General features: G+C 68.5%; 205 protein-coding genes, 6 tRNA genes, 3 rRNA genes, 6 pseudogenes and 2 riboswitches (2 of these 222 cut by a window edge). Of the genes and pseudogenes, 166 read left to right on the top strand and 54 right to left on the bottom strand.

What is annotated here, in order from left to right; genetic code table 11:
- A protein-coding gene (locus QM774_RS06065; protein ID WP_414975022.1) for a leucyl aminopeptidase crosses the window boundary here: on the bottom strand, window positions 1–1,303 show its 5' portion. It extends 227 nt beyond the left edge of the window; the window shows 1,303 of its 1,530 coding nt (coding positions 1–1,303); the start codon lies at window positions 1,301–1,303; its stop codon lies beyond the left edge, outside the window.
- Window positions 1,304–1,374: 71 nt separating this feature from the next.
- On the opposite strand from QM774_RS06065, the gene gcvT reads away from it, so the two are divergent.
- Both gcvT and QM774_RS06055 read left to right on the top strand, forming a co-directional pair.
- Window positions 1,375–2,484, top strand: coding sequence for a glycine cleavage system aminomethyltransferase GcvT (gcvT, locus tag QM774_RS06060; protein ID WP_414975021.1), 1,110 nt, complete (start codon window positions 1,375–1,377; stop codon window positions 2,482–2,484).
- A gap of 66 nt (window positions 2,485–2,550) precedes the next feature.
- A complete protein-coding gene (locus tag QM774_RS06055; RefSeq protein ID WP_414975020.1) occupies window positions 2,551–3,651 on the top strand; it encodes a branched-chain amino acid aminotransferase in 1,101 nt (366 codons plus the stop codon).
- Window positions 3,652–3,656: 5 nt separating this feature from the next.
- On the opposite strand, the gene QM774_RS06050 is transcribed toward QM774_RS06055, so the two are convergent.
- Window positions 3,657–4,211 (bottom strand): TetR/AcrR family transcriptional regulator, encoded by a 555-nt coding sequence (locus QM774_RS06050; protein ID WP_414975019.1) that lies wholly within the window; start codon window positions 4,209–4,211, stop codon window positions 3,657–3,659.
- A 46-nt stretch (window positions 4,212–4,257) separates the two neighbouring features.
- On the opposite strand from QM774_RS06050, the pseudogene QM774_RS06045 reads away from it, so the two are divergent.
- Window positions 4,258–4,506 (top strand): annotated as a pseudogene (locus QM774_RS06045) (DUF1348 family protein); the annotation flags it as partial.
- Window positions 4,507–4,536: 30 nt separating this feature from the next.
- Here the strand turns inward: QM774_RS06045 and cobT are convergent.
- Together cobT and QM774_RS06035 are read right to left on the bottom strand one after the other, a co-directional pair.
- Window positions 4,537–6,135, bottom strand: coding sequence for a nicotinate-nucleotide--dimethylbenzimidazole phosphoribosyltransferase (gene cobT, locus QM774_RS06040; protein WP_414975018.1), 1,599 nt, complete (start codon window positions 6,133–6,135; stop codon window positions 4,537–4,539).
- A 4-nt stretch (window positions 6,136–6,139) separates the two neighbouring features.
- Window positions 6,140–6,796, bottom strand: coding sequence for a DUF3043 domain-containing protein (locus QM774_RS06035; protein ID WP_414975017.1), 657 nt, complete (start codon window positions 6,794–6,796; stop codon window positions 6,140–6,142).
- Between the two features lie 42 nt (window positions 6,797–6,838).
- Here QM774_RS06035 and QM774_RS06030 point away from each other — a divergent pair, with 42 nt between their 5' ends.
- The 3 genes from QM774_RS06030 (at window position 6,839) to QM774_RS06020 (ending at window position 9,430) form a co-directional block, all read left to right on the top strand.
- On the top strand, window positions 6,839–7,948 hold the full coding sequence (locus QM774_RS06030; protein ID WP_414975016.1) for a glycerate kinase: 1,110 nt from the start codon (window positions 6,839–6,841) through the stop codon (window positions 7,946–7,948).
- Window positions 7,949–8,014: 66 nt separating this feature from the next.
- Window positions 8,015–8,365 (top strand): HesB/IscA family protein, encoded by a 351-nt coding sequence (locus QM774_RS06025; RefSeq protein WP_414975015.1) that lies wholly within the window; start codon window positions 8,015–8,017, stop codon window positions 8,363–8,365.
- A 90-nt stretch (window positions 8,366–8,455) separates the two neighbouring features.
- The gene (locus tag QM774_RS06020) at window positions 8,456–9,430 is read left to right on the top strand and encodes a carbohydrate kinase family protein (RefSeq protein ID WP_414975014.1); all 975 of its coding nucleotides are present in this window, start codon (window positions 8,456–8,458) and stop codon (window positions 9,428–9,430) included.
- 142 nt (window positions 9,431–9,572) lie between these two features.
- Here QM774_RS06020 and asnB read toward each other — a convergent pair whose 3' ends face one another.
- Together asnB and QM774_RS06010 are read right to left on the bottom strand one after the other, a co-directional pair.
- Window positions 9,573–11,498 carry an asparagine synthase (glutamine-hydrolyzing) gene (gene asnB / locus QM774_RS06015; RefSeq protein WP_414975013.1) on the bottom strand — a complete coding sequence of 642 codons (1,926 nt, stop codon included), beginning with the start codon at window positions 11,496–11,498 and terminating at the stop codon, window positions 9,573–9,575.
- A gap of 132 nt (window positions 11,499–11,630) precedes the next feature.
- Window positions 11,631–11,954 carry a DUF2853 family protein gene (locus QM774_RS06010; RefSeq protein WP_414975012.1) on the bottom strand — a complete coding sequence of 108 codons (324 nt, stop codon included), beginning with the start codon at window positions 11,952–11,954 and terminating at the stop codon, window positions 11,631–11,633.
- Window positions 11,955–12,305: 351 nt separating this feature from the next.
- Between QM774_RS06010 and QM774_RS06005 the strand changes: the two genes are divergently transcribed.
- From QM774_RS06005 to QM774_RS05990, 4 genes are all read left to right on the top strand, one after another.
- Window positions 12,306–13,436 (top strand): cytochrome c oxidase subunit II, encoded by a 1,131-nt coding sequence (locus QM774_RS06005; protein WP_414975011.1) that lies wholly within the window; start codon window positions 12,306–12,308, stop codon window positions 13,434–13,436.
- Between the two features lie 7 nt (window positions 13,437–13,443).
- Window positions 13,444–13,860 (top strand): cytochrome c oxidase subunit 4, encoded by a 417-nt coding sequence (locus QM774_RS06000; protein WP_414975010.1) that lies wholly within the window; start codon window positions 13,444–13,446, stop codon window positions 13,858–13,860.
- Between the two features lie 38 nt (window positions 13,861–13,898).
- Window positions 13,899–14,429, top strand: coding sequence for a GNAT family N-acetyltransferase (locus QM774_RS05995; protein ID WP_414975009.1), 531 nt, complete (start codon window positions 13,899–13,901; stop codon window positions 14,427–14,429).
- A gap of 510 nt (window positions 14,430–14,939) precedes the next feature.
- Window positions 14,940–15,080 carry a hypothetical protein gene (locus QM774_RS05990; RefSeq protein ID WP_414975008.1) on the top strand — a complete coding sequence of 47 codons (141 nt, stop codon included), beginning with the start codon at window positions 14,940–14,942 and terminating at the stop codon, window positions 15,078–15,080.
- Between the two features lie 251 nt (window positions 15,081–15,331).
- On the opposite strand, the gene QM774_RS05985 is transcribed toward QM774_RS05990, so the two are convergent.
- The 4 genes from QM774_RS05985 to QM774_RS05970 are packed head-to-tail and all read right to left on the bottom strand — an operon-like array spanning window position 15,332 to window position 19,633.
- Window positions 15,332–16,966: a cytochrome b gene (locus tag QM774_RS05985; protein WP_414975007.1), complete on the bottom strand. Its 1,635-nt coding sequence runs from the start codon at window positions 16,964–16,966 to the stop codon at window positions 15,332–15,334.
- Window positions 16,963–18,114 carry a ubiquinol-cytochrome c reductase iron-sulfur subunit gene (locus tag QM774_RS05980; protein ID WP_414975006.1) on the bottom strand — a complete coding sequence of 384 codons (1,152 nt, stop codon included), beginning with the start codon at window positions 18,112–18,114 and terminating at the stop codon, window positions 16,963–16,965. Before QM774_RS05980 ends, QM774_RS05985 begins: the two co-directional genes overlap by 4 nt.
- Complete coding sequence (locus tag QM774_RS05975) at window positions 18,111–18,971, bottom strand: c-type cytochrome (protein WP_414975005.1); 861 nt, start codon at window positions 18,969–18,971, stop codon at window positions 18,111–18,113. The genes QM774_RS05980 and QM774_RS05975 overlap by 4 nt, the downstream gene beginning before the upstream one ends.
- Window positions 18,972–19,021: 50 nt before the next feature.
- Complete coding sequence (locus tag QM774_RS05970; protein WP_414975004.1) at window positions 19,022–19,633, bottom strand: cytochrome c oxidase subunit 3; 612 nt, start codon at window positions 19,631–19,633, stop codon at window positions 19,022–19,024.
- 107 nt (window positions 19,634–19,740) lie between these two features.
- Between QM774_RS05970 and QM774_RS05965 the strand changes: the two genes are divergently transcribed.
- Both QM774_RS05965 and trpD read left to right on the top strand, forming a co-directional pair.
- On the top strand, window positions 19,741–20,223 hold the full coding sequence (locus QM774_RS05965; RefSeq protein WP_414975003.1) for a hypothetical protein: 483 nt from the start codon (window positions 19,741–19,743) through the stop codon (window positions 20,221–20,223).
- A gap of 9 nt (window positions 20,224–20,232) precedes the next feature.
- Window positions 20,233–21,294, top strand: a complete 1,062-nt coding sequence (trpD, locus tag QM774_RS05960; protein ID WP_414975002.1) for an anthranilate phosphoribosyltransferase — start codon at window positions 20,233–20,235, stop codon at window positions 21,292–21,294.
- A gap of 17 nt (window positions 21,295–21,311) precedes the next feature.
- Here trpD and QM774_RS05955 read toward each other — a convergent pair whose 3' ends face one another.
- Entirely contained in the window at window positions 21,312–21,590 is a 279-nt protein-coding gene (locus tag QM774_RS05955; protein ID WP_414975001.1) for an Lrp/AsnC family transcriptional regulator, read from the bottom strand.
- A complete protein-coding gene (locus QM774_RS05950; RefSeq protein ID WP_414975000.1) occupies window positions 21,587–23,362 on the bottom strand; it encodes a DEDD exonuclease domain-containing protein in 1,776 nt (591 codons plus the stop codon). Before QM774_RS05950 ends, QM774_RS05955 begins: the two co-directional genes overlap by 4 nt.
- Before the next feature lie 160 nt (window positions 23,363–23,522).
- Here QM774_RS05950 and QM774_RS05945 point away from each other — a divergent pair, with 160 nt between their 5' ends.
- The 5 genes from QM774_RS05945 (at window position 23,523) to QM774_RS05925 (ending at window position 28,407) form a co-directional block, all read left to right on the top strand.
- Window positions 23,523–23,786: a hypothetical protein gene (locus QM774_RS05945; RefSeq protein WP_414974999.1), complete on the top strand. Its 264-nt coding sequence runs from the start codon at window positions 23,523–23,525 to the stop codon at window positions 23,784–23,786.
- A 106-nt stretch (window positions 23,787–23,892) separates the two neighbouring features.
- Window positions 23,893–24,068, top strand: a riboswitch (cyclic di-AMP (ydaO/yuaA leader).
- 15 nt (window positions 24,069–24,083) lie between these two features.
- Window positions 24,084–24,701: a C40 family peptidase gene (locus tag QM774_RS05940; RefSeq protein WP_414974998.1), complete on the top strand. Its 618-nt coding sequence runs from the start codon at window positions 24,084–24,086 to the stop codon at window positions 24,699–24,701.
- An 85-nt stretch (window positions 24,702–24,786) separates the two neighbouring features.
- Window positions 24,787–25,848 carry an NlpC/P60 family protein gene (locus QM774_RS05935; RefSeq protein WP_414974997.1) on the top strand — a complete coding sequence of 354 codons (1,062 nt, stop codon included), beginning with the start codon at window positions 24,787–24,789 and terminating at the stop codon, window positions 25,846–25,848.
- Between the two features lies 1 nt (window position 25,849).
- Complete coding sequence (locus QM774_RS05930) at window positions 25,850–27,289, top strand: peptidase MA family metallohydrolase (RefSeq protein ID WP_414974996.1); 1,440 nt, start codon at window positions 25,850–25,852, stop codon at window positions 27,287–27,289.
- Window positions 27,289–28,407, top strand: a complete 1,119-nt coding sequence (locus QM774_RS05925) for a glycosyltransferase family 4 protein (protein WP_414974995.1) — start codon at window positions 27,289–27,291, stop codon at window positions 28,405–28,407. Before QM774_RS05930 ends, QM774_RS05925 begins: the two co-directional genes overlap by 1 nt.
- On the opposite strand, the gene QM774_RS05920 is transcribed toward QM774_RS05925, so the two are convergent.
- Window positions 28,408–30,216, bottom strand: a complete 1,809-nt coding sequence (locus QM774_RS05920; protein WP_414974994.1) for an AMP-dependent synthetase/ligase — start codon at window positions 30,214–30,216, stop codon at window positions 28,408–28,410. It lies immediately after the preceding gene.
- 117 nt (window positions 30,217–30,333) lie between these two features.
- Between QM774_RS05920 and QM774_RS05915 the strand changes: the two genes are divergently transcribed.
- The 3 genes from QM774_RS05915 to QM774_RS05905 are packed head-to-tail and all read left to right on the top strand — an operon-like array spanning window position 30,334 to window position 32,450.
- Window positions 30,334–30,759, top strand: coding sequence for a hypothetical protein (locus QM774_RS05915; RefSeq protein ID WP_414974993.1), 426 nt, complete (start codon window positions 30,334–30,336; stop codon window positions 30,757–30,759).
- A gap of 24 nt (window positions 30,760–30,783) precedes the next feature.
- Window positions 30,784–31,221, top strand: coding sequence for an SRPBCC family protein (locus tag QM774_RS05910; RefSeq protein ID WP_414974992.1), 438 nt, complete (start codon window positions 30,784–30,786; stop codon window positions 31,219–31,221).
- A 20-nt stretch (window positions 31,222–31,241) separates the two neighbouring features.
- Entirely contained in the window at window positions 31,242–32,450 is a 1,209-nt protein-coding gene (locus tag QM774_RS05905; protein WP_414976603.1) for an ArsA-related P-loop ATPase, read from the top strand.
- Here the strand turns inward: QM774_RS05905 and QM774_RS05900 are convergent.
- Window positions 32,398–33,183, bottom strand: coding sequence for a potassium channel family protein (locus QM774_RS05900; protein ID WP_414974991.1), 786 nt, complete (start codon window positions 33,181–33,183; stop codon window positions 32,398–32,400). The two genes, QM774_RS05905 and QM774_RS05900, sit on opposite strands and share 53 nt — an antisense overlap.
- A 77-nt stretch (window positions 33,184–33,260) precedes the next feature.
- Between QM774_RS05900 and QM774_RS05895 the strand changes: the two genes are divergently transcribed.
- The 3 genes and pseudogenes from QM774_RS05895 to QM774_RS05885 all read left to right on the top strand — a co-directional run bounded on the left by QM774_RS05895 (window position 33,261) and on the right by QM774_RS05885 (window position 35,420).
- The gene (locus QM774_RS05895) at window positions 33,261–33,614 is read left to right on the top strand and encodes a hypothetical protein (RefSeq protein ID WP_414974990.1); all 354 of its coding nucleotides are present in this window, start codon (window positions 33,261–33,263) and stop codon (window positions 33,612–33,614) included.
- Between the two features lie 37 nt (window positions 33,615–33,651).
- The gene (locus tag QM774_RS05890; protein ID WP_414974989.1) at window positions 33,652–34,602 is read left to right on the top strand and encodes an ROK family protein; all 951 of its coding nucleotides are present in this window, start codon (window positions 33,652–33,654) and stop codon (window positions 34,600–34,602) included.
- A gap of 97 nt (window positions 34,603–34,699) precedes the next feature.
- Window positions 34,700–35,420, top strand: a pseudogene (locus QM774_RS05885) (lysophospholipid acyltransferase family protein).
- Here the strand turns inward: QM774_RS05885 and QM774_RS05880 are convergent.
- Window positions 35,366–36,706 carry a glycosyltransferase 87 family protein gene (locus QM774_RS05880; protein ID WP_414974988.1) on the bottom strand — a complete coding sequence of 447 codons (1,341 nt, stop codon included), beginning with the start codon at window positions 36,704–36,706 and terminating at the stop codon, window positions 35,366–35,368. The pseudogene QM774_RS05885 and the gene QM774_RS05880 overlap by 55 nt on opposite strands.
- A gap of 59 nt (window positions 36,707–36,765) precedes the next feature.
- Here QM774_RS05880 and QM774_RS05875 point away from each other — a divergent pair, with 59 nt between their 5' ends.
- Window positions 36,766–37,254: a polyadenylate-specific 3'-exoribonuclease AS gene (locus tag QM774_RS05875; RefSeq protein WP_414974987.1), complete on the top strand. Its 489-nt coding sequence runs from the start codon at window positions 36,766–36,768 to the stop codon at window positions 37,252–37,254.
- A 63-nt stretch (window positions 37,255–37,317) separates the two neighbouring features.
- Window positions 37,318–38,712, top strand: coding sequence for a class II 3-deoxy-7-phosphoheptulonate synthase (locus QM774_RS05870; RefSeq protein WP_414974986.1), 1,395 nt, complete (start codon window positions 37,318–37,320; stop codon window positions 38,710–38,712).
- Window positions 38,713–38,714: 2 nt separating this feature from the next.
- On the opposite strand, the gene QM774_RS05865 is transcribed toward QM774_RS05870, so the two are convergent.
- The gene (locus QM774_RS05865) at window positions 38,715–39,965 is read right to left on the bottom strand and encodes a protein kinase domain-containing protein (protein WP_414974985.1); all 1,251 of its coding nucleotides are present in this window, start codon (window positions 39,963–39,965) and stop codon (window positions 38,715–38,717) included.
- 125 nt (window positions 39,966–40,090) lie between these two features.
- Between QM774_RS05865 and QM774_RS05860 the strand changes: the two genes are divergently transcribed.
- Window positions 40,091–41,038, top strand: a complete 948-nt coding sequence (locus QM774_RS05860) for an acyl-ACP desaturase (protein WP_414974984.1) — start codon at window positions 40,091–40,093, stop codon at window positions 41,036–41,038.
- 4 nt (window positions 41,039–41,042) lie between these two features.
- Here the strand turns inward: QM774_RS05860 and QM774_RS05855 are convergent, their stop codons facing one another.
- From QM774_RS05855 to QM774_RS05830, 6 genes and pseudogenes are all read right to left on the bottom strand, one after another.
- Window positions 41,043–41,426 (bottom strand): Rv2175c family DNA-binding protein, encoded by a 384-nt coding sequence (locus tag QM774_RS05855; protein WP_414974983.1) that lies wholly within the window; start codon window positions 41,424–41,426, stop codon window positions 41,043–41,045.
- A gap of 11 nt (window positions 41,427–41,437) precedes the next feature.
- Window positions 41,438–42,376 carry a phytoene/squalene synthase family protein gene (locus tag QM774_RS05850; protein WP_414976602.1) on the bottom strand — a complete coding sequence of 313 codons (939 nt, stop codon included), beginning with the start codon at window positions 42,374–42,376 and terminating at the stop codon, window positions 41,438–41,440.
- Window positions 42,343–43,161, bottom strand: a complete 819-nt coding sequence (gene mptB / locus QM774_RS05845) for a polyprenol phosphomannose-dependent alpha 1,6 mannosyltransferase MptB (RefSeq protein WP_414974982.1) — start codon at window positions 43,159–43,161, stop codon at window positions 42,343–42,345. The genes QM774_RS05850 and mptB (QM774_RS05845) overlap by 34 nt, the downstream gene beginning before the upstream one ends.
- 64 nt (window positions 43,162–43,225) lie before the next feature.
- Window positions 43,226–43,765: pseudogene (mptB, locus tag QM774_RS05840) on the bottom strand (polyprenol phosphomannose-dependent alpha 1,6 mannosyltransferase MptB); the annotation flags it as partial.
- A gap of 98 nt (window positions 43,766–43,863) precedes the next feature.
- On the bottom strand, window positions 43,864–45,381 hold the full coding sequence (gene crtI / locus QM774_RS05835; protein WP_414974981.1) for a phytoene desaturase family protein: 1,518 nt from the start codon (window positions 45,379–45,381) through the stop codon (window positions 43,864–43,866).
- 1 nt (window position 45,382) lies between these two features.
- A complete protein-coding gene (locus tag QM774_RS05830; protein WP_414974980.1) occupies window positions 45,383–46,486 on the bottom strand; it encodes a polyprenyl synthetase family protein in 1,104 nt (367 codons plus the stop codon).
- Window positions 46,487–46,606: 120 nt separating this feature from the next.
- On the opposite strand from QM774_RS05830, the gene QM774_RS05825 reads away from it, so the two are divergent.
- Window positions 46,607–47,563 (top strand): methylenetetrahydrofolate reductase, encoded by a 957-nt coding sequence (locus QM774_RS05825; protein ID WP_414974979.1) that lies wholly within the window; start codon window positions 46,607–46,609, stop codon window positions 47,561–47,563.
- 6 nt (window positions 47,564–47,569) lie between these two features.
- Here the strand turns inward: QM774_RS05825 and QM774_RS05820 are convergent, their stop codons facing one another.
- Together QM774_RS05820 and QM774_RS05815 are read right to left on the bottom strand one after the other, a co-directional pair.
- Window positions 47,570–48,391 carry an LppM family (lipo)protein gene (locus QM774_RS05820; protein WP_414974978.1) on the bottom strand — a complete coding sequence of 274 codons (822 nt, stop codon included), beginning with the start codon at window positions 48,389–48,391 and terminating at the stop codon, window positions 47,570–47,572.
- Window positions 48,392–48,436: 45 nt separating this feature from the next.
- Entirely contained in the window at window positions 48,437–49,105 is a 669-nt protein-coding gene (locus tag QM774_RS05815; RefSeq protein WP_414974977.1) for a GNAT family N-acetyltransferase, read from the bottom strand.
- Between the two features lie 276 nt (window positions 49,106–49,381).
- On the opposite strand from QM774_RS05815, the gene QM774_RS05810 reads away from it, so the two are divergent.
- From QM774_RS05810 to ileS, 22 genes are all read left to right on the top strand, one after another.
- Window positions 49,382–49,846: an SAV_6107 family HEPN domain-containing protein gene (locus tag QM774_RS05810; RefSeq protein WP_414974976.1), complete on the top strand. Its 465-nt coding sequence runs from the start codon at window positions 49,382–49,384 to the stop codon at window positions 49,844–49,846.
- Between the two features lie 55 nt (window positions 49,847–49,901).
- Window positions 49,902–50,306, top strand: a complete 405-nt coding sequence (locus QM774_RS05805; RefSeq protein WP_414974975.1) for a DUF3040 domain-containing protein — start codon at window positions 49,902–49,904, stop codon at window positions 50,304–50,306.
- Between the two features lie 397 nt (window positions 50,307–50,703).
- A complete protein-coding gene (gene mraZ, locus QM774_RS05800; RefSeq protein WP_414974974.1) occupies window positions 50,704–51,141 on the top strand; it encodes a division/cell wall cluster transcriptional repressor MraZ in 438 nt (145 codons plus the stop codon).
- A gap of 209 nt (window positions 51,142–51,350) precedes the next feature.
- Window positions 51,351–52,331: a 16S rRNA (cytosine(1402)-N(4))-methyltransferase RsmH gene (gene rsmH / locus QM774_RS05795; protein ID WP_414976601.1), complete on the top strand. Its 981-nt coding sequence runs from the start codon at window positions 51,351–51,353 to the stop codon at window positions 52,329–52,331.
- On the top strand, window positions 52,328–52,996 hold the full coding sequence (locus QM774_RS05790) for a hypothetical protein (protein ID WP_414974973.1): 669 nt from the start codon (window positions 52,328–52,330) through the stop codon (window positions 52,994–52,996). The genes rsmH and QM774_RS05790 overlap by 4 nt, the downstream gene beginning before the upstream one ends.
- A gap of 21 nt (window positions 52,997–53,017) precedes the next feature.
- The gene (locus tag QM774_RS05785) at window positions 53,018–54,925 is read left to right on the top strand and encodes a peptidoglycan D,D-transpeptidase FtsI family protein (RefSeq protein ID WP_414974972.1); all 1,908 of its coding nucleotides are present in this window, start codon (window positions 53,018–53,020) and stop codon (window positions 54,923–54,925) included.
- Between the two features lie 42 nt (window positions 54,926–54,967).
- Window positions 54,968–56,527 (top strand): UDP-N-acetylmuramoyl-L-alanyl-D-glutamate--2,6-diaminopimelate ligase, encoded by a 1,560-nt coding sequence (locus tag QM774_RS05780; protein WP_414974971.1) that lies wholly within the window; start codon window positions 54,968–54,970, stop codon window positions 56,525–56,527.
- A complete protein-coding gene (locus QM774_RS05775; RefSeq protein WP_414974970.1) occupies window positions 56,521–57,015 on the top strand; it encodes a UDP-N-acetylmuramoyl-tripeptide--D-alanyl-D-alanine ligase in 495 nt (164 codons plus the stop codon). The genes QM774_RS05780 and QM774_RS05775 overlap by 7 nt, the downstream gene beginning before the upstream one ends.
- Before the next feature lie 97 nt (window positions 57,016–57,112).
- A complete protein-coding gene (mraY, locus tag QM774_RS05770) occupies window positions 57,113–58,189 on the top strand; it encodes a phospho-N-acetylmuramoyl-pentapeptide-transferase (protein ID WP_414974969.1) in 1,077 nt (358 codons plus the stop codon).
- Window positions 58,189–59,712: a UDP-N-acetylmuramoyl-L-alanine--D-glutamate ligase gene (gene murD / locus QM774_RS05765; RefSeq protein WP_414974968.1), complete on the top strand. Its 1,524-nt coding sequence runs from the start codon at window positions 58,189–58,191 to the stop codon at window positions 59,710–59,712. The genes mraY and murD overlap by 1 nt, the downstream gene beginning before the upstream one ends.
- Window positions 59,713–59,714: 2 nt before the next feature.
- Window positions 59,715–61,499 carry a putative lipid II flippase FtsW gene (ftsW, locus tag QM774_RS05760; RefSeq protein ID WP_414974967.1) on the top strand — a complete coding sequence of 595 codons (1,785 nt, stop codon included), beginning with the start codon at window positions 59,715–59,717 and terminating at the stop codon, window positions 61,497–61,499.
- Window positions 61,496–62,623 carry an undecaprenyldiphospho-muramoylpentapeptide beta-N-acetylglucosaminyltransferase gene (gene murG / locus QM774_RS05755; protein ID WP_414974966.1) on the top strand — a complete coding sequence of 376 codons (1,128 nt, stop codon included), beginning with the start codon at window positions 61,496–61,498 and terminating at the stop codon, window positions 62,621–62,623. Before ftsW ends, murG begins: the two co-directional genes overlap by 4 nt.
- Window positions 62,620–64,098 carry a UDP-N-acetylmuramate--L-alanine ligase gene (gene murC, locus QM774_RS05750; protein ID WP_414974965.1) on the top strand — a complete coding sequence of 493 codons (1,479 nt, stop codon included), beginning with the start codon at window positions 62,620–62,622 and terminating at the stop codon, window positions 64,096–64,098. Before murG ends, murC begins: the two co-directional genes overlap by 4 nt.
- On the top strand, window positions 64,095–64,898 hold the full coding sequence (locus tag QM774_RS05745) for a cell division protein FtsQ/DivIB (protein ID WP_414974964.1): 804 nt from the start codon (window positions 64,095–64,097) through the stop codon (window positions 64,896–64,898). Before murC ends, QM774_RS05745 begins: the two co-directional genes overlap by 4 nt.
- 134 nt (window positions 64,899–65,032) lie before the next feature.
- Entirely contained in the window at window positions 65,033–66,196 is a 1,164-nt protein-coding gene (gene ftsZ / locus QM774_RS05740; RefSeq protein WP_414974963.1) for a cell division protein FtsZ, read from the top strand.
- Complete coding sequence (pgeF, locus tag QM774_RS05735) at window positions 66,196–66,933, top strand: peptidoglycan editing factor PgeF (protein ID WP_414974962.1); 738 nt, start codon at window positions 66,196–66,198, stop codon at window positions 66,931–66,933. Before ftsZ ends, pgeF begins: the two co-directional genes overlap by 1 nt.
- On the top strand, window positions 66,930–67,667 hold the full coding sequence (locus QM774_RS05730; protein WP_414974961.1) for a YggS family pyridoxal phosphate-dependent enzyme: 738 nt from the start codon (window positions 66,930–66,932) through the stop codon (window positions 67,665–67,667). Before pgeF ends, QM774_RS05730 begins: the two co-directional genes overlap by 4 nt.
- Window positions 67,668–67,716: 49 nt before the next feature.
- Entirely contained in the window at window positions 67,717–68,373 is a 657-nt protein-coding gene (locus QM774_RS05725) for a cell division protein SepF (RefSeq protein ID WP_414974960.1), read from the top strand.
- A gap of 46 nt (window positions 68,374–68,419) precedes the next feature.
- On the top strand, window positions 68,420–68,725 hold the full coding sequence (locus QM774_RS05720; protein WP_414974959.1) for a YggT family protein: 306 nt from the start codon (window positions 68,420–68,422) through the stop codon (window positions 68,723–68,725).
- 253 nt (window positions 68,726–68,978) lie between these two features.
- The gene (locus tag QM774_RS05715) at window positions 68,979–69,791 is read left to right on the top strand and encodes a DivIVA domain-containing protein (RefSeq protein WP_414974958.1); all 813 of its coding nucleotides are present in this window, start codon (window positions 68,979–68,981) and stop codon (window positions 69,789–69,791) included.
- A 10-nt stretch (window positions 69,792–69,801) separates the two neighbouring features.
- The gene (locus tag QM774_RS05710) at window positions 69,802–71,013 is read left to right on the top strand and encodes a hypothetical protein (RefSeq protein ID WP_414974957.1); all 1,212 of its coding nucleotides are present in this window, start codon (window positions 69,802–69,804) and stop codon (window positions 71,011–71,013) included.
- Between the two features lie 245 nt (window positions 71,014–71,258).
- On the top strand, window positions 71,259–74,435 hold the full coding sequence (ileS, locus tag QM774_RS05705) for an isoleucine--tRNA ligase (RefSeq protein WP_414974956.1): 3,177 nt from the start codon (window positions 71,259–71,261) through the stop codon (window positions 74,433–74,435).
- Window position 74,436: 1 nt separating this feature from the next.
- Here ileS and QM774_RS05700 read toward each other — a convergent pair whose 3' ends face one another.
- A complete protein-coding gene (locus QM774_RS05700; protein ID WP_414974955.1) occupies window positions 74,437–75,027 on the bottom strand; it encodes an isochorismatase family protein in 591 nt (196 codons plus the stop codon).
- Between QM774_RS05700 and QM774_RS05695 the strand changes: the two genes are divergently transcribed.
- Window positions 75,002–76,120: a GlxA family transcriptional regulator gene (locus QM774_RS05695; RefSeq protein ID WP_414976600.1), complete on the top strand. Its 1,119-nt coding sequence runs from the start codon at window positions 75,002–75,004 to the stop codon at window positions 76,118–76,120. The two genes, QM774_RS05700 and QM774_RS05695, sit on opposite strands and share 26 nt — an antisense overlap.
- Here QM774_RS05695 and QM774_RS05690 read toward each other — a convergent pair.
- On the bottom strand, window positions 76,109–76,894 hold the full coding sequence (locus QM774_RS05690) for an SGNH/GDSL hydrolase family protein (RefSeq protein WP_414974954.1): 786 nt from the start codon (window positions 76,892–76,894) through the stop codon (window positions 76,109–76,111). The genes QM774_RS05695 and QM774_RS05690 overlap by 12 nt on opposite strands.
- 44 nt (window positions 76,895–76,938) lie before the next feature.
- On the opposite strand from QM774_RS05690, the gene QM774_RS05685 reads away from it, so the two are divergent.
- A complete protein-coding gene (locus QM774_RS05685; protein ID WP_414974953.1) occupies window positions 76,939–77,121 on the top strand; it encodes a hypothetical protein in 183 nt (60 codons plus the stop codon).
- Window positions 77,122–77,134: 13 nt separating this feature from the next.
- On the opposite strand, the gene QM774_RS05680 is transcribed toward QM774_RS05685, so the two are convergent.
- Window positions 77,135–78,826: a DUF222 domain-containing protein gene (locus QM774_RS05680; RefSeq protein WP_414974952.1), complete on the bottom strand. Its 1,692-nt coding sequence runs from the start codon at window positions 78,824–78,826 to the stop codon at window positions 77,135–77,137.
- A gap of 137 nt (window positions 78,827–78,963) precedes the next feature.
- A complete protein-coding gene (locus QM774_RS05675) occupies window positions 78,964–79,635 on the bottom strand; it encodes a TetR/AcrR family transcriptional regulator (RefSeq protein ID WP_414974951.1) in 672 nt (223 codons plus the stop codon).
- 97 nt (window positions 79,636–79,732) lie between these two features.
- On the opposite strand from QM774_RS05675, the gene QM774_RS05670 reads away from it, so the two are divergent.
- Window positions 79,733–80,179, top strand: coding sequence for a nitroreductase/quinone reductase family protein (locus QM774_RS05670; protein ID WP_414974950.1), 447 nt, complete (start codon window positions 79,733–79,735; stop codon window positions 80,177–80,179).
- A gap of 70 nt (window positions 80,180–80,249) precedes the next feature.
- On the top strand, window positions 80,250–81,608 hold the full coding sequence (locus QM774_RS05665; protein ID WP_414976599.1) for a DNA polymerase IV: 1,359 nt from the start codon (window positions 80,250–80,252) through the stop codon (window positions 81,606–81,608).
- Here the strand turns inward: QM774_RS05665 and QM774_RS05660 are convergent.
- On the bottom strand, window positions 81,561–82,502 hold the full coding sequence (locus QM774_RS05660) for an asparaginase (RefSeq protein WP_414974949.1): 942 nt from the start codon (window positions 82,500–82,502) through the stop codon (window positions 81,561–81,563). The genes QM774_RS05665 and QM774_RS05660 overlap by 48 nt on opposite strands.
- A gap of 177 nt (window positions 82,503–82,679) precedes the next feature.
- Here QM774_RS05660 and QM774_RS05655 point away from each other — a divergent pair, with 177 nt between their 5' ends.
- Window positions 82,680–83,264, top strand: a complete 585-nt coding sequence (locus QM774_RS05655; RefSeq protein ID WP_414974948.1) for a hypothetical protein — start codon at window positions 82,680–82,682, stop codon at window positions 83,262–83,264.
- 54 nt (window positions 83,265–83,318) lie between these two features.
- Here QM774_RS05655 and QM774_RS05650 read toward each other — a convergent pair whose 3' ends face one another.
- Window positions 83,319–84,266, bottom strand: coding sequence for a hypothetical protein (locus QM774_RS05650; RefSeq protein ID WP_414974947.1), 948 nt, complete (start codon window positions 84,264–84,266; stop codon window positions 83,319–83,321).
- 63 nt (window positions 84,267–84,329) lie between these two features.
- On the opposite strand from QM774_RS05650, the gene lspA reads away from it, so the two are divergent.
- From lspA to QM774_RS05575, 15 genes are all read left to right on the top strand, one after another.
- Window positions 84,330–84,893 carry a signal peptidase II gene (gene lspA, locus QM774_RS05645; protein WP_414974946.1) on the top strand — a complete coding sequence of 188 codons (564 nt, stop codon included), beginning with the start codon at window positions 84,330–84,332 and terminating at the stop codon, window positions 84,891–84,893.
- Entirely contained in the window at window positions 84,886–85,812 is a 927-nt protein-coding gene (locus tag QM774_RS05640; RefSeq protein WP_414974945.1) for an RluA family pseudouridine synthase, read from the top strand. Before lspA ends, QM774_RS05640 begins: the two co-directional genes overlap by 8 nt.
- The gene (locus QM774_RS05635) at window positions 85,805–86,314 is read left to right on the top strand and encodes a hypothetical protein (RefSeq protein ID WP_414974944.1); all 510 of its coding nucleotides are present in this window, start codon (window positions 85,805–85,807) and stop codon (window positions 86,312–86,314) included. The genes QM774_RS05640 and QM774_RS05635 overlap by 8 nt, the downstream gene beginning before the upstream one ends.
- 145 nt (window positions 86,315–86,459) lie before the next feature.
- Window positions 86,460–90,002 carry a DNA polymerase III subunit alpha gene (gene dnaE / locus QM774_RS05630; protein WP_414974943.1) on the top strand — a complete coding sequence of 1,181 codons (3,543 nt, stop codon included), beginning with the start codon at window positions 86,460–86,462 and terminating at the stop codon, window positions 90,000–90,002.
- A 70-nt stretch (window positions 90,003–90,072) separates the two neighbouring features.
- Window positions 90,073–90,336: a hypothetical protein gene (locus QM774_RS05625; RefSeq protein ID WP_414974942.1), complete on the top strand. Its 264-nt coding sequence runs from the start codon at window positions 90,073–90,075 to the stop codon at window positions 90,334–90,336.
- Window positions 90,305–91,693: a threonine ammonia-lyase IlvA gene (gene ilvA, locus QM774_RS05620; protein WP_414974941.1), complete on the top strand. Its 1,389-nt coding sequence runs from the start codon at window positions 90,305–90,307 to the stop codon at window positions 91,691–91,693. Before QM774_RS05625 ends, ilvA begins: the two co-directional genes overlap by 32 nt.
- 256 nt (window positions 91,694–91,949) lie before the next feature.
- Window positions 91,950–92,744 (top strand): MlaE family ABC transporter permease, encoded by a 795-nt coding sequence (locus QM774_RS05615; protein WP_414974940.1) that lies wholly within the window; start codon window positions 91,950–91,952, stop codon window positions 92,742–92,744.
- 1 nt (window position 92,745) lies between these two features.
- Window positions 92,746–93,612 (top strand): ABC transporter permease, encoded by an 867-nt coding sequence (locus tag QM774_RS05610; protein WP_414974939.1) that lies wholly within the window; start codon window positions 92,746–92,748, stop codon window positions 93,610–93,612.
- Window positions 93,613–93,615: 3 nt separating this feature from the next.
- Window positions 93,616–94,974 carry an MlaD family protein gene (locus tag QM774_RS05605; protein WP_414974938.1) on the top strand — a complete coding sequence of 453 codons (1,359 nt, stop codon included), beginning with the start codon at window positions 93,616–93,618 and terminating at the stop codon, window positions 94,972–94,974.
- On the top strand, window positions 94,971–96,005 hold the full coding sequence (locus tag QM774_RS05600) for an MlaD family protein (RefSeq protein ID WP_414974937.1): 1,035 nt from the start codon (window positions 94,971–94,973) through the stop codon (window positions 96,003–96,005). The genes QM774_RS05605 and QM774_RS05600 overlap by 4 nt, the downstream gene beginning before the upstream one ends.
- A complete protein-coding gene (locus QM774_RS05595) occupies window positions 96,002–96,994 on the top strand; it encodes an MCE family protein (RefSeq protein ID WP_414974936.1) in 993 nt (330 codons plus the stop codon). Before QM774_RS05600 ends, QM774_RS05595 begins: the two co-directional genes overlap by 4 nt.
- Window positions 96,988–98,112: an MCE family protein gene (locus QM774_RS05590; RefSeq protein WP_414974935.1), complete on the top strand. Its 1,125-nt coding sequence runs from the start codon at window positions 96,988–96,990 to the stop codon at window positions 98,110–98,112. Before QM774_RS05595 ends, QM774_RS05590 begins: the two co-directional genes overlap by 7 nt.
- A complete protein-coding gene (locus QM774_RS05585; protein WP_414974934.1) occupies window positions 98,109–99,230 on the top strand; it encodes an MCE family protein in 1,122 nt (373 codons plus the stop codon). Before QM774_RS05590 ends, QM774_RS05585 begins: the two co-directional genes overlap by 4 nt.
- A complete protein-coding gene (locus tag QM774_RS05580; RefSeq protein WP_414974933.1) occupies window positions 99,231–100,388 on the top strand; it encodes an MlaD family protein in 1,158 nt (385 codons plus the stop codon). It begins immediately after the preceding gene.
- A gap of 79 nt (window positions 100,389–100,467) precedes the next feature.
- Window positions 100,468–101,415, top strand: a complete 948-nt coding sequence (locus tag QM774_RS05575) for a hypothetical protein (RefSeq protein WP_414974932.1) — start codon at window positions 100,468–100,470, stop codon at window positions 101,413–101,415.
- 7 nt (window positions 101,416–101,422) lie between these two features.
- On the opposite strand, the gene treY is transcribed toward QM774_RS05575, so the two are convergent.
- Window positions 101,423–103,780: a malto-oligosyltrehalose synthase gene (gene treY, locus QM774_RS05570; protein ID WP_414974931.1), complete on the bottom strand. Its 2,358-nt coding sequence runs from the start codon at window positions 103,778–103,780 to the stop codon at window positions 101,423–101,425.
- 20 nt (window positions 103,781–103,800) lie between these two features.
- Window positions 103,801–104,358 carry a TetR/AcrR family transcriptional regulator gene (locus QM774_RS05565; protein ID WP_414974930.1) on the bottom strand — a complete coding sequence of 186 codons (558 nt, stop codon included), beginning with the start codon at window positions 104,356–104,358 and terminating at the stop codon, window positions 103,801–103,803.
- 86 nt (window positions 104,359–104,444) lie between these two features.
- Here QM774_RS05565 and QM774_RS05560 point away from each other — a divergent pair, with 86 nt between their 5' ends.
- The 6 genes from QM774_RS05560 to QM774_RS05535 are packed head-to-tail and all read left to right on the top strand — an operon-like array spanning window position 104,445 to window position 109,541.
- Window positions 104,445–105,764: an adenosylmethionine--8-amino-7-oxononanoate transaminase gene (locus tag QM774_RS05560; RefSeq protein ID WP_414974929.1), complete on the top strand. Its 1,320-nt coding sequence runs from the start codon at window positions 104,445–104,447 to the stop codon at window positions 105,762–105,764.
- Entirely contained in the window at window positions 105,761–106,912 is a 1,152-nt protein-coding gene (locus QM774_RS05555) for an 8-amino-7-oxononanoate synthase (protein ID WP_414974928.1), read from the top strand. Before QM774_RS05560 ends, QM774_RS05555 begins: the two co-directional genes overlap by 4 nt.
- A complete protein-coding gene (gene bioD, locus QM774_RS05550) occupies window positions 106,909–107,658 on the top strand; it encodes a dethiobiotin synthase (RefSeq protein WP_414974927.1) in 750 nt (249 codons plus the stop codon). Before QM774_RS05555 ends, bioD begins: the two co-directional genes overlap by 4 nt.
- Entirely contained in the window at window positions 107,655–108,695 is a 1,041-nt protein-coding gene (gene bioB / locus QM774_RS05545; RefSeq protein ID WP_414974926.1) for a biotin synthase BioB, read from the top strand. The genes bioD and bioB overlap by 4 nt, the downstream gene beginning before the upstream one ends.
- A 22-nt stretch (window positions 108,696–108,717) precedes the next feature.
- Complete coding sequence (locus tag QM774_RS05540) at window positions 108,718–108,966, top strand: hypothetical protein (protein WP_414974925.1); 249 nt, start codon at window positions 108,718–108,720, stop codon at window positions 108,964–108,966.
- A 5-nt stretch (window positions 108,967–108,971) separates the two neighbouring features.
- A complete protein-coding gene (locus QM774_RS05535; protein ID WP_414974924.1) occupies window positions 108,972–109,541 on the top strand; it encodes a hypothetical protein in 570 nt (189 codons plus the stop codon).
- Here QM774_RS05535 and QM774_RS05530 read toward each other — a convergent pair.
- Entirely contained in the window at window positions 109,519–110,232 is a 714-nt protein-coding gene (locus tag QM774_RS05530) for an NUDIX hydrolase (RefSeq protein WP_414974923.1), read from the bottom strand. The two genes, QM774_RS05535 and QM774_RS05530, sit on opposite strands and share 23 nt — an antisense overlap.
- Window positions 110,233–110,414: 182 nt before the next feature.
- Between QM774_RS05530 and nadA the strand changes: the two genes are divergently transcribed.
- The 22 genes from nadA (at window position 110,415) to QM774_RS05420 (ending at window position 131,334) form a co-directional block, all read left to right on the top strand.
- Window positions 110,415–111,425 (top strand): quinolinate synthase NadA, encoded by a 1,011-nt coding sequence (gene nadA / locus QM774_RS05525; RefSeq protein ID WP_414976598.1) that lies wholly within the window; start codon window positions 110,415–110,417, stop codon window positions 111,423–111,425.
- Window positions 111,426–111,429: 4 nt separating this feature from the next.
- A complete protein-coding gene (gene nadC / locus QM774_RS05520; protein WP_414974922.1) occupies window positions 111,430–112,338 on the top strand; it encodes a carboxylating nicotinate-nucleotide diphosphorylase in 909 nt (302 codons plus the stop codon).
- A gap of 47 nt (window positions 112,339–112,385) precedes the next feature.
- Window positions 112,386–113,279, top strand: a complete 894-nt coding sequence (locus tag QM774_RS05515; protein WP_414974921.1) for a type IV toxin-antitoxin system AbiEi family antitoxin domain-containing protein — start codon at window positions 112,386–112,388, stop codon at window positions 113,277–113,279.
- Window positions 113,280–113,782: 503 nt separating this feature from the next.
- Window positions 113,783–115,105, top strand: a complete 1,323-nt coding sequence (hisD, locus tag QM774_RS05510) for a histidinol dehydrogenase (protein ID WP_414974920.1) — start codon at window positions 113,783–113,785, stop codon at window positions 115,103–115,105.
- The gene (locus QM774_RS05505; protein ID WP_414974919.1) at window positions 115,102–116,316 is read left to right on the top strand and encodes a histidinol-phosphate transaminase; all 1,215 of its coding nucleotides are present in this window, start codon (window positions 115,102–115,104) and stop codon (window positions 116,314–116,316) included. The genes hisD and QM774_RS05505 overlap by 4 nt, the downstream gene beginning before the upstream one ends.
- A complete protein-coding gene (hisB, locus tag QM774_RS05500; protein ID WP_414974918.1) occupies window positions 116,313–116,945 on the top strand; it encodes an imidazoleglycerol-phosphate dehydratase HisB in 633 nt (210 codons plus the stop codon). Before QM774_RS05505 ends, hisB begins: the two co-directional genes overlap by 4 nt.
- Window positions 116,942–117,583 carry an imidazole glycerol phosphate synthase subunit HisH gene (hisH, locus tag QM774_RS05495; protein WP_414974917.1) on the top strand — a complete coding sequence of 214 codons (642 nt, stop codon included), beginning with the start codon at window positions 116,942–116,944 and terminating at the stop codon, window positions 117,581–117,583. Before hisB ends, hisH begins: the two co-directional genes overlap by 4 nt.
- Window positions 117,580–117,909 carry a hypothetical protein gene (locus QM774_RS05490; protein ID WP_414974916.1) on the top strand — a complete coding sequence of 110 codons (330 nt, stop codon included), beginning with the start codon at window positions 117,580–117,582 and terminating at the stop codon, window positions 117,907–117,909. Before hisH ends, QM774_RS05490 begins: the two co-directional genes overlap by 4 nt.
- 33 nt (window positions 117,910–117,942) lie before the next feature.
- Window positions 117,943–118,695 (top strand): bifunctional 1-(5-phosphoribosyl)-5-((5-phosphoribosylamino)methylideneamino)imidazole-4-carboxamide isomerase/phosphoribosylanthranilate isomerase PriA, encoded by a 753-nt coding sequence (priA, locus tag QM774_RS05485; RefSeq protein WP_414974915.1) that lies wholly within the window; start codon window positions 117,943–117,945, stop codon window positions 118,693–118,695.
- Between the two features lie 7 nt (window positions 118,696–118,702).
- A complete protein-coding gene (locus QM774_RS05480) occupies window positions 118,703–119,551 on the top strand; it encodes an inositol monophosphatase family protein (RefSeq protein ID WP_414974914.1) in 849 nt (282 codons plus the stop codon).
- Window positions 119,548–120,333, top strand: coding sequence for an imidazole glycerol phosphate synthase subunit HisF (gene hisF / locus QM774_RS05475; protein ID WP_414974913.1), 786 nt, complete (start codon window positions 119,548–119,550; stop codon window positions 120,331–120,333). The genes QM774_RS05480 and hisF overlap by 4 nt, the downstream gene beginning before the upstream one ends.
- Window positions 120,333–120,719: a phosphoribosyl-AMP cyclohydrolase gene (gene hisI, locus QM774_RS05470; RefSeq protein WP_414974912.1), complete on the top strand. Its 387-nt coding sequence runs from the start codon at window positions 120,333–120,335 to the stop codon at window positions 120,717–120,719. Before hisF ends, hisI begins: the two co-directional genes overlap by 1 nt.
- Window positions 120,720–120,731: 12 nt before the next feature.
- The gene (locus QM774_RS05465; protein ID WP_005935191.1) at window positions 120,732–120,911 is read left to right on the top strand and encodes a tautomerase family protein; all 180 of its coding nucleotides are present in this window, start codon (window positions 120,732–120,734) and stop codon (window positions 120,909–120,911) included.
- A complete protein-coding gene (locus QM774_RS05460) occupies window positions 120,908–122,467 on the top strand; it encodes an anthranilate synthase component I (protein WP_414974911.1) in 1,560 nt (519 codons plus the stop codon). The genes QM774_RS05465 and QM774_RS05460 overlap by 4 nt, the downstream gene beginning before the upstream one ends.
- Entirely contained in the window at window positions 122,460–123,182 is a 723-nt protein-coding gene (locus QM774_RS05455) for a TIGR02234 family membrane protein (RefSeq protein ID WP_414974910.1), read from the top strand. Before QM774_RS05460 ends, QM774_RS05455 begins: the two co-directional genes overlap by 8 nt.
- A gap of 98 nt (window positions 123,183–123,280) precedes the next feature.
- Entirely contained in the window at window positions 123,281–124,096 is an 816-nt protein-coding gene (gene trpC, locus QM774_RS05450; protein ID WP_414974909.1) for an indole-3-glycerol phosphate synthase TrpC, read from the top strand.
- 51 nt (window positions 124,097–124,147) lie between these two features.
- Window positions 124,148–125,485, top strand: coding sequence for a tryptophan synthase subunit beta (gene trpB, locus QM774_RS05445; RefSeq protein WP_414974908.1), 1,338 nt, complete (start codon window positions 124,148–124,150; stop codon window positions 125,483–125,485).
- Window positions 125,482–126,288: a tryptophan synthase subunit alpha gene (gene trpA / locus QM774_RS05440; protein WP_414974907.1), complete on the top strand. Its 807-nt coding sequence runs from the start codon at window positions 125,482–125,484 to the stop codon at window positions 126,286–126,288. The genes trpB and trpA overlap by 4 nt, the downstream gene beginning before the upstream one ends.
- 21 nt (window positions 126,289–126,309) lie before the next feature.
- A complete protein-coding gene (gene lgt, locus QM774_RS05435) occupies window positions 126,310–128,430 on the top strand; it encodes a prolipoprotein diacylglyceryl transferase (protein ID WP_414974906.1) in 2,121 nt (706 codons plus the stop codon).
- Window positions 128,431–128,440: 10 nt separating this feature from the next.
- Window positions 128,441–129,874 carry a pyruvate kinase gene (gene pyk, locus QM774_RS05430; protein WP_414974905.1) on the top strand — a complete coding sequence of 478 codons (1,434 nt, stop codon included), beginning with the start codon at window positions 128,441–128,443 and terminating at the stop codon, window positions 129,872–129,874.
- 15 nt (window positions 129,875–129,889) lie between these two features.
- On the top strand, window positions 129,890–130,813 hold the full coding sequence (locus QM774_RS05425; RefSeq protein WP_414974904.1) for an acyl-CoA thioesterase: 924 nt from the start codon (window positions 129,890–129,892) through the stop codon (window positions 130,811–130,813).
- A 14-nt stretch (window positions 130,814–130,827) separates the two neighbouring features.
- A complete protein-coding gene (locus tag QM774_RS05420; RefSeq protein ID WP_414974903.1) occupies window positions 130,828–131,334 on the top strand; it encodes a hypothetical protein in 507 nt (168 codons plus the stop codon).
- A gap of 74 nt (window positions 131,335–131,408) precedes the next feature.
- Here the strand turns inward: QM774_RS05420 and QM774_RS05415 are convergent, their stop codons facing one another.
- On the bottom strand, window positions 131,409–133,466 hold the full coding sequence (locus tag QM774_RS05415; protein ID WP_414974902.1) for a CocE/NonD family hydrolase: 2,058 nt from the start codon (window positions 133,464–133,466) through the stop codon (window positions 131,409–131,411).
- 171 nt (window positions 133,467–133,637) lie between these two features.
- Here QM774_RS05415 and QM774_RS05410 point away from each other — a divergent pair.
- From QM774_RS05410 to QM774_RS05355, 12 genes and pseudogenes are all read left to right on the top strand, one after another.
- A tRNA-Leu gene (locus QM774_RS05410) sits at window positions 133,638–133,719 on the top strand.
- Window positions 133,720–133,781: 62 nt separating this feature from the next.
- Window positions 133,782–134,402, top strand: a complete 621-nt coding sequence (locus QM774_RS05405; RefSeq protein WP_414974901.1) for an ANTAR domain-containing response regulator — start codon at window positions 133,782–133,784, stop codon at window positions 134,400–134,402.
- 187 nt (window positions 134,403–134,589) lie between these two features.
- Window positions 134,590–135,795 carry a branched-chain amino acid ABC transporter substrate-binding protein gene (locus QM774_RS05400; RefSeq protein WP_414974900.1) on the top strand — a complete coding sequence of 402 codons (1,206 nt, stop codon included), beginning with the start codon at window positions 134,590–134,592 and terminating at the stop codon, window positions 135,793–135,795.
- A 98-nt stretch (window positions 135,796–135,893) separates the two neighbouring features.
- On the top strand, window positions 135,894–136,934 hold the full coding sequence (locus QM774_RS05395; protein WP_414974899.1) for a branched-chain amino acid ABC transporter permease: 1,041 nt from the start codon (window positions 135,894–135,896) through the stop codon (window positions 136,932–136,934).
- The gene (locus QM774_RS05390; protein WP_414974898.1) at window positions 136,931–138,145 is read left to right on the top strand and encodes a branched-chain amino acid ABC transporter permease; all 1,215 of its coding nucleotides are present in this window, start codon (window positions 136,931–136,933) and stop codon (window positions 138,143–138,145) included. The genes QM774_RS05395 and QM774_RS05390 overlap by 4 nt, the downstream gene beginning before the upstream one ends.
- Entirely contained in the window at window positions 138,142–139,128 is a 987-nt protein-coding gene (locus tag QM774_RS05385) for an ABC transporter ATP-binding protein (protein WP_414974897.1), read from the top strand. The genes QM774_RS05390 and QM774_RS05385 overlap by 4 nt, the downstream gene beginning before the upstream one ends.
- 697 nt (window positions 139,129–139,825) lie before the next feature.
- Window positions 139,826–140,630 (top strand): annotated as a pseudogene (locus QM774_RS05380) (ABC transporter ATP-binding protein).
- Between the two features lie 35 nt (window positions 140,631–140,665).
- A complete protein-coding gene (gene polA / locus QM774_RS05375) occupies window positions 140,666–143,398 on the top strand; it encodes a DNA polymerase I (RefSeq protein WP_414974896.1) in 2,733 nt (910 codons plus the stop codon).
- A gap of 2 nt (window positions 143,399–143,400) precedes the next feature.
- The gene (locus tag QM774_RS05370; RefSeq protein ID WP_414974895.1) at window positions 143,401–144,459 is read left to right on the top strand and encodes an isocitrate/isopropylmalate dehydrogenase family protein; all 1,059 of its coding nucleotides are present in this window, start codon (window positions 143,401–143,403) and stop codon (window positions 144,457–144,459) included.
- Between the two features lie 110 nt (window positions 144,460–144,569).
- Window positions 144,570–145,448 carry an ABC transporter substrate-binding protein gene (locus tag QM774_RS05365; protein ID WP_414974894.1) on the top strand — a complete coding sequence of 293 codons (879 nt, stop codon included), beginning with the start codon at window positions 144,570–144,572 and terminating at the stop codon, window positions 145,446–145,448.
- Complete coding sequence (locus tag QM774_RS05360; protein WP_414974893.1) at window positions 145,449–146,390, top strand: amino acid ABC transporter permease; 942 nt, start codon at window positions 145,449–145,451, stop codon at window positions 146,388–146,390.
- A gap of 38 nt (window positions 146,391–146,428) precedes the next feature.
- Entirely contained in the window at window positions 146,429–147,181 is a 753-nt protein-coding gene (locus QM774_RS05355; protein WP_414976597.1) for an amino acid ABC transporter ATP-binding protein, read from the top strand.
- Window positions 147,182–147,187: 6 nt separating this feature from the next.
- Here the strand turns inward: QM774_RS05355 and QM774_RS05350 are convergent.
- Window positions 147,188–148,013 (bottom strand): annotated as a pseudogene (locus QM774_RS05350) (class I SAM-dependent methyltransferase).
- Entirely contained in the window at window positions 148,007–148,537 is a 531-nt protein-coding gene (locus QM774_RS05345; protein ID WP_414974892.1) for a 2'-5' RNA ligase family protein, read from the bottom strand. The pseudogene QM774_RS05350 and the gene QM774_RS05345 overlap by 7 nt, the downstream one beginning before the upstream one ends.
- A 232-nt stretch (window positions 148,538–148,769) precedes the next feature.
- Here QM774_RS05345 and rpsA point away from each other — a divergent pair, with 232 nt between their 5' ends.
- From rpsA to coaE, 3 genes are all read left to right on the top strand, one after another.
- Window positions 148,770–150,248: a 30S ribosomal protein S1 gene (rpsA, locus tag QM774_RS05340; RefSeq protein ID WP_414974891.1), complete on the top strand. Its 1,479-nt coding sequence runs from the start codon at window positions 148,770–148,772 to the stop codon at window positions 150,246–150,248.
- 125 nt (window positions 150,249–150,373) lie between these two features.
- Complete coding sequence (locus QM774_RS05335) at window positions 150,374–151,597, top strand: hypothetical protein (protein ID WP_414974890.1); 1,224 nt, start codon at window positions 150,374–150,376, stop codon at window positions 151,595–151,597.
- A 31-nt stretch (window positions 151,598–151,628) separates the two neighbouring features.
- Window positions 151,629–152,522, top strand: coding sequence for a dephospho-CoA kinase (gene coaE / locus QM774_RS05330; RefSeq protein WP_414974889.1), 894 nt, complete (start codon window positions 151,629–151,631; stop codon window positions 152,520–152,522).
- A gap of 61 nt (window positions 152,523–152,583) precedes the next feature.
- On the opposite strand, the gene QM774_RS05325 is transcribed toward coaE, so the two are convergent.
- Window positions 152,584–153,054: a DUF402 domain-containing protein gene (locus QM774_RS05325; protein ID WP_414974888.1), complete on the bottom strand. Its 471-nt coding sequence runs from the start codon at window positions 153,052–153,054 to the stop codon at window positions 152,584–152,586.
- Window positions 153,055–153,112: 58 nt separating this feature from the next.
- The gene (locus QM774_RS05320) at window positions 153,113–153,415 is read right to left on the bottom strand and encodes a VOC family protein (RefSeq protein ID WP_414974887.1); all 303 of its coding nucleotides are present in this window, start codon (window positions 153,413–153,415) and stop codon (window positions 153,113–153,115) included.
- Between the two features lie 104 nt (window positions 153,416–153,519).
- Between QM774_RS05320 and QM774_RS05315 the strand changes: the two genes are divergently transcribed.
- The 4 genes from QM774_RS05315 to QM774_RS05300 all read left to right on the top strand — a co-directional run bounded on the left by QM774_RS05315 (window position 153,520) and on the right by QM774_RS05300 (window position 156,880).
- Window positions 153,520–153,753, top strand: a complete 234-nt coding sequence (locus QM774_RS05315; RefSeq protein ID WP_414974886.1) for a type II toxin-antitoxin system Phd/YefM family antitoxin — start codon at window positions 153,520–153,522, stop codon at window positions 153,751–153,753.
- Window positions 153,750–154,157, top strand: a complete 408-nt coding sequence (locus tag QM774_RS05310) for a type II toxin-antitoxin system VapC family toxin (protein WP_414974885.1) — start codon at window positions 153,750–153,752, stop codon at window positions 154,155–154,157. Before QM774_RS05315 ends, QM774_RS05310 begins: the two co-directional genes overlap by 4 nt.
- 55 nt (window positions 154,158–154,212) lie before the next feature.
- Window positions 154,213–156,366: an excinuclease ABC subunit UvrB gene (gene uvrB / locus QM774_RS05305; RefSeq protein WP_414974884.1), complete on the top strand. Its 2,154-nt coding sequence runs from the start codon at window positions 154,213–154,215 to the stop codon at window positions 156,364–156,366.
- Window positions 156,367–156,436: 70 nt separating this feature from the next.
- The gene (locus QM774_RS05300; protein ID WP_414974883.1) at window positions 156,437–156,880 is read left to right on the top strand and encodes a universal stress protein; all 444 of its coding nucleotides are present in this window, start codon (window positions 156,437–156,439) and stop codon (window positions 156,878–156,880) included.
- A gap of 37 nt (window positions 156,881–156,917) precedes the next feature.
- Here the strand turns inward: QM774_RS05300 and QM774_RS05295 are convergent, their stop codons facing one another.
- Window positions 156,918–159,191 (bottom strand): HelD family protein, encoded by a 2,274-nt coding sequence (locus tag QM774_RS05295; RefSeq protein WP_414974882.1) that lies wholly within the window; start codon window positions 159,189–159,191, stop codon window positions 156,918–156,920.
- A 53-nt stretch (window positions 159,192–159,244) separates the two neighbouring features.
- Window positions 159,245–159,943 (bottom strand): MBL fold metallo-hydrolase, encoded by a 699-nt coding sequence (locus QM774_RS05290; protein ID WP_414974881.1) that lies wholly within the window; start codon window positions 159,941–159,943, stop codon window positions 159,245–159,247.
- 150 nt (window positions 159,944–160,093) lie between these two features.
- On the opposite strand from QM774_RS05290, the gene uvrA reads away from it, so the two are divergent.
- Entirely contained in the window at window positions 160,094–162,967 is a 2,874-nt protein-coding gene (uvrA, locus tag QM774_RS05285; protein WP_414974880.1) for an excinuclease ABC subunit UvrA, read from the top strand.
- Here uvrA and QM774_RS05280 read toward each other — a convergent pair whose 3' ends face one another.
- Window positions 162,968–163,345 (bottom strand): DUF1844 domain-containing protein, encoded by a 378-nt coding sequence (locus QM774_RS05280; RefSeq protein ID WP_414974879.1) that lies wholly within the window; start codon window positions 163,343–163,345, stop codon window positions 162,968–162,970.
- Between the two features lie 214 nt (window positions 163,346–163,559).
- On the opposite strand from QM774_RS05280, the gene infC reads away from it, so the two are divergent.
- The 29 genes from infC (at window position 163,560) to xerD (ending at window position 198,506) form a co-directional block, all read left to right on the top strand.
- On the top strand, window positions 163,560–164,213 hold the full coding sequence (gene infC / locus QM774_RS05275; RefSeq protein ID WP_414974878.1) for a translation initiation factor IF-3: 654 nt from the start codon (window positions 163,560–163,562) through the stop codon (window positions 164,211–164,213).
- 49 nt (window positions 164,214–164,262) lie between these two features.
- Window positions 164,263–164,457: a 50S ribosomal protein L35 gene (gene rpmI / locus QM774_RS05270; protein WP_414974877.1), complete on the top strand. Its 195-nt coding sequence runs from the start codon at window positions 164,263–164,265 to the stop codon at window positions 164,455–164,457.
- 33 nt (window positions 164,458–164,490) lie between these two features.
- Window positions 164,491–164,871, top strand: a complete 381-nt coding sequence (rplT, locus tag QM774_RS05265; protein WP_414974876.1) for a 50S ribosomal protein L20 — start codon at window positions 164,491–164,493, stop codon at window positions 164,869–164,871.
- 38 nt (window positions 164,872–164,909) lie between these two features.
- Window positions 164,910–165,707 carry a TrmH family RNA methyltransferase gene (locus tag QM774_RS05260; protein WP_414974875.1) on the top strand — a complete coding sequence of 266 codons (798 nt, stop codon included), beginning with the start codon at window positions 164,910–164,912 and terminating at the stop codon, window positions 165,705–165,707.
- Between the two features lie 83 nt (window positions 165,708–165,790).
- On the top strand, window positions 165,791–166,843 hold the full coding sequence (pheS, locus tag QM774_RS05255; RefSeq protein ID WP_414974874.1) for a phenylalanine--tRNA ligase subunit alpha: 1,053 nt from the start codon (window positions 165,791–165,793) through the stop codon (window positions 166,841–166,843).
- A 52-nt stretch (window positions 166,844–166,895) separates the two neighbouring features.
- Window positions 166,896–169,370: a phenylalanine--tRNA ligase subunit beta gene (pheT, locus tag QM774_RS05250; RefSeq protein ID WP_414974873.1), complete on the top strand. Its 2,475-nt coding sequence runs from the start codon at window positions 166,896–166,898 to the stop codon at window positions 169,368–169,370.
- An 86-nt stretch (window positions 169,371–169,456) separates the two neighbouring features.
- Window positions 169,457–170,557 carry an N-acetyl-gamma-glutamyl-phosphate reductase gene (argC, locus tag QM774_RS05245; RefSeq protein ID WP_414974872.1) on the top strand — a complete coding sequence of 367 codons (1,101 nt, stop codon included), beginning with the start codon at window positions 169,457–169,459 and terminating at the stop codon, window positions 170,555–170,557.
- Window positions 170,554–171,801: a bifunctional glutamate N-acetyltransferase/amino-acid acetyltransferase ArgJ gene (argJ, locus tag QM774_RS05240; RefSeq protein ID WP_414974871.1), complete on the top strand. Its 1,248-nt coding sequence runs from the start codon at window positions 170,554–170,556 to the stop codon at window positions 171,799–171,801. Before argC ends, argJ begins: the two co-directional genes overlap by 4 nt.
- Window positions 171,798–172,670: an acetylglutamate kinase gene (gene argB, locus QM774_RS05235; RefSeq protein ID WP_414974870.1), complete on the top strand. Its 873-nt coding sequence runs from the start codon at window positions 171,798–171,800 to the stop codon at window positions 172,668–172,670. The genes argJ and argB overlap by 4 nt, the downstream gene beginning before the upstream one ends.
- Window positions 172,667–173,851: an acetylornithine transaminase gene (locus tag QM774_RS05230; protein WP_414974869.1), complete on the top strand. Its 1,185-nt coding sequence runs from the start codon at window positions 172,667–172,669 to the stop codon at window positions 173,849–173,851. The genes argB and QM774_RS05230 overlap by 4 nt, the downstream gene beginning before the upstream one ends.
- A complete protein-coding gene (gene argF, locus QM774_RS05225) occupies window positions 173,848–174,792 on the top strand; it encodes an ornithine carbamoyltransferase (RefSeq protein WP_414974868.1) in 945 nt (314 codons plus the stop codon). The genes QM774_RS05230 and argF overlap by 4 nt, the downstream gene beginning before the upstream one ends.
- Window positions 174,789–175,304 carry an arginine repressor gene (locus tag QM774_RS05220; RefSeq protein ID WP_414974867.1) on the top strand — a complete coding sequence of 172 codons (516 nt, stop codon included), beginning with the start codon at window positions 174,789–174,791 and terminating at the stop codon, window positions 175,302–175,304. The genes argF and QM774_RS05220 overlap by 4 nt, the downstream gene beginning before the upstream one ends.
- Window positions 175,305–175,346: 42 nt before the next feature.
- Window positions 175,347–176,792, top strand: a complete 1,446-nt coding sequence (gene argH / locus QM774_RS05215) for an argininosuccinate lyase (protein WP_414974866.1) — start codon at window positions 175,347–175,349, stop codon at window positions 176,790–176,792.
- 68 nt (window positions 176,793–176,860) lie between these two features.
- The gene (locus QM774_RS05210; protein ID WP_414974865.1) at window positions 176,861–179,887 is read left to right on the top strand and encodes an AMP-binding protein; all 3,027 of its coding nucleotides are present in this window, start codon (window positions 176,861–176,863) and stop codon (window positions 179,885–179,887) included.
- Between the two features lie 9 nt (window positions 179,888–179,896).
- Complete coding sequence (locus QM774_RS05205; protein ID WP_414974864.1) at window positions 179,897–180,124, top strand: Trm112 family protein; 228 nt, start codon at window positions 179,897–179,899, stop codon at window positions 180,122–180,124.
- A gap of 2 nt (window positions 180,125–180,126) precedes the next feature.
- The gene (gene tyrS / locus QM774_RS05200) at window positions 180,127–181,401 is read left to right on the top strand and encodes a tyrosine--tRNA ligase (protein WP_414974863.1); all 1,275 of its coding nucleotides are present in this window, start codon (window positions 180,127–180,129) and stop codon (window positions 181,399–181,401) included.
- A 384-nt stretch (window positions 181,402–181,785) separates the two neighbouring features.
- Window positions 181,786–183,306, top strand: a 16S ribosomal RNA gene (locus QM774_RS05195).
- A gap of 463 nt (window positions 183,307–183,769) precedes the next feature.
- A 23S ribosomal RNA gene (locus QM774_RS05190) occupies window positions 183,770–186,907 on the top strand.
- A gap of 93 nt (window positions 186,908–187,000) precedes the next feature.
- Window positions 187,001–187,117: ribosomal RNA gene (gene rrf / locus QM774_RS05185) — 5S ribosomal RNA — on the top strand.
- Together the 16S, 23S and 5S rRNA genes form the textbook arrangement of a ribosomal RNA operon.
- 81 nt (window positions 187,118–187,198) lie before the next feature.
- The gene (locus tag QM774_RS05180; protein ID WP_414974862.1) at window positions 187,199–188,965 is read left to right on the top strand and encodes an HAD-IIA family hydrolase; all 1,767 of its coding nucleotides are present in this window, start codon (window positions 187,199–187,201) and stop codon (window positions 188,963–188,965) included.
- Between the two features lie 28 nt (window positions 188,966–188,993).
- On the top strand, window positions 188,994–189,254 hold the full coding sequence (locus tag QM774_RS05175) for a hypothetical protein (protein WP_414974861.1): 261 nt from the start codon (window positions 188,994–188,996) through the stop codon (window positions 189,252–189,254).
- A gap of 17 nt (window positions 189,255–189,271) precedes the next feature.
- On the top strand, window positions 189,272–190,111 hold the full coding sequence (locus tag QM774_RS05170; RefSeq protein ID WP_414974860.1) for a TlyA family RNA methyltransferase: 840 nt from the start codon (window positions 189,272–189,274) through the stop codon (window positions 190,109–190,111).
- 63 nt (window positions 190,112–190,174) lie between these two features.
- Window positions 190,175–191,116: an NAD kinase gene (locus tag QM774_RS05165; RefSeq protein ID WP_414974859.1), complete on the top strand. Its 942-nt coding sequence runs from the start codon at window positions 190,175–190,177 to the stop codon at window positions 191,114–191,116.
- Window positions 191,117–191,123: 7 nt separating this feature from the next.
- Window positions 191,124–192,875, top strand: a complete 1,752-nt coding sequence (recN, locus tag QM774_RS05160; RefSeq protein ID WP_414974858.1) for a DNA repair protein RecN — start codon at window positions 191,124–191,126, stop codon at window positions 192,873–192,875.
- An 86-nt stretch (window positions 192,876–192,961) separates the two neighbouring features.
- Window positions 192,962–194,149, top strand: a complete 1,188-nt coding sequence (gene steA / locus QM774_RS05155; RefSeq protein WP_414976596.1) for a putative cytokinetic ring protein SteA — start codon at window positions 192,962–192,964, stop codon at window positions 194,147–194,149.
- Window positions 194,146–195,069: a copper transporter gene (locus tag QM774_RS05150; RefSeq protein WP_414974857.1), complete on the top strand. Its 924-nt coding sequence runs from the start codon at window positions 194,146–194,148 to the stop codon at window positions 195,067–195,069. Before steA ends, QM774_RS05150 begins: the two co-directional genes overlap by 4 nt.
- Window positions 195,070–195,175: 106 nt before the next feature.
- Window positions 195,176–196,954 carry a CTP synthase gene (locus QM774_RS05145; protein WP_414974856.1) on the top strand — a complete coding sequence of 593 codons (1,779 nt, stop codon included), beginning with the start codon at window positions 195,176–195,178 and terminating at the stop codon, window positions 196,952–196,954.
- The gene (locus tag QM774_RS05140; protein ID WP_414974855.1) at window positions 196,954–197,589 is read left to right on the top strand and encodes an NUDIX domain-containing protein; all 636 of its coding nucleotides are present in this window, start codon (window positions 196,954–196,956) and stop codon (window positions 197,587–197,589) included. The genes QM774_RS05145 and QM774_RS05140 overlap by 1 nt, the downstream gene beginning before the upstream one ends.
- The gene (xerD, locus tag QM774_RS05135; protein WP_414974854.1) at window positions 197,586–198,506 is read left to right on the top strand and encodes a site-specific tyrosine recombinase XerD; all 921 of its coding nucleotides are present in this window, start codon (window positions 197,586–197,588) and stop codon (window positions 198,504–198,506) included. Before QM774_RS05140 ends, xerD begins: the two co-directional genes overlap by 4 nt.
- A 33-nt stretch (window positions 198,507–198,539) precedes the next feature.
- Here the strand turns inward: xerD and QM774_RS05130 are convergent, their stop codons facing one another.
- Window positions 198,540–199,172: a DUF1345 domain-containing protein gene (locus tag QM774_RS05130; RefSeq protein ID WP_414974853.1), complete on the bottom strand. Its 633-nt coding sequence runs from the start codon at window positions 199,170–199,172 to the stop codon at window positions 198,540–198,542.
- 165 nt (window positions 199,173–199,337) lie between these two features.
- Here QM774_RS05130 and QM774_RS05125 point away from each other — a divergent pair, with 165 nt between their 5' ends.
- The 8 genes from QM774_RS05125 to zapE all read left to right on the top strand — a co-directional run bounded on the left by QM774_RS05125 (window position 199,338) and on the right by zapE (window position 206,125).
- Window positions 199,338–200,210, top strand: coding sequence for a ParA family protein (locus tag QM774_RS05125; RefSeq protein WP_414974852.1), 873 nt, complete (start codon window positions 199,338–199,340; stop codon window positions 200,208–200,210).
- An 8-nt stretch (window positions 200,211–200,218) separates the two neighbouring features.
- A complete protein-coding gene (locus tag QM774_RS05120) occupies window positions 200,219–201,028 on the top strand; it encodes a segregation and condensation protein A (RefSeq protein ID WP_414974851.1) in 810 nt (269 codons plus the stop codon).
- The gene (gene scpB / locus QM774_RS05115) at window positions 201,025–201,717 is read left to right on the top strand and encodes an SMC-Scp complex subunit ScpB (RefSeq protein ID WP_414974850.1); all 693 of its coding nucleotides are present in this window, start codon (window positions 201,025–201,027) and stop codon (window positions 201,715–201,717) included. Before QM774_RS05120 ends, scpB begins: the two co-directional genes overlap by 4 nt.
- Window positions 201,718–201,774: 57 nt before the next feature.
- A complete protein-coding gene (locus QM774_RS05110; RefSeq protein ID WP_414974849.1) occupies window positions 201,775–202,785 on the top strand; it encodes a pseudouridine synthase in 1,011 nt (336 codons plus the stop codon).
- A complete protein-coding gene (gene cmk, locus QM774_RS05105; RefSeq protein ID WP_414974848.1) occupies window positions 202,782–203,483 on the top strand; it encodes a (d)CMP kinase in 702 nt (233 codons plus the stop codon). Before QM774_RS05110 ends, cmk begins: the two co-directional genes overlap by 4 nt.
- Before the next feature lies 1 nt (window position 203,484).
- Entirely contained in the window at window positions 203,485–204,939 is a 1,455-nt protein-coding gene (gene der / locus QM774_RS05100) for a ribosome biogenesis GTPase Der (RefSeq protein ID WP_414974847.1), read from the top strand.
- A gap of 77 nt (window positions 204,940–205,016) precedes the next feature.
- Window positions 205,017–205,090 (top strand) — tRNA-Pro (locus QM774_RS05095).
- A gap of 114 nt (window positions 205,091–205,204) precedes the next feature.
- Complete coding sequence (gene zapE, locus QM774_RS05090; RefSeq protein WP_414974846.1) at window positions 205,205–206,125, top strand: cell division protein ZapE; 921 nt, start codon at window positions 205,205–205,207, stop codon at window positions 206,123–206,125.
- Window positions 206,126–206,130: 5 nt separating this feature from the next.
- Here the strand turns inward: zapE and QM774_RS05085 are convergent, their stop codons facing one another.
- A complete protein-coding gene (locus QM774_RS05085) occupies window positions 206,131–206,889 on the bottom strand; it encodes a class I SAM-dependent DNA methyltransferase (RefSeq protein WP_414974845.1) in 759 nt (252 codons plus the stop codon).
- 114 nt (window positions 206,890–207,003) lie between these two features.
- Between QM774_RS05085 and QM774_RS05080 the strand changes: the two genes are divergently transcribed.
- Complete coding sequence (locus QM774_RS05080; protein WP_414974844.1) at window positions 207,004–207,903, top strand: fructose bisphosphate aldolase; 900 nt, start codon at window positions 207,004–207,006, stop codon at window positions 207,901–207,903.
- 4 nt (window positions 207,904–207,907) lie between these two features.
- Here QM774_RS05080 and QM774_RS05075 read toward each other — a convergent pair whose 3' ends face one another.
- The gene (locus QM774_RS05075) at window positions 207,908–208,633 is read right to left on the bottom strand and encodes a class I SAM-dependent methyltransferase (protein ID WP_414974843.1); all 726 of its coding nucleotides are present in this window, start codon (window positions 208,631–208,633) and stop codon (window positions 207,908–207,910) included.
- Between the two features lie 97 nt (window positions 208,634–208,730).
- Between QM774_RS05075 and QM774_RS05070 the strand changes: the two genes are divergently transcribed.
- A complete protein-coding gene (locus QM774_RS05070) occupies window positions 208,731–209,153 on the top strand; it encodes a nitroreductase family deazaflavin-dependent oxidoreductase (protein WP_414974842.1) in 423 nt (140 codons plus the stop codon).
- A gap of 15 nt (window positions 209,154–209,168) precedes the next feature.
- On the opposite strand, the gene QM774_RS05065 is transcribed toward QM774_RS05070, so the two are convergent.
- The 4 genes from QM774_RS05065 to QM774_RS05050 all read right to left on the bottom strand — a co-directional run bounded on the left by QM774_RS05065 (window position 209,169) and on the right by QM774_RS05050 (window position 214,012).
- A complete protein-coding gene (locus QM774_RS05065; RefSeq protein WP_414974841.1) occupies window positions 209,169–210,434 on the bottom strand; it encodes a hypothetical protein in 1,266 nt (421 codons plus the stop codon).
- Window positions 210,431–210,622 carry a hypothetical protein gene (locus QM774_RS05060; protein ID WP_414974840.1) on the bottom strand — a complete coding sequence of 64 codons (192 nt, stop codon included), beginning with the start codon at window positions 210,620–210,622 and terminating at the stop codon, window positions 210,431–210,433. The genes QM774_RS05065 and QM774_RS05060 overlap by 4 nt, the downstream gene beginning before the upstream one ends.
- Entirely contained in the window at window positions 210,619–212,586 is a 1,968-nt protein-coding gene (locus QM774_RS05055) for a hypothetical protein (protein ID WP_414974839.1), read from the bottom strand. Before QM774_RS05055 ends, QM774_RS05060 begins: the two co-directional genes overlap by 4 nt.
- Window positions 212,587–212,701: 115 nt before the next feature.
- Window positions 212,702–214,012, bottom strand: a complete 1,311-nt coding sequence (locus QM774_RS05050) for an HAD family hydrolase (RefSeq protein ID WP_414974838.1) — start codon at window positions 214,010–214,012, stop codon at window positions 212,702–212,704.
- Window positions 214,013–214,192: 180 nt separating this feature from the next.
- Window positions 214,193–214,307, top strand: a riboswitch (TPP riboswitch).
- On the opposite strand from QM774_RS05050, the pseudogene thiC reads away from it, so the two are divergent.
- A pseudogene (gene thiC, locus QM774_RS05045) lies at window positions 214,299–215,952 on the top strand (phosphomethylpyrimidine synthase ThiC). (Overlaps the previous riboswitch by 9 nt.)
- A 45-nt stretch (window positions 215,953–215,997) precedes the next feature.
- Here the strand turns inward: thiC and QM774_RS05040 are convergent.
- Window positions 215,998–217,584: a DUF222 domain-containing protein gene (locus QM774_RS05040; RefSeq protein ID WP_414974837.1), complete on the bottom strand. Its 1,587-nt coding sequence runs from the start codon at window positions 217,582–217,584 to the stop codon at window positions 215,998–216,000.
- A 274-nt stretch (window positions 217,585–217,858) separates the two neighbouring features.
- On the opposite strand from QM774_RS05040, the gene QM774_RS05035 reads away from it, so the two are divergent.
- Window positions 217,859–218,224, top strand: a complete 366-nt coding sequence (locus tag QM774_RS05035; protein ID WP_414974836.1) for a hypothetical protein — start codon at window positions 217,859–217,861, stop codon at window positions 218,222–218,224.
- A 24-nt stretch (window positions 218,225–218,248) separates the two neighbouring features.
- Here QM774_RS05035 and QM774_RS05030 read toward each other — a convergent pair whose 3' ends face one another.
- From QM774_RS05030 to QM774_RS05015, 4 genes are all read right to left on the bottom strand, one after another.
- Complete coding sequence (locus tag QM774_RS05030) at window positions 218,249–219,601, bottom strand: hypothetical protein (RefSeq protein ID WP_414974835.1); 1,353 nt, start codon at window positions 219,599–219,601, stop codon at window positions 218,249–218,251.
- A gap of 119 nt (window positions 219,602–219,720) precedes the next feature.
- Window positions 219,721–219,795 (bottom strand) — tRNA-Val (locus tag QM774_RS05025).
- Window positions 219,796–219,817: 22 nt separating this feature from the next.
- A tRNA-Cys gene (locus QM774_RS05020) sits at window positions 219,818–219,891 on the bottom strand.
- A 44-nt stretch (window positions 219,892–219,935) separates the two neighbouring features.
- Window positions 219,936–220,008: transfer RNA gene (locus QM774_RS05015), tRNA-Gly, on the bottom strand.
- Between the two features lie 252 nt (window positions 220,009–220,260).
- Here QM774_RS05015 and QM774_RS05010 point away from each other — a divergent pair.
- The 3 genes from QM774_RS05010 to QM774_RS05000 all read left to right on the top strand — a co-directional run bounded on the left by QM774_RS05010 (window position 220,261) and on the right by QM774_RS05000 (window position 224,974).
- Window positions 220,261–220,332, top strand: a tRNA-Val gene (locus tag QM774_RS05010).
- Window positions 220,333–220,588: 256 nt separating this feature from the next.
- Window positions 220,589–223,567 (top strand): hypothetical protein, encoded by a 2,979-nt coding sequence (locus tag QM774_RS05005; RefSeq protein ID WP_414974834.1) that lies wholly within the window; start codon window positions 220,589–220,591, stop codon window positions 223,565–223,567.
- Window positions 223,568–223,675: 108 nt separating this feature from the next.
- Entirely contained in the window at window positions 223,676–224,974 is a 1,299-nt protein-coding gene (locus QM774_RS05000; RefSeq protein WP_414974833.1) for a glycosyltransferase 87 family protein, read from the top strand.
- Window positions 224,975–224,995: 21 nt separating this feature from the next.
- Here QM774_RS05000 and QM774_RS04995 read toward each other — a convergent pair whose 3' ends face one another.
- The gene (locus QM774_RS04995; protein ID WP_414974832.1) at window positions 224,996–225,997 is read right to left on the bottom strand and encodes a hypothetical protein; all 1,002 of its coding nucleotides are present in this window, start codon (window positions 225,995–225,997) and stop codon (window positions 224,996–224,998) included.
- A 160-nt stretch (window positions 225,998–226,157) separates the two neighbouring features.
- Between QM774_RS04995 and thrS the strand changes: the two genes are divergently transcribed.
- The 5 genes in view from thrS to QM774_RS04970 are tightly spaced (at most 8 nt apart) and all read left to right on the top strand, a layout consistent with a single transcriptional unit that may run on beyond the window.
- Window positions 226,158–228,239 carry a threonine--tRNA ligase gene (thrS, locus tag QM774_RS04990; RefSeq protein ID WP_414974831.1) on the top strand — a complete coding sequence of 694 codons (2,082 nt, stop codon included), beginning with the start codon at window positions 226,158–226,160 and terminating at the stop codon, window positions 228,237–228,239.
- 8 nt (window positions 228,240–228,247) lie between these two features.
- Window positions 228,248–228,850, top strand: a complete 603-nt coding sequence (locus QM774_RS04985; RefSeq protein WP_414974830.1) for an HIT family protein — start codon at window positions 228,248–228,250, stop codon at window positions 228,848–228,850.
- A complete protein-coding gene (gene pgsA, locus QM774_RS04980; RefSeq protein ID WP_414974829.1) occupies window positions 228,847–229,476 on the top strand; it encodes a phosphatidylinositol phosphate synthase in 630 nt (209 codons plus the stop codon). Before QM774_RS04985 ends, pgsA begins: the two co-directional genes overlap by 4 nt.
- Window positions 229,473–230,387, top strand: a complete 915-nt coding sequence (locus QM774_RS04975) for a phosphatidylinositol mannoside acyltransferase (RefSeq protein WP_414974828.1) — start codon at window positions 229,473–229,475, stop codon at window positions 230,385–230,387. Before pgsA ends, QM774_RS04975 begins: the two co-directional genes overlap by 4 nt.
- On the top strand, window positions 230,384–230,686 hold the 5' end (the start) of the coding sequence (locus QM774_RS04970) for a glycosyltransferase family 4 protein (protein ID WP_414974827.1). It continues 822 nt past the right edge of the window; the window shows 303 of its 1,125 coding nt (coding positions 1–303); the start codon lies at window positions 230,384–230,386; its stop codon lies beyond the right edge, outside the window. The genes QM774_RS04975 and QM774_RS04970 overlap by 4 nt, the downstream gene beginning before the upstream one ends.

Below are 230,686 nucleotides of genomic sequence, written 5' to 3'. Positions count from 1 at the left end.
GGGAGTCCAGATCACTCCGCAGTTCGGACGGCATCGGCATCGGCCATCCGCGTTCGCCGACCTCCTGCGAGATGCGGGCCACGCGGTCCCGGAACTCGTCGGTGCCGAGCACGCCGGGGGTCCGGGTGCCCAGCGCCACCATCTGCGCGCCGGTCAGGGTCGCGGTGTCGATCAGGTAGTCGGGTGCGTCCTCGCAGGCGCGCACGATGGCGTCGGCCAGGATCAGCCGGCCCTCGGCGTCGGTGTTGAGGACCTCGACGGTGGTGCCGCCGTACTGGCGGAGCACGTCGCCGGGCCGCTGCGCGGTGTCCGACGGCATGTTCTCGGCCATCGGCACGGTGGCGGTGACCGCCACGTCCAGATGGAGTCTGGCGGCGGCGACGGTCGCGGCGATCACGGCGGCCGCGCCACCCATGTCGGAGGTCATGTGATCCATGCCGGCGGCAGGCTTGATGGAGATGCCGCCGGTGTCGAAGGTGACGCCCTTGCCCACCAGCGCGACCTTCGAACGGGCACTCGACGGCGCGTAGGTGAGCCGGACCAGACGCGGCGGACGCGAGCTGCCTTGACCGACACCCAGGATGCCGCCGTAGCCGCCCTTCTCCAGTGCCTTCTCGTCGAGGATCTCCACCGTCAGTCCGGCGGCGCTGCCCACGGCGCGTGCCCGGTCGGCGAACTCGCCGGGGTACAGGTCGTTGGGCGGGGTGTTCACGAAGTCCCGGGCCAGCGCGACCGCGTCGGCGATGATCACGGCCTGCTCGAGCTCGGCTTTGACCTGCTTGGTCTTCTGCGGCACCACCAGCGACACCGCGGCCGGGGCCGCCTTGGCCGGGGGAGTGCTGCGGTATTCGTCGAACCGGTAGGCACCCAGGTACGACCCCTGCGCCGCAGCCGTCAGGTCGGCGACCGAGAGCGTCGACACCACGGTGCCGGCGCCGTCCAGGCCGCGCAGGGCGTTGCCTGCCGCCTCCCGGATGTTCTCCGCATCCTGCGACTCGGCGACGCTGCCCAGACCGACGGCCACCACCAGACGCACCGGCAGTCCGGCCGGTGCCGGCAGCGTCACGGTCTGCCCCTTCTTGCCGGACGCGTCGAGTGCGGCGAGCGCCTCGTCGAGGGCGTCGGCGGCGGCATCGTCGAGGAGGTCGTCGCTCAGCAGCAGCGTGGGCCGCGCGTCGGGGCGATCGTCGTCGGTGCCGGGCGCGATCAGCCCCACCACCAGCACGTCGTCGTCTTTGGTCAGTCCGGTGACGACGTCGATCTTCGGTCCCCGGCGGCGGTCGATGATGCTCTTGCTGCTCACGTCGAACCACTTTGCCACAGCGCGGCGGTGCTGGTCCGTCGTCGCCGCACCGGACGCGATACGGTGAGCGCATGACTGAACTGCTCGCCGGCCCGATCGCCGACCGTCACGCCGACCTCGGCGCCACCTTCGCCGAGTTCGGCGGCTGGAACATGCCCGTCTCGTACTCGAGCACCAAGGCCGAGCACGACGCGGTCCGCACCACCGTCGGCATCTTCGATGTGAGCCACCTGGGCAACGCGCTGGTCGCCGGCCCGGGTGCCGCCGACCTCGTGAACCGGACGCTGACCAACGATCTGGGCAAGATCGAGCCGGGCAAGGCGCAGTACACGCTGTGCTGCAACGAGAACGGCGGCGTGGTCGACGACCTCATCGCCTACCTGGTGAGCGACGACGAAGTGTTCTTGGTGCCCAACGCGGCCAACACCGCGTCGGTCGTGAAGGCCATCGCTGCAGTCGCACCGGAGGGCGTGACCGTCACCGACCAGCACCGCGACTATGCGATCTTCGCCGTCCAGGGCCCGCAGGCACCCGAGGTTCTCGAAGCCCTCGGTCTGCCGACCGGCATGGAGTACATGGCGTTCGCCGACGCCGAACTGGCCACCGCCGCCGGAACCGTCCCGGTCCGGGTGTGCCGCAGCGGCTACACCGGCGAGAAGGGTTTCGAGATCATCCCGAAGTGGGATGACGCCGGCCCCGTGTGGGATGCGCTCTACGAGCAGGTGCAGGCCCGCGGTGGTCTGCCGGCCGGTCTCGGCGCCCGCGACACCCTGCGCACCGAGATGGGCTACGCCCTGCACGGGCACGAGCTCAGCGAGGACATCACCCCGGTGCAGGCCCGCAGCAGTTGGGCGGTCGGCTGGAAGAAGCCGGAGTTCTTCGGCCGGGACGCCCTGGTCGCCGAGAAGGAGCAGGGCCCGGCCCGCCGGCTGACCGGTTTGAAGGCCACCGGCCGCGGCGTGCTGCGGGCCGGTTGCGATGTGCGGTTGCGTCCGGGCGGCGACGTCATCGGCGAATGCACCTCGGGGACGTTCTCGCCGACGCTCGGCTGCGGTATCGCCCTCGCCTTCATCGACACCCTCGCCGGCGTGCAGCCGGGCGACGAGGTGGTGGTGGACGTGCGCGGCCGCGACGTCACCTGCGAAGTGGTCAACCCGCCCTTCGTCGAGAGCCACGTCTGACCGTCGACGGTCCGCCTGGTGCGAGCCCGGTAAAAGCCGTTGCCGGGCGACGGTAGTCTGACTGCCATGACCTTGCAGTTCGCCAACACCGAGCATCCTCACCCGGTTCCCCAGCATCAGCGGGACGAGATCCTGCAGGCGCCGGGCTTCGGCAACTACTTCACCGACCACATGGTGACGGTGGACTTCGACCGTGACCGCGGCTGGCATTCGGCCCGCGTCACCCCGTACGGCCCGATCGCGCTGGATCCGGCCGCGATGGTGCTGCATTACGCGCAGGAGATCTTCGAGGGATTGAAGGCCTACCGGCAGCCCGACGGCACCATCGCCGCGTTCCGGCCGGAGGCCAACGCCGAGCGGTTCCAGCGGTCCGCCGATCGTCTGGCCATGCCGAGGCTCGAGGTCGACGACTTCGTCGCGTCGCTGCGCGCGCTGCTGGCCGTCGACAACGCCTGGGTGCCGCCGGCCGGCGGCGAGGAGTCGCTGTACCTGCGGCCGTACATGTTCGCCAGTGAGCCGAACCTGGGGGTGCGGCCGGCCGATCAGTACCGGTACGTCGTCATCGCGTCCCCGGCGGGCGCCTACTTCTCCGGCGGCGTGAAGCCGGTCAGCGTCTACCTCTGCACCGAATACGTCCGCGCATCGCCGGGCGGCACCGGCGCCGCCAAGTTCGGCGGCAACTACGCCGCCTCGCTGCTGGCGCAGGCGCAGGCCGCCGAACAGGGCTGCGACCAGGTGGTCTGGCTGGACGGCATCGAGCGGCGCTACATCGAGGAGATGGGCGGGATGAACCTGTTCTTCGTCCTCGGTACCGGTTCGGACGCCGAGCTGGTGACGCCGGAGCTGTCCGGGTCGCTGCTGCCGGGCATCACCCGGGATTCGCTGCTGACGCTGGCCGCCGACGCCGGCTACAAGACCAGCGAGCGCAAGATCTCGGTCGGCGAGCTGCGTGAGGGCGCTGCGTCCGGCGAGATCTCCGAGGTCTTCGCCTGTGGCACGGCCGCCGTGATCACCCCGGTCGGCCGGGTCAAGAGCGCCACCGACGACTATCTGATCGGTGACGGCACCACCGGCGAGGTGACTCAGGCCCTGCGCGACACCCTCACCGGTCTGCAGCGCGGCACGTTCGCCGACAAGCACGGCTGGATGACCACGCTGTACCCGTAGACCGGTCAGCCGAGGAGGCGCAGGGCGGCCGACTGGGCTCGCCGCGCCACCTCGGGGTCGCCGGTGATCCCGGCGGTGGCCATCGCGCCCTCGGCCAGGAGGTACACCGCGTCCGCTGTGGCGGGATCCGGGATCCAGCTGTCGATCTGTGCGGCGAACGCCGCCTTGTGGCGGCGAACTTCTGCGGCGATCTCCGGGGACGAGGGGGAGTACTCCCCGTTGACGTTGATCCAGGCGCATCCGCGGAATCCGCTGGAGGCGAACCAGTCGTGCAGCCAATCGAAGAGTGCGACGACCTTGTCGTGCTGATTCGGGTGATGGTCGACGGCGGCGGCGAGCTCCGAGCGCCACCGAGCGTCTCGGCGTTTCAGCATGGCCGTCACCATCGCGTCCTTGGACGGGTAGGCGCCGTAGATGCGCGCGAGTGACAGGCCGCTGGCCTCGCGGATCTCGTCCATGCCGACGGCCTGAACCCCGCGCGCGTAGACGAGCGGCTCGATGGCATCGAGCACGGTGCCGCGGTCGGATTCGCGCTGTTCGTCGGTGAGTGCTGCTGGCATCGGGTCCCTTCCGCGCTATTGCGAACGATCGTTCTTCAGAGTAGCGTCGCTACGTAAAGAACGATCGTTCTTTACGTACGGGAACCGCATAGCGGTGAGGTTCCAGTACGAATGGCGGGATGACGTCGACCAGTGGTGGCGCAGCTACGGGAACGAGCTGTGGGAGTTCGCTGACTCGGGCCTGATGTCGCGCAGAGAGGCGAGCATCAACGATGTCGCCATCACGCAATCGGAACGACGGATCTTCGGCCCTCGTACGGTAGACGAACGGGGCCGGGACTTCCCGCTGCGCTGACTCAGGCGGCGAGAGAGGCCATCGACGTCCTCAGGTCAGACTGTCGGCGACACCGGCGTCGGCGCGGGTCGCCGTGTCGGCGAGGACGTCGACGGCGGCGGCCACCAGCGGCAGTGCGGTCACGGCGCCCGAACCGTCACCGAGGTTCATCGCCATATCCAGAATCGGTGTCAGGCCGAGCTCGGTCAGCGCGAACGCGTGTGCCGGCTCGGGTGAGAGATGACCGGCCGTCCACCAGGCCGAGGCGCCGGGGGCCAGCATCTCCGCGATCAGGGCGGCGGCCGACGTGACCATGCCGTCCAGGATCACCGGGGTCTTGCGCAGGGCCGCCTGGGCGAGGAAACCGGCGGTCGCCGCGATATCCGGTCCGCCGACGGCGGCCAGCAACGAGAGCGGGTCGTGGCGGTGGGGCCGCCCGAATCGCATGCCGTCCCGGATTGCAGCGGTCTTGCGGATCCAGGCGTTGTCGTCGATCCCCGAACCGCGACCCACCACAGTCACCGGCTCTTTCCCGGTGATCACGCCGATCAGCGTCGCGCCCGGAGTGGTGTCACCGACACCGAGATCGCCGGCGATCAGCAGGTCGGCGCCGGCGTCGACGAGGCCGTCGGCGACGCGGCGGCCCGCGGCGACGCCACGACGCGCATCGGCCAGGCTCATCGCCTCGCCACGGCGCAGATCACCGCTGCCGCGGGACACTTTGAACCGTGCCACGTGGTCGGCGAACGTTCCGGGCGCGGCGTCGACGGACAGGTCGAGCACCTGAACACCCGCGCCCGCGCGGCGCGCGAGCACGTTGATCGCGGCACCGCCGGCGTCGACGGTCCGCACCATCTGCGCGGTCACCTCACGGGGATACGCCGACACACCGTCGGCGGACACGCCGTGGTCACCGGCGAACACGACGACCTGCGGCGCCGCGATCGGCCGCGGCGGGCACGCTCCCTGACACGAGGCGACCCAGGCGGCGAGGTCGGCGATCCGGCCCAGCGATCCGGGCGCAACGACCAGTGTCGCCAGACGATCACGTGCCTGCTCGGCGACGGCCGGGTCGGGGAGGTCGACCGCATCGAAGACCTCGGCGTCGGTGGTCACGGCCTCCGTGTGAGAGGTGCCGTCGCCCGTGGAGAGCAGTGCGGCGACGGGCGCTGCCGCCGGCACCTCCGGAATCACCGGAGTCGCCGCGGGGGAGGACGGCGCATCGGCCGGGGACTGCGCCGAGCGGGCCAGAGGCCGTCCGGCGACGACGAAGTCCACGTTCTCGCACACCCGCGCGACCGCCGCGTTCACCCGGCCGGTCACCTCCTGCAGCCGCCGCCCGGCCGCGGCAGTCGCCACCGACAGCCCGGCCTCCGGACTCACGATCACCACCTCGCCGGCGAACGCCGCGATCGCCTCGCACAGTGCGGTGATCTCCGCCGACGGATCGGCCGGAGCACCCTTGCCGGTCAGCCGGTCGCCGATCCAGGCGCCGAGGTCCTCGACGAGCGCAGGCGAACCGGGATCGGCGGCCGTCAGTTCAGCGGCGACGTCGCCGCCGATGCGGTGGACGTCGTCGTGACCGTCCAGAAGGGATTCGGCGTAGGCGGTCTTTCCGGACCCGATGCCGCCCAGCACCAGGGTGCGCACGTGGCTAGACCTTGTCTCCCGGACGGACCCGCGGCTTCGGTGCCCGCATCATGCGCAGCTGCATCGAGCGGATCGCGGCGTACAGCCCCAGCCGGAAGCCGGTGTCGGTGGTGTCCGGGAACTTCTCGCGGACCGCCTTGTTGACCTTGCGGCCCAGGTAGGTGGCGTCGAGGAGCATCAGCACGATGAACAGCATCAGAGCCAGGTTCATGTAGACGGCCAGCTTCGGGACCATCGCCGCGGCCAGCACCAGGATCGCGACCGGCATGAACAGTCCCGCCAGGTTGCGGCGCGAGTCGACGATGTCGCGGGCGTAGGCGCGCACCGGGCCGCGGTCGCGGGCCGGAAGGTACTTGTCGTCGCCGGCCAGCATCTTTTCGCGCTGCTCACTGCGCTGCTGGTTGCGCTGGGCGCGCAGTTCCTTGCGCTCATCCTTGGTGAGCGTCTGCTTCTGCTCCTTGCGGCGCGCCCGCGCCTCGGCACGGGTCATCGGCGGCGGAGCGACCGGACCGCGCTTGCGGTTCTGCGCCTCGCGGCGCTTCGGGGTCGGACGGCCCTTGCCGGGCGTCGCGCCCTTGTCGTCGGTGGCGGCGTCGTCGGCCTCCACCTCGGCCACCGCATCGACGGTCGGCTCGCTACCGGATTTCTTGGACAACTTCACGGTGACGAGCCTAAATGATGCCGCGCAGTAGAGTCCGACTGCATGACCGGTCCGCACGGCCCACAGATCGCGGTGATGCCCGATTCGTTCGGGGGAACGCTCACCGCGACCGCAGCTGCGACCGCCATCATCGACGGCTGGCGGCGGGTCAGGCCCGCCGACCTGCTGGTGGCGGCCCCGCAATCGGACGGCGGACCCGGCTTCGTCGACGTCCTGCACACCACCCTCGGCGGTGCACTCCACGAGACGACCGTGACCGGCCCGCTCGGCGAGCCGGAAACCGCCCGCTACCTGCAGGTGGGCGATACGGCCTATCTTGAGGCGGCGCAGGCGTGCGGGTTGCCGCTCCTGCGCCGTCCCCCGGACCCCGGCACCGCACTCTCGGCGACCACCGCGGGTGTCGGAGACCTGATCGCCCGCGCAGCGGCCGGCCGAGCCCGGCGGATCGTCGTCGGGCTCGGCGGCACGGCCACCACCGACGGGGGTCGCGGCGCCGTCGAGGCGATGGGCGGCCTGGCCGCTGCCCGGCGACTCCTCGACCAGGTCGAACTGGTGGTGGCGACCGACGTCGACAATCTGCTGCTCGGCCCGGAGGGCGCCGCCGCCGTCTTCGGTCCGCAGAAGGGCGCCGATCCGGGCACCGTCGCCGCACTCGAAGCGCGGATGGCGTCGTGGGCCGACGAACTGGCCGACGAACTGGCCGACGACGGACTCGACGTCCGCGACCGGCCGGGTGCCGGAGCGGCCGGCGGCCTCGGCGCCGCCCTCATGGCGCTCGGCGGCCATCGGGTATCCGGCGCGGCCCACATCGCCGGGCAGACCGGTCGGGCCCGCGTGATCGCCGCCTCGGCCGCCGTCATCACCGGGGAGGGCCGGCTGGACGATCAGACCCGGCGCGGCAAAGTGGTCGCCGCGATCGCCGGTGAGGCACGCGCCGCCGGTGTGCCGCTCATCGTGCTGACCGGACAGTCACTGCTGAGCGCCGAGCAGGCCGGCGAACTCGGCGCCGTCTACTCCCTGACCGAGCGTGCCGGGTCGGTCGACGCGGCGAAGACGGCGGCCGCCCGCCTGCTCACCGACGCCGCCGCCGACGCCGCCCGCGACTTTTCGGTCCGGGGATCCGGGGGAGTCGGGACTGGGGGAATACGGTGACGCGGAGTACCGTTGCACTGAACGGAAATGCCGCGCCCACGCGGGCGAATCTTTAGGGAGCGATCAATGACCGTCCAGAACGAGACCGAGCAGTCGGGTGTCGTCTTGAGCGACGCCGCCGCCGCCAAGGCCAAGGCCCTCCTCGACCAGGAAGGCCGCGACGACATGGCTCTGCGCATCGAGGTGCAGCCCGGTGGCTGCGCCGGCCTGCGCTACCAGCTGTACTTCGACGACCGCACCCTCGACGGTGACGTCGTCAGCGAGTTCAACGGCGTCAAGCTCGCCGTCGACCGCATGAGCGCCCCGTACATGCGCGGTGCCACCATCGACTTCGTGGACTCGATCGAGAAGCAGGGCTTCACCATCGACAACCCGAACGCGACCGGCTCCTGCGCCTGCGGCGACTCCTTCAACTGAGTCGTCGACGACCACCTTCGGCCGTCCTCCTCCGATCCCGGGGGAGGGCGGCCGACGTCGTTTCCGTCGATGATCGGTAGGGTTGGCCGCGTGTTCACTGCCGTATGCGGGTCCATCGCGACCGACCACCTGATGAAGTTCCCCGGAAAGTTCTCCGACCAGCTGCTGAGCGACCAGCTCGAGCACATCTCGCTGAGCTTCCTCGTCGAGGACCTGGTGGTCCGCCGAGGCGGTGTCGGCGGCAACATCGCGTTCGCGATCGGCGCCCTCGGCGAGCAGCCGCTCCTGATCGGTGCGGCCGGCCAAGACTTCGCCGAATACAAGTCGTGGCTCGCTCAGCACCACGTCGACTGCCGGGGTGTGGCCGTGTCCCGCACCCAGCACACTGCCCGTTTCATGTGCACCACCGACGAGACGATGGCGCAGCTCGCCAGCTTCTACCCGGGCGCCATGAGCGAGGCCCGCGACATCGACGTCAAAGAGATCTTCGCCGACGCCGGCACCCCCGACCTAGTGCTGATCGGCGCCGACGACCCCGACGCCATGGTGCGGCACACCGAGACCTGCCGGAGCGAGGGCGTCACCTTCGCCGCCGACCCGTCCCAGCAGCTGGCCCGCCTCGACGGCGACACCGCGCGCGGTCTGATCGACGGTGCCAAGTTCCTGTTCACCAACGAATACGAGTGGGGCCTGCTGCAGCAGAAGACGGGCCTGTCCGCCGCCGACGTCGCGTCGATGGTCGAGGTCCGGATCACCACCCGCAGCGAGAACGGCGTCGACATCGTTCCGTCCGACGGCAGCGAACCCATCCACGTCGACGTGGTTCCGGCGGTGAACCCGGTGGATCCGACCGGTGTCGGCGACGGCTTCCGCGCCGGCTTCCTGGTGGGCCTGGCCCGCGGTCTGCGCTACGAGCGTGCCGCCCAGCTCGGCGCCATGGTCGCCACCCTGGTTCTGGAATGCGAGTCCACGCAGGGCTGGACCTGGGACAAGGCCGCCGCCGTCGAACGCCTCCGCGCCGCCTACGGCGACGCCGCCGCGGCAGACATCAACGCGGTTCTCTGACTCGCTTCGACAGGCTCAACGAGCGTTCCCGCGCTCAACGAGCGTTCCCGCGCTCAACGAGCGTTCCCGCGCTCAACGAGCGTTCCCGCGCTCAACGAGCGTTCGCACGCTCCTTGAGCCTGTCGAAAGGAGCTCGACGCACCTAGAGGCGCACCGGGTAGTCGTGGTCCTCGATCTGCGGGGTGATGGTGCCGTCGACGAAGATCCCGTACCAGATCATGAAGCACAGCACGTTCCAGATCCGGCGGCTGTTGTCGACGTCGCCGGCCTTGTGCTCGTCGAGCATCTGGAGCACGAACTTCTTGTCGAAGATGTCGTCGGTGTCGGACTTGGTGATGATGTCGCGGGCCCAGTCGTACATGTCGGGCTCGGCCAGCCAGAGGCGTAGCGGCACCGGGAAGCCCAGCTTCTTGCGGTGCAGGACGTGCGGCGGAACGATCTGCTCGAGCGCCTTGCGCAGCGCATACTTGGTGGTGCCGTGCGAGATCTTCTGGTCGTAGGGGAGACCCTCGGCGACCTTGAGGACCTCGGTGTCCATGAACGGCACGCGCAGCTCGAGCGAGTTCGCCATCGTCATCTTGTCGGCCTTGACCAGGATGTCGCCGCGCAGCCAGGTGAACAGGTCCACATATTGCATGCGGGTCACCGGATCCATGTCTTCGCAGCGCGCGTAGATCGGCGCGGTGACGTCGGTGTGGGTCCACGCCGGGTCGTACTTCTTCAGCAGCTTGCGCAGACGCTCGTCGTCGAAGCTGCGGGCGTTGCCGTAGTAGCGCTCCTCGAGCGTCTGCGAACCGCGATGCAGCAGGCTCTTGCCGCGCGTGCCCTCCGGGATGCGGTCCGACACCTTGCCGGCGAGGCGGCGCATCGACGTCGGCATTCTGTCGAACGACGACAGTGACAGCGGCTCCTTGTAGATCGTGTAGCCGCCGAACAGTTCGTCGGCGCCCTCACCGGAGAGCACCACCTTCACGTGCTTGCGCGCCTCGGCGGCGACGTAATACAGGGGGACCAGCGACGGGTCGGCCACCGGATCGTCCAGATACCAGATGATCTTGGGCACCGCGTCCATGAACTCTTGCGGGCTCACCACCTTCACGATGTGGCGGGCGCCGATCGCCTCGGCCGACTCGGCGGCCACATCGACCTCCGAGTAGCCCTCCCGCTCGAAACCGGTGGTGAAGGTGATCAGGTCGGGATTGTGCTGGATGGCCAGTGCGGCGATCGCGGTCGAATCGATGCCGCCGGACAGGAACGAACCGACGGTCACGTCCGCGCGCATGTGCTTGGCCACCGAGTCGCGGAGCGCGTCGGCGATCTCGTCGTAGCGCTTCTGCTCGCTGCCGGCCGCGAACGGCCGCACCTGGAAGCGGGGATCGAAGTAGCGGGTCGCCGCGGGCTGTCCGCCCGGCGTCACCGTGGCGTAGGTGCCGGACTCGAGGCGGCGGATGTTCGTATGCAGCGACTCCGGCTCCGGCACGTACTGCAGTTCGGTGTAGTGCTCGATGGCGCGGTCGTCGAGGCTCTTGTCCAGGCCGAGACGATCCAGGATCTCCAGGAGACTCTTCTTCTCACTGCCGAACGCGGTGCCCTTCGGGCCGGTCGCGATGAACAGCGGCTTGATACCGAACGGATCGCGGGCCAGGAACAGTGAACGGTCCTTGGTGTCCCAGATGGCGAAGGCGAACATGCCGCGCAGGTGACGGACCACGTCCGGGCCCCAGTGGTGGAAGCCGACGACGATCGGCTCGCCGTCGCCCTCGGTCTCGAACTTCGCGCCGAACTCGGACTGCAGTTGTTCACGCAGCTCGATGTAGTTGTAGATCTCGCCGTTGAACGCGAGCGCGTAACGGTCCTCCTCGCCGGGGGGACCCCAGCGCAGCGGCTGATGCGCGTGGTCGATGTCGATGATCGACAGACGGTTGAAGCCCAGGACGATGTCGTCGTCGTGCCAGGTGCCGGTCTCGTCCGGGCCGCGGTGACGCATGCAGTGCGCGGCCGATTCGATCAGTTCGGCGGTCGACGACCCCGTGCCGTCACTGGTGAGCATTCCGAGCAGGCCACACACGTTAGAAACTCATCCCTTGATCGATCGTCGATGATGACGCCGGCGATCGCACCCCGGCGCCGACCGTGTCGGTCATCCTATCGGACGAAGCGGACGGCTCCCCGCCGGAGGGCCGTCCGCTTCGTAGGTCGATCAGCTGCCGAATGCTTTGACGACGTCGAGCTTCCCGAAGTGATCGGCGAGCAGGTAGTAGACGGTCAGGCGGCTCTTGTTGACGGTGCCCGACATGGTCTGCTTGACGGCGTCGAGTGCGCCGTCGAGGTCGTCGCTGTCGGTCAGGCCGAGTTTGCCCTTCAAATAGTTCTCTTTGACCCGCTCGAGCTCGGCCGGGTCGGAGAACGCGACCCACTGGGAGTCGGGTTGGCTCAGCACCAGTTTGTAATTCTTGGCGAGGGCCGCGATCGCCTCGGCGTCGGGCGATCCGACGTAGTTCTTCACATCGTTGCTGTGATCCATGGTGGGTCTCTCCTCAGAGGTCAGCCGGTGCGAGAGGGCCTGCGCCCGGTGACTCGATTGTGACCACCGACCGGCGCGAAATGGTGGTCATCGGACCCCGTGTCGCAGCGTGTCGTCGCAGTACCTGACATCAGGTGCCCTGTAGGCCGCCGGGAGGCGTGACACGACCACCAACCCCAATCGCAACCAGATCACCGGGTTGGTCTACGCTGCGTAGTACATGGTGCGAGAATGACGTCCGAGACGGGTTTTCGCACCCGAACAGCTCCCTGTCAGCAGGAAGGCGTGAAATTGACTCACGGTGGACGTTCCGACTCGGCCCGCACGGCCCGGCGCGGTAACGCATCGCGTTTGGTGAAGCGACTCGGCGCAGTCGCCGCGCTCGGCGTCATCGCTCTGCTCGCCTCCGGGTGCAGCGCTGACGAGGCCATGCGTTTCGGCTGGCCGGAGGGCATCACGCCCGAAGGCCACGACATGCGCGTCTTCTGGCAGTGGGCCTGCATCGCCGCCCTGGTCATGGGTACTTTCGTGTGGGGTCTGATCTTCTGGACCATCACCTTCCACCGCCGCAAGAAGAACGCGACCGCCGAGGAAGAGTTCCCGCGCCAGACCGCGTACAACGTGCCGCTGGAGCTCGTCTACACCGCCGTGCCGTTCATCCTGATCGCGATCCTCTTCTACTTCACCGTCATGGTTCAGACCACGGTGGAGAAGAAGGAGCCGAACCCGCCGGTCGCCATCGACGTGACCGCCTTCCAGTGGAACTGGAAGTTCGGCTACAACTCGGTGCGCACGCAGGACGGTCAGCAGCTGATCGACTCGAAGGACTCCAAGAAGGGCGGCCCGTTCGACCTCCAGATCCCGGAGTACTACGAGCACGACGGTGAGCAGAAGGTGAAGCCGCTGCCGGCCGGTGGCCGCAGTGACGACGTCCGCGACTACCTGACCTTCGACAAGATCGAGACCCTGGGCACGTCCTCGGAGGTTCCGGTTCTGGTTCTGCCGACCAACACCCGGATCCAGTTCAACCTGGCGTCCGCCGACGTGATCCACTCGTTCTGGGTTCCCGAGTTCGTGTTCAAGCGCGACGTCATGCCGTTCCCGGAAGCCAACCACCAGGATCCGGTCTTCCAGATCAGCTCGATCGATCGTGAAGGCGCCTTCGTGGGTCGCTGCGCCGAGATGTGCGGCACCTACCACGCGATGATGAACTTCGAGGTCCGTGCGGTCAGCCCGCAGGTCTTCGAGCAGTACATCAAGTACCGCGTCGCCAACCCGAACGCGACCAACGCGCAGGCCCTGCAGGCCGTCTGCCAGGAGCCGCTGTCGGTGGTCACCAAGCCGTTCGACACCCGCCGCGTCTCGACGACCGAGGGTGCCGACGGTCCGAGGACCGAGAACGGACTCTCGAACACCACGCTCGCGAACTGCCAGCCGCAGGCTGCAGCCGCGGCGGCACCCGCACCGGCACAGGGAGAGTGAGCCAGCCATGAAGATCGAAGCACGCATCTTCGAGTTCATCGCGATCTTCTTCATTCTGATGGGGATCATCTACACCATCTCGACGTACTTCTACCGGACCGGTGTGGAGTGGGCCGGCGCCGCCTGCCTGTTCTTCGCCGGCGGCCTGTCGATCCTGGCCGGAACGTACTTCCGCTTCGTCGCCCGACGCGTGGAGATCCGCCCGGAGGACTACGAGGAGGCCGAGGTCGAGGACGGTGCCGGCGAGCTGGGCTTCTTCAGCCCGCACAGCTACTGGCCGATCCTGATCGCCGGCTTCGCCGCACTGTTCGCGCTCGGCTTCGCGACCGGCAACCTCTGGTTCGCGATCGCCATCGCACTCGGCCTGGTCGGTTCGGTCGCCGGACTGGTCTTCGAATACCACGTGGGACCCGAGAAGCACTGAGCCCCGAAACCACGCATTCAGCCGCACCCGAACTCCGGGTGCGGCTGACTGCATTGGGGGACCTGACGCCGGCCGAACTGTCCGAGGTGCGTTCGCTGCTCGACGCCGCGTTCGGCGGCGAGTTCACCGATGACGACTTCGATCACGCACTCGGCGGCACCCATGTGCTCGTGTACCGCGACGGCTGGCTCGTCGGACACGCCTCGGTGGTGCCACGGACGCTGCGGGTCGACGACGAGGCGACCGCGGCCGGTTACGTGGAAGGGGTGGCCGTCGCAGAGAACCACCGCCGGCACGGTATCGGGGGTCTTCTGGTCGACCGGGTGAACGGGATCGTCGACACCGACTACGCCCTCGGCGCGCTCGCCGCGAGCCGCGAAGCCCTCCGCCTGTACCTCGCACACGGCTGGACACCGTGGGACGGCCCGCTCGGCGTCGACACGGACACCGGCTGGCTGGAGACACCCGAGGAACGCGGCTCGATTCTGGTGCGCTGTACGCCCCGTGGAGGCCCTGTAGACGTCTCCGGCACGTTGACCTGCGACCAGCGGTCGGGTGACGACTGGTAGTCCGCGTGCCTGATTCGCGCTCCTTGAGCGTGTCGAAAGGAGCCGCGCCTCGGGTCCGGGTGGGTTCGTTGAGGTCGGGCGAAGACATGCTTGGGACTAGGGAGGGGGAGGGCTTCCTGCCTGGGTGCTGGTTCACGCTCCTTGAGCTTGTCGAAAGGAGTCGCGCTTTGGGTCCGGGTGGGTTCACTGAGGTCGGGCGAAGACATGCTTGGGACTAGGGAGGGGGAGGGCTTCCTGCCTGGGTGCTGGTTCACGCTCCTTGAGCTTGTCGAAAGGAGCCCCGTCTCGGGTTCGGGTACTTATGCCGTGGTTTGCAGTCAAATACTGACTGCAAACCACGGCATAAGCGGGTTTCCGAGGAAGCCGAACAGTCGCTGGGTCGGACGGCTCCGCGCTCGCGGGTTGCCGTCGCGGGACCGACCATCGAACCCATCAGCGTGATGGACGATCCCGGCGTGGCGCCGGACCTTACGGACTACACCGGACTGGGCTTCACCGACTACGTCATTCGTGCCGCATGCCGGCGGCGGACCCTTTCCCATCGACGTCATCGCCGAGACCGTCCGGCGGTACGGTGACGATCACCGGCTGGTGCTCCTCCGGGACGGTGAGGCGGTCCTGATCGATGACACCGGAACCCGTCTGGTGTGAGCCGTCGCCGGTTGACGCTCCTTGAGCTTATGCCGTGGTTTGCAGTCAGTATTTGACCGCAAACCACGGCATAAGCGGGTTTTCGAGGAAGCCGAACATTCGCTGGGTCGACAGTCCCGCTCTCGTCCCAAGCATGTCTTAGCTCAACACGACCCGCTGGGTCCGCACCGGACCCACCTGACCACCCACGAATAGCACGAGGGCCGCCTCACCAGTAGTGAGGCGGCCTTCGTGACGTGTGCGCGGTACGGCTACTTGTCGTCGTCCACCAGGAACGACGGGTTGCCGCCGCGAGCCTGCAGGTCCTGGAGGGCCTTCTTGGCGTCCTCGTGGGCCTTGTGCTCGTTCTCCACGTTCAGCTGCTGCTGATCGGCGGGGTCCGGGACCAGCTGGCCGGTACCCGGACGGCCGGCGTAGCCGAGCTTGTTCATCCGCTTCGGCAGCGCCGCACCCTCGTAGGGGAGCGGGATCGGATGACCGTGGTCGTCCACCGGGCCGAGCGGCTGGTGCAGCTCGATGTACTCGCCGACAGCCTCACGGCGGATGATGCCGGTCTCGATACCGTGCGCCAGGACCTCGCGGTCGCTGCGCTGCAGCGAGAGCGCCCAACGGTAGGCGATGAAGTACACCAGCGGCGGCACCACGATCAGACCGATACGGCCCATCCACGTCGTCGCATTCAGCGAGATGTGGAACTTCAGGGCGATGAGGTCGTTCATACAGCTCACCGTGAGGATGATGTAGAACGAGAGCGCCATCGCACCGATCGCCGTACGCACCGGAACGTCACGCGGACGCTGCAGCAGGTTGTGGTGAGCGTCGTCGCCGGTCAGCTTCTTCTCGATCCAGGGGTACGAGAACAGCAGGCCGAACAGGACGCCGATCACGACGACCACCCAGAAGATGGCGGGGATCGTGTAGCGGCCCAGGTAGAGCTCCCACGCCGGCATGAGTCGGGCGAAGCCGTCCGTCCACATCATGTAGATGTCGGGCTGCGAGCCGGCCGACACGCGTGCCGGATCGTAGGGGCCGATGTTCCACACCGGGTTGATCTGGAACAGGCCCGCCATCAGCGCGATCGCGCCGAACGTGATGGCGAAGAACGCACCGCCCTTGGCGGCGAACACCGGGAGAATACGAACGCCGACGACGTTCTTCTCGGTGCGGCCCGGGCCGGGGAACTGCGTGTGCTTCTGGTACCAGACCAGCGCCAGGTGGGCGCCGATCAGAGCCAGGATGATCGCCGGGAACAGCAGCACGTGCAGCACGTACATGCGCGGAATGATGATGTCGCCCGGGAAGTCGCCGCCGAACAGCGCCCACTGAACCCAGGTGCCGATCAGCGGGATACCCAGGACGATGCCGCTCATGGCGGCACGGACACCGGTGCCCGACAGCAGGTCGTCCGGCAGCGAGTAGCCGAAGAAGCCCTCGAACATGGCCAGCAGCAGCAGGAAGCAGCCGATCACCCAGTTCGCCTCACGCGGACGACGGAACGCGCCGGTGAAGAAGATACGGGCCATGTGGACCAGGATCGACGCGGCGAACAGCAGCGCGGCCCAGTGATGCACCTGGCGGACGAACAGACCGCCGCGGACCTCGAAGGAGAGGTTCAGCGTGGTCTCGTATGCGCGGCTCATGGTGACACCGTTGAGCGGCTGGTAGACGCCGTCGTAGGTCACGTGGGCCATCGACGGATCGAAGAACAGCGTCAGGTAGACACCCGACAGCAGCAGAATGATGAAGCTGTACAGGGCGAGCTCACCCAGCAGGAACGACCAATGGGTCGGGAAGACCTTGTTGATCTGGCGGCGAACGCCCGATGCCAGGTGGTACCGCGAGTCGACCTCTTCAGCCTGCGTAGCGAGGCGGTCGGCGACTGTCATGACTTACGCTCCCAGAATGCCGGTCCGACGGGCTCGATGAAGTCGCCGGCGGCGACCATGTACCCCTGATTGTTCACCGTGAGAGGCAGCTGGGCCAGGGCACGCGCGGCCGGACCGAACACCGGCTTCGCGAACTCCAGGGCGTTGAACTGCGACTGGTGGCACGGGCAGAGAATCCGGTTGGTCTGCTGCTCGTACAGCGAGGTCGGGCAACCGAGGTGGCTGCAGACCTTCGTGTAGGCGTAGTAGTCGCCGTAGTTGAAGTTCTCCTGGCCCTTGCGCTTGATGGCCCGAGCGGCGTCCTCGGGACGCAGACGGATCAGCATGACCGGGTTACGGGCGGCACGCAGGCCCTCGAGCAGCTTGTGACGGGACTCCTCGGTCTCGCCGTAGCCGTCGGAGACACGCCACGGGAAGACAGTCTCCATGCCGCCGGCATCCAGATCCTCCGGGCGGACCAGAGCGACCTGGTACGGGTTGCCGGTGTCGCGGCGCAGGAAGACGGTCTCGCCCTGCTTCGCGTCGTAGATCGGCGACCAGCCGGTGTGCCACAGCGGAGCCTTGTCGCGCTGCGCCCACGGGTTCTTGATGAAGCCGCCCAGAGCCGCGATCGCGCCGGAGAACGCCAGCGCTCCCAGACCGAAAGCGCCCGCACCGATGATCATCTTGCGGCGGGGGAGCGTGGTGCTCTCCAGGGTGTCGCCGAGCTCGGCGACCAGCGTCTTCTTGTCGACCTCGGCGCTGCCGCCGTCGTGACGGTCCTGAACCGCGATCTCTTCGGGGATGAAACGCTTGGTCAGCTGGATGACACCGAAACCGAACGCCAGGATCGCGCCGCCGAAGCAGACGCCCAGGATCGGCGTGTAGAAGGTGTACAGCCAGAAATCCTTCTCCTCCGGCATGGTGAACTGCCAGTGGTTCCACACGAACGCCACGAAGCCGGCGAGCGCGAGGATTCCGGAGATGATGAACCAGGCCGCGACCGTGAACTCGGACCGCTTCTCGGCACGGGTGCCCGGCTCGGGCCACCGCGGCTCGCGGTGGATGATCTCCACCCCGTCCAGCTGGGTACCGAGCTGAACCTTCTCGTCGCGAGACATCGCGTCGAGCTGGTCGTCCGACGGGACGTCGTTACTCGTTGCACTCAATTTCGTGATCCAATCCACATCGCGCCGGCGACGATAGCGACGACGCCGATAGCCCACATGAACATGCCCTCAGAGGCGGGACCGAAGCCGCCGAGGCCGTAGCCGCCGGGGTTCGGGGTGCTGTCCGCGTACCGGATGAAGCCGATGATGTCCTTCTTGTCCTCGACCGTCAGCTGACGGTTGGAGAACTTCGGCATGTTCTGCGGACCGGTCAGCATGGCCGTGTACAGCTGCTGCGGGTTGACGTTGGTCAGCGGGGGAGCGAACTTGCCGCCCGACAGAGCGCCGCCACGACCGGTGAAGTTGTGGCAGGACGCGCAGTTCAGGCGGAACAGCTCGGAGCCGCGACCCAGGTCGGTGCCCTTCAGCGAATCCATCGCCAGCACCGGCAGACCCTCGTTGTCGCGCTTGATGCTGCCGTCCGAGTTGGTCTCGTACATCACCCGGGGACCGCCGCCCATCGCCTGGATGTAGGCGCCGAGCTGATCGATCTGGCTCTGGGTGAACTTCTCCGGCTTGCGCTGGGCCTGAGCCTCACCGCGCACCGCCGGCATACGTCCCGACGACACCTGGAAGTAGACGGCCGCGTCACCGACGCCGAGCAGTGACGGACCGCGGTCCTTCACACCCTCGAGATTGGCGCCGTGGCAGGTCACACAGGAGGTCTCGTACAGCTGCTTGCCCTGGGCGACCAGGTTCGAGTTCTGGTCGTCAGCGGTCGCGACCTGCGGCTTCGGGCTGAGCAGGCCGGCCAGGAGACCGGTCGCGAGCAGGCCGAACAGAAGGAAAGCGGTCGCACCGGCGCGACGACGCAGCTTGCGGCGCGACTTTGCGCGACGGGCTGGAGATGATCTCATCGGTGACTCTCTACTAAGCGGTTGGACTGTTGGATGGCCGCCGGGGCCGGTTACTGAACGAGGTAGATCACGGCGAACAGAGCGATCCACACGATGTCGACGAAGTGCCAGTAGTAGGACACGACGATCGCGGCGGTCGCCTGAGCCGGAGTGAACTTCGACAGGCGGGTACGGATCAGCAGGAAGATGAAGGCCACCAGGCCGCCGATCACGTGCAGGCCGTGAAAGCCCGTGGCCAGGTAGAACACCGAGCCGTACGCCGACGAGGAGAGCGTGACGCCCTCGTGGACCATGTTCCAGTACTCGTAGGCCTGACCGCACACGAAGAACGTGCCCATCAGCAGGGTCAGCAGGTACCAGCGGCGCAGACCGAAGACGTCGCCGCGCTCAGCGGCGAAGACGCCGAACTGGCAGGTGAACGAGCTGAGGATCAGCACGGTGGTCACCGGCACGGCCAGGGCCAGGTTGAGGTGCGCCGGCGGCTGCGGCCAGCCCACGGCGGAGTTGGCCCGCGCGACGAAATACATCGCGAACAGACCGGCGAAGAACATCAATTCGCTCGACAGCCACACGATGGTGCCGACGCTGACCATGTTCGGACGGTTCAGCGAATGCACACGCGAGGTGATGGCGGTTCCTGAGGTACCCACGGCGCTAGTCACAAGAGAAGTATGACGGTTCGTAGTAAGCCATGCCCACTCGGGTCCCAAATTCGTTCGGATTTCTTCCTCCGGCCCTGGTGAACGTGCATCTCCGAGGGGGTCTCGGCGTGTCTGAGAAGGGCCGCATTCTGGTTACCTGGACACCGAACGTCGCCGAGCCGACCGACAGGAGGGTGCCGATGCGTCGCTGGTTCTCCCGGAAACGTGCCGCCGAGGCCGTCTCCCTCGACGCTCTCGAGGACGCCGACGTGCTGGCGGAATGCCGGGACGAGGCCCTCTCGTCGTCGTCGGTGCTGGCAGACGCCGGCTTCAGCGAGCGCAGCGACGTGGTGCTGCGTCACGTGGTGTTCCTGCGCCCGGAGGAGACCGACGTGCTGGTGGGGCGGTATGCAGCCGACGGCTATTCGCCGGTCTCGGCGATCGCCACCGATCCCGCGCCCCCGGACGGTCGGGTGGCCGTCGCGGTGGCGCGGGTCCAGACGGTCGATCCGGTGTCGCTGTCGCGTGAGCGGGCACTCATGACGTCGGCCGCCTCCCGGGTCGGCGGCGCCTACGGCGGCTGGACGATTCTCGGTGTACCCGGCCGTTAGGCTTGCAGCGTGACCGATTCAACCGAGTACACCTGGCCGAGCATTCTGGGCGCCGTCAGCGACGGCAAGGACCTGACCTCGCAGCAGGCGGCCTGGGCCATGCGCGAGATCATGTCCGACTCGGCCACCGGCGCCCAGATCGCGGCATTCGGTGTCGCGGTCAAGATGAAGGGTGCGGCAACCGAGGAGCTGAAGGGTCTGGCCGACACCATGCTGGCCTTCGCCAACCGCATCGATCTGCCCGGTGAAGCGCTCGACATCGTCGGTACCGGCGGCGACCGGTCCCACACCGTCAACATCTCGACGATGACCTCGATCGTCGTCGCGGCCACCGGAATCCCGGTCATCAAGCACGGCAATCGTGCCGCCTCGTCCAAGAGCGGCGGCGCCGACGTCCTCGAAGCCCTCGGCGTCGCGATCTCGCTGGGCCCGGATGCGGTCCGCGAGTGCCTGAACGATGTCGGCATCGGATTCTGCTTCGCGCCGGTGTTCCATCCGGCGTTCCGGTTCACCGGGCCACCGCGAAAGGAGATCGGTGTACCCACCGTCTTCAACGTGCTCGGTCCGCTCACCAACCCGGCCGCTCCGCCCGCCGGTCTGATCGGCTGCGCCTTCGCCGACCTGGCGCCGGTGCTCGCGCAGACCTTCGCCGACCGGGGCAACCGGGTGCTGCTCGTCCGCGGCGACGACGGCCTCGACGAACTGACCACCACGACCACGTCCACGGTGTGGCAGGTGGTCGACGGACAGGTGAGCGAACACGGTCTGGATCCGCGGGATCTCGGCATCGGCCTGGTGAAGCTGTCCGCGCTGCAGGGCGGCGACGCCGAATACAACGCCCAGGTGGCCCGCGACCTGTTCGCCGGCGCCACCGGACCGGTGCGCGACGCGGTGGTACTGAACGCGGCGGCCGCCGTGGTCGCCTTCGAACAGGACCGTCAGTTCTCCGACGAAGAACTCGTCGCCGCCCTCACCGATGCGAAGACGCGGGTCGAGCAGACCATCGATTCGGGTGCGGCCGCAGCCCTGCTGAAACGGTGGGCCGACGAGTCGACCCGTCTCGCCGGCTGACGGCCCCTATATAGAGGTCATTCCTCGCCGATGGAGAAGCCGCCCTCGACCTCCGAGCTCGAATAGCTGCGGAAAGCGATGTGGGTGGCACTGGAGCGAACCCCGGGCAGACGGTTGATCCGCCCGGTCACCACATCGGCGATCTCCTCGTGGTCGCGGACCTTGATCTTGGCGATCAGGTCGACGTCACCGGCGCACGAATAGACCTCGACGACGCCCGGGATGTCCGCGACGGCCTGGGCGGTCTCCGGGATCTGGTGGATGTCGGCTCCGATGAGGACGATGGCGGTGATCATGCCCCGAGGGTAACCGCCTCGCGGGCGGCCCGGGCCGTGGCCGAGAACGACGTCCAGCGTTGTGCCGAGCCCACCGGACACGACAGTTCCGAGGAGACGTCGACGAGGCGGGTGCCCGGTTCGTCGATCGCCCGGGTGATCAATGCGACCTCCTCGGGCGGTGCCCCGCACAGCGGGCCGTCCTGCGGTGCCGGCGGCAGCACGGTGGTCGCCGATGCCCTTAGTGCGTCGACGACCGGCATGGGCGGCACACCCCGATCGGCCCGTCCGGCGGCCACCAGCCGGCCGTAGCGGACCACCGAGAGATCCCAACCGCCGCCGGCGGGCTGGGCCAGCACCATCTCGTCGACCCGGGCGACGGCGTGATGCCGCTGGCAGCGGGCCAGGACGTCGACGGTCGCCGCCAGCCGGTCGCGGGCCCGGGCGGCCGACTCGAAGCGCCGCTGCCGGGCGAGGCTCTGCAGGCGTGCGGTCAGGTCCTGCAGAAGCCGATCACAGCGGCCGGTCAGCAGGTCGTGGGCCGCCTGGACCCGGATCAGATAGTCGGGGAGGGTCTGCGGGCGATCGCTGGCCGCGCGACAGGTGCCGGGCAGGGCGGCGACGAGCGGATCGGGCAGGGCCGCGGCGTCGGCGGTGCCCGGGCACCAGTGATGGTCCCGGGGCCGGGTGGTGCAGGTGCGCAGCCCGGCGGCACCGGAGATGACGTCGGCCACGTCGGCGGCGACCGCGCGACTCGACACCGGTCCCACGGCGACCTCGCCGGGGGTGCGGCTCACCTTGAGCCGCGGGAAGCGTTCCTCGGTGAGGGTGATCCACCAGCCCTTGTGCGGGTTGCGGGACCGCCGGTTGTAGGCGGGCTTGTGGGCGGCGAGCAGCGTGAGCTCGCGGATCCCCGCCTCGAGGGCGTGCGCGCATTCGATGTGGTCGACGCGCTGGGCCAGGGCCACCATCTCGCCGATCCGTGGACGGGTGTCGCCGGAGAAATAGTTCGAGACCCGGCGCTGCAGGTCGCGGGCCGTGCCGACGTACAGGACCTCGTCGGAGGGTCCGCGGAACAGGTAGACGCCCGGGCGGTGAGGGAGTCCGGTGGCCAGGGACCGCTTCGCGCGGACCGCGGGCGACGCACGCGGCAGATAGCGGGTGAGATCACGGTAGGTTCGCACACCCTGGTTGCCGACGCGTTCGAGCAGCCGGTGGAACACCTCGACGGTGGCGCGGGCATCGTCCAGTGCACGGTGGGTGGGTCTGGTCTCGACGTCGAACAGTTCCGCCAGGGCCGACAGCTTGACGGTGGGCGCCTCGTGGCGCGGCAGGATCCGGCGCGCCATCGTCACGGTGCACAGCGAGGCCGGGCACGGCCACGGCAGCTGCTGCCGGGCGGCGGCCCGGCGGAGGAAGCCGACGTCGAACCGGGCATTGTGGGCGACCAGGATCGCGCCGCGGGCGAACTCGAAGAAGGCCGGCAGCGCCTGCTCGATCGGGGGAGCGTCGTGGACCATCGCGGTGGTGATGCCGGTCAGTTGCACGATCTGCGGCGGGATGACGCATCCGGGGTCGACGAGGGTCGCGAACTCGCCCAGCACTTCGCCGCCGCGGATCTTGACCGCGCCGATCTCAGTGATGCGGTCGTTCTCGGCGCTGCCCCCGGTGGTCTCCAGGTCGACGATCACCAGGGTGGTGTCGTAGAGCGACGCGGTGGCGAACTCTTCGTCTTCGGGCAGGTCCGCGAAGCTCAGCTGTCCGTCGCCTTCGGGTGCTGTCGGGTGCGGCATGGTGCTCACGCTAGGAGCGGGGTCCGACAGGCAGGGTTTGTCGGAGGGGGCTCATACCCTCCAGTCGAGGTCGAGCTTTGGGCTCGTCACCGGCGGGTCATCTGACTCCCGAACGAGCCCGATCCGCCGAACCGCCGCCGATATGAGAGGTAGATCACAGATGATCATCGACTGCGCCACCTGCCCGGCCCGAAACCGGGCCTGCGACGACTGCCTGATGCAGGTCTTTTTTGCCCCTGCTACCAGGGACTATGGTCCCGATGAGCAGCTGAAGGTCACGGATCGGGCGTTACACGACGCGCTGGATGTGTTCGTCGCCACACAGCTGATCTCGCCGACGGAGGCCAATGCGGCGAAAACAGGTATCGATGCAGGTGACGACGATAATCCGGGGGACGACGGGCGCTACCTGCGGGCCGTCTGATCGACACCGATTCGCCACGCCGTGCTCGATTCGGTGGACATCAGGTCACAGGTTTCGTAATCTTTCCGAGACCTTCCAAGAAGGGACGCCCCACCTGGGGCCGACCGGAAGGACACCGCCTAATCGCGACCCTCATATAGAGGTGAACGAATCGGGGACCCACTTATTCCCGGACGTGGCTATGCCGCGGCCTGGATCGGGGTGAATCGCGGGAGACCGCGTAGGGCCATCTCTTCCGGCCCGAACCCGACAGCTAACCCGGTCGGCGGCAGGAGAGACAAACAAGGAGACTTTTTCGTGGCCAAACATCGTGTGGAGCAGCCCAAGGCCGCTCGCAACGTTGCCAAGACCGCTCTCGCCACCGGCTCGTTCGCCATCGGCGCCATCGCCCTCGCTGCTCCGGCTGCGCACGCTGCGCCGATCCAGGTGCCGAAGGGCCTGAACATCCCGGGCATCGCGCAGAAGGACATCCCGCAGACGATCGACGTCCCCGGCGTCGACGCCAAGGACATCCCGCAGAACCTCGCGCCGAGCACCGACGTCAAGAAGCGTCTGGGCCTCAAGCAGACCCGCGGCGAGAAGGCTCTCAAGGTCGCCGAGTCGAAGATCGGTTCGCCGTACGTGTACGGCGCCGCCGGCCCGAACGCCTTCGACTGCTCCGGTCTCGTCTACTACTCGTACAAGCAGGCCGGCCGCACCATCCCGCGTGACAGCTACGGCCAGCTCGGCGGCGGCACCCCGGTGCCGTCCCTCGCTCAGGCCAAGCCGGGCGACGTCCTGATCTTCAACGGTGGCAGCCACGCCGGCATCTACGTCGGCGGCGGCAAGTTCATCCACTCCTCGACCGAGGGTGTGCCTGTGCAGCGCGCTACTGTGAAGTCCTGGGCGCTCACCGGAATCCGCCGCTACAACTGAGCGGATCTTCAAGTCGTACCCGGGGCGGGTCGCACGCTGCTAGCGTGCGACTCGCCCTGAACTTGTTAGGAAATACCTGTCGATCATGGATAAGTCCCGCAACGCCGGCCGTCGGTCGGTCAGCCGCCGCGGCATGGCCGTGCTCGCCGCAGGTGCGGCATCGGTCTCGCTGCTGACCTGCGTGCCGACCCCGGCCGTGCAGGCCGAACCGGCCCGCAGTGCCGACCAGCTCCTCAAGCGCTACAAGCAGCTGTCGGTCCAGGCCGAGAAGTCCTCGGAAGCCCTCAACAAGGCGCAGGACGACTACGACAAGCAGCGCAAGATCGTCGTGACGCAGCGCAAAGCCGCCGCCGACGCCGAGAAGCGCCGCGTGACCGCGGACAAGCAGCTCGCCGTCACCCAGAAGAAGATCGACGCCCTGGCCCGTGCCAGCGAGCGCGGTGCCCGCGTCAACCGCCTGTACGCCCTGCTGGTGAGCGATTCGCCGCAGAGCCTGCTCGACAACATGTCCAACCTGGAGGTCGTCTCGCGACAGGCCGCCGGCGACATGGCGAGCATCAAGAAGACCTCCACCGACGCCGCCGCCGCGAAGACGCAGGCCGAGGAGACGGCCGCCGCCGCCACCGCAGCCCAGCAGGATGCGAAGAAGAAGCGGGCCGACCTGATCGACAAGCAGGCCGATCTGCAGGCCGAGGCCTCGACCGTGCGTGCCATCTACCAGTCGATGACCGGCCAGCAGCTGGCCGCCCTGCGCGGTCCGAAGTTCGACTTCGATCCCAGCATGCTGCCCAAGGGCACCTCGCCGGCGATGATCGCCGTGAAGGCCGCCCTCACCCGGATCGGCGACCCGTACGTGTGGGGCGCCACCGGCCCGGACGCCTTCGACTGCTCGGGCCTCATGGTGTGGGCCTACAAGCAGGCCGGCAAGAGCCTGCCCCGGACGAGTGAGGCCCAGCTGGCCGGCGGTACACCGGTCTCACGGGATGCCCTGCAGCCCGGCGACCTGATCATCTACTACTCCGGTGCCAGCCACGTCGGCATGTACGTCGGTGACGGCTACGTGGTGCACGCGGCCACCTTCGGTGTGCCGGTGGCGGTCGTGCCGATCGACCAGGCCGGACCGTACAACGCCGCAGTTCGGTACTGACTTGGCGTCCGCGGGCCGTCCGCGCGCGGCGCTGTGCGCCGGTCTTCTGACGCTCTGCCTGACCGTCGGTCTGACCGCGTGCTCGTCGACGCCCCCGACACCGCATCCGTCGTCCTCGTCGACCACCACCAGTGCGTCGAACGCCTTCGAACAGCAGCGTCGTGACGGGGTGAACGCCCTGCTCGGGAAGCTGCGCGACGCCCTGCAGTCCGGAAACGGCGCGGCGCTCGACGCGTTGATCGACCCGCTCGCGACCCCCGCGTTCCGTGCGTCGCTGCACATCGCCCAGAAGAATCTCACGCAGAAGAATCCCACGCAGAAGACTGCATCGACGGCGCCGGCGCCGGCCGGGCGCGGGGGACCGCTGGTGCTGCGCACCCTGGCGTTCCAGGTCGGTTCCGAGCAGGTGTCCGAGCGGCTCATCGGCGGCGCACTCGCCGTGAAGCTGAGCGATGCGGGCAGCTCCGACAGCTGGGTGACCCCGGTAAACGTGCAGTACGCACTCGGCGGGCAGTCGACGCCCGGCGTCGACGAACCGGACGTCACCCTGAGCGAGACGATGGCCTTCTCGCGGTACGACGACGCCTGGAAGCTGCTGGGCGACGGATCGCTCGCCGGCGACACATCGGACCCGAATGAGCCGCAGCGGCCCCCGGAGGTGCCGCCGTGGACGTACGACGGGCTGCGGGCCGCACAGGTGGATTCGGCCGGCGGCCGTTCCGCTGTGCTCTCGTACCCGGACACCGACACCACGGTCGGCTACATCCGCCGGCAGCTGGCGCCCGGTATCGAGGCGGTCAGCGACTTCTGGGGCAAGGACTGGCCGCAGACCGCGGTCGTCGTCGTCACCGGCGACGAGGATCAGTTCGCCGGTCTGACCCGGACGGCGGAGGGCGACACCGAAGCGGCGGCCGCCGCCACGGTCTTCTCCACGATCAACCGGTCCACCCAGACCGTCGTCGGCCAGCGGGTCGTCTTCTCACCCGCTGCCGCCCAGCTCAGCGAGGCCGGCATCGCGGTGGTGCTGCGCCATGAACTGTTCCACGCCGCCTCCCGGCTGATCACCGCCGACAAGACGCCCAAGTGGCTCACCGAAGGCGTCGCCGAATACGTGGGACGCCGCGGCACCAAGCCCGACTTCAACGACGTCGCCCCCGATCTGGCCGTCCAGGTGGCTTCCGGGGAGAAGACGACGCTGCCGAAGGACAAGGACTTCTCCGTCGACACCGATCAGGCCCGGCTCGCCTACCAGACGGCCTGGTCGTTCGCCGCGTACATCGCCGGCAAGTACGGCGACCCCAAGCTGCGCGCCATGTACGCGGCCGCGGCGCCGACGGTCACCGACGACACCACCAAGGCGGCTGTGAAGTCGTCGCTGGGCGTCGACTACGACACGCTGATCCGCGATTGGCAGGCCTGGCTCAGCCGGCAGGTGCGGTGATGCGCCGGACACTGCTGGTCACCAACGATTTTCCGCCCCGTCCCGGAGGCATCCAGTCGTATCTGGAGAACCTGATCGGTCATCTGCCGCCCGAGGACGTGGTGGTGTACGCGCCCACCTGGAAGGGCTGCGACGAGTACGACGCCGCCGCGCCCTACCGGGTGGTGCGGCACCCGACGACGTTGATGCTGCCCACCGCGGGCGTCGCCCGCCGGGCAGCCCGTCTGGTGCGCGAGCACGACATCGAGACGGTGTGGTTCGGTGCGGCGGCCCCGCTGGCGGTCCTCGGGCCGACGTTGCGACGGGCGGGCGCACGACGGATCGTCGCCAGCACCCACGGCCACGAGGTGGGCTGGTCGATGCTGCCCGGCTCCCGCCAGGTGCTGCGCGTCATCGGCGAGACCGCGGACGTCATCACCTTCGTCAGCCGGTACACGCGCAGCCGCTTCGCGTCCGCGTTCGGTCCGCGCGGCGCGCTGGAGTACCTTCCCTGCGGTGTGGACGTCGACCGGTTCGCGCCGGATCGGCTGGCCCGCGAGGATCTGCGCGACCGGTACGGGCTGGGGGAGCGGCCCGTCGTGCTGTGCCTGTCCAGACTCGTGCCCCGCAAAGGGCAGGACGTGCTCATCCGGGCGCTGCCGCAGATCGTGGCCCGCATCCCCGACGTGCACCTGATGATCGTGGGCGGCGGCCCGTACGCCGAGAAGCTGCACGACCTGGCCGACCGCAGCGGCGTGCGTGACCACATCACGTTCACCGGCTCGGTGCCCGCCGCCGAACTCCCCATGCATCACGCGATGGCCGACGTCTTCGCCATGCCCACCCGTACCCGCGGCGGCGGCCTGGACGTCGAAGGTCTCGGCATCGTCTTCCTGGAGGCCTCGGCCTCCGGGGTGCCGGTGGTCGCCGGCGATTCGGGCGGTGCGCCCGAGACGGTGGTCGAAGGCGTCACCGGTCACGTGGTGAACGGCCGCGACGTCGAGCAGGTCGCCTCCACCATCACCGGCCTGTTGCAGGACCGTGCCCGCGCCGCAGCGATGGGCGCGCGCGGACGCGAGTGGACCGTCGAGAAGTGGCAGTGGAAGCACCAGGCGGCGCGCCTGGAGCAGCTGCTGTAACTACTTGGCGTAGATCGAGTCGATCACGCCGGCGTGGTTCTCGGAAACCACCTTGCGCTTCACCTTCAGGGTGGGCGTCAGCTCGCCGGTGTCCTCGGTGAAGTCCGAGGAGAGGATCTGGAACTTCTTGATCGCCTCGGCATGCGAGACGGTGGCGTTCGCGGCGTCGATCGCGGTCTGGATCTCCTTGCGCATGTCCGGATCGGCGGCGACCTGCGACATCGGGGTCTTCGGGTCCTTGCCGTTGCGCTCCAGCCACGCCGGCACAGCCTCCGGATCGAGCGTGATCAGGGCACTGATGAACGGCTTCTGGTCGCCGATCACCATGGCCTGGGACACCAGCGGCGCGGCGCGGATGATGTCTTCCATCGGGGCCGGGGAGACGTTCTTGCCGCCCGCGGTCACCAGGATCTCCTTCTTGCGACCGGTGATCTTCAGGTAGCCGTCGTCGTCGAGCTCGCCGATGTCGCCGGTGTGGAACCAGCCGTCCTCGAGCGCCTCGGCCGACGCCTCCGGGTTCTGCCAGTAGCCGGTGAACACGACATCACCGTTCAGCATGATCTCGCCGTCATCGGCGATACGGACCGCGTTGCCGGGGACCGGACGGCCGACGGTGCCCATCCGGACCTCGCCGGGACGGTTCACGCAGATCGCCGCGGTCGTCTCGGTCAGGCCGTAGCCCTCGAAGACGTCCAGGCCGACACCGCGGAAGAAGTGGCCGAGACGCTCGCCGAGCGGTGCGCCGCCGGAGATGGCGCCCTCGCACCGGCCGCCGAGCGCGGCGGTCAGCTTCGAGTAGACGAGCTTGTCCATCAGCGAATGGCGCGCCTTCAGGCCGAACGGCACCGAACCGGTGTCCAGGGCCTTCGAATAGGCGATCGCGGTGGCGGCGGCGCGATCGAAGATCTTGCCCTTGAGCGGGCTGGCGTCGTGGGCGCCCTGCTGAGCCGAGTTGTACACCTTCTCGAAGACGCGCGGCACCGACAGGATGACCGACGGATGGAACTCGCCGAACGTCTCGACCAGCGTCTTGGTATCAGCCGTGTAGCCGACCATCACACCGGACTCGATGGCGATGAGGTTGACGGCGCGTGCCAGCACGTGGGCCAGCGGCAGGAACATCAGAAGCCGCTTGCCCGGCTCCAGGCGCTCGGCCAGCGAACTCTGACGCACGCCGGCGATCTCGCCGAGCAGGTTCGAGTGCTGCAGCATGACGCCCTTCGGGCGGCCGGTGGTGCCCGAGGTGTAGATCAGGGTGGCCGGCGAATCGGCCTTCAGGCCGCGACGGCGCTTCTCGACCTCCGCGTCGTCGATACCGGCGGCGCGCTCGGTGAGCAGATCCACCACGCCCTGCCCTTCGGCCGGCTCGATCTCGAAGACCTGGGTGTCCTTGCCGACGTTCTTGACGTCGTCGAGCGTCTTCCGGTGGGCGGGGGTCTCGACGATCACCGCGACCGCCGACGAATCCTCGAGGATCCAGTCGATCTGGGCGGCCGACGACGAGTCGTAGATCGGCACCGGGGTGGCACCCGCCGACCAGATGGCGAAGTCGAGCAGGGTCCATTCCAGGCGGGTCGCCGAGATGAGGGCGACACGGTCACCGGGCTTGATTCCCGAGGCGATCAGGCCCTTGGCGAGCGTGCGCACGGTGTCGGCCGCCTGCGCGCCGTTGACCGGCTTCCAGTCGCCGCCGTCCTTCTTCAGGAACATCGGGGCATCGGGTGCCTTCGCCGCCGCATCGAAGAGGACGTCGGAGGCGTTGCGCTCCGGGGGGATCGTGTACGTCGCGGGGACCCGATACTCGACCATGGAAAAATTCGACCTCCGGCTTCGGCTGCGTCGCTGGGAACAACGACCGCGGACCATCGTATCGCCCACTCCGGCGGGGCGACGGTCGTGGTGCCTTCCCCCGAGGTGCACGCGTGTGTGATGCTTGTTGGCGTGACGAGCATTCAGGTGGCCGACGAGACGTTCGTGGCGGCTGCACCGGCCTGCGCCGCGGACATCATCGGCGATCCGGCGCGCTGGCGCCGCTGGTGGCCGGACCTGCGACTGGACGTGGTCGAGGATCGCGGCGACGCAGGCGTCCGCTGGAGTGTGGCCGGTCCGCTCACCGGCACCATGGAGATCTGGTGTGAGCCCGTGCTGGACGGCTTCGTGCTGCACTACTACCTGCACGCCGAACCGTCGGCCCCGCTTCCGGCCGACCCCGCCGAATGCGCCGCCTACCTGGCCGAAGCCAACAAGCAGCGGCGGGTGGCGGGCAAGGAGATGTCCTTCGAATGCAAGTCGATCGCCGAGGCCGGCCGCGAGATCGGCGGACCCGCCGCCGCGGCTCCGGCCCGCGCGTGACCGGGATTCTGGGAGAATCGCACCATGGCCGACCGCACTGAACGTTCCACCGTCGTCAACGCCGACGTCGGCGACGTGATGGCGGTGATCGCCGACTTCGACCACTACCCGGAGTGGGTGGGCGCCGCGCGCGCCGTCACCGTCCTCGAACGCGACGATCAGGGGCGCGGCATCCGGGTCCGGTTCGAACTCGACGCCGGTGTGCTGGCCGACGTGTACGTGCTCGACTACGTGTGGGCCGACGACGGCGCCTCGGTGTCCTGGAACCTGGTCTCGTCCGACCTGCAGCGCGATCAGCAGGGCAGCTACCGGCTCCAGCAGCAGGTACCGGGCTCGACCAAGGTCACCTACACCCTCGCCGTGGACTTGAAGATCCCGATGATCAGCCAGCTCAAACGGCGCGCGGAACGCGCGATCACCGATGCGGCGCTCGACGACCTGAAGAAGAGGGTCGAAGGCTGATCGATCTCGCACCCATCCATCTGGTGCTCGGGGCCGGTGGCTCGGGCGTCTCGGTGCTCGCCGCAGCCGGGTCGATGGAGGCTGCCCGCTCCCGTCGCGGGGCCCGGCCGGCCGGTCCGCTCGCGCTGACGCCCGGCGGCGGCACCCTGCTGGTGACCGTCGATCCCCGGTCGAGTCTGCCCGACCGGCTCGGCGTGTTCCGGGTGCCGGGGGAGCCGGTGTCGGTGACCGCCGATCTGGACCTGCTGCACCTCGATCCGCTGGAGGTCAGCGAAGCGGCGTGGCGTGAGTTCGCGGCGGCCCTGGCCGCCATCGGATCCGGGCGCAGACTTCCCGTCGTCGGCACCCTCGCCGGCCTCGACGCCGGCGAACTGACGTCGCTTCCGGGAGTGCAGGAGTTTCTGCTTCTCCGCCGTATCCGGGACGCCGCGACCTCCGGCAAGTGGCAGCGGGTGGTCGTCGACCTGTCCGGGCCCACCGACCCCTTCGAGATGCTGCGTGCCCCGACCGCACTGGCCGCGATGATCGAACGGCTGTGGCCGCGGCATGGACGGCTGGCGGAGGCGACGGAGAAGGCGTATCTCGCGCAGCTCGCCGGCGCCGTCGAGGGGATCGACCGCGACTGCCGCGACCTGTCCGACCTGTTCGGCGACCCGGACTCGGTGGCCGTGCACCTGGCCGTCGACGGCGGCGACCGCGGTCTGCGGATCGCCCCCGAACATCTGGCGATCGCCGATCTGATGGGACTGCCGTTGCGGTCCGTCCTGGTCAACGCCGGTCCCGGTGGTCTGCCGACCGCCGAGGTCGCCGCCCGGATCCGAAGCACGCTCGGCGCGGAGTGCAGTGCCGTCGGGATCGTCGAGATCGCCGCGGCCGCCGATCCGCTGGAGCGGGTGGCGCGGATCCGGCGCCTCGGTGTGAGCCTGCCGGCGCCGGACGGGAATCCGCACGGATCGGCCGACGCACGGCTCGATCACCTGAGCGGGGAGGGCGTGGGCGCCGAGTACCGGCTCAGCTGGACGCAGGGTCTGCCCGACCCGGACCGGCTGGCTCTGGGCCGCTCCGCCGACGACCTGCTGGTGACCGTCTCGGGTTTCCGGCATCCGGTGCGTCTGCCTCCGGTGCTGCGCCGCTGTCTGGTGTCCGGCGCCGACTGGGACGGCCGGCGCCTCAACGTCACGTTCCGTCCGGATCCGGCGGTGTGGCCGAAGCGGGCCGGCGGGAACTGACCGACTCCGCACGCAGGTCGGCGACCTCCTCGCGGAGTCTGGCCACCTCGTCGGTCAGACGCAGCACCGCCGAATACGTCTGCTCCTCGACGGCCTCGGTCTCGGCGATCGCATCCATCAGCCACGAGGCGACGAACGCGGTCACCACACCGAGCAGGGCGATACCGGAGATCATCAGCACCGCGGCGATCAGCCGGCCGGTGACGGTCTCGGGCACGCGATCGCCGTAGCCGACGGTGGTCATCGTGGTGATGGACCACCACAGACCGTCGCCGACACCGTTGATGTTGGCGCCCGGATGCCCGCGCTCGGCCTCCGTGACGGCCAGCGACGACACGATCAGCAGCAGCATCGCGCCGCCGACCGCATAGACCACGACTCGGCCGCGCACCGACCGTGTTCCGGCCCGGTTCATCACCGACAGCACCGTGATCAGCCGCAGGAGCCGGAGTGGGCGGAGCATCGGAATGACGAGAATCGCCAGGTCGAACAGGTGATGGGTGAAGTACGACCGGCGGTCGTCGGCGCGCAGCAGACGGACCAGGTATTCGGCGATGAAGATCGCCCAGACGATCGCGGTGACGACGCTGCAGATCCGGCGTTCGGTTCCCGACAGGCCCGGCCAGAGGATCGGCGCGGCGTAGGCGGCGAGGAACGCCAGGGAGGCGCCGATCAGCAGCCATTCCCCGGCGTGCGATCGGAGACTGCGCTGAGCGAGGGCGCGGGTGTTCACCCTTCCAGCTTGGCAGAGTGTGATCCGGCGCATGCGGAGGTGGCCCGGCCGGGCGTGACCGTTACCATTACGGGGCTATGAGTGATGAGCAAAGCGCGGAAGGCACCGGGGGCGCAGCCGACCCGGTGCGCGAACTGCTGCTCGGACTCGCCGGCCAGATCGACCAGCTCGCCGGACTGCTCGGCGGTGCCGGCAAGGACGGCGTTCTCGACCTCGGCGACGCCGGCGGCGTGTTCGCCGGTCTGCTCGGCGAGGTCGATCATGTGATGACCGAGATCGGCGATCTGATCGCACGTCTGCTGGCCGCCCTGATCGCGGTTCTCGAGGCGATCGCCGACATGCTGCGCAAGGCCCCCGCGGAGTCGGGCCCGGTCAGCACGCCGTTCCAGTCGATTCCGGTGAGGATCACCGCGACCGACGTCAATCCGTGACAGGCTCGACGGTGTGAATGCGGCGGCCGTCGATCCCATGATCGGGATCGATATCGGCGGGACCAGTGTCCGCGCCTGCGTCGTGGACCGGCGCGGCGCTCTCCTCGACACCCTGCGGACCGCGACACCGCCGACGGCGGCCGCCCTCGACCACTGCCTGGACCGGCTCGTCGGCGAACTCCGTGACCGGTGGAGTGTCGGCGGGGTGGGGCTCGCGATCGCCGGATTCCTGTCCCCGGACTGCCGCACCGTGCATTTCGCCCCGCATCTGGCGTGGCGGGAGACGAACGTCGCCGAGGACATGGCCGCGCGGATCGGCCTGCCGGTGTTCGCCGAGCACGACGCCAACTCGGCGGCCATCGCCGAACAGTATTTCGGAGCCGCCTCCCGCGGCCGGAACACCCTGGTTCTGGCGCTCGGCACCGGGATCGGGGCCGGGATGCCGATGCACGGGGAGATCTATCGCGGCAGCTTCGGGGTGGCCCCCGAGTTCGGTCACCTGACCGTGGTGCCGGACGGCCGGCCGTGCGACTGCGGCAAACGAGGCTGTCTGGAGCGGTACTGCAGCGGCACCGGGCTGGTGGACACGGCCGTCGAACTGATGGCGCAGACCGAGGCGCCGAACTCGGTTCTGGTGGCCGAATCCGATGCCGACCCCGGCTCGCTGACCGGCCGGCGAGTGGCGGCCGCCGCCGTCGAAGGCGATCCGATCGCCCTCGCCGCGTTCTCGAACCTGGCCCGCTGGCTCGGCCAGGGACTGGCGATGATCGCCGACGTCTTCGACCCCGATCTGATCGTGATCGCCGGCGGTCTGGGCACCGCGTCGGCGCTGTACCTGGACGAGGCACGCGAACACTACGCGGCCATGGTCACCGGTGCCGGACACCGCCGCCTGGCGAAGATCCGGCCGACACAGCTCGGCGAGAACGCCGGGGTGATCGGTGCGGCCCAGGTGGCACGACTACGTCTGGCGGCGACTGCCGGGTAGCGGCTCCACACCGTCGCCGCAGCCAGTAGAGTGTGGTGCATTCGAGACCACCGGGTGTCAGGTGGTCGTGTGCGGGTTGTCGAGGGGAGAAGCCGCCGTGTTCTACTGGCTGATGAAGTACCTGGTCATGGGTCCGGCCCTGCGGATCATGGGCCGGCCGACCATCGAGGGCGTCGACAACCTGCCCAAGGAGGGCGCCGCGCTGATCGCCGGCAACCATCTGGCCGTCGTTGACTCCTTCTACTTCCCGTTGATGTCCCCGCGGCGCATTCTACTTCCTCGCCAAGTCGGAATACTTCACCGAGCCCGGCATCAAGGGCCGGTTCAAGAAGTTCTTCTTCTCCCAGTCCGGGCAGATCCCCATCGACCGTTCCGGTGCCGACGCGGCCGCCGACGCGCTCAACGCCGGCAAGAAGGTCCTCGAGCGCGGCGACATCCTCTGCCTGTACCCGGAGGGCACGCGATCGCCGGACGGCCGCCTCTACAAGGGCAAGACCGGGCTGGCGCGGCTGGCCCTGGAAACCGGTGTGCCGGTGATCCCGGTGGCGATGGTCGGCACCAACAAGATCAACCCGCCCGGGACGGTGCTGCCGCGCCCGACCAAGGTGACCGTCAAGGTCGGCGAGCCGATGGACTTCTCGCGGTACGAGGGGATGGCCGGCAACCGATTCATCGAACGGGCCGTCACCGACGAGATCATGTACGCGCTGATGCGTCTGGGTGGTCAGCAGTACGTCGACATCTACGCGGCCAGCCTCAAGGATCAGCCTGCGGCCGCACCGGCTGCGACCCCGCCGGCCGCCGGCACCGCCGCCTGACGGAACGGGTATCGCCACACGATCGTCAGGAAGGCGAGCGCCCACAGCACGTAGGCGTCGCCGATGAGGTGCTGCCACCAGCTCCACGTCGTGACGTCGTGCGGCATCAGCTGGAACGGACCGATCGCGAAGATCGCGATGCCGGTCGCCGCCAGCCCCGCATAGAGCCGTACGGTCGTCAGATCGCGGGACCGGGCGGCGACGACGATGCAGGCGAGAATCGCCGGCAGCGCCCACACCCAGTGGTGCGCCCAGGTGGTCGGCGAGACGAGCAGGCCCCAGAACGCGACGATCGACACGACCAGTACCGCGTCGACGTCGTCGCGGGCGTCCGCGCCGGGCGCGAACGCCGCGACCGGGCGGACGGAGATCAACGCCAGAACGGCCAGACCGGTCACCACCAGTGACGACAGCACCCAGGCCGCCGGCGCCGCCGGATTGTCGACCCCGAAGATCCGGAGCCAAGAGCCGTTCAGGTTCTGGTTGATGGGTCCCTCGGGCACCCCGATCCGGGTGGTGTGGAAGACGGTGTCGGTCCAGTACGTCTTCGAGTCGGCGGGAAGCCACGCCCACGCGACGCCGGCGGCCGCGACGAACGCGGCCAGGCCGGTCCAGAACGCCCGCCAGCGTCCGGCGGATGCGAAGACGGCCAGGAACACCAGCGGGGTCAGCTTGATCGCGGCGGACAGGCCGGTGAGCACACCGCGCAGGGGTGTGGCCGCCTCGTCGGACCGGCGCCGGCCGATCACGAACACGTCGGTGAGGATCAGCGCCATCAGGATGATGTTGATCTGGCCGAAGCCGAGGGTCATCCCGAACGGGTTGAACCAGACGGCGATCGCCGAGATCCACAGGGCCAGGACGATCCGGCCGCGCGATGTACCCACACGCAGGGCGCGCAGCACCACCCACATCGAATACGCCAGGCAGACGGCGCTGACGATCGAGATGAGGATGCCACCCACGTCCAGACCGACCTGACCGAGCGGGGTGAACACGAGCGCCGCGAACGGCGGATAGGTGAACGGCAGCCAGATGCCGTCCTGCGTGAACGGCAGCGAACCGTCCGCGTACAGGCTGATGCCGTGATGCCACAGCTGTCCGCCGAGCCGGTAGACGTCGAAGTCGAAACGGGTGCGGGTGCCGAAGCTGGAGGTGAACGGGACTCCGCTGATCTGCAGGACCGTCGACGCGGCGAACGCGAGCGCGGCGACGGCGAAAGCCACCGGACCCGGCCGCCACGTACGGAGGCGCTCCGGCGCGAACCGTTCGTTGCGGCCTGACATGCCGTTCACGGTAGTCGACCCGGCGCCCGGATCCCGCGCCACGCCCGTATCCTGCACGGGTGCGCTTCTTCTACGACTGCGAGTTCATCGAGGACGGGACCACCATCGATCTCGTCTCGATCGGCGTGGTCGGGGAGGACGGCCGCGAGTTCTATGCGGTGTCCACCGAGTTCGATCCCGGTAAGGCCGGTCCGTGGGTCCGCAACCACGTACTCGACAAGCTGCCGTCGCCGGCCGATCAGGCGTGGCGGAGCCGGCAGCGGATCCGCGACGACCTGTACGAGTTCCTGACCGGGGCACCCGGCCCGGTCGAGCTGTGGGCCTGGGTGGGCGCCTACGACCACGTGGTGCTGTGCCAGCTGTGGGGTTCGATGGTGGATCTGCCGCGGGAGCTGCCGCGCTTCACCCGCGAGCTCCGCCAGCACTGGGAGGCCGTGGGCAGTCCGCCCCTTCCGGCGACACCGAAGGACGCCCACAGCGCCCTCGCCGATGCCCGTCACAACCTGCGGCGATGGCAGGCGATCGAGGAGTTCACCGCCGGTTCGTGAGCCCGGTCTCTCCCCGCGGCCCTCGGCACTCGGACCGTCCGGCGCTCCGATACTGTGGATGCCGTGGTGAACTGGACCGTAGACGTGCCGATCGACGAACTGCCGGAGCTTCCTCCGCTGCCCGGAAAGCTGGCAGAGCGGTTCGACGACATGATCTCCCGGCCGGCCCTGCAACAGCCGAGCTGGCCCGCCGACGAGGCGCACAAGATGCGCACCGTGCTGGAGAGCGTTCCGCCGATCTGCATGCCGACCGAGGTGGAGAACCTCTTCGAGCAGTTGAGCGAGGTCGCGCAGGGGCGTGCGTTCCTGCTGCAGGGCGGCGACTGTGCGGAGACCTTCGCCGCCAACACCGAACCGCACATCACCGCCAACATCCGCACCCTGCTGCAGATGGCGGTGGTTCTGACCTACGGCGCGAGCATGCCGGTGGTCAAGGTGGCCCGCATCGCCGGCCAGTACGCCAAGCCGCGCTCGGCCGACAAGGACTCGTTGGGGCTGCTCTCGTACCGCGGCGACATGGTCAACGGCCTGGAGGCCGATGAGGCCACCCGCGTCCACGACCCGTCGCGGCTGGTGCGGGCGTACGCCAACGCCGCGGCCGCCATGAACCTGGTCCGCGCGCTCACCGGATCGGAGGCGCGTCTGGACCGCGTGCACGACTGGAACCGGGAGTTCGTGCGCACCTCGCCGGCCGGGGCCCGCTACGAGGCGCTCGCCGGCGAGATCGACCGCGGCCTCAAGTTCATGGAGGCGTGCGGCGTCCAGGACTCGAGCCTCGAGTCGACGCAGATCTTCGCCTCGCACGAGGCTCTGGTGATGGACTACGAGCGCGCCATGCTGCGGCTGGCCGACGATCCGAGGGGCGGCGACGAGCCCGTCCTGTACGACCTGTCGGCGCACTTCCTGTGGATCGGTGAACGGACCAGGCAGATCGACGGCGCGCACGTGGCCCTCGCCAACCTGATCGCGAATCCGATCGGTATGAAGATCGGTCCGGCCACGACGCCCGAACAGGCCGTCGAATACGTGAAGCTGCTCGACCCGGAGAACCGTCCCGGACGGCTGACCCTGGTGTCCCGTATGGGCAACGACAAGGTGCGCAGCGTTCTGCCGCCGATCGTGCAGGCCGTCGAGGCCACCGGTCACAAGGTGATCTGGCAGTGCGATCCCATGCACGGCAACACCCACACCGCGTCCAACGGCTTCAAGACCCGGCACTTCGATCGCGTGGTCGACGAGGTGCAGGGCTTCTTCGAGGTGCACCGTGCGCTCGGCACTCATCCGGGCGGTATCCACATCGAGCTGACCGGTGAGGACGTCACCGAATGCCTGGGCGGCGCCCAGGACATCTCGGACCTGGATCTGGAAGGCCGCTACGAGACGGCTTGCGATCCGCGACTGAACACCCAGCAGTCCCTCGAGCTGGCCTTCCTGGTCGCCGAGATGCTGCGCGGCTGACCTCAGCGGATCCAGTACATCCCGAGATTCCAGCCGGCCAGACAGGCGCCGGCCGCCACACCGAGGACCAGCAGCACCCAGATCATGGCGGTGATCGGGTTGCCGGTGTGGACCACGGGCAGGGGTTCGGCCGGATCGTCGTACGGGTCGTAGTCGGCGGGTGTGCGCGGCGGCGCCGCGATCCCCGCCGCCGGGGCCGCACGGCCGGCGGCGTAGGCGTGGTCGTCGACCGGGTCGTAGTCGTTCGCGTAGTCCGCGTAGTCGACGTCGCCGTCGTCGGGACCGTCGTCGTGGTCGTCATGGGGAGCATCGACGGCCGGCCGCTCCGGGCGCGCCACCACCGGCCGGGCGACGGCACTGGTGACCCGCGCCGACGCCTGGCGGGGTGCGGGCACGGTGAACGCCGGCAGTCCGAGCTCGTCGACGGCGTCGAGCAGTGCGTGCTGCATGGCGAAGCCGTCCGGGAAGCGGGCCGCCGGATCACGTTCGGTGGCGCGCAGCACGATCTCGTCGATCTCGGCCGGAACCCCGGCGATGAAGTCTCCCGGTGCCGGCACGTCGTAGGAGAGGCGCTGGTAGGCGAGCGCCAGCTGGGTGGATCCGGCGAACGGCTGCCGGCCGGTCAGCAGCTCGAACAGCAGGACCCCGGCCGAGTAGACGTCACTGCGGGCGTCGATGTCCGTGGACGTCACCTGCTCGGGCGACAGATAGGCGGCGGTGCCGAGGATGACGCTGGCCGAGGTGACGCCGGCCTCGTCGACGGCCCGCACCAGGCCGAAGTCGGCGACCTTCACATCGCCGGTGTCCGAGATCAGCACGTTCTCCGGCTTCACGTCGCGGTGCACCAGTCCGGCGCGGTGAGCGGTACCCAGGCCGCCGAGCATCGGGATGCCGACCGCGGCCACCGCATGCGGCGGCATCGGTCCGCGTTCGCGGAGGAGTTCACGGAGACTGCCGCCGCGCACCAGCTCCATCACCAGGAAGGCGATGTCGCCGTCGATGCTCTGGTCGTAGACGGCCACCAGACCGGGATGGCTCAGCCCGGCGACGGCGCGCGCCTCGAACTCGAAGCGGCGCAGGAACTGCGGATCGCCCACGTAACGCGAGTCCATCACCTTGACCGCGACCCGGCGTCCCAGCCGCTGATCGGTGCCGACGTAGACCGCCGACATGCCGCCCCGGGCGATGGGCGCGTCGATCCGGTAGCGGCGTTCCAGAACGCGGCCGAGCAGCGGATCGTCGGGGGTGGTCACGAAAGGAGAATCTACCGGTCGGCGCCTCGAATCCGGGGAGGCCGGGCGCCTGTCCGTTGCGACGGCCGCCGGCCTGGCATACTGTGCTGCGAATCACATCGAAGACCCTGGGGGGATCGTCCACCGTGCCTGATCTGACACAACTGCAGTTGCTCACCGAGCTCGAACCCGCCGCCGAGGCCGAGCTCAACCGGCACCTCTCCCAGGCCCGGTCCTGGCATCCGCACGACTACGTGCCGTGGGACGAGGGCCGGAACTTCGCGGCGATGGGCGGTGACGACTGGGAGGAGGGGCAGTCGCAGCTGTCGGACGTCGCCAAGGCGGCGATGACGCTCAACCTGCTCACCGAGGACAACCTGCCGTCCTACCACCGGGAGATCACCGAATACTTCTCACCGGACGGGGCGTGGGGCACCTGGGTGGGCCGCTGGACGGCCGAAGAGAACCGGCACGCCATCGTCATGCGCGACTATCTGGTGGTGACACGCGGTGTGGATCCGGTCGCCCTCGAGAACGACCGCATGACGAACATGACCAAAGGCGCCCATTCGGACGATCTGAGCGGTCTGCTGCGGGGTGTCGCGTACGTGACGGTGCAGGAACTCGGCACGCGGGTGAGCCACCGCAACACCGGCAAGGTGTGCAACGATCCGGTCGCCGACAAGATGCTGCAGCGGATCGCCGCCGACGAGAACCTGCACATGATCTTCTACCGGAACATCTGTGCGGCGGCCCTCGACCTGGCACCCGATCAGGCGATCGAGGCTCTGGCCGACGTCATCACCAACTTCGACATGCCCGGTATCGGCATGCCCAACTTCCGCCGCATGAGCCTGCTGATGGCGATGAACGGGGTCTACGACACCCGCCAGCACCTCGACGACGTCGTGAAGCCGGTGCTCCGCAAACTCCGCGTCTTCGAACGCAACGACTTCACCGGGCGCGGAGAGAAGGCGCGCGAAGAACTGGCGGCCTATCTGGAGAAGGCGGAGGCCGACGCGGTCCGCTTCGAAGAACAGCGGGATCGGTACCTGGAACGGCAGGCCCGCAAACGCGAAACCATGTCCGCCTGACGAGTCAGAAGGCCTGGGCCTGCGCGCGGCGGATCACTTCACGTGCCGAATGCGTGTGCAGGGCCTGCGCCGGGTGCATGCCGAGATCGTCCTGCACGGTGAAGAACCACTCGAGCGCGTCATCGCGCGTGTAGCCGCCGTCCAGCAGGATCGTCACCAGACCCTCGAAATGCTTGGCGAGCCCCCGATGACCGTCGTCGTCGCCGTCGCCGAAGAACAGGGCCGGAACGACGGGGACGCCGTCGCGGGAAGCGGCCAGCAGATTGTGGTCCCGGATCAACGTGCGCACTCGGCCCGGGGACACCCCGAGACGGTCGGCGACCTCATCGAGGTCGTAGACCTCGGCATCGTCGGGCAGGATTCCGGTGGACAAGGGGAGGGAACTCACGGTCCGCAACTCTACTTGAGGACCAGGGCGCGGGCGGCGTGACCGATCCGGCGACGCGCGGGGACCACGACGCGGGCGGCCATGACGTCGTGGCCGGCGTGTTCGATCTCGGTGAGGATGTCGCCGTAGGAGCGGGCGGCCGCGGCGATCGCGGGCCGGGTCCGGGCCGGCAGGGCGGCGATCGCGGGTGCCGTGCGCCGGTACTCGTCGCGGTTGACGGCGATCAGGTGCCGGACCGCCGCCCGCAGCGGCCGGCTCGTGGTGCGGCGAGCGGCATCCCGGTGCAGCACCTCCTCGTCGACTCCGAAGGCTTCGAGCACGTCGAGCGGCAGATAGATCCGGTCGCGCCACAGGTCTTCGGCGACGTCCCGCAGGAAGTTCGTGTGCTGGAACGCCACCCCGAGCAGGGCGGCGCCGGCGGTCACCTCGTCGCCGAGCCCGGCCGCGCCGAGCACCGGCAGCAACTGCAGGCCGATGACCGCCGCCGACCCGTACGTGTACTCACCGAGTTCGGCGATGGTGCGATAGCGGTTGCGGAACTCGGGGGTGCCGGGGACATCCATGCGCATGGAGTGCGTGAAGGCGTCGAAGGTCGCCGGATCGATCCCGAACCGGACGACCGCGTCGGCCAGGGCGAGCACCAGCCTCCGGCGGTCGGCGGGACCGGGGACCGGCTCGCCGGCCAGGGCGGACGCCAGCCCGTCCCGCAGATCGTCGAGTGCCCGGCCGCGGTCGGCGGGATCCGGGAAGCGGTCGGTGTCGACGACGTCGTCGGCGGTGCGGGCGAACCCGTACAGCGCGGCGACGGCGCGCCGGGACTCGGCGGGCAGCAGCCGCGACGCCAGATGGTAGGTCCGGCCGGCCCGGGCCATCAGCGTGTCGGCGAGGGCATAGCCGGCCGCCACGTCGGCCGGAGTCACGCGGCCGGGCGGGGCGGAGAGAACGCCCATCGGCCGAGAGCGCCGAGCCGCAGCGGGTCGTATCGCCGCAGGGAGACCGCCGCGAGCACCGCGAAAGCGAGCGCGATCAACGACTCGACCGGCTTGTAGAACAGGATCGAATCGTCCGGCTGGAAGGTGATCAGGAAGAAGACGCTGACCCCGACGACCAGCTGCCGCAGCCACATCGGCAGATCGAAGGCGACGGCGAACACCAGCGTCCACACGTAGTACCAGGGCAGCGTCGACGGTTCCAGTAACAGCACGGTGAGCATCGCCCAGGCGGTGCCGGCGATCGCGCGGCGCGCATCGGTACGGTAGCGCCACCACAGGACGACCAGGATCACCACCATGGCGACGCTGCCGATCGCGCGCGTCACCGGCAACACCTGCTGGAGATCCCAGACGTGGAACGGGGCCGCGACGTAGGTGACGATATGTCCCACCAGGGTCGGAATCGAGAACGGGTTGATGATCCGCGACGCCCACGACAACCCGTTGATCCAGCCGACACCGAGCCCGAGGGCCGCGGTGAACGCGCCGAACACCGCGGCCGGGATCAGCGCGGTGGCCGCCAGGATGCCGGCCACCGTGATCGGAGGCATCCGTTCGCCGGCCCGGCGCCGCTGGTCGAGCCACACCCAGAACATGAACGGGATCGCGACCGCGGCGGTGATCTTCACCGACGCGGCCAGCCCGAGCAGCGCGAGGCCGGCCACCGGCCGGCCGCTCAGCACCACCGCCGCACCGGCCGCGAGGAAGCCCATCATCAGCAGTTCGATGTGCGGCCCGGCCACCAGAATGCGTCAGCAGCATCGGATTGAGGGGGAGCAGCCACAACGCCATGCGCCTCGACGCGCCGAAACGGGCCGCGATCTTCGGCAGCGCCCACAGCGACAGCGCGAGACCGGGCAGCAGTACCAGCCGGGTCACGAAGACCCCGGCGATCGGGTTCTGCCCGGTGATCGCGACGACGCCGCGCATCAGCAGCATGAACGCCGGCCCGTACGGCGACGTGGTGGGCGCCCAGATCTGCGCCATCGAATCCACCAGCGGTCCCGGCGCGTGCGCCGGACCGTCGTAGTAGGGGTCGAATCCGGCGGCCAGCACGTTGGCCTGCGCCAGGTAGGCGTAGACGTCGCGGCTGAAGACCGGCACCGCGACCAGCATGGGGGCGGCCCAGGCGCCGACGGCGACGACGGTGCCGCGCACGGTGAGCGTCGACGTGCCGTTCAGGACGGCCCGCCCGATCCGCACCCAGGCGATCACCAGCAGAGCGACGCCCATCCAGAACAGGATCCACGCCAGAGTCTTCCCGTGCTCGTAGGTCAGCGGGGCCATGCCCAGGTCGGCGAGGGTCGCGTCGTTCCGGGGGATGTCCGCCAGGCCGTAGGTGCCCATGGTGAACGACACCGCACCGGTGAAACCGAGGAAGACGTCCGGGTCGCCGAGAGGCGTGGCCCGGAATCGGTCGGTGAGTCCGTCGACGTGGAGGCGGTTCATCGGACCGGCTCCCGCCGCGGCGCCGGGAGCCGCTCGATGACACGCTCGGCGGCCAGCTTCCCGGAGATCAGGACCGGCGGGATCCCGACGCCGGGCACGGTGGCGCTCCCCGCCAGGAACAGGTTGTCCAGGCCGGGCCAGACGTTGGCGGTGCGCAGAGGACCGGTCTGGCTCAGGGTGTGGGCGGCCGAGAACGGGGTGCCGGCCGGCAGTCCGTCGCGAAGCCAGGTGGCCGGGGTGTCGACCCGCAGCACCCGCATGCCGTCGAGGCCGGGATAGCCGCGACCGGCGAGGGTGGTCAGGACCTCGCCGGTGTAGGCGTCGGTCTCGGTGTCCCAGTCGATCGGCGCGGTCGCCAGATTGGGGGTGGGGGCGAGCACCGACACCGATTCCAGGCCGCCGGTGACGAAGGTTTCCGGATCACTGAGCGCGGCGCGGGTGAGGAGGTACGAGCCGTCGGTCATCCGCCTGCCGGGGCGCCGGGTCAGTTCGGCGAAGGTCTGCCTCCAGGCGGCACCGAAGTCGAGCGTGTGGTGCCCGGACCGCCAGCGGCCGGCGACGGCGGGATCGATCACCCCGTGGACGACGACGGCGCTCGGCGAATAGCGCAGACGCCGCCGGGACCGAGCGCCCAGCAGCTGCGCCGCCCGGTCGCGTTCGGTGGTCACGACGACCGCATCGGCCGCCATCGTCCGGCCTGCGGCGCGCACACCGGTCGCGCGGCGGCCCGCGGTGTCGATCGCGGTGACGGGGGTGTCGTAGGCGACGGTCACGCCCGCGTCGGTCACCGCGTCGGCCAGCACCCGGCCGATCCGGCCCATGCCGCCCGCCGGGTACGACAGTCCACGACCCAGATCCATGTCGGCGATGATCGCGTAGATCGCCCGCGCCCGCTCCGGGGGGACGCCCGCATAGAGGGCCTGGAACGTGAACGCGCGCTGGACGCGTTCGTCGTCGACGAACCGGGACACCGCACCGGTCAGTCCGCCGAGGGTGCCGAGCCGCAGCAGTGCGGCGGCGGAGCGGCGGGTGGGTGCCGCGGCGAGGTCGCGCAGGCCGCGGTAGTTGCGGTCGATGAAGACGTCGAACTCGGCGTCGTACACCTGCCGCAGCCAGTCGAGCAGGTCGCGCGTGCCGCGGCCGGCCGCCGGGCCGAACGCGGCGGCGACGGCGTCGGGGATCGCGTCCGGATCGTGCGGAAAGGCCAGTGACGACCCGTCGGCGTAGTTCATGACGTAGCCCGGATCGATCGGGCGCAACGCCAGCCGCTCGCGGGCATCGTCGGCGGACAGTCCGAGCGCGCCGAGAGCGTCCACGATCAGCCCGGGCATGGTGAGCACGGTGGCGCCGGTGTCGAAGCGGTGACCGTCGATCGTCTCGGTGCGGACCAGTCCGCCGGGTGCCGAGCCGGATTCGAAGACGGTCACCTCGTAGCCGCGCCCACGCAGGCGGGCGGCCGCCGCCAGCCCGGACAGACCGGCGCCGACGACGGCGATATGCGGTGCGGCGGTCATGTCAGGTCTGCCGGTGGGAGATGCGGTGGGCCAGGGCGGTCAGATCGTCGCGGGCGGCGGCATCGACGGGAAGGGCCGCGATGCCGTCCAGAGCCGACCTCAGCAGGGTGTCGATCTGGGTCTCCACCGCGGCGAGCGCACCGGATCCGGTGACGATCCCGCGCGCGGCCGCCAGCTCATCGGCGGACAGAGCGTGGCCCAGCAGCGACCGCAGCACGTCGGCCTGCGCGGTATCGGTGGCCTCCAGCGCCTGCGCGATCAGCACGGTCCGCTTACCGGCGACCAGATCGTCGCCGGACGGTTTGCCGGTCTCCGCCGGATCGCCGAACGCGCCCAGGACGTCGTCGCGCAACTGGAAGGCGAGACCGAGATCGGTGCCGATCACGCGGAGGGCGGCGCCGAGTCCGGGTGACGCCCCGGCGAGGGCGGCACCGAGTTCCAGCGGGCGCGCCACGGTGTAGGCGGCGGTCTTGTACTCCATCACCCGGTAGGCGGCGGTGATCGACTCGTCACCGGACACCTCGTTGGTGATGTCGAGCAGCTGACCCCCCAGCACCTCGGTGCGCATTCGGGACCAGAGACGGCCGACGCGCGGCGACAGGGGACGTGGATCGGGACCGGCCTCCGGTGCCGGGGTGTAGCCGTGGACGAGGTCGTCCGCCCAGGCCAGAGCGAGGTCGCCGGCGAGGATCGCCACCGACGTTCCATGATGCGCGGCGTCACCGGACCAGCCGGCCTCCCCGTGCCGCGCCTCGAACACCCGATGCACGGTGGGGCGGCCCCGGCGCGTGTCCGACCGGTCCAGGATGTCGTCGTGGATCAGGGCGCACGCCTGGATGAGCTCGATCGCCGCGCAGACGCGCAGGGTCTCGTCCTCGGTGGCGCCCGGCGCCGACGGTGCCGGACTCTCGGTGACCCCGCAGCGCCACCCGGTGTGCACGAAGAGCGGCCGGATCCGTTTGCCGCCGCCCAGCACGAAGTCCTGCACGACGTCGCCGGCATCGCCGACCGTCGGATAGATGGCGTTCAGGGTGGGAGCGGTGCCGGCGAAGAACGCGGTGAGCACGTCGTCGACGGCTCCCGGCACCTCCTGCAGACTCAGCACGATCGCCAGCCTACCGGGGTGGGTAGCGATTCCCGGCAGCGGTCAAATCGGTCGCCGTCGCTGCACAAAACCCCGTCTCCGACTCGGCCGGTCGCGGGGTGCGCCCGTATGATCGGGCGCGTGAGTGCAACCGAGAACCCCGGCCGGCAGTCGTCTGTCGTGCAGCGGCTGGCCGCCCCGCACAGCGGCCCCGTGCCGTTCTCCGTGGAGTTCATGCCGCCCAAGACCTCCGACGACGAGGCCCGGCTGTGGCATGCGGTGCGCACCTTCGAGCGGATGAACCCGGCCTTCGTGTCGCTGACCTACGGCGCCGGCGGGTCCACCCGGGAGCGCACCACCCGGATCGCCGGAGAACTGGCCACCACCACGACCCTGACGACGGTGGCTCACCTGACCGCGGTCAACCACAGCATCGCCGAACTGCGCGGCCTGATCGGCGCGTACGCGGCCGAGGGCATCACCAACATCCTGGCGCTGCGCGGCGACCCGCCCGGCGATCCGCTGGGTGAGTGGGTGGAGCATCCCGACGGTCTGCGTTACGCCTCCGAACTCGTCGAACTGATCGATTCGCTGGGAGAGTTCCACGTCGGCGTCGCCTCCTTCCCGGAGGGACACCATCGGGCGCCGAACCTGGCCGCCGACACCGGCAACCTGGTGCGCAAGCTGCGGGCCGGCGCCGAGTACTCGGTCAGCCAGATCTTCTTCGACGTCGAGGACTACCTGCGGCTGCGTGACCGGGTGGTCGCCGCCGATCCCGAGCAGGGCGCCAAGCCGCTGATCCCGGGCCTGATGCCGATCACCTCGCTCGCCAGCGTGCGGCGCATGGTGCAGCTGTCCGGCAGTGCGCTTCCCGCCGACGTCGAGGAACGGCTGGCGCGGGCGGCCGGCGACGGTCCCGAGGAGGATCGGGCCGCGGTGCGCGAGGTCGGTATCGATCTGTGCACCGAGATGTCCGAGCGGCTGATCGCCGAGGGCGCCCCGTGCCTGCACTTCTGCAGCCTCAACTTCGCCCGTGCCACCAGCGAGGTGCTGGAGCGGCTGGGCATCGATACGCGGGGCGCGCTCACCCCGGCCTGACGGGAGTCAGGAGGCCGGTTCGGTCTCCGGCTTCCCGGTCGCCGTCTCGCCGCCCGGACCGGACGGCGCCGATTCCGGCTTCGGCGGAACGTAGCGCGGTGACGAGGTGTCACGGAAGCGGTAGGCCAGCCAGGCGACGGCCGCGATGATCAGACCGCAGAGCAGCACCACGAACGTGGTCCAGCTGGGCATGGCCGCAGTCGCCGGGTCCGGATACTTCGCGTCGGCGATGAACTGCACGTTCTGACCGGGCTCGGGATTCCACGACACCGAGTCGTCGCCGGCCGGATTGCCGTTCGACGAGACGACCGGTCCGGTGAAGTCGACGTTGATCGAGATGTAGTAGGTGGCGGCGTTCAGCCCGGCCAGGGCCGCACCGCCGCGCAGGCGCACGATGTCGCCGCTGCGGTTGGCGGTCAGATCGACCGTGGCCCCCGAGTCGAGCGCGGTGGAGACGATGTCGCCGAGCTGGGAGAACTGGCCGGCGGTCAGATCGGTGAAGGTCAGGCGCGAGCCGGTCTTGCCCGACGACGGGGACTTCGTGTCCTGGCCGTTGTTCTGCCCGGTCTGGTCGCCGTCCGAACCGTTGGCGGCGGGGTACGGGGTCACCTGCACCGATCCGCTCATCGACGCCGGGACGTCGAAGGTCGGGGTCGTGCCCGCATCGGGGCTGGCGGCCACCACCACGAAGCCGGAGAACTGATCGCCCACGTTCACCGACTTGGTGCAGCCGGCGAGCAGCGGCACCAGGGCGAGCAGCGCGACGGCCACCCACGCCGGGATACGGCGCGACGGGCGTCCGGCCGGACGGGGAGAGATCGATGGCACGTTCCACATCGTGCCAGACCCGCGCGGAGAATCGGGGCAGGCGCGTCAGCGGGTGAGCGGACTCTGCCGCGGAACGGGGGAGGCCGACAACGGCAGCCGACGGCCGAGGAAGGCGAACGGCCGGGGATCCCCGGCGAAACCGTAGTCGCGCAGGACGTCGACGAAACCGAGCCGGCGGTACAGCGACCAGGCGCGGTTCTCCTCGCCGGGAACCTCGGGCGTCGACAGCAGGACAGCGGACTCGGGCCGGCCGGCGAGCAGCCGTGTCAGCAGCGCCTCGCCGATACCGCGGCCCTGCGCCATCGGGTGCACGTGCAGCTCGGTCAGTTCGAAGTAGTCGTCGGCGACGGCCGCGATCTGCGCCGGCGTGCGGCCGGCCTGCCGGAGCCCGTTGCGCAGCTGGCGGTTCCACCACTGGTCCGGCCGGCCGGTGTAGCCGTAGGCGACGCCCACCAGCACATCGCGGTCGCCGGGCGCCCACGGAGCGTGGACGTGGAGACGGCTGTAGGCGGGACGCAGCACGTCCATCGCCGAGGCGCTGCTGATCGCCGCGACCGCCGACCAGCCGGGACGGCGGATGTGGTCGCGCCACAGCGCCGCCCGGGTGTGTTCGGTGCCGCGGGGATAGTTCATGGCGGTCACGTAGGTGTAGACGGCCGGATCCAGCCAGATGTGCGCATCCGCGGCGGGCAGGGACACGAGTCGGACGGACATCGGCTCCTCCCCGGTCGCGGTCGTGGGCGTTCGTTCTCGGCGTTCGACGAGCCTATACGGCGCCGGAGGCGTCGTTTGCCGTCGGGCGCGATGCGGCGCTACGCTGAGCGGTATCGAACGTCAGTTCGATACCCGGGCCGGCCGGTGGGGAAGACGCCGGCCGGCCCGCCGGGGTTCGGGCCTGGCCGAACGGACCCGGCCGAACGGAATTGTCGTAGCCGCGTGAGACGTTGTCGGGGAATCAAGGACGACCCCGAAACGGAGGTGGACGCGGACATGGCGCGTTCGGAGACGACGAACCTCGACCCGCAGGTGGTGCACCGGAGCCGGGATCTGCTCGAGCGGGCGGAGCTGCTGTTCGACGAGGCGGCCGGCATCGAGGACGACGGTGCGGAGCGGTTCCGCATCTTCTATCTGGCGGCGATCCGCGCTGCCGGCGCCGTGCTCGCGGTGTACGAGCCGCCGCGACCGGTCCGCCGGCGCCGCGACGCGCGGGACGCCTGGAGCCGGATCCGGGCGGTGGCTCCGCAGTACTCGGAACTGGCCGACTACTTCGGTGGGCTGTCCCAGATGCGGGAGCGGGTGGAGACCGGCCTGGTCCGCCACGTCGACGACACCCTGTGCGCCCGGGTGGAGCGTCGCGCCGTGGAGTTCCTGGACGCCGCCGACGAGACTCTGCTCGCCTATGAGCAGGGTCGTGAAGGTAATGGTGGTCGCCGGGCCGATCTGCTCGTATCATGAAGGGAGCGGATGCGCCGGACAGGCGGTCCGCATCCAGACGGTGAAGGAGGGCGCGGTGCCGCTTTCGGAGCATGAACAGCGAATGCTCGACGAGATCGAGAGTGCGCTGTACGCCGAGGACCCGAAATTCGCGTCCACTGTCAGTAAGAAGCAGCGGACCGCGCGCCCGGGTGGGCGCCGCCGCTGGCAGGCGGCGCTCCTCATGGTCGTCGGCCTCGCCCTGCTGATCGGCGGCCTGATGGTCGACATCCAGGTCGGCGACTTCAAGATCCTCAGCCTGATCGGCTTCCTGGTGATGTTCGCCGGTGGCCTGCTCCTGCTGATCGGTCCGCGTACCGGCTCGGCACCGGCCGAGAAGTCCGAGCGTGCCCGCGCGCACGCGCGCGGTTCGTCGCGAGGCTCGTTCAGCGCGCGCATGGAGGACCGGTTCAATCGCCGGTTCGATCAGGACGGCCGCTGACCGTTTTCTCTGCCGCCGCCCGCTGACGGGCCGGCCGGCCCACTGACCTGACACGGGGTCGTGGTCTCCACAGGGAGACCACGACCCCGTTTTCGTGCGTTCCCCACCTCGCCCCACCTTTTTCACCCACTTTGCCCCACCTCTGGGGATCAACAAGCTCATTAGCCTCTTTAATCGCCTGAAATCACAGATCAATCCACCGACACGCGAGGGTTTCGGACGTGGATTTCCTGAGAATCGCCCCGGACAGATGGCCTTTGACCTGCATAGATATGTCACAGGTGTGGGGAAGTGGGGAACTAGGGGTGGAAAGTGGTGGAAAGTGGGGTAATCTGACTGACATCGGCGAGGAGGTCATCCGGAGATCTCCACACCGGTTCGGCAAGGAGGTGGCGACATGGGGGGATTCGTCGGCACCTACTCACCGAAGCTCGATGACAAGGGGCGACTCACGTTGCCCGCCAAGTTCCGCGAGGCACTGTCAGGAGGGGTCGTGGTCAGCAAAGAACTCGATCACAGCCTGTCGGTGTACCCGTCGGAGGAGTGGGACGTCATCGCCGGGAAGCTCTCGCAGGCCTCCCGGAACAATCCCGCCACCCGCGCCTTCGTCCGCATGAAGCTGGCGAACGCCGACGAGCAGAAGCTCGACGGCCAGGGCCGGGTGAACCTCTCGACGGATCTCCGCTCCTGGGCGGAGCTCACCAAGGAATGCGTGGTCATCGGGCAGTACGACCATTTGGAGATCTGGGGCGCCGCCCGCTGGGAGGCGTACCAGAACGAGTACGAGGACTCGCTCGCGGAGGCCGGTTCGGCCGCCCTGGACGACGTCCTCTGACAGAAGTGAAGAACTGGTCCGCTGCGGTGAGACGAGGCCTCGGCCCGATCGACCCTGACGTACTTCCCCAACGCCAGGTGCGTATCGGGCGGGGACCCCGCCTCACCGCAGACCGGTTCTTCACCCCCGAATCCTCCGCAGTCAAGACCAGCAGGGTGGTGACAGTGTCCGACTCCGGTGACCAGTCGAACGCCCCGCATATCCCGGTCATGGCCGAGCGGATGTTCGAGCTCCTCGAGCCGGCACTGACCCGGCACGACCCCAACGCCGCCGGCGCGGTCCTCATCGACGGCACCCTGGGAGCCGGTGGACACGCCGAGTACTTCCTGCAGCGACTGCCCGGCCTGCAACTGCACGGCATCGACCGGGACGAGAACGCCCTTGAACTCTCCCGGGAGCGACTGGCCCCCTTCGGCGACCGCGTGCACCTTCACCACGCCCGCTACGACCAGATCGCCGAGGTCGCCGAGACCGCCGGCCTGACCGGTGTCGACGGCGTGCTCCTCGACCTCGGTGTCTCGTCGATGCAGCTCGATCAGCCCGAACGCGGCTTCGCCTACGCGGTCGACGCGCCCCTGGACATGCGGATGGACTCCCAGGAGGGGATGACCGCCGCCGACGTGCTCAACACCTACGACCACGGCGCCCTGGCCCGCATCCTCAGCGAATACGGCGAAGAGCGGTTCGCCGGCAAGATCGCCTCAGCGGTGGTCCGGGAGCGCGAGATCGAACCGTTCACCACCAGCGGCCGGCTCGTCGAACTGCTCTACGCCACCATCCCGGCCGCCACCCGGCGAACCGGGGGACACCCCGCCAAGCGGACCTTCCAGGCACTCCGGATCGAGGTGAACCGCGAACTGGACTCGCTGCGCGCCGTCGTGCCGGCGTCCCTGGAGCTCCTCACCGTGGGTGGCCGGCTCGCCGTGATGAGTTACCAGTCGCTCGAAGACCGCATCGTCAAACGCGACTTCGCGCAGGCCGTACGCAACACGACACCGGCCGGACTCCCGATGGACCTTCCCGGAACCGCGGCACGATTCTCGCTGGTCACCAGGGGTGCGGAGCAGGCGGATGCCCGGCAACGCGAACTGAACCCGCGATCGGCGCCGGTGCGGATCCGCGCGATCGAGCGGATCGCACCCGAACAGCCCACCACCGACCACCACGACACAGAGAGGACGCGGCGATGACCCTCCTTGCCGATCGCCCGGCCTCGACCGGAACCCGGACCACCCGCACCGCCTCGCACCCGGCACCGCGCCCGTCCCGGCGCCGTGCCGTGCCGCAGACCCCGGCCACGCCGGCCGGGATGTGGACCAGCCTGCGCCGCATCCCGTTCATCGTGCCGATCCTGTTCATGGTGATCGCGGCACTCGGTCTCACCCTCTACCTGTCGACCAAGGCCGCGCAGGACTCCTACTCCCTCGAATCGGTTCGGCGAGAGAACCAGCTGCTCACCGACAAGCGTGACGAACTGAAGAAGACCGCCGACATGGGCGCCTCGTCACCCGAACTCGCCGACGCGGCCGCCAAACTCGGCATGGTGCCGATGGAGGGCGCCGCTCATCTGGTGGTGGGCGCCGACGGCAAATCACATCTGAAAGGCGAGCTCACGCCCGCCCAGGGCAAGGCGCTCGGCTCGCTGAACCCCGAACCCGACCCGGTCGCCGACGTCGACGCCAGCAAGGTCGACGACTCGACCGGGCTCGACGGGAGCCCGGCCCCGACGACCGCTCCCGCCGCCGACCACGACACCCCGGCCCCGGCGACGGCGGCTCCGTCGGACGCGCCGGCACCGAATGTCCTGCCGTCGTCTGCCGCCACGCCGGACCGCAATGCGGCCCGGGCGCGCTGACGCACGGGAGAATCAGTCCTCATGGCATTGCGTACGCCTCCCCGGCCGGCCGGCACGCGGGGAACACAGCGATCGGGTTCGGTCCCGCCGCCGCCCACCTCGGGTGCGCGGTCGGGGGCCCCGATCGGTGGGCTCCCCGAAGGCCGCTTCGTCGGCCGTCAGCGACTGCTGGCACTGCTCGCGATCATCGTCGCGCTCGCGGTCGCCGGGCGGCTGGTCTACGTCAACGTCATCGACGCCCCGAACCTCTCCGCGCAGGCCGCACAGCAGCGTGAGGACGTCGTCACGCTGTATGCGAAGCGCGGGTCGATCCTGGACCGCAACGGCCATCCGCTCGCGTACACCGGTGAAGCACGGTCGCTGACGTTCCTGCCCAAGGCGGTCCGCAAGTCCATCGCCGAGGAACACCAGCAGAACCCGGCGCTCCCGGACGTCGACACCCGCCTCCAGCAGATCGCCACCGGCGTCTCGCAGCAGCTGGGCGGCTCGATCAGCGCCGACGACCTGCTGCAGAAGCTGAAGTCCGACGAGACCTTCCAGTACCTGGCCCGCGAGGTCACACCGGAGACCGCACGGGCCATCCGCGAGGAGTATCCGGAGGTCGGTGCCGACCCCGAGTCCATCCGCGTCTACCCGGGCGGGTCGCTGGCCGCCAACGTCGTCGGCAACGTCAACATCGACGGGAACGGCGCCAACGGCCTCGAATCGTCGCTCGACCCGATCCTCGCCGGCATGAACGGCACCGAGACCTTCGACCGCGGCTCGGACGGCGCGGTGATCCCGGGCAGCAAGCGCAACGTGCACCCGGCGATCGACGGCAAGACGGTGCAGCTGACCCTCGACAGCGACGTCCAGTGGTTCGTCCAGTCGCAGGTCAACGAGGCCAAGAAGCGTTCGGGTGCCAAGTCGGTGTCGGCGGTGGTGCTGGACGCCAAGACCGGTGAGGTCCTCGCGATGGCGAACGACAACACCTTCAACGCCTCGCTGCCGCTGTCCGAGCAGAAGAACGCGGTCACCGGCAATCCGGCGGTCACCTCGCCGTTCGAGCCGGGCTCGGTGAACAAGGTGGTGACCGCGTCCGCGGCCATCGAGAACCACCTCACCACCCCCGACGAGGTCCACCAGGTGCCCGGCCAGATCAACATGGCCGGCATCACGGTCAAGGATGCGTGGGAGCACGGCGTCATGCCGTACACGACCACCGGAATCTTCGGTAAGTCGTCGAACGTCGGAACCCTGATGCTGGCCCAGAAGGTCGGCGAACAGCGTTTCGCGGACATGCTGACCCGGTTCGGTCTCGGCACGCGCACCGACGTCGGCCTGCCCGGCGAGAGCGCCGGCGACGTGCCCGCGCTGAGCCAGTGGTCGGGCGGCTCGTTCGCCAACCTGCCGATCGGCCAGGGTCTGTCGATGACGCTGCTGCAGATGACGTCGATGTACCAGGCGATCGCCAACAACGGTCTGCGGGTGCCGCCGCGCATCCTCAAGCCGATCACCGGTGAGACGGCGGCCGGATTCTCCGCACCCCAGCCCGTGCAGGTGGTGAGCCCGGAGACCGCGACCACGGTCCGCAACATGTTCCGCGCCGTCATGCAGGACGATCCGATGGGCATCCAGAACGGCACGGGCGCCAAGGGCGCCATCGCCGGCTATCAGACGTCCGGCAAGACCGGTACCGCCCAGCAGGTCGATCCGAACTGCAACTGCTACTCCAAGTCGAGCTACAACATCACCTTCGCCGGCATCGCTCCGGCGGATGACCCGCGCTTCGTCGTCGGCATCATGATGGACAACCCGGTGCGCAGTTCGGACGGTTCGGGCGGACAGTCGGCGGCGCCGCTGTTCAGCACCGTCGGCTCCTGGCTGCTGCAGCACGAGCAGGTCCCGTTCTCGGCGACCCCCGCGCCGCGTCTGCGTCTGGAGCAATAAGCTCGGGTGTCGACCCCGTCCCGGACAGAAAGGCGACACGTAGTGGCGCAGGATTCGATCGTGCGGCCCGAGCGGCCCGCCGGAGCCCGGATCGCGCAGCTGGCCTCCGAGGCCGGCGCCCACCTGGTCGGCGACGACCGTGAGGTGACCGGTGCGACCCTGCGTGCCCAGGACGCTGCGGCCGGCGACCTGTTCGCCGCCCTGCCGGGCAGCCGCGTGCACGGCGCCCGATTCGCCGCCGATGCGGTCGCGGCCGGTGCCGTCGCCGTCCTCACCGATCCGGCCGGCCTCGAACAGGTGCAGTCCGCCGGGCTGACCGTGCCGGTGATCGTGCACGAACGTCCGCGCAGTGTGCTGGGGGCGATGTCGTCGCGGATCTACGGTGACCCGTCGCAGACGTTGACCCTGATCGGCATCACGGGCACCTCCGGCAAGACCACCACCGCCTACCTGACCGAGGCCGCGCTGCGTGCCGCCGGCCGGGTGGTGGGTCTGGTCGGGACCGTGGAGATCCGGATCGACGGTGTGCGCGTGCCGAGCTCGCTGACCACCCCCGAAGCCCCGGACCTGCAGCGTCTGTTCGCGGTGATGGTCGAGCGGGGCGTCGACACCGTCGTCATGGAGGTCTCCAGCCACGCGCTCGAGCTGGGTCGCGTCGACGGCACCCGGTTCGCGGTGGGCGGCTTCACCAATCTGTCGCAGGACCATCTGGACTTCCACCACACGATGGACGACTACTTCGACGCCAAGGCCCGGCTGTTCGGTGCGGGATCGCCGGTGCGGGCGGCCGCGGCCGTCATCTGTGTCGACGACGACTGGGGCGCCGCCATGGCCGAACGGGCGCGGGCGGGCGGCGAACCCACCCAGACGGTGTCGACCACCGGCGCCGGCGACTGGTCGGTCAGCCGGCAGCTCGCGGCGGATGCCGGTTCGACCACCGTCGAGGTGACCGGCCCGGACGGTGTGCACCACACCCTCACCGTGCCGCTGCCCGGCGCCTACAACGTCGCCAACGCGGTGCTGGCCGTCGGACTGGCAGCCGCGGCCGGGGTTCCGGCCGATACGGCGGCCGGCGGTCTCGCACTCGTCGCGGTGCCCGGTCGCCTGGAGAAGGTGGACCGCGGCCAGGACTTCCTCGCCGTCGTCGACTACGCGCACAAGCCGGCCGCCGTGGAGGCCGTGCTGGCCACCCTGTCCGGCCAGACGGACGGCTCCATCGCCGTCGTGCTCGGCGCGGGCGGCGACCGCGACACCGAGAAGCGCGCTCTGATGGGGCGTGCGGCCGTCAAGGGCGCCGACCTGGTGATCGTGACCGACGACAATCCGCGCAGCGAGGACCCGGCCGCCATCCGCGCCGCCGTCCTCAACGGTGCCACCTCGGTGACCGCTGCCGACCGGCGGGCCACCGACGTCCGTGAGATCGGCGATCGTGCCGCCGCGATCGCCGCCGCCGTGGCATGGGCCGGCAGCGGCGACGTGGTGCTGATCGCCGGCAAGGGCCACGAGACGGGCCAGGAGATCGCCGGCGTCGAGCATCCGTTCGACGACCGCGACGTACTCGGCGATGCGATCGTCGCCCGCATCGGGAGCCCCGAGTGCTGACCGTGGTCGCCGCACCCGACGGGGCCACCGTCGACGACGCCCGCCGGCTTCTGCGCGTCATGGCCTCCGCGGCCGCCGACGCCGGAGCCGGCAGCATGCACCGCGACGGGGACACCGGCGCACGCACCTGGGCGATCTTCGGTGAACTCGCCGGCGGGGGCGACGACGAGAACGCCAGGTGCGTGGAACACGATCTCCTCGGCCGGCAGGCCGTCCGGCTGGCCATCGACCAGGTGGTCGCGGTCGGCGGCGGCCGGCCGGTGCGGGCGTTGCACCAGGGCGCCGTCATGGAGGGTTCCTGGGGCGACGAGGCCGAGTTCGCCGGATCGGTGGACGAGTACCTCGCGCGTGTCGCCGCCGCGGCGGGCTCCGACGCCGCACCCCGAGACGGCGACGTCGTGCTGGTCGCCGGGGGTGACGGACTCGCTCCGTCGTTGCTGCGCCACTGGCGGGACGAGCAGTCCCTGGACGTCGTGGACGGTGCGTGATGAGCAGGATCGTGGAGCGACCCGCTAAAGTCTCTAACCGGTCAGCGCGTCATGAATGTCGGGTTCCGCGCGACCGAGACGATGAAGGGCTCAAGCAGTGACTCAGATCCTGATCGCCGGAGCGATCTCGCTGGCGGTGTCGATTCTGCTGACGCCGGTCCTGATCCGGGTGTTCTCCCAGCAGGGATTCGGCCAGGAGATCCGCGAAGAGGGACCGGAGAGCCACAAGGCCAAGCGCGGCACCCCGTCGATGGGGGGCGTCGCGATCCTGGTGGCGATGTGGGCCGGCTATCTCGGTTCGTACGTCTACAGCGCGATCCGCGGCGACGGCGGTCCGACCGCCTCCGGACTGCTGGTCCTCGGCCTGGCCACCGCGCTGGGCATCGTGGGCTTCCTCGACGACTTCATCAAGGTCCACAAGCAGCGCAACCTCGGCCTGAACAAGACCGCCAAGTCGGTGGGCCAGTTCGTGGCCGCCATCATCTTCGGTGTTCTGCTGCTCGGCTTCCGCAACGGCGCCGACCTGACTCCGGCCAGCGATCACCTGTCCTACGTGCGCGACATCGACGCGGTGTCGCTCACCTCGGTCGGCTTCGTCATCTTCTGCTGGATCGTGGTGGCCGGCTGGTCCAACGCGGTCAACTTCACCGACGGCCTGGACGGTCTGGCCGCGGGTTCGGCAGCCATGGTGATGGGCAGCTACGTGCTGATCACCACCTGGCAGTACCGCAACGCCTGCGACCCGAAGCCGTCGGCCGGCTGCTACCAGGTGCGTGATCCGCACGATCTGGCCATCGTCGCCATGGTCGCCGCCGCCGCCTGCCTCGGGTTCCTCTGGTGGAACGCCGCACCGGCCAAGATCTTCATGGGCGACACCGGTTCGCTCGCGCTCGGCGGCCTGGTGGCCGGTCTGTCGATCACCACCAAGACCGAACTGCTGATGATCGTGATCGGCGCCCTGTTCTTCGTCGAGTTCATCTCGGTGGTCATGCAGATCGCGGTGTTCCGGACGTCCGGCAAACGTCTGTTCCGGATGGCACCCATCCACCACCACTTCGAGCTGGGCGGCTGGAAGGAGACCACGGTCATCATCCGCTTCTGGCTGCTGACCGCCATCTCCTGTGCCCTCGGCCTCGGACTCTTCTACGGCGAGTTCGTCTCCCAGGCGGGCTGATGCGCGACGACGCCGATGCCCTCGCGCTGGACGGTGCCCGGGTCCTGGTGGCCGGCGCCGGCTCCACCGGAGCCTCGGCGGTGCGCGTCCTGCGCGACCAGGGTGCTGAACCGATCCTCGTCGACACCCGGTTCACCGATGCGCCCGCCGAACTGCACGGCGTCGCCGGGGTGGGTCCCGAGCGCTACGCCGCGGACACGGACTTCGCCGGCGTCGACCTGGTGGTCACCTCGCCGGGCTTCGCGCCGCACAATCCGTTCCTGACCGCGGCCGCGGCCGCCGGGATCCCGATCTGGGGCGATGTGGAACTGGCCTGGCGTCTCGATCAGGCCGGACGGACCGGTGCGCCGCGGACCTGGCTGGTGATCACCGGCACCAACGGCAAGACCACCACCACCTCGATGACCGAGGCGATCCTGGACGCGGCCGGGATCAGCGTGCTCGCCTGCGGCAACATCGGCCTGACGGTTCTCGACGCCCTGTACGCCCAGCCGCGGGCCGACGTGCTGGCCGTCGAGATGTCGTCGTTCCAGCTGCACTGGGCGCCGTCGGTCCGTCCCCGGGCCGGCGTGGTGCTCAACGTGGCCGCCGATCACCTCGACTGGCACGGATCGTTCGCCGCCTACCGTGACGCCAAGGCGCAGGTTCTGCGTGGCGACGTCGCGATCGTCGGGCTCGACGACGAGGTCGCCGGCTCGCTGCCGGCCGGCCCGGAGTCGCGGCGGGTCGGCTTCACCCTGTCGGCGCCGACCGCGGGCCAGCTCGGTATCGCCGGGCAGGGGAGTGACGGTCTGCTGGTGGATGCGGCCTTCGCCGACGACGGTGCGGTGCGCACCGATCCGCAGCCGCTCACCCTGGTGCGCGCCGACCGGATCCGGCCCGCCGGACCGTCGGGGCGCTCCGACGCGCTGGCCGCGGCCGCACTGTGCCGGGCGATCGGCGTCCCGGCCGCCGCGATCGACGCGGGCCTGAGCGGATTCGCGCCGGCAGCGCATCGCGGTCAGACCGTCGCCACGGTCGGCGGCGTCGACTTCATCGACGATTCCAAGGCCACCAATCCGCACGCGGCGCAGGCCGCGATCGACGGACACCGTCGCGTGGTGCTGATCGCCGGCGGTCTGCTGAAGGGCGCCCCGGTCGACGATCTGGTGCGTGCCAGCGCCGATCGGCTGGCCGGCGTGGTCGCCATCGGCCAGGATCGGGACCTGATCGTCGAATCTCTTGCGCGACACGCCCCACAAGTCCCAGCCGTCACAGTATTCACAGGGGACGATGGTGCCGTGAATATTCAGCGGACCGACGGGGTGCAGGTTCTTCCGGCATCGGGTGCCAGTGCAGCCGACGCCGTCATGTCGCAGGCGGTCGCCAGTGCCTGGGCACTGGCGCAGGCCGACCGGTCCGGACCCGACGCGGTCCTGCTGGCACCGGCCGCCGCCTCGCTGGACATGTTCGCCGGCTACGGCGCGCGGGGCGATTCGTTCGCCGCCGCCGCGCAGCAGCTGGCCGCCTCCTCGGAGGGCTGACGATGCGTGACGACGACACCGTCGACGACGACGTCACCCCGGTCGACGCCGACGAGTACGACACCCCGGACCCCGACGAGGAGGACGTCCTCGACGAGGCCGAGTCCGAGGGCGAACACGACGCCGACGATTCCGATGACGCCGAGGACGTCGTGGAGGACGTCGCGGAGGAGGACGTCGCGGACCCCGCGCCCCGGCGCACCCGCCGCCGTCCGGCGGCGGCACGTCCCGCATCCGCCACGCCGAGTCTGCACTTCACCATGCCGAAGATCGACGTCAAGGGCTGGGTGACCACCGCCCGGGACGGTGTCGCGAACCTCTCCGCGCGTCCGTTGACGTCGTTCCACATGGTGGTCTCGATCGCGGTGATCCTGACCGTCTTCGGCCTGATCATGGTGCTGTCGGCCTCGTCGGTCGAAGGCTTCGCCGAGCAGCACTCGGCCTACGGTGCCTTCTTCCAGCAGCTGTTCTTCGCCGTCCTCGGCTGGATCATGTTCTATCTGGCCCTGCGCCTGCCGATCCGCTTCTACCGCCGGTTCGCTCTGATGGGCGTGATCATCAGCGTGGCTCTCCTCGTGATGGTCCTGATTCCGGGAATCGGCGAGGAGCGCGGCGGCGGCCGGCGCTGGTTCGACATCGCCGGCATCTCGATCCAGCCGTCCGACATCGCCAAACTCGCGCTCTGCATTTGGGGTGCGCACGTCCTGTCCACGCGCCGCACGGTGAGCAGCTGGGGTAAGGAGCTGCTGCTGCCGCTGGTGCCGGTCACGATGCTCCTGTGCGTGCTCCTGATCCTGGAGCCCAACCAGTCGACCACCATGATCATGGCGATCATCGCCGGGGCGCTGCTGTGGTTCGCGGGCCTGCCCGGCCCGGTGTTCGCCGGCTTCGTGGCCAGCGGCCTCGCCGCCGCCGTGGTGCTGGCGTTCTCGGCGCAGTACCGCGCGGCCCGCGTGATGAGCTTCCTCGGCGGATCCGACGACCCCCTCGGCCGCGACTTCCAGGCCATGCAGGCCAAGTACGCGCTCGCCAACGGCGGAGTCTTCGGCGTCGGACTCGGCCGCAGTACCGCGAAGTGGAACTATCTGCCCAACGCGCACAACGACTTCATCTTCGCGATCATCGGCGAAGAGCTCGGCCTGATCGGTGCCCTCTCGACGGTGGGCCTGTTCCTGCTGCTGGCCTACGTCGGCATGCGGATCGCACGCCGGTCCACCGACCCGTTCCTGCGTCTGCTCACCGCGACCATCACCGTCCTGATCACCACGCAGATGTTCATCAACGTCGGCTACGTGGTCGGCATCCTGCCGGTGACCGGTATCCAGCTGCCATTGCTGTCCCAGGGCGGCACATCGATGGTCACGATGCTGATGATGCTGGGGCTGATGGCCAACGCGGCCCGGCACGAACCGCAGGCGGTCGCCGCACTGGCCGGCACCCGCCCGCGCGGCCTGGCCCGGCTGCTCAAGCTGCCGGCCCCGACGCCGTACCGCCCGCGGGCCGTCGACGTCGCCGGTGACCGGCTGGAGCGTCGTCGCACCGCCGCCGGGCGCGCCCCGGCCCGGAGCCCCGAACGCGCACCCGCGGGAGGACGCCCGCGTACCCGCCGCGCCCCGGCGCCGGCTCCCGCCCGGTCTCTGCCCCCGCTGCGCGCCGCGAACCCGCGCGCGCGAGGCACCCGCACCGACGCCCAGCGCTCCGACGAGATCCACTACGCTCGTAGACGGGCGAGCACCCGAAATCAGATGCCCGGCTCGCCGAGGCGAACGGAGTACAGGCACCGGTGAGCAGCAATACCCCGTCGGCCGGTGACGGCCTGTCGATCGTGGTCGCCGGCGGCGGCACCGCCGGGCACGTCGAACCGGCTCTGGCCGTGGCCGACGCCGTCCGGCGACTCGTCCCCGACGCCCGTGTGACCGCTCTGGGCACCGAGCGCGGCCTGGAGACCACGCTCGTTCCGGCCCGCGGCTACGACCTCGAGCTCATTCCGCCCGCACCGCTGCCGCGGAACGTGAACGCCGACCTGGTCAAGACGCCGTACCGGCTCAGCACGTCGGTGGCGGCCACGCGCAAGGTCTTGAAGAAGGTCGACGCCGACGTGGTGGTCGGTTTCGGCGGCTATGTGGCCCTGCCGGCCTACCTGGCGGCCGGCAAGCGCATCCCGGTGGTGATCCACGAGGCCAACGCCAGCGCCGGCATCGCCAACAAGATCGGTGCCCGCTTCGCCGATCGCGTCATGTCGGCCGTGCCCGACTGCGGTCTGCCCGGAGCACAGGTCGTCGGCATCCCGGTCCGCGGTTCCATCGCCACCCTCGACCGGGCGGCCACCCGCGCCGAGGCCCGTGCCTTCTTCGGTCTCGACCCCGAGGCCCCGACACTGCTGGTCTTCGGCGGCTCGCAGGGCGCTCAGCAGCTCAACGAGGCCGTGACCGGTGCCGCCGGCGCTCTCGGCGAGGCCGGGATCGGCGTGCTGCACGCCTACGGCGCCAAGAACACCATCGACCCGACGTCTCCGGCGGGGGCTCCGCCGTACGTCGGCGTCCCGTACATCGACCGCATGGACCTCGCGTACGCCGCCGCCGACCTGGTGATCTGCCGCTCCGGCGCGATGACGGTGGCCGAGATCACCGCGTCCGGCCTGCCGGCCGTCTACGTGCCGCTGCCGCACGGCAACGGCGAACAGCGCCTCAACGCACTGCCCGTCGAGCAGGCGGGGGGAGCGCTGATCGTCGACAATGCCGACATGACCGCCGACTGGATCTCCCGTGAGGTGCCCGCGCTCCTCTCGGACCCCGCCCGCCTGCAGGCGATGTCCGCGGCCTGCGCCGGCATCGGCTACCGGGAGGCGGCCGACGAGGTCGCCGGCGCCGCCGTCGAGCTGGCCACCGCCCACCGGAAGGCGCGCCGATGACCGCCCCGCACGACGTCGACCGTCCGTTGCCGCCCGAGCTCGCCCGCGTCCACATGGTGGGCATCGGCGGCGCCGGCATGTCCGGTCTGGCGCGCATCCTGCTGTCGCGGGGCGGCCAGGTCTCCGGATCGGATGCCCGCGAGAGCCAGGGCGTCAAGGCGTTGAGCGCCCGCGGCGCCACCGTCCGGGTCGGGCACGACCCGTCGGCGCTCGACCTGCTCGAGGGCGGACCGACCGTCGTGGTGACCACGCACGCGGCCATCCCGAAGGACAATCCGGAACTCGTGGAGGCCCGCGAACGAGGCATCCCGATCCTGTACCGGCCGCATGTGCTCGCCCAGCTGATGGAGGGCTACCGCACCCTTCTGATCACCGGCACGCACGGCAAGACGTCCACGACGTCGATGGCGGTCGTCGCCCTGCAGCACTGCGGCGCCGACCCGTCGTTCGCGATCGGTGGAGAGCTCAACGAGTCCGGCACCAATGCGCATCACGGCAGCGGCGAGGTGTTCGTCGCCGAGGCCGACGAGAGCGACGGCTCGTTGCTCGAATACCGGCCCGACGTGATCGTCGTGACCAACATCGAGGCCGACCACCTGGACTTCTTCGGTTCCGAGGAGGCCTACGTCAAGGTCTTCGACGACTTCGCGGAACTGCTCACCGAGGGCGGCACGCTGGTGGTGTGCCTCGACGATCCGGGCGCCGCGGCGCTGGCCGGACGACGCCACGCCGACCTGTCGGCACGCGGGGTGTCGGTCCTGGGCTACGGCACCGGTGCGCACGCCGGCCTCGCGCCGGGCGTTCCGCTCGTGGCCGAGCTGACCGATCTGACGTCGGTCGGCACCGGTGGGCGCGCCACCGTCACCCTGTCGCCGCCGCTGTCCGATCCCGAACAGACCCGGACCCTCACCGTCACGCTGCCGGGCCGGCACATGGCGCTCAACGCGCTCGGTGCGCTGGTCGGGTGCGCCGCGGTGGTGCCGGACACCGGTCTCGACGACCTCGTCGAGGGAGTGGAGAGCTTCGGCGGTGTCCACCGGCGTTTCGAGTTCCGCGGCGAAGCCGGGGGCGTGCGGGTCTACGACGACTACGCGCACCATCCGACCGAGGTACGGGCAGTGCTGACCGCGGCACGCACGATGACCGAGGGCGGTTCGCGCCGCGTGATCGCCGTCTTCCAGCCGCACCTGTACTCGCGCACCGCCGAGTTCGCCCCCGAGTTCGCCGAGGCGCTGAGCCTCGCGGACGAGGTGGTCGTCGCCGACGTGTACGGCGCCCGGGAGGATCCCGAGCCCGGGGTGACCGGCAAACTCATCTCCGATGCCGTGACCGCTCCCGCGGTGTTCGTCCCCAGCGTCTCGGACATCCCCGCGGCCGTCGCGGACCGCGCCCGCAGCGGCGACATCGTGCTGACCATCGGCGCCGGTGACATCACCATGCAGGCGCCGCCGATCCTGGACGCGCTGGACCGGTGAGTCGCTCCCGGCGACGCGGCGCCGAGCCGGAGCCGGCGCACTCGCAGAGTGCGCGTCGAGCCGCAGCGGCGGCCCGGCGTGACGACCGGCCCCGTCGCGGCCGTCGCTGGCTGCGGATCACCGGGATCGTTCTGGTCCTGGCCGCGATCGGCGGGCTGGTGGCCGCCGCCTATCTGTCACCGATCATGGCGGTCCGCAACATCGACGTCACCGGCAACACCACCGTGCCGCGCGAGGAGGTGCTCGCGCGCGCGGACGTCGCCGAGGGCACGCCCCTCCTGCAGGTGCACACCGCGGCGGTGGCCGGCCGGGTCGCCGCCATTCCGGCGGTCGAATCGGTGCGGGTGGACCGCCACTATCCGTCGGGCCTGGCGATCACCGTCACCGAACGCCGGCCGACCGCGCTGCTCGATCTCGGCGACGGGCGGCTGGGTGTGATGGACCGGATCGGCGTCGTCTACCGCGAGTTCGACAATCGGGACGCGCTGAAGGCGGGTCCGGCCGGCAAGGTCTTCGACGCGTTGCCGACGCTGTCGGTGCCGACGCCGGGGCCCAAGGACCCGACGACGCGGGCCGCCCTGACGGTGGTGGGGGATCTGCCGGACTGGCTGAGCCGGATCGTGGTCTCGGTGTCCGCATCGTCGCCGGCGGACGTGAAGCTGCAGCTGACCAAGAACCGCACCGCGGTGTGGGGCGACGATCAGCGCGATGCGGACAAGGCGGAGGCGTTGCAGCATCTGCTCACGCTGCAGGGGAGGACCTACAACGTGTCCAGCCCCGACTATCCGTCCGTCAGCTGATCAATTCGCGTGTCCTTCGGCGCGCCTCCTGGCCCCGCGGCCACCAGGTCAATAGCGTCATGCGCAACATCAGCGACTTGACATAACTATAACCCTTTGGTTGAGCTTTAGGGTTTGAATCGCAGGAAGGCACCATGACGCCACCCCACAACTACCTGGCCGTCATCAAGGTCGTCGGTATCGGCGGCGGCGGCGTCAATGCCGTCAACCGGATGATCGAGCAGGGTCTGAAGGGTGTTGAGTTCATCGCCATCAACACCGATGCGCAGGCGCTGCTGATCAGCGACGCCGACGTCAAGCTCGACATCGGCCGCGACTCGACCCGCGGTCTCGGCGCCGGCGCCAACCCCGAGGTGGGGCGCAAGGCCGCCGAGGACGCGCGCGACGAGATCGAGGACCTGCTGCAGGGCGCCGACATGGTCTTCGTGACCGCCGGCGAGGGCGGCGGCACCGGCACCGGTGGTGCACCGGTGGTCGCCAGCATCGCCCGCAAGCTCGGTGCGCTGACCGTCGGTGTGGTCACCCGCCCGTTCTCCTTCGAGGGCAAGCGGCGCGGCGGCCAGGCCGACGAGGGTATCGCGGCGCTGCGCGAATCCTGCGACACGCTGATCGTGATCCCGAACGACCGCCTGCTGCAGCTCGGCGACGCCCAGGTCAGCCTGATGGACGCGTTCCGCAGCGCCGACGAGGTGCTCCTCAACGGCGTTCAGGGCATCACCGACCTGATCACCACCCCGGGCCTCATCAACGTCGACTTCGCCGACGTCAAGGGCGTCATGAGCGATGCCGGCAGCGCCCTGATGGGTATCGGTGCCGCGCGCGGCGAGGACCGGGCCCGCAAGGCCGCCGAGGCCGCCATCAACTCGCCGCTGCTGGAGGCCTCGATGGAGGGCGCCAAGGGCGTGCTGCTGTCGATCGCCGGCGGCAGCGACCTGGGCCTGTTCGAGATCAACAACGCCGCCAGCCAGGTGCAGGAGGCGGCTCACGAGGACGCCAACATCATCTTCGGCACGGTGATCGACGACAACCTCGGCGACGAGGTCCGCGTCACCGTCATCGCCGCCGGATTCGAGGGCGGAGCGCCGCGCAAGCGTTCGGACGCGGGTAAGGCGCTGGGTTCGGTCGAGTCCGGCACCGCCGGTGCGGTGTCGACCGCACCGAGCGACGATCCGCTGTTCGGCTCGGCGTCGTCGACGTCCGCGGCGCAGCGATCGGGTGACCCGTTCGCCGACACCCCGCGCCGCAACTCGGTGCGCATCGACGACGACGAGGTCGACGTCCCCGACTTCATGAAGTGATGACCGACGCGTGGCGCGTACGACGCGCCGTGACCAGCCGGGCGGGAGGCGTCTCGACGGCCCCGTACGACACGTTCAATCTCGGCGACCACGTCGGGGACGACCCGGCCGCCGTCGCTGAGAACCGGGCCCGTCTGGCTCGTGACCTCGGCGTGGATCCCGGCCGCATGGTGTGGATGGAACAGATCCACAGCCGCACCGTGACCGTCGTCGACGGTCCGGTGGACGCGCCCGTTCCCGCGACCGACGCTCTGGTGACCACGCAGCCGGATCTCGCGCTGGTGGTGGTGACCGCGGACTGCGTTCCGCTGCTGCTCAGTGACGACGAGGCCGGTGTGATCGCGGCCGTCCACGCCGGCCGGATCGGTGCCCGGATCGGGATCGTGCCCGCCACCCTCGAAGCGATGTACGCCCTCGGTGCGAAGCCGGAACGGATCGGCGCGCTCCTCGGTCCGGCCGCGTCGGGTGAGCAGTACGAGGTGCCGCCGGAGATGCAGCGCGACGTCGAGCAGCATCTGCCCGGCAGTGCGTGCACCACGGCGAAGGGCACGACCGGTCTGGACCTGCGCGCCGGGATCTCCCGCCAGCTGCTGGAGGCCGGCGTGGCCGCGGTCGCGCAGGATCCGCGGTGCACGATCACCGATCAGGATCTCTTCAGTCATCGGCGCGGTGCACCGACCGGCCGGCTCGCGTCGGTGATCTGGATGGACACCGCCGCGGCGGATCCGTCGGCATGAGCGACGATCCGCGCCGCGACGAGCTCGCGCGGTCGTTGACGGCCGCCCGCGACCGGGTGGCCGCGGCCGAGATCGCCGCCGCGCGGCCGGCGGGCAGCGTGACTCTGCTGGTGGTCACCAAGTTCTTTCCCGCGCAGGACATGCTGCGTCTCCTGGATCTGGGTGCCGACGAGTTCGGTGAGAACCGTGAACCGGAGGCCGGCCGGAAGGTCGCCGAGGTCCGCGCCGAGCGTCCGCAGGCCGGCTTCGCGGTCGACATGATCGGGTCCGTGCAGCGCAAGAAGGCTCGGACGGTGGCCCGCTGGGCCCGCCGCGTCCACTCGGTCGACTCGCCCGAACTGGCGGACGCTCTGGCCGCGGGGGCCCGCCGTGCCCGTGACGAGGGTGCGCGCACCGATCGGCTCGGCGTGCTGCTGCAGGTCAGTCTCGACGGTGACATCCATCGTGGGGGAGTGCCGGAGCAGGGCCTCGACCGGCTGGCCGGTCATGTGGCGGACCTCGACGACGACCTGCGCCTGGACGGGCTGATGGTGATCGCGCCGCTCGACGGCGACGCCGAGGCGCACATGGCGCACATGGCGCGGATCCGTGAGGGCTTCGTCGACCACCATCCGCAGGCGACGGAGCTGTCGGCCGGCATGTCCGGCGACCTGGAAGCCGCGATCGCACACGGATCGACTTGTGTGCGTGTCGGAACCGCGATCATGGGCCCGCGCCCGATAACCTCACCGTAGTCACATTGGTCACAGCAGAACCATCACGACGATCTTGGAAGGCAATCCGATGACGACGATGCAGAAGTTCAAGGCATATTTCGGCATGGTGCCTCCGAGCGAGTACGACGACGACTACCTGGCCGATCCGATGACCGACGGCCTGGAGGGTCACGACGGCATGGATCCCCGCGAGCGCCGCTACATGGAGCGCTACCGCGGCGGCCAGGACGAGCCGTACTACGACGACTACGCCGACGACGGTTATGCGGACGGCTACGCCGACGACACCCGCTTCGCGCCCGATGAGAACGCCGGCCCGCTGCGCCGCTCGCCGATGGCCGAGCCCGCACCGCGCCTCGCACCGCTCTCGCGCGGTGCCGGCATGCCGGTCCGCGGCGCCAACGCGCTCGCTCCGCAGTCGCGCGGCGACATCATGGCGGAGGCCGCCGGCCGCATCACCACGCTCCGCCCGGCCGACTACGCCGAGGCCCGCACCATCGGCGAGCGTTTCCGCTCGGGCGATCCGGTGATCATCGACCTCGTGGACATGAACAACGACGAGGCCAAGCGCCTGGTCGACTTCGCCGCCGGTCTGGTCTTCGCGCTGCGCGGTTCCTTCGACAAGGTGGCGACCAAGGTGTTCCTGCTGTCGCCGGCCGGTGTCGAGGTCACCCCCGAGGATCGCCGCCGCATCGCCGAGTCGGGTTTCTCCGGACAGCACTGAAGGCCCGGATCGACAGGTCTGAGCCGGAACTGGCACTCTTGACGACGTGGGCAATTTCCTCTGGATCGTCTATCTGATCCTCTTCCTGTACTGGCTGCTGCTGATCGGCCGGATGGTCCTGGAGATCGTGCAGTCCATCGCCCGGCACTGGCGTCCGCGCGGTGCGGTGGTCGTGGTCGTGGAGACGATCTTCACGCTGACCGATCCGCCGGTGAAACTGCTTCGGCGGGTGCTCAAGCCGATCGATCTGGGATCGGTGCGACTGGATTTGTCCCTGTTTCTGGTGTTAATCGTGGTGACGATCGGAATGCGTCTCGCCCTGAGCGGCGCCGCTTCTCTGGCGCCTCTCTGAGGCCGCGGAAACGCGTATCACACCAGTTCAGCGATGTAACCGAGGTCACGTCGAGGGCGGCATCGACGCCGGATCGATACCCGAATCAGGTGGAGATTCAGTCGCGAACGTGCTGCGGGCACGCAACGAGACTTGGTCCTGCTGTGACAAGATGAGACGCTAGTTACGCAGTGCTACTGGTATTAATAGAACTGCGACCAGATTTCGACCGGGCGTTCCGATGGGTCGCTCGAAGACCAAAGGGGAAACCGAAATGCGGCTGACACCAGCTGATGTGCACAACGTCGCGTTCAGTAAACCGCCGATCGGTAAGCGGGGGTACAACGAGGACGAGGTCGATCAGTTCCTCGACTTCGTGGAGGCCGAGCTCGCGCGGTTGCTCGACGAGAACGCCGACCTGCGTCAGCGGTGCAACGAACTCGAGGGCGAACTCGCCGAGGCGCGATCGGGCGGGGGATCCGATCGCACGCAGGCGTTCGTCCAGCAGCCGGCGGCTCCCGAGGCGCCGACGATGGCCGCTCCGATCGCTCCGGTGCCCGCACCGGCACCCGTGGCCCCGGCGGCCGGCGACGTCGACGAAGACGCCGGCATCCGCGCCGCCCGCATCCTGGGCCTGGCGCAGGACACCGCCGACCGTGTGACCGCCAGCGCGCGCAGCGAGGCCGAGTCGCTTCTGACCGACGCCCGCCAGCGCAGCGACGCCATGATCGCCGAGGCGCAGGCTCAGGCCGACGCCACCGTCAACGACGCCAACCAGCGTTCGGAGGCCCTGCTCGCCGACGCGCAGACCCGCGCCGAGGTGCAGGTCCGCCAGGCGCAGGAGCGCGCCGACTTCCTGCAGCGCGACGCGGAGCAGAAGCACAGCGAGATCATGGCCACCGTCAACCAGCAGCGTGCGGTCCTCGACGGCCGTATCGAGCAGCTCAAGAACTTCGAGCGCGAGTACCGCACCCGCCTCAAGGCCTACCTGGAGAGCCAGCTCGACGAACTGCAGCAGCGTGGCAGCGCCGCCCCGGTCGATGCCGGTCAGGCATACGCGCCGGAGGCCGGCTACCCGCAGGGCTGAGGCGTAAGAGATGCTGACCCTGGCACTGGCTGCGACCCTCGTCGGGTTCGGCCTCCTGATCGTCGCCCTCGTCACCGGTACCTTCTGGCTTGCGGTGGCCTGCATCGCCGTGTGCGTGCTGGGTCTGGTGATCCTGCTGATCGACGCGTTGCGCGCGAACCGCGGTGCATCCGTCGACGACGAGCCGCTGTTCACGATCAAGGGCCGGCATCCGCACACCGACGATCCGCTGATCGCCGACGACCATTCGTCTGACGCGGCCGACGCCTCGGCCGCCGAAGCCGCGCTGGCCGCGGGCCAGGGAGCGCTCACCGCCGGGCCCCGGGGCCCGCTGGACACCAGCTCGTTCGACCCGGGTGGTGCGGATTCGTTCGCCACCGTCGCGGGTCCGGCCGAGCAGCCGTCGCCGTTCCGCCGCCCGGATCAGCCGCTCAGCGCCCCGACTCCGCCGACTCCTCCGGCCCCGTCGGCTCCTCCGGCAGCCCCGGTGGCACCCACGCCGCCGCCGGCCGCTCAGGCGCCGATCAAGGCTCCGGCGCCGTCCACCGGCGATGTCAGCGACTACGTCCGTTCGGTGACCGGTCAGGTTCCGAAGGTGACCACCGGTCAGGTTCCCCGCGTCGGCACCACCGGACAGGTTCCGAGGGTCGGCGACACCGGCCCGGTTCCGCCCGTCGAGACCGGACCTGTCTGGCCGCCGGCCGACGAGCCGCTGGCCCGCCCGACCAAGGCCGACGTGACCGAGCCCGCTGATGTCCCGGTCCCGGCAGAGCCTGCGCCCGCGTCGCCGGCCGCTCCGCCCGCCGCGTCCAATCCGTACGTGGGACGTCGTCGTGCGCGTGAGCCGGAGTTCCAGGCACCCCCGCAGCCGGCACCCGCGCAGCCGGCGCCCCAGCAGCAGATGCCGCCGGTCGCGCCGTCTCAGCAGACGCCGCCGCTGCCGGAGATCGACCGCAACGATCCGCTGGGCCTGGGCGCCCGCGCGGCCGCGCCGGCCGCACCGAACGCGCCGGCCGCACCGACCCCGCCGCCGGCACCGATGCCGGCCTCGCCGGATCCGTCGGCGCCCCAGGTTCCGGCCGACCGCGCCGTACCGCAGACGCCGCCCGCCGCGCCTGAGCAGCCTGCTCCGATCCAGGCGCCGGCGTCGTCGGATTCGGTCGTCATCCACGACCACACGGGCCCCCTGCCCAAGATCGCCTACGTCGACGACGGCGAGTAGACTTCTAGACCAGCAGCGACGATCCGGCCATCACCGGGGAGCTCCCGGAAGAACCGGACCCGCCGAGTGCGGACGTCCCCAGTAGACCCGGGCGGGTGCGGCCCGACACAGCCGCCGGAGATCACCCGGTCACCCGGGGGTCTTCACCGAGAGGCACGCTCAGCGTGCAAGCGGGGTGGTACCGCGCGATCGCCGAGAACGGCGCCGCGTCCCCGTGCCCGACACGGCACGAGGAGACGCACACGATGTCCCAGCCCGACAAGGCACGCGCTTACCCGATCGTCGACCTGACCGGCGGCACCGGGCCCGGCGCCCCGTCGTTCCCGGATCTGGAGGAGAAGGTCCTCGACTACTGGGACCACGACGGCACCTTCGCGGCCTCGATCGCCAACCGTGCCGACGCCCCCGAGTTCGTCTTCTACGACGGCCCGCCGTTCGCGAACGGTCTGCCGCACTACGGCCATCTGCTGACCGGCTATGTCAAGGACATCGTTCCGCGCTACCAGACGATGCGCGGTAAGCGCGTCGAACGCCGCTTCGGGTGGGACACCCACGGCCTGCCCGCCGAACTCGAAGCCGAGCGGCAGCTGGGGATCACCGACAAGTCGGAGATCGAGACGATGGGTGTCGAGAAGTTCAACGACTACTGCCGTGATTCGGTGCTGCGCTACACCGGGGAGTGGCGCAACTATGTCACCCGTCAGGCGCGCTGGGTGGACTTCGACAACGACTACAAGACGCTTGATCTGAGTTTCATGGAGTCGGTGATGTGGGCGTTCAAACGTCTGCACGAGAAGGGCCTGATCTACCAGGGATACCGTGTGCTGCCGTACTCCTGGTACGAGCAGACGCCGCTGTCGAATCAGGAGGCCAAGCTCGACGACGCCTACCGGATGCGTCAGGATCCGGCGCTGACCGTGACGATGCCGTTGACGGCACCCGGTTCGGCTCTGGACGGCGTGAACGCTCTCATCTGGACCACCACGCCGTGGACGCTGCCGTCGAACCTGGCGATCGCGGTGCACCCGGACACCGAGTACTCGCATGTGCGTACCTCCGGCGGCGACGACTACCTGCTGGCGTCGGCGCTGGTCGGCGCGTACGCCAAGGAACTCGGATCATCCGAGGACGGCGAGACGGAGATCGTCGGCACCTACCGGGGCAGTGACCTGGCGGGACTGAGCTACACGCCGCCGTTCGACTTCTTCCTCGGCCACCCGAACTCGCACAAGATCCTCACCGCCGACTACGTGACCACCGACAGCGGCACCGGTGTGGTGCATCTGGCGCCCGCGTTCGGCGAGGAGGACATGGACGTCGCGACGGCGAACGGGATCGAGGTGGTGCAGCCGCTCGATCCGGGTGGCCGTTTCACCGACCAGGTTCCGCCGTACGAGGGCCAGATGGTGTTCGACGCCAACCCGAACATCATCAAGGACCTCAAGGAGTCCGGACGTGTGCTGCGGCACGAGACCATCGAGCACTCCTACCCGCATTCCTGGCGTTCCGGCCAGCCGCTGATCTACATGGCGGTGCCGTCGTGGTTCGTGAAGGTCACCGACATCAAGGACCGAATGCTGGAGCTCAACCAGGAGATCACCTGGTCGCCGGCTCACATCAAGGACGGCCAGTTCGGTAGGTGGCTGGAGGGCGCCAAGGATTGGAACATCAGCCGCAACCGGTATTGGGGTGCGCCGATCCCGGTGTGGGTGTCGGACGATCCCGCCTACCCCCGGGTGGACGTGTACGGCAGCCTGGACGATCTGGAGCGCGACTTCGGGGTGCGCCCGGACAATCTGCATCGCCCGTACATCGACGAGCTGACCCGCCCGAATCCGGACGATCCGACCGGGACGTCGACCATGCGACGGGTGCCGGAGGTCCTGGACTGCTGGTTCGAGTCCGGTTCGATGCCGTACGCCCAGGTGCACTACCCGTTCGAGAACACGGACTGGTTCGACGGCGGCAACGGCGAGACCGCCCACAATCCGGGCGATTTCATCGTCGAATACAACGGTCAGACGCGCGGCTGGTTCTACAACCTGCACGTGCTGGCGACCGCTCTGTTCGACCGGCCGGCGTTTAAGACGGTGGCCGCCCACGGCATCGTGCTGGGCGACGACGGCCAGAAGATGAGCAAGAGCAAGCGGAACTATCCGGACGTCAACGAGGTCTTCGACCGTGACGGCTCGGATGCCATGCGCTGGTTCCTGATGGCGAGCCCGATCCTGCGGGGCGGCAATCTGGTCGTCACCGAACGCGGTATCCGTGAGGGTGTACGCCAGGCGCTGCTGCCGATGTGGAACGCCTACAGCTTCCTGCAGCTGTATGCGGACCGTCCGGCCACCTGGCGGACCGATTCGCAGAACGTCCTGGACCGGTACATCCTCGCGAAGCTGGCCGTCACCCGCGACGAGATCACCGAGGCGCTCGACACCTACGACATCGCGGGCGCCTGCGAAAGCTTCCGGGTGTTCTGCGAGTCGTTGACCAACTGGTACGTGCGGCGCTCCCGCGCCCGGTTCTGGGCCGGCCAGGACGCCGATCCGGACGCCTTCGACACCCTGTACACGGTGCTCGAGGTGGCGGGCCGTCTCGCCGCCCCGCTGCTGCCGCTGGCGACGGAGGCCATGTGGCGTGGTCTGACCGGTGGCCGGTCGGTCCATCTCACCGATTGGCCGGAGGCCGGCGACCTGCCGGCGGACCCCGATCTGGTGGCTGCGATGGATGAGGTCCAGTCGGTGTGTTCGACGGCGTCGAGTGTCCGCAAGGCCAACAAGCTGCGCGTCCGGCTGCCGTTGCAGACGCTGACCGTGGCGTCGCCGACCGCGCAGCGGCTGGCGCCGTTCACCGATCTGATCGCCGACGAGATGAACGTCAAGAAGGTGGAGCTGTCCACCGACGTCGACGCCTACGGCAAGGTCGAGGTGGCGGTCAACGCCCGTGCGGCCGGTCCGCGGATCGGCAAGGACGTGCAGCGGGTCATCAAGGCCGTCAAGTCCGGCGACTACGAACTGACGACCGTCGACGGCGAGCCCGTCGTGGTGGCCGACGGCATCGAGCTGCGCGGGGAGGAGTTCACCCGCAAGCTGGTGGCGGCGTCACCGGATTCGACGGCCGAACTGCCGAGCGGCACCGGCCTGGTGGTCCTGGACACCATGGTCACCCCGGAACTCGAAGCCGAGGGCTGGGCGAAGGACCGGGTCCGCGAGCTGCAGGAGGCCCGCCGCAACCTGGGTCTGGACGTCTCGGACCGGATCACGGTGCGTCTCGTCGTCCCGGCCGACAAGGCGGACGTCGCCGAGACGCACGCCGGACTGATCGCCGGCGAGATCCTGGCGACGACGTTCGACGTGGCGACCGGCGACGCCGGCGCCATCGAGCTGGGTGACGGGGTCAGCGCGGACGTCGCCAAGGCGTGACTCAGCCGAGGTCGTCGGCCGATTCCACGACGACTCCGTACAGGTCGTTGATGGTGGCGAGGGCGCTTCGGTGAAGCTCTGCAGCGGTCACGGCGCCGGCCGCACTCTGTAGAGGACGGGTGGCGCAGGCGTCGGCGACGACCGTCACCGCAGATCCATGGAGGAAGCCGCCCTCCGAGGTGAACGTGACGCACATGTGGGTCATGAATCCGATCACGATCACATTCGCGTGGCCGGCCTCATCGACCAGTTCTCCGAGATCGGTGCCGACGAAGGCGTTCGGTGCAGTCTTGACGACGATCGGTTCGCCGGTCACCGGCGCGACGCTCGGATGGATGGCGCCGATGTCCGTGTGAATGTCGTACGGGGATCCGGGGCCGCCGTCGTGAACCACATGGATCACCGGCGTGCCCGCCGCACGTGCGCGACGCAGGAGATCGGCGGCAGCGTCGAGGGCCGGAGCCCAGCCCTCGAGTTCCATCACGCCTCGGGTGTAGGTGTTCTGGTAGTCGACGAGTATCAGGGTCGATTCGGTCGGTACAGCCGGGGTGCGGTTGAGGCCGTTGATGTCGCGGAGCGTTGTCGTTGTCATGGGTTCTACGCTAGGAACCGAACAGAATGTCGGCAATGACATGGAACCCGCAGAAAACGACATGATGTCTTCGTGGTCGGCGGCGAAGAGGAGAGTGGTGACGGTGACATCGCGGTTGATCGTCGTGGCGCTGTTCGATCGGGTCGATCTGCTCGATGTGACCGGGCCGCCGGAAGTGTTCTCCCTGCTGCAGCGGGAGATGACCGAACCGACAGGTTACGAGGTGGTTCTCGCGGCGCCGACGGCCGAGCCGGTCGAGACGTCCGCCGGTGTTCGCGTGCTCCCGGATGCGACGTTCGACCAGGTGGCTCGGCGTCGCATCGACACGTTGATCGTGCCGGGGTCGGTGGACATCGATGAGCGGCGACGGGTGCGTGCGCTCGCCGACCCGGTGATCGTCGACTGGGTGCAACGGTTGGCACCACGCGCGAGGCGCGTCGCATCCGTGTGCGTAGGTGCTCACGTTCTGGCCGGTGCCGGACTGCTGGAGGGCCGGCGTGCGACGACGCACTGGTCGACGGCCGATCAGCTGGCGCGGGAACATCCCGAGGTGTCCGTCGACCCGGACCCGATCTTCATCCGCGACGGTGACGTGTGGACCGGTGCGGGCTTGACGGCCTGCCTGGACTTGAGCCTCGCGCTGGTTGCCGAGGACTTCGGCCAGGAGTATGCGCTGCGCGTGGCACGGAATCTGGTGATGTTTCTCCAACGGCCCGGCGGACAGAGTCAGTTCAGCGTGGCACTCGACCCGGTGTCGACGACCCGGCGAGTGGAGGACATCCGGCAGTACATCGCCGCACATCTGGCAGACCCGCTGACCGTCCCCGGTCTCGCGGAGCAACTGCACGTCAGTGATCGTCAACTCACCCGCATCTTCAAGACGGAACTCGGTACGACCCCGGCGGCCTACATCGAATCCGTGCGCGTGGAGGCGGCCCGGAACAGGCTCGAGAACAGTGACGACACACTCGACCGGATAGCGGGCGCCTGCGGGTTCGGTTCTGTGGACACACTCGCGCGGGCGTTTCGGAGGCGGGTCGGCGTGACGCCCACCGAGTACCGGCATCGGTTCCGGGCGGTCTCAGACGGCTGATTCCGCCCGCAGTCCGGCGACGGCGACCGGTTCGGGGTATCGGGCCGGCAGGTCGTCGCCCGACGATTCGCCGCGCAGCCGCCGCCCGATCCACGGTGCAAGGAAGTCCTTCGCCCAGGCGGCGTCCCCGGCGATCCGTTGCCGGCGCGACTGGACCGGGACGTCGGGGAGGGGCAGCGGTGCCAGCGAATGCGGCACACCGAGGGCATCGAGCACGGCGATCGCCATGCGCTGGTGTCCCGCCGGTGACATGTGGAGCCGATCCACGGCCCACATGCGCGGGTCCTGGAAGTCGCGGATGCGCCAGTAGTCGACCAGTACGGTGCCGTGGCGGTCGGCGATCTCCCGCATGCCCTCGGCGAGGATCGCGAAGCGTCCGCGCAGCGCACCGAAGATCGGGACGTCGCCGGTGTCGTGCGGGGTGAAGATCGCGACCGTCGCTCCGGTGCCGACCAGCGTGGCCACCGCGGCGTCGTAGTAGTTCAGCAGGTCGTCGAAGTCGACGGTGGGCCGCAGCACATCGTTGCCGCCGGCGTGCACCGTCACCAGGTCCGGCGCCATGGCGATCGCCGGATCGACCTGCCGATCCACGATGGGCTTGAGTTTGAGGCCCCGGATCGCGAGGTTCGCGTACTCGACGCCGCCGAACGCCTCATCCAGCGCGTACGCGACCCGGTCGGCCCAGCCGCGCACACCGTTCGGGAGGCTGGGATCGTCGTCTCCGACGCCTTCGGTGAACGAGTCGCCGAGGGCGACGTAACGGGAGAAGGTCACGGGAGGAGAGGCTACGCCGCGCTCAGGAGATCTACCCTGGGGGCATGTCCGACGACCTGGAACGCGTCCAGCGCTGGGTGGCCTCCGGCGGACACGTCCGGATGTCCGCTGCCCGCGACGACGCCACCGTGATCACCCTGATCACCTGCGACGGCGGCGAAGAGATGGACCGATTCGTCACCCGCGACCCGTCCATCGTCAGCTGGTGCGAACAGCACGATGCGTGAACGCGTCGCCCGGTCAGAACGGCGGCGGTCCGTCGTCGGCGAATGCCGGGATCGTCGCCTGTTCATCGGTTCGCTCGTTGAGCTGGTTCGTCCGCTCGTTGAGCCTGTCGAAGCGAGCTCGCCGGTTCTGGGCACGCAGCTGCATCCGGTAGGCGTGTTTGGCCTCCGTGCGGGTTTGGGTGCGTGTGGGTTCGGCTCCTTTCGACCCTTCGACCGCGTGTCGGAGCAAGCTCCGCCACGCATGCTCAGGGCACCGCACGCTCAAGGGGCGTTGCGGTGTGCTCGAGGAGCGTTGTGGTGCAGTCCCGTTCGCTGGGTCTGTTGACCCGCTCCTTGAGCTTGTCGAAAGGAGATCCTGGGGCGGTCCATGCCGGCACGGAATCAACCCCAAACCAGGCAACAGCCAGGTGTTGGCTGCCCGGGTCCGGGAGACGAATCCCTCGGGAGTGGTGACTTCGGTCCAGATCTGTCCGTTCGCGTCGATGACCTGATCATCGAGGAACCCGTCGGCGAAGGTTTTGATCTGGTGGTGGAACACGCATTTCGGGTTGAGGTTGCACCAACACGTCGCACCACCGGTTTCGGGATCGTGGTGGTTGTACTCGGTCACGTGATCGAGCTGGCACCGCGAAGCCGGGCGTGAACAACCCGGCCAGGTGCAGGTTCCGAACAAACCACGCACCACCGTGTCCAACAGGGCAGTAGGCCGATACGGATCCGCCGCCTGCGCAGTGTGATCAGCGAGCCGCGTCAGGTCGAGGGGCCGCACGACGGTGCCGGGCGTCGACGCGATGTCGCGGACGTGGTCGGCGGAGATGGTTCCGTGCCCGTCGAGGTGCCCGGGCGTATCCCCGCCCTCAAGCGTGGATCCGTCGGTGATGACGTTCACGACAATCCGGGAACCGGGACCAGTGCCGTCCCCGGTCAACAAGTCGAAGGCCGCGTCAGCGCGGCGGCGCCCACTACTGCGGGTGTCAGTCTCCCCGGTCTTCTGAGATGCGGCGGTGATCGCGGCGTCCATGACCGCAATTCGTTCAGCGGTATCGGTGATTTCCAGGACCGCCATGCCTCCGCGGATCGGATAACTCACCACTCCAGCGTTCTTCTTGGCTGCTTCGCGTTCGGCGCGGGCTGCGTCGGCGTCGAGGTCGGCGACGATCCGGCGGGCGAGGTCGGCCACGGCGGTCACGGTGCGTATGCCGGAGGCGGTGAGTTCGTCGGCGATCCGGTGATCGATCTGCACCATCACGGCTGGGTCGATGACGGCGGTGGTTTCGAACACCACGGCAGAGAATGCGCGGGGACTGAGAATCCCGTCTCGCAGTAGTAGGCCGGTGTGTGGCAGGCGGTGGCGCAGGGCTTCGCCTTCGGTTACCAGTTTCTCAGCCAGGTACGTGCTGACCGCCAGGGTGGTGGCGATACTGGTGGCCAGTTTCGTGCGCGGGTCGCACAGACGGGTGAACTCGGTCGAGTTCTCCGCGGTTGCTGGATCAATCGGTGCGCGTCGTTCGAGGAGGTCGGCGACCGCGTTCAGGCGTCGCCACATCAGATACGACTCACCCTCACACGTCGCGACCAGTTGATTGATCGCGGCCACGTCAGCGTCATGATCGGACAGCCCGTCCGGTACCGGTCCTAAACCCAGGGGTGTGAGGTCGGCATCACGCCAGCGTTTCGGACTGGACGACTGCTTGCGTCGACTCATGTTCACCCCCTCGAACTAGAACAGGTGTTCGACTACCTTCTAGTTTACGCAGGCCTACGACAATTTCCAGGCCGGCCGGGGAGGGGATTGCTCCAACGTTTCGGCTGGAACTTTGGAGGGTATTGAGGGAACCGGGCTCAGGCCGGCACGACCAAGGTCAGTTGCCGTGTGAGCTGGGCGTCGAACGCTGCGGCGGGGTCGGTGAACGTGTCGGTTCCCAGGCCGCCGGTCACCTCCTGGCCGACCGCGCCGATGAGCCAGGTCCAGAGTCCGAGGGCGTTCAGAACGGTGCCCGGTGAGAGCGTGTGACCGAATTCGTCGGCGATCCGGCTCAGGTCGTCGTTCAGTGCGGCCGGCACCGTCGGGGCGGCGTCGCCTGCAGCCTCGGCGATCAGGCCCAGCAGGATGGCGATGACGCGTGTTCCGGGCTCGTTGGTGCGTTCCGGGGGAGCGTGATAGCCGGGAACCGGGCTGCCGTACAGCAGCGCGAACTCGGTGGGATGGTCGAGGGCCCAGCGCCGGAAGCCGTGCGCGGCGGCGGCCAGCCGGGCGACGGCGTCGCCGGAATCGGCGTCGACCGCGCGGCGGACGGCATCGGCGAGATCGGTGTACGCGGCGACGACCAGTCGCGTCAGCAACTCGTCGCGGCTGTCGACGTAGCGGTACACCGCGGACGACACCATGCCGAGTTCACGGGCGATCGCGCGGACCGAGAGCGCGGCGGCGCCGACCTCGGCGAGCTGGGCGCGGCCGAGGTCGAGGATCTGCTGGTCGATCTGCTGTCGACGGAGTGCCCGGGGACCTGTCATGCCCCGATCATGCCATATCGAGAGCGGTGCTCTTGAAATATCGGCACCGAGGGTGCACTCTCAAAACGAGAGCAGTGCTCACAGAATGGAGAATCCAATGACCACCAGCGATTCCACACCCCTCACCGCCACCGACCGGGCGGTCAACAGCACCGTCCGATGGTTCGCCGACCGCGGCGTGAACCTCGCCGGCGCCCAGACGCTCACCGTCACCGGCCGTATCTCCGGGAATCCGCACCGGATCCCGGTCAACCCGCTCACCGTCGACGGACGACGCTTCCTCGTCGCACCCCGTGGCGTGACCGACTGGGTGCGCAACGTGCGTGTGGATCCGCGCGCCGAACTGCGACGCGGCCGTCGTGCGACCCCGGTCGTCCTGACCGAGAGCACCGACCTCGCCCTCAAGACCGCGGTCGTGGAGGAATACCTCTCGAAGTGGGCGTGGGAGGTCGGACGCCTGCTGCCGGCCGGACTGACAGCCGACTCCAGCCCGCAGACCCTGGCCGAGCACCTTCCGGTCTTCGAGGTCCAGACACCGTCCTGACCGCCGATACGATGAGGCGGTGACGCCCGACCCCACCGAGACCAGTGCGCGGTGGGTGCTGCACATCGATATGGACGCCTTCTTCACCTCCGTCGAACAGCTCACCCGACCCACCCTGGCCGGACGGCCTGTTCTGGTCGGCGGGCACGGCGGCCGCGGGGTGGTCGCCGGCGCCAGCTACGAGGCCCGCGAGTTCGGGGCGAGGTCCGCGATGCCGATGCACGAGGCCATCCGGATGGTGGGGCCGTCCGCGGTCGTCCTGCCCGGACGGATCGGCGTCTATCGGGCGGTCAGCGCCCGCGTGTTCGCCGTCATCCGCAGGTTCGTGCCGGTCATCGAGACGCTCTCGTTCGACGAGGCGTTCGGAGAACCTGCCGAACTGGCCGGAGCGACGGTCGCCGACGCCGAGGCGTTCGCCCAGCGGCTGCGCACCGCGATCCGGGACGAGGTGGATCTGCCGGCCTCGGTCGGATTCGGCTCCGGCAAGCAGATCGCGAAGATCGCCTCCGGTGAAGCGAAGCCCGACGGGGTCGCGGTGATCGCCCCGAGCCGTGAGCTGGACTTCCTGCAGCGGCTTCCGGTGCGGAAACTCTGGGGAATCGGGCCCGTCTCCGAAGAGAAGCTGACCAGGCTGGGCATCGAGACCATCGGGGACCTCGCCGCGATGGCCGACGCCGAAGTGGTCTCGGTCCTCGGCGGCACACTCGGGCCCGCACTGCATCGCTTGGCACAGGGCGTCGACGACCGCCCGGTCGCCGAGCGCGCCGAAGCCAAACAGATCAGCGCGGAGTCGACCTTCGCCACCGACATCGTGGACCTGCCCGGATTGAGGGCCGCGGTGTCCGGCGCCGCGCACGACGCGCATCGGCGTCTGCTGAGTGACGGCCGCGGTGCCCGCACAGTGGTCGTCAAACTCCGGCGCGCGGACATGAGCATCCTGACGCGCTCGGTCACCCTGCCCACCGCGAGCACCGACCTCGACGTGCTCGCGGCGGCCGCCCAGCGGGTGGTTCTGGATCCGCTCGAGATCGGCCCGATCCGCCTCGTCGGCGTCGGCTACTCGGGCCTGTCCGACACCGAGCAGTACAGCCTGTTCCCCGACCTGGACGACTCCGGACAGACGGCACCGGCGGCCCCCGTCGATCCCGATCCGGGAGTCCAGAAGACCGGTGCCGGCCAGGGCTGGCGCACCGGGACCGACGTCGTGCATCCCGACTACGGGCACGGCTGGGTGCAGGGCGGCGGCCACGGCTTCGTCACCGTGCGTTTCGAAACCCGCACCAGCGGGCCCGGTCGTGCGGTCAACTTCCGGACACCCGCCGACGGACTCGAACTCGCGGACCCGACCGACTCGCTCGACTGGGAGTCCGCGTCGCCCGAGTCAGGACCCGGAGGGGCTGGAGGCGCTGAAGAAGTCGGCGATCTCTGACCCCGACGCACCGGTCGTCAACAGCGCGATCAGCGCCATCCGGGCCTGCGGGGCCCGCAGCCACGGGGAGATGATCGCACCGGCCCGCGCCAGGTCGACGCCGCCGCCACCGCCGCCGTAGGCCGCTTCGACCTGGCCGTACGGCACCCGGGTGGACACCACGACCGTCACGTTGCGCTGACTGGCCAGGGCCACTTCGGCGGTGATGTCGGGGTGAGTGTTGCCCGAACCGGTCGCCGACAGGACGATTCCGCCGGCCCGCTGGGCGACCGCCGCCGCGATCAGACCGGGGGAGACGCCCGGGTAGAGCGCCAGCAGGTCGACGCGCGCCGGATTTCCGTGCGGCACCGCATCGGCGATCAGCGGCCGGGGCAGGTTCTCGTGGACGGTGTCGAAGGCCGCCGTCTCGGTGGTGGACACCTTGAAGGTGCCGCGCGCGCCGAGGACACGCCCGCCGAGCGCGATCAGCACGCCGCGTCCCCGGCTGTCGTCGTCGGCGGCGAGCGCCGCCGCGGCGGCGATGTTGGCCGGGCCGTCGGACTTCGGATGGTCGGTCGGGTACTGGGCGCCGGTGAACACCACCGGGCGGGGATCGCCGGCGAAGACGTCGGCCAGGAACGCCGTCTCTTCGAGGGTGTCGGTGCCGTGGGTGACGACCACGCCGGTGACGGCGTCGTCGGCGAGCGCGTCGGCGATGGCCTGGACCACGGCGAACTGGTCGCGGACCGTCATGGCCGAGGAGTCGACGGTCATCAGGTCGACGGCGGAGACGTCGACGCCGTCCACCTGCGGCACGAGGTCGTCGGCGTGCAGGACCGGGACCGCTCCGTGCTCGGTGGTGCGAGAGGCGGCTGTGCCGCCCGTGGTGATCATCACTACCCGGCGCCGGTTCATGACCCGATTCTGGCATCGATCCGCGTTCCCCGGGGAGGGGTCGAGGGTGCAGCCCGCGGAAATCTGTGTCGCGTGTTACCGGTGTGCTCTTGGTTCCAGTTAAGGATTCTTTGGCATAGTGGTCTGGTCTTAGCCCGACCGGAACGGCCGGGCCGATGTCTATGGAGGATTGATTCGGTGAATATCCGCAAGATCGCGATCAGCGGCGTGCTGCTGGGCACCCTCGGCCTGACCGCCGCCTGTGGCGGTTCGGACGACTCCGGCGTGCCGCCGGTGCCGCCGGTGAGCACCACCAGTTCGGCCGCGGCCTCGAGCGCGCCGGCGAACAGCCTGGACGCCGAGCTGACCAACAAGAGCAAGCGTCCCAGCGTCGACGCCCTGAACGAGATGCTGCAGGAAGCGCTCGACCCGAAGATCCCGGCCAAGGACAAGACCGACCTGGTCGAGGGCTCCGAAGTCGACCCGTCGCTGTTCAACCAGCTGGTGAAGGCCGCCAAGGAAAATCCCGACGTCACCTACAAGATCAAGCGTCCGATCACCCCGGACGGCCCCGGCAAGGCGAAGGTGAAGGTGGAGGTCAAGCTCCCCGACAACCCGCCCACCAAGATGGACGCCGGCATCGTCTACGACAACGGCCGCTGGAAGCTGTCCAAGGATACCGTCTGCCCGCTGCTGATCGCCAACAACGTTCAGACGCCGCTGTGCCCGGACTCGACCAAGAAGCCGAGCGCCAAGAAGAAGGCTCCCGCCGCCGCGAACTGACGCAACGCACCGCTGACGAGACCGCCGCCGATCCTCGGATCGGCGGCGGTCTCGTCACGCCGTCGGCTTCCAGGTGACGGTCAGTGCCGTCTGCTGCAGGATCGGCTTCGACTGATCGTCGCCGACCAGTTCGCGGGCGCCGGCGAGCTTGAGTTCGCCGTCCACCGGCAGCAGATCGGCCAGATCGACGGTCATCGTGCCGGTGCCGGAGTTGGAGAACTTGGTCATGTCCAGCGTGTCGGTGGAGCCGGGAATCCGGAACACCGAGTCGACCGGCGCCTCGTCGACCCGCACGTCCAGCACCAGGCGAGTGCCCTCCCACGACCGCAGCGTCACGGTCATCGTCTGGGTGACGGTGGTGGCGGCGGCGAGGGTGCGGACCGACGTCCAGGTGGCGCCCGGCCCGACGGCGGTCGTGGGCAGCGGGACGTCGTAGCTGAACGCGCTCACCAGCGACTGCTCGACCGCACGGCTGGCGGCGGGCGACGCCGAATCGGGGGTCGCGATCTTCAGCGACATCGGGGCCAGCCCGTCGGCGAACGACAGTGACGCGGCGGCGCCGTTCATCACCCGGAGGGAGGGGGAGAGGGCGTCGTCGGGGGACGTCGGGGTCCCGAACGTGAACTGGGCGCGGCGCGGATCGGAGCAGCCGGCCCGCACCGTCAGCGGCGTCGTGAGGGTTTCGGCGGTGGCCTGCACACCGTCGTTGCCGGAGGCCACCGAGTTCTCGGTCGACTCGGTGGTCAGCGTGACCTTCTGCGGCGCGTCGGTCCGCGGTCGGGACGCCGGCACACGCAGATCGCCGGTCCCGGGATTCGTCACCGTCACCTGTGCCGGGGGCAGCTCGATCGACCGGGCGTCGTCGGTCCGCGACGTGCTGAAACAGCCGCCCTCGTCGGTGGACGGCGACGACGACGAACAGCCGGACAGCACGAGCGAGGTCGCCGCCAGGACGGCGGCGGCCGCCGGAACGGTACGGCGGCGAGCAGAGGAGGCGATCACGACCTCCACGCTATCGGGTGGGCGAGTGGCCTCCGAGTGGGCCCGGCATGGACAATCGAAGGCATGAAGTCCCGTACCCGGCGTCTGCTGACCGCCCTCGCCCTGATCGCGGTGACCGCCTACCTGCTGGACGTGTTCAGCAAGATCCTCGTGGTGGCCACGCTGACGCCGGATCAGCCGGTCCACATCATCGGCGACTTCGTCACCCTCGATCTGATCCGCAACAGCGGTGCCGCCTTCTCGATGGGCACCCGATACACCTGGATCCTCACCGCCATCGCCCTCGGTGTGGTGATCGCGATCATCCGGCTCTCCCGCAAGCTGGGCTCGCTGGGCTGGGCGATCGGCCTCGGCCTGATTCTCGGCGGGGCGCTCGGCAACCTGACCGACCGGTTCCTCCGCGCCCCCGGACCCGGCCGCGGCCACGTGGTCGACTTCATCTCGGTCGGCTGGTGGCCGGTGTTCAACCTCGCCGACTCGGCGGTGGTGTGCGGCGCCGTGCTGCTGGTGGTGCTCACGCTGCTCGGATTCGACTACGACGGCACCCGTTCCGGGTGGGCCGCGCGCCGTCGCCGGCACGAGACGCCGGCCGGGGACGAGCGCGACGACGAGGCCGCCGATGCGTGAGTCGCGGGCGATGCCGGTGCCGGACGGGCTCGACGGCATGCGGGTGGACGCGGGCGTGGCCCGTCTCCTCGGCGTCTCGCGCACGGTGGCCGCGGGCCTCGCCGACGACGGCGACATCACCATCGACGGCGTCGCCGTCGCCAAATCGCACAAGCTGGCCGCCGGTGCCTGGCTCGACGTGACCCTGCCCGAACCCGAGCAGCCGTTGCGCGTGGAGCCGACACCGGTCGACGACCTGGACGTCCTCTATCACGACAGCGACATCATCGTGGTCGACAAGCCGCCCGGCGTCGCCGCGCATCCGTCGCAGGGCTGGACCGGCCCGACCGTGGTCGGTGCCCTCGACGCCGCCGGCTTCCGCATCTCCACATCGGGGGCCGCCGAACGCCAGGGGATCGTGTCCCGTCTGGACGTCGGCACCTCCGGGGTGATGGTGCTGGCCGCCTCCGAGCATGCGTACACGGTGCTCAAGCGCGCGTTCAAACACCGCACGGTGGAGAAGGTGTACCACGCCGTCGTCCAGGGCCGTCTCGATCCGCCGGAGGGCACCATCGACGCCCCGATCGGCCGGCATCCCGGCTCGGACTGGCGGTTCGCGGTCACCGATCGCGGCAAGGAGTCGGTCACCCACTACGACACCCTCGAGATGTTCGCGGCGGCCTCACTGCTCGACATCCATCTGGAGACCGGGCGCACCCATCAGATCCGGGTGCACTTCTCGGCGCTGCACCATCCCTGTGTCGGCGACCCCACCTACGGTGCGGATCCGAAGCTGGCGGCACGCCTCGGCCTGGACCGTCAATGGCTTCATGCACGGTCGCTGGCGTTCGCACACCCCGCGGACGGTCGCCGCGTGCAGTTCACCGCGCCCTACCCGGCCGATCTTCGGCACGCCCTCGACGTCCTCCGTGATGTCTGACCTCGCCGACGCCGCCGACGGCCGGCACCGGACGCTCGTGTTCGTCCGCGCCACCGGTCACGTCGCCTGGTGGATCTTCGTGCTGAGCGCGGTGTTCACCGTGCCGGCGCTCGGCGCGACGGTCATGATGCCCCGCCGCTACGCCGACTATCTGCCGTCCGACGGCGCCGATCTCGGCTGGACCGCATACACGCCTCTGCACGGTGAGCTCATGCTGAGCAGCTCGGCCTTCTCGGTGTCGAACACGTTCGCGACGCTCGCTCTGGTCGCGCTCGGCGTGGTGGTCCTCGCGGCCGTCGCCGAGGCGATCGTCGGCGGTCGATGGGGTACCGGCATCGCCACCGTCGCGGCCCCGGTGATCGGTGCGGTGCTGGTCTATCTCGGCGTGAACGGCGGCTGGGGCGGGGTGTTCCTGCGACCGGAACTGGTCTTCGCGCTCGTGCTCGCGGGTGTCGCGATCCGTGAGGTGTGGAGCCGCGCGCTGGCTCCGACGCGGGCCTGAAACCGGCCCGCCGCCAACCCCGTATTTCCCATCTGTCACACCCTGGCGAGCCGCGCTGATTCTGTCGGAGGCGAGCCCTACAGTGGACACGTCCTCTCGCCTCGCGGGAGGCACCCGTCCGTCCGTGATCTCTAGGAGCCGCGCAGTGTCCGGATCTTTCGTCCACCTGCACAATCACACCGAGTACTCCATGCTCGACGGTGCGGCGAAGGTCAACCCCCTGCTCTCCGAGGCGGAACGTCTGGGCATGACCGCGATCGGCATGACCGACCACGGCAACATGTACGGCGCCAGCGAGTTCTATAACTCGGCCGTCAAGCACGGAATCAAGCCGATCATCGGCATCGAGGCGTACATCGCACCCGAGTCCCGTTTCAACACCAAGCGCGTGCTCTGGGGCAGCCGCGACCAGAAGGACGACGACGTCTCCGGTTCGGGCGCCTACACCCACATGACGATGGTCGCCGAGAACGCGACGGGTCTGCGGAACCTGTTCAAACTCTCGTCGCTGGCCTCGATCGAGGGGCAGCTCGGCAAGTGGGCGCGCATGGACGCCGAACTCATCGCGCAGCACTCCGCCGGCATCATCGCGACCACCGGCTGCCCGTCCGGTGAGGTCCAGACCCGCCTGCGTCTGGGCCACGAGGCGGAGGCCCTCGAGGCGGCCGCGAAATGGCAGGACATCTTCGGCAAGGAGAACTTCTACCTCGAGCTGATGGAGCACGGTCTCGAGATCGAGACCCGGGTGCGAGACGGTCTGCTCGAGATCGGCCGCAAGCTCGGAATCAAACCGCTCGTCACCAACGACTGCCACTACGTCACCCAGCACGACGCCGGCGCGCACGAGGCGCTGCTGTGCGTGCAGACCGGCAAGACCCTGTCGGATCCGACGCGGTTCAAGTTAGACGGCGACGGCTACTACCTGAAGTCGGCGGAGGAGATGCGCCGGCTGTGGGACGACGTGGTTCCCGGCGGCTGCGACAACACCGTCGAGATCGGTGAGCGCGTCCAGTCCTACGAGGACGTCTTCACCCACCGTGACCGGATGCCGGTCTTCCCGGTGCCCGAAGGCCACACCCAGGAGACCTGGCTGAAGAAGGAGGTGCAGGACGGTCTGCGCCGCCGTTTCGATCCGGACCCGGTGCCCACCGCCTACGCCGAGCGCGCCGAGTACGAACTGGGCGTCATCAATCAGATGGGCTTCCCGGCCTACTTCCTGGTGGTCGGCGACCTGATCGCCCATGCCCTCGAGGTCGGTATCCGCGTCGGACCGGGCCGAGGTTCGGCGGCCGGTTCACTGGTGGCGTGGGCCTTGGGGATCACGAACATCGATCCGATCCCGCACGGCCTGCTGTTCGAGCGATTCCTGAACCCCGAACGCGTGTCGATGCCCGATATCGACATCGACTTCGACGATCGCCGGCGCGGTGAGATGGTGCGGTACGCCAGCGAGAAGTGGGGCGAGGACAAGGTCGCCCAGGTCATCACGTTCGGCACGATCAAGACGAAGGCCGCGATCAAGGACTCGGCCCGCGTCCAGTTCGGTCAGCCGGGCTACGCGATCGCCGACCGCATCGCCAAGGCGCTGCCGCCGCCCGTCGCGGCCAAGGACATCTCGGTCCGCGGCATCACCGATCCGAACGACGAACGCTACGGCGAGGCCGCCGAGGTCCGGGCCCTGGTCGAGACCGACCCCGAGGTCAAGAAGATCTACGACACGGCGCTCGGTCTGGAAGGCCTGATCCGCAACGCCGGCGTCCACGCCTGCGCGGTGATCATGTCGTCCGAGCCGCTGACCGACGCCATCCCGGTGTGGAAACGGCCGCAGGACGGCGCCATCATCACCGGCTGGGACTATCCGTCGTGTGAGGCCATCGGCCTGCTGAAGATGGACTTCCTGGGTCTGCGCAACCTCACCGTGATCGGTGACGCCCTGGAGATGATCAAGGCGAACCGCGGAATCGATCTCGATCTGGACAAGCTCGAACTCGACGACGCCAAGACCTACGAGCTCCTCGCGCGCGGTGACACGCTGGGCGTGTTCCAGCTCGACGGCGGCGGCATGCGCGAACTCCTGAAGATGATGCAGCCGACCGGCTTCGAGGACATCGTCGCCGTTCTGGCGCTCTACCGTCCGGGCCCGATGGATGTCGGCGCGCACACCGACTACGCGCGACGCAAGAACGGCTTGCAGGACGTCAAGCCGATCCACCCGGAACTCGAGGAGCCGCTCAAGGAGATCCTCTCGGAGACGTTCGGCCTGATCGTCTACCAGGAGCAGATCATGGCGATCGCCCGGAAGGTGGCCGGGTACTCGCTCGGAGAAGCAGACCTGCTGCGCCGCGCGATGGGCAAGAAGAAGAAGGAGATCCTGGACGAGGCCTACGGCGGCTTCGCCGAGGGCATGCAGCAGAACGGGTTCTCGCAGAAGGCGATCACCGCCCTGTGGGACACGGTCCTGCCGTTCGCCGGCTACGCCTTCAACAAGTCGCACGCCGCCGGCTACGGCCTGGTGTCGTACTGGACGGCCTATCTCAAAGCGAACTACCCGGCCGAATACATGGCCGCTCTGCTCACCTCGGTCGGCGACGACAAGGACAAGTCGGCGATCTATCTGGCGGACTGCCGCAAGATGGGCATCACGGTGCTGCCGCCGGACGTCAACGAGTCGCGCGCCGACTTCGCGGCGGTCGGCGACGACATCCGCTTCGGCCTGGCCGCGATCCGCAACGTCGGGTCGGGTGTGGTGGCCTCGATCATCAAATCGCGCGAGGAGAAGGGCGCGTTCACCGGCTTCTCCGACTATCTCTCCAAGATCGACGTCACGGCATGCAATAAGAAGGTCACCGAATCGCTGGTCAAGGCCGGTGCATTCGACTCCCTCGATCATCCGCGCAAGGGTCTGTTCCTGGTGCACGCCGACGCCGTCGACTCGGTCGTCGGCACCAAGAAGGCCGAGGCGATCGGCCAGTTCGATCTGTTCGGCGACATGGGCGGTGACGGGGATGCCGCGGTCGACGACGTCTTCGCCGTGAAGGTGCCCGACGAGGAGTGGGACTCCAAACACAAGCTCGCCCTGGAACGCGACATGCTCGGGCTCTACGTGTCCGGTCATCCGCTGGCGGGGATCGAGCACGCCCTGGCCGCCCAGACCGACACCGCGATCACCGCACTCCTGGAAGACCAGGTGGCCGACGGCGCCCAGATCACCATCGGCGGCATCATCTCCTCGGTGAGCCGCCGGGTGAACAAGAAGGGTGAACCGTACGCGACGGTGACCGTCGAAGACATGGTCGGCGGGGTCGAGGTGTTCTTCTTCCCCCGCGCGTACACCGCGTTCGGCATGGATCTGCTGGTCGACAACATCGTCCTGGTCAAGGCCCGCGTCAACAAGCGCGACGACTCGACCATGATCAGCGCCAACGACCTCGCCGTCGCGGACCTGTCGGCGGCGGGCGCGACCAAGCCGCTGAGCCTGACGCTGTCCACGCGGGCCTGCACGCCGGCCAAGGTGACCGCGCTCAAGCAGGTGCTGTCCCGGCATCCGGGAACCTCGGACGTTCACGTGACGCTCGTCAGCGAACAGAACCAGACGCAGTTGAGGCTCACCGAGGCGCTCCGCGTCAGTCCGTCGTCGGCGCTGATGGGGGACTTGAAGGCGATCCTCGGACCGAACTGCCTGACCTGACACCGCCCGCCGCCACGCCGAGAGTTCGGCCCACCGAAACTTCGGTATCGGCTTTCGCTATACTCGAAGTGTGACCACGCTGAACCCGTTCCGCACTCCGGTGCGAGCCGCCACCGCGACGGTGGACGTCTTCGGGGTGCCGTGGCCGGTCTACAAGCTCCATGCGCTGGCTGCCGGCGTCGTCTTCGCGGCCGTGCTCACGCTCGCCGGGGTCCCCGGAGAGCTGACGGTCTGGATCAGCGGCGCCGCCGCCATCGCGGTGTGGTGGGGTGAGCGCGTCGCGACGGCCCGACGGTGGGACGATGGACACCGTGACTTCCACTCCGCGGACTGACGACCACGACACCACCGTGCCCGGGCTGACCGTCGCCGACATCGACGAGGCGGCCCGGCGGCTTGACGGCGTGGTGGCCAAGACCCCCCTCGAGGCGTGTCCGCGCCTGTCCGAGCAGACCGGAGCCCGGGTCCACCTCAAGCGGGAAGACCTTCAGGGCGTCCGGTCGTACAAGATCCGCGGTGCCTACAACGTGATGGCGCAGATGTCGCCCGACGACCTCGCCGCCGGCGTGGTGGCGGCCAGCGCCGGCAACCACGCCCAGGGCGTCGCCTACGCCTGCCGGACCATGAAGGTGCCGGGCCGTATCTACGTGCCGACCACCACTCCGAAGCAGAAGTGCGACCGGATCCGGTGGCACGGCAAGGACTACGTTGAACTCATCGAGGTCGGCGACACCTACGACGCGGCCGCCTCCGCGGCGCAGGCCGACGTGTTGCGGACCGGTGCGGCATGGATCCACGCATTCGACGATCCGCGGACCGCGGCCGGCCAGGGGACCATCGGCAAGGAGATCGTCGAGCAACTGGGCGAGGAGCCGGACGTCGTGGTGCTGCCGGTGGGCGGCGGCGGCTGCATGGCCGGCATCGTCACCTACCTGCGCGCCCTGTATCCGGACGTCGCGATCGTCGGCGTCGAACCGGCCGGGGCACCGTCCCTCGGTGCGGCACTGGTCGCCGGAGAGCCGTACACCCTCGACGAGATCGACCCGTTCGTCGACGGCGCCGCGGTCAAACGGATCGGCAACCTGGGCCACCGCGTGATGGCCGACGCCGGTGCGCGCGTCGTCGACCATCCGGTCTTCGCCTCGATCACCGACCATCCGGCGGTGCCGGTCATCGCGGCCGCCGACGTCGATCTCGCGCCGGGCAGCGTCACCGTCACCCACGTCGACGAGGGCGCGATCTGCTCGACCATGCTCGAGCTCTATCAGAACGAGGGCATCATCGCCGAGCCCGCCGGAGCGCTGGCCGCCGCGGCTCTCGCCGAGCTGTCGCTGCCGGCCGGGGCGACCGTGGTGTCGCTGGTCTCCGGCGGCAACAACGACGTGTCGCGCTACGGCGAGATCATCGAACGCTCACTGGTCCACCGCGGCCTGAAGCATTACTTCCTGGTGAACTTCCCGCAGGAGCCAGGGGCACTGCGACGGTTCCTCGACGAGGTCCTCGGCCCCGACGACGACATCACGCTGTTCGAGTACGTCAAGCGCAACAACCGTGAGACCGGTGCCGCTCTCGTCGGCATCCAGCTCGGCGATCGTGACGACTTCGAGCCGCTGCTGGACCGGATGGCGCACTCGCGTCTCGATGCCCAGCGGCTCGAGCCGGGCACTCCCGCTTACGAATACCTCACCTGACCGGCGTCTTCTGCCGGCGCATCAATAGCGGACCGGGGACCGGTTGCGACACACTTCCTGTGAATCGTGACCCCGGACACAACTCCTGCGTCCTTGTCGGTATATTGCTACGCACTGGCTCGACCACGGGGGTGAGCCGTTCGCCGGGAGACGCACCGAGTGCGGTCCCACGACGAGTGAAGGCAGGGGAGTGAGCACAGACGCGGTAGACGCCGGTTCGACGCTTACTCGGCGACGCTGGTCCGACAGCGGTCTCATGAAATGGTGGCGTGAACACGTCGTCAAGTCTTTCGAGACCTTCGGCCGGCAGTTGGCGATGTTCGTCGAGGTGTTCAAGGTTCTCATCACCGACCTTCTCAAGGGGAAGTTCCCGTTCGCCGAGTTCATCCGGCAGTGCGGGTTCATGGCCTCGACGTCGGTCTTCCCGACGCTGCTGGTCGCCATCCCGATCGGCGTGATCGTGTCGATTCAGGTGTCGAACATCGCCGGACAGATCGGTGCGACGTCGTTCTCCGGCGCCGCGACCGGCCTGGGCGTGATCCGTCAGGGCGCCCCGCTGGTCACCTCGCTGCTCCTCGCGGGCGCCGTCGGCTCGGCCATCGCGGCCGACCTGGGTTCGCGCACCATCCGCGACGAGATCGACGCGATGAAGGTGATGGGCGTCAACCCCATCGAGCGCCTCATCTCGCCGCGTCTGCTCGCCACGATGGTCGTCTCGTTCCTGCTGTGCGGCTTCGTCTGCTTCGTCGGCTTCATCACCGGCTACCTGTTCAACGTGTACTTCCAGGGCGGCACCCCGGGCAGCTATACGGGCACGTTCGCGTCCTTCGCCGGCACGCCTGACCTGATCTTCGCGCTCGTCAAGGCCGTCATCTTCGGTGCGATCGTGGCCATCGTGGCGTGCGACCGCGGCCTGACCACCAGCGGTGGCCCGGCCGGTGTCGCCAACTCGGTGAACGCGGCCGTGGTGAACTCGGTCATCCTGCTGTTCACCGTCAACGTGGTGCTCACCCAGATCTTCGCTCTCGTCGTTCCGGCCAAGGTGGTGTGACGTGACTGCATCGCGGTATACCCCGCCGGCCCTCCGGCCTCTCGAGTGGTTCAAGAAGCTCTGGGAGATCCCGAAGGAAGGCCTGGTGTCCATGGGGCACCTCATCACCTTCCTGGTGAAGTCGATCGGTTCGGCTCCGACCACGTTCCGGCACTACCAGAAAGAGGTCTGGCGTCTGCTGTCGGACGTCGCCTGGGGCAACGGTGCGATCGTGGTCGGCGGCGGCACCGTCGGCGTCATGGTCATCCTGGGCATCATGGGTGGTGCCACGGTCGGCATCGAGGGCTACACGGCCCTGAACCTGCTGGGCATGTCGCCGATCACCGGTGCGCTCTCGGCGTTCGCGACCACCCGTGAGATCGCCCCGCTGCTGGCGGCCACCGCGTTCACCGCGCAGTCCGGCTGCCGCTTCACCGCGCAGCTCGGTTCCATGCGCATCAGCGAGGAGATCGACGCTCTCGAGTCGATCGCGATCCGCCCGCTGCCGTACCTGGTCACCACGCGTATGGCGGCCGCCGTGCTCTCGATCGTGCCGCTCTACGCGGTGTCGCTCGCCGCCAACTACGTCGCCGCCCAGGTGATGTTCCAGCTGCAGTCCGGTCAGGGTGCAGGCACCTACCTGCACTACTTCCAGCAGTTCATGCTGTCGACGGACGTGCTGTTCTCGTTCTTGAAGGTGATGGTGTTCGTCCTGTTGACGACGTTCATCCAGTGCTACTACGGATACTTCGCCTCGGGCGGTCCGGAGGGCGTGGGTGTCGCGGCCGGACACGCCATCCGCCTGTCGATCATCGTGATCGTCTTCGCCAACCTGATCATGACGCTGGTGTTCTGGGGAACCAGCGCTGGAATTCGGATTTCGGGGTAAAACGTGGTTCGCATCGATACCGGAGGTCGGGACCCGTCGGTCCAGCAGTACCTCATTCGCGGCATCATCTTCTTCCTCGTGATGCTCCTGGTCTTCTTCCTTCTGCTGCTGCGGTATGAGGGCAAGTTCGACAAGATCACGCATGTCTCGGCGCAGATGAACGACGTCGGCGACGGCCTCATCAGCGGCGCGGACGTGCGGTACAACGGTCTGATCGTCGGCTCGGTGAAGTCGGTCAAGACCGTCACCGACACGTCGAGCTCGTCGAACAACAACGCACCGATGAAGGATGTCGAGCTGGAGCTCGACCCGAAGCAGGCCAAGGGCATTCCGGCGAACACGACGGCGCGCACCGTGCCGTCCAACCTGTTCGGCGTGAACTCGGTGGAGCTCATCACTCCCAGCGAGCCGTCCGGTTCGCTGGGCAACAATGCGAAGGTGCAGGCCGACGACTCCGCGGAGACCATCCGGCTGCAGGACGCCCAGAACGATCTGCGCAACCTGCTGCAGGCGGTTCCGCCGGAGGACCTGGGCATGGTGCTCGGTACGGTCGCCGACGCGCTCCGCGGTGGTGGAGCCACGTTCAACACGTTCGTCGGCACCCTCGACACCTACTGGAAGACCGTCAACGCCCAGTTCCCGGCCGGTGCGCCGTCGGGCTTCGACAACTTCCACGACGCGGTGACCGGTCTCTCGAAGTCGGCTCCCGAACTGCTCGACGCCCTCGGCAAGTCGGTGGTGCCCGCGATGACCATCGCAGAGAAGCAGCGGAATCTGACCGCACTGCTGTCCGGCGGCCAGGGTCTGATCGACCAGACGCAGACGCTGTTCGCGATGAACGGCGACGGCGGCAAGCGCATCGTCGAGGACCTGAACACCACGCTGGGCGCCACCATGCTCGACCCGGACGCCATGCCGCAGGCCGCACACGAGCTGTACGTGCTGGCCGGCAAGGTGCTGGGCGTCTTCACCGGTGAGAACGGCCACGTCCAGCTGAACCTGGGCATCAGCTTCAGTGCCTTCGAGAAGTACGAGCGGCAGAACTGCCCGGTGTACAACGGCGGCAAGTACGGCCAGCTGCGTGGACCGGGCTGTGTGGGTCCGGGCACCGGCACCGGCCCGACCAGCTCGGGACCGCTGTCGATCTACGGCTCGGACGGTATCGCCCGCCGGACGGTGTCCTCGCAGGTCACCACCGACCAGGACGCCAAGACCCTGAGCGACGCCCTCGGTCACGATCCGACCGCCGCGGACCAGCTCATGCTCGGACCACTGGTGTCCGGGGTGCAGCCCGCACCGTCGGCCAAGAAGCCGGCGACGACCGATAAGAAGAACGACAAGCAGACGGGAGGACAGCGATGAGCCAGCCCACTGCGAGCATTCGGAAGCCGTTGATCGGGTTCAGCCTGTTCGCCATCCTCGCACTGTTCGTCACCTACCTGATCTGGTCGACGCTGGAACGCACGGTCGACGGCCGGACCGCCGAGTTCACCACCACGTTCCACGACGCCTCCGGCCTGGCCGTCGGCGACGACGTCCGCATGGCGGGCGTGCGCGTGGGCCGTGTGCACTCGATCAAGCTGGACGACGGCAAGGCCGACGTCGGCTTCGATGTGGTCACCGACCAGCCCATCTACGACAACACGCGCGCCGCCATCCGCTACCAGAACCTGATCGGTCAGCGGTACCTGGCGCTCAGTCTGGACGGCGGCACGCCCGGAAAGAAGCTGGACAAGGGGGCCAAGCTCGACCTGGCGGGCGAGGACTCGTTCGACGTCACACGTCTGCTGGCGGGCTTCCAGCCGGTGTTCGACACGCTGACCCCGCAGCAGGTGAACTCGCTCTCGGAGAGCCTGATCCAGACCTTCCAGGGCGATCAGATCTCGCTGACCCGCACCCTGCAGCAGATCGGCACGGTCGCCGGCGACATGGCCGACCGCGACCAGGTCCTCGGCTCGATCATCAACAATCTGGCCGTCGTCATGCGTGAGCTGGCCGGCCAGGGTGATCAGATGAAGACGCTGATCGACAGCACCTCGAAGCTGGTGGCCGGACTCAACGGCAACTCGTCGGCGATCGGCGACTCGATCTCGGCGATCGGCAAGACCGCACAGGGCTTCGCCGACGTCATCGACCAGAGCCAGGCCACCCTGAAGTCGGCCAGCGGCAACGCGATCTCGTCGACGAACGGTCTGATCGCGGCCGGCTCCAAACTGGACAAGGGTGCCTCCGTGCTGCCCGAGTTCCTCGTTCATTTCCCGTTGGTGATGAGTCAGGGCGACTACTTGAACATCTATGCCTGCAACCTGGACATCAGCATCGGTAACGTCCTGCTGCCGCCGGGTCTGCTGACGCAGATCGGTGGCACCAACCACTCGGTGGTGTGCCGATGAAGAAGCGACTGAAGAGCTCGTTCGACGACCGCCGGCTGCTCTGGTACGGCCTGATCGGCACCGTCGTGCTGATCGCGCTGGTGCTGGGCATCCTGGGTCTGCACGGCATGGCGCTCGGCAAGAAGACGTACTCGGCGGACTTCGCCCAGGCGGGCGGCATCCGTCCGGGGGACAAGGTCCGCGTCGCCGGCATCGATGTCGGCCAGGTCGAGGCCACGAAGCTGGCCGGTGACCACGTCAACGTCAAGATGAAGGTCGACAACGACGTTCACGTGACCGACAACGGTTCGGCGGAGATCAAGATGTCCACGCTGCTGGGTCAGCGGTTCGTCGACATCAGTCTCGGCAACGGCGACAAGCCGGCCCCGGACGACAAGATCAAGAACACCGCGGTGCCCTACGACCTCCAGAAGACCCTGGAGAAGGGCACGCCGATCCTCGCCGGCATCAACGACGAGGACCTGGCGAACAGCATCCGCGATCTGAACGATCAGCTCGCCGGTGCACCCGCCGTCGCCACGCCGACCATCCAGGCGCTCACCGACATGTCGAACGTGGTGAACAACCGCGCCGATCAGATCAACCAGCTGATCAAGGACACCAACTCGGTGACCGACCAGGTGATGGACAGTCAGGCGCAGCTCTCGATCATCGTCGGCCAGGGCGCGCAGCTCGCGGGCAAGATCCAGGCGCGTGAACAGCTCGTCACACGGTTGCTGAACGGCGTCGCCGATCTGATGACGCAGTCGCAGCAGCTGGCCCAGAACAACCAGGACCAGTTCGCCCCGATCATGGCGAACCTCAACACCATGAGTCAGGGCCTGGAGAAGAACCGGGAGAATCTGCGGAAGATGCTGGACATCCTGCCGGTCACCGCACGGAGTATCACCAACCTCACCGGTGACGGTCCATACGCGAACGGCTACCTGCCCTGGGGCATCTTCCCCGACAACTGGCTCTGCGCGGCACGGGTGGTGGACGGATGCTGAAGTACTCCCGCACCGGAACCCCGCGACGCTGGTCGCGGGCCATGGTGGCCGTCTCGTTCACCGCACTCGGCGCCGTCGGACTGACCGGCTGTTCGCTGGTGCCGATGAGCGTCAAGTCGGCGACCGGTCAGATGCATGAGATCACCGCGTACTTCGATCGCGCGGCCGGCCTGTACCCGGGCAACGACGTCGCGGTCCTCGGCATGCCGGTGGGACGCGTCAAGTCACTGCAGCCCGAAGGCACCAAGGTCAAGGTCAAGATGCTGGTGGACCGCGGCATCGACATCCCGAAGGACGTCACCGCCGCCATCGTCAACACCTCGATCGTGACGACCCGCCACATCGAGCTGACCCCCGCCTACACGGGCGGTGACAAGCTGCCGTCGAACGGCACCGTGCCGCACACCGCGTCCCCGGTGGAGATCGGCACGCTGTTCGACTCGATCGACAGCCTCGTCGACAACCTGAAGGGCAACCAGAAGGGCAGCGGCCCGCTCGCCGACCTGGTCGACATCACCTCGGGTGTCGCCGACGGCAACGGCCAGCGTCTCCGCGACGCTCTGGTGTCGCTGGACAAGGCCGGCAAGCTGGGTGCCGACAACGGTGACCAGATCGCGTCGCTGATCAAGTCGATGGCCACGCTGACCACGGCGCTGACCGACAACTATCCGAAGATGAAGTCGTTCTCCAGTTCGGTGACCCAGGTCGCGGACATGCTCGGTGAGCAGAGTCCGGGCCTGCAGGCCACCCTGGCGAACGTCAACCAGACGCTCGCGAACACGGCGGAGTTCCTGGAGAACAACAGCGGCAACATCGCCTCCTCGACAGGCCGTCTGGCATCGCTGGCCAACAACCTTTCGGACTTCTCCCGTCAGGTGGTCGACAGCGTCGACATGGGACCCCTGCTGTTCCAGAACCTGTCGAACTCGATCTCGGCGGAACAGGGAGCCTGGCGTGCGCAGGTCCTCCTGGACAAGAGCCTCGTGGACAACGAGATGCTGGCGACCTTCTGTGAGGCCATCAACCTGCGGAAGAACGGCTGCCGCACCGGCAAGCTGTCGGACTTCGGACCCGATCTGGGCGTGTTCTCCGGACTGTTGGAGCTGAGTCAGAAATGAACAGGGTGACGAACATTCCGGGCCGCCGTCGGGGCCGTAAGGTCGCGGCCGGTGCCGCCGCCATCGTGACCGCGGTCAGCCTGACCGCGTGCAGCGCGCTGCCGGGCATCACCGTCGAGCAGATCCCGTTGCCGTCCCCGGGCGGTATCGGCGACGCCATCTCGATCAACGCGAAGTTCGCCAACGCGCTCAACCTGCCGGCGCAGGCCAAGGTCCGGCTCGGCGGTACGGACGTCGGTGAGGTCACCGACATCACGGCCAAGGACTACCAGGCCGACGTGAAGATGAACGTCTCCAAGAGCGTCAAGATCCCGGTCGGCACCGGCGCCGAGCTGCGTCAGGCGACACCGCTGGGCGACGTCTTCGTCGCACTGCTCCCGCCCTCGGACACCGGCAACGGTTACATGAAGGAGGGCGACACGCTGTCCGGTAACACGTCGGCCGCCGCCACCGTGGAGGACCTGCTGGTCAGCATGACCGCCCAGGTGGATTCGGGATCGATCGGCTCGCTGCAGACCATCTTCACCGAGCTGAGCACCGCCATCTCCGGCAACGCCTCGGAGCTGAACGGTGCGATCACCGGCTTCACCGACGCGATCAGCAAGTTCAACGACAACTCCAAGCAGGTCGACCAGGCGATGGCCGAGACGTCGAAGCTGACCGGTCAGCTGGCCGCCGGCCGCGATCAGATCGCGGCGGCGATCAACAAGCTGCCGCCGGCGATCAACGCGGTCAACGACAACCTCGACCTGATCATGGACACACTGGACAAGACGAACAAGGTCACCTCGGCGACCAACGACTTCCTCGACAGCCAGAAGGCGAATCTGGTGGAGTTGTTCCAGAACCTGAACACGACGCTGGCCGCACTCGACAAGACGGCGCCGCAGATGGGTCCGTTGATGGATCGTCTGGTGACGCTGAACCCGAAGTGGAAGCGCAGCACCCAGGGCAACGCCGCGGCGGTCGCCACGAAGCTGTACTGGCTGACGCCGGGTGCCGGCTTCGATTCGCGTTCGAGGATCCCGGAAGTGGAAGACCTCGACGACGGCCTGAAGTCGCTGCAGCAGACGCTGCGGACCGTCCTCGGTCGCATGGGCGGACAGGGGGCGAACTAGATGCTGAACGCACTGCGCAAGCATAAGATCCTCTACGGCAACATCGCGCTGGCCCTGACCATGCTGCTCGGCCTGGCGTTCCTGGCGTTCGTCTCGCTGAACTGGCGTCCGTGGCAGAGCAAGTACGACGTGACCGTCAAGTTCCCGATCTCCGGTGGTCTGCAGAACACCTCGAAGGTGACCCTGCGGGGCGTGGAGATCGGCAACGTGAAGTCGATCCAGGTGAATCCGAAGACCGTCGACGTCAAACTGGCGCTCCGGAAGAACTACAAGATCAACAAGGATGCCAAGTTCTCGGCGCTCGGTCTGTCGGCCGCCGGTGAGCAGTACGTCGACATCGAGCCGACCACCGATTCCGGTCCGTACCTGGCGAGCGGCGACGTGATCCAGCCGAGCCAGACCCATGTGACGGCACAGTTCTCCGGCATGCTCGAATCGGCGATGAGCGTGATCTCTCAGGTCGATACGGACAAGCTGTCGAACGCACTGGGCCAGTTGACGATCGCGCTCAACGATCAGGATCCGAACCGTCTGAAGTCGATCTTCAACTCGGGTGGCGCGATCTTCACCGATCTCTACAAGGTGCTGCCGCAGACGGTGACGCTGATCAACAACTCGGGCACCATCCTCAAGACGACCTCCGGTATTCAGCCGGATCTCAGCAAGATGATCGACGGCGGCAGTGCCCTCATCGACCAGGCCGTGAAGTCGGACAAGGAGATCCGGACCCTGATGGACACCGGCCCCGGCCGGGTGACCAGCCTGACCGGCTCCCTGGACACCATCTCCGATCCGTTGACCTCGGCGCTCAAGCAGTTCCTGGACGTCGCCAAGCAGGGCTCGATCCGCGCTCCGACCCTGGCCGCGCTGATGCCGGCGATCCGGGACGGATCCATCCAGTCGCAGAAGATGTTCCACGACGGCGCGTGGTGGGCGCTGGCCGCGCTGTACCCGAAGCCGTACTGCGACTATCCGGTGACGCCGACGCGGCCGACGCAGATCCTCGAGGACTCGGTGCCGACGAATCTGTACTGCGCGACCGAGGACGAGAACCAGCAGCGACGCGGTTCGGCGATGGCTCCGCGGCCCGAGGGTGACGACACCGCGGGTCCGCCGGAGGGATACGATCCGAACGCCCGTACGGTTCCGCTGAACTGAGCGGGGCGCACACCGATGCACGTGCATCGGCGTACGTATCCGCTGACGACACTCTTTTCGACCCATTGATGAAGGACGCATGAGCCCCGACGCCGACGACACCAAGCCCGCCACTCGCAAGCCCGCCAAGAAGGCCCCGGCCAAGAAGGCCCCGGCCACGAAGGCCCCCGCCACGAAGGCCCCGGCCACGAAGGCCCCCGCCACGAAGGCCGCGGCGAAGAAGGCATCGGCCACGAAGGCCGCTGCCGGGAAGGCGAGTACCGCGAAGGCCACGGTGAAGGCTGAGGCGGCCAGGGTCGAGGAGAAGGCGAGCGAGGCCGTCACCGCCGTCGAGAAGAAGGTCGATCCGTCGGCCGCCGCTCCGGCCGCCGACGGGGCGGAGGCATCCGCCTCGAGCGGCGGCAAGGACGGCATCACCGTCAGCACGTCGTCGCTGAAGAAGGTGGGCAGTCTGGTCGCCGCCCTGCTGCTGCTCGCGCTTCTCGTGGTCGGTGGCTGGCAGTGGTGGAGCAAGAGCCGCACGCTGGCCGCATTCGACGACTCGAAGGCCGCGTCGGCGCACTATGTGACCACCTACTTCAACTCGATGATGGCGCAGGGTGCGACCGCGAAGACCGTTGCCGACGCCGTTGTGCCGCTGTCCACCGGTGAAGCCAAGCAGCGTGCCGAAGAGGGCGCGAAGTCAGGCGTCGATTACTTCGACCAGATGAAGCTGCAGAACGGTCAGATCACCGTCACCTCGTCGATGGTGGAATCGTTCGACAGCAAGGCCGCCGTGACGGTGTTGGCTGCCGACATCAAGGGCACCAGCGCCCTCGCCCCGGAAGGTGCCGAGCAGGCCGTCCTGTTCCAGATCCACCTGGTCAAGCAGGGTGGCAAGTGGCTGGTGTCGAATCTTGAAGGCCTGCCGGGCGTCACCCACCAGGGTGAAGCAGACAGCAACGGTCAGACTCAGGCTCCGCAGAGTGGGACCCCGCAGACCTCGGATCAGCAGACGCAGACGCCAGAGCCGGCACCCGCCGGCTGACCGGCGATCAGTCCTCGGCGAGTTCGAGGATCGATACGGAGCGATCGCCCAGGAGCGCCGCCGCGGTCACCGGACCGTCGAACTCGTCGCCGGTGTCGGTGTCCCGCCAGCGTCCTGCGGGCAGTTCGACGATCGCGTTCTCCCGGATCTCGTCGCCGTAGAAGGTGTGCGACAGCCGCACGCCGACCACCACGACCTCCGGCGGTGCACCCGCAGCGGGTCCCCGCGAGAACGCGATCAGATGACGGGCCGCGGTGCCGATCGTGCGTACCTCGTCGTATCCCGAACCGGCACCGAACGACGCGGGACGCCGCCGGCGCATGGCGAGCGCCGAGCGGATCAGCCGGTACTTCGGATGATCGGTGCTGCGCGAATAGTCCACCGGCCGCCGGTTGTCGGGATCGGTGAGGGAGTGATTCCACCACTGGCTGCCCTGGTAGAGGTCGCCGACACCGGGACCGAGCAGGGCCACGGCGGTCCGGGACAGCGATTCGGCACGTCCGGCCGGTACGATGACCGAGACGAACTCGCCGATCAGCTCCGCGGGACGGCCGCTCATCAGGTCGTCCAGCCAGTCGAGGGTCTCCTGCTCGGCGGCCTCGTTGCGTGACGACCAGGACGTGACCAAGGCGGCCTCACGCATCGCCTTGGTGGCGTAGTCGGCGAGACGCCGGCGGACGTCGTCGTCGGGTGTGCCCTGCGCGGGCCACAGTCCGATGACGTTCTGGAGCAGCAGATAGGCGGTCCGCTCGTGCGGGGGTGGGCACTCCCGGAGGATCCGGTTCACCAGCAGATTCCATCGTTGGGGCACCTGTGCGATCACCGAGATCCGGGAGCGGACGTCCATGCTGCGCTTGGTGTCGTGGGTGCTGGTGGCGGTGAGGCCGAGCGGATACCGTGCGGCGCGGACGCGGTTACGGTCGTGGAACTCGCCGCGCGCGATCGCGGGGACCCGCGGATTGCAGCCGAGCTCCTGCGTCGACACCAGGCGCGCGGTGCGGTGGAAGCCGATGTCCTCGATGGCCTTCGCCTGGACGGCCGCCGCCAGCTCACTCACCCGGAACGCCGCCTCCTCGTGCCGGACGGGGTCGTCGAACACCGTGTCGAGGGCGTCGAATCCGGCTTCCGCGTTCGGTTGCGCCGCACGTGCCCGGGTGATGGCCGCGGCGGTGAGCGCACGGTCGACCGGATAGTCGGGCCGGCTCACGTTGATCAGTGCGATGAACGTCGCGAGCGCCTGCTCGACCAGATAGAGGGGATGGTCGACCCCGGTGTGCTCGAGAACGGACTGCACCACCGCGGTGCTGGCCCAGCGCATGCGGGTGGGGAACGACGACCGCATGGTCGACTCGCGCAGCTGGTGGGCGAGGGACGACAGCTGATCGCCGTCGCCGTACACGCCGGTCACCGTCCGGTAGACCTCGTCGAGCTCGATCACGCCCGGCGCCGCGGTGAACGCCGCCTCGATGAGCTGCAGCTGTTCGTAGCCGGTGGTTCCCTCGACCGGCAGCGACGGGTCGAGTCGTTCGTCGTCGGGCACCGACAGCGCCTTCTCGACATAGATCAGCCGGTCCGGCCCGACCAGTGCGCGCAGCGAGGTCAGATAGCCGAGCGGGTCGCACAGCCCGTCGAGGTGGTCCACGCGCACACCGTCCACGAGGTCGTCGGCGACCAGTTCGGCGAGCCAGGCGTGGGTCGCGGCGAACACCTCCGGATCCTCCTGACGGAGCGCCGCCAACTCGCTGATGTCCAGATAGCACCGGTACGACAACCGGTTGCTGTCGTGGGGCACCAGTCGATAGTGCTGGCGGTTGAGCACGACCCGCGGGTCGTCGCCCGGCGCGGCGCTGCCCGGCGTGGTCGGCAGCACCCACTCGTACAGGTGCAGGTTGCCGTCGTCGTCGAGCGTGAGCGCATCCAGATCGTCCTCGGATCCCAGATAGGGGAGGGCGATCACGTCGGCGGCACCGTCGACGGTCACCGGCCGCAGGTCGAAGCAACGGCTGTAGCGCGACTCCACACCGTGCCGCAGGACATCGGCCCACCACGGATTGTGCAGCGGAGCGCCGACCCCGCAGTGGTTGGGCACGATGTCCAGCACGATGCCGATGCCCGCGGCGCGAGCCGTCTCGCGGAGCAGGCGGTAGCCGTCGTCACCCCCGAGGAGCGGTGCGATCCGGCCCGGTGGCAGCCAGTCGTAGCCGTGCTGCGAGCCGGGGCAGGCCTCGAGGACGGGGGAGAGATAGAGGTGGGAGATGCCCAGGTCCACCAGTTGATCGAGGATGCCCGCCACCTCCGCGAAGGCGAACTCGGGACTGAGCTGGACCCGGTAGGTGGCCACCGGCTCGATCGGGAAGGTGGGCATCGAAGAAATCGTACCGGCGGTCAGCGGGGTTTCAGGGCCGATCGGGCCCCGTCGACGATCACCCGCACGGCGCGGGTGAACTCGCCGGTGAAATCGCGGCCCGACGGACCGATGACGCCCAGGCGTTCCATCTGGGCGCGGGTCTGCTCCTCGATGGTCAGACCGAGTGTGAGCTGGACCAGCGCCGTCGCGAGTCCCTCGGCGACGGGCGCGGGAAGTCCCCCGGCCCGGGCGCGTTGCTCGAGCCGGGCGGACAGATCGTTGGACGACAGCCCCGACGCCCGCGCGGACGAGACGACTTCGGCGCTGTCCGGAACGGACAGGAGTGCGGCGCGCAGGTCGGCGGTGGCGCCGGCCAGCGCGGTGTCCCACTCGCCGCCGTCGTCGACGCGGACCCGGCCGACGATGTCGTCGGCGAGAGCGGCCAGCATCGTCTGCTTGTCGGGGAAGTGCCAGTACAGGGCGTTGGGGCGGACACCGACTTCGGTGGCGAGCCGGCGCATTGTCAGATCGGCGAGGCTGTGCTCGGCCAGAATGCCGCGAGCGGCGGCGAGGATATCCGCCCGACTGTTGCCCACGCGCCCACAGTAGCAGCGTCCTGTACGCCGTACAGGTGCTCCCTGTACAGTGTTCAGGACATCCGGCCGGGACAAGGAGGTGCACGGTGGACGCGACGGAGATCGCCCGGCTCGACGCCGCCCACGTGTGGCATCCCTACGGCGGATTCCCGGCCGCCACCGCGCCGCTGGTCGTGCGCTCGTGCTCGGGCGTCCGGATCACCGTCGACCTGGCCGACGGCACCGGCGAGCTGATCGACGGCATGAGCTCCTGGTGGGCCGCCATCCACGGCTACGCGCACCCCGTCCTGGACGCCGCCGCGACCGCCCAGCTCGCCGACATGAGCCATGTGATGTTCGGCGGGCTCACCCACCAGCCGGCCGTCGACCTCGCGCGACGCCTCGTCGACCTCACCCCGGAACCGCTGACCAAGGTGTTCTTCGCCGACTCCGGATCGGTCTCCGTGGAAGTCGCGATCAAGATGGCGGTCCAGTACCAGCGCAGTCGCGGCCGCCCCGGCCGCACACGGCTGCTGACCTGGCGTGGGGGTTACCACGGCGACACCCTCAACCCGATGAGCGTCTGCGACCCGGACGGCGGCATGCATGCGATGTGGCGGTCCGTCCTGCCCGACCAGACCTTCGTGGACGCCCCACCGGCCGCCGGCGCCGATCCCGCCGCCGTCCAGGCCTACCTGCAGATGCTCGACGACGCCGTCGGCGGCCAGGCGGAGCGGCTGGCCGCCGTCATCATCGAACCGGTCGTGCAGGGCGCCGGAGGCATGACCTTCCACGATCCCGAGATCGTCGCCGGGCTCCGGCGGATCTGCGATCGGCACGACGTCCTGCTGATCTGCGACGAGATCGCCACCGGCTTCGGACGGACGGGCACCATGTTCGCCGTCGAACACGCCGGGATCGCCCCCGACATCCTGTGCGTCGGCAAAGCGCTGACCGGCGGCTACCTCACCCTCGCTGCCACCCTGACCACCGACGAGATCGCCCACGTGATCAGCGCGGGAGAGGCCGGCGGGCTCGCACACGGCCCCACCTTCATGGCCAACCCGCTGGCCTGTGCGGTCGCCGGCGCCTCCCTCGGCCTCCTCGACGAGGGAACCTGGCGGGAACGGGTTCCGGCGATCGGCGCGCGGCTGGCGGCGGGCCTGACGGCCCTCGCCGGGGAGCCGGGAATCGCCGACGTCCGCACCCTCGGCGCCATCGGCGTGATCGAACTCGACCGGGACGTCGACATGGCGGCGGCCACGGCGGCGGCCGTCGACGCCGGCGTCTGGCTCCGGCCCTTCCGGAACCTCGTCTACGCCATGCCGCCGTTCGTCTGCACCGACGGCGACGTCGACGCCATCGCGCGGGGCATGGTCGCCGCCGCCCGGGCGAGCCTGCGCGCGACATGCGAGGAGGTCGCATGACCGCGCCCGCCGACACCGACCCGCTGGCCTGGCTCGCCGACGACGCGGCCGCCGTCGCCGCGGCCGGCCTGCACCGCTCACCGCAACCACGCACACTCGATGCGCAGCACGTCAACCTGGCGTCCAACGACTATCTCGGCCTGTCCACCCACCCCGACGTGATCGCCGGGGCTCACCACGCCGTCGACGCCTGGGGAGCGGGATCGACGTCGTCGCGTCTGGTGTCCGGCACCACGCAGGCGCACCTCGACTTCGAGGACGACGTCGCCGACTTCCTCGGCACGCCCGCCGCACTCGCGTTCTCGTCCGGATACCTGGCCAATCTCGGTGCCGTCACGGCGCTCGCCGGTCGCGGCGATCTGATCGTCAGCGACACCGGAACCCACGCATTGCTGATCGACGGCTGCCGGCTGTCCCGGGCACGCGTGGTCGTGGTCGGCCGCGGAGACGCCGACGCCGTCCGGGCCGCCTTGTCCGAGCGCACCGAGGAGCGGGCACTGGTCGTCACCGACTCGGTCTACAGCATCGACGGGGAGATCGCGCCCGTCGCCGACCTGTACGAGGCCGCTCACCGCAACGGCGCCACCCTGCTGGTCGACGAGGCGCACGCCCTCGGCGTCCGGGGACCCGGCGGCCGGGGAGTGGTCGCCGAATGCGGACTGTCCGGGGCCGACGGCCTCGTCGTCACGACGGTCGCCTCCAAGTCGCTCGGCGCGCAGGGTGGACTCGTCGCCGGGCCTGCGCGGCTCCGCGACCACCTGATCGATCGTGCACGCACCTTCATCTTCGACACCGGACTGAACCCGGCCGCCGTCGGCGCCGCCCACGCCGCGCTCGGAATCCTGCGCGCCGACCCCGAGCTGCCCGTCCGGCTCCGGGCCTCGGCGGCCGCCTTCGCCCGGGCCGTCGGTGCGCCGACCCCCCAGGCCGCGGTCGTCTCCCTGATCGTCGGCGACCCGAACGACGCCGTCGCCGCCGCCGCGCACTGCCGGGACCGCGGTCTGCTGGTCGGCTGCTTCCGGCCTCCGTCGGTCCCGGTCGGCACCTCCCGGCTGCGGGTGACGGTGCGCGCCGACCTCGACGACGCCACGCTCCGCGACGTCGCCGGGATCGTGCAGGAGGCCCTCGAGCAGGTGCGGGCCCGATGACCGGTTCGCCGCGAGTGCTCATCGTGACGGGCACGTCCACCGACGTCGGCAAGACCGTCGCCGTCGCCGCACTGGCGGCCGCCGCCCGCGCCGACGGGCTGACCGTCGCCGTCTGCAAACCCGCCCAGACCGGGGTCGCCCCCGGCGAGGCCGGCGACCTCGCCGCCGTCACCGCACTCACCGGCCCGCTGCCCACCGCGGAGATCGTGCGGTACCCGGACGCACTGGCGCCGGAGACCGCCGCCCGGCGCAGCGGGGGACCGCCGCTGTCGGTCGAGGCGGTGCGGGCGGCCGTCGATCGGCTCTCCGCCGCCGCCGACCTGGTCCTGGTCGAGGGTGCCGGCGGCGTCCTGGTGCGTTTGGCACCCGACCTCACGATCATCGACCTCGCCGCGGACCTGGACGCGCCGGTCATCGTCGTCACCGACCCCGGACTCGGAAGCCTCAACCACACCGAACTCACCGTGCGTGCCCTCACCGACCGCGGCCTCGACGTCGCCGGCCTGGTCCTCGGATCCTGGCCCGCCCGGCCCGACCTGGCGATGACCTGCAACCGTGACGACCTGCCGCGCCTGACCGGACGACCGATCCTCGGCGCCGTCCCCGCCGGGGCCGGCGCGCTGGCCGCCGGCCGGTTCCGCGCCGAGGCCCCCGGCTGGTGGGACAGACCGCCGTGGCGTCCGGCCGGCCCACCACCGGCAAGCACGCAGCCCACCGTCGACACCAACTCAGGAGCCATCCGATGACGACCACCGCCCACCAGCCCACACCGGCCCGCGACGAGACCGGCCCCGACATCCTCGCGGTGGCACGCGAGCAGGTCCTCGACCGCGGCGAGGCACTCGATCGCGACCAGATCCTGCAGGTGCTCACCCTGCCCGACGATCGCCTCACCGAGCTGCTGCAACTGGCGCACGACGTCCGCATGCGCTGGTGCGGCCCCGAAGTCGAGGTCGAGGGGATCATCTCCCTCAAGACCGGCGGGTGCCCCGAGGACTGCCACTTCTGCAGCCAGTCCGGTCTGTTCGCGTCCCCGGTGCGCAGCGCCTGGATCGACATCCCCTCGCTCGTCGAAGCCGCCAAACAGACCGCCAAGACCGGCGCCACCGAGTTCTGCATCGTCGCCGCCGTCCGCGGCCCGGACAAACGACTCATGAGCCAGGTCGCCGCCGGCATCGAAGCGATCCGCAACGAGGTCGACATCCAGATCGCCTGCAGCCTCGGCATGCTCACGCAGGAGCAGGTCGACGAGCTCGCGGCGATGGGGGTGCACCGCTACAACCACAACCTGGAGACCGCCCGCAGTCACTTCCCGAACGTCGTCACCACCCACACCTACGAGGAACGGTGGGACACCCTCTCGATGGTGCGCGACGCCGGAATGGAGGTCTGCTGCGGCGGCATCCTCGGCATGGGGGAGACCGTGGAGCAGCGCGCCGAATTCGCGGCGGAACTGGCCGAACTGAATCCCGACGAAGTACCGCTCAACTTCCTGAACCCGCGCCCGGGCACCCCGTTCGGCGACCTCGACGTGCTGCCCGCCTCCGAGGCGCTCAAAGCCGTCGCCGCCTTCCGGCTCGCCCTGCCGCGCACCATCCTGCGGTTCGCGGGAGGACGCGAGATCACCCTCGGCGACCTCGGGGCCCAGCAGGGGATCCTCGGCGGCATCAACGCCGTCATCGTCGGCAACTACCTGACCACGCTCGGCCGGCCGGCCGAATCGGACCTCGATCTGCTCGCCGACCTGGAGATGCCGATCAAGGCCCTGGGCGACGTCCTGTGATCCCGGAGTAGCGTCGTCAGCGATGAGTGAAGCGATGACGAGCGTGCCCGGCCCGCTCACCGAGCCGTTGCGCTACGGCGTGTACACCGGCATCGAGCTGGACCTGGAAGCGCCCGAGACGGTCCCGGCCGCGGCGCGCCTCGGACTGGAACCGCCGCGGTATTGCGGGCGATGCGGACGCCGCATGGTCGTGCAGGTCCGCCCCGACGGCTGGGAGGCACGCTGCTCACGGCACGGCGTCATCGACTCGACCGAACTGGGGGAGCGATGAAACCCATGGTGCGCGCACTCGGCGTCGCCGCCACCCTGCTGATCCTCGCGGTGGCGGCAGGTGCGGCATGGGCGCTGTTCGCCCCGCGCCCCGACGTCGTCGTCTCCGGAGGCGACGCCGGAATCCCGATGGCCTCCGTCGACCGCATCTACAGCGGTGTCGCCGTCTACGCCGTGATCGCGGCGGTCCTCGGGATCCTCGTGGCACTCGTCGTCTGGTTCGGGATGCCGCGCACCCGCGGGCCCCTCTCCGTCCTCTACACGGTCGCCGCGGCCCTCGCCGGCGGCGGCATCGCGATGGCGGCCGGCACCGGATTGGCGAAGCTGCGCGTCCCCGAGCTCAACCCGCACAAGGACGGCACCTACCCGTCGGTGATCGACCTCTGGCTCAAGAACGCGAGCCTGGCGAACCAGCCAGCCCCGTGGCTGCTGCTGGTGATCGCCCCCGGACTGGCCGCACTGACCTGCTTCTTCCTGGCGACCGCATCGAACAGTCAGGATCTGGGAGTCGGCGACGGCGACCCGGCCGACGACGGTTTCGCGCCGATCCCGGTCACGGCGGAGGGCGCAACGTAGCGAACTCGTCCGTCACGACCAAGGCGTCGTCGGCGAACGTGTAGAGCGACGGCGGCCGGCCGCCGGACCGGCCGGTCCGGCCGACCGTGCCGGTCGCGACCACCACACCGCGCCGGGACAGCACCCGCAGCAGATTGGTGGCGTCCACCGGATAGCCGAGCGCGGCACCGTAGATCTCGGCGAGCTCCGACATGGGGAACTGGCCGGGAGCCAACGCGAACGCGATGTTCGTGTACGACAGTTTCGCCGCCAGCCGTCCGCGGGCGAGCCGCACGATCTCGGCGTGGTCGTATGCGAGAGCGGGCAGATCGTCCACATCCACCCAGGCCGCCGCGGCGGCGGGGTCGGCGGGAACGTCGGCGGGCACCAGACCCAGATAGGTCGAGGCGATGGTCCGGGATGCCGGCACCCGATCGGGATCGGACAGCAGTGCCAACTGCTCCAGATGGGCGATCCTGGTCAGACCGCACTGGGCGCCCAGGTGACGTTCGGCGGCCGCCTCGAGGGTCTCGCGCGGACCGACGTCGCCGCCCGGCAGCCGCCAGCCGGAGTCCGGGTCCCGGGCCAGCAGGACGTGCAGCGACGCGTCGCCGTCCTCGGCGTTCACCCGGAACACGGCGCTGAGCACCTCGATATGGGGTACCTCGACATGGGGCACCTCGACCTGGGGCACGTCGGTATCGGTCGGCATGGGCACGAGTCTAGGTCGGGAGGGAATGCCCCGGCGCAGCCCGGTGTTACGATGAGGGAACAGTTTTCGATCTACGGTCGAAAACCCCTCCGGGGCCACAGCCCGGTGCCCGGGGACCAGCGAAGAGGAGTGCAGTCGCGATGACCTCTGGAACCATCCGCCGAACCGAGACCGACCTCGGCATGCCCGACCCGCGGCACGGTATCCCGCCCGCCTACGGCGGCATCGAGCCCGACGAGGCCTGGGCCGCCGAGGTCAAGCGTCTGGCGGCCGAACGCAACGCCGTCATCCTGGCGCACAACTACCAGCTGCCCTCCATCCAGGACATCGCCGACCACGTCGGCGACTCGCTGGCCCTCTCCCGGATCGCGGCCGAGGTGGAGGCCGACGAGATCGTGTTCTGCGGTGTGCACTTCATGGCCGAGACCGCCAAGATCCTGAGCCCGGAGAAGCGGGTGCTGATCCCGGACGAGCGGGCGGGCTGCTCGCTGGCCGACTCGATCACCGCCGACGAGCTCCGCGAGTGGAAGGCCGAGTTCCCGGACGCCCTGGTCGTCTCGTACGTGAACACGACCGCGGAGGTGAAGGGACTGACCGACATCTGCTGCACCTCGTCGAACGCCGTCGACGTGGTCGCCTCGATCGATCCGGACACCGAAGTGCTGTTTCTTCCCGACCAGTTCCTGGGCGCGCACGTCAAGCGCGAGACGGGGCGGGACAACATCCACATCTGGGCCGGTGAATGCCATGTGCACGCCGGCATCAACGGCGACGAACTGACCGAGCAGGCTGACGCGCACCCGGACGCCGAGCTGTACATCCACCCCGAGTGCGGTTGTGCGACGTCGGCGCTCTACCTGGCCGGCGAGGGTGCCGTGCCGAGCGAGAAGGTGCACATCCTCTCCACCGGCGGCATGGTCGACGAGGCCCGCGGCTCGCACGCCAAGCAGGTGCTGGTGGCCACCGAGATCGGCATGCTGCATCAGCTGCGTGCGGCGGCCCCGGAGGTCGACTTCCAGCCGGTGAATCCGCGCGCCGCCTGCCCGTACATGAAGATGATCACGCCCGCGGCACTGCTGCGCGCACTGCGCGAAGGCAAGGACGAGGTGCACGTGGCACCGGACGTGGCCGAACGCGCCCGCAAGAGCGTCGAGCGGATGATCGCCATCGGCAATCCGGGAAGCGGTGAATGATCCGGTGAACGCGAGCACAGGGGACAGCGGCTTCATCGGCCAGGAGGATGCGGCGGACACGCTCGACTTCACGGTCACCGAGGAACTGCTCGCGCTCATCTCCACGGCACTCGACGAGGATCTGCGCTACGGGCCGGACATCACGACCCTGGCGACGGTGCCGCCGGAGACGGTGGCGGATGCCGAGATCGTCAGCCGTCAGGCCGGTGTGATCGCCGGACTGCCGGTGGTGCGGGCCGTGTTCGACCTGGTGATCGGTTCTGCCAACTACACGGTGTCCTCGGAACTGACCGACGGCAGCCGCGTCGAGCCGGGCACGGTGGTGATGGCGGTGAAGGCTCCGGCCGCGTCGTTGCTGACCGCCGAACGCACCGCCCTGAACCTGCTGTGCCATCTGTCCGGCATCGCGACGGCCACCGCGCAGTGGGTGGATGCGGTCGACGGGACGGGAACGAAGATCCGGGACTCGCGCAAGACGCTGCCCGGAATGCGGTTCCTGCAGAAGTACGCGGTCCGCGCCGGCGGCGGCGTGAACCATCGCATGGGTCTGGGTGATGCCGCGCTGATCAAGGACAATCACGTGGTCGCTGCGGGCGGTGTCGCGAACGCCTTGACCGCGGTGCGGGCCGCCGCACCGGAGCTGCCGGTCGAGGTGGAGGTCGACTCGCTGGACCAGCTCGACGAGGTGCTGCCGTTGAAGCCGCAGCTGGTGCTGCTCGACAACTTCGAGCCGTGGGCCACCCAGATGGCCGTGCAGCGTCGCGACGCGCAGAGCCCCGACACCAAGCTGGAGTCCTCCGGTGGTCTGTCGCTCGACGAGGCCATGGACTACGCCCGCACCGGTGTCGACTATCTCGCGGTCGGCGCCCTGACGCATTCGGTCACCGTTCTCGACCTCGGCCTGGACTGGTAGCGGCGAGTCGCCGGAACCGCGACACGCTCCCGCGCGTCTCATCCCGTATGGGGGACAGTGGGGAACTGGCAGCCGAACTCGCCTGCCGCGACGGTGTGATCACCACGGATCGTGCGATGGCCTGCGGCCTGACGCCGGCGCAGATCAGACACCGGGTCCGGACCGGTGCCTGGAAACACGTGGCACACGGCGTCTACCGCTCCGCATCGCACGAATACTCCGAGGCGGCGCTCGTGCGTGCGGCGGTCGCCGCCCACGGCGCGGTCGCCGATCGGACGACCGCTGCGTGGTGGCACGGCCTCCAGGGCGAGTGCGAAACGCCGCTCACCCTGGCCGTACGGGACTCCCGGCGGCCGGCGACGTGGACCGAGTGCCCGGTCGATGCGATCGTGCGTCGCTATCACCCGACGGACGTGATCGACCTTCGCGGGCTCGCGGTGACAGCCCTGGCCATCACCGTGCTGACGGCTGCCGCCCAGGTCAGTGACGGGGCGCGCGTGATCGACCGGGCGTTACAGCGGCAGCCCGTGACCCTGGCGGACCTGACCGCCGCAGCGGACAGGAACGCCGGACTGCGCGGTCTCGCCGAAGCACGCCGACTACTCAAGATCGCCGGTGGCGACACGGAGTCGGCCGCCGAACGGGCGTTCCTGGCGCTGGTGAAGGGTGAACGGATCACCGGTTGGGTGCTCCAGTATCGGTTCGGTCGCTGGCCGGTCGACATCGCCTGGCCGGTGGAGAAGGTGGCGGTGGAGATCGACGGATGGTCATACCACCACGGGGTCGATCAGTTCGACCGCGACCGGAGGAAACGGAACGCCCTGTCAGCGGCGCATTGGATCGTGCTGTCCTTCACCTGGCACCAGCTCACCTACGAGCCCGGCGACTGCCTGCGGCAACTCGCGGAAGCCCTCGCCGAACGCCGCGCCGAACTCTCCTGAGAACTCCTGAGAACACGGGAAAACGGTCACCAGATGACCGAATTCCCGTGTTCCGTCGAGCGGGAGGCTACGGTCGCCGCCATGAGCCCGAACTATGACCTTCCGCCGCCGGAGAGTCGCCGATCGCCGGCGACGGCCGAACAAGGAGTCGGGCTGGTGCTGGGATTCCTTGCGCTGGCTGCAGTCGCGGCCACTCTCTATTTCCTTCTCTCTCCACCTCAAGGGTGTTCGGCGGCGGTTCTCACCTCCCCGACCTCCGAGAAGCTCCACCGAGAGACTCGGGACGACTGGAGTGCGGCGCAATGTGCGCAGCAACGAACGCGGTACGTGGTGTATGCGGGAGGCTCCGCGCTCCTCATGGTGTTGCTCGGATCACGTGCTGTGCGGAATCTGAAACGCCGGGAGTGACCGGAGGTAAAAGCGCTGGCGGACACCGCATATCCTGGACGGGTACCCAGATCGCAGTGACGACGGCGATCCCCCTTCGAACGGAGTGCCAGCCCATGCTCGCCCGCACCGACCTTCGCGGTCAGACCCCGACGCTCAGCCAGCTGCGTCGGGCCCTGCCGCGCGGAGGCACCGACGTCAACGCCGTGCTGCCCACGGTCACCCCGGTCGTCGAAGCGGTCGCCGAGCACGGTGCACAGGCCGCACTCGACTACACAGAGAAGTTCGACCGGGTCCGTCCCGCATCGGTACGGGTGCCGGCCGACGTGATCGCCAAAGCCTGCGAAGACCTCGACCCCGCCGTCACCGCGGCACTCGAAGAGTCCATTCGCCGCGCCCGCCTCGTCCACGCCGACCAGCGCCGCAACACCACCGTCACCCAGGTGGTGCCGGGCGGCACCGTCGCCGAGAAATGGATTCCGGTCCGCCGCGTCGGCCTCTACGTACCCGGCGGCAACGCCGTCTACCCGTCGAGCGTCGTCATGAACGTGGTTCCCGCCCAGGAAGCCGGCGTCGGCTCGCTGGTCGTCGCCTCGCCCGCCCAGGCCGACTTCGGCGGCTGGCCGCACCCGACCGTCCTCGCCGCCTGCGCCCTCCTGGGCGTCGACGAGGTGTGGGCCGTCGGCGGCGCCCAGGCCGTCGCCCTGCTCGCCTACGGCGGCACCGACGTCGACGGCAGCGACCTGGACCCCGTCGACCTGATCACCGGCCCCGGCAACATCTACGTCACCGCCGCCAAACGTCTCGTCCGCGGCGTCGTCGGCATCGACTCGGAGGCCGGACCCACCGAGATCGCGATCCTCGCCGACGACTCCGCCGATCCGGTCATCCTCGCCTCCGACCTCATCAGCCAGGCCGAACACGACGTCCTCGCGGCGTCGGTGCTGGTCACCGACAGCGAAACCCTCGCCGATGCCGTCGACGCCGAGGTGCAGCGTCAGGCCGCGACCACCAAACACACCGAACGCGTCACCACGGCGCTGAGCGGCCCGCAATCGGGCATCGTGCTGGTCGACGACATCGACGCCGGACTCGCCGTGGTCGACGCCTACGCCGCCGAACACCTCGAGATCCAGACCCGCGACGCCCAGCGCATCGCCGACCAGGTCACCAGTGCGGGCGCGATCTTCGTCGGTCCGTACGCACCGGTCAGCCTCGGCGACTACTGCGCCGGATCGAACCACGTGCTGCCCACCTCCGGATCGGCGAAGTACGCGTCCGGTCTGTCGGTGCAGACCTTCCTGCGCGGCGTCCACGTCATCGACTACGACAAAGACGCCCTCCAGGACGTCGCCGGCCAGGTCGTCACCCTGGCGCAGGCCGAGGACCTCCCGGCCCACGGCGACGCCGTGACCGCGCGCTTCGGATCCAGCCGATGACCTTTCGACAGGCTCAAGGAGCGGATCGACAGGCTCGAGGAGCGGCGAGTTCAGCGACGCCGGGGAGCCGGGCGACGCTCGACGATCTGCCGCTGCGGGACTCGCTGCGCGGCAAGAGCGCCTACGGCGCGCCGCAGCTGGACGTCTCGGTGGTGCTCAACACCAACGAGAACCCGCACCCGCCGAGCCAGGCACTGGTCGACGACATCGCGCAGGCCGTCTCCGACTGCGCCGGAGAGCTGCACCGCTACCCGGACCGCGACGCGGTCGCGCTGCGGACCGACCTCGCCGACTACCTGAGCGAGGCCACCGGCGTCCGGCTCGATGGGGAGAACATCTGGGCGGCCAACGGCTCCAACGAGATCCTGCAGCAGATCCTGCAGGCCTTCGGCGGACCCGGCCGCAGCGCGATGGGCTTCACCCCGTCGTACTCGATGCACCCGATCATCTCGGACGGCACCCAGACCACCTGGCTGGACGCGAAACGCGGCGCCGACTTCGGGCTCGACGTCGACTACGCGGTCGGGGAGATCGAGGCACGACGTCCCGACATCGTGTTCGTGACCTCCCCGAACAATCCGACCGGGGGCTCGGTGACCCTCGATGAGCTCCGCCGGATCCTCGACGCCGCACCCGGCATCGTGATCGTCGACGAGGCCTACGGGGAGTTCTCCGAGCAACCGAGCGCGGTCGCCCTGATCGACGACTACCCGGCGAAGTTGATCGTCAGCCGCACCATGAGCAAGGCGTTCGCCTTCGCCGGCGGACGTCTCGGCTACCTGGCCGCGGCCCCCGCGATGATCGACGCACTCCTGCTGGTGCGACTCCCGTACCACCTGTCGGTGCTCACCCAGGCCGCGGCCCGGGTGGCGCTGCGGCACTCCGCGGAGACGCTCGCCGGCGTCGCCGCCATCGTGGCCGAACGCACACGGGTCACCGCGGCCTTGACCGCCATGGGCTACGACGTGGTGCCGTCCGACGCCAACTTCATCCTGTTCGGCGAGTTCACCGATGCGGCCGCCGGCTGGCAGCGGTACCTGGACCACGGCGTGCTGATCCGCGACGTCGGCATTCCGCACCGTCTGCGTGCGACCATTGGACTGCCCGCCGAGAACGACGTCTTCCTCGAGGTCAGCCGGCAGCTGGCCGACACCGGGAGCCTGCGAACGGCACCCGCCACCACAGCAACCGATCGAAAGGCCACCTCATGAGCCGCAAGGCACGAGTCGAGCGCACCACGCGCGAGTCGTCGATCGTGGTCGAGATCGACCTCGACGGCACCGGCAAGACCGACATCTCCACGCAGGTGCCGTTCTTCGACCACATGCTGACCGCCTTCGGTGCGCACGGCAGCTTCGACCTGACCGTGCAGGCCAAGGGTGACATCGAGATCGAAGCCCACCACACCGTCGAGGACACGATGATCGTGCTCGGCCAGGCCATCGGTGAGGCGCTCGGCGACAAGAAGGGCATCCGCCGGTTCGGCGACGCCTGGATCCCGATGGACGAGACCCTCGCCCAGGCGGTCGTGGACGTCTCCGGCCGCCCCTACTGCGTGTGCGTGGGAGAGCCCGACCACCTGTTGACGTCGATCATCGGCGGCTACTCGGGTGGCACCGAGGCCGATCCGATCACGTCGTATGCGACGGTCATCAACAAGCACGTGTGGGAGTCGCTCGCCCTCAACGCGCGCATCGCCCTGCACGTCCGCGTCCTCTACGGCCGCGACCCGCACCACATCACCGAAGCCGAGTACAAGGCCGTGGCGCGGGCGCTGCGCGCCGCCGTCGAAGCCGACCCGCGGGCGACGGGCATCCCGTCCACCAAGGGAGCGCTGTGACGGCAGCACCGCAGGTGGCGCTGCTCGACTACGGGTCGGGCAACGTCCGGTCCGGTCATCGTGCACTCGAACGTGCCGGTGCGGAGGTGGTGATCACCTCGGATTTCGACACCGCGATCAACGCCGACGGTCTGCTGGTGCCCGGAGTCGGGGCGTTCGCGGCCTGCATGGAAGGTCTGCGCGCGGTGAAGGGCGACCGGATCATCGGCCGGCGCCTCGCGGGCGGCCGTCCGGTGCTGGGGATCTGCGTCGGCATGCAGATCCTGTTCGAGCGGGGTGTCGAGTTCGGCGTGGAAGCCGACGGCTGCGGCGAATGGCCCGGTGAGATCACCCGGCTGCCGGCTCCCGTTCTGCCGCACATGGGCTGGAACACGGTCGATGCACCCGACGACTCACAGATGTTCGCGGGCATCGACCCGGAGTCCCGGTTCTACTTCGTGCACTCGTATGCGGCGCAGTCGTGGGCGATGGACAGTGAGGGATCGCCGATCCAGGCGCCGACGCTGACCTGGGCCGAGCACGGGGGACCGTTCCTGGCGGCCGTCGAGAACGGGCCGCTGTGGGCCACGCAGTTCCACCCGGAGAAGTCCGGTGCGGTCGGCGGCGCGCTCCTGAGAAACTGGGTGGCGACGCTGTGAGCGCCCGGGACCGCGACGCGGCACCGGTGACGGACCCGCGGGAGGTGTTCTCGTTCGGCCGGATGGCGACCCGGGCACTGGGTGCGGCCGGACTGGTGCTGCTGCTGTCGGTGCCGGCGATCGTGGTGCTGGGCAAGCATTCGCCGGGTGGTGCGCTGGCGGTCGCGGTGCTGGCCGTGGTGCTGACCGTCGCGGTCATCGCGCTGGTCGCGCGCCGCGAGATGCGGCCGATGCAGCAGGCACTCGACGAAGCGCGGGCCCGGGCGAAAGCCAAAGCCGAGGCCGGCGCGAAGACGGACGGCACGAACACCGTCGGCAACGACTGACGAACAACCACTGACGAAGGACCGAAGAGAACAATGGGTCAGACCCTGGAACTGCTGCCGGCCGTCGACATCGTCGACGGTCAGGCGGTGCGCCTCGTGCAGGGCGAAGCCGGCTCGGAGACGTCGTACGGTTCGCCGCGGGACGCCGCCCTGGCCTGGCAGGCCGACGGCGCCGAGTGGATCCACATGGTGGATCTCGACGCCGCCTTCGGACGCGGCCAGAACCGGGAACTGATCGCCGAGGTGGCGCGCGAACTGGATCTGAAGCTGGAACTGTCCGGCGGCATCCGCGACGACGGCTCCCTGGCCGCCGCTCTCGCCACCGGCTGCACCCGGGTGAACCTGGGCACCGCGGCCATCGAGAACCCGGAGTGGTGCGCGAGGGCGATCGCCGAGCACGGCGACAAGATCGCGGTCGGTCTCGACGTGCTCCGTGACGACACCGGAAGCTACCGGGTGCGCGGTCGCGGCTGGGTCACCGACGGCGGCGACCTGTGGGAGATCCTCGACCGGCTCAACGGCGACGGCTGCGCCCGCTACGTGGTCACCGACGTCAGTAAGGATGGAACCCTGACCGGGCCGAACCTGGAACTGCTGGAGCAGGTCGCGAAGGCCACCGACGCGCCGGTCGTCGCGTCCGGCGGCATCTCCGCGCTCGACGACCTCACCGCCATCGCCGGTCTGACCGGTATCGGCGTGGAGGGCGCGATCATCGGCAAAGCCCTGTACGCCGGACGGTTCACCCTGCCGCAGGCGCTCGCAGCGGTCGCCGGCGAGGACCGGTGAGACGAGCATGACCACCCCCGGCACCGCGGCGGACCCGGATCTTCCCGGGCTCCTGGCCGTGGCCGCCGACATCCTCGAGGCGGCGTCCGCCGAGTTCCTCGCCGGGCTCGGCGCACCGAGCGCCGTCGCCAAGCACGGCACCGACTTCGCGACCGAAGTGGACCTGTCGCTGGAGAAGCGGATCGGCGGGGAACTGGCCGCACGCACCGGATTCCCGGTGCACGGGGAAGAGTTCGGGGGCGCCGACCTCACCGACGGTCCGGTCTGGCTGATCGACCCCATCGACGGGACCTTCAACTATTCGGCCGGACTGCCGCTGACGGCCATGCTGGTCGCTCTGGCCGTCGACGGTGTCCCGGTGATCGGGCTGACCTGGGTTCCGTGTCTGGGCCGCACCTACACCGCCTACTCCGGAGGACCGCTGCTCATCGACGGTGTGCCGGCGCCCCGGCTGACCGAGACGAGCCTGCACGGCTCGGCGATCGGCTACGTCTCGTACACGGTCGGCGCGAAGGGACTGTTCCCCGGCGATCAGCGCGCCCGGGTCCACAACGAGCTCACCCGCCGGCAGGCGAGGATCCGCATCCACGGCTGCACCGGCATCGACATGGCGTTCGTGGCCGGCGGCGGGCTCGCCGGCGCTGTCTCGTACGGGCGTTACGCCTGGGACCACGCCGCCGGTGCCGTCCTGGTGCAGGCGGCCGGCGGTGTCGCCACCGACATCCACGGACGACCGTGGACCGTGTCCACACCGTCCCTGGTCGCCGCCGCACCCGGCGTGCACGACGAACTCCTGGCCGTCATCGCCGACGGCTCCTGGCCGCAGCCCCAACCCGTTCCGGAGAAGAAGCAGTGACCCTCGCAGTACGTGTCATCCCGTGCCTGGACGTCGACGACGGCCGGGTGGTCAAGGGCGTCAACTTCCAGAATCTCCGCGACGCCGGCGATCCGGTGGAGCTGGCGGCCCGCTACGACGCCGAGGGCGCGGACGAGCTCACCTTCCTCGATGTCACCGCGTCCAGCTCGGGACGCTCGACGATGATCGACGTGGTCAAGCGCACGGCCGACCAGATCTTCATTCCGCTCACCGTGGGCGGCGGCATCCGCACGGTGGACGACGTCGACACCATGCTGCGGTCGGGTGCCGACAAGGTGAGCGTCAACACCGCGGCGATCGCCCGGCCCGAAGTGCTCGAGGAGATGAGCCGCCGCTTCGGCTCGCAGTGCATCGTGCTGTCCGTCGATGCGCGCTCGGTGCCCGACGGCTCGGCACCCACCCCGTCCGGCTGGGAGGTCACCACGCACGGCGGCCGCAAGGGCACCGGCATCGACGCCGTCGAGTGGGCCCGGCGCGGCGAAGAGCTGGGGGTCGGGGAGATCCTGCTCAACTCGATGGACGCCGACGGCACCAAAGAAGGCTTCGACCTGCGCATGATCGACGCAGTGCGGGCCACCGTCAGCATTCCGGTGATCGCCAGCGGGGGCGCCGGCAAGGCCGCCGACTTCCCGCCCGCCGTCGCCGCCGGCGCCGACGCGGTGCTGGCCGCGTCGATCTTCCACTTCGGCGAAGTGTCCATCGGCGACGTCAAGGACGCTCTCGCCGCCGACGGTGTGACCGTCCGGAAGGAGCACGACTGATGTCCGACGCAGCTCTTCCCGCCGACCTCGCGGCCCGGCTCAAGCGCAACGACGACGGCCTGTTCGCCGCCATCGCCCAGGAACGTGGCACCGGTGACGTGCTGATGATGGCGTGGATGGACGATGAGGCGCTCGCGCGCACCCTCGCCACCCGCCGCGCCACCTACTACTCACGGTCCCGGCAGCAGTACTGGGTCAAAGGCGAGACCAGCGGCCACACCCAGTACGTCCACGACATCCGGCTCGACTGCGACGGCGATACCCTGCTGTTGACCGTCGACCAGACCGGTGCGGCCTGCCACACCGGATCGCACAGCTGCTTCGATACCGAGCCGCTGGAGTTCGCGATCCCGGACGCGCCGACCGACCAGCCGAACGACCAGTAGAGAGGGAGCAGCATGCCGCTCATCCAGATCTCGCAGACCCCGGGCCTCTCGGACCGGGTCAAGAACGAGACGATCGCCGCCGTCACCGAGGCCTACGCCCGGGCGACCGGCAAGAACCCCGATTCGGTGTGGGTGACCATCACCGAGGTGCCGCGCACCCAGTGGGGCGTCGGCGGGGTACCGCTCGGATGAGCACCACTACCCTGGAGACCTTCCTCGACCTGGCCGCCGACCACCGCGTGGTGCCGGTGACCCGCAAGCTGCTCGCCGACTCGGAGACCCCGCTGTCGGCCTACCGCAAGCTGGCCGCCGACGCGTCGGGAGAACCGAAGGAGGGCACCTTCCTGCTGGAATCGGCGCAGAACGGCCAGTCGTGGTCGCGGTGGTCGTTCATCGGCGCCGGTTCGCCGTCGGCGCTGACCGTCGTGGACGGACAGACACACTGGTGGGGCACGGTTCCCGCCGGCGCCCCGACCGACGGTGACCCCCTGGCAGCGCTGGCGGAGTCGCTGAAACTGCTGCACACCGACCGCATGCCGGACCTGCCGCCGCTCACCGGCGGCTTCGTCGGCTTCATGGCCTACGACTTCGTGCGGCGCCTGGAACGTCTGCCTTCCCACACCGTCGACGATCTCGGCCTGCCCGACATGTTCTGGCTGCTGGTCGCCGACCTGGCGGCCTTCGACCATCACGAGGGCACCATCACGCTGATCGCCAACGCCATCAACTTCGACGGCAGCGACGAGCGCGCCGAGGAGGCCTACCGGGACGCGGTGGCGCGACTGGACGCCATGACCGCCGCGCTCGCCGCGCCGGCCCCGTCGACGGTGTCGTCCTTCCACCGTCCGGCACCGGACTACACCTCGCAGCGCACACTCGACGAGTTCCGGCCGATCGTGGGCGGTCTGATCGAGGCGATCGAAGCCGGTGAAGCGTTCCAGGTGGTGCCGTCGATGCGCTTCGAGATGGAGACCGACGCCGACCCGGTGGACGTCTACCGCGTGCTGCGCGCCTGGAACCCGAGCCCGTACATGTACCTGCTGCGCCTGCCCGGTGTCGGCAGCAGCGGCGTGGGGGCCGGACCGTTCACCATCGTCGGCTCGTCGCCCGAGGCGCTGGTCACCGTCAGCGAGGGCGTCGCCACCACGCACCCGATCGCGGGCACCCGCTGGCGCGGCGCCACCGAGGAGGAGGATCAGCTCCTGGCCAAGGGTCTGCTGGAGGACGAGAAGGAGAACTCCGAGCACCTCATGCTGGTCGATCTGGGACGCAACGACCTGGGGCGGGTCTGCGAACCCGGCACCGTCCGGGTGAACGACTACCGGCGGGTGGAGCGCTACAGCCACGTCATGCACCTGGTGTCGACGGTGACGGGCCGGCTGCGCGACGACCAGCACGCACTCGACGCCGTCACCGCCTGCTTCCCGGCCGGCACCCTGACCGGCGCCCCGAAGGTGCGGGCGATGGAGCTGATCGAGGAGAACGAGATCACTCGCCGCGGACTGTACGGCGGCATCGTGGGCTACCTCGACTTCAACGGCGACGCGGACACCGCGATCGCGATCCGCACCGCCCTGATGGCGCCCGGCGACCACGGCGGGCACGCCTACGTGCAGGCCGGTGCCGGTGTGGTGGCCGACAGCGACGCCGAATACGAGTTCAACGAGGCCCGGAACAAGGCGAGCGCGGTGCTCGCTGCGATCGCCGCGGCCGAGACCATGGCCCCGGTGGGAGGCGACGATGAGTGACCAGACCGACCCGGACGGTGCCGCCGGGCGCCCGGTGAACGACGCGGCCGAGGGACGCAAGCGGCAGGCGATCGCCCTGTTCTTCCTGCTCGTCGGCGCGGTGCTTCTGTGGGTGTCTTCGCGCCTGGTGTGGTCGCAGGTGTTCGCGGCCGACGGCCAGGGCGCGCCGCACACCTACGACGTGCACGGTTCGGACTGGAGCCCGTGGCTGGTCGCGGTCGCCGGGGCGCTCGCCGCCGCCGGGGTCGCCCAGTTCGCGTTCCGCGGCATCGCCCGCCGGGTGGTCGCGGTGATCGTCGCCCTGGGCGCGGTCGCCGTATCGATTCCGGCGATCTCGCTGATCACCGCGGGGGAGAACAACCTCTATGCGGCCGGCACGGTGGACATCCCGTCGAACTACCAGATCATCTCGGTCTCGGCGAAGACGTTCCCCGGCTATGTGGTGATCTTCGCCGCCGTCTGGGTGCTGATCGGCGCGATCATGATGCTGAGGTCGGCGTCGGCCGCCTCGACGGGCATGTCGTCCAAGTACACCTCGCCGGCCGCGCGCCGTGAAGAGCTCGAACGCAAGGCCTTCGCCGAGCGGGAGCGCCGCCTCGCCGCCGGCGACGACGCCGCGGACGCCGACACGTCGCCCGGCGGCACCGAACGCGAGCTGTGGGAGGCCCTCGACCACGGTGTCGATCCGACCGATGATCCCGACACCCGCTCCTGAAGTGGTTACCCGCCGGTAGCCGGGACCCGCTCAGGCGGGCCGTTCGGGGGGTCTCTAATCTGGACCCATCGCACCGGCGAGACGGAGGGGAGATTCGGATGACCGGCACAGTGCTCGACTCGATCATCGAGGGCGTCAAAGCCGACGTGGCCGCACGCGAATCCGTCGTCGACCTCGCCGCCGTCAAGAAGGCCGCCGAGCAGGCGCCGGCGCCGCGCGATGCGGCCGCGGCCCTGCGCCAGCCGGGCATCGGTGTCATCGCCGAGGTCAAGCGCGCCAGCCCGTCGAAGGGATCGCTCGCCAACATCGCCGACCCCGCGGACCTCGCCAAGTCCTACGAGGACGGCGGCGCCCGCGTCATCAGCGTCCTCACCGAGGAGCGGCGTTTCAACGGCAGCCTCGACGACCTCGACGCCGTCCGTGCCGCCGTCGATATCCCGGTGCTGCGCAAGGACTTCATCGTCGGCCCGTACCAGATCCACGAGGCCCGTGCCCACGGTGCGGACGTCATCCTGCTGATCGTCGCCGCCCTCGAACAGAAGGTGCTCGCCTCGCTGCTCGACCGCACCGAATCGCTCGGCATGACGGCGCTCGTCGAGGTGCACACCGAAGAGGAGGCGGACCGGGCGCTGGAGGCCGGAGCCTCCGTCGTCGGCGTCAACGCGCGCAATCTCAAGACCCTCGACGTCGACCGGGACGTGTTCTCCCGGATCGCGCCCGGCCTGCCGTCCGACGTGGTCAAGATCGCCGAGTCCGGGGTCCGGGGGCCCGCCGACCTCCTGGCCTATGCCGGTGCCGGTGCCGACGCGGTGCTCGTCGGCGAAGGACTGGTCACCAGCGGTGACCCGCGCCAGGCCGTCTCGGACCTGGTCACCGCGGGCGCGCACCCGTCCTGCCCCAAGCCCTCGCGCTGACCCCACCCGGCCCGGTCGCGGACTCCCGGCGCCGCAGGGGATACTGAGAGGGTGAGTGACACCCCCGACACCGAAGAACGCTTCCCCCTCGCCAGCGACGGAGTCTCCGATCGCAGCGAACTCGGCCCCGACGAACTGGGCCACTGGGGCGTATTCGGCGGACGTCACGTGCCCGAGGCACTGATGGCGGTCATCGAGGAGACCACCTCGACCTACGAGAAGCTGCGCACCGACTCCGATTTCCTCACCGAGCTGGACCGGCTTGCGCGCGACTACACCGGCCGGCCGTCACCGCTGTACGAGGCCAAGCGCCTGGCACCGGAGGCCGGCGGCGCCCGCCTGTTCCTCAAGCGCGAGGATCTGAACCACACCGGCTCGCACAAGATCAACAACGTCCTCGGACAGGCACTGCTCGCACAGCGGATGGGCAAGACCCGCGTCATCGCCGAGACCGGTGCCGGCCAGCACGGCGTGGCCACCGCCACCGCCTGCGCGCTGCTCGGCCTCGAGTGCGTCGTCTACATGGGGCGCGTCGACACCGAACGTCAAGCGCTGAACGTCGCCCGCATGCGTCTGCTCGGGGCCGACGTGGTGGCCGTCGAAACCGGCTCGGCCACCCTCAAGGATGCGATCAACGAGGCGCTGCGCGACTGGGTGACCAATGCGCACAACACCTACTACTGCTTCGGCACGGCGGCTGGCCCGCACCCGTTCCCGATGATGGTGCGCGATCTGCAGCGGATCATCGGCATGGAGGCCCGCGCCCAGATCACCGAGCAGGCCGGACGTCTGCCGGACGCGGTCACCGCCTGCGTGGGCGGAGGTTCGAACGCCATCGGCATCTTCCACCCGTTCATCGACGACACCGGGGTCCGGCTGGTCGGCTTCGAGGCGGCCGGCGACGGCGTCGAGACCGGACGGCACGCCGCGACCTTCACCGGGGGCAGCCCCGGTGCGTTCCAGGGCGCCTATTCGTACCTGCTGCAGGACGAGGACGGACAGACCATCGAATCGCATTCGATCTCGGCCGGACTCGACTACCCGGGTGTCGGCCCCGAGCACGCCCACCTCAAGGACGTCGGGCGCGCCGAATACCGGCCCATCACCGACACCGAGGCCATGGACGCACTCGCCCTGCTGTCCCGCACCGAAGGCATCATTCCGGCGATCGAGTCGGCCCACGCGGTGGCCGGAGCGCTACAACTGGGCCGCGAGCTGGGGGAGGGCGCGATCATCGTCGTCAACCTCTCCGGGCGCGGCGACAAGGACGTCGACACGGCCGCGAAGTGGTTCGGGCTGTTCGGCAAGCCGCCGTCGGAAACCGAGTACGCGGCCCAGAAGAAGGCCGAACAGCAGGCCACCCAGGAGACGAAGGAGACCGGCCGATGAGCCAGACCACCGCACCGGCCTCGCGGCTCGGCGACACCTTCGCCGCCTGCCGCGAGGACGACCGTGCCGCGCTGATCGGCTACTTCCCGGTCGGCTATCCGACGGTCACCGACTCGCTGACCACTCTGCGCGCCATGGTCGAGGCCGGCAGCGACATCGTCGAGATCGGCATCCCGTACTCCGATCCGGTGATGGACGGGCCGACGATCGCCGAGGCCACGCAGGTGGCGCTGGAGAACGGGAGCCGGGTCCGGGACGTCTTCCGCGCCGTCGAGACCGTCGCCGACGCAGGTGCGGCACCCGTGGTGATGACCTACTGGAATCTCGTACTCAAGTACGGCGTCGACGCCTTCGCGCGGGATCTCGCCGCGGCCGGCGGCCTGGGCATCATCACCCCCAATCTCATTCCCGAGGAGGGGAGCGAGTGGGAGGCCGCCGCCGACGCCCACGACCTGGACCGGATCTATCTGGTCGCGCCGTCCTCGACGCCGGAACGTCTCGCGATGACCCTCGACCACTGCCGGGGATTCGTCTACGCATCGTCCACCATGGGCGTGACCGGTGCCCGTGACCAGGTGTCGAATCTGGCACCGGAACTCTGCGCGCGTATCCGTGAGGTGTCCGACATCCCGATCGGTCTCGGACTGGGCGTCCGGAGCCGGGAACAGGCCGCCGAGATCGCCGGCTACGCCGACGGCGTGATCGTCGGATCGGCGATCGTCACCGCCGCCGACGAGGGTCCCGCCGCCGTCACCGACCTCATCTCCCAACTCGCCGAGGGCGTGCGCGCCCGCACCGCGTAGCGAGTCCGTTAGGGTTGCTGCGTGAGCGATACCACTCTTCTCGCGTACATCCCGAGCCCGCCGCAGGGCGTGTGGCAACTCGGCCCCGTGCCGATCCGCGCCTACGCGCTCTGCATCATCGTCGGCATCATCGTCGCCGTCTGGTGGGGCGACAAGCGCTGGCGTGCCCGCGGCGGCCAGCCCGGCGACGTCCTGGACGTCGCCCTGATCGCCGTGCCGTTCGGTCTGGTCGGTGGCCGCGTCTACCACGTCCTCACCGACTGGAGCACGTACTTCGGCGAGGGCGGCAAGGGATTCGGCCAGGCCCTGGCCATCTGGGACGGCGGCCTGGGTATCTGGGGTGCGGTCCTGCTCGGTGCGTTCGGCGCCTGGGTCGGCTGCCGCTGGAAGGGCATCGAGCTTCCGCCGTTCGGCGATGCTCTCGCGCCCGCGATCATCGTCGCGCAGGCGATCGGCCGCCTCGGCAACTACTTCAATCAGGAGCTGTTCGGCCGTCCGACGACGGTGCCGTGGGGTCTGGAGATCTTCCAGCGCGTCGACTCGGACGGCACGGTCGGGTGCTACACGATCAACACCGCCGGGTGTGACCTGATGACCGGTCACTCGAACGGCAACGTCCTGGCCGTGGTGCATCCGACGTTCCTGTACGAGCTGCTCTGGAACCTCGTGGTCGCGGCGATCCTGGTCCTGGTGGACCGGCGCTTCCGCATCGGCCACGGCCGTCTGTTCGCGCTGTATGTGGCGCTCTACAGTGCCGGCCGTTTCGGTATCGAGCTCATGCGCAGCGACTACGCGACCCATCTGCACGGCATCCGCATCAACGTCTTCGTGTCGGCGCTGGTGGTCCTGTGCGGTGCCCTGTACTTCCTGATGGCGCCGCGCGGCCGCGAGACCGGACTCGAGATGTATCTGCCGCGGAAGGCGGCCGAACTCGAAGAACTGGGCGAGGTGGGCTACGTGCCACCGACGCTCGACGACGAGCCCGCACCGGCGGAGCCCGTGCCCGCCGCCGTCGCACCACCGGCCGACAAGGCCGCGGCGCCCGCCAAACGCAAGCGCTGGCTGGACGACGACGACTACCAGGCCCCGGACTGGCATGCCGACGACCGGCCGGCCGCCCAGGACGAGACCGGCCTGGGGGCTGCCGCCGCCGCTGCGGCGACCGCGGCCGCCGCCGGTGCCGCTGCCGCGGCGAAGTCCGCGGACAAGGCCGACACGGCGCCCGCCGCTCCCACCGCTCCGGCGAACGAGGCTGCTCCGGCGAACGAGGCTGCTCCGGAACCGGTGCCGGCCGCCGAGCCCGCTGCGGCCCCGGCCGAGCCGGCGACCGGCGCGTTCACGAAGGTTCAGACCTGGGACGACCTCACCGCGGATCAGCCGGAGGTGCCCTCGGCTCCCGCCGCTGCGGCGCCCGAGACACCGTCCGCACCCGAGACGCTCGCTACGCCCGACGTGCCCGCTACGCCCGACGTCCCTGCCGCGCCCGAGGCGCCTGTCGCGCCCGAGGCGGCCGCCGTGCCGCCGGCGACCGTCGAGTCGGCGCCGCCGGAGAACTTCGGGGGCATCGAGATCCGGGAGGTCCCGTCGGATGCGGAGGACGTGGCGATGGTGATCATCGGTTCGGCCACCACCGAGCCGGCCGCCGATCCGACCCACGCGGCCGCCGAGGAGGCGCCGGCGCAGGACGAGGCGACACCCGTGGCGCCCGCAGACGATGCGAAGCCGACCGAGGACGCTCCGGTCGACGAGGTGCCGGCGGACGCCGCGAAGCCCACCGAGGATGCGCCGGCGGACGAGACGAAGCCGGCGGAGGACATTCCGGACGCCGACACGACGCCTGCCGACCAGACGCCGGCCACCGACGCTCCGGCCACCGACGCTCCCGCGGCCGATACCCCGGCCGACCCGGCTCCGGCGAGCGCGGCGACGACCGCGAAGGCGACCGCGGCCAAGGCCGCGGCAGCCGCCGAGGGAGCCGCCGAGTCGGTGCTGGGTAAAGCGCGCAAGGCCGCACACAAGGTCTCCGACGCCGTCGAAGACGCCGTGCACGGCAGCGGCGACGCGCCGGTGGACGAGGCCGCGAAGAAGGCCGTCGACGGGGCCGCCGAGGCCGGGCAGGAAGGTTCCGGCTCGAACGGATAGCATCGGCAGGGTGACCCGCCGAACCAAGATCGTCTGCACCCTGGGACCTGCTACCAACACCGAGGATCAGCTCACCGCGCTGGTCGAATGCGGCATGAACGTCGCCCGGATGAACTTCAGCCACGGCACGCACGACGATCATGCGGCGGTCTACGCCGCGGTTCGCCGGGCGGCCGAGCGCACCGGGAAGCCGGTCGGCGTGTTCGCCGACCTGCAGGGACCCAAGATCCGGCTCGGCAAGTTCGAGGACAACGGTCAGCCCAACGGCGAAGTCGACTGGAAGACCGGCGAACGGGTCCGGATCACCGTCGAGGACGTGGTCGGCACCCACGACCGTGTCTCGACCACCTACAAGCAGCTCGCCGCCGACGCGAAGGCCGGCGACCGACTGCTCGTCGACGACGGCAAGGTGGGTCTGACCGTCGAGGAGGTCGACGGCGACGACGTGGTCTGCCGGGTGACCGAAGGCGGCAAGGTCAGCAACAACAAGGGTCTCTCGCTGCCCGGCATGGCGATCTCCGTCCCGGCCCTGTCCGAGAAGGACATCAGCGATTTCGAGTTCGCCCTGAAGCTCGGCGTCGACATGGTGGCGCTGTCCTTCGTGCGGAGCCCCGGCGACATCGAACTCGTCCACGAGGTGATGGACCGGGTCGGCCGGCGTGTTCCGGTGATCGCCAAGCTGGAGAAGCCGGAAGCCGTCGAGAACCTCGAAGCGATCGTCCTCGCCTTCGACGCGATCATGGTCGCTCGCGGCGACCTCGGCGTCGAACTGCCTCTCGAGCAGGTGCCGCTGGTGCAGAAGCGCGCCATCCAGATGGCCCGCGAGAACGCCAAGCCGGTCATCGTGGCCACCCAAATGCTCGATTCGATGATCGAGAACTCCCGGCCGACCCGCGCCGAGGCATCCGATGTGGCCAACGCCGTCCTCGACGGCGCCGACGCCGTCATGCTCTCGGGCGAGACCTCGATCGGCAAGCACCCGTTCGAGACGGTGCGCACCATGAGCCGCATCGTGGCCGCCGCCGAGGACAGCCGCCGCGAGATCCCGCCGCTCAAGCACACGCCCCGCACCCGCCGCGGCGTGCTCAGCTACGCCGCCCGCGACATCGGTGAGCGCATCGGCGCCGACGCGATCGTCGCGTTCACCGAGACCGGCGACACCGCGCACCGCGTCGCACGCCTGCACTCCCGGCTCAAGTTGATGGCGTTCACCACCAACCCGAGCACCCGCAACCAGTTGACGCTCAGCTGGGGCGTCGAACCGTTCCTGGTGGACCGCGCGGGCAACACCGACGCCATGATCGACCAGATCGACGACTTCTGCGCCGCCACCGACACCCTCAACGCCGGCGACACCGTCGTGGTGCTGGCCGGAGCCCCGCCGCACGTCGTCGGAACCACCAATCTCATTCACGTCCACCGGATCGGCGAACAGGATCACTGACATAGGGTGAAGGGCATGACCCGCAACCTCAACGACCCGAATCATCAGGTGGCCGCCGGATCGGACGGACCCGGCGACCTGGAGAAGATGGTCGCGCTGCTGGACGTGGAACAGGTGTCCGACGACCTCTTCCTCGGGCAGCATCCCGAGCAGAAGACGGCCCGCACGTTCGGTGGCCAGATGCTCGGCCAGGGTGTGATGGCCGCCGGCCGTACTCTCACCCGCGGCAACCCGCCGGTGCACGCGCTGCACGCCCACTTCATCCGGGGCGGCGACGTCAGCAAGCCGATGGAGTATCACGTCCAGCGTTTCCGGGACGGCAAGGCGTTCGCGAACCGCCAGGTCACCGCGATGCAGAACGGTGAAGAGATCTTCACCATGCTGGTCGCGTTCCAGGACAACAACACCGGCCTCGAACACGCTGTGGAGAGCCCGACGGTCCCGTACCCGGAGGAACTGCCGCCGCTCGGCGAACACTTCAAGGGCTACGAAGACCAGATCGCCCTGTTCGTCAACGCCCTGCACCCCATCGACATCCGGTTCGCCAACGATCCGACGTGGAAGGTGAAGGACGCGGGGGAGACCCTCACCCACAACCGGGTCTGGATGAAGGCGGACGGCGAGCTGCCCGATGAGCAGCTGTGGCATGTGGCGGCGATGGCCTATGCGTCGGACACCACCGTGCTGGACTCGATCATCACCACCCACGGTCTGTCCTGGGGCATGGACCGGCTGTTCGCGGCGACCGTCAACCACTCGATGTGGTTCCACCGCGAGTTCCGGTTCGACGAATGGATGCTGTACGCGACCGAGTCGCCGGTGGCCGCGGGGTCGCGAGGTATCGGCTCGGGCCGCTTCTTCACCCGCGACGGCCTCCTCGCGACCTCCGTGGTGCAGGAGGCGCTCATCAAGTACTTCCCGCCGCGGAACGCGGACTGATCGGAGAGACCACGATGACTCAGCCCCCGAACCTCGATCTGCCTCCGCAGCCGCAGACGCCGCCGCAGGTGCAGTACTTTCTGCAGCCGGGCGCCATGCTGCCGCAGCGCACCTGGCAGCGCCGCTCCCGGGTCGGGGTGACCGCCGCCAGCGTCATCGTCGGCCTCATCCTGGCCGGCATCGCGGGATTCGCCTTGCTGGGCGGCTCGATCAACCAGGCGGTGTTCACCGCCTCCGGTTCGCTCCAGATCGACTGCTCCACCCGGCAGGCCGTCGGCGGTGCACCGATCCGGGAAGGCGACGAGGTCCGTCTCTACGACGGGAAGAGCGGAGAGCTGCTCGGCAAGAGCCGTCTCGGCGATCAGGTGACCGTCAAGGGCGGCACCGGTGCGTGCTTCGACCGCTTCACGATCAGCAGAGTCGTGGACAAGGCGCCCGGTTATCTGGTGGAGGCCGGAACCGCGCCCGGACGCGTCTACAGCCGTGCCCAGCTGGAAGCCGGCATCGACCTCGCTTCCTGAACGCCACCTCCTTCGACCCCAGGCATGGTCAGAGCCCCCGTCGTTCGACGACGGGGGCTCTGACCATCGCCGGTTCAGCGCAGCGGCTTGTCGACCGGAAGATTCACCCAGCTGGGATTCTTCGGATCGATCTCGATGTACTGCGGGCGCAGCTGCGACGACCACAGCTCCGGTCCCAGCGGCAGCGACTTCGGGAAGTTGAACGAGTACACGTCCACCCGGAGCCGGTCGCCCGGCTTCAGCGCGGCCTGCGTCGCCGACATCGGGATGTCGACGGCGAGGGTCTGACCCGGCGTCACCTTCTTGTACTTGCCGATGTCCATCGAGAGGACCACATCGGTCAGATCGCCGTTCGAGTCGTACTGGCTGCGGCCGGCGTCGACGTCGCGCAGCGACACCACCAGCTGTCCCATCGACACGATCTGTGAGCGGCCGTCCGGATGGACGACGTTCACGGTCGCGTGCCAGTAGCCGTCGGTGGCGTTCAGGCGCTGGTTCAAGTGGATCGCGGGTGTACCGCTGATCCGGGTCAGCTGCTTGGCGGGAGCCGAGGTGAACGTCTGCGCCGCCACCTCCGAGAGCCGGGTGTCCCGGCCGCAGAAGTCGAAGAACGCGGTCACGCCGGCCGCCGCCTGCGCACCGTCGACGCTGCACATCGGAGACAGGCCCGGCTTGACCTCACGGGTGGCGCGGCCGGCCGGAGTACCCGAGGACAGCGAACCGTCACCGGCGACCGGCGTGTGCTCGGTGCCCGACGAGCGACCCGACAGGAACTGGCGCTGATGCTGGTAGCCCGGGATCGGGTAGGTCTGCGCCTGAATGAAGTTGCCGGCCGGCTCGGAGGCCAGGGTCGCCGGGTCGTACCGGTCGATGCCGTTGTCCACACCCTTGAGGAAGTGGTCGTACCAGGCGCGCGACAGCACGTCCAGACGCGGCGGGTGTCCCGGCTGACCGAAGTTCGAACCGGACGTGATGTGGTAGCCGTCGTCCATGATCAGCTTCTTCTCGCTGCTGGGCAGCTGAGTCAGATTGGTCAGGAGGCGGGACTCGGTATTGGTGAACAGATCGTTCCAGCCGCCGATCGCGAACGTCGGCGTGGTGATCTTGCCGACGTCGGTGTACCACATCTTGCGACGCTCGGAATTGCTGTCCAGCACGGTCTTGGTCTTGCCGTGATAGTCCTTCACGTCGCGGGTCGTCAGCGCTTCGATCATCACGTCGAAGAAGGTCAGCGGATCCTTCGCGCGGTCGGCCAGCCACTTCCAGTCGAAGGTGCCGTTCAGCATGGACGCGAGGTTCGGGATCATCTTCATCGAGTTGACCAGCGTCAGCCAGAGTGCGAGGAAGCCGAAGCCGACACCGCCACCCGGTGCGACGATGTCGTTGACCAGGTCGCCGCCGGGGACGACCGGGAAGATGGCGTCGAGCTCGCCCGGGGCATCGGCCGCGGCCTGCAGTTGGTTGATGCCCGAGTACGAGACGCCGGCCATGCCGACCTTGCCGTTGGACCACTTCTGCTTCTTGGCCCAGCGCACCACCTCGACGGTGTCCTGGCGCTCACGGGCGTCGAAGGTGCCCCACAGGCCCTGCGAGAAGCCGGTGCCGCGAACGTCCACCACGAGCATGTCGTAGCCGCTCTGGACCAGCTTGGGGTCGTAGGCGAACGTCTGCACCAGGCCGCCGTTGAGGGCGCCCATCAGCTCGTTGTAGCCGGAGATGACGGTGCCGCGCAGGTTGATGGCGTTGAGCAACGCGATCAGCTGCGGCATCAGCACCGGGTAGTTGACCACCTCGGCGGCCAGCGCGCTGACCATCTTGGTGTAGGGGGTCATGTTGACGATGACCGGCATCTTCTTGTTGATCGGACGGCCCTGGGCGTCGGCCGGGCGGACCAGGTTGCCGCGCAGCTTGACGCCGTCGCTCATCGTGATCGTCACATCAGGTGTGACCGTGTGGTTCGGATACTTGGGCTTGGCGTCCGCGGTCTTCGTCCACTTCTTGCCGAGCGCGCCGTAGACGGCGGCCTGTGACGGCGCCTGCGCCGCCGGAACGAGTTCCGAACCACCGATGACGATGGCGGGAACGATGAGAAAGATCAAGAGCCGGCGCATGACCAGCGATACCGATCGCATATGTGGTGCAACTCCCCGAAGTCACCCGTGTAGCCCTGCGCCACACGTTTATCGCTACGTAATGTAGCTCACAGGTTCTGCTCAGGCACCCGCGGGTCCCGATCCGTGTCGGCCCGACCGCCGTGACCTCGCCGAAAGCGGAACCGTAGACTGTTCACCGCACGATCCACCGCCCCGGTGGCGAAATTGGCAGACGCGCCGCACTCAAAATGCGGTCTCTTAGGGGGTGCCGGTTCGAGTCCGGCCCGGGGCACGAGCGATCGGCGAGGATCCTTTCTTCGCCGGTCGCCGTCCGACCACGACCGGAAGACGACCATGACCGACACGACCGAGACCGGGCAGCAGCCGGGCCGCAAGGCCGCGCCGCGCGTCGTGGTGGCCGAGGACGACTCGCTGATCCGCATGGACCTGTGCGAGATGCTGCGCGACGAGGGCTACGAGGTGGCCGGCGAGGCGCCGAACGGTCAGGTCGCCGTCGAACTCACCGAGTCGCTCACCCCCGATCTGGTCATCATGGACATCAAGATGCCGGTGCGCGACGGCATCGACGCCGCCAGCGAGATCGCGCGCAAGCGGCTGGCCCCGGTCGTGATGCTCACCGCGTTCAGTCAGCGGGACTTCGTCGAACGCGCCCGCGACGCCGGAGCCATGGCCTACCTGGTCAAGCCGTTCAGTCAGGCCGACCTGGTGCCGGCGATCGAACTGGCGATCAGCCGGTTCCGCGAACTCGCCGCGCTCGAGGAGGAGGTGAGCGGCCTCAACGAGCGATTCGAGGCCCGCAAACTCATCGATCGCGCCAAGGGTCTGCTGATGGAGAAGCAGGGTCTCACCGAACCCGAGGCCTTTCGCTGGATCCAGACCAATGCGATGGATCGGCGCGCCACGATGAAGGCCGTCGCACAGATCGTCGTCGAGACGCTCGGCGACGAAAACTGACCGCAGTCCGGATGTTTCCGGACCTCCGCCCGGTGTTAACACTGGGAAAAACCCGACAGTCCTGTCCTGCGTCTTTACCGATTACGTCTTCCAGGCACCGGCGAATTCGCTTATGTTCTCACCCAGGTCTTCGAGCGGTAGACCTCTCGGCCGTACGTGCCGGGTCGCAGGATGAGAGGTTGAACCAATGCAACGTCGGCTCACGACGGTCGCTTTCGCAGCGACACTGGCCAGTGCGCTGGTCCTGTCCGGATGTGGCGACAAGTCCAAGGACGCCAGTGGCAACGACACCGGCATGGAGATCGCGCCGCTGGCGCAGATCGACACGAACGGCAACGAGGTGCCGGCGAACCAGGAGTCGGATGCCGTCGATCCGGCCGGCGACGGCAAGGCCAAGTGCGATCCGATCAGCATCGCCCAGATGGGTGCTCTCACCGGCGCCGACGCGGCCCTGGGTATCAACATGCGAAACGGCGCTCAGCTGGCCGTCGATCAGCACAACGACGCCAACCCGGACTGCAAGATCACGCTGAAGACCTTCGACACCGAGGGCGACCCGCAGAAGGCCACCCAGGTGGCTCCGCAGATCGTCAACGACAAGTCGATCGTCGGCCTCGTCGGCCCGGGCTTCTCGGGTGAGACCAAGTCCACCGGCGGCGTCTTCGACCAGGCCGGCCTGGTCGCCACCACCGCCTCGGCCACCAACCCGGACCTGGCGAAGAACGGCTGGAAGACCTTCTACCGCGGTCTCGCCAACGACGGTGTGCAGGGGCCGGCCGTCGCCAAGTACCTGACCGGCAAACTGGGCAAGAAGAAGGTGTGCGTCGTCAAGGACGACACCGAGTACGGTGCCGGTCTCGCGAAGGCCGTCATCGAAGGTCTGGGCAGCGCGAACGGCGCCGACTGCCAGGGCGACGTGAAGAAGGGTGAGCGCGACTTCTCGGCGCTGATCTCGACGATCACCGGCGCCAAGCCGGACACGGTCTTCTACGCCGGCTACTACTCGGAGGCGGCCCCGCTCGCCCAGCAGCTGAAGGCGAAGGCCCCCGACGTCACCTTCGTCTCCGGTGACGGCACCAACGACCCGCAGTTCGTGCAGCAGGCCGGCGACGCCGCCAAGGGCGCCTACCTGTCGTGCCCGTGCGGTCCGGCTCCGGACAAGTTCAAGCAGGCCTACGAGGACAAGTTCAAGCAGGCTCCGGGCGTCTACTCGGTGGAGGCCTACGACCTCGCGACGATCCTGATGAAGGGCATCTCGGAGGGCAAGACCACCCGGGCGGACCTGCTGGACTACGTCAAGAACTACAACGGCAAGGGCCTGGCGCGCACGTACCAGTGGCAGCCGAACGGCGAGCTCCAGTCGTCGCTGATCTGGATGTACGAAGTCAAGTAACGGAATCGGCCACGGTGCGCACGGGAACCCCGGCGCACCGTGGCTGTTTCGGTCGGGTTGGCGGGCAGCCCGACAAGCGCGCGTGAAGAAGGGGACACATGATCGCGTATGCCGTGGCGGAGACGACGACTCTCGCCGGCAACATCGGTTTCGACGTGGGAGCGTTGAAAGGCAACTTCTGGAGCCTGACCGTCGACGGTCTCGCCTACGGCGCGATCTACGCGCTGGTGGCCGTCGGCTATACGCTGGTCTACGGCGTGCTGCGGCTGATCAACTTCGCGCACTCCGAGGTCTTCATGCTCGGCATGTTCGGCGTGTACGTGGGTCTGCTCATCCAGGGCTTCAGTCCCCGCGGTGACACCTACAGCATGGGGATCGCAGGCACGATCCTGGCGTTGGGGATCGCGGGGCTCATCGGTATGGCGGTGTCCGGCTCGGTCGCGGTCGGCCTGGAGTTCATCGCCTACCGGCCACTGCGAAAACGCAACGCCAAACCTCTCGCCTTCCTGATCACGGCGATCGGCATGTCGTTCGTGCTGCAGGAACTCGTCCACTACGTCCTGCCGAAGGTGCCCACCAAGACCCCGCTCGGCGGATCGAGTGCGCAGCCGGTCATCAAGCTGGTCGACGAGAAGACCGAGTTCAGCTTCTGGGGCGCGTCGGTCACCAACATCACGCTGATCGTGGTCATCTCGGCACTGGTCCTGACCACCGGCGCCTACTACCTGGTCAACAAGACCCGGCTCGGCCGCGGTATCCGGTCGGTGGCCCAGGACCCGGACGCGGCCCAGTTGATGGGCGTGTCGCGAGGCCGGATCATCTCGGTGACCTTCCTCATCGGCGGCGTCCTCGCCGGTGCGGCGGCACTGCTCTACACGTTGAAGATCCCGAACGGCATCATCTACTCGGGCGGCTTCATCCTCGGCATCAAGGCGTTCTGCGCCGCGGTGCTCGGCGGTATCGGCAACATCCGCGGCGCCCTGCTCGGCGGTCTGCTGCTCGGCGTCATGGAGAACTACGGCTCGGTGGTCTTCGGCAATCAGTGGAAGGACGTGGTGGCCTTCGCCCTGCTGATCCTGGTCCTGATGTTCCGGCCCACCGGCATCCTCGGTGAGAAGCTCGGGAAGGCGCGGGTATGAGCACGCAGACGACCGACCTCAGCGGTCTCGATGCCCCTCGTGGTCTCGGCGACCGGATCCGTACGTGGTGGAACGAGCTGTCCCGTCCCGGTCAGTGGGGAGTCGGCGTCGTCGGCTTCGTGCTGCTGGCCCTGCTGCCCATCATCAAGCCGCCGCTGATCACGACCACCGCCACCGACTTCGGCGGCACGCTGGCCCAGTTCGCGATGGTCGCGCTGATCGCCATCGGCCTGAACGTGGTCGTCGGCCAGGCCGGCATGCTCGACCTCGGCTACGTCGGCTTCTACGCGGTCGGCGCCTACGTGGTGGCACTCATGACCAGCCCAGCCAGCCCGATCTGGCACAGCGCGCACCACGGCATCTTCTCCGGCCCCTGGGGCTGGCTCGCGTGCGTGCCGCTGGCCATCGTCATCACCGGCATCACCGGTCTCATCCTCGGCACGCCGACGCTGCGGGTGCGCGGCGACTATCTGGCGATCGTCACGCTCGGCTTCGGTGAGATCGTGCGCCTGTTCGCCGACAACCTGACCGACGTGACCAACGGCCCGGCCGGCCTGCAGGGTGTGCTCTTCCCGGAGATCGGGCGCAGCGCCACCAACCCGGACGGCGTCTTCGCCCAGTCGAACAACTCGGGCACCCTCACCTCGGGCGTCTGGTGGTATTGGCTGGGTCTGGTCCTGGTCGTCCTGGTCCTGCTGATCATCGGCAACCTCGAGCGCAGCCGGGTCGGCCGCTCGTGGGTCGCCATCCGCGAGGACGAGGACGCCGCCGAGATCATGGGCGTGCCGACCTTCAAGTACAAGCTGTGGGCGTTCGTCATCGGCGCCGGCATCGGCGGCCTGTCGGGCGCGGTGTACGCCGGTCAGGTCCAGTACGTCGATCCGAAGGCGTTCACCGTCATCAACTCGATGCTGTTCCTGTGCGCCGTGGTCCTCGGCGGGCAGGGCAACAAGCTCGGCGTGATCGTCGGCGCCTTCATCATCGTGTACCTGCCCGCGCGCGTGCAGGGTATCCAGGTGGGCGACCAGTCGCTCGGCGACTACAAGTACCTGTTCTTCGGAATCGCGCTGATCACCCTGATGATCTTCCGTCCGCAGGGCCTGTTCCCGGCGCGCGCGAAACTCATCACCTTCGGGCGGCGGGTCTATGCGGCCGTCCGGCGCGTCCCGCATCCCGTCGACGCCACCACCGGAGAGGAGGCCAAGGCATGAGCCGGCACCGCAAGGACGACGGACTCGATCCCGACGGCCAGCCCATCCACGCACCGGTGGAGACGCCGGCGGCCGAGGTCGACGACGCACTCGCCGACACGCAGGCGAAGACCGTGCTCGACCCCACCGCCGTCGATCCGGCATTGGCCGATCCGACCGCCGTCGCCGAGGCCGTCGCGCCGCAGCGTGAGATCGCGGTCGGCGAGGGGGAGAAGCTCCTCGAGGTGGCCGGGCTGACCGTCGAGTTCGGCGGCCTGGCCGCCCTCGACGACGTCACCTTCGACATCAGACGCGGCGAGATCCTGGGCCTCATCGGGCCGAACGGCGCCGGAAAGACCACCTGCTTCAACGCGATCACCGGCGTCTACACCCCGACGCGCGGCACCGTCACCTTCGACGGCGCCGAGATGCGGAGGATCAAACGTCACCAGATCACCCGCCGCGGCATCGCTCGCACCTTCCAGAACGTGCGGCTGTGGGGCGAGATGACCGCGCTGGAGAACGTCTGCGTGGGCACCGACGCCCGCCACACCAGTTCGGTGTGGGGTGCCATCTTCCGCACCCCGAAGCTGTACCGGGAGGAACGCGACGCCGTCGACCGGGGCATGGCCCTGCTCGAATTCGTGGGTATCGGGGCGCGCGCCGCCGAGAAGGCGTCGAATCTGCCGTACGGCGACCAACGGCGGCTCGAGATCGCGCGGGCGTTGGCCACCGAGCCGAAGCTGCTGTGCCTGGACGAACCTGCCGCCGGCTTCAACCCGGCGGAGAAGACCGCCCTGATGGAACTGATCCAGAAGATCCGCGACGACGGCTACACGGTGCTCCTCATCGAGCACGACATGCGTCTGGTCATGGGTGTCACCGACCGTATCGTCGTGCTCGAGTTCGGTCGCAAGATCGCCGACGGCACGCCGAAGGAAGTCCGTGAGAACCCGGCCGTGATCGCCGCCTACCTGGGAGTGCCCGATGACGAAATCGCCTGATTCGACCCTCCCGAACTCCGAGCAGCAGACGACGGCTGTCCCGACGCCGACGAACCTCGACATGAGTTCGGCCCTGAAATGGTCCTGGGACCGGTTCCGGCAGAACGCCGGCGCCTTCATCGGCGCCGCCCTGCTCTGGGGTCTGGTATTCATCGCAGCCGGAACCCTCGTGACACTGTTTCTGGCGGATTCGGGATCCGGTACCGGGGAGACGACCGCCGCGGACATCAGCGTCGTCGCCAACCTGTCGCTCAGCCTGGCCTTCGGCATTCTGGGTGCGCTGGCGGGTTCGTGCTGGCTGCATGGCCTCGTCACGGTCGCCGGTGGCCGGCGCGCCAGGTTGAGTGACTTCTTCAAGCCGGCGGCCTTCTGGACGGTCCTGCTGCTGTCCCTCATCGTCGGTGTGATCCCCCGTCTCGTGAGCATCCCGTTCGGCAGCGTCCTGTCGACCGTGATCTCGATCGTGATCGGTTTCTTCACGATGTGGATCGTGTACTTCGCCGTCGATGGCAAGCGGGGCGTCGGCCGGTCGCTGTCCGCGAGCTTCGCACTGTCGATCAGGCATCCCGGCCCGACCATCAAAGTCATTCTGATGGGGGGTCTGCTTGCGGGCGCCGGCGTCTTCCCGGGCTTGGGAATCGGGCTGCTGGTGACGATACCGCTGGCCGGCCTGCTCACGATGTACTACTTCCGTGCCCTGACCCGCGAACCGTCGACCGGGGCGCTCGTGCGAGTCCGCTCGAAGAAGGTCGCCCCGGAAAGCGTTCCCGCCTACACCGGCGGTCCGGTGCTGGAGTTGAAGGATGTGGCGATCGACTACGGCCGGATCCGGGCGCTGCACGGCATCTCGCTGGACATTCAGCCCGGCGAGCTGGTCACCCTCCTGGGTGCCAACGGTGCCGGCAAGTCGACCACCATGCGCGGCATCTCCGGACTGAACAAACTGACCAGCGGCGAGATCCTGTTCGAAGGCGAACGCATTCGATCAGCTCTCCACCCACGAGCGGGTGGACCGCGGGATCATTCAGGTACCCGAAGGTCGGCATGTCTTCCCGGGCATGACCGTCATGGAGAACCTCGACATGGGCTGCTACGGACGTAAGTTCGCGTCCAAGGCGGTCTACAACCAGACCCTCGACCACGTCTTCGACCTTTTTCCCCGGCTGGCCGAACGCAAGAATCAGTACGGCGGCACCATGTCCGGCGGTGAACAGCAGATGCTGGCCATCGGCCGCGCCCTGATGGCCCGCCCGAGACTGCTGCTGCTCGACGAGCCGTCGATGGGGCTGGCGCCCATGGTGATCAAGCAGATCTTCACCATCATCGGCGACATCAACGCCGCCGGAACGACGATTCTTCTGGTGGAACAGAACGCGCAGCAGGCCTTGAGCCGCTCCGATCGCGGCTACATCCTCGAGTCCGGATCGATCACCCTCGAAGGCAAAGGCAAGGACCTGCTGGTGGACCCGGCCGTCCGCGACGCCTACCTGGGTGTCGCCTGACTCCGTTGTCCTGACCGGTCACTAGACTCTGGTCCGTGAGCCCCGCGAAGACCTCGTCCACCGCCACCCGCACCGCCAAGCACGACAAACCGGTGCTGATGCTGCTCGACGGGCATTCGCTCGCGTACCGGGCGTTCTTCGCGTTGCCGCCAGAGAACTTCAAGACGAACACCGGTCAGGCGACCAACGCGGTGTACGGCTTCACGTCGATGCTGATCAATCTGCTGCGCGATGAGGAACCGACCCACATCGCGGCCGCTTTCGACGTGTCCCGCAAGACGTTCCGCGCCGAGATGTACCCGGAGTACAAGGCCCAGCGGTCCTCGTCGCCGGACGAGTTCCGCGGTCAGGTGGACATCACCAAGGACGTGCTCGACGCGATGGGCATCCCGGTGTTCGCACTCGAGCGGTACGAGGCCGACGACATCATCGCGACGCTGGCCACCCAGGCCGCCGCACAGGGCTACTCCGTGCTGGTGGTGACCGGCGACCGGGACTCGCTGCAGCTGGTCAACGACGACATCACGGTCCTGTACCCGAAGCGGGGTGTGTCCGAACTGACGCGGTTCACCCCGGACGAGGTGGAGAACAAGTACGGACTGACACCGGTCCAGTACCCGGACTACGCGGCACTGCGCGGTGACCCGAGCGACAACCTTCCCGGTATTCCGGGCGTCGGCGAGAAGACCGCGTCGAAGTGGATCCGCGAGTACGGCTCCCTCGAATCACTGGTGCACCACGCGGACGAGGTGAAAGGCAAGGTCGGCGACTCGCTGCGCGCCAATCTGGCGTCGGTGCAGATGAACCGTCAGCTCACTGAACTGATCCGGGACGTCGAGCTGCCGAGCGGGCCGGACGATCTGGCGCTTCACGGGTGGGACCGGGACCGGATCCACCGGCTGTTCGACGACCTCGAGTTCAAGGTCCTGCGCGATCGGCTGTTCTCGACGCTCACCTCGTCCGAGCCGGAGGCCGAGGAGGGCTTCGACGTCGACGGCAGCCGGCTGGGGCCGGGCGAGGTCGCCGCGTGGCTCGACGAGCACGCGCGCACCGGCCGCAGCGGGCTGGCGGTCGCCGGCCCGCGCCAGGTGTACGGGTCCGACGTGACCGGCCTGGCGATCGCCGGCGCCGACGGTGCAGCCGCCCACATCGACCCGGTGTCGCTGAGCGCCGAGGACGAGGAGGTCCTGCGCTCGTGGCTGGCCGACCCGGCGCTGCCGAAGGCCGTGCACGAGGTCAAATGGGCGATCCACGCCCTCGAAGGCCGTGGCTGGTCGTTGCGCGGGGTCACCTCCGACACCGCGCTGGCCGCCTATCTCGTCCGCCCCGGTCAGCGGAGCTTCAATCTCGATGATCTCGCTCTGCGGTATCTGCGGCGCGAATTGAAGGCCGACGACGGCGCGGCCGACGACGGCCAGTTGTCGCTGCTGGACACCGAGGACGACGAGGCCGCCGTCTCCGATCAGCTGATGCTGTCGGCGCGCGCGGTCGGCGAGCTCGCCGATGCGCTCGACACCGAGCTCGAGCGGATCGACCAGGTCGCGCTGCTCAGGGATATGGAGCTGCCGCTCGCGTTCGTGCTGGCCGATCTCGAGACCGCCGGCATCGGCGTGGACGTCGATCACTTCCAGACCCTGGAGCGTGAGTTCGCCGGGCGGGTGCGGCAGGCCGCCGATTCGGCGTACGAGGTGATCGGGGAGCAGGTGAACCTCGGCTCTCCCAAACAGCTGCAGGCGGTGCTCTTCGACAAGCTCGACATGCCGAAGACCAAGAAGACCAAGACCGGCTACACCACCGATGCGGACGCGCTGGCCTCGCTGTACGAGAAGACCGAGCACCCGTTCCTGAAGTATCTGCTCGAGCATCGCAATGCGACCCGCCTGAAGGTGACCGTTGACGGTCTTCTGAAGTCGGTGGCCGACGATCAGCGGATCCACACCACCTTCAATCAGACGGTGGCCGCCACCGGCCGGCTGTCGTCCACCGAACCCAACCTGCAGAACATTCCGGTCCGGACCGATGCGGGCCGGCAGATCCGCGGCGGGTTCGTGGTGGGCGCCGGGGGTGACTACGAGTGCCTGATGACGGCGGACTACTCGCAGATCGAGATGCGGATCATGGCGCACCTGTCCGGTGACGAAGGCCTGATCAATGCCTTCAACTCGGGCGAGGATCTGCACAACTTCGTCGGTTCGCGTGCGTTCGGCGTGCCGATCGACCAGGTCGACGCCCAAATGCGGTCACGGGTCAAGGCGATGTCGTACGGACTGGCCTACGGGCTGTCGGCGTACGGTCTGGCGGCGCAGCTGGGCATCAGCCGTGACGAGGCGCGCGACCAGATGGATCAGTACTTCTCGCGGTTCGGCGGTGTCCGCGACTACCTCCATCAGGTGGTGCTCGAAGCGCGCCAGAAGGAGTACACCGAGACGATGTTCGGGCGCCGCCGGTATCTGCCCGACCTGAACTCGGATAACGGTCAGCGCCGGCAGGCGGCCGAACGGATGGCCCTCAATGCGCCGATCCAGGGCACCGCCGCCGACATCATCAAGATCGCGATGATCAACGTCGCCGACCGTCTCCGGTCCGAGGAACGCCGCTCGCGGATGCTGCTGCAGGTGCACGACGAACTGGTGCTGGAGATCGCGCCGGGGGAGCGCGAGGCCATCGAGACCCTCGTGCGTGAGGAGATGGGCGATGCGATCGCCCTGTCGGTGCCGCTCGAGGTGTCCGTCGGTGTCGGCCGGTCGTGGGACGACGCCGCGCACTGACTATGGATCACACGCTGCGGTTCGCTGTTCTGCAGGGCGACGGAATCGGTCCCGAGGTGGTTCCGGTGGCCGTCGACGCCGCCGTGGCGGTGCTCGCCGAGCACGGTGTGCGAGCGCAGCCCGAGGTCCTGCCGTTCGGGTCCTCGGCCATCGATTCGGACGGCGCACCGCTGCCCGAGCGGACGTTGTCGGCACTCGACACCCACGACCTGTGGGTGGTCGGACCGCACGACTCGGCGTCGTACCCGGCCGAACTCCGGTATCCGCCACCCGGTGCCGTCCTGCGGTCGCGCGGCGGGCTCTACGCGAATCTGCGGCCTGCGCGGGCCGACGTGAACATTCCGGCGCTCGCGCCGGACATCGACGTCCTGATCGTCCGGGAGAACAGTGAAGGGCTGTACGCCGACCGCAACATGGCGGTGGGCAGTGGAGAGTTTATGCCGACGCCGGACGTCGCGATGGCGGTGGGCGTCATCACGCGGGCGGCCACCGAACGGATCGCCGTCCGGGCCTTCGATGCCGCGGAGCAGCGTCGCCGGCACGTGACGATCGTGCACAAGGCGAACGTCCTGCGGCTGACGACGGGACTGTTCCGGGACGTCTGCCTCGAGGTGGCGCAGCGCTACCCGGACGTGACCGTCGACCAGCAGCACGTCGACGCGATGGCCGCGTTGCTGGTGCGCCGGCCGGCGGATTTCGATGTGATCGTCACCGAGAACCTGTTCGGCGACGTCCTGTCCGATCTCGCGGCGGAACTGTCCGGATCACTCGGCCTCGCGGCGTCGATCAACTGCTCCGACGACACGGTGATGGCGCAGGCCGTGCACGGCGCCGCCCCGGACATCGCCGGCCGCGGGGTGGCCGATCCGATCGCGATGGTCGGCTCGGTCGCGCTCGCGCTCGACTGGTACGGCCGCCGGTACGGCGACGACCGGGTACGCGCGGCGGCCTGCGAGCTGGACGCCGCCGTCGCCGCGACCGTCGCCGCCGGCATCGCGACCCCCGACCTGGGCGGAACCGCGACGACCGCGGAGTTCGCCGAACGTCTTCGGCAGCACTGATCCGGACAACCGTGACGACCCGCCCCCGCTGGGGTAGGTTCGGACTCTGATCGTCCGATGAACTCGGGAGGACGCCGGTGCGGCCAGCAGGAAGACGTGGTCTGACGAGAATGCTCGCGGTGCTGTCCGCCGCGGCACTGGTCACCGGAGTCACCGCCTGCACCAACGACGAATCGGCACTCGACGTGCAGCCCATCGACGTTCAGGTCGATCAGCAGCCGGCGATCGCGGCACTCGTTCCGCCGGCGGTCCGGGCGTCCGGGCGACTGCGCATCGGCACCAACCCGCCGTACCAGCCCAACGAGTTCAAGAACCGCAGCGGACAGATCGTCGGCTACGACATCGACCTGTTCAAGGCCGTCAACAAGGTGCTCGGCCTGACCCCTGAGTTCCACGAATCCGATTTCGACAAGATCATCCCGGCCATCCAGTCCGGCACCTACGACGCGGGCATCTCCTCGTTCACCGACACCGAGGAACGTGAGCGCGAAGTCGACTTCGTCACCTACTACAAGGCCGGTGTCCAGTGGGCGCAGCGGGCCGGGGACGACGTCAGCCCGGACGATGCGTGCGGTATGCGCGTCGGTGTGCAGACCACCACCGTCGAGGACACCGACGAGGTGCCGGCCAAGAGCGAGGCCTGCGTCAAGGCCGGCAAGCCGGCGATCATCAAGGAGAAGTTCGACTCCCAGGATCAGGTGGTCACCGCGCTGCTCCTCGGCAAGGTGCGCGCCTTCTCCGCCGATTCACCGGTCACCGCGTACGCGATCAAGAAGACCGACGGTCAGCTCGCGTCGACCGGTCCGATGTACGACGCGGCGCCCTACGGCATCCCGGTCCGGAAGGGATCACCCCTATCCGCGGCGATCCAGCAGGCCGTGCAGTACCTGATCGACAACGGCCAGTACCGGACGATCGCCGAGCATTGGGGAGTCCAGGCCGGCATGATCCCGACATCGCAGATCAACGGAGCGAGGCAGGCGGAATAGATGAGTTCACCCGACACCGTGTCGAGCGGTGACGTGTCCGACGACGACGTCACCGCGCCGATCAAAGCCGTGCCGCTGAGGCATCCCGGGCAGTGGGTCACCGCCGCGGTCATCCTGATCCTGGCCGCGCTCTTCATCTACGGCGCCGCCACCAACAAGGCCTACCGGTGGGACACCTACCGGCGCTACCTGTTCGACACGCGGATCATCGAGGCCGCCGGCTGGACGCTGGCGCTCACCGTGTGCGCGATGGTGATCGGCGTCGTCCTCGGTGTCCTGCTCGCGGTGATGCGGCTCTCGCCGAACCGGGTGCTGCGCTCGGTCGCCTGGGTGTACCTGTGGATCTTCCGCGGTACGCCGGTGTACGTGCAGCTGGTCCTGTGGGGCCTGTTCGGGTCGATCTACAAGCAGATCGATCTCGGGGTCCCGTTCGGACCGACGTTCGCGCACATCGACGTGCAGGCGATGAACGCGGCGTTCCTGTTCGCCGTGATCGGACTGGGCCTCAACGAGGCCGCGTACATGGCCGAGATCGTGCGCGCCGGCATCTCGTCGGTGGGCGAGGGGCAGCAGGAGGCGTCCGTGGCCCTCGGCATGACCTGGTCGCAAACAATGCGCCGCACGGTACTGCCGCAGGCGATGCGGGTGATCATCCCGCCGACCGGCAACGAGTTGATCAGCATGCTCAAGACGACGAGCCTGGTGACGGCGATCCCGTTCTCGCTGGAACTGTACGGCCGCACGAGGGACATCTCCGGGGTGAACTTCCAGCCGATCCCGATGCTGCTGGTCGCCTCCACCTGGTACCTGGCGATCACCAGCATCCTGATGGTCGGACAGCATTATCTGGAGAAGCACTACTCGAAGGGCATCAGCCGCCAGCTGACCGACCAGCAGCTGGCCGACCTGGCCAAGGCCGACCTGGAGGCGAAGTCGCTGTGACCGCCGCGAAGAACCACACCACCACGACCGCGACGCCGATGGTGCAGGCCGACCGGGTCTGCAAGGACTTCGGCGCCCTCAAAGTACTCAAGGGCGTCTCCCTGGAAGTGGCGCACGGTGAGGTCACCTGCCTGATCGGGCCGAGCGGCTCGGGCAAGTCGACCTTCCTGCGCTGCGTCAACCATCTGGAGGACGTGACCGCCGGACGCCTGCGGGTGGACGGCGATCTGATCGGTTACCGCGAGCGCGGCGGCAAGCTCTACGAGATGAGTCCGAGGGATGCGGCCAAGCAGCGGCGGGACATCGGCATGGTGTTCCAGCATTTCAACCTGTTTCCGCACCGCACGGTGATGGAGAACATCATCGAGGCGCCGATCCTGGTCAAGAAGCAGTCCAAGGACGAGGCGGTCGCGCGCGCCGAGGACCTGCTCGACAAGGTCGGGCTGGCCCAGAAGGCCGACGCCTATCCGGCGCAGCTGTCCGGCGGTCAGCAGCAGCGCGTGGCGATCGCCCGGGCACTGGCCATGGAGCCGAAGCTGATGCTGTTCGACGAGCCGACGTCGGCTCTGGACCCCGAACTCGTCGGCGACGTCCTCGAGGTGATGAAGCGGCTGGCCGAGGCCGGCATGACCATGCTCGTGGTGACCCACGAGATGGGCTTCGCCCGCGAGGTCGCCGACCAGCTGGTGTTCATGGCCGACGGCGTGGTCGTGGAGAAGGGCGACCCGCGCGAGATACTGGCGAATCCGCAGCAGGAACGCACCCAGGCGTTCCTGTCGAAGCTCCTGTAGTCCGCGTCAGGGTTTGCGGCAGCAGAAGATCGCGGTACCGGGGAAGAAGCGGCCGCGCAGCGGGGACCACTGACCCCACACCTCGTCGAGGTCCTCCGGCCATTCCGGCTCGACGACGTCCTCGAGGACCAGACCGGCGGAGACGATCTCGCGAACACGGTCGCCCATCGTGCGGTGGTGTTCGACGTAGGTGATCCGGTTGTCCTGATCGGCCTCCGAGTACGGAGTGCGATCGAAGTACGACATCTGCACGGTGAGCCCGTCGGGGCCGGGATCGTCGAGGAACATCCAGCGCATCGGATGATTCGTGGCGAACACCCACCGTCCGCCCGGCCGGAGCACCCGGGCGACCTCCCGCATGACGCGTGCGGAGTCGGCGACGAACGGGATCGCACCGAACGCCGAACACGCGAGATCGAACGAGGCGTCGGCGAACGGCGAGATGCTCGGCGCCGGCACGCACGAGCGGCACGCGCCGGTGGTCGAGACGCATGGCCTCCACCGCGTGCAGCAGCATGCCGGCCGAGACGTCCAGGCCGACGGGGCGGGCACCCTGCGCCGCGAGCCAGCGGCTGCAGGGGGCCGCGCCGCAGCCGATCTCGAGCACGTCCTTGCCGGCGACGTCGCCCAGAAGGCCGGCGTCGGCCTCACGCAGACGTTCGGGGCCCCAGACGAAGTCGCCGCCGGGGACGTCGTTCCCGAGGAAACGTCCGTGCTGATCCTGGTATCCGTCGGCCTCGTCGTCCCACCACGAGCGGTTCGCCTGCTCGCTGGTGTCCGAGTCGATGTGGCCGAGCAGCCGGGGAGGCCGGCCGGAACCGTCCGTCACCAGCTGAAACCCGTGCCCAGATACTCGGTCTTGGTGTCGCCGTCCCAGCGGCGCACCGACGAGAACCTGATCGGGGTCGGATCCCAGTCGAGGAGTTCGAGGGCCGCCGACAGCTGCTCGACGTCCAGACGTCGCGCGAGGGTGAGGTGCGGCGTCCAGGATCCCGGGTCGCAATGGGCGAGCAGGTGGTCCACGAAGCCGCCCGCGAAACGCACGGCCGTCGCCTGGGTGGAGAGAAGCCGGCTGTTGGGCACCACGCCGGCGGCCAGGGTGTAGCGGTCGCCGGACGGCAGGACCGCGGGCGGGCCGAGGACCGCATCCAGCGGCAACCGCGCCACCAGAGTGGCCATCGCCGTCGCGACCTCGGGGGAGATGGTGTTCGCGGCGAGCAGCGTGCAGTGGGGCCGGTTGGTCTCGGCGGTCGTCGAGCCCGCCGACGGCAGGCCGGCATCGGCGAGGGTGCGCCAGGCGTCACGGATCACGGCATCGCCGGCCGCGTCCGGCAGAAGCTCGATCGAATGAGCCACGGTTCCTCCCCTCCGCTCTCACGCCCGACGGTGCTCGGGCGCATTTGTGCAGCATAGAGGTGCTGCATTACCCTGGTTCACGTGTGTGCGCCCATCGCACGCATCCGGCATCCCCACCGTAGCCCTGATGGCCTCGGCATGCGATGTCGGGAACGACCGGAAATCGGCTGCGGCCTGCGAAGACCCGCCGGATTCCTGACCTACTACATACCTGTCCGGAGCAACTCAACACATGTCGTCCCCCACGATCACCTCGCCGCAAGTAGCCGTCAACGACATCGGCTCGCCCGAGGACTTCCTCGCCGCCATCGACTCCACGATCAAGTACTTCAACGATGGCGACATCGTCGAAGGCACCATCGTCAAGGTCGACCGTGACGAGGTTCTGCTCGACATCGGCTACAAGACCGAGGGCGTCATCCCCTCGCGTGAGCTGTCGATCAAGCACGATGTCGATCCCAGCGAAGTCGTCAACGTCGGCGACGAGGTCGAAGCCCTGGTCCTCACCAAGGAGGACAAGGAAGGCCGCCTCATCCTCTCGAAGAAGCGCGCTCAGTACGAGCGGGCGTGGGGCACCATCGAGGAGCTCAAGGAGCGCGACGAGGCCGTCAAGGGCACCGTCATCGAGGTCGTCAAGGGCGGCCTGATCATGGACATCGGCCTGCGTGGCTTCCTCCCGGCGTCGCTGGTGGAGATGCGCCGCGTCCGCGATCTGCAGCCGTACATCGGCAAGGAGATCGAGGCCAAGATCATCGAGCTCGACAAGAACCGCAACAACGTCGTTCTGTCGCGTCGCGCCTGGCTCGAGCAGACCCAGTCCGAGGTTCGCAGCGAGTTCCTCAACCAGCTGCAGAAGGGCCAGGTCCGCAAGGGCGTCGTGTCCTCGATCGTCAACTTCGGCGCCTTCGTCGATCTCGGCGGCGTGGACGGCCTGGTGCACGTCTCCGAGCTGTCCTGGAAGCACATCGATCACCCGTCCGAGGTCGTCGCCGTGGGCGACGAGGTCACCGTCGAGGTGCTGGACGTCGACATGGACCGCGAGCGCGTCTCGCTGTCGCTGAAGGCCACTCAGGAAGACCCGTGGCGTCAGTTCGCCCGCACCCACGCGATCGGCCAGATCGTCCCGGGCAAGGTCACCAAGCTGGTGCCGTTCGGCGCGTTCGTCCGCGTCGAGGAGGGCATCGAGGGCCTGGTTCACATCTCGGAGCTGGCCGAGCGCCACGTCGAGGTTCCCGATCAGGTCGTCGCCGTGGGCGACGATGCGCTCGTCAAGGTCATCGACATCGACCTGGACCGCCGCCGTATCTCGCTGTCGCTGAAGCAGGCCAACGAGGACTACACCGAGGAGTTCGACCCCTCGAAGTACGGTATGGCCGACAGCTACGACGACCAGGGCAACTACATCTTCCCCGAGGGCTTCGACTCCGAGACCAACGAATGGCTCGAAGGCTACGACAAGCAGCGTGAAGAGTGGGAGGGTCGCTACGCCGAGGCGGAGCGTCGCCACAAGATGCACACCGCGCAGATGGAGAAGTTCGCCAAGGCTGCCGCCGAGGCCGACGCCGCCGGCCCGAGCGACTACTCGTCCTCGTCCGACGACGACGCCGCGTCGTCGTCCTCCTCGTCCAGCACCCCGGCTCCGGCCGGCGGTTCGCTGGCGAGCGACGAGCAGCTCGCCGCTCTCCGCGAGAAGCTGACCGGCAACAACTGATCGCCGATCACACCTGAACAACCCCCGGGCCGCGCTGCGGCCCGGGGGTTGTCGCATCGGTGCCGGGATCGCATGCGCGCATTCACCTTTGACAATCATTTTCATCAGAGGGTTCACTCTGCGGCATGCGTAAATCACCGAAACTTCTCATTCTGACCCCTGCTCTCGCCTCCGCCGTCGCCCTCGGCCTGACCGCCTGCTCGGACGGGTCCGACGATGCCGCCGCCTCGTCGGCCAAGCCGGTCGAAGAGCGCAAGGCCACGCCGCGCCTGGCACTGACGCACGACGGCGGTGTCGACGTCCTCGACGGAACCTCGCTGTCGGACGTCGACGACGTTCCCGTGGAAGGGTTCACGCGCGTCAACGATGCCGGCGACGGACGGCACGTGTTCGTCTCCACGTCGAACGGATTCGAACTGCTCGACCTCGGTGCCTGGAGCGAAGCCCACGGCGATCATTCGCACCACTACTCGAGCGAGCCGCGACTGACCGGCACCACCTACGACGCCGACAAGCCGGGACACGTGGTTCTGCACGACGGGCGCACCACCCTGTTCGACGACGGCACCGGCAAGGTCCGGATCCTGGACTCGGCGAAGATCGGCGAGGACGGCTCGTTGATCGACGAGTTCAGCGTTCCCGCGCACCACGGCGTCGCGGTGGCCCGCGCCGACGGATCGGTGGTCGTCTCGAAGGGCGACGAGGACACCCGTACGGGACTGGTGATCCGCGACGCCCAGGGCGCCACCGTCGCGCAGTCCGACGAATGCCCGGGTCTGCACGGCGAAGCCGGCGCCGCCGACGGCGTACTGACGTTCGGCTGCGAGGACGGCGTGCTGATCGTGCGGGGCACCGAGATCAGCAAGGTGAAGGCCGACGCGCCGTACGCCCGGATCGGCAACCAGCGCGGCGGCGACGGTTCACCGATCACCCTGGGCGACTACAAGACTGACAAGGGCAACGAGCACGAACACCCCCAGCAGTTCTCGCTCATCGACACCACGGCCAAGACGATCCGGGTGGTACCGACCGGCGGATGGTCGTACAGCTTCCGCTCGCTCGGACGCGGTAAGAACGGCGAGGCACTGATCCTCGGCACCGACGGCGCACTGCACGTCTTCGATCCGGCGAGCGGCCAGGAGATCCGTACCGTGCCGCTGATCGGTGCGTGGAGTGAACCCGACGACTGGCAGGAGCCGATGCCGTCGCTGTATGTGCAGGGCGACACCGCCTACATCGACGAGCCGTCGTCGAAGCGCCTGATCGCGGTCAGCCTCGACGACTACCGCACCCTCACCGAGACGAAGACCGCGGCACCGGGCAACGAGCTGGCCGGCGTCACCGGGTGACCCCGCGACCGGTGCTGGGTATCGTGAGGCCGTGATCAGGATCGGCCTCACGGGAGGCACCGGAGCAGGCAAGTCGACCGTCGCACGCACCCTCGCGGCCGAAGGGGCCTACGTCGTCGACGCGGACGTGGTGGCCCGCGAGGTCGTCGAACCCGGCACGAACGGATTCGACGAGCTCGTGGCCGCCTTCGGCCCCGGGATCGTGGCCGCCGACGGTTCGCTGGACCGCGCCGCCCTCGCCGCGAAGGCCTTCACCGACGACGAACACCGTGGCCGGATGAACGCCATCACCCATCCGCGGATCATGGCCCGCACCCAGGAGCTGTTCGCGGCCGCCCCCGACGACGCGGTCGTCGTGCACGACGTCCCGCTGCTGGTGGAACTGCACACCGCCCCGATGTATCACCTGGTGGTGGTCGTGCACGCCGACCACGAGGAACGGGTCCGGCGGCTCACCACCTGGCGCGGCATGGCCGAGGAGGACGCCCGGGCGCGGATCGCCGCCCAGGCCTCCGACGCGGACCGCCGCGCGGTCGCGGACGTGTGGCTGGACAACTCGGAGACCGAGGGCGAACTGCGGGCCGACACGATCCGCTTGTGGGAGGACCGTCTCGTCCCGTTCGAACGGAACGTCCGGGAGCGCCGGGACGCGGTCGACCTGAACGTCGATCCCGGCGACCGGGACGTTCTGGGCGCGCGTCTGGTGAACCGGCTCTGGCTGCTCTGCGGCGACAAGGCCATCGAGGTGTACGTCGCCGGGACCGAGCCGGTCGTCGAGATGCGGGTGACCGCCCGCGATGCGCAGGCCGCGGCCGACCTGGTCGACGTGCTGGCCGACGGTGGCTTCCCGCAGATCACTCCCGGGCTGCACGGCAGTGCCGACCCCGGACGCCCCGTCACCGTGACCGTACGCACCGCCGGCTGACGCCCGGCGCGCCCTCACGCTCCTTGAGCCTGTCGAAAGGAGCCCCCAGGATCAGTCGGCTCTACGAATCCTTCCAGGTCAGAGGTTCGCCGACCTGCTCGTCCAGCCAGGTCTGGATCTGACCGTGCTCGGCCGCCCCGACGAGGGCCCGAGCGGCGATCTCGGTCGCCTCGGTCGCCTCCGCCGTCGTCAGGAATCCCGCCGCGTGGGCCTCGAAGAGCTCATCGACGTCGATCAGTTCCAGCGGGGTACCGGGCACGTCGACCAGGTCCAGATACCAGTCGACCGAATGCCAGCGTCCGTCCGGGTCGGGGCCGCCGAAACGGCCGATGTCCAGATACAGCCGTTGGCCGGCGCGGTGGCCGCCGACGAAGTGGAAGATGTTGGCCCGGAGTCCGAGGGCCGGGAGCAGCCACACCTCGAGATGGTCGAACTTCGGGTTGTCGGCCGTCCGCGACATGTACAGGCCGTACGGCGTCTCCCGGTACACCTCCACCGGGCGGACGAACCCCTTGTTGTCGGTGTTCGTCATCGCGGGAACGTCGAACACCTCCTGTTTCGGCGGATGGATGTGACCGGCCGGCGGATGATCAGACGGCACTGATCCTCCCGTCCGCGTTCACCGAGAACGTCGGGTTGTGGACGAAGTCCCAGCGGAATCCGTCCGAATCGGCGACGCAGGCGCTCGTGCCGCCCCAGTCGCGGGTCGTCGGTGGAGTCACTGCACTCGCACCGGCGGCGAGCACACGGTCGTACCAGGCGGTGACCTCTTCGGCGGTGGCGACGTTGTGGCCGAGGGAGAACGGTGGTGCCGATTCGCCGCGGGCGGATCGCTCTACCTCTCGCACGCCGAGGGTGATCGCGGTGGTGGTCGGGCCGGCGGTCGCTGTCATGGTTCTACGGTAAGACGCGGCTCCGACATTCACCGGCTGAGTGAACAGACCGGTCGAGTCAATCGGACTAGTCGGTATAGTCCGATCGGCGTATCGTCGAACACATGGCCACGATCACCAGCACCGAAGCCAAGGCGCGGCTCAACGCGATCCTCGCCGAGGTCGAACGCACCGGCACACCGGTCACGATCACCACCCGTGGTCGTCCCGTCGCGGTGTTGTCACCCGTGACCCCGGGCCGCCGCCGGTTCGGTCAGTTTCCGGATCTGGTGATTCCAGACGACTTCGATGACCCGTTGCCCGACGAAGAGCTGGCGCTGTGGGAGGGGCGGGGATGACGGCCGTTCTGCTCGATACCAATGCGCTGCTGTGGTTGGGACAGGACCCCGACCGCCTCTCCGATTCGGCGATGGAGATCATCGGAGACGCTTCGCAGCCGGTGTTCGTATCGGTTGCCTCGGCATGGGAGATCGCGGTCAAGACGCGGTCGGGACGGCTTCACGGGGAAGGCCTGCTGTCGGGCTGGACTGAGTGGCTGGCGGCGATGTCGGTGACCGCCCTGCCCATCGAGGTGCCGGATGCGATCACGGCGGGCAGCCTCAACTGGGATCACGGCGATCCCTTCGACCGGATGATCGTCGCGCAGGCCGTGCGGAGGGGGCTGACGATTGCGACGAGCGATCAGGCGGTGCTGGCGGGGGCGCTCACACCCGTCGTCGACACACGGCGGGGTCGGCGCTAGGACGTCCGCCTTCGCGCGCCGGTCCGTGTCGGTACCGGCGTCTACTCTGAAAGACATGGCATTCGCAGCAGAGCAGCCGATCGTCGCGCACTCGGAGTACCGCCCCATCGGCGACGTCGAGCGCACGGGCGGCCGCTTCGAGGTGGTCAGCGATCACGAACCGGCCGGCGATCAGCCGACCGCCATCGCCGACCTCACCCGCCGGCTGAACGAGGGGGAGAAGGACATCGTCCTCCTTGGCGCCACCGGCACCGGAAAGTCGGCCACCACGGCCTGGCTGATCGAACAGGTGCAGCGCCCCACCCTGGTGATGGCGCCGAACAAGACTCTGGCCGCGCAGCTCGCCAACGAGCTGCGCGAGATGCTGCCGAACAACGCCGTCGAGTACTTCGTCTCGTACTACGACTACTACCAGCCGGAGGCGTACATCGCGCAGACGGACACCTACATCGAGAAGGACAGCTCGATCAACGACGACGTCGAGCGGCTGCGGCACTCGGCGACGTCGAACCTGCTGTCCCGGCGCGACGTGGTGGTGGTCGCATCGGTGTCGTGCATCTACGGTCTGGGCACGCCGCAGTCGTACCTCGACCGGTCGGTGGAACTGTCGGTCGGCGAGACCATCGATCGCGACGCCCTGCTCCGCCTGCTCGTCGACGTCCAGTACACCCGCAACGACATGTCGTTCACCCGCGGCAGCTTCCGGGTGCGCGGCGACACCGTCGAGATCATCCCGTCCTACGAGGAGCTCGCCGTACGGATCGAGTTCTTCGGCGACGAGGTGGAGGCGCTCTACTACCTGCATCCGCTGACCGGCGACGTGGTCCGGCAGGTCGACAACGTCCGGATCTTCCCGGCCACCCACTACGTGGCCGGGCCGGAACGGATGGCCAAGGCGATCGAGGGGATCGAGAAGGAACTCGAGGAGCGTCTCGCCGAGTTCGAGGCGCAGGGCAAGCATCTCGAAGCGCAGCGCCTGCGCATGCGCACCTCCTACGACATCGAGATGATGCGGCAGGTCGGCTTCTGCTCCGGTATCGAGAACTACTCGCGGCACATCGACGGCCGAGGCGCCGGCACCGCTCCCGCCACGCTCATCGACTACTTCCCGGACGACTTCCTGCTGGTGATCGACGAGTCGCATGTGACGGTGCCGCAGATCGGCGCCATGTACGAAGGCGACATGTCCCGCAAGCGGAACCTCGTCGAATACGGGTTCCGGCTGCCCTCGGCCGTCGACAACCGTCCTCTCACCTGGGACGAATTCGTCGACCGGATCGGGCAGACCGTCTACCTGTCGGCCACGCCCGGTCCCTACGAGCTCGGCCAGTCCGGTGGCGAATACGTCGAGCAGGTGATCCGCCCGACCGGTCTGCTCGATCCGGAGATCGTGGTCAAACCCACCAAGGGCCAGATCGACGACCTGGTGCACGAGATCCAGGAACGCACCGAGCGCGACGAACGCGTCCTGGTGACCACGCTGACCAAGAAGATGTCCGAGGATCTGACCGACTATCTCCTCGAACTGGGCATCCGGGTGCGCTACCTGCACTCGGAGGTCGACACCCTGCGTCGCGTCGAACTGCTGCGCCAGTTGCGCAGCGGCGAATACGACGTGCTGGTGGGCATCAACCTGCTGCGGGAGGGCATCGACCTGCCCGAGGTGTCGCTCGTCGCCATCCTCGACGCCGACAAGGAGGGTTTCCTCCGCAGCACCACGTCCCTCATTCAGACGATCGGGCGTGCCGCGCGCAACGTGTCCGGTCAGGTGCACATGTACGCCGACACCGTCACCGACTCCATGCGCAACGCCATCGAAGAGACCGAACGGCGCCGCGCTAAGCAGATCGCCTACAACACCGAGAAGGGTGTCGACCCACAGCCGCTGCGCAAGAAGATCGCCGACATCCTCGACCAGGTGTACGCCGAAGCCGAAGACGCGGTGGAGGTCGGCGGATCCGGCCGCAACGCCAGCCGTGGCCGCCGTGCACAGGGCGAGGTGTCCAAGTCCGTCAGCGCCGGCGTGTACGAGCAGCGAGACACGTCGTCGATGCCGCGCGCCGAGCTCGCCGATCTCGTGTCCGAGCTGACCGATCAGATGATGAATGCGGCCCGCGACCTCCAGTTCGAACTCGCCGGACGTCTGCGGGACGAGATCGCGGACCTGAAGAAGGAACTCCGCGGCATGGATGCGGCGGGCATCAAGTAGCGCGCCATTTTCCGATCCCGGCAGGGTATGTTTTGTTCAGCATTCACACACTTCGGAGGGACATCCCAGAATGAGCGCTTATACGACCATCGTCGTCGGTACGGACGGTTCCGAGTCCTCGCTGCATGCGGTGGACCGGGCCGGTGCGATCGCGGGCGACGCCACCCTGGTGATCGCGTGCGCGTACTTCCCGAACGACGGCAAGACCGCCGCCGCCGCCGGTGACGTTCTCGGCAACGAGGCCTACCAGGTGATGGGGTCGTCGCCCACCGAGGAGATCCTCCGCCACGCCAAGGAGCGTGCCACCACCGCCGGTGCCCAGAACGTTCAGCAGCGCGCCGTCAAGGGCGCCCCGGTGGATGCGCTGCTGCAGCTCGTCACCGATGTCCAGGCCGACCTGCTCGTCGTGGGCAACAAGGGCCTCAACTCGATCGCCGGCCGCCTTCTCGGTTCGGTGCCCGCCGACGTCGCCCGCAAGTCGGCGTGCGACGTGCTGATCGTCCACACCACGTAGTCGTCCTTTCGACAAGCTCAAGGAGCGTTCGACACGCTCACGGAGCGTTCGGCAGATCCTCGAGATCTGCCGGCAGGCCGTTCTCGTGCACCACGACCAGCCGTTGGGTCGCGCGTGTCAGCGCCACATACAGATCGCTGTAGCCGCGCTCGGACTCGGAGATCATGCCGAGCGGATCGACCACCACCACGTTGTCGAACTCGAGACCCTTGGCCGCGGTGATCGGAAGGATTCGCAGGTCGTCGTCCGCACCACGGGCGGCCGCGGCCGCCTCATCGGCCATCGCATCCGGCACGATGATCGCCGACAGGCCCGGCCACGCCTCCCACTCGACGGTGCTCACAGCCGTCGGCAGTGCGCGGCCCCGCGGAGCGGCCACGGCCAACGGCTCGATGCCGTTGCTGCGCAGCGACTCCGGGGGCGTCTGCTCGGCGTCGATGTGCGCAAGCAGGCGGTTCGCGTAGCGGGTGATCTCGGACGGAGTGCGGTAGTTGATCGTCAGCTCCCGGCGCTGCCACCGATTGGCGACATACGGGGTGAAGATCGTCGACCACGAATCGGTGCCGGCCGGATCGCCGGTCTGCGCGGTGTCGCCGATTACCGTCATCCAGCGGTTCGGGATGCGGCGCATGACCATCCGCCACGCCATCGGAGACAGTTCCTGAGCCTCATCGACGATGACGTGCCCGAATGCCCAGGTGCGGTCCTCGTAGGCGCGTTCGGCGGTGGTGCGGTGCTGCGTCGCCTCCTGACGTTCGGCGAGCTGCCGGGCATCGATCAGGTCGTACGCCATCAGGATCTCCGGATCCAGCTCGTCCTCCAGATCCTGCGGCGCCGAACCGGTCAAGATGTCCAGGGCGTCTTGGGCTTCGGCCAGCCGTCGACGCCACTGGGCCTGCTGTTCGCGTTCGGCCTCGTCGGTGCTGTAGCCGATGAGTTCGGCGAGCTCGTCGAGCAACGGGACGTCCGCCGGCGACAGGTCGGCGTCGTCGGGCAGCGGACGGGCCGGGCGCGCCAGCTCGGCGCGGTCCGCGGGTGACCAGCCGCGGGTGACGCGCCGGCGGAAGTCGTCGTCCGCGTACAGCTCCCGCAGCAGCGCCTGCGGTGTCAGCGTCGGCCAGCAGCCCAGAACAGCCCGGACGGTGTCCGGATCGTTCTCCAGATCCTCCCGGATGTCGGCCAGATCGGCCGCGGTCAGCAGTGAGGGGCCGTCATCGAACGACGAGCGGCCCAGCCGGGCGGCGTGCGCGGCGGCCAGCTCATCGAGCGCCGTCCGCAGAAACGTGCGCTGCGCCAGATTGTGGGCCCGGCGGGTGGAACGCGCCGCGCCGCGCGCCTTCTTGATGATCTCGCCGGTGATCGGCAGACGCTGGCCGTCGAAATCCATGGCCAGATCCCTCGGCGGCAGACTCTGCTTGGTCCGCACCGCCGCCCGCAACACGGCGAGCATGTCGTCGCCGCCCTTCAGGCTGGCCGCCCGCCGGGTGTCGTGGCCCTTGGCGGTCACCCCGGGAAACAGGTTGCCGACCGTCGACAACAGCACACCCGTCTCGCCGAGCGACGGAAGCACCTGCCCGATGTAGTCGAGGAAGTCCTCGTTCGGCCCGATGATCAGGACACCGCTGCGCGACAGGATCTCCCAATGCGTGTACAGCAGGTAGGCGGCCCGGTGGAGCGCGACGGCGGTCTTGCCGGTGCCGGGGCCGCCCTGCACCACGGTCACGCCGCGGTGCGTGGACCGGATGATCTCGTCCTGCTCCCGCTGAATGGTCTCGACGATGTCGGTCATTTCGCCGGTGCGCGCCTCGTTCAGCGCCGCGACCAGCGCCGACTCGTTGACGACACTGGCCTCGCGCCCGTCGGTATCGACCTCGCCGGACAGCAGATGCTCGTCCGACACCGACTGCACCTTCCGGGCGCGCGTACGCAGATGCCGCCGCCGGTCGACGTCCTCGGGGGCGGCGGGTGTCGCCAGATAGAACGGCCGCGACAGGGGAGCGCGCCAGTCCAGCAGGAGAGTGGTGACCTGGTCGTCGTCGGTCATCCCCATGCGGCCGATCCGGTGGACCTGACCGTCGATCATGTCCAGGCGGCCGAAGTACAGGTTGTGCTCCCCGGCATCGATCTTGGTGAGGGTCTCGCTGTACAACCGCTCGTACGATTCCCGCTCGGACAGGGCCTGCGGGGTGTCCGCGGACTCCAGCAGCGTCTCGGAGAGCCGCCGCTGCGCGGTCGCGCGCATGCGGTCCAGACGCGCGTACACGGCGTCCAGATGCTGCTGCTCGTCGGCGAGGCGCGGATCGGGGTTCACAGTCGATCCAGTGTACTCGGCCGGGGTCGGCCGCACCGGCTGCGAGATGCGGGTCACCAGCCCCGGTCGCGCCACTGCGTCAGGTGCGGACGTTCGCTGCCGAGCGTGGTGTCCTTGCCGTGTCCCGGATAGACGACGGTGTCGTCGCCGAAGCGGTCGAAGAGCTTCGTCGTGACCTGGTCGAGGAGGATCTCGAAGTCGCCGGGCTGCCAGGTCTTGCCGACACCGCCGGGGAACAGGGAGTCGCCGGTGAACAGGTGAACCCGCCCGGTCCGCTCGGTGAGGGCCAGGGCCACCGATCCGGGTGTGTGGCCCCGCAGGCTGATCACGTCGAGGGTCAGGTCGCCGAGGGTGATCGTGTCGCCGTCGTGCAGCAGCCGGTCCGGTGCGACGGGCAGTTCGGGTGCGTCCGGGGCTCCGGCCGCCGTCGGGACACCGGTGGCCTTGTGGACCGCCTCGAGTGCCTGCCAGTGATCGAAGTGGCCGTGCGTGGTGACGATCTGCGTGAGAGCGCCGGGGACCACGTCGAGCAGCGCCAGGAGCGACTCGGGATCGTTGGCCGCGTCGATGAGCAGGATGTCGCCGGTCGACGCGTCGGTCACGAGATAGACGTTGTTGTCCATCGGGCCCACGGACAGTTTGACGATCGTGGCGCCGTCGAGCAGTCGGCGCTGGGCGGCCACACCATGATGATCCGGATCCGGGGTGACGTCGCCGGTGTAGTCGTCGGAGATGTTCACGGGGATGCTCATGACGTCCAGCCTACGACCGAGAGCGCCGCCCTTCGACAGGCTGCGGACCCGGTGTCGGACCTCCCGCGTACCCTGGACGACCGGGGACAGTCCCTCCCGAGTCCTGGCGATATGCCGGCACGGGCATTCGTTTTTCGTGAGGTATCCGCAGTGGTAGACCGCCTGATCGTCCGGGGTGCGCGTGAGCACAATCTGCGCGGGATCGATGTCGATCTCCCGCGCGATTCGCTGATCGTCTTCACCGGTCTGTCGGGTTCGGGCAAGTCGTCGCTCGCCTTCGACACGATCTTCGCCGAGGGCCAGCGCCGCTACGTCGAATCGCTGTCGGCGTACGCGCGGCAATTCCTGGGCCAGATGGACAAGCCCGACGTCGACTTCATCGAAGGCCTGTCCCCGGCGGTCTCCATCGACCAGAAGTCCACCAACCGGAACCCGCGCTCGACGGTCGGCACCATCACCGAGGTCTACGACTATCTGCGTCTGCTCTACGCGCGCGCCGGCACCCCGCACTGCCCGGTGTGCGGCGAGAAGATCGAACGGCAGACGCCGCAGCAGATCGTCGACCAGGTCCTCGAGATGGAGGACGGCACCCGCTTCCAGGTGCTCGCCCCCGTCGTGCGCACCCGCAAGGGCGAGTTCGTCGACCTGTTCGCCGAACTGCAGACCCAGGGCTTCGCGCGCGCCCTCGTCGACGGCGAGATGATCCAGCTCGCCGATCCGCCGAAGCTCAAGAAGCAGGAGAAGCACGACATCGACGTCGTCGTCGACCGTCTCGTCGTGAAGGCGTCGGCCCGGCAACGGCTCACCGATTCGGTGGAGACCGCACTGCGCCTGGCGGACGGGATCGTGGTGCTCGACTTCGTCGACGTCGACGAGGACGACCCGCAGCGCCGGCGGCGGTTCTCCGAGAAGATGGCGTGCCCCAACCAGCACCCCATCGCCATCGACGACCTCGCGCCGCGCAGCTTCTCGTTCAACTCGCCGTACGGCGCCTGCCCCGAATGCGACGGCCTGGGCGTACGCAAGGAGGTCGACGAGACGCTGGTCGTGCCCGATCCCGACCAGACGCTGCGCGACGGCGCCATCGCCCCGTGGTCGCATGGGCACAACGCCGACTACTTCCTGCGGATGATCGAGGCGCTCGGCGATCAGATGGGCTTCGACGTCGACACGCCGTGGAAGAAGCTGCCGCAGCCGGCGAAGGACGCGCTGCTCAACGGCTCCGAGCATCAGGTGCACGTCAAGTTCCGGAACCGCTACGGCCGCACCCGCTCCTACTACACGGAGTTCGAAGGGGTGATGTCGTTCCTGACCCGCCGGGCCGACGCCACCGAATCCGAGCAGATGAAGGAACGGTACGAGGGCTACATGCGCGACGTGCCGTGCCCGGCGTGCGGCGGCAGCCGCCTGCGACCGGAGATCCTGGCCGTCACCCTCGACAACCCGACGCACGGCGCCAAGTCGATCGCACAGGTCACGGCGCTGTCGGTCGCCGAGTGCGCGGATTATCTGGACGGTCTGGAGCTGGGGGAGCGGGAGGCCGCGATCGCCGGCCGCGTCCTCAAAGAGGTCCAGGCGCGCATCACGTTCCTGCTCGACGTCGGCCTGGAGTATCTGTCCCTGAACCGTGCGGCCGGATCGCTGTCCGGCGGCGAGGCCCAGCGCATCCGTCTGGCCACCCAGATCGGTGCCGGTCTTGCCGGGGTCCTCTACGTGCTCGACGAGCCGTCGATCGGACTGCACCAGCGCGACAACCGCCGGCTCATCGACACCCTGGTGCGTCTGCGCGACCTCGGCAACACGCTGATCGTCGTCGAGCACGACGAAGACACCATCCGGGCCGCCGACTGGATCGTCGACATCGGGCCGCGCGCCGGCGAGCACGGCGGCCACGTGGTGCACAGCGGCGACTACACGGGGCTGCTGAAGAATCCGGAGTCGCTGACCGGCGCCTACCTGTCGGGCCGCAAGACGCTCGAGGTGCCGACGGCGCGGCGCCCGGTGGACCGCAAGCGTCAGCTGACCGTCGTCGGAGCCCGCGAGAACAACCTGCGCGACATCGACGTCGACTTCCCGCTGGGTGTCCTGACCGCGGTCACCGGCGTCTCGGGATCGGGTAAGTCGACGCTGGTCAACGACATCCTGGCGACCGTGCTCGCGAACAAGCTGAACGGCGCCCGGCAGGTGCCCGGCCACCACACCCGGATCACCGGCCTGGAGCACCTGGACAAGCTCGTCCAGGTCGACCAGTCGCCGATCGGCCGTACCCCGCGGTCCAATCCGGCCACCTACACCGGCGTCTTCGACAAGATCCGCACCCTGTTCGCCGCCACCACCGAGGCGAAGGTGCGCGGCTATCAGCCGGGCCGCTTCTCGTTCAACGTCAAGGGCGGTCGCTGCGAGGCCTGCATGGGCGAGGGCACCATCAAGATCGAGATGAACTTTCTGCCGGACGTGTACGTGCCGTGCGAGGTGTGCCACGGTGCGCGCTACAACCGGGAGACCCTCGAGGTCCACTACAAGGGCAAGACCATCTCCGAGGTGCTGGACATGCCGATCGAGGAGGCCGCCGAGTTCTTCGAACCGGTCAGCTCGATCCACCGCTATCTGAAGACCCTCGTCGACGTGGGCCTGGGCTATGTGCGGCTCGGTCAGCCGGCGCCGACCCTGTCCGGCGGCGAGGCGCAGCGCGTCAAGCTGGCCGCCGAACTGCAGAAACGCTCCACCGGGCGCACCGTGTACATCCTCGACGAGCCGACCACCGGCCTGCACTTCGAGGACATCCACAAACTGCTGATGGTGATCGACGGACTGGTCGACAAGGGCAACACGGTGATCGTCATCGAGCACAATCTCGACGTCATCAAGACCGCCGACTGGATCATCGACATGGGCCCGGAGGGCGGCAGCGGCGGCGGCACCGTCGTCGCGCAGGGCACGCCCGAGGACGTCGCCGCGGTGCCCGAATCGCACACCGGCCGGTTCCTCGCCGAGCTGCTGCCGGCCGCCGAATCGGCGTCCTGATCAGCCCTTGACCGGGCCGGTGATCTTCTCGCCGGGGCCCTCGCCGGGCTCGTCCGGGTAGGCGCTGGCCTCACGGAAGGCGAGCTGCAGCGCCTTGAGGCCGTCCTGCAGGGGCTTGCGATGCAGGCCGAGGTCGCCGGCCGACGCCTGCACCAGGCCGGCCAGCGCGGTGATGAGTGCGCGGGCGTCGGGCAGATCGCGGTACTGCTCGTCGCCGCCCGCCTCCGGACCCACCTTCTCGGCCGCCGCGCTCATCAGCATGACGGCGGCGCGGGTGATCACCTCGATCGCGGGGATCTCCGCCAGCTCGCGGACGTTCTCGCCGGCGGCCTGATCAGCGGCGGACGGCTGGTCGGACGAATTGGGGTTCTCGCTCACGACTGTTAGACTCGCATACGCACGACCGCCCCGACTCTGCCGGGGTCGCAAGAGGATTCTCGAGTCCCACCGTCCGACGCCGCAAGGCAGTCGTCCGGTTCCGGTCACATCGTTCCGGCGATGCAGCACGACGCTCGGCGTCGGTGCCCGCCCGACGATGTTCTCGGCTCGATCCTCCTTCTTGCACCTCGCGGTTTCCGCGCAGTCGTGGCAGATGACCATTTATCGAGGAGGCCACATCAGCACTGAGACCCGCATCAACGATCGCATCCGCGTCCCCGAGGTCCGTCTTGTCGGACCGAACGGTGAGCAGGTGGGAATCGTGCGTGTTGAAAATGCGCTCCGCCTGGCTGAAGAAGCCGATCTGGACCTGGTGGAGGTCGCGCCCGACGCGCGCCCGCCGGTGTGCAAGATCATGGACTACGGCAAGTTCAAGTACGAGGCAGCGCAGAAGAAGCGTGAATCGCGCAAGAACCAGCAGATGACCGTCATCAAGGAGCAGAAGCTCCGCCCGAAGATCGACGACCACGATTACGAGACCAAGAAGGGTCACGTCGTCCGGTTCCTCGAAGCGGGTTCCAAGGTGAAGGTCACCATCATGTTCCGCGGACGCGAGCAGTCCCGCCCCGAGCTGGGCTATCGACTGCTGCAGCGGCTGGGCAACGACGTCGCCGACTACGGCTTCGTCGAGACCTCGGCCAAGCAGGACGGCCGCAACATGACGATGGTCCTGGCCCCGCACAAGGGCGCCAAGACCCGCGCGGCGGCCAAGCAGTCCAGCAACGACAGCGCCAAGAAGGTCGCGCCCAAGGCGCCGGCCGCCACCGACGAGACTCCGGCACAGGACGCTCCCGCACAGGACGCCTGAGCCGCAAGAACGAGGCAGTTCGCACTGCCACAGACAGAAAAGGAAAACAATGCCGAAGAGCAAGACTCACAAGGGCACCGCGAAGCGATTCAAGGTGACCGGCAGCGGCAAGATCGTCCGCCAGAAGGCGAACAAGCGCCACCTCCTCGAGCACAAGTCGTCCAAGCAGAAGCGCGCCATGGACGGCACCGTCGTCGTCAGCGACAACGACGCGCCGCGCATCAAGCGCCTGCTCAACAAGTGACGACCACTCTCTAGCGATTAAGGACCAAGACTCATGGCACGTGTGAAAAGGGCTGTCAACGCCCAGAAGAAGCGCCGCGCGACTCTCGAGGCATCGAAGGGCTACCGCGGTCAGCGGTCGCGCCTCTACCGCAAGGCCAAGGAGCAGCAGCTCCACTCGATGACCTACGCCTACCGCGACCGCAAGGCTCGCAAGGGTGAGTTCCGCAAGCTGTGGATCCAGCGCATCAACGCCGCTGCCCGCGCCAACGACATCACCTACAACCGCTTCATCCAGGGCCTCAAGCTCGCGGGTGTCGAGGTGGACCGCAAGAACCTGGCCGACATCGCCGTCACCGACCCGCAGGCCTTCGCCGGCCTGGTCGAGGTGGCCCGCAAGGCGCTGCCGGCCGACGTGAACGCTCCCGCCGCCTGATCGGCAGCGTCACCGTCATCACGAACGAGCGACCCGCGATGGATGTTCTGACCGAACGTTCGTCGCGGGTCGTTTCGTTGGCGAAGCTGCACCGCGCGTCGGTGAGGCGCACCGAGAACCTGTTCCTGGCGGAGGGTTCCAATGCGGTCGACGCGGCACTGGGCACCGGCCGCGCACAGCGCATCCTGGTGCGCGACGACGCCGTCGATCGGTATGCCGACCTGCTCGACCGGGCGGACGCCGAACGTCTCCCGGTCCACCTGATCAACGAACGAGCGGCCGACAAACTGGCCGACACCGCCACCGCACCCGGCATCGTCGCCGTCTGTGAACTGCTCACCGCCGATCCCGGCGACGTCGACCTCACCGGCGGCTTCGTGGTGGTGGCCGTCGAGCCCCGTGAACCCGGCAACGCCGGCACCCTGATCCGCTGCGCCGATGCCATGGGTGCGGCAGTGGTGCTGCTGCTCGGGGATTCGGTGGATCCGCACAACGGCAAATGCGTGCGGGCCAGTGCCGGCAGCGTCTTTCATCTGCCGGTGGTGGTCGAGCGTGACGTCGACGCGGCCCTGGCCCGGTTGCGGGAGCAGGGCCTGGCGACGCTGGCCACCACCATGGACGGTGAACTGCCGCTTCCGGCGGCCGACCCGGTCCTCGCCGGACCGCACGCCTGGCTGTTCGGCAACGAGGCGCACGGCCTGCCCGCCGAGGTGATCGCCGACGCCGACCATCGGGTGTCCATCCCGATCCACGGTCGCGCCGAGAGCCTGAATCTGGCCGCCGCCAGCGCCATCTGCCTGTACGCGAGCGCGACGGCCCGGTCGCGCCGGGGCTGAGGCGGCCGCGCGCAGCGACAACATGCAGGTCGACTACCCTGCAGAGGTACCTTTTCGACGCCGAGAACACGGAGAACACACCGGTGGCTGACCAGTCGATCGAGAATCGTTTCCCCTCCAGCGAGGAGCTCGATGCCGCGGTCGACGCGGCCGTCGCCGCCTTCGCGAAGGCCGGCGACCTCAGCGCGCTGGCCGAGGCGAAGACCGCCTACTTCGGTGACAAGTCGCCGATCGCCCTCGCCCGGCGCGCCCTCGGCAGCCTGCCGAAGCAGGAGCGGTCCGAGGCGGGCAAACTGGTCAACGAGAAGCGCGGCGCCGTGCAAGCCGCACTCGATGCACGCACGCAGGAGCTGACCGCGGAGCGGGACGCGGCGGTCCTGGTGGCCGAAGCCATCGACGTCACTCTGCCCGCCGACCGGCATCCGCAGGGCGCACGCCATCCGATCACCGTGATCGCCGATCAGGTCGCCGACGTGTTCATCGGCATGGGCTGGGAGATCGCCGAGGGACCCGAGGTCGAGACCGAACACCACAACTTCGACGCCCTCAACTTCCTGCCGGACCATCCGGCCCGATCCATGCAGGACACGTTCTACATCGCTCCGGAAGGCTCGCGGCAGGTGCTGCGCACCCACACCTCGCCGGTCCAGGTGCGATCCATGCTCGATCGTGAGCTGCCGATCTACGTCGCCTGCCCGGGCCGCACGTTCCGCACCGACGAACTCGATGCGACGCACACCCCGGTGTTCCACCAGATCGAGGGCCTGGCCGTCGACAAGGGGCTGACCATGGCGCACCTGCGCGGCACCCTGGAGACCTTCGCGAAGGCGCTGTTCGGTCCGGACACGACCACCCGCATGCGCGCCAACTACTTCCCGTTCACCGAGCCGTCGGCCGAGGTCGACGTCTGGTTCGAGGGCAAGAAGGGCGGCGCCGGCTGGGTGGAGTGGGGCGGCTGCGGCATGGTGAACCCCAACGTGCTGCGCGCCAGCGGCATCGATCCGGACGTGTACACCGGCTTCGCCTTCGGCATGGGGCTGGAACGCACCCTGCAGTTCCGCAACGACCTGAACGACATGCGCGACATGGTGGAGGGCGACGTCCGGTTCACCCTGCCGTTCGGCCCGGCCCTCTGACACCGCCCCCAAGAACCGCGTTTCCACGCTCGAAGAAGACGAAAGAGTTCCCGTGCGACTTTCCCAGTCCTGGCTGACCGAGGTCCTGCAGTCCGGCGATCCGTCGTGGTCGGCATCGACCGATGACATCGACGCCGGTTTCGTGCGCGTCGGTTTCGAGATCGAGGACGTCGAGGCGTTCCCGGAGATCACCGGTCCGCTGGTGATCGGCCGCGTCGAGCAGATCGCCGAACTCACCGAGTTCAAGAAGCCGATCCGGCACTGCGGTGTGAACGTCGGCAAGCCCGAACTGCAGTCCATCGTGTGCGGTGCCCGCAACTTCGCCGAAGGCGATCTGGTGGTCGTCGCACTGCCCGGCTGCGTGCTGCCCGGCGGCTTCGAGATCGCCACCCGCAAGACGTACGGCCAGATCTCCGACGGCATGATCTGCTCGGTGAGCGAACTGGGGATCGGCCAGGACCACTCCGGAATCCTGGTCCTCGCACCGGGCACCGCCGAACCGGGCGCCAGCGCCTACGACGTGCTCGGCCTGGACGACGTCGCCATCGACGTGAACGTCACCCCGGACCGCGGGTACGCCTTCTCCATGCGCGGCCTGGGCCGCGAGCTGGCCAGCGCCTTCACCGTCCCGTACACCGACCCGGTGACCACGGTCGTCGCGCCGACGGCCGCCGCCGGCGACGCCCCGTCGGTCCGGCTCGACGAGTCGGGCCGGGCGAGCCGCTACACCGCCCGCCTGATCGACGGCGTCGACGCGACCGCGATCAGTCCCTGGTGGATGGCCAAGCGCCTGATGGTGGCCGGGATCCGGCCGATCTCCGCCATCGTGGACGTCACCAACTACGTGATGATCGAGCTCGGCCAGCCGTTGCACGCCTTCGACGCCGACAAGGTGACCGGCACCGTGGTCGTGCGCGCCGCGGCGAAGGGCGAGAAGCTCGAGACCCTAGACGGCGTCACCCGCGAGCTCGATCCCGAGGACATCGTGATCGCCGACGATTCGGGACCGATCGCCCTGGCCGGCGTGATGGGCGGCGCCGCCACCGAGGTCACCGATGCCACGACCCGCGTGCTGCTGGAGGCCGCCGACTTCGACCAGGTGCGGGTGTTCCGCACCGGCAAACGCCACAAGCTGAGTTCGGAGGCCGCCAAGCGCTTCGAACGACTGGTGGACCCGGCGATCACCGACGTGGCCTCCGACCGTGCCGCGTCACTGATCACCGAGATCGCCGGCGGCACCGTCACCGGGCCGCTCGCCGACGAACAGGCGACGACGGCTCCGGCCGCAGCCATCGTCATCGACGCCGATCTGCCGGACCGCTACGCCGGTGTCGAGTACCCGGAGGGCACCACCAAGGCGCGCCTCGAGGAAGTCGGTTGCACCGTCGCCGGTGACGGGCCGTTCACGGTGACTCCGCCCTCGTGGCGACCCGACCTGAAGCAGCCCGCCGACCTCGTCGAAGAGGTGCTGCGGCTGGAAGGCCTGGAGGACATTCCCGCCGTGCTGCCGAGTGCGCCGGGCGGCACCGGACTCACCCCGCGCCAGCATCGCCGCCGGGCGGTCGGCATCGCTCTGGCGACCGCCGGCTTCGTCGAGGTGCTGCCGTATCCGTTCATGCCGAACGGCGTCTTCGATCAGTGGGGCCTTCCGGACGACGATCCGCGCCGCGCCACCGTCAGCGTTCTGAATCCGCTGGAGGCCGACCGGCCCGAACTGAACACGACGCTGCTGCCCGGCCTGCTCGAGATGGCGGCCCGCAACCTCGCCCGTGGCAACCGGGACCTGTCGCTGTATGCGGTGGGCCAGGTGGTTCTCGGCGGCGAGCAGGGTTCCGTGGTCGGTCCGCTGGATGTCTCCCGGCGGCCGACCGATCAGGAGCGGCAGGCGCTCGACGCATCGCTGCCCCAGCAGCCGGTCCGTGTGGCCGCCGTGCTCACCGGCCTGTGCGAGCCCGCGGGGCCGTGGGGCAAGGGCCGCGCGGCCGACGCCTACGACGCGTTCGAGGCGGCCCGGACGATCGCCGCGACCTCCGGGGTGGACCTGACGCTGGTCGCCGACCAGTATCAACCGTTCCACCCGGGCCGGTGCGCGCGCCTCGAGGTCGACGGTCAGACCGTCGGCTACGCCGGTGAACTGCATCCGGCGGTGCTGGAGAAGGCCGGGCTGCCGGCCCGGCTGTGCGCTGTCGAGATCGACCTGGATGCGCTGCCACTGCGCACCGTCCTGCCGTCGCCCTCGGTGTCGCCGTTCCCGGCGGTGCTTCAGGACGTGAACGTGGTCGTCGCCGGCGATGTTCCGGCGCAGAAGGTGCAGGATGCGCTCGCCGAGGGAGCGGGTGAGCTGCTGGAGTCGATCGCGCTGTTCGACGTGTTCACCGGCGAGCAGGTGGGTGAGGGCAACAAGTCGCTGACGTTCGCCCTGACCTTCCGGGCGGCCGACCGCACGCTGACCGAGGACGAGGCGAACGCCGCCAAGACCGCCGCGGTGGACCATGCGGCCGGTGTCGTCGGCGCCCGGATGCGCTGACTCGCTCCGACACGCGGTCGAACGGCGAACCGCCGGCACCCGCCCCTGCGCATGAATCGAATTGCAACATCATGCATAATGATCCTATGACAGTGCGGATTGCGGTCGCCGGTGCCAGCGGTTACGCCGGAGGAGAGATCCTCCGGCTGCTCTGCGGGCACCCGCGCCTGGCCGGCGGCGAACTCGAGATCGGTGCGCTCACCGCCGGCGGCAACGCCGGAACCACGCTCGGCGAGCACCACAAGAACCTGCTGCCCCTGGCCGACCGCGTGCTGGAAGAGACCACCCCGGAGGTCCTGTCCGGACACGACGTCGTGTTCCTCGGACTTCCGCACGGGCAGTCCGCACAGATCGCCGACGCACTCCCGCCGGCCACCCTGATCGTCGACTGCGGCGCCGACTTCCGGCTCACCGACGCCGACGAATGGAAGCACTACTACGGCGGCGAGCACGCCGGCACCTGGCCGTACGGCATGCCCGAACTGCCCGGCAACCGGGAGGTGCTGTCCGGTGCGACCCGGATCGCGGTGCCCGGCTGCTATCCGACGGTCTCGATCCTCACGCTGGCGCCCGCGCTGGCCGCCGGTCTCATCGAACCGCAGGTGACCGTCGTGGCCGTCTCCGGGACGTCCGGCGCCGGCCGGGCCGCCAAGGTCGACCTGCTGGCCTCCGAAGTCCTCGGTTCCGCGCGGGCCTACGGCGTGGGCGGCGTCCATCGGCACACCCCGGAGATCACCCAGGCGCTGTCGACGGTGGCCCGGACCCCCGTCGACGTCTCCTTCACGCCGGTCCTGGCACCCATGAGCCGGGGCATTCTGGCGACGTGCGTGGCGCCCCTTTCGACAGGCTCAAGGAGCGTTACGACAGGCTCGAGGAGCGTTACTGCAGGCTCGACGAGCGTTGCGACAGGCATAGATGAGGTGCGCGCCGCGTACGCGAAGGCCTACGACGACGAGCCGTACATCCATGTGCTGCCCGACGGCCGGTTCCCCGAGACCGGGTCCGTGATCGGTTCCAACGCAATCCAGATCGGCCTCGCCGTCGACGAACGGACCGGCACCCTGACCGCCGTCGGCGCCGTGGACAATCTGACCAAGGGCACCGGAGGTGCCGCCGTGCAATCGATGAACCTGGCCCTGGGCTGGGGCGAGACCGAAGGACTGACGACCGTGGGACTGGCACCGTGACCGACAAGAAGAGCCCCTCCCCGGCCGACCACCTCGAACAGCTCATCGGCTCCCGGATGTTCCGGCGGCAGGGGGTGACCGCACCGCTCGGCTTCCGGGCCGCCGGCATCGCCGCGGGCATCGAGGCATCCGGCGCGGAAGACCTCGCCCTCGTGTTCAACGAGGGACCCGACCTGGCCGCCGCCGGCGTGTTCACCAAGAACCAGGTGAAGGCCGCACCGGTGCTGTGGACGCAGCAGGTCCTGCACGGCCGGGAACTGCGCGCGGTCATCCTCAACTCCGGCGGCGCCAACGCCTGCACCGGACCGGACGGCTTCGGCGACACCCACGCCACCGCCGAGGCGGTCGCCGAGACCCTGTCCAACTGGGGGACCGAGACCGGCCCCATCCAGGTGGCGGTGTGCTCGACCGGACTGATCGGCGACCGGCTCCCCATGGACAAGGTTCTGGCCGGCGTCACCGAGATCGTCCACGAGATGGGCGGCGGTCTGGAAGGCGGCACCGACGCGGCCTACGCGATCATGACCACCGACACTAAGCCCAAGCAGGTCGCCCTGCACCATCCGGGCGGCTGGAACGTGGGCGGCATGGCGAAGGGTGCCGGCATGATGGCACCCTCCCTCGCCACCATGCTGGTGGTGCTCACCACCGACGCGAAGTGCGGCGCCGACATGCTCGACGCCGCTCTCCGGCGGGCCACCGCACTGACCTTCGACCGGCTCGACGTGGACGGTTCCACCTCCACCAACGACACGGTGCTTCTGCTGTCCTCCGGGGCCAGCCAGATCGAGATCACCCAGGCCGAGCTGGACGCCGCCGTCTACGCCGTGTGCGACGACCTGGCCGCGCAGCTGCAGGCCGACGCGGAGGGCGTCACCAAGCGGATCGCGATCACCGTCACCGGTGCGAAGACCGAGGACGACGCGGTCGCGGTCGCCCGGACCATCGCCCGGGATTCGCTGGTCAAGACGGCACTGTTCGGCTCCGATCCCAACTGGGGCCGGGTCCTGGCCGCCATCGGCATCGCCCCGGTCACCATCGACCCGGACGCAGTGGCCGTCTCGTTCAACGGATCGACGGTCTGCGAGAAGGGGACCGGTGTCCCCGGTGCCCGCGACGTCGACCTGTCGGGCGAGACCATCGAGGTGGTGGCGGATCTCGGACTCGGCGATGCCGAGGCCACCATCCGGACCACCGACCTGTCCCACGCCTACGTCGAAGAGAACTCGGCGTACTCGTCATGAGCACCGACAAGGCCGGTGTGATCGCCGAGGCCCTGCCCGCCCTGCAGGCGCTGCACGGCCGGCGGGTGGTGGTGAAGTACGGCGGCAACGCCATGATCGACGACGACCTCAAGAAGGCGTTCGCTGACGACATGGTGCTGCTGCGGGCCTGCGGGGTGCATCCGGTGGTGGTGCACGGAGGCGGACCGCAGATCTCGGCCATGCTGGCACGGCTCGGCATCGAAGGGGAGTTCCGCGGAGGTTTCCGCGTCACCACCCCCGAGGTGATGGACGTCGCCCGGATGGTGCTGTTCGGCCAGGTCGGCCGTGAACTCGTCGGCCTGATCAATCAGCACGGCCCGTACGCGGTCGGACTGACCGGCGAGGACGCGCACCTGTTCACCGCCACCCGGCGCACCGCGCTGGTCGACGGCGAACCCACCGACATCGGTCTGGTCGGCGACATCACCGCGGTCAACACGTCGGCCGTCGACGACCTCATCGCGGCCGGCCGGATCCCGGTGATCTCGACCATCGCGCCCGACGCGGACGGCGTGGTCCACAACATCAACGCCGACACCGCCGCCGGTGCGATCGCCGCTGCGCTCGGCGCGGACCGGCTGCTGATGCTCACCGACGTCGAAGGCCTGTACACGGACTGGCCGGACACGTCGTCCCTGGTCGCCGAGATCGACACCACCGAGCTCGCCGCGCTCCTGCCGTCCCTCGATTCCGGCATGATCCCCAAGATGGAGGCCTGCCTGCGGGCCGTCGACGGCGGCGTCGGCAGCGCGCACGTGATCGACGGCCGCACCCCGCACGCGGTGATCGCCGCGCTGCTCACCGACTCGGCAGCCGGTACCGCCGTCGTGCCCGGGAGGACGTCATGACCGCTCCACTGCAACAGCGCTGGTCGGCCGCGCTGATGAACAACTACGGCACCCCGCCGGTCGCACTGGTCTCCGGTGAGGGTGCGGTGGTCACCGACGCCGACGGCAAGCAGTACCTCGATCTGCTCGGCGGTATCGCCGTCAACGCACTCGGTCACGCCCATCCGGCGATCGTCGACGCCGTCACCCGGCAGATCGGCACGCTGGGACACGTCTCCAATCTCTACGTCGCACCGCCGGCCGTCGAACTGGCCGAACGCCTCGAAGCGGCGTTCGGGGCACCGGATGCCCGTGCACTGTTCTGCAACTCCGGGGCGGAGGCCAACGAGGCCGCCTTCAAACTGGCGCGCCTCACCGGACGCCCCCAGATCATCGCCGCCGAGGGCGGCTTCCACGGCCGCACCATGGGCGCACTGGCGATGACCGGCCAGCCGGGTAAGCGGACGCCGTTCGAGCCGATGCCGCCCGGCGTCGACTACGTGCCCTACGGTGACGCCGACGCCCTGCGCGCCGCGGTCACCGGCGACACCGCCGCCGTCATCCTCGAACCCATCCAGGGGGAGAAGGGGGTGGTCGTGCCGCCGGAGGACTATCTGGTGCAGGCGCGGCGGATCACCGCCGACGCGGGCGCGCTGCTCATCCTGGACGAGGTCCAGACCGGCATCGCCCGGACCGGCCCCCTGTTCGCTCACCAGCGTGCCGGAATCGTGCCGGACGTCGTGACCCTCGCGAAGGGGCTCGGCGGTGGTCTGCCGATCGGTGCCGTACTCGCGGCGGGCCCGGCCGCCGACCTGTTCCAGCCCGGTCAGCACGGCACCACCTTCGGCGGGAATCCGGTCTGCGCGGCCGCGGCCCTCGCCGTGCTGTCGTACATCGACGACAACGATCTGTCCGCACACGTCGAATCGGTCGGCAAGACGCTCACCTCCGGCATCGACGAGCTCGACCATCCGCTGATCGACCACGTGCGGGGTGCCGGACTGCTGCTCGGGGTCGTCCTGACCCAGCCGCTCGCGGCCCGGGCCGAGGCCGCCGCCCGCGACCACGGCTTCCTGATCAACGCGCCGGCACCGGACGTGCTCCGCCTGGCACCGCCCCTGATCCTGACCGACGAGCAGGCACAGCAGTTCGTCACCGCCCTGCCCGCCATTCTCGACGCCGCCTCCGAGGACGCCTCATGACCACCACTCCCGTTCGCCACTTCCTGCGCGACGACGACCTGACCCCGGCCGAACAGGCCCAGGTCCTGGCGCTCGCCGCGGAGATGAAGGCCGCGCCGCTGGCGAAGCGTCCCCTGGACGGGCCGCGCGCGGTCGGGGTCATCTTCGACAAGAACTCCACCCGCACCCGGTTCTCGTTCGAGGTGGGCATCGCCCAGCTCGGCGGGCACGCCGTGGTCGTCGACGGCACCACCACCCAGATGGGGCGGGACGAGTCGCTCGCCGACACCGGCCGGGTGCTGTCCCGGTTCGTCGACGCCGTGGTCTGGCGCACCTTCGGGCAGGACCGCCTCGAGGAGCTGGCCGCCCACGCCACCGTTCCGGTGGTCAACGCCCTGTCCGACAGCTTCCACCCGTGCCAGATCCTGGCCGACCTGCAGACGATCACCGAACGCAAGGGCAGCCCGGCCGGACTCACCATGGCCTACTTCGGCGACACCGCCAACAACATGGCGCATTCGCTGGCCCTCGGCGGCGTGACCGCCGGAATGCACGTCCGGCTGTCCGGGCCGGACGGTTTCGCCCCCGATCCGCAGATCATCGAGGCGGTGAAGCGCCGGGCCGCCGAGACCGGCGGCAGCGTCGAGATCATCGACGACCCGGTGGCCGCGGCCACCGGCGCCGACGTCCTCGTCACCGACACCTGGGTGTCGATGGGGCAGGAGGGCGACGGCCTCGATCGCGTCGGCCCCTTCCGGCCGTACCAGATCAACGGTGCCCTGCTCGCCCATGCGGCAGACGACGCCATCGTTCTGCACTGCCTGCCCGCGCACCGGGGCGAGGAGATCACCGACGAGGTGATCGACGGTCCGGCCAGCGTCGTCTTCGACGAGGCCGAGAACCGCCTGCACGCGCAGAAGGCGCTCCTGGCCTGGCTCCTCGATCCGGCGGAACGACGATGACCGGCGCCCGGCGCACCGAAGCCGCCGACCAGTCCCGGCTGGCCGCCACCCGGGCCGGCCGTCACGCGCGGATCATCGAACTGCTGACCCGGCAGCGGGTCGGCAGCCAGACCGAGTTGCGCGAACTGCTGGCCGCCGAAGGCATCGAGGTCACCCAGGCGACCCTGTCCCGGGACCTCGACGAGCTCGGCGCGGTCAAACTGCGGGCGGCCGACGGCGGTGCCGGCGTCTACGTGGTGCCCGAGGACGGCAGCCCGGTGCGCGCGGTGTCCGGCGGAACCCACCGGCTGTCCCGGATCCTCGGCGACCTCCTGGTGTCCACCGACGCATCCGGCAACATCGCCGTCCTGCGGACCCCGCCCGGCGCGGCGTCCTATCTCGCCAGCGCCCTCGACCGCGCCAGCCTTCCGCAGATCACCGGCACCATCGCCGGCGACGACACCGTCTTCGTCCTCGCGCGCGAACCGATGACCGGCGCCCAGCTCGCCGACTGGCTCGAAACCCTCGTCTAGAGCACCCCGACCTTCCGACCCGACGAACAGAGAGAACCCGAGATGGCCTCCAGCCCCGAGCAGAACACCGAATCCGGCGGCACCAACACCGGTGCGCTGTGGGGCGGCCGGTTCGCCGACGGACCCGCCGACGCGATGGCGGCACTGAGCAAATCCACCCACTTCGACTGGGCCCTCGCGCCCTACGACATCGCCGCCTCGAAGGCGCACGCCCGCGTCCTGAACGGCGCCGGCCTGCTGTCGGACGACGATCTGGCGGCCATGCTCGACGGGCTCGACCGGCTGGCCGCAGACGTGACGAGCGGCGCGTTCGCCCCGGCCGACACCGACGAGGACGTGCACGGCGCCCTCGAACGCGGCCTGATCGAACGGGTCGGCCCGGAACTCGGCGGCCGTCTGCGCGCCGGCCGCTCCCGCAACGACCAGGTGGCCACCCTGTTCCGTATGTGGCTCCGGGACGCGCTCCGGCGGGTCGGCTCCGGCGTCCTCGACGTCGCGGAGGCCCTGGTCGCCCAGGCCGCCGCCCACCCGGACGTCGTCATGCCCGGCAAGACCCACCTGCAGGCCGCCCAGCCGGTCCTGCTCGGTCACACCCTGATGGCGCACGCGCAGCCGCTGCTGCGCGACGTCGAGCGGATCCTCGACGCCGACCGGCGCCTGGCCGTCTCGCCCTACGGCTCCGGCGCGCTCGCCGGCTCCTCGCTCGGGCTGGATCCGGCGGCCATCGCCGCGGATCTGGGCTTCGACAGGGCCGCCGACAACTCGATCGACGCCACCAGCTCGCGGGACTTCGCCGCCGAGGCGGCCTTCGTGCTCGCGATGATCGGCGTGGACCTCTCCCGTCTCGGCGAGGACGTGATCCTCTGGAGCACCCCCGAGTACGGCTACGTCACGCTGGCCGACGCCTGGTCCACGGGCAGCTCGATCATGCCGCAGAAGAAGAACCCCGACGTCGCCGAACTGGCCCGCGGCAAGGCCGGGCGTCTCATCGGCAACCTCGCCGGGCTGATGGCGACCCTCAAGGCGCAGCCGCTCGCCTACAACCGTGACCTCCAGGAGGACAAGGAGCCGGTCTTCGACTCGGTCGCACAGCTCGAACTGTTGCTGCCCGCGATGGCGGGGCTGGTCGGGACCCTCGAATTCCACGGCGACCGGATGGCCGAGCTCGCCCCCGAAGGGTTCACCCTCGCCACCGACATCGCCGAATGGCTCGTCCGTCAGGGCGTCCCCTTCCGGGTCGCGCACGAGGTCGCCGGCGCCTGCGTCCGGGAGGCCGAGAGCCGGGGAATCGGTCTCGACGAGCTCGACGACGCGACCCTCGCCTCGATCAACCCGGCACTGACCCCCGAGGTGCGGGACGTGCTGACCGTCGAAGGCTCCATCGCGTCACGCAACGCCCTCGGCGGCACCGCCGGACCCCAGGTGCAGCGTCAGATCGACGTCGCCGGCACCACCGTGGCGCAACTGCGGACCCGACTCGGGGAATGATCGTCACGATGTCCTAGTCTTGTGATGGGCGTCTCAGCGGAGGCGCGCACGGGGAGAGAGGGCCAGGGGTGCCAGGACTGCCGAAGATCGGCGCGGCGTTCGACCGGATCGTCGCGACCGCACAGAACGGACTCGAAGTCATCCGCATGGGCGGCTTCGAAACGGGCACGCAACCGGCGCCGTTCCGGGTGGTCGAGACCGAGAAGATGTACCGGCTGCGCCGGTACTTCCCGGACGATCCGGGAGACGGCTACGCGCACGTCATCCTCATCCCGCCGATGATGGTGTCGGCCAACGTCTACGACGTCACCGAGGACAACGGCGCCGTCTCGATCCTGCACCGCAACGGGATCATCCCGTGGGTCATCGACTTCGGGTCGCCCGACCACGAAGAGGGCGGCATGGAACGCACCCTCACCGACCACATCCTCGCCATCAGCCGAGTCGTCGACTTCGTGCGCAACGTCGTCGGGCGCGACGTCCACCTGGGCGGCTACTCCCAGGGCGGCATGTTCGCCTACCAGGCCGCCGCCTACCGGCGCTCGGAAGGTCTGGCCAGCGTCATCACCTTCGGCAGCCCCGTCGACGTGCTCGGCGCGCTGCCGTTCGGCATCGCCCCGAACCTCGCGGTGCCCGGCGCCGAGATCCTCGCCGACAAGGTGTTCCCGCATCTGTGGATCCCCAGCTGGCTGGCGCGTACCGGATTCCAGATGTTCGATCCGGTGAAGACCGCGCGCAGCCGCATCGACTTCCTGCGCAAACTGCACGACCGCGACGCGCTGCTGCCGCGCGAAGACCAGCGCCGCTTCCTGGAACGCGAAGGCTGGGTCGCCTGGTCCGGGCCGGCTGTCGCCGAACTCCTCAAGCAGTTCGTCGCCCACAACCGCATGGTGTCCGGCGGCTTCGTGATCGACGGCGACGTCGTGTCGCTCGCCGAGATCACCTGCCCGGTCCTGGCCTTCGTCGGCGAGACCGACGACATCGGTCAGCCGCTCGCGGTGCGCGGAATCGTGAAGGCCGCGCCGGACGCCGACGTCTACGAGACGCTGGTCCCGGCGGGCCACTTCGGGCTCGTCGTCGGATCCACCGCCGGCCGGCTGTCGTGGCCGACCACTGCGGCGTGGATCAACTGGCGGGAAGGGGAGGGGGCCCTGCCGGCCGACGTGACGCCCATGGATCAGCCGGAGGGCAGCGGCAGCGGCATCAGCCTCATCAGCCGCCTCACCTACGGTGTCGGACAGGTCGCCGGCGCCGGCACTGCGGTCACCCAGGGGCTGGTGGACGCCGTCGACTCGTTCGGCCGCACCACCCGCGCGGTCGCCGCCGAATCGGTACGCACCGTTCCCCGGCTCTTCCGGCTGGGACAGATCCAACCGTCGACCCGGGTCTCGCTCGGCAAGCTGATGAGCGAGAACCAGCGCCGTCACCCGGACGCCGAACTGTTCCTCTTCGAGAACCGGGTGCTGACGCACGAACAGGTCAACACCCGCATCGACAACGTGGTCGCCGGCCTCATCGAATGCGGTATCCGGCCCGGCGAACACATCGGCGTGATGATGGATCCGCGCCCCAGCGCTCTGGTCGTGATCGCGGCGCTCTCCCGGCTCGGTGCCGTCGCCGTGCTGCTGTCGTCGGCCGCCGATCTGGCCGAGATGATGGCCGTCGCCGAAACACAGGTGATCGTGAGCGATCCGGACCATCTCGACATCGCGGCGTCGGTCAGCGATCGGGTCCTGGTGCTGGGCGGCGGCAGCGGCGACGCGCGTGTCATCGACCGCGCCGACGGCGAGACCATCGTCGACATGGAGCAGATCGACCCTGCCGCGGTGCGGCTGCCGGTCTGGTACCGCCCCGACCCCGGCTTGGCCGGCGACCTCGCGTTCATCCTCTTCACCCGGGTGCAGAACCGGCTCACCCGCTGGTCGGTGACCAACCACCGCTTCGCGATGTCGGCGTTCGGTGCCGCCGCGGCGTCCGGCCTGTCCGAATGGGACACGGTCTATTGCCTGCCGCCCATGCACCACGCCTCCGGTCTGCTGACCACACTCGGAGCCACCGTCGCCGGACGTTCACGCATCGCTCTCAGCAATGGTGTCGACCCGCACCGGTTCAGCGACGAGGTGCGCCGCTACGGCGTCACCGTCGTCTCGTACACGTGGAGCATGCTGCGCGATGTGGTCTACTCACCGGACTTCGACCCGTCACAGCTGAGCACCGTCCGGCTCTTCATGGGTTCGGGTCTGTCCACCGGGTTGTGGCAGGAGATCGAGGAGCGTCTGCCCAAGGCCAAGGTGCTCGAATTCTTCGCGACCGCCGACGGCGCAGCGATCCTCGCCAACATCACCGGCACCAAGATCGGCTCGATGGGCCGGTCGCTGCCGGAGACCAATCCGGTGAAGATCGCCGCGTACGAACCGGATGCCGAACGACTCGAAGTGGATCGTGACTCGGGGCTCGTCCGCGAGGCGGACCCCGGTGAGGCGGGCATGCTGATGACGCACGCCGGCCAGCGTTACGAGTCGTCCGGGCTGGTGCTGCGTGACGTCTTCCGCCCGCACGACCGCTGGGAGGTGTCCGGTCTGCTCTTCAAGAAGGACGCGGACGGCGACCACTGGTTCCTGGGCCCGGCCACCGCTGTGGTGCACAGCGCCGACGGAGTGGTGTATCCCGAACCGATCGTCCAGGCGCTGTCGCTGGTCAACGGTGTCGACCAGGTGGTCGTGTATGGGACGGGAGAGCCGGGTGCGCAGGTGGCCGTCGCGGTTTTGACCCTGCGTGACGGGCACACGTCGTTGACACCGACGCAACTGCGTGTGGGACTCGGCGAGCTGGCCGCCTCTCAGCGTCCGCACCTGATCCACGTGGTCAGTGAGATCCCGGTCAGCGAGTCGTACCGGCCGCAGGCCGGCGCGTTCGCCCGCGCCGGGGTGCCGAAGCCGGGACAGAAGGTCTGGTACCGAGACGATCAGGGCCGCTACCGCCGCTACACCAAGTCGGTCGCCGAGACCGTCCGCTGGGATGCGCCCACCCCGTCGCCGATCGTCCGCCGCCCGGCGGGGGAGTCCGGATCGGCTGTGAACGCCGCCGCCGAGTAGCCTGCACCCATGACTTCACGTGCAGAGCAGATCGACCCGGTCGTCCGCGCTCGTCTCGTCTGTCCGCAGGATCTCGGTGCGCTGATCGACGCCGGAGACGAGTTGTACAACCCGCGTCTCCGTGTCGCCTATCCGATCGATGATCTGGGCATCCCGGACATGCTGATTTCCGACGCCCGCCCGGTCGGCGACGACGAACACCAGCGGATCGTCGCCGCCGGTGGCGAGAAGAAGTGACCGTGGCCGACATCGACATCCTCGACGAACTCACCTGGCGAGGTCTCGTCGGTCAGACGACCGACGAACAAGCGCTGCGCGACGCTCTCGCCGACGGTCCGATATCGCTGTACGCGGGGTTCGATCCGACGGCGTCGAGCCTGCACGCCGGACATCTCGTGCCGCTGCTCACGCTGAAGCGTTTCCAGGAAGCCGGCCATCGCCCGATCGTGCTGGCCGGCGGTGCCACCGGCCTGATCGGTGATCCCCGCGATGTCGGTGAGCGATCGATGAACTCGACCGACACCGTCGCCGACTGGGCCGACAACATCGTCGGTCAGCTCAAGCGCTTCGTGGACATCGGCGACTCCGGAAACGGCGCGGTTCTGGTCAACAACATGGACTGGACCGGGCCACTGTCGGCCATCGACTTCCTCCGGGACCTCGGCAAGCACTTCTCGGTGAACGTCATGCTGGCCCGTGAGACGGTCAAGCGCCGTCTCGAATCGGACGGCATCAGCTACACCGAGTTCAGCTACCTGCTGCTGCAGTCCAACGACTTCCTGCAGCTCTACCGGCGTCTCGGCTGCGTCCTGCAGATCGGCGGTTCCGATCAGTGGGGCAACATCATCGGCGGCGTCGACCTGATCCGGAAGGTGGAAGGCGCCACCGCACATGCGCTGACGGTGCCGCTGGTGACCTCGGCGGACGGCAAGAAGTTCGGCAAGTCGACGGGCGGCGGCAGCCTCTGGCTGGATCCGGCGCTGACGAGCCCGTACGCCTGGTACCAGTACTTCGTGAACACCGCCGACGCCGACGTCGTCAAGTACCTCAAGTGGTTCACCTTCCTGACCCGCGAGGAGATCGCGGAGCTGGAGCAGGCCACGCAGGAGAAGCCGCACCTGCGATCGGCGCAGAAGCGGCTGGCCGCCGAGATGACCACGCTCATCCACGGTGCCGATCAGACGGCCGCCGTCGAACTGGCCAGCCAGGCACTGTTCGGCCGCGCCGAACTCGATGGACTCGACGAATCGACGCTGTCGGCGGCACTGGGGGAGACCGGCGTCGCCGAATATCCGGCCGGCGAGCGTCCCACCGTGGTGGAACTGTTCGTCGATTCGGGCCTCGCACAGGGCAACAAGGCGGCGCGGCGTGCGATCGATGAGGGCGGCGCGTACGTCAACAATCAGAAGGTGACGGACGCCGAATGGCGGCCGTCCGACGATGACCTGCTGCATAACCGCTGGTTGGTGCTCCGAAGGGGCAAGAAGACGTTCGCCGGCGCCCGCATCGGCTGACTGTCCGCGCATCGCCGATTTCGCCTTGACCAGGCGATTTGCGGGCGGAAACCGTTGTGTGTAACTTAGTGCAGGCAGTCAACGAGTGAGGGACTTCGAAAGCCCGGAACCCGATTTGGCCGCCGACCCGCTCCGGTGATAAACTGGAGCAGTTGCCCCGGAAAGGGGCGGCGAACCCTGCTCATTGATGAACGCCGGTTTTTGCTGGTGGTGTTGGTGGGTGTGTGTTTTTTGAGAACTCGATAGTGTGTGATGGATTTTCTTGTGCCGATCGATTGGTTGGTATTGAGGGAGTCTGTCTTTTTGACAAGATGAATTTTTTGCCAGTCAATTTCTATTTTTTTGGATTGTTTATTTTGGTCAGGTCTTTTCTCTGATTGATTTTTGTTGGAGAGTTTGATCCTGGCTCAGGACGAACGCTGGCGGCGTGCTTAACACATGCAAGTCGAACGGAAAGGCCCAGCTTGCTGGGTACTCGAGTGGCGAACGGGTGAGTAACACGTGGGTGATCTGCCTTGCACTCTGGGATAAGCCTGGGAAACTGGGTCTAATACTGGATATGACCACATTCTGCATGGTTTGTGGTGGAAAGCTTTTGCGGTGTGAGATGGGCCCGCGGCCTATCAGCTTGTTGGTGGGGTAATGGCCTACCAAGGCGACGACGGGTAGCCGACCTGAGAGGGTGATCGGCCACACTGGGACTGAGACACGGCCCAGACTCCTACGGGAGGCAGCAGTGGGGAATATTGCACAATGGGCGCAAGCCTGATGCAGCGACGCCGCGTGAGGGATGAGGGCCTTCGGGTTGTAAACCTCTTTCGGCAGGGACGAAGCGCAAGTGACGGTACCTGCAGAAGAAGCACCGGCCAACTACGTGCCAGCAGCCGCGGTAATACGTAGGGTGCGAGCGTTGTCCGGAATTACTGGGCGTAAAGAGCTCGTAGGCGGTTTGTCACGTCGTCTGTGAAATTCTGCAGCTTAACTGCAGGCGTGCAGGCGATACGGGCAGACTTGAGTACTACAGGGGAGACTGGAATTCCTGGTGTAGCGGTGAAATGCGCAGATATCAGGAGGAACACCGGTGGCGAAGGCGGGTCTCTGGGTAGTAACTGACGCTGAGGAGCGAAAGCGTGGGGAGCGAACAGGATTAGATACCCTGGTAGTCCACGCCGTAAACGGTGGGTACTAGGTGTGGGGCTCATTTCACGAGTTCTGTGCCGTAGCTAACGCATTAAGTACCCCGCCTGGGGAGTACGGCCGCAAGGCTAAAACTCAAAGGAATTGACGGGGGCCCGCACAAGCGGCGGAGCATGTGGATTAATTCGATGCAACGCGAAGAACCTTACCTGGGTTTGACATACACCAGACGCAGCTAGAGATAGTTGTTCCCTTGTGGTTGGTGTACAGGTGGTGCATGGCTGTCGTCAGCTCGTGTCGTGAGATGTTGGGTTAAGTCCCGCAACGAGCGCAACCCTTGTCCTGTATTGCCAGCGGGTTATGCCGGGGACTTGCAGGAGACTGCCGGGGTCAACTCGGAGGAAGGTGGGGATGACGTCAAGTCATCATGCCCCTTATGTCCAGGGCTTCACACATGCTACAATGGCGCGTACAGAGGGCTGCAAGACCGCAAGGTTGAGCGAATCCCTTAAAGCGTGTCTCAGTTCGGATTGGGGTCTGCAACTCGACCCCATGAAGTCGGAGTCGCTAGTAATCGCAGATCAGCAACGCTGCGGTGAATACGTTCCCGGGCCTTGTACACACCGCCCGTCACGTCATGAAAGTCGGTAACACCCGAAGCCGGTGGCCTAACCCTTGTGGAGGGAGCCGTCGAAGGTGGGATCGGCGATTGGGACGAAGTCGTAACAAGGTAGCCGTACCGGAAGGTGCGGCTGGATCACCTCCTTTCTAAGGAGCAAACAACACTCCCATTACGTAGGCGATTGTTCTGCGGTGGGTGTTTGTTCATGGGTGAAATGCAAGGAAGCCATCAATGATCTCGGTCGCCTGTGTGCGGCTGGGTGGGTGGATGAGTGATCGGTGACGGTCCTCAACGAAGTCACACACTATCGGGGTTCTGAGAAAACAGGCCTGCAGCCGGCACCGGTGACGGTGTCGGTTGTGGTGGGTTTTCTTAACGCTCACTGCTTTCCGCTCCTGGTTTGGGGGTGCAGGGTGTGGTGGGTGTGTGTTGTTTGAGAAGTGCATAGTGGATGCGCAGCATCTTGGTATCGATCCCTTTTTTGGGGGGTTGGTGCTGTTTTGATGTTTGTACTGCAATATTAGTGTTTCTGCGAAACATAACGATTTGTTGTATCCACATTCGGATCCCGGTCACCGGTTGGTGGTGGGGGTGTGTTTGTGGGTGTTGTTGTAAGTGTTTAAGGGCGTTCGGTGGATGCCTTGGTACCAGGAGCCGATGAAGGACGTGGTAGGCCGCGATAGTCCTCGGGGAGTTGTCAAACGAGCTGTGATCCGAGGGTGTCCGAATGGGGAAACCCAGCACCAGTGATGTGGTGTTACCGCCCGGTGAATGTATAGCCGGTGCGGGGGGAACGAGGGGAAGTGAAACATCTCAGTACCCTCAGGAAGAGAAAACAATAGTGATTCTGTGAGTAGTGGCGAGCGAAAGCGGATGAGGCTAAACCATGCGCATGTGATACCCGGCAGGGGTTGTGTGTGTGGGGTTGTGGGGTCGTCTTATTACTGTCTGCCGGCGGTAGTGACCAGTAAGAAAACATGATGTTAGGTGAAGTGGCCTGGAATGGTCTGCCGTAGACGGTGAGAGTCCGGTAACCGAAAATGTTGTGTCTGGTTGGACGTGTCCCCGAGTAGCAGCGGGCTCGTGGAATCTGCTGTGAATCTGCCGGGACCACCCGGTAAGCCTAAATACTTCCTGGTGACCGATAGCGGACAAGTACCGTGAGGGAAAGGTGAAAAGTACCCCGGGAGGGGAGTGAAATAGTACCTGAAACCGAGCGCTTACAATCCGTCAGAGCCTGTGCATCCTTGTGGTGGCGGGTGATGGCGTGCCTTTTGAAGAATGAGCCTGCGAGTTAGTGCTCAGTGGCGAGGTTAACCCGTGTGGGGTAGCCGTAGCGAAAGCGAGTCTGAATAGGGCGTTTTTAGTCGCTGGGTCTAGACCCGAAGCGGAGTGATCTACCCATGGCCAGGGTGAAGCCGCAGTAAGATGCGGTGGAGGCCCGAACCCACTTCAGTTGAAAATGGAGGGGATGAGCTGTGGGTAGGGGTGAAAGGCCAATCAAACTCCGTGATAGCTGGTTCTCCCCGAAATGCATTTAGGTGCAGCGTTGTGTGTTTCTTACCGGAGGTAGAGCTACTGGATGGCCGATGGGCCCTACTAGGTTACTGACGTCAGCCAAACTCCGAATGCCGGTAAGTGAGAGCGCAGCAGTGAGACTGCGGGGGATAAGCTTCGTAGTCGAGAGGGAAACAGCCCAGATCGCCGGCTAAGGCCCCTAAGCGTGTACTAAGTGGAAAAGGATGTGGGATTGCTTAGACAACCAGGAGGTTGGCTTAGAAGCAGCCACCCTTGAAAGAGTGCGTAATAGCTCACTGGTCAAGTGGTCCTGCGCCGACAATGTAGCGGGGCTCAAGTACACCGCCGAAGCCGCGGCACTCACACATTGACATCCATGCCTGCCTACGGGCGGGTGTGTAGTGGTGTGGGTGGGTAGGGGAGCGTCCTGCACCCATGGAAGCAGTCGCGTGAGCGGCTGTGGAGGGTGTGGGAGTGAGAATGCAGGCATGAGTAGCGAAAGACAAGTGAGAAACTTGTCCTCCGAATGACCAAGGGTTCCTGGGCCAGGTTAATCCGCCCAGGGTGAGTCGGGACCTAAGGCGAGGCCGACAGGCGTAGTCGATGGACAACGGGTTGATATTCCCGTACCCGTGTATCCGCGCCCAATGGCGAATCAGTTGTACTAACCACCCAAAAGCGACCTTTTACACCTTCGGGTGTGCCTGGTTGTGGCTGCGTGGGACCTCGGCTGTAGTAGTCAAGCGATGGGGTGACGCAGGAAGGTAGCCGTGCCAGGCGATGGTTGTCCTGGTGTAAGCCGGTAGGGCGGAACATAGGTAAATCCGTGTTCCATACAAGCCTGAGAGGTGACGCGTAGCCGTTGTGGCGAAGTCGGTGATCCTATGCTGCCAAGAAAAGCCTCTAGTGAGTTGATGCACGGCCCGTACCCCAAACCGACACAGGTGGTCAGGTAGAGAATACTAAGGAGATCGAGAGAACTGTGGTTAAGGAACTCGGCAAATTGCCCCCGTAACTTCGGGAGAAGGGGGACCACAACCGGTGACCAGATTTACTCTGTGAGCTGGGGGTGGTCGCAGAGACCAGAGAGAAGCGACTGTTTACTAAAAACACAGGTCCGTGCGAAGTCGTAAGACGATGTATACGGACTGACGCCTGCCCGGTGCTGGAAGGTTAAGAGGACCGGTTAACCACTTCGGTGGTGAAGCTGAGAATTTAAGCCCCAGTAAACGGCGGTGGTAACTATAACCATCCTAAGGTAGCGAAATTCCTTGTCGGGTAAGTTCCGACCTGCACGAATGGCGTAACGACTTCTCTGCTGTCTCAACCACAGACTCGGCGAAATTGCAGTACGAGTAAAGATGCTCGTTACGCGCGGCAGGACGAAAAGACCCCGGGACCTTCACTATAGCTTGGTATTGGTGTTCGGTACGGTTTGTGTAGGATAGGTGGGAGACTATGAAGCCGGCACGCCAGTGTCGGTGGAGTCATTGTTGAAATACCACTCTGATCGTATTGGGCTTCTAACCTCGGACCCTGATCGGGTTCAGGGACAGTGCCTGGTGGGTAGTTTAACTGGGGCGGTTGCCTCCCAAAATGTAACGGAGGCGCCCAAAGGTTCCCTCAGCCTGGATGGCAATCAGGTGTTGAGTGTAAGTGCACAAGGGAGCTTGACTGTGAGACGTACATGTCGAGCAGGGACGAAAGTCGGGACTAGTGATCCGGCACCGGCAAGTGGAAGCGGTGTCGCTCAACGGATAAAAGGTACCCCGGGGATAACAGGCTGATCTTCCCCAAGAGTCCATATCGACGGGATGGTTTGGCACCTCGATGTCGGCTCGTCGCATCCTGGGGCTGGAGTAGGTCCCAAGGGTTGGGCTGTTCGCCCATTAAAGCGGCACGCGAGCTGGGTTTAGAACGTCGTGAGACAGTTCGGTCTCTATCCGCCGCGCGCGTCTAGAAACTTGAGGAAACCTGTCCCTAGTACGAGAGGACCGGGACGGACGAACCTCTGGTGTGCCAGTTGTTCCGCCAGGAGCACCGCTGGTTAGCTACGTTCGGAAGGGATAACCGCTGAAAGCATCTAAGCGGGAAGCCTGTTCCAAGATGAGGTTTCTCACCACCACGAGTGGGTAAGGCCCCCCACAGACCATGGGGTTGATAGGCCAGAACTGTAAGCACAGCAATGTGTTCAGGTGACTGGTACTAATCGGCCGAGGACTTACCAACAACACCCAAACACCAAACAATGCACGCATCCACTATGCACCTCTGAAACAACACACAACACAACCAACACGTGTTGTGACAGTTTCATAAAGTTACGGCGGCCATAGCGAAGGGGAAACGCCCGGCCCCATTCCGAACCCGGAAGCTAAGCCCTTCAGCGCCGATGGTACTGCACCCTAATCAGTGTGGGAGAGTAGGACACCGCCGAACACAACGTTAAGAAAAGACCCCCGGACCAGTCGGTTCGGGGGTCTTTTCGTCTTTCCGGCATCGGCCGAATAGATTGGAAACATGAGCAAGCGCGGTCCCCAGAACGGCAGCGGCGACGAGTCGTCACCGCAGATCCCGGACGATGTCAGAGCCGGCGATCTGGACCCGGACGTGCGCCGTGAACTGCAGAGCCTGGACAAGCAGACCGCTGACCGCGTGGCGCGTCACCTCGTGGTCGCCGGCGACGTGCTCGCCGACGACCCGGAACTGGCACTCGAGCACGCCCGTGCGGCACGGGCCCGCGCCGCACGGGTCGGTGTGGTCCGGGAGACGAACGGGATCGCCGCCTACTACGCGGGCGAATGGCAGGAGGCCATCAGCGAGCTGCGCGCGGCACGCCGTATCTCCGGAGAGGGCGGCGCCCTACTGCCGCTGATCGCCGACAGCGAGCGCGGGCTCGGCCGCCCGGAACGGGCCATCGAGATCGCCGACGGTGACGAAGGACGGGCGCTGCACGGCGACGACGCCGTCGAACTCGCGATCGTCGCCTCCGGCGCCCACATCGACCTCGGGGAGCCGGAAGCCGCCGTCGATCGCCTCGGGCGGCAAGACCTGCGTGTCGGTCGCACGGGCACCGAGGCGGCACGCCTTTTCAGTGCCTACGCCGGCGCACTCCTCGCCGCAGGCCGTCGCGCCGACGCACTCACCTGGTATCAGAACGCGGCGGCCGCCGACGTCGACGATGTGACCGACGCGGAGTACATGGTCCAGGACCTGCTCGCGGAGACCGACGGGGCGACGACCACGGTCCCCGAACCGGTGACGGCGTCGACCGAGCCGGCCGGCGCCGACCTGCTGTCCGGCTACGACGCCCTGCTGCTCGACCTGGACGGCACCCTCTTCGAAGGCGCCAGCGCACTGCCCGGAGCGATCGACCTCGTGACCGGTGCCGGGGAGCGAGCCTACTTCGTGACCAACAACGCCAGTCGATCGCCCGCGGAAGTCGCCGCGCATCTCACCGAACTCGGCTTCACCGCCACCGATACGCAGGTGATCACCAGCGCCCAAGTCGGCGCCGAACTGCTCGCCCAGCGCATCCCGTCCGGCGCGAAGGTGCTGGTCGTCGGTGCGCAAGCACTCCGGGACGAGGTGACGGCCGCCGGGCTGAGCGTCGTGGACTCGGCCGACGACCGGCCGGCGGCGGTCATCCAGGGACATTCGCCCGCCACGGGCTGGGCGCAGCTGTCCGAGGCGGCGTTGGCGATCCGCGCCGGCGCCCTGTGGGTCGCCACCAACACCGACACGACCCTGCCGTCCGAGCGTGGATTGCTGGTCGGCAACGGTTCGATGGTCGCCGCGGTAGCCACCGCGACCGCGTCCGAACCGGTCGTCGCCGGTAAACCGGCGGCGCCGATCATGCGCGAGGCGCTCTCCCGGTCCGGAAGCAGCCGGCCGCTGATGATCGGAGACCGCCTCGACACCGACATCGCCGGCGCCGACACGGTGGGCATCGAGAGTCTGCTGGTGCTGACGGGCGTCACCACACCCCGGACCCTGCTCGCGGCCGGGCCCGCCGAGCGCCCGACGTACATCGTCGGGGGACTCGACGACCTCTCCCGGCCCGCCGACGTCCTCCGTGTCGCTTCTCAACCGCGCTGGCAGGTGACCGTCAACGACAACCGGGTGAGCGTGGAGCCCAAAGGCGCACCGCAAACCGAGTCGCTGCTGCCGGCCCTGGCGCACGCTGTGTGGACCGCGGACGTCGGTGGCCTCGACCTGCGGATCGGTTCACCGGACCCGGCCACCGTCGGACTGCTCGACGCTCTCGGCCTGAGCCCACGCCCGTGAGCGTGCCCTGCGATAGCCTTGACGCGTCATGACAGGTCCAGAATCCACGCCGCCACCCCCGTCGCCGGCCGCCGCCGCAGCGCAGGCGGCCCGTGCTGCGGACGGACCCGGCGATCCCGCCGACCATCCGGTCCTCGCCCAGGTCCGCGCTCTGCTCGACGAGGCCGCCCAGATCCGGCAGGCCACCGACGGCGAGTTCGATCTCGACGCGCTCTCCCGCCAATCGGAGCTGCTGACCGCCGCCCATGACGCGCTCGCCGCGGCGCTCGAGGATGCCGGACGTGGCTGACCGCGGAGAGCACTGACATGGCACCCCGAGCCCGGCTGGACGCCGAACTGGTCCGGCGGGGTCTGGCCCGCTCGCGCGAACAGGCCCGCGATCTGATCGACGCCGGAAACGTCAAGGTCAACGGGACCGTCGCCACCAAACCGGCTACCAACGTCGCCAAAGACACCCCGATCGTCGTCACCGAGGCCGACACCGACGACTGGGCGTCGCGGGGCGCCCACAAGCTGATCGGCGCGCTCGACGCGTTCTGTCCGCGCGGACTGCTCGTCGACGGTCGCCGCTGTCTGGACGCCGGCGCCTCGACCGGCGGCTTCACCGATGTCCTGCTGCGCCGCGGTGCGCGGGAGGTGGAGGCCGTCGACGTCGGCTACGGGCAGCTCGTCTGGAAGCTGCAGACCGACGATCGCGTACGCGTGCACGACCGCACCAACGTGCGGCATCTGACCGCGGACCAGATCGGGGGACCGGTCGACCTGATCGTCGCCGACCTCTCCTTCATCTCCCTGTCGTTGGTGCTGCCGGCCCTGGCCGCCTGCCTGGCGCCCGGCGGGGACGCCGTACCGATGGTCAAACCGCAGTTCGAGGTGGGCAAGGACCGTGTCGGATCCGGCGGCGTGGTCCGCGATCCGGCCTTGCGTGCCGAGGCCGTCGCCGAGGTGGCACGGGCCGCGCAGGCGCTGGGTCTGGCGACGCTCGGCGTCGAAGCCAGTCCACTGCCGGGACCGTCCGGCAACGTCGAGTACTTCCTGTGGCTCCACAAGCCGGCCCCACACGAGGGAGAGTCGGAACCGGAAACGTCGGTGCCGGGCGATACGGTGGGCATGATCGACGACGCTGTGGCCCGAGGTCCCCAGTGATGTCTTTCTAGTGACGATTTTTCTAGTGACGATTTTCCAGTGACGATGAAGAGCGGAGGCGACATGGGTGAACGTGTCTTCCTCGTCGTGGCGCATACCGGCCGCGACGAGGTCACCGAGACGCTCCTGTCCGTCGGCCGGCGCTGCGCCCAGGAGGGCATCACGTTGCGGGTGCTCGACCACGACACGCGGCTGCCGTCGCAGACGTCCGAGCAGCAGTGGCATCCGATCGACCCCGACGGCCTGCGTGCCACCGGAGCGACCGTCGAGTTGGTCGAGGTCTCCGACGCCCCCGCACGCGGATGCGAGCTGGTCCTGGTCCTCGGCGGCGACGGCACCTTTCTGCGGGCCGCCGAACTGGCCTATCCGGAAGAGGTTCCGCTCCTCGGCGTGAACCTCGGTCATGTCGGCTTCCTCGCGGAAGCCGAGGCGCACGCCATCGACGACGTTCTGGATCGCCTGGTGGCCGGCGACTACCGGGTCGAGGACCGCATGGTGCTGGATGTGACCGTCCACCAGGGCGGGAAGCAGGTCGCCCACAGCTGGGCGCTGAACGAGGTGGCCGTCCAGAACAAGTCGCACAACGGCGTGCTGGAGGTCGTGACCGAGGTCGACGGCCGGCCGGTGTCGGCGTTCGGCGCCGACGGCATCCTGATCGCCACCCCGACCGGATCGACCGCGTACGCATTCTCCGCCGGCGGCCCGGTCATGTGGCCGGACCTGGAGGCGATCCTCATCGTCCCGAGCAACGCGCACGCGCTGTTCGCGCGGCCGATGGTGACGAGCCCGCGGTCGCGGATCGCGGTGGAGATCGATTCGACCGGCCGCCCCGCGGTCGCACTCTGCGACGGACGGCGCATCCTGGACGTCCCGGTGGGCGCCCGGATCGAGGCGGTGCGCGCCGCCACCTCGCTCAAGTGGATCCGGATCGACTCCGATCCGTTCACCGACCGCCTGGTCACCAAGTTCTCGCTGCCCGTCACCGGGTGGCGCGGAAGGAGCTGAGCGGCCAGTGCTCGAAGAGCTGTCGATCAGCGGACTGGGCGTCGTGGAGTCCGCGTCCGCGGAGTTCGGTCCCGGTTTCACGGTGCTGACCGGTGAGACCGGTGCCGGCAAGACCATGATCGTGACCAGCCTGCGGCTGCTGTCCGGTGCCCGCGCCGACGCGGCCCGGGTGCGTACCGGCGACGACCGGGCGATCGTCGAGGGCCGGTTCCGGCTGCCTCCCGCCGGCCGACGCCCGGCCGAGATCGATGACGTCCTGGAGGCGACGGGCGCGCAGGTCGACGACGACGATTCACTCATCGCGGTCCGCACGGTCGGCGCGGACGGGCGGTCGCGTGCGCATCTCGGCGGCCGATCGGTGCCGGTCGGCGCACTGTCTCAGGTGACCGGGGAACTGCTCGCCATCCACGGCCAGAACGATCAGCTGCGGTTGATCCGTCCCGATCAGCAGCGTGACGCGCTCGACCGGTTCGCCGGCCCGGAGGCGGCGGCGCTTCTCGACGACTACCGCGCGGCACGCACGGAGTGGACGGCGACGCTCGACGAACTCGATCGCCGTCGTGCCGACTCCCGGGAACTGGCCCAGGAGGCGGACCGGCTGCGGTTCGGTCTCGAGGAGATCGACGCCACCGACCCGAAACCGGGGGAGGACACCGAACTCGTCTCGACGGTGCGGCGCCTGACCGACCTCGAGGACATCCGGGCGGCGGCGGCCGGTGCCCGCCGCGTCGTGTCCGGCGGCGACGGCGGCGACGGCAGTGTGGTGGAGGGTCTCGGCACCGTTCGCTCGCTGCTCGAGTCGGCCAACGACGACGCGCTCCGGGCGTTGGCGCCGCGGGTCGCCGAGGCGCTGATGGTCGTGACCGACCTCGGTGATGAACTCTCCGGTTTCCTCGCCGGACTGCCCAGTGACGCCCAGGACCTCGACGCGATCCTCAGCAGGCAGGCGGAGCTGAAGCTGCTCACCCGCAAGTACGCCGCCGATGTGGACGGCGTCCTGGCCTGGCGGGAGGAGGCGCAGCGGCGTCTCGCCGAGATTGAGGATCCGGCGTCGTCGATCGACGAGCTCGCGGCGCGCGCCGGCGAACAGCGCAGCCGAGTGGAGGAGATCGCCGGACGGCTGCATGCGCTGCGCGTCTCGGCTGCGGCCGCACTCGGAGAGAAGGTGTCCGCCGAACTCGCCGGTCTGGCGATGGGCGGCAGTGAGCTGGCGGTCGCGGTGGAGCTGGCCCCGGTCGACGACGAGAGGCTCGCGATCACGGTCGGCGGCGTGTCCGCGCAGGCCGGGCCGGCCGGTGCCGACCGCGTCGAGTTCGGGCTGGTCGCCCATCAGGGCGCGCAAGCGCTGCCGATCGCGAAGTCGGCGTCGGGCGGCGAACTCTCGCGCGTGATGCTGGCGCTCGAAGTGGTGCTCGCCGAACCGGACGCCGGTGGCGTGATGGTCTTCGACGAAGTCGACGCCGGGGTCGGCGGTGGTGCGGCGGTGCAGATCGGTGCGCGTCTGGCCCGGCTCGCCCGGCGTCACCAGGTGATCGTCGTGACGCACCTGCCGCAGGTCGCCGCGTTCGCCGACTCGCATCTGGTGATCGGCAAGTCCGGCGGTGGTGCACAGGGGGCGCAGACGTCGACGCTGACGACCCTGGACCGGCCGCAGCGTGTCGCCGAACTGGCTCGCATGCTGGCCGGGCTCGGGGACTCCGACACCGGCCGTGCTCATGCCGAGGAGCTCCTGCAGACCGCGGAGGCGGCGCGGGACTGAAGTTTCTTATGTGACAAAAGTTGCCATTGTTACGGCGCGCCTCCGTGATTCCCCGCCGCGGTCGGCCCAGGATCAAGGCCATGAGGATGCCTGCCCTGCTCTCGCGCCGTACCGAAGGCCTTCCCGGTGTCACCGGGATCGCGAAGGCCGACAAGAACACCAAACGTCTACTCGACCGCGTCGGCCCCGGCGACATCGTGATCCTCGACGAGACCGACCTCGACCGGCTCACCGGTGACGCGCTCGTCGAAGCCGAGGTGGCCGCAGTGGTCAACGCGTCACCGTCGATCACCGGCCGCTATGCGAACCTCGGTCCGGAAGTGCTCGCCGTGGCCAACATCCCGCTGCTCGACGCCGTGGGTCCCGAAGTCTTCGCCCGGGTCAAGGACGGTGCTCGCGTCCGCCTCGACGACGGCCGCCTGTACATCGGCGACCGCGTCGTCGCCCGCGGCACCGAACTCGACGAGGAGGCGGTCGCCGAACGGATGCTCGACGCGAAGGCCGGCCTGGTCGACCACATCGAGGCGTTCTCCGGCAACACCATCGAGTTCATCCGCAGCGAGTCGCCGCTGCTCATCGACGGCGTCGGCATCCCCGACCTGCATGTGAACCTTGAGGGCCGGCACGTGGTGATCGTGGGCGACGGCTCGGACCGCACCATCGACCTGAAGTCGATCAAGCCGTTCATCAAGGAGTACCAGCCGGTGATGATCGGTGTCGGTGTCGGCGCCGACACCCTGATGAAGTCCGGTTACCGTCCGGCGGTGATCGTCGGCGACCCCGACGAGATCAAGACCGACACGCTTAAGAGCGGTGCCGAAGTGGTGCTGCCGGCCGACCCGGACGGGCACGCCGCCGGACTGGCCCGCATCCAGGACCTCGGCATCGGCGCGACCACCTTCCCAGCGGTCGGTTCGGCCGGTGACCTCGCCCTGCTGCTCGCCGAACACCACGGCGCCGAAATGATCGTCACCGCCGGGCTCGGCGGCTCGCTCAACGACTTCTTCGACCGATCGCGACGCGATCAGATCCCGTCGATGTTCCTGACCCGACTGAAGGTCGGGCCCAAGCTCGTCGACGCCAAAGCGGTCTCGACGCTGTACCGCAGCCGGGTCAGCGGTGCGGTGATCGCCATGCTGCTGCTCGCCGCCCTCGTGGTGGTGGTCGCCGCCTTCGCGATGACCAGCGTCGGCGCCGATGCCGGCGAGTGGATCGCGCAGCAGTGGGATCACCTGACCGCCTGGATCTCGGGACTGTTCGGGCACGGTCGATGATCTCCATGCGCCAGCACGCGGTCTCCCTGATCGCGGTGTTCCTGGCTCTCGCACTGGGCCTGTTTCTCGGCTCCGGCTTCATCGGCGACCGCCTGAACTCGCTGACCGGCACCGATCGGGACCGCTACGGCAAGCTTCAGGACGAACGCGAGGACCTCAGTCGCCAGGTGAACGTGGACAACGGCTTCATCACCGCGCTGCAGCCGAAACTGGTCGGGGGCGTCCTCGACAAGCGGGGTGTGCTGCTGGTGTCGGCTCCGGATGCGGCCGACGCCGACATTCAGGAGATCCGTGGACTCATCAACGACGCGGGCGGCTCCCTGGCCGGGCAGATCGGGCTGACCACCGACCTGGTCCGCGACCAGAACGGGGCGAAGCTCGGGTCGATCATCGACCAGTCCATCCCGGCCGGACAGCAACTGCGCGTCGACTACACCGACTCGGGGTCGCGGCTCGGCGACCTGCTGGGCGTGACCCTGCTCAACCGCGACGGCGGTAAGCCGGTGGCCGACGCCGACCGGAACAATGCGCTCCAGGCTCTCCGTGAGGGCGGCTTCATCACCTACACCGACGGCGTCAAGCCGGCCTCCCTGGTGATCGTGGTGACCGGTGGCGCTCAGCCCTCGGATGCGGGCGCGCAGGGCCAGCTGGTCGGACGGCTCGCCGTGTCCCTCGCCAGCCGGGGCCAGGGCGGAGTGCTCGCCGGACGCGCCGGCTCGGACGGCGGCGGCGCCGCTGTGGCGCTGGTGCGTTCGGATCCGTCGATGGGCAAGGAGATCGCGACCGTCGACGACGTCGACGCGCAGGTCGGCCGGATCACCACGATCCTGGCGCTCGGTGACGCGGCCGCCGGCCGGACCGGTGCCTACGGCACCGGCCAGGGTGCGTCGGCGATCACTGTCGGGGGCGGAAAGAACTGACATCACGTCAGGCGGCACGCTCGGCGCGTGCTGCCTGTCCGATGTGCGACAGAGATGCTGTTAGGCTGAAGTCCCGTAGGTATTCAGCCCTGACGGGAGCAACAGTTTGCGATCTCTGCGCCATGAGCCAGGCACTAAGCACATCTTCGTCACCGGAGGTGTCGCGTCGTCCCTGGGCAAGGGGCTGACAGCGTCATCACTCGGTCAGCTGCTCACGGCGCGCGGTCTCCGCGTGACGATGCAGAAGGTCGATCCGTACCTGAACGTCGATCCGGGAACGATGAATCCGTTCCAGCACGGCGAAGTGTTCGTCACCGAGGACGGTGCCGAGACCGACCTCGACATCGGCCACTACGAGCGCTTCCTGGACCGCAACCTCTCCGGTTCGGCCAACGTCACCACCGGTCAGGTGTATTCGACCGTCATCGCCAAGGAACGTCGTGGCGAATACCTGGGCGACACCGTGCAGGTGATCCCGCACATCACCGACGAGCTCAAGGCCCGGATGATGGCGATGCACGAGCCGGACGCGAACGGGGAGGCCCCCGACGTGGTCATCACCGAGATCGGCGGCACCGTCGGCGACATCGAGTCGCAGCCGTTCATCGAGGCCGCCCGCCAGATCCGTCACGATCTCGGCCGGGAGAACGTCTTCTTCCTGCACGTCTCGCTGGTGCCGTACCTGGCGCCGTCCGGCGAGCTCAAGACCAAGCCCACGCAGCATTCGGTCGCCGCGCTACGCAGCATCGGCATCCAGCCCGACGCCCTGATCCTGCGCTGCGACCGTCCCGTTCCGGACTCGCTGAAGAAGAAGATCGCGCTGATGTGCGACGTCGACATCGACGGCGTCATCTCGACGCCGGACGCACCGTCGATCTACGACATCCCGAAGGTGCTGCACGGCGAACAGCTCGACACCTACGTGGTCCGCCAGCTGGGCCTGCCGTTCCGGGACGTCGACTGGACGGTGTGGGGCGACCTGCTCGATCGCGTCCATTCGCCGCGCGAGACGGTGACCGTCGCCATCGTCGGCAAGTACATCGACCTGCCGGACGCCTACCTGTCGGTGACCGAGGCGATCCGCGCCGGCGGGTTCGCCCACTACGTCCGCACCGAGATCGTGTGGGTGGCCTCCGACGACTGCGAGACCCCCGAGGGGGCGCAGGCCTCGCTGCGCGACGTCGACGCGATCCTGATCCCGGGAGGCTTCGGCATCCGCGGCATCGAAGGCAAGCTCGGCGCCATCCGCTACGCCCGGGAGAACCGCATTCCGCTCCTCGGTCTGTGTCTGGGTCTGCAGTGCGTGGTGATCGAGGCGGCCCGGTCGGTCGGTCTGGACGGTGCCAGCTCCACCGAGTTCGAGCCCGACACGGACGAGCCGGTGATTCCGGTGATCGCCACCATGGCCGAGCAGGAGGCCGCCGTCGCCGGCGAAGCCGATCTGGGCGGCACCATGCGTCTCGGCTCCTATCCGGCGACCCTGACCAAGGGCAGCCTGGTGGCCAAGGCCTACGGCACCACCGAGGTCACCGAGCGGCACCGCCACCGCTACGAGGTCAACAACGCCTACCGCGACACGATCGCCGAGTCGGGGCTGCGCTTCTCCGGCACCTCGCCGGACGGACACCTGGTCGAGTTCGTCGAGTATCCGGCCGACGTCCATCCGTTCCTGGTGGCCACCCAGGCGCACCCGGAGCTCAAGAGCCGCCCGACCCGCCCGCATCCACTGTTCTCGGCGTTCATCGAAGCCGCACTCAAGTACAAGGCGGCCGAGCGGCTGCCGGTCGAGCTGAAGGGCTACGACCCGGTCCTCGGCGAGGACGCCGCCGGCACCGGTGAGAAGGCGCCCGCACGCACCGGCGGGAAGAAGTCCGAGAAGGCCTGATGGCCGGCCCGGGATCGCACGAGTTCACCGTCTCCGACTCGCAGACGGTGTACTCGGGGGCGATCCTCGCGCTGCGGCTCGACGACGTCGTGATGCCCGGGGGCGCCGCCGCACGACGGGAGGTCGTGGAACACCACGGCGCCGTCGCGGTCGTCGCCCGGGACGCGCAAGGCCGCATCGCACTGGTCCGCCAATACCGGCATCCGGTCGGCCGGCGTCTGCTGGAACTGCCCGCAGGACTGCTGGACGGCGGGCCAGGCGAGAGTCCGCAGGCCGCGGCCGCGCGTGAACTCGCCGAGGAGGCTGATCTGGCCGCCGGCACCTGGTCGACCCTGATCGACCTCGATACGTCACCCGGATTCACCGATGAAGCGATCCGGGTGTTCGTCGCCGAGGACCTGCACCGGGTGGACGGTGGCGTTCGGCACGACGAGGAAGCCGACCTGGCCGTCGAATGGATGACCCTGCCGGAGGCGGTCGCCGCCGCCCTGGCCGGCGAGATCGTCAACGCGACGGCCGTCGCCGGAATCCTGGCCCTGCACGCCGCCGAGACCACCGGCGCGCCGCTGCGGCCCGCGGACGCCCCGTGGACGGACCGGCCGACCCGGTTCGACGCCCGCGGGGCGAACCGATGACCGGGATCGAGTCCGCGGTCGGACGCTACCTGGACCACTTGACGGTGGAACGGGGGTCGGCGGCCAACACCATCGCCTCCTACCGCCGCGATCTGGATCGCTATCAGGCGTTCCTCGCCGATCGGGGGATCGGGACGCTCGACGAGGTCACCGAGAACGACGTTCGCGAATTCCTGGTCGAGTTGCGGCGCGGGGACCCCGGGCACGAGGTGCCGCCGCTGGCCGACTCGTCGGTCGCTCGCACTCTCGTCGCGACCCGCGGATTCCACAGGTTCGCCGCCGCCGAGGGGCTGACCACCCAGGACGCCGCACACGCGGTGCGTCCACCGAAGGCCGCGCGCCGGCTTCCCAAATCGCTGCCGGTGGACGACGTCCTCGCGATCCTCGAGGCGGCCGGTGCCCCCGACCATCCGCGCGCGTTGCGCGACCGCGCCATGCTCGAACTCCTGTACAGCTGCGGGGCCCGCATCTCCGAGGTGACCGCCCTGGATGTCGACGACCTCGACACCGAGCATCGTGCGGTCGTGCTGCGCGGCAAGGGCGGCAAGGAGCGGATCGTGCCGGTGGGGCGCCCCGCGATCGAGGCCGTCGACGCCTACCTGGTGCGTGGGCGACCCGCCCTGGTCAAGGCCGGCACTCCGGCACTCTTCCTCAACGCCCGGGGAGGGCGGCTGTCGCGGCAGAGTGCCTGGCAGGTGCTGGTGGATGCGGCGCAGCGGGCCGGCATCGACAAAGCCGTCTCGCCGCACACCCTGCGGCACAGCTTCGCGACCCATCTGCTGGACGGCGGTGCCGACGTCCGCGTGGTGCAGGAACTGCTCGGCCACTCGTCGGTGACCACCACACAGGTCTACACACTGGTCACCGTCAACACCATGCGCGAGGTGTATGCCACGGCGCACCCGCGCGCCCGGTAGCTCGGCCCGCTCCTTGAGCTCGTCGAAAGGCGCTCAGTGCGCGAGACCGGCGACCACGTTGATGACCAGCGCCACGATCACCGTGCCGAACAGATACGAGAGCAGAGCATGCGGCAGCGCCGCGCGACGCATCCGGGAACTGGACAGATCGGTGTCGGAGATGGCGAAGCTCATGCCGACCGCGAAGGCGACGTAGGCGAAATCGGAGTAGACGGGCGGATCGGTCTGATGGAACTCGATGCCGCCGACCGGATCGGTGAAGTAGTCGCGGGCGTAGTGCATCGCGAACACCGTATGGATCGCCGCCCACGACAGGACGACGGCGAGCACGGTGCCGAGGAGGAACGACTCCCCGTGTGACCGGAACAGCACGACACCGACGGCGGTGAGACTGCCGAGCGCGGCGGCCACCACCATCAGCAGCGTCACCAGCTGCGTGGGGTCGTCCCGGGTCGCGTGCGCCTGCGTGGCGCTCGCATCCATCGGGCCCAGCAGAGCCCACGTCCACAGGACGAACAGTCCGGCGGTCACCGCCCACCCGTACAGCCACGGATTCAGGTCGGTGACGACGCCGATCACCGTGCCGGCGACCGCACCGGCGACCGCGCTGAGCACGAGTCGGGCGAGAGCCGAGAGGTAGGGGCGCCGGTGCGCGGTCGTGGTCACGGCTCCACGGTAACCGCGCCGCGCGGACCGCAGGCAGTGCTCGCTGATCGACCCGCGTCGTGCCCCGGCTAGCATTAGGGTTGTCCGGAGCGAGTGAGCCGGATCCGGGTGAAGAGCAACCGGACCGTGCAGGGCGGAACACGCCGGGGAGGAGCAGCGGAGACGTTGAGCGCAGAATCATCGAAAGCCGCTGACGAGAACCTCGGCCCCACCGGCCGCCCGTACCGCAAGATCCCCAAGGTCAAGAAGGTCGACAAGCACGGCCCGGCCACCATCATCGCCGTCTGCAACCAGAAGGGCGGCGTCGGCAAGACCACCTCGACCATCAACCTCGGTGCCGCGCTCGCCGAGGCCGGCCGACGGGTACTGCTGGTCGACCTGGATCCGCAGGGTGCGCTCTCGGCCGGTCTCGGCGTCCCGCACCACGACCTCGAGCAGACCGTGCACAACCTGCTGGTGCCGCCGTACGCGGACATCGACGACGTCCTGCAGTCCACCCGCGTCGACGGCATGGACCTGCTGCCGTCGAACATCGATCTGTCGGCCGCCGAGATCCAGCTGGTCACCGAGGTCGGTCGCGAACAGGCGCTCGGTCGCGCCCTGCACTCGGTCGCGGACCGTTACGACTACATCCTGATCGACTGTCAGCCGTCGCTCGGCTTGCTGACCGTCAATGCCCTGGCCTGCGCCGACAACGTCCTCATTCCGATGGAGTGCGAGTACTTCAGCCTGCGTGGGCTGGCACTGCTCACCGATACCGTCGACAAGGTCCGGGACCGTCTGAACCCGAAGCTGACGCTCGGCGGCATCGTCATCACCATGTTCGACGCCCGCACCCTGCATTCGCGGGATGTGATGGCGCGGGTGGTCGAGGTGTTCGGCGACGCCGTGTTCGACACCGTGATCACCCGTACCGTCCGGTTCCCGGAGACCTCGGTGGCCGGCGAGCCCATCACCTCGTGGGCGCCGACGTCTGCCGGCGCCGAGCAGTACCGTGCACTCGCGCGCGAGGTCATCGCCCGCAACGAATACAGCTAGGTCCCGTCGTGAACACCGAGGTGGCGGAGGAGGCGTCCGGCTTCCAGGTGAAGCTCACCAACTTCACCGGCCCGTTCGACCTGCTGCTCAATCTCATCAGTCAGCACCGGCTGGACGTCACCGAAGTGGCGTTGCACGTGGTCACCGACGACTTCATCGCCTATACGAAGGCGCTCGGCCCCGACGCGGACCTCGAGCAGACCACCGAATTCCTGGTGATCGCCGCGACCCTGCTGGATCTGAAGGCCGCGCGTCTGCTGCCGTCCGGTGAGGTGGAGGACCCGGAGGACCTGGCTCTTCTGGAGGCGCGGGACCTGCTGTTCGCCCGCCTCCTGCAGTACCGCGCGTACAAGCAGGTCGCCGAACTGTTCTCCGAACTCGAGGCGACCGCGCTCCAGCGCTATCCGCGCGCCGTGTCGCTCGAGGACCGGTACGCCGACCTGCTGCCCGACGTGGAGCTGGGTGTCGATCCGGCACGCTTCGCCGAGATCGCGGCGTCGGCGATGGTGCCGAAGCCGGTACCCACCGTCGGGCTGGACCATCTGCACGCGGTCAAGGTGTCGGTACCCGAGCAGGCGAAGCGACTGACTGCGCTGCTGTCGGCGGCCGACGGCCGCCCGCTGACGTTCGCCGAGCTCGTCGCCGACTGCGGCAACGGACTCGAAGTGGTGGCCAGTTTTCTGGGTCTGCTCGAGCTGTACCGCGAGCGCGCGGTCGGCTTCGAACAGCATGAGGCGCTCGGTGAGCTGAAGGTCACCTGGACCGGCGATCGCGACGCCGACGACATCGACATCGACAAGGCGGAGGACTACGGATGACCGATCAGCCCGACCTCACGATCGACGACGAGGGTCAGCGGATCCTCGACGACCATTCGCTGCGCGGCGCCCTGGAAGCCGTGCTGCTGGTGGTCGACACGCCGATCTCGACCGAGGAACTGGCGACCGCCGTCGACCAGGACCGGATCCGGGTCCGCGAGATGCTCGAGGACATCGCCCGGGAACTGACCGAATCCGGCAGCGGCATCGACCTGCGTTACGCCGGTGACGGCTGGCGGTACTACACGCGTTCGGACTACGCGCCCTACGTGGAGAACCTGCTGCTCGACGGCGCACGCAGCAAGCTGACCCGCGCCGCGCTGGAGACCCTCGCCGTGGTCGCCTATCGGCAGCCGGTCACCCGTGCCCGGGTCAGCGCCATCCGCGGCGTGAACGTCGACGGAGTGATGCGCACCCTGCTGGCCCGCGGTCTCATCAACGAGGCGGGCGTCGACGAGCAGACGCACGCCACCACCTACGTCACCACCGAGCTGTTCCTGGAACGCCTCGGGCTGGCATCGCTCGGAGAACTGCCGGACCTGGCTCCGCTGCTGCCGGACGTCGACGTCATCGACGACCTGGGCGACGAACTCCTCGACGACCCGCGATTCGCCAAACTGGGTGCTCAGGCGGCAGAATCGCAGAAGGACCTCGCTGCCGAAGCGATCAACGACGCCGACGAAGAGTAGGGCGTGTGACGTTGTCCGCCGGGTGAGGTCCGTCGCAACAACATAGAAGGACACCACATGGGTACCGCTAGCCGAGACGGCAGACCGGGACGCGGGGGAGACGGCGAACGCCGCCCCCGCCCCGACAAGAAGAACGACCGCGCACGCTCCGATCAGGGGCGGGGCGCGAAGGGCACCGGCCGCAAGGGCGGCCCGCTGCAGACTCCGTCGTCGCGCAAGCCGCACCGGAAGAACTCCCGCCCGGACGTCGCCTCCGGCAAGGTGCGGCTCAACAACGCCAAGCCGGCACGCCATCAGAACGCGGCGAGCTCGGGCGACGGCGCCACCTATGTCGCCGACGGCATGCGCCTGCAGAAGGTGCTGGCCGCCGCCGGTGTCGCCTCGCGCCGCGGCGCCGAAGAACTCATCGCCGCCGGCCGCGTCGAGGTGGACGGCGAGATCGTCGTCGAACAGGGTCTGCGCGTCGACCCCAACACCGCCGTCATCAAGGTCGACGGCGCCCGGGTGATCGTCGACGAGACCAAGCAGTATCTGGCGTTGAACAAGCCGAAGGGCTGGCAGTCGACGATGGCCGACGAGCAGGGTCGTCCGTGTGTCGGCGACCTGGTCGCCGAGCGCGTGATGGCCGGACAGCGGCTGTTCCACGTCGGGCGTCTGGACGCCGACACCGAGGGCCTGCTGCTGCTCACCAACGACGGCGAGCTGGCGCACCGGCTGATGCACCCGTCGTTCCAGGTACCCAAGACCTACCTGGCCACGGTGCGCGGCATCGTGCCCCGCGGCCTGGGCCGGCAGCTGCGGGACGGCATCGAGCTGGACGACGGCTTCGTCGCGCTCGACGACTTCGCCGTCCTGGAGGTTCACGAGGGACGCACCCTGCTGCGCCTCACCCTGCACGAGGGCCGCAAGCGCGTGGTGCGCCGCATGATGGACGAGGTCGGCTTCCCGGTGGAACGCCTGGTGCGCACCGACATCGGCGCCGTCGCCCTCGGCGAGCAGCGCCCCGGCAGCCTTCGCGTGCTCGACAGCAAAGAGGTCGGCGCGCTGTACAAGGCGGTCGGCCTGTGACCGCCTCTCAGCAGGCGCAGGAACCGGTCGTGAAGGTCGTCGCCATCGACGGCCCGGCCGGCACCGGAAAGTCGACTGTCGCCGGACTGCTGGCCGATCGGGTGGGTGCAACCATGCTCGACACCGGCGCCATGTACCGGGCGGCGACCCTCGCGGTCCTGCGGGCCGGGGTCGATCCGTCGTCGGAGCAGGTCGGGACGATCGTGGACGCCGCGGACATCCGCCTGGACGTTTCGGGCGACGATGCCCCGGTCGTTTTTCTGGACGGTGAGGACGTCTCGACGCAGATCCGGAGCGACGAGGTGACCGCCGCGGTGTCGGCGGTGTCGGCGAACCCCGAGGTGCGACGCAAACTGGTGCAGCTGCAGCAGGCGCACGCCGACGACGAGTTCCTGGTGGTGGAGGGGCGTGACATCGGGACCGTGGTGTTCCCGAACGCCGCGCTCAAGGTGTTTCTGACCGCCACCTCACAGGCGCGTGCCGAGCGCCGTCACCGGCAGAACGTGGAGTCCGGACGCCCGAGCGACCTCACCGAGGTTCTCGAGAGCGTGAACCGCCGCGACCATCTCGACTCGACGCGGGCGGTGTCGCCGTTGCGTGCCGCCGACGACGCGATCGTCGTCGACACCAGCGATCTGACGCTGGAGCAAGTGCTCGACCGGCTCACCGAGCTGGTGGACGAGCGGATCGGAGCCTGACGTGAGCGATGACGTATTCGATGACTTCGGTGACGACTTCGCCGACCCGTCGCTGGCCGGCGACGGCACCTGGAGCGACGAATCCGACTGGGATCTGAGCGACTTCCTCGACGACGAGGCACTGGCCGAGGAGACGAGGCTTCCGGTGGTCGCGATCGTCGGACGGCCGAACGTCGGCAAGTCGACGCTCGTGAACCGCATCCTGGGCCGGCGTGAGGCCGTCGTCGAGGACATTCCGGGCGTCACGCGGGACCGGGTGTCGTATCCGGCGACGTGGAACGGCAAACGATTCATGGTGATGGACACCGGCGGCTGGGAACCGGACGCGAAGGGTCTGCAGCAGTCGGTGGCCGCACAGGCCGAGTACGCGATGCGGACCGCCGACGCGATCGTCGTCGTGGTGGATGCCACGGTGGGCGCCACCGCCACCGACGAGGCCGTCGCCCGCGTGCTGCGCCGGTCGGAGACTCCGGTGCTGCTGGCCGCCAACAAGGTGGACAGCGAGCGCGCCGAGGCCGATGCCGCGACGCTGTGGTCGCTGGGTCTGGGGGAGCCGCACACCATCTCGGCGGCGCACGGTCGTGGTACCGGTGACCTGCTGGACGAGATCCTGAACATGCTTCCGGAGACTCCGCGCGAGCAGTACGCCACCGGCGGACCGCGTCGCGTGGCGCTGGTCGGCAAGCCGAACGTCGGCAAGAGTTCGCTGCTGAACCGTCTCGCCGGCGAGGAGCGGTCGGTGGTCGACAACGTCGCCGGCACCACGGTGGACCCGGTGGACGAGGTGATCGTGCTCGACGGCACCCCGTGGCGCTTCGTCGACACCGCCGGTCTGCGCCGCAAGGTGCGCACCGCGACCGGCCACGAGTACTACGCGTCGCTGCGAACGCGCGCCGCACTGGATTCGGCCGAGGTGGCGTTGCTGCTGATCGATGCGAGCGAACCGATCACCGAGCAGGATCTGCGTGTGCTGTCGATGATCATCGAGAGCGGCCGCGCCCTGGTGATCGTCTTCAACAAGTGGGATCTGGTGGACGAGGACCGGCGCTACGAACTCGACAAGGAGATCGATCGCGAGCTGGCTCGTGTGCCGTGGGCGCGTCGCGTGAACATCTCGGCGACCACCGGTCGCGCGGTGACCAAGCTGGTGCCGGCGATGGAGGGAGCGCTGGAGTCGTGGGACAAGCGCGTCCCGACCGGCCGCCTGAACAACTGGCTCAAAGAGGTCATCTCCGCCAACCCGCCGCCCGTACGCGGCGGACGTCAGCCGCGGGTCATGTTCGCCACCCAGGCCGCGACCCGGCCGCCGACGTTCGTGCTGTTCACCACCGGTTTCCTGGAGGCCGGCTACCGCCGTTTCCTGGAGCGCCGACTGCGCGAGACCTTCAACTTCGACGGCTCGCCGGTGCGCGTCAATGTGCGTGTCCGGGACAAGCGCGACCGTAAGAAGAAGTAGCGCTCTCCGTGCGCGCCAGGCGATTCGCTGATCGTGAATCCGGTGCGTTAAGGTGAATGTCGCTCCGCAAGGAGCAACGGGCTGTGGCGCAGCTTGGTAGCGCACTTGACTGGGGGTCAAGTGGTCGCAGGTTCAAATCCTGTCAGCCCGACAATCACGATGAGCAGAAGGACCGCCGACGACGTCGGCGGTCCTTCTGCTTGCCGGGCGTGCGCATAGAGTGAACGGCATGCGACGGAGCCGGGGGACGAACAGGTCTTCTTCGGTGAACGCGACTGCCATCGTCGCGGCGGCGGCCGGGCGTGGAGTCGACCTCGATCCAATGCAGCGCCTGGCCTGTGAAGTACTGGCAGGCGAGGAGAACGTCTACCTCGCGGGTCCGGCTGGGCGTGGGAAGACGTTGTTGATGGATTCCTATGTCGCTCTATTGCCGCCCGGCGGCGTGGTCCGCATCCACTGGCACGAGTTCGTCCGTGACATCAACGACCTGATCCGGCAGCACGGAAGCCTGGGCGAGGCGATCGAGGGTCTCCTCGGCGAAGCCGGCGTCTTCTGCTTCGACGAGTTGCACGTCGACGATCCGGCAGACGGAGTCTTCCTCGATTCGCTGATCCGTGAACTCGTCGATCGGCGAGTTCGTTTGGTCGTGACGTCGAACCTTCGGCCCGCCGAATTGATGCCCAATCCGCTCTTCCACGACACCTTCGCGCCGACGATCGATCTGATCACCCGGACGTGCGCGGTGGTCGACCTCGATGCCGGCGTCGACTACCGGTCAGGGGTCGAGCATTCCGCCGGCTTCGCTTCGGGTCGGTGGTCGAGCACGAATCGGAGACACGGCGCGGAGGAGGTTCACGTGATAGGTACACGTCGGTTCTCGGCGTGGGACCGTTCCCGCGAGCATCTCGGCGTTTCGTTCCGTCAGATCTGTGAGACGCCGCTCAGCAGCACAGACTATCTCGAGCTGGCGAAGCATCACTCGACGTGGACGGTGAGTGATGTCCCTGACCTCGCCGACGTTGATCGTGAGGCCGCTCAGCGTTTTGTACATCTCATCGACGTTCTGTACGACCAGGATGTTCCGCTCACGATCGAGAGTGACGTCCCGCGTGACGAGTTCTCGGTCTCCGGTCGTTTGCCAGTGGGCGCAGAGCGCATGCGGAGTCGTCTGTCGACGCTTCGGTAGAGCCGCTACAGACTCTGCGGACCATCCGTGTCGAGTCGCCAGACCGAGATGTGGGAGGTGCTGTCCGCGGTGAACGGCGTGCGGTCCCAGTCGGCGTAGCGACCTTCGAGTTCCAGGCCGGCCAGTTGCGCCATGAGGTCGAGTTCACTGGGCCAGACGTAACGGTAGTTATGCGGCCGGTACAGGTAGGTGCCGTCTTGCTGCCGGATGTAGTGGTGGGAGACGGCGCGCTGCGTCACAGGGTCGAAGGTGTCAAGACCTACGTGGGCCTCGGCTACCTCGAACGGGACCGCGATCTGACCGGGCGGCAACGACCGCAGCGGCGGCACTCCCACCTCGACGACGAACCGGCCACCCGGAATCAGATGGCGAGCAGCATTGCGGAAGCACTCGACCTGGGCATTCTGCGTGTAGAGGTTGCCGATGGTGTTGTAGACGAGATAGACCAGCGAAAACTCGCCGTCGACCCGTGTCGTGGCCATGTCTCCGACGATCACCGGTATCCGGTCGGTCTTGTCGCGCAGAACGCGCGCCATGGGTTCGGAATACTCGATTCCCTGCACGGCGACACCGCGGGCTTCGAGCGGGACGGCGACACGTCCGGTGCCGATGGCGAATTCGAGTGCCGGCCCGGAGCCGGCGAGCTCGGCGAGGAAGTCGGTAGTGGCCTCGAGAAGGTCGGGGGAGAACCGCTCATCGGTCGCGTCGTAGGAGGCGGCCTGCTCATCCGTCCAGAGATCACTGGGAACGTCGTCCTTGCTCACTGCCTGATGATGTCACACGACGACGTCAGCACCCTGGACCCGATCAGCCCGAAGCGCCACCGATCGGCCCACGACCGATTGCTAACGACAATGATAATCATTGACGGTTCAAGCGTGAACACTACGAACGAGTTCGTTGCCAAACTCAATCGATTCGAAACCGCCGCCGGATTCATCGCCGCGCTCGATCAGAGCGGCGGCAGTACGCCGAAGGCTCTCCGGATGTACGGGATCGACGACTCTGCCTACTCGACCGACGGCGAGATGTTCGACCTCATTCAGCAGGCGCGGGCCCGGATCATCGAGAGCCCGGTGTTCACCAGCGACCGTGTACTCGCCGCCATCCTGTTCGAAGGCACCCTCGATCGGACTATCGACGGGCAGGGTGTCGCCGACTACCTGTGGTCGCGCAAGCAGATCCTGCCGATCCTCAAGATCGACAAGGGGCTCGCCGAGAAGGCGGACGGGGTGCAACGGATGAAAGACATCCCCGGCCTCGACCAGACTCTCGCCAGGGCGCGGGAACAGGGCGTATTCGGCACCAAGGAACGCTCGTTCATCGCCGCCGCCGACGAACACGGCATCGCCGACGTCGTCGCGCAGCAGTTCGCCGTCGGCGACCAGGTGCTGGCCGCCGGACTCGTGCCGATCCTCGAACCGGAGATCGACATCCACGCCCCCGACAAGGCGGATGCCGAAACCATCCTGAAAGCCGAACTGCTCAAAGGCCTCGGCGCGCTCGGCGATCAGAAGGTGGCCGTCAAGATCACGTTGCCGTCGGTCGTCGACTTCTACCTCGACCTGGTCAAGCACCCCAACGTGGCTCGTGTGGTCGCGCTGTCCGGCGGATACAGCCGCGACGAGGCGAACGCGATCCTCGCGCGCAACCACGGTGTGATCGCCAGCTTCAGCCGGGCACTCCTCGACGGCTTGACCGCCGACCAGACCGATGCTGAATTCGATGCCACCCTCGACGCGTCCATTCGGACGATCGCACAGGCCTCCGCTACCTGACCGGTCAGGCGCGCCGGAAGCCGACCATCATGCCGTCACCCGCGGTGCCGGCCACGGTGAGCCCGTGCGGCGCGGCCTCGGCGGTCAGATCCTCGACGCTCAGCGTGCGCCACGTGTGCTCGGCGGTGCGCTGTTCGACGGTGTTTCCGTCGGCGTCGAGGACGGTCCACTCCATCGTCCAGTTCACGCTGGTGTCGTCGATCGGTTCGGCGCGTCCACGGGTCCGCACCTGATCGCGTCCGATGTTGACGGTGCCGAAGTCGGTCCACGGGATGGTGACGGCTGCAGCCGGCGGCTGCAGCGCCACCACGAAACACCCGTCAGGTACCAGACGTTCGCCCAGCGCCGACCACAACTGTGCGCGCGCATCGTCGTCGAGGTGGCCGATGACGTTCAGCATGACGGCGGCACTCCACACGTCCGGCAGTCGATCGAGCGCCTCGGGCACCCCGAAACGGACGACGGTGGTGTGGGCGAGCAGATCGTGATCGGTGGCGAGCGTCGCGACCAGGCCGGCACGCATCGCTTCCGACGGTTCCACCGCATACAGTTCGCTCGCGCCCAGATCCTTCAAGACCGGCAGGATCGCGCCGGTGCCCGAACCGAAGTCGACGGCGACGCCACCGTCGATCTTCCCGATCAGTTTGCGGACGAATGCGGCGGTCGGCGCCTGCCAGTCGGCGGTCAATGCGCCGTAGTACTCGGCGTTGGACTGATAGAAGTCGGTCATATGTCTCCTCTGTTCGGCTGACCCCACCGTACCGAAACGATAATCATTATCAATAACGAGCGGGAACAGAAGGCCGGGCTCCGACGTTGAACCTCACATGACACAGCAGCCTGAACTGAGCCCGACCGACTGGGTGCGCAAGCAGACCCAGAAGATCCTCGAGCAGGGGACCACCGACGGTGTCCAGGTGATGGATCGGCCGATCGTGCTGTTCACCACCATCGGTGCCAAATCGGGGAAGAAGCGTTACACCCCGCTCATGCGAGTCGAAGAGAACGGCCGCTACGCGATGGTCGCCTCGAAGGGCGGCGCGCCGGAGAATCCGTCCTGGTACTACAACGTCAAAGCACATCCGCAGGTCACGGTGCAGGACGGCGACGTCGTCACGGGGCTGACCGCGCGCGAGGTCACCGGCGAGGAGCGGCAGCACTGGTGGGATCTGGCGGTCGCCGCCTACCCGCCGTACGCCGAATACCAGGAGAACACCGACCGGCAGATCCCGGTCTTCGTCCTGGAGTGAGCTCGCAGCCGGCGCTCAGCCGCCGAACAGCAGGTACAGGCCCGCGAAGGTGTACCCGCACATCATCAGCATGAGAGCGAGCTGACCCGTCAACTCGTGTTTGCGCGGAAGGATCCGGAGCGCGGCGTCGTGCGCGGAGACGACGGCCAGCAGATGGCCGAGGACGATGGAGGCGACCGCCAGCACCGACAACAGCGTCGGATGGTCGGTGAACGGCGCCCACAGATGAGGTTCACCGCCGCCGAAGGCGTGGATCCACGCATGACCGGTCTCCTGGCCGTCCTCCACCAGATACTTGGCGTAATGCGCGATCAGATAGCCGACCGCGATCGGAATCAGTGAATGCGCCATCCGGCCGGGGATGGCGAGGCGCTTCTCTCTGCTCACCCCGCCGGTCGCCATCGTCGCCAGCGCGAAGGTCACACCGACCGCCACGATGAACGTGAGCAGCAGCGCTGTCCGGGCCCACGCCGAATGCAGGCCGTACACCGCCGACCAGGCGTCGAAGGCCGTCGACCCCATCAGCACCGCGATCACCGCCACCGCACCCGGCCCGGTCCGGTAGGTGGTGAGGCCGTCGAGCGGGCTGCGCAGCACCAGTTCGCGGGACTTCTCGTCCCGGCCGAGCGGGCTCAGTGACGCGATCACCGAGCTGTACACCTCGAACGGTTCGGCGTTGGAGAACCACGACGATCCGAACAGCGCCCCGCCGACGGCCGTCACGGCCAGATACACCAGGCACCAGACGAACACGGCCGTGAAGTGAGCGTGCGCGTAGCCGAGTTCCAGCCAGACGAACGCGAACAGGCCGACAGCCGCCGGCCAGCGCCCCCACCGTTCGTGATAGGGGAGAAACCCGTCGGAGGGAGAGCGGTGCAACGCCGCACACACCCAGCGGTGGACGGTGCGCACCGGAGACAGGACCCGCCCGACCGGGCCGAACAGCAGTGAAAGCGGAACCAGACCCACCCACAGCCAGATGAAGAAGGTTCCGACGAGTGGGTTGTCGTCGTCGCCGGCGTGCAGGCAACCGACGACCATCGCGGCGACGGTCAGTGCGACGCCGAGTGCGCCGAGCAGCTCACGCAGCACCCGGGCATCGGCGAATCGGGTCAGCCCCGGCAGCACCGCGACATGCTTGTCCGGACTCAGCTTCGGCTTGCGCCAGGCGAAGGCCAGCACCAGGAACGAGATGGCCAGCGCCCACGAACCGCCGATCAGGGCATAGGTGATGTCCACCGGAAAAGCGGATGCTTCACCGGTGCCGTGGGCGAGAATCATGCGATGTCGTCCTCGTCGTAGTTGTCGTCGAACTCGTCGTCCTCGAACTCGTCATGGTCGTCGTCCTCATCGTCGCGGCGGCGGTCACGCACGACCAGCGCCACGATGATGCCGACGACGATGAACGCCGGAACGAACGCCGGAATGGCGGTCAGGACCGAATGGTCGGCGAGGACGATCGTGGTCATGCCGACGGTGCCGGATCGGCCGCGCGCTTCTTACGGGGCTTACGGCCGGTCGCGATCAGCGGCTTCTGTCCCGGCCGCGGGAAGTACGCCTCGTTGATCCGGGCCGCGCCCCAGCTCAGGGTCCAGATGAGGGCGATCGTCATCGCGGCCACGATCCAGGTGGCGGCCGAGAACAGCCACGCCGGGTGATCGAACTTGCGCTCGCGCTGCAGGATCTCGATCTCCTTCTGGAACGGCCGGGTGAAGGTCGCCTCGGCGGGCACTTCGGCGGCACCGATCGCCGGATCGCCGGCCATGTAGATGGGCACACCGGCCATCGTCTGACCGTCCTGCACGCGCAACGCCGTCTTCCACTTTCCGGAGACCGGCACCGGTTTGGTGGACACGTAGTGACCGGGACCGATCTTGTCGAGACGGTCGATCACCAAGCCGTGGAGGTTCTTGCCGGCGCCCTGCCACGCAAGGATCGACACCCAGTCGGGATGGTCACCGACCACCGTCTCCGGCTCGATGCGGACATCCGCGGTGACCATGCGGAATCCGTCGACAGGCTGGGACTCGGTCAGAGCGATGGTGGCCGAGGAGTTCGGGGGAACGGAGGTGTGCAGCAGAGCCAGGGTCGCCCCTGCGATCACCACGATCATCGCGACGACGATCGGCCGGCGGACAGCCGGTCCGGGCATCGACCGCGGTTCGAGAGCCCGGCAGAACAGGGCGGCGACGAGACCGACGGTCAGGCCGACCGGCAGGCCGACGGCCAGCAGCTTGGGCCACAGCGAGGCGGGCCACGGGATCTGGAAGACCGCGTCGACCCACAGCTTCTCGCCGTAGATACCGGCGGTCGCGCCGAGCAGACCCGCGACGGCGCCGAAGAGCAGGGTGTTCTCGCGCAGCTTCGGAACGAACATCAGCAGTTCGATGACGATCGCGATGCCCAGGTACAGCGGAAACACGTTGTGCGGCTCGCCGAGCACCGGACCGACGATCAGGGTCACCACCTCGCGGACGAACGCGGCGAACGCGACGGCGACCAGAGCATCACCCCGTCCGCCCCAGCGGACCGCGACCACGCACCCGAACACGCCGGCGGCGATCATCAGCATGGGCTGGAAGGCGAGCTGGAACTGCTCGACACCGAAATCGAACTCGACCTGGAAGACCGACAGACCGATCAGCAGGCCACCGCAGGCAACGCCCTTGACCAGCCACTTCATGAACGGTCCGGTGAGCCATGTGGGAAGCGGGCGGCCGAACAGGGTCGATTCGGGTCCTGTCGGGATCTGCCTCTTCTGCTTGCTGAAGGTGGCGGCGAGGTAGCCCTCGTGCATGAGGAGGATGACCGCGATCAGCGAGAATCCGGCGCCGCCGATGAGCATCAGGTGTGTGGGCCCCCAGAGCGTGACGTCCTGACCGAAGATCCGGTGCCAGATGTCGTCGAGAGGGAACCCGATGAGGGCGTACAGGCCGCAGGCGGCCAGCAGGATGCCGGCGGTCGGGGCGTACCAGTCGCGAGTGATCTTCACGCCGGCCATGCCGGGCTTGGCGACCGAGTGGTCGTCGTTGCGCGGCAGAATCATCGCGAGGGCTCCCGCGATGAACAGGAAGAACAGGCCGACCAGGATGAAGTAGTGGGCCGGATTGGCCAGCGGGCCCTCGTCGCGGCCGCGGCCGATGTGCAGGCTGACGTCCCAGATGAAGCCGAAGAAGGCGGTCAGGATCGTCGTGATGAACATGAACAGCGGGATGACCGACCAGGTGGGGCGGTCACCGATGCGACCCAGCCAGGTGGCCCAGTTCTGCAGCCAATCCGACTTGTAGGTGCGGTGCCGGTAGGCGATCCACAGGAGGACGACCGCGACCACGGCGGCCGCCGCGGTCATGCCGAAGACCTGGTCGAGTGCCGCGCCGCCGCCAGCGTCGGCGGCCAGGGTCTGGGAGGTGAGGTCGAGCTCCGTTGCTGCCATGCGCTGAGTATGGCATGGCCGACTCACGTATGACAACGGGCGTTGTCACGGTCCTGGGTGTCGGGTTCGACGGATTCGTTCCGGGGCCGGGCGACCGGCCCCGGAACGGTCCGGGTCAACTGTGGACCGAGTCCTTCTGATCCTGCACGGCGGTGCCGTCGACCGTCAACGGAATGTCCTTGCCGGCCGCGTCGACGTCGCCCTCGGTGGAGCAGGCGTACGGGTCGGTCTGCTCCTCCTTGGGCTCGATGAACATCGGGTTGACGATCCACTTGCCGTCGGTGTCGGCGTAGGCCCGGCACATCAGTCCGGTCTTGTTGCGGTTGATCGCCAGCCGGAGGCCGGTGGCGTCCTGCAGGAACGACACGTCGGTGTCCGAGTCGCCGGCGGCGAAGACCTGCCGGCGATCGGCGGGTGCGACGTCGAACGCGGCTGCACCGGAGATGCCCAGAACCTGCTCGTTGATGCGGCAGCGCTTGCCGTCCATGTAGGTGATCACGGTGTTGTCGCCGCGACCGCCGCACCCGACGACGTCGGTGGTGTACATGCCGTCGGCGATCTCGTTCTTGATACCCATCAGCCGGTCGTCGCCGAGGCCCAGATCTTTGGCCCAGACCTTGACCAGCGGCTCCGGTGACGCCGAGATGATCCGGACATCGAAGCCGTTGCCCTTGAGGGCGCCGATCAGATCGCCGATCTGGTCGTAGTACCGCACCCAGGAGTCGACCTCGGTGGTGCCGATCTTCTCGGTCGCTCCCACCGGCTGCGACAGGGCGTAGTCGCGGGCCTGCGTCGCGAAGTCGGTGACCTCGGCGGGAGTCGAACCGGAGAACAGCTGGGCGAGCCAGGCGTACTGCGGTTCCATCGTGCGATGGTCGAAGCCGTCGAACGCGTCCTTGTCGCCGGTGGTCTTGCCGTCGCTGTACACGGCCAGCAGTTCGTCGGCGCACTTGGCGTTCTCGGACGACTTCACCGGATCGCCGGGCGTGGCGCCGGTGCTGTCGCAGGCCTGCGACAGCGCGGTCGCGGCGTCCGGGGTCAGGAACGGGCTGGTGGTGGCCCAGTCGCCGCGGCGCGGCTGGTGGATCTTGTCGTGCGCGACCATCCAGTGGAAGGTGGCGTCGCCGATGTCGTTGCGGACGACGGTGTTGTCCCAGTCGAAGAGGGCGAGCGGCGCGTCACCGGCCTTGTGCTGGTCCTGGCCGCACGTGCCGTAGTCGGTCAGCATCTGGTTCAGCCGGTTCACATTGTCGCCGTACCAGGCCTCCGAGGCCGCGACGCGTGCGCAGCCGTCGGCCGAGGACGTCGGTGGGACCGAGGCCGAGCTGGACGAACCGGCTTGGTCGGTGCTGGTGGAACAGCCGGCGACGGCCACAGCGGCGAGCGCGGACGAGGCGGCGAGGACGGCGAGGCGCGAACGGGACAACAGAGATCTCCTGTCGGACGGACTGCGCCTCTTCGGCGCAGCGAACGCCTCATGATGTCGTCGGCGGTCGACGATCCGGTGAACGCGACGGGGACGGCATCCTTTGATCGGATGACGAAACGTCGACCGAACACCCGGTCGCGCGATCGCGCCGCCGGACCCTAGAGTGGGCGGTGCACAACTCGATAACACGGGGGCTCTCACGAACCGAGGGCTGAGAGGGCGACAGGCCGGTCGCCGACCGTACGAACCTGTCCGGGTAATGCCGGCGTAGGGAGGATTTCTCATGAGCACTGCTGTGCCCTCAGCCGAGTCGGTCACGCGAGGACCGATCGAAGGCAGCACCAAGGAATACGTCGTCGACGGTGACCTGCGGGTCCCGGTGCGGCGCGTGCATTCTGACCAACGGTGAACATCTCGACCTGTACGACACGTCGGGTCCGTACACCGACCCGCAGGCCACGATCGACGTCGAGGCGGGACTACCGCCGATGCGTGACGCGTGGCAGCGCCCGGCCCCGGTGAACGGAGCGTCGACGCAGCTCGCCTGGGCGCGGGCGGGGCTGATCACCGACGAGATGCGTTTCATCGCTGTCCGCGAGGGCTGCTCGCCGGAACTGGTCCGGGACGAGGTGGCCGCCGGCCGGGCGGTGATCCCGGCCAATCACCGCCATCCCGAGTCCGAGCCGATGATCATCGGCAAGGCGTTCGCGGTGAAGATCAACGCGAACATCGGCAACTCTGCGGTGACGTCCTCGATCGCCGAAGAGGTGGAGAAGATGGTGTGGGCCACCCGGTGGGGAGCCGACACGATCATGGACCTGTCGACCGGCAAGGACATCCATCAGACCCGCGAATGGATCATGCGGAACTCGCCGGTTCCGGTCGGCACCGTGCCGCTGTATCAGGCGCTGGAGAAGGTCAACGGCGATCCGGCCGCGCTGACCTGGGAGATCTATCGGGACACCGTCATCGAACAGGCCGAACAGGGCGTCGACTACATGACCGTGCACGCCGGCGTGCTGCTGCGGTACGTGCCGCTGACGGCCCGGCGCGTGACGGGCATCGTGTCGCGCGGCGGTTCGATCATGGCGGCGTGGTGCCTGGCTCACCACACCGAGTCGTTCCTGTGCACGCACTTCGGTGAACTGTGCGAGATCTTCGCCCGCTACGACATCACGTTCTCGCTCGGCGACGGTTTGCGGCCCGGATCGATCGCGGACGCCAACGACGAGGCGCAGTTCGCCGAGTTGCGGACCCTCGGCGAGCTGACCGCCATCGCCAAGTCGCACGGAGTGCAGGTGATGATCGAGGGCCCCGGTCATGTGCCGATGCACAAGATCGCCGAAAACGTGCGTCTGGAGGAGGAGCTCTGCGAGGAGGCGCCGTTCTATACGCTCGGCCCCCTGGCCACGGACATCGCTCCCGCCTACGACCACATCACGTCGGCGATCGGCGCCGCGATGATCGCGCAGGCCGGCACCGCCATGCTCTGCTACGTCACGCCCAAGGAACATCTGGGGCTGCCGAATCGCGACGACGTCAAGACCGGTGTCATCACCTACAAGATCGCGGCGCATTCGGCGGACCTCGCCAAAGGGCACCCTCGTGCGCAGGAACGCGACGATGCACTCAGTAAGGCCCGTTTCGAGTTCCGGTGGACCGATCAGTTCAATCTGGCGCTGGATCCGGACACCGCCCGCGAGTTCCATGACGAGACGCTGCCGGCCGAGCCGGCCAAGACCGCGCACTTCTGCTCGATGTGCGGCCCGAAGTTCTGCTCGATGCGGATCTCCGCGGACGTGCGCGAATACGCGGAAGAGAACGGGCTGGTGACGCAGGAAGACATCGACCGCAAACTCGCGGAAGGCATGGCCGCCAAGTCCGACGAGTTCCGCCGGTCCGGGGGAGAGGTCTACCTGCCCGTCGAGGCGATTTAGCCGGACGCACTCCGGCCGATGATCGAGGGGTTTGCCAGGGATCTGTCAGAACGGTGGTGGGTCGTCGGCGAAGGCCGGGGTCGTCGCCTGTTCATCGGTTCGTTCGTTGAGCTGGTTCGTCCGCTCGTTGAGCTTGTCGAAGCGAGCTCGCCGGTTCTGGGCGCGCAGCTGCATCCGGTAGGCGTGTTTGGCCTCCGTGCGGGTGCGGGTGCGTGTGGGCTCGGCTCCTTTCGACAAGCTCAAGGAGCGGGGTTGAACGCTCCTTGAGTCTGTCGAAAGGAGTCCCGGTGGTCCATGCCGGCACGGAATCAACCCGAGACCGGGCAACAGCCAAGTGTTGGCTGCGCGAGTCCGGGCGGTGAATCCTTCCGGAGTGGTGATTTCGGTCCAGATCTGGCCGTGGGCGTCGATGACCTGATCGTCGAGGAATCCGTCGGCGAAGGTTTTGATCTGGTGGTGGAACACGCATTTCGGGTTGAGGTTGCACCAACACGTCGCACCACCCGCATCAGGGTTCTGGTGGTTGTATTCGGTGACGTGATCGAGCTGGCACCGTGAGGCGGGGCGTGAACAACCCGGCCAGGTGCAGGTTCCGAACAAGCCACGCACCACCGTGTCCAGCAGGGCGGTCGGCCGGTACGGGTCCGCCGCCTGCGCCGAATGATCAGCCAGCTTGGTCAGGTCGAGGGGCCGCACGACGGTGCCGGGCGTCGACGCGATGTCCCGGACGTGGTCGGCAGAGATGGTTCCGTGGCCGTCGAGGTGCCCAGGCTTATCACCGCCTTCGAGAGTGGATCCGTCGGTGATGACGTTGACGATGACCTTCGCGCCAGGTCCAGTGCCGTCTCCGGTGAGTAGGTCGTAGGCGGCATCGGCGCGGCGGCGGCCACTGCTGCGGGTGTCCGTCTCGTCGGTCTTGGCTGACGCAGCCGTGATCGCGGCGTCCATGACCGCAATCCGTTCAGCGGTATCGGTGACTTCCAGAACCGCCATCCCACCGCGGATCGGGTAACTCACCACCCCGGCCGCCCTCTTCGCGGCCTCCCGCTCTGCCCGGGCTGCTTCGGCATCGACGTCCGCGACGATCCGGCGGGTCAGATCGGCGACGGCGGTCACGGTGCGTATGCCGGAGGCGGTGAGTTCGTCGGCGATCCGGTGATCGATCTGCACCATCAGGGCTGGGTCGATGACGGCGGTGGTCTCGAACACCACCGCAGAGAACGCTCGCGGACTCAAGACCCCGTCCCGCAGTAGCAGGCCGGTGTGTGGCAGGCGATGGCGCAGTGCTTCGCTTTCGGTCACCAGTTTCTCGGCCAGGTAGGTACTGATCGCCAGGGTGCCGGCGATACTGGTGGCCAGTTTCGTACGCGGGTCGCACAAGCGGGTGAACTCGACCGAGTCCTCGGCGGTTGCTGGATCAATCGGTGCGCGTCGTTCGAGGAGGTCAGCAACCGCGTTCAGGCGCCGCCACATCAGATACGACTCACCCTCGGTGGTCGCGACCAGTTGATTGATCGCTGCCACATCAGCGTCATGATCAGACAGGCCGGCCGGTACCGGTCCCAAGCCCAGGGGTGTGAGGTCGGCATCGCGCCAGCGTTTCGGACTGGACGACTGCTTGCGTCGACTCATGCTCACACCCCCTTTTTCGTCGACTAGAACAGGTGTTCGACTACTTTCTAGTTTACGCAGGCCTACGACAATTTCCAGACCACCCAGGGAGGGGATTTCTCCAATCTTTCAGCCGGAACTTTGGAGGGTATTGAGGGAACCGACAGTGCAGCCGACCGGTGATGGATGCTGACCGATTCGTCGGATTAGCCCACTCTTGCGGCGTAGCCTGATCAGTACGGATTTGTGCTGTTCGGGGTGGCGCAAGGCGGAACCGTAACCGAGGAGAGAACCCATGTCTAACACCATCACCAGAATGATCGCCGTCGGCGCGGTGACCGCGGCGACCCTCACCGGGGCGGCCGTGGCCGCCTCCGCCGCCGACGCGCAGGTCGCCCAGGGCCGGTACCGGTCGACGACCGTCGTGTTCGGCGTGACGAACAACGGCTACCTCGCAGTGAACGGCTCGACCCTGACCAGTTTCACCGGTCCACTCGGCACGCAGCGCTACCACATCGTTGCGACCCGTTCGGGCGGCTTCGTCGACGCCTACGGGGCGCGTTTCATCCTGGACCGCCGGGCGGGCGACGCCTACGGCGGTCCGGTCTACGTCGGGCCGGTCGTGGTGGGCAACACCCACCTTCGGCCCTCCAACCGCTAGTCGGGCGTCGCCGCCGGAATCCGTCTACCGGCCGTCGGGAGTGAGGCCGACGATCCGGTTCCCCACGTAAGCGACGACGGCGCCGGGGACCGAGCGGAGCCACCGGATGTCATCGGTATCGGAGACGTCCTTGATGTCGGTGACTTTGCCGGATGTCGGGTCGACGCTGACGATGCTGCCGGCGGTCGCGAGGAGCAGGCGGTCGGATGTTGCCGCGACACCGGGCGAGAGGCCGTCTGCGGACAGATAGGTGATCCGGTCTATGGCGTTCAACGGCAGCGAATCGATGTCGATGGTCGACGTGCGTCCCGGATAGCGAACGAACAGCCGGGGGTCGTGACTCGAGCCGATCACGACGGAGCCGTCGGGGCCGTCACCGTAGATCGTGACCGTGGTGTCGGAGTTCGCGGTCGGCAGGACGAAGACGTCGGGCTTCTGGCCCTCCCGGCTGATGGTCACCGTGGTGCCGTCCGTGTCGACGTGGCTGCCGGACGGCAGGGTCGTGCCCGTCGCCCGACGGTTCTCGGAGTCGGTGCGGCGGGTCCGAACCGTGCCGTCGCCGACGGCGACGTCGAGGAGGGTCGACTCGGTGGCGACGTGGGCGATGTCGCCGTCGACCGAGGCGCCTTGGACCGAGCCGTCGCGGAGGCTGCTCAGGTCGAGTGCCCACCGCCGCTTTCCGGTCGGTCCGTCGTACGAGTCGACACGTTTCGCGCCGTAGGTGATGAACGCGGGGCCTGCGGCTCTGATCCCGGACACATAGTCGGGGGCCTCGATCGTCCAAGCGACGTCGCCGAGAGTGGCAGGCATGGCCGGCCGATCACCGGTGAGTTCGGCGACGTCCGGTTTCAGCGGCACGGAGTAGGCGTTCGCTCCGACGACGGTCGCCGCCGCCCCGATCACACCGACGACGCCCGCGGCCACGGCGGCCCGGGCCGGAAAGCCGGCCGCGAATCCGCCTTCAGCCAAACCGATGCGGATCGCGACAAGGCCGACGAAGGCGAGGGTCAACGAGCCGGCGCCGAAGATGGTGGCGCCGTGGGCGTCGAGCCTCCGAAGCGGGAATCCGGCCTCCTGAATGTTGATGAAGACCACGACGAGCGCGATCAAGGACAGCACTGCAGCGAAGGTCAGCGCTGCAGCCGTCGCCGACGGCCCGGGTCTGAGCATGCCGCGCTGAACGAGCACCCAGACCGCGATGACCGCGAGCCCGCCGGCGAGACCGAGTCCGGCGGCCACCAGAGGAATCACCGACTGTTCGGTGATCGATCCACGCCAGACCAGGGCGATGGCACCGAACACGACCGCCAGCACGCCCGCAGCGAGTGCGGCACCGCCGGGGATCGGCGCGAGGCGATCGCGGGACAGGTCGGTCATCGTTGCGGCTCCATTCGATCTCACCGGGATGGGACGGTCAGTATCGCCCGAAATGTTCCGTTGGCGAGAGAGGACACCCCGCAGATGCAAGAAGACCCGCTGTTGCCAGCGGGTCTTCGTGGTGCGCGATACAAGGATTGAACTTGTGACCTCTTCCGTGTCAGGGAAGCGCTCTCCCACTGAGCTAATCGCGCGGGTCTATGAAATTGGGGGGAGTGGAGGTGGCGACGGGAATCGAACCCGTGTGCACGGCTTTGCAGGCCGTTGCCTCACCACTCGGCCACACCACCACGTGCGAAGTTCCTCCGGCGTGATCGCCGTCGGGCTCGCTCCGAGCGGATGACGGGATTCGAACCCGCGACCCTCACCTTGGCAAGGTGATGCGCTACCAGCTGCGCTACATCCGCATGCAGGTGAGCAAGTCTTGTGGACTGCCGCTCACCAGCGGAACAGAACATTATCTGTTCCAACGCGCTCTTACAAATCGGCTGGTCAGAGAGTTGCACGCGTGTGTTTCAGGATCGGTGCGGTGTCGGAAACCGGAGCCGGTGAACGGACCGTCGCCGACGACGGCACCGCACGGGCAGCGATTGGACCCCACGGTCATCGATGTGTAATCTGCTTCCTCGTGTGACACGCAGTAGCGTGTGGTGCACAACGGTCCCGTGGCTCAGTGGAAGAGCGTCCCGTTCACACCGGGGAGGTCGCTGGTTCGATCCCAGCCGGGACCACGCAGAACGCCCCTTCGAATCCCTCGAAGGGGCGCTTCGCATTCTTCATCGTCTCACCGCCCGGCGGACGTCACCCGCCACCAGATGAACCCTGATTCTCTGACGAACGACAAGAGGCCGGTGATCCGGTCCTTCCGGTGAATCCGCACCGGCCGCACGGCCGATCCAGCGGCCACATCCGTCTCCGAACTGGTGGGAGCGTCGGGAGTTGCCCGATTGATCCTGGTCAGGCCCGGTGTCTCGATACAGTGCGCCTATGGCAGCGGCGACGGGGCGCGGCCGCGGGATCCTCGCGGCGATCGTCGTCGTGCTGCTTCTGGCACTCGGCGCCGGTGTGGCGTCGGTCGTCGGCGACGCACTCGGGATCCGTGCCGAACCCGCACAACCCATGGGCGGCGAACCGGCACCGGCCACCACCGTCGGCCCACCCGTGTCCTCGCCGCGATTCGACCTGACCGGCGACATCGATTCACCCCGACTCCGGGTGGCAGGCGACGAACTCGCCGCCGCCCAGGACTCGACCACGACCGCCGGCACCGGACAGGTGACCGTCGTGCACCGCTCGGCGGCCGGCGACGACGAGACCTACCGCGTGACGGGAACTCCGACGGACCTGCACATCGACGCCGACGGCGAAGCCGGCGCCGCACGCGCCGTCTACGACCTCGCGCACGCGATCCGTGCCCGCACCGGCGTGACCTCCCTGATCGGACGGACCGTCACCTCGCGCCTGCCGTTCCGGATGGCCGACCTGGGGGCCGTCGGCGTCACCCCCGATCCGGCGCAATGGCGCGACGGCACCGACTATTCGCACGCGTCCAAAGCGTTCGCCGACGTGTTTCTCGCGAACCCGCCCTACATCGACCAGAAGGCGCTCGACGCCGCCTACGACGACTTCGACCACTATCTGCGGCGGATCCTCGCCGAGGGCTACAACGCGCTCGCGTTCCCCGGCTTCATCGAGTTCGTCACCTTCGACGGACTGGGCGTCTATCCGCCCGGCGACCCGCATATCGCCAAAGCGACAGCCCTGCGCGACGCCTTCAGCCGGTTCTGGAACCGGGCCCGGGAACTCGGCATGAAGGTCTACCTGCGGACCGACATGCTCACCCTGACCACCCCGCTCGAGAAATACCTCACCCGGCGCTTCGGATCACTGGACACCACCGACCCCGCGTTGTGGGACGTCTACAGCCGGGGCCTCGATGAGCTGTACCGCGCCGAACCCGCCCTGGACGGGGTGCTCATCCGGATCGGTGAGGCCGGCCGCGTCTACGACGTTCCCGGCTGGGACTACTACTCGGACCTGGCCGTCACCACACCGTCCGCCGTCCGCGCCATGCTCACCGCCCTCACCGGGCAGGCCGAACGAACCGGGCGGGAGGTGATCTTCCGGAGTTGGAGCGTCGGCGTCGGGGCAGTCGGCGACATGCACACCGATCCCGACTCGTATCGCGAGGTCCTCGACGGCATCGACTCGCCGGCGCTCATCGTCTCGACCAAATACACCCTCGGCGACTTCTACAGCTGGCTCCCACTCAACGACACCCTGCTGCAGGGACGGCAACGCCGGATCGTCGAATTCCAGAGCCGCCGCGAATTCGAGAACGGGGGAGCGTTCCCCGACGACCTCGGCGCCCAATACCGGTGGGCCCTGCAACGACTCCTCGCCGCCAACCCCGGCATCGAAGGCATCTGGTCGTGGACCCAGGACGGCGGACCCTGGCGCGCCGGCCCGATGATCCTCTACGACAAGACCGGCTTCTGGCAGCTCGCCGACCTGAACTCGCGCCTCGCCGCGGATCTCGCCCGGAACCCGGACGCCGACCCGTCACAGGTGACCCTCGACTGGATCCGGGAATGGTTCTCCGACGACCCGCAGACGGCACGGTCCATCGCCGACGCCATGGCCGAATCCCGGCAGGCCATCGAGCAGGGGCTCTACATCCCGCCGTATGCGCAGCAGCGGGTGTCGGCGCTCGGCCTGGAACCGCCGCCGATGATGTGGATCTTCGAATGGGACATCCTGACCGGCGACTCGGCGGCGCTCGACGTCATCTACCGGGTGTCGCGGGACCGGCTGGACGAGGCGATCGCCGGCGGCGCCCAGGCCGTGCAGACCGTCGCACACATGCGGGACACCGTGGCCGGCACCGACCCGTCCACATGGCGGGATCCGGCCATGCGGACCGCGTTCGTCTCCGCGCTCGACTACGAACACAGCACGCTCACCATGCTCGCCGACTACCGCGCGATGGTGCTGCACGACGCCGCCTGGCGCGACACCGGTTCCGCCGCACAGAAGCAGGCGTGGCGCGATGCCCGTACCGCATTCGCCGCGTCGTCCGCAGACCACCTGAAGCGGTATTCGGGGGACGTCGACCACCCGGCCTACAACCTGACCGCCGCCGACCTGGGCATGCGGCGGGCCGACCGCAACCCCGCGATGGCCTGGGCGGCCCGGATCCTGCTGGTCGTGGCTGCCGTCTGGCTGATCCTCGGACTGCTGCGTCGCGTGCGGCCGGCCCGCGCGACGCTGACGGCGGCCCTGGTCCCGTGGCGTGCCGAGGAGGCCGCCGGCGCCCTCGGCCGGCACGAGAGGATCCTGCTCCTCGCGGTGCCCGCGGTCCTTCTGGTGGCCACGCGCGCAGCGGCGACCTCGGTGCTGTCGTGGACGCACCTCGCCCTGACTCTCGGCGCGTGGGCCGTGTTCTGCGCCGTGGTGCTGATCGCCGTCCGGAAGCGGTCGGTGTGGACGGTGATCGCGGTGGTGGGCGGGGTCGCGGTGCTGCGCTGCGTGCTGGTTCTCTTCGCACTGTCGTGGACCGGCCCCGGTGGGTACTGGTTCGCGTTCTGGACCGAGCCGGCGCACCGGGCCGCCTACATCACCGTCGCGGTCGCGCTGTACGCCTGGACGTTCGTCGCCGTCGGCTGGGCGCTCGCCGCCCGGTGGGGACGGCGTCGTGCCACCGGACTGGTGCTCGCCGCGGCCGGCACGGGACTGGCTGTTCCGGCGGCGGTCGTCGCGGCCGTCGGACTCGAGCGTGTGCTGACCGCCTGGAACGACCAGATGGGTCTGCTGCCGTGGGGTCTGTCCCGGATCCTCGGCATCACCGTCTACCTCGGGATTCCGCCGGCCCTGCCGCTGTACGCGGTGGTCGCCGGTGCCGTGCTGCTGGTCGTGGGCGCGGTGCTCGCGCTGCCGTTCGGTGCCCGGCGGACGACCCGGAGCTGAACCGCATCGACCTCGCGGAGTCCGCATTCCTCCTGTTCCAGGCAAGAACGGACATCTCCGCGCGCCCTGTGGGACAGGTGCGGTGCAGCGCGTAGCCTCAGCCGTGACATGACAGAGATCGCCGACGTCCGGACGCCGCGAACCATCCCGGCCGGGGTGGTGGCCGTCGTATGCCTGCTCGGCGCGGCAGCCGTCTACTGGCACCTGTTCGAGATGCCGATCTGGGACAAGGCCTACGGGCTGTTCGGCAACGGCATCGACCTGCGGGTGTACCGCGGCGGAGGATTCGCGGTCTGGAACGACCGCCCCCTGTACGACGCCCCCGTCTACCGGGTGTGGGACTTCACCTACACGCCGTTCGCCGCGTTGGTGATGGTGCCGCTCGCCTTCCTCAGCATTCCGCACGCGGAAACACTGATGCACGTCGTCAACCTGGTGGCGCTGGTGCTGTTCGTCTTCCTGTCGCTCCGGGCCCTGAACTTCCGGCGCGACGGCCGGTTCTGGCTCACGCTCGCCGCGTTCTCCGTCGGCGCCACCATCATCGACCCCATCCACTCGACCATCTGGCAGGGCCAGATCAACCTGGTGCTCGGGGTGCTGGTGCTGGGGTGCCTGACGCTGCCGATGGGCCGTTGGCGGGGGATCGGGGTCGGTCTGGCCGCCGGCATCAAACTGACCCCCATGTTCTTCGTGCTGTACCTGGCGATCACCCGGCGGTGGCGTGCGGTCGCGGTCACCGTGCTCACGTTCGCGGCCACGGTGGTCCTCGGATTGATCGTGCTGCGTGGCGAGGCCTGGGAGTACTGGACGGTCACGCTGCACGAGACGTCCCGGATCGGCCCGGAGACGTGGCCGCAGAATCAATCGATCAACGGCTTCTTCGACCGGCTGCGTTCCACCGGGGTGTGGAGATCACCGAACTGGATCTGGCTCCCGGTCAGCACGGTCGTCGCACTGTCCGCGTTGTGGGCGGCGCTGCGGGCGCACCGGGCCGGTGCCGAACTGCTGGCGATCAGCATCGTCGGCATGGCCTCGTGCGGTGTCGGGCCGTTCGCCTGGCAGCACCACTGGGTGTGGCTGGCTCCGCTGCTGCTCGTCGGGATCGTGCAGGCCGTCGACGCGACCCGGCGCGCGCGACCGCTCACCTGGCTGTGGTGGCTGGCGCCTCTGGCCCTGATGCTGCTCGCCTATTCGTGGGTGCAGGTGTTCCCGGACAAGACCCGGTTCGGTTCCTACATCCGGTTCTGGACGCCCCACCCGCACGGATGGAGCGGCGTACTCACCGTGGTCACCTCGGGTGCCTACCCGCTGGTCCTGATCGTCACGATCGCACTCACCCTGTGGTGGACACGGGGACGGACGGCGCAGACGCGTCAGGCCGCCGGCGACGAGGTCGCGGCGGCCTGACGGCTCGATGATCGTGACGGGTCAGTCGGGGACGACGTCCCGCTCACCCTCCAGCACGTGCAGGCGGTAGGCGAACACGGCCAGCGCGATCAAACCGACACCGACGTTGATGAGCGCGCCGAGCTGCTCCTCCACGAAGTTGAACACCTGGGTCAGCAGCATGGTGACCAGTGCCGCGGTCCGCAGGAAGCGCAGCGGCCACAGACCGCCGCGCCGCGTGATCAGGCCGATCACACCGAGGATGCTCAGAATCGAGGCGACAGCCGAACCGCACAGCTGGCCGTAGTGCGCGACGCCGCCCTCGTGCAGGCCGGTCACCGAATGGATGGCGCTGACCAGACCGGACACGTTGAACGCGGCCAGCAGGATCGCGACCACCAGGGTGACCTTGAAGCCGACCACGTCGGCGCCGGCGTCCTCGACCCGGTCGAAGGCGGCGAACAGCCGCTGAAGCGGATTCGGCTTCACGGTCTTCGCCGCATCCAGCGCCGTCGAGATGCCGCGCACCGCGTCCGGGTGGGCTCCGCTGGCCTTGGCCTTCTTCAGGGTGCTCAGCACGCGGGCACGGTCGGTGTCGGTGATGCCGGCCGCCAGCGCGTCCGTCGCGGTCGACGAGCCGTCGACCAGTGCGGTCGTGGCGGTCACCTCGCGCAGATCCTCGACCACGTGATTGGCGAGCAGCAGCAGCACCAGGACCACGTACATGATCGCGAACGACGGTGCATAGAAGTAGTCGTTGGTCTTGGTGACGAACTTGCCGACCTCGTCGAGGAACAGGCCGAATCCGATGCCGCCGATCAGCGTCGACACGTAGCGGGCGGCACGGCCGTTGAAGGACAGCATGATGAACATCGCGATACCGAGCAGTGCGCCGCCGAACAGCGAGTGCGCGATGTGCAGCGTGCCGCCGCCGATCTGCGGGTATCCGGTGGCGTGAAGGTAGAAGCGCGTGACGAGGATCGTGATGATCGCGATCACCACGAACGCCTCGACCAGAACGCCACCATCGGAACGACGGACCATATGGGGATTCCCTTCGGATTGCGGCCGGTCGGCCGGTGAAGCCTCATCGTAGGCAGCGACGCGCCGACATGGGCGGACCCGATACGATTCTCTCGGACCGCGAGTCGCCCCTCCGGCGGCCCGCGCGAACATCCGATCCATCACACGAGGAGCCAGAACCGTGCCCGACAACGCCGCGTCCGAACGAGTAGTCCTGCCGGAGACCATCAGGGTCACGGCGGGCACTACCGCGGGTGAGGCGATGCGCGAGCTGGAGCTGCCGAACAAGGGGCCGCAGGCGATCGTCGTGGTGCGTGAGGCCGACGGCACGCTGCGCGATCTGTCGTGGGCACCCGACGTCGACGTCTACGTGACGCCCGTTCCCGCCGACAGCGAGGACGGCCGCAGCGTGATCCGTCACTCGGCTGCGCATGTGCTGGCGCAGGCGGTGCAGCAGGTGAACCCCGACGCCAAGCTGGGCATCGGTCCGCCGATCAAGGACGGCTTCTACTACGACTTCGACGTCGACGAGCCGTTCACGCCCGAGGATCTGAAGAACCTCGAGAAGGCGATGAAGAAGATCATCAAGTCCGGTCAGCGCTTCTCGCGCCGCGTCTACGCGTCCAAGGACGAGGCGCGCGCCGAACTGGCGAACGAGCCGTTCAAGCTCGAACTGATCGACGACAAGGGTGCCGCCGACGACGACGAGATCATGGAGGTGGGCGGTGGTGAACTCACCGCCTACGACAACCTGAACCCGCGCACCGGCGAACGCATCTGGGGAGACCTGTGCCGCGGCCCGCACGTGCCCACCACCAAGTACATTCCGGCGTTCAAGCTGACCCGCAGCTCGGCCGCCTACTGGCGCGGCGATCAGAACCTGGCGGACCTGCAGCGGGTGTACGGCACCGCCTGGGAGTCGCCGGAGGCGATGGACGAATACCTGGAGCTGCTGGCCGAGGCGGAGAAGCGCGACCATCGGAAGCTGGGCGCCGAACTCGATCTGTTCAGCTTCCCCGACGAACTCGGTTCCGGTCTGCCGGTGTTCCACCCCAAGGGCGGCATCATCCGCACCGAGATGGAGGAGTACTCCCGGCAGCGCCACGTGGAGGCGGGCTACGAGTTCGTCAACACCCCGCACATCACCAAGGGCACGCTCTACGAGGTGTCCGGGCACCTCGACTGGTACCGCGACGGCATGTTCCCCGCGATGCACCTCGACGCCGAATACGACGACGGCGGCGACATCCGCAAACCGGGCCAGGACTACTACGTCAAGCCGATGAACTGCCCGATGCACAACCTGATCTTCCGGGCCCGCGGCCGGTCGTACCGTGAGCTGCCGCTCCGGTTGTTCGAGTTCGGCTCGGTGTACCGCTACGAGAAGTCGGGCGTCGTGCACGGCCTGACCCGGGTGCGCGGCATGACGCAGGACGACGCCCACATCTACTGCACCAAGGAGCAGATGCACGAGGAGCTGACCAACACGCTCAAGTTCGTACTGTCGCTTCTGTCCGACTACGGTCTCGACGACTTCTACCTGGAGCTGTCGACGAAGGATCCGGACAAGTACGTCGGCTCCGACGACGTCTGGGAGGAGGCCACCGAGACGCTGCGTCAGGTCGCCGAATCGTCCGGGCTGGAACTGGTGCCCGATCCGGGCGGGGCCGCCTTCTACGGCCCGAAGATCTCGGTGCAGGCCAAGGATGCGCTGGGCCGCACCTGGCAGATGTCGACCATCCAGCTGGACTTCAACCTGCCCGAACGCTTCGACCTGACCTATACGGCCGCCGACGGCAGCAAGCAGCGCCCGGTGATGATCCACCGTGCCCTGTTCGGCTCCATCGAACGATTCTTCGGTGTGCTCACCGAGCACTACGCGGGTGCCTTCCCGGTCTGGCTGTCGCCGGTCCAGGTGGTCGGTATCCCGGTGGCCGAGACGTTCGCGCCGCACCTGACGACGGTGATCAGCCGCCTCAAGGGACGCCGCGTGCGCGCCGAAGTGGATCTGTCGGACGACCGCATGCAGAAGAAGATCCGCAACCACACCACCGCCAAGGTGCCGTTCATGCTGCTCGCCGGCGAACGGGACGTGGAGGCGAACGCGGTCAGCTTCCGCTTCCGGGACGGCACCCAGCTCAACGGGGTCCCGGTCGACGAGGCCGTCAACGCCATCGACATGTGGGAAGAGGACCGGCGCAACGATTCGCCGACCGCCGACACCATGCAGGAGATGCTCGACGCCGCACGGAAGCGTCGCTGAGGTCCGTCATGGCCGGAACCGACCAGCTGCAGCGTCTGTGGACGCCGCATCGGATGAGCTACATCACCGACTCGGAGCCTCCGAAGCAGGCCGCCGACGGTGAGGAGCTGACCGGGCATCCGTTCCTGGACATCCCGAAGATGTCCGACGAGGACGGCCTGATCGTGGCCCGCGGCGAGACGGTGTACGCCGTGCTCAATCTGTACCCGTACAACCCGGGACACACCATGATCGTCCCGTACCGGCAGGTCGCGGACCTGGAGGCGCTCACCCCGGACGAGTCGGCCGAACTGATGGCGTTCACCCAGAAGATGCTGCGCACCATCAAAGCGGTGTCCAATCCGGACGCCTTCAACGTCGGCCTCAACCTGGGGCCGGCCGCCGGCGGCTCGCTGTCCGAGCATCTGCACCAGCACATCGTTCCGCGCTGGACGGGCGACGCGAACTTCATCACGGTGGTCGGCGGCACCAAGGTGATCCCGCAACTGCTGTCCGACACCCGGACGCTGCTGGCCGACGCCTGGGTGAACGTTTCGACAAGCTCAACGAGCGACGGGACAAGCTCAACGAGCGACAGGACAGGCTCAACGAGCGGGGGAGAAGACGCATGATCAGCTTCCGGGGAGGCCGTCAGGCGGTCTCCGCAGTGACCGACCCGATCGGCCGGTTCCTGCTCAGGATCGGTCTGACACCGGACGCCATGACCATCATCGGCACGGTGATCACCGTGGCCGCCGCGATCGTGCTGTTCGGCAACGGCTACCTGTTCGCCGGCGCACTGGTGTGCTGGGCGTTCGTCATGCTCGACATGGTCGACGGCGCGATGGCGCGCGCCCGCGGCTACGGCACCCGGTTCGGCGCGGTCCTCGACTCCACCTGCGACCGCATCGCCGACGGGGCGATCTTCGGCGCCCTCGCCTGGTGGGTGGCCATGCACCTGCACGACCGCCTGCTGCTGGTGGCGACGCTGATCGTCCTGGTCACCTCGCAGGTGATCTCGTACGCGAAATCGCGGGCGGAGGCGGCGGGCCTCAACGGCGACGGCGGCCTCATCGAACGGCCCGAACGGCTCATCATCGGTCTGACCGCCGCCGGACTGTACGGCTTCCCGGGGCTGCACTGGACGCTCGCACTGCCGATCGGCATGTGGCTGCTGGCCGTGCTGAGCGTCTTCACCGTCGGTCAGCGGATGTGGTCGATCTACACCTCACCGGGCGCACGGGATCCGTTGTCGTGACCGTCGACGGGCTGCGCGGCACCCTCACCGACCTGGGATACCGGGCCGGCTGGGCGGCGGTGCGCTACGCGCCCGAGCCGGTGGCCCGCGGCGTCTTCGACACCGCCGGCACCGTCGCCGGGTATCGCGGCGGCGGACCGGTGCAGTTCCGGCGCAACCTGGCCCGCGTCCTCGGCGTGAGTGCCGACGAGGTGCCGACCGCCCTGGTGGCCGCCGGCGTCCGCTCCTACGCCCGCTACTGGCGGGAGGCGTTCCGGCTGCCGTCCGAGGACCCGAAGCAGATCGTGGCGCGCACCGAGATCAGCGACGACGAGGGCGCCCTGGTCGATGCGTCCTACGCCGCCGGCCGCGGAGTGGTGTTCGCGCTGCCGCACTCCGGGAACTGGGACACGTGCGGAGTCTGGCTGGTCGATCGGTGCGGCCGCTTCTCGACGGTCGCCGAACGGCTCGAACCGGAGTCACTGTTCGAACAGTTCGTCGCCTACCGCGAATCCCTCGGCTTCGAGGTGTTCCCGCTGACCGGCGGCGAACAGCCGCCTTTCCAGGCCCTCGACCAGCGCCTGCGCGACGGGGGACTGGTCTGCCTGATGGGCGACCGCGACCTGTCCCGGCACGGTGTACCGGTCACGTTCTTCGGCGAACAGACCCGGATGCCCGCCGGCCCGGCGAAACTCGCCCTCGACACGGGGGCGGTGCTCCTCGCGGTGCACCAGAGCTACACCGGCCCGCGGACCTCGCGTATCCGGCTGCGCGAGATCGAGATCGCGCCCGGCGACACCGTCGAGACCGTCACCCAGCATCTCGCCGACGCGTACCAGGCCGGTATCGCCACCGCCCCGCAGGACTGGCACATGTTCCAGCCGCTGTGGGAGGCCGACTGGTCGCGGTCGCGGCGGGAGCGGCTCTCGTGAAGATCGGCATGATCTGCCCGTACTCCTTCGACGTGCCCGGCGGTGTGCAAGCACATGTCGTCGAACTCGCCGAGGTGTTCATCCGCCGAGGTCACGACGTCCGGGTACTGGCGCCGGCCGCACTGGAGACCGAACTGCCGGACTACGTCGACTCGGCCGGCCCGGCACTGGGCATCCCGTACAACGGATCGGTGTCGCGGGTGAACTTCTCCCCGAAGGGCCTGCAGCGGCTGCGCCGGTGGATCGCCGACAACTCGTTCGACGTCCTGCACATCCACGAGCCGAACGCCCCCAGCCTG

Origin of the sequence: Gordonia sp. (in: high G+C Gram-positive bacteria) (assembly GCF_047600565.1) — a bacterium.
Classification (GTDB): domain Bacteria; phylum Actinomycetota; class Actinomycetes; order Mycobacteriales; family Mycobacteriaceae; genus Gordonia.
This window is presented reverse-complemented; position numbering and strand designations above follow the sequence as displayed.

Excerpts from the sequence above, each read along its gene's own strand:
- gcvT (WP_414975021.1), top strand. The coding sequence starts at position 1,375 with ATGACTGAACTGCTCGCCGGCCCGATCGCCGACCGTCACGCCGACCTC.
- QM774_RS06055 (WP_414975020.1), top strand. The coding sequence starts at position 2,551 with ATGACCTTGCAGTTCGCCAACACCGAGCATCCTCACCCGGTTCCCCAG.
- QM774_RS06050 (WP_414975019.1), bottom strand. The coding sequence starts at position 4,211 with ATGCCAGCAGCACTCACCGACGAACAGCGCGAATCCGACCGCGGCACC.
- QM774_RS06030 (WP_414975016.1), top strand. The coding sequence starts at position 6,839 with ATGACCGGTCCGCACGGCCCACAGATCGCGGTGATGCCCGATTCGTTC.
- QM774_RS06025 (WP_414975015.1), top strand. The coding sequence starts at position 8,015 with ATGACCGTCCAGAACGAGACCGAGCAGTCGGGTGTCGTCTTGAGCGAC.
- QM774_RS06010 (WP_414975012.1), bottom strand. The coding sequence starts at position 11,954 with ATGGATCACAGCAACGATGTGAAGAACTACGTCGGATCGCCCGACGCC.
- QM774_RS06000 (WP_414975010.1), top strand. The coding sequence starts at position 13,444 with ATGAAGATCGAAGCACGCATCTTCGAGTTCATCGCGATCTTCTTCATT.
- QM774_RS05985 (WP_414975007.1), bottom strand. The coding sequence starts at position 16,966 with ATGACAGTCGCCGACCGCCTCGCTACGCAGGCTGAAGAGGTCGACTCG.
- QM774_RS05975 (WP_414975005.1), bottom strand. The coding sequence starts at position 18,971 with ATGAGATCATCTCCAGCCCGTCGCGCAAAGTCGCGCCGCAAGCTGCGT.
- QM774_RS05955 (WP_414975001.1), bottom strand. The coding sequence starts at position 21,590 with ATGATCACCGCCATCGTCCTCATCGGAGCCGACATCCACCAGATCCCG.
- QM774_RS05950 (WP_414975000.1), bottom strand. The coding sequence starts at position 23,362 with ATGCCGCACCCGACAGCACCCGAAGGCGACGGACAGCTGAGCTTCGCG.
- QM774_RS05945 (WP_414974999.1), top strand. The coding sequence starts at position 23,523 with ATGATCATCGACTGCGCCACCTGCCCGGCCCGAAACCGGGCCTGCGAC.
- QM774_RS05935 (WP_414974997.1), top strand. The coding sequence starts at position 24,787 with ATGGATAAGTCCCGCAACGCCGGCCGTCGGTCGGTCAGCCGCCGCGGC.
- QM774_RS05925 (WP_414974995.1), top strand. The coding sequence starts at position 27,289 with ATGCGCCGGACACTGCTGGTCACCAACGATTTTCCGCCCCGTCCCGGA.
- QM774_RS05920 (WP_414974994.1), bottom strand. The coding sequence starts at position 30,216 with ATGGTCGAGTATCGGGTCCCCGCGACGTACACGATCCCCCCGGAGCGC.
- QM774_RS05910 (WP_414974992.1), top strand. The coding sequence starts at position 30,784 with ATGGCCGACCGCACTGAACGTTCCACCGTCGTCAACGCCGACGTCGGC.
- QM774_RS05895 (WP_414974990.1), top strand. The coding sequence starts at position 33,261 with ATGAGTGATGAGCAAAGCGCGGAAGGCACCGGGGGCGCAGCCGACCCG.
- QM774_RS05890 (WP_414974989.1), top strand. The coding sequence starts at position 33,652 with ATGATCGGGATCGATATCGGCGGGACCAGTGTCCGCGCCTGCGTCGTG.
- QM774_RS05880 (WP_414974988.1), bottom strand. The coding sequence starts at position 36,706 with ATGTCAGGCCGCAACGAACGGTTCGCGCCGGAGCGCCTCCGTACGTGG.
- QM774_RS05850 (WP_414976602.1), bottom strand. The coding sequence starts at position 42,376 with ATGGGCGTTCTCTCCGCCCCGCCCGGCCGCGTGACTCCGGCCGACGTG.
- crtI (WP_414974981.1), bottom strand. The coding sequence starts at position 45,381 with ATGACCGCCGCACCGCATATCGCCGTCGTCGGCGCCGGTCTGTCCGGG.
- QM774_RS05815 (WP_414974977.1), bottom strand. The coding sequence starts at position 49,105 with ATGTCCGTCCGACTCGTGTCCCTGCCCGCCGCGGATGCGCACATCTGG.
- QM774_RS05810 (WP_414974976.1), top strand. The coding sequence starts at position 49,382 with ATGGCGCGTTCGGAGACGACGAACCTCGACCCGCAGGTGGTGCACCGG.
- mraZ (WP_414974974.1), top strand. The coding sequence starts at position 50,704 with ATGGGGGGATTCGTCGGCACCTACTCACCGAAGCTCGATGACAAGGGG.
- rsmH (WP_414976601.1), top strand. The coding sequence starts at position 51,351 with ATGGCCGAGCGGATGTTCGAGCTCCTCGAGCCGGCACTGACCCGGCAC.
- QM774_RS05790 (WP_414974973.1), top strand. The coding sequence starts at position 52,328 with ATGACCCTCCTTGCCGATCGCCCGGCCTCGACCGGAACCCGGACCACC.
- QM774_RS05785 (WP_414974972.1), top strand. The coding sequence starts at position 53,018 with ATGGCATTGCGTACGCCTCCCCGGCCGGCCGGCACGCGGGGAACACAG.
- murD (WP_414974968.1), top strand. The coding sequence starts at position 58,189 with ATGCGCGACGACGCCGATGCCCTCGCGCTGGACGGTGCCCGGGTCCTG.
- ftsW (WP_414974967.1), top strand. The coding sequence starts at position 59,715 with ATGCGTGACGACGACACCGTCGACGACGACGTCACCCCGGTCGACGCC.
- murC (WP_414974965.1), top strand. The coding sequence starts at position 62,620 with ATGACCGCCCCGCACGACGTCGACCGTCCGTTGCCGCCCGAGCTCGCC.
- ftsZ (WP_414974963.1), top strand. The coding sequence starts at position 65,033 with ATGACGCCACCCCACAACTACCTGGCCGTCATCAAGGTCGTCGGTATC.
- pgeF (WP_414974962.1), top strand. The coding sequence starts at position 66,196 with ATGACCGACGCGTGGCGCGTACGACGCGCCGTGACCAGCCGGGCGGGA.
- QM774_RS05730 (WP_414974961.1), top strand. The coding sequence starts at position 66,930 with ATGAGCGACGATCCGCGCCGCGACGAGCTCGCGCGGTCGTTGACGGCC.
- QM774_RS05725 (WP_414974960.1), top strand. The coding sequence starts at position 67,717 with ATGACGACGATGCAGAAGTTCAAGGCATATTTCGGCATGGTGCCTCCG.
- QM774_RS05715 (WP_414974958.1), top strand. The coding sequence starts at position 68,979 with ATGCGGCTGACACCAGCTGATGTGCACAACGTCGCGTTCAGTAAACCG.
- QM774_RS05710 (WP_414974957.1), top strand. The coding sequence starts at position 69,802 with ATGCTGACCCTGGCACTGGCTGCGACCCTCGTCGGGTTCGGCCTCCTG.
- ileS (WP_414974956.1), top strand. The coding sequence starts at position 71,259 with ATGTCCCAGCCCGACAAGGCACGCGCTTACCCGATCGTCGACCTGACC.
- QM774_RS05695 (WP_414976600.1), top strand. The coding sequence starts at position 75,002 with ATGTCGCGGAGCGTTGTCGTTGTCATGGGTTCTACGCTAGGAACCGAA.
- QM774_RS05700 (WP_414974955.1), bottom strand. The coding sequence starts at position 75,027 with ATGACAACGACAACGCTCCGCGACATCAACGGCCTCAACCGCACCCCG.
- QM774_RS05685 (WP_414974953.1), top strand. The coding sequence starts at position 76,939 with ATGTCCGACGACCTGGAACGCGTCCAGCGCTGGGTGGCCTCCGGCGGA.
- QM774_RS05680 (WP_414974952.1), bottom strand. The coding sequence starts at position 78,826 with ATGAGTCGACGCAAGCAGTCGTCCAGTCCGAAACGCTGGCGTGATGCC.
- QM774_RS05675 (WP_414974951.1), bottom strand. The coding sequence starts at position 79,635 with ATGACAGGTCCCCGGGCACTCCGTCGACAGCAGATCGACCAGCAGATC.
- QM774_RS05670 (WP_414974950.1), top strand. The coding sequence starts at position 79,733 with ATGACCACCAGCGATTCCACACCCCTCACCGCCACCGACCGGGCGGTC.
- QM774_RS05665 (WP_414976599.1), top strand. The coding sequence starts at position 80,250 with ATGGACGCCTTCTTCACCTCCGTCGAACAGCTCACCCGACCCACCCTG.
- QM774_RS05660 (WP_414974949.1), bottom strand. The coding sequence starts at position 82,502 with ATGAACCGGCGCCGGGTAGTGATGATCACCACGGGCGGCACAGCCGCC.
- lspA (WP_414974946.1), top strand. The coding sequence starts at position 84,330 with ATGAAGTCCCGTACCCGGCGTCTGCTGACCGCCCTCGCCCTGATCGCG.
- QM774_RS05640 (WP_414974945.1), top strand. The coding sequence starts at position 84,886 with ATGCGTGAGTCGCGGGCGATGCCGGTGCCGGACGGGCTCGACGGCATG.
- QM774_RS05635 (WP_414974944.1), top strand. The coding sequence starts at position 85,805 with ATGTCTGACCTCGCCGACGCCGCCGACGGCCGGCACCGGACGCTCGTG.
- ilvA (WP_414974941.1), top strand. The coding sequence starts at position 90,305 with ATGGACACCGTGACTTCCACTCCGCGGACTGACGACCACGACACCACC.
- QM774_RS05615 (WP_414974940.1), top strand. The coding sequence starts at position 91,950 with ATGAAATGGTGGCGTGAACACGTCGTCAAGTCTTTCGAGACCTTCGGC.
- QM774_RS05600 (WP_414974937.1), top strand. The coding sequence starts at position 94,971 with ATGAGCCAGCCCACTGCGAGCATTCGGAAGCCGTTGATCGGGTTCAGC.
- QM774_RS05595 (WP_414974936.1), top strand. The coding sequence starts at position 96,002 with ATGAAGAAGCGACTGAAGAGCTCGTTCGACGACCGCCGGCTGCTCTGG.
- QM774_RS05590 (WP_414974935.1), top strand. The coding sequence starts at position 96,988 with ATGCTGAAGTACTCCCGCACCGGAACCCCGCGACGCTGGTCGCGGGCC.
- QM774_RS05585 (WP_414974934.1), top strand. The coding sequence starts at position 98,109 with ATGAACAGGGTGACGAACATTCCGGGCCGCCGTCGGGGCCGTAAGGTC.
- QM774_RS05580 (WP_414974933.1), top strand. The coding sequence starts at position 99,231 with ATGCTGAACGCACTGCGCAAGCATAAGATCCTCTACGGCAACATCGCG.
- QM774_RS05575 (WP_414974932.1), top strand. The coding sequence starts at position 100,468 with ATGAGCCCCGACGCCGACGACACCAAGCCCGCCACTCGCAAGCCCGCC.
- treY (WP_414974931.1), bottom strand. The coding sequence starts at position 103,780 with ATGCCCACCTTCCCGATCGAGCCGGTGGCCACCTACCGGGTCCAGCTC.
- QM774_RS05555 (WP_414974928.1), top strand. The coding sequence starts at position 105,761 with ATGACCGCGCCCGCCGACACCGACCCGCTGGCCTGGCTCGCCGACGAC.
- bioD (WP_414974927.1), top strand. The coding sequence starts at position 106,909 with ATGACCGGTTCGCCGCGAGTGCTCATCGTGACGGGCACGTCCACCGAC.
- bioB (WP_414974926.1), top strand. The coding sequence starts at position 107,655 with ATGACGACCACCGCCCACCAGCCCACACCGGCCCGCGACGAGACCGGC.
- QM774_RS05540 (WP_414974925.1), top strand. The coding sequence starts at position 108,718 with ATGAGTGAAGCGATGACGAGCGTGCCCGGCCCGCTCACCGAGCCGTTG.
- QM774_RS05535 (WP_414974924.1), top strand. The coding sequence starts at position 108,972 with ATGGTGCGCGCACTCGGCGTCGCCGCCACCCTGCTGATCCTCGCGGTG.
- QM774_RS05530 (WP_414974923.1), bottom strand. The coding sequence starts at position 110,232 with ATGCCGACCGATACCGACGTGCCCCAGGTCGAGGTGCCCCATGTCGAG.
- nadA (WP_414976598.1), top strand. The coding sequence starts at position 110,415 with ATGCCCGACCCGCGGCACGGTATCCCGCCCGCCTACGGCGGCATCGAG.
- QM774_RS05515 (WP_414974921.1), top strand. The coding sequence starts at position 112,386 with ATGGGGGACAGTGGGGAACTGGCAGCCGAACTCGCCTGCCGCGACGGT.
- hisD (WP_414974920.1), top strand. The coding sequence starts at position 113,783 with ATGCTCGCCCGCACCGACCTTCGCGGTCAGACCCCGACGCTCAGCCAG.
- QM774_RS05505 (WP_414974919.1), top strand. The coding sequence starts at position 115,102 with ATGACCTTTCGACAGGCTCAAGGAGCGGATCGACAGGCTCGAGGAGCG.
- hisB (WP_414974918.1), top strand. The coding sequence starts at position 116,313 with ATGAGCCGCAAGGCACGAGTCGAGCGCACCACGCGCGAGTCGTCGATC.
- priA (WP_414974915.1), top strand. The coding sequence starts at position 117,943 with ATGGGTCAGACCCTGGAACTGCTGCCGGCCGTCGACATCGTCGACGGT.
- QM774_RS05480 (WP_414974914.1), top strand. The coding sequence starts at position 118,703 with ATGACCACCCCCGGCACCGCGGCGGACCCGGATCTTCCCGGGCTCCTG.
- hisI (WP_414974912.1), top strand. The coding sequence starts at position 120,333 with ATGTCCGACGCAGCTCTTCCCGCCGACCTCGCGGCCCGGCTCAAGCGC.
- QM774_RS05465 (WP_005935191.1), top strand. The coding sequence starts at position 120,732 with ATGCCGCTCATCCAGATCTCGCAGACCCCGGGCCTCTCGGACCGGGTC.
- QM774_RS05460 (WP_414974911.1), top strand. The coding sequence starts at position 120,908 with ATGAGCACCACTACCCTGGAGACCTTCCTCGACCTGGCCGCCGACCAC.
- QM774_RS05455 (WP_414974910.1), top strand. The coding sequence starts at position 122,460 with ATGAGTGACCAGACCGACCCGGACGGTGCCGCCGGGCGCCCGGTGAAC.
- trpC (WP_414974909.1), top strand. The coding sequence starts at position 123,281 with ATGACCGGCACAGTGCTCGACTCGATCATCGAGGGCGTCAAAGCCGAC.
- trpA (WP_414974907.1), top strand. The coding sequence starts at position 125,482 with ATGAGCCAGACCACCGCACCGGCCTCGCGGCTCGGCGACACCTTCGCC.
- QM774_RS05425 (WP_414974904.1), top strand. The coding sequence starts at position 129,890 with ATGACCCGCAACCTCAACGACCCGAATCATCAGGTGGCCGCCGGATCG.
- QM774_RS05420 (WP_414974903.1), top strand. The coding sequence starts at position 130,828 with ATGACTCAGCCCCCGAACCTCGATCTGCCTCCGCAGCCGCAGACGCCG.
- QM774_RS05415 (WP_414974902.1), bottom strand. The coding sequence starts at position 133,466 with ATGCGATCGGTATCGCTGGTCATGCGCCGGCTCTTGATCTTTCTCATC.
- QM774_RS05405 (WP_414974901.1), top strand. The coding sequence starts at position 133,782 with ATGACCGACACGACCGAGACCGGGCAGCAGCCGGGCCGCAAGGCCGCG.
- QM774_RS05400 (WP_414974900.1), top strand. The coding sequence starts at position 134,590 with ATGCAACGTCGGCTCACGACGGTCGCTTTCGCAGCGACACTGGCCAGT.
- QM774_RS05395 (WP_414974899.1), top strand. The coding sequence starts at position 135,894 with ATGATCGCGTATGCCGTGGCGGAGACGACGACTCTCGCCGGCAACATC.
- QM774_RS05390 (WP_414974898.1), top strand. The coding sequence starts at position 136,931 with ATGAGCACGCAGACGACCGACCTCAGCGGTCTCGATGCCCCTCGTGGT.
- QM774_RS05385 (WP_414974897.1), top strand. The coding sequence starts at position 138,142 with ATGAGCCGGCACCGCAAGGACGACGGACTCGATCCCGACGGCCAGCCC.
- QM774_RS05370 (WP_414974895.1), top strand. The coding sequence starts at position 143,401 with ATGGATCACACGCTGCGGTTCGCTGTTCTGCAGGGCGACGGAATCGGT.
- QM774_RS05365 (WP_414974894.1), top strand. The coding sequence starts at position 144,570 with ATGCTCGCGGTGCTGTCCGCCGCGGCACTGGTCACCGGAGTCACCGCC.
- QM774_RS05360 (WP_414974893.1), top strand. The coding sequence starts at position 145,449 with ATGAGTTCACCCGACACCGTGTCGAGCGGTGACGTGTCCGACGACGAC.
- QM774_RS05355 (WP_414976597.1), top strand. The coding sequence starts at position 146,429 with ATGGTGCAGGCCGACCGGGTCTGCAAGGACTTCGGCGCCCTCAAAGTA.
- rpsA (WP_414974891.1), top strand. The coding sequence starts at position 148,770 with ATGTCGTCCCCCACGATCACCTCGCCGCAAGTAGCCGTCAACGACATC.
- QM774_RS05335 (WP_414974890.1), top strand. The coding sequence starts at position 150,374 with ATGCGTAAATCACCGAAACTTCTCATTCTGACCCCTGCTCTCGCCTCC.
- QM774_RS05325 (WP_414974888.1), bottom strand. The coding sequence starts at position 153,054 with ATGACGAACACCGACAACAAGGGGTTCGTCCGCCCGGTGGAGGTGTAC.
- QM774_RS05320 (WP_414974887.1), bottom strand. The coding sequence starts at position 153,415 with ATGACAGCGACCGCCGGCCCGACCACCACCGCGATCACCCTCGGCGTG.
- QM774_RS05315 (WP_414974886.1), top strand. The coding sequence starts at position 153,520 with ATGGCCACGATCACCAGCACCGAAGCCAAGGCGCGGCTCAACGCGATC.
- QM774_RS05310 (WP_414974885.1), top strand. The coding sequence starts at position 153,750 with ATGACGGCCGTTCTGCTCGATACCAATGCGCTGCTGTGGTTGGGACAG.
- uvrB (WP_414974884.1), top strand. The coding sequence starts at position 154,213 with ATGGCATTCGCAGCAGAGCAGCCGATCGTCGCGCACTCGGAGTACCGC.
- QM774_RS05300 (WP_414974883.1), top strand. The coding sequence starts at position 156,437 with ATGAGCGCTTATACGACCATCGTCGTCGGTACGGACGGTTCCGAGTCC.
- QM774_RS05290 (WP_414974881.1), bottom strand. The coding sequence starts at position 159,943 with ATGAGCATCCCCGTGAACATCTCCGACGACTACACCGGCGACGTCACC.
- infC (WP_414974878.1), top strand. The coding sequence starts at position 163,560 with ATGACCATTTATCGAGGAGGCCACATCAGCACTGAGACCCGCATCAAC.
- rpmI (WP_414974877.1), top strand. The coding sequence starts at position 164,263 with ATGCCGAAGAGCAAGACTCACAAGGGCACCGCGAAGCGATTCAAGGTG.
- rplT (WP_414974876.1), top strand. The coding sequence starts at position 164,491 with ATGGCACGTGTGAAAAGGGCTGTCAACGCCCAGAAGAAGCGCCGCGCG.
- QM774_RS05260 (WP_414974875.1), top strand. The coding sequence starts at position 164,910 with ATGGATGTTCTGACCGAACGTTCGTCGCGGGTCGTTTCGTTGGCGAAG.
- argC (WP_414974872.1), top strand. The coding sequence starts at position 169,457 with ATGACAGTGCGGATTGCGGTCGCCGGTGCCAGCGGTTACGCCGGAGGA.
- argB (WP_414974870.1), top strand. The coding sequence starts at position 171,798 with ATGAGCACCGACAAGGCCGGTGTGATCGCCGAGGCCCTGCCCGCCCTG.
- QM774_RS05230 (WP_414974869.1), top strand. The coding sequence starts at position 172,667 with ATGACCGCTCCACTGCAACAGCGCTGGTCGGCCGCGCTGATGAACAAC.
- argF (WP_414974868.1), top strand. The coding sequence starts at position 173,848 with ATGACCACCACTCCCGTTCGCCACTTCCTGCGCGACGACGACCTGACC.
- QM774_RS05220 (WP_414974867.1), top strand. The coding sequence starts at position 174,789 with ATGACCGGCGCCCGGCGCACCGAAGCCGCCGACCAGTCCCGGCTGGCC.
- argH (WP_414974866.1), top strand. The coding sequence starts at position 175,347 with ATGGCCTCCAGCCCCGAGCAGAACACCGAATCCGGCGGCACCAACACC.
- QM774_RS05205 (WP_414974864.1), top strand. The coding sequence starts at position 179,897 with ATGACTTCACGTGCAGAGCAGATCGACCCGGTCGTCCGCGCTCGTCTC.
- QM774_RS05180 (WP_414974862.1), top strand. The coding sequence starts at position 187,199 with ATGAGCAAGCGCGGTCCCCAGAACGGCAGCGGCGACGAGTCGTCACCG.
- QM774_RS05175 (WP_414974861.1), top strand. The coding sequence starts at position 188,994 with ATGACAGGTCCAGAATCCACGCCGCCACCCCCGTCGCCGGCCGCCGCC.
- QM774_RS05170 (WP_414974860.1), top strand. The coding sequence starts at position 189,272 with ATGGCACCCCGAGCCCGGCTGGACGCCGAACTGGTCCGGCGGGGTCTG.
- QM774_RS05165 (WP_414974859.1), top strand. The coding sequence starts at position 190,175 with ATGGGTGAACGTGTCTTCCTCGTCGTGGCGCATACCGGCCGCGACGAG.
- steA (WP_414976596.1), top strand. The coding sequence starts at position 192,962 with ATGCCTGCCCTGCTCTCGCGCCGTACCGAAGGCCTTCCCGGTGTCACC.
- QM774_RS05150 (WP_414974857.1), top strand. The coding sequence starts at position 194,146 with ATGATCTCCATGCGCCAGCACGCGGTCTCCCTGATCGCGGTGTTCCTG.
- QM774_RS05140 (WP_414974855.1), top strand. The coding sequence starts at position 196,954 with ATGGCCGGCCCGGGATCGCACGAGTTCACCGTCTCCGACTCGCAGACG.
- xerD (WP_414974854.1), top strand. The coding sequence starts at position 197,586 with ATGACCGGGATCGAGTCCGCGGTCGGACGCTACCTGGACCACTTGACG.
- scpB (WP_414974850.1), top strand. The coding sequence starts at position 201,025 with ATGACCGATCAGCCCGACCTCACGATCGACGACGAGGGTCAGCGGATC.
- QM774_RS05110 (WP_414974849.1), top strand. The coding sequence starts at position 201,775 with ATGGGTACCGCTAGCCGAGACGGCAGACCGGGACGCGGGGGAGACGGC.
- QM774_RS05075 (WP_414974843.1), bottom strand. The coding sequence starts at position 208,633 with ATGACCGACTTCTATCAGTCCAACGCCGAGTACTACGGCGCATTGACC.
- QM774_RS05070 (WP_414974842.1), top strand. The coding sequence starts at position 208,731 with ATGACACAGCAGCCTGAACTGAGCCCGACCGACTGGGTGCGCAAGCAG.
- QM774_RS05065 (WP_414974841.1), bottom strand. The coding sequence starts at position 210,434 with ATGATTCTCGCCCACGGCACCGGTGAAGCATCCGCTTTTCCGGTGGAC.
- QM774_RS05060 (WP_414974840.1), bottom strand. The coding sequence starts at position 210,622 with ATGACCACGATCGTCCTCGCCGACCATTCGGTCCTGACCGCCATTCCG.
- QM774_RS05055 (WP_414974839.1), bottom strand. The coding sequence starts at position 212,586 with ATGGCAGCAACGGAGCTCGACCTCACCTCCCAGACCCTGGCCGCCGAC.
- QM774_RS05040 (WP_414974837.1), bottom strand. The coding sequence starts at position 217,584 with ATGAGTCGACGCAAGCAGTCGTCCAGTCCGAAACGCTGGCGCGATGCC.
- QM774_RS05035 (WP_414974836.1), top strand. The coding sequence starts at position 217,859 with ATGTCTAACACCATCACCAGAATGATCGCCGTCGGCGCGGTGACCGCG.
- QM774_RS05030 (WP_414974835.1), bottom strand. The coding sequence starts at position 219,601 with ATGACCGACCTGTCCCGCGATCGCCTCGCGCCGATCCCCGGCGGTGCC.
- QM774_RS05005 (WP_414974834.1), top strand. The coding sequence starts at position 220,589 with ATGGCAGCGGCGACGGGGCGCGGCCGCGGGATCCTCGCGGCGATCGTC.
- QM774_RS05000 (WP_414974833.1), top strand. The coding sequence starts at position 223,676 with ATGACAGAGATCGCCGACGTCCGGACGCCGCGAACCATCCCGGCCGGG.
- QM774_RS04995 (WP_414974832.1), bottom strand. The coding sequence starts at position 225,997 with ATGGTCCGTCGTTCCGATGGTGGCGTTCTGGTCGAGGCGTTCGTGGTG.
- QM774_RS04985 (WP_414974830.1), top strand. The coding sequence starts at position 228,248 with ATGGCCGGAACCGACCAGCTGCAGCGTCTGTGGACGCCGCATCGGATG.
- pgsA (WP_414974829.1), top strand. The coding sequence starts at position 228,847 with ATGATCAGCTTCCGGGGAGGCCGTCAGGCGGTCTCCGCAGTGACCGAC.